Below are 230,686 nucleotides of genomic sequence, written 5' to 3' on the forward strand. Positions count from 1 at the left end.
GCGAAGCGTGTGGGTAGGCGTGAACGGAGCGGGAGGGGTTCAACTGTGTGGGGTTATGCGTTGGGCGTTCTTTTGAATTCCCAAGCAGATGTGCGTGCACGCTTGGTCTCCTTAAGAATTAGCGGTTGGAAGGCGTTTTCTTTGCTTCGTTTCTTTTTCGCCGTTGGAAAAAGAAACGAAGTCCCGCCACGGATAGTGGCTAACAGTGTTAAAGAGGAACACCGAACAGGGACCGCGCGCAGGCGCAAAACGCAGCAACCCAGCATTGACCAATGCCGCACTAATCCCCCACCCAAGCGCCAGCAACCCTCCCCGTCCGCAATCCCTGCACCTTGCGCCCATCAATCGCGCGCTGATATACCCCAAGATGGTCCGCACAAACGCGCTGCACTGAAAACCGCTCAACCCCACGGCGTGCGCGCTCCGCATACTGCGCCCGTACGGGCGAATCCATCAAAAGCCACCCAATCTTCGCCGCCAACTGCTGCGGTTGCCCCGGCGCCACAAGCACGCCCGCTCCCCCATCGAGCATCTCCGGCACACCACCCACTTTCGTAGCCACAATCGCACACCCCGCTTCGCGCGCTTCGCTCAAGACCAATGGCCCAGGCGCCTCGTGCGGCGCAAACACAAAGACATCAGCAGCCGCAAGATAAGCACGCGGATCCGCAACAAACCCCACAAACGTCACATAGTTCGCAATCCCAAGTTGTTCAGCGAGCATTTCCATCAACCCGCGATCGAGCCCATCACCCACGAGATAAAGCCGTGCATCGTGCGTATGACGAACCAGCGCAAACGCATGCAGGATATCCGCAATACCATTACGCTCGAACATCGACGAGACGCTCACCAGCACAGGACGCCCCAAATGCAGCGGCCGTGGCAGCGGACGTCCGGCGAAGCGAGGAGATCCGACCGCGCCGCTCGGCACCACACTCAGGATGTCAGCCATCAAGCCACGCTCCTGCAAGGCATTCCCCATCGCGTGACTCACCACGATCACACGGTCACCAAAGCGCATCAGCGAAGCACTCTTCTGGATATCGTGATGAATTGTCGTCACCAGCGCGAAACGCCGGCGCATGCTGCCAAAGCGCGAAATCAACGCACCAGTCATCATGTGCGCATGCACCACGTCGGGATTGAAGCGCTCGATCAGCCGGCCGAAACCCGCGATCATGGCAGGCACGCGCCACGGCTGGCGCGACTGCTGCAACAGTACGTGCGTCACGCCGTGACGACGCAGCAACGGCTCATAGCCACCGCCCGAGGACGCAATCGCGACGTCGTGTCCGTTGCGCGCCTGCGTGCAGGCAAGATCGATCATTGCGTTGACAGTGCCATTGCCGTTGCACTGCGCATGAGTAGCCAGGTGAACTATTTTCATGACAGGTTCGCTTCGAGGTTGGACGGCGCACGCGCGCCGGGCCCTTCTTTCTTATTGCTGACTCTATGCTGCGCACGCGTTGAAAAGCATCACGTCAATACGAGTCGATCGCTTCCCGATACACCGCCGCCGTCTGCGCCGCAATGACGGGCAGATCGAAGTGAGCGCGCGCATAAGCGCGGCACTCGGCCTGCGCCGGCAGCGGCCGGCGACCGAGCAACGCGCCGCTCAACCCCGCACCCAGCGCCTGGAAACCACCGGCTTCGAGCACGAGTTCGGAACTCAGCGGCGCGACCGCTTCTGGCAACCCGCCGACCGGCGTCACGATCACGGGCGTTCCGCTTGCAAGCGACTCGATGGTCGTCAGCCCAAAGCCTTCCAGCGCGACCGTCGGCACGACCGACACGTTCGCGGCGCGATACCACAGCGGCAACGCTTCATCGGCGACAAAACCCGCAAGCCGCACATGTTGCGAGAGCCCACGGTATTCAATTCGCGCCTGCAACGCAGCCATCAACGGCCCTTTCCCCGCAATGGTCAGCAGCACGTCGGGCACCGCCTGACGCACGATGAACATGGCATCGACAAGATCTTCCAGCCCCATGCGCGAAACCAGCCGGCGCACGCAAAAGAGAATGGGACGGTCCTGCGGCAGTCCAAGCGCGGTGCGTGCGGCATGTTGATCCACGTCGGTACTGAAGTGATTCACGTCCACGCAACCGGGCACGATGCGAATCGAGTCCGCCTTCACGCCGTACTGCTTATGCAAGACGTTGCCAAACGCCTGCGACAACACAATATGCCGGTCGCCGCGTTGGTACACATGCCGCTCCAGCGCGCGCCGCGCGCCTGCGCTTGCCTGTCCACGCGCGCCGTGAGCCGATTCATCGCCCCACGGCCCGTGAAAATGAATCACCTTCGGTACGCGCGAAAACTTGCCGAGCACGGGCGCCGCATACAACGCGAAATGCGCCGCCACGACGTCCGGCATGCGGGCATTGCGCAGTTCGACGGCTGACCGGCGCACGGCGAGCAGACGCTTCATCAGCGGCGCGTCTGCCTGCGCGAACGGTGTTACCACGCCATTCGTGGTGGTGCGCACATTCTCCGTGCCCGCAACCAACCCGCGAACCGCCACGCCTTGCGCCGGCAACGACTGGATCAGCGTGCTCACCATGCGGTCGAGGCCGCCAGGACGTTCGTCGAACCAGTTCATGCCGATCTGCAGCGAGTCGATGTTCCGCTCGCCCGGTTTGTCTTTCGAGGCTGTATTCATAGGTGCTTTAACCCTCGGAGGCGCCCCATGGATAATCTTGGATTCGAATACCGTGCTCATGTCTTCACCGATGCAGTTTCGCGGTGCGCCCGCGATTGATGTTTAGCGATCCTTTCAATCTTTCGGCTGGCCGCAATCTCTTCGAACAGCGCGAGATAACGGGCGGCCATGGTCTGCCACGACAAGGTCGCGGCCAGCGCCTGCGCCGCATGTCCCATGTCGCGCGTGCGCAATGGATCGTCGGCCAGTCGCGAGATGGCGTCGGCAAGCGGTTTTTCGTCGTCGGGATCGTCCAGTACCATGCCGCACGCGGGCGTGATGACTTCCGCGCCGCCCGACGTGTGCACGGTAATCACTGGCAATCCCGACGCGAGCGCTTCCAGCATCACGAGGCTCATTGCTTCGTAGCGCGAAGGAAACACGAAGGCATCGGCACAACGCATCAGCGCGGGCATCTCGCGGATCATGCCCACGAAATGCACGCGGTCCGCGATTCCAAGCGATGCGGCCAGCGCTGGATAAGGACTGTTCGCGGTATTTGCGGCAACCGTGAGATGCACGTTCGGCGAACATGTCACCAGTGCGCGAAGCACGGTATCGAGGTTCTTGCGTGCGGTGCGGATATCGCCGGCAAAGAGCAGCATGAACGGCGCTTCGGGAAGATTGAAACGCGCGCGCTGGGATGTTTGCGCAGGGTTCGGTGAAAATTCAACGTTGTCGACGCCGTTATGAATCACGCGTATCTTGTCGCGCGACATGCCGAGCGCGACCAGCTCGGCGGCCACTTTTTCGGACACGGGCACAAGCATGCCGGCACGCTTGAATGCCCAGCGTTCGCACCACGCGTTGAGGCGCGTGAACAGCACCTGATACGCGGCATACGGGCCGCCGCTCAGGCGAAACGGGTAATAACCGCTCTTGTACCAGCCGGTATGAACGAAGTGAATCGCGCTCACGTCCGCGCGCGTCCATGCAATGAAACCGTTGACCTGCACCACGTCGAACTCGGCGCGATGAGCGCGGATCCAGGCCGCCGCGCGCAACGCGAAAGCCTGGTATTTCAGCAAGCGTGTAGGCACGCGGCTCGGCGCAAGCTGCACGATCGTAACGCGCGGATGACGCGACAAGGTTTCATCGACTGTCGTGCAGAGCAGCGTGACCGAGTGGCCCGCAGCGAGCGCAGCCCGGACAACTTCGTAGTTGACCCGTCCTTGCCCGTCGTTCTTGCCGATGGTATGAGTGACGATAAGCAGGTTCATGCGATCCTCGTTGAATACTGAATGATCGGCCGTGCAATCGGCCTGTTCTATGATTGCGTTCATGGGACCAGCGGCGAAGGCCGCGCAATGCTGAGTTGTGCGGCGGTTCCGGCCGGTGCAGGCGCGTGCCCTTCGGCGGCGGTCATGTCTTTTTGCGCCTTGAGCTTCATCTCCGAGCGCGATTGCATTTCGAGCGCATAGCGCCTTCCGGCAACCGGCAGGATCACGCCGATGAAAAAGAACACACCGCCCGCGCCGACCAGCGTATTGACGAATACCATCATGGCGAGGACGGCGAATGCGGCTGCCGTACCAGCCACGGCAAAGCGATCGTTCTTGCGGGCGAAGCTCGTGACAAACGCACGCAGCACGAGCGTCAGCACGCCTGCCGTGTACAGCACCAGCCCTGGCCACCCGAGCACGTAAGGCACCTCCATCAGGCCGCTGTCGAAGTCGACGTTATTCGACGAACCGTCGTCCGAGAGCTTCGAGCCAATGCCCGTCATGCCAAGTCCTCGGCCCGCTATGTTCGTGGTCATCTCCGAGAGAAAGTGCCTGTAGATCTCGGTACGCACCTGATAGCTGTAGTCGTTGTCCAGTTGCGTGACGGTCGAGAACCGCGCCGTGGCTTTTTCCGATATCTCGTCCACCATCAGCGCCGGGGAACACAGCAGCACGATTACCGCAATACCGGCTGCGAGCCGCAGACGGCTGCGGGTGTCGAGCATGATGAACAAGTAAAGCAATCCGATCGCAAGACCGCCAGCCACGCTGCGCGACATCGTGCCGATCAATGCCGGCACCGCGAGACCGCCTGCAAGCAGCGCCATCTTGTTGCGCGCGGCAAGCGTCATCAACAGGCAGACCATCATTGCAAGCGCGAACGGACCCGACGAGTTCATCGTGCTGGACACGCGCATGGAGAACGGCGCGGCGACGCCTTCGGACGTCATGCCGCAATGCGCCAGCCAGAACGCATCCCACGCCGGGGGATTCACATACTGAATCACGCCATATAAAGCGATCAGGAAACCGCCGAAGACAAAGGTCTTGAGCAGGACCCGGTGATATTCGGGGTAGTGCCGCCACGTAACGAGCACATGAAATCCGATCAGCACCGGGAACAGCCATGAGATCAGCACGTAGGAGGCGGCTGCAATGCCGGCTCCCACCATGCCGATGAAATAGCCATAGAGCATGGAGAGCACGATCAGCGTGAGCGGGATGGCGCGCCGCTGCATCAGCACGCGAAAATGAGTCAGCAGGTTCACGCCGCAAAATGCCGCGGCCATCACGGGCGCCAGCATGATGAGGCTGCGATCGCTGAACGCCCCATTGAAGTAGTCGGCCAGGCGCCGCACCTCAGGCGTCAGGAAAAACAGCCACAACACGAACGACAGGTAATGCGCGGGCGAACGCCTGAAAAGCAGCGCAGTCACCACGAGCGCGCCTGCGGGATAGATGAATTCGAGCAAGCGGCCTTGATGCAGGCCGAGCAGCAACGCTGTCAGCGCAGCAAATCCGAGCGGCGCAATCATCAGCCGGCGGCGGCGGCCAAGTTCGGCGCGCACGCGCGCCTTGGCTGTCTTCGCGGCGTTCCCGGCGTGCGCACCCGGATCAGACGCGCGAGCACCTTCGGACATCTTCTCGCGCTGCGCCATCCAGGGCGTTTTCCAGGTCTTGACGCGCCCATCCTGCGACCCGTCTCGAACATTCTTGATCGAAACACTCGACATCGTGCAATCCTGAAAAGTAGAGGTCGGCTCGGTGAAGCATGCATTGCACGCTCACTTCGCGTCCTCTGTGTCATTTGGAAACGTCCAAGCCGACGTTGGGCACCTGCTTGTTCAACACATGCGACTACTATTTCAAATCTCTTCGACGGTATCGATGCAACCCGCATCCATCCTGTACGTTCTTTCCAGGTACGCACCCAGGCACATGCTCAGGCGGCTCTTGCGCACCATGCCGATCGTGTGAACCCCGCGCTCGTCGAACGGCCCTTCGTTCTTGCGAAAACCGAATGCCTCATAAAACCCGCGCAGATCCAGCGGCGCCAGCAACCGGACGCTACGTCCGGGCCAGCGTTCACCGGCCGCCGCGATCACACGCTCGATCAGCGCGTGCGCCGTGCCGTCGCAACGCCGCAGCGGGCTCGTCAAGATCTTGTCCACCACGACCTCCGCCGCCGCGCCGCCGGCATGCAAGCGCGCATAAGCGATGACGGGCATCGAACGGGAAATGTCTTCCACGGCGAATACATGGACCGACGTTTCATCACGGCCATCGGGGTCCAGATGCACGCGGGACTGTTCGACGACGAACACAGCGCTTCTCGCCCGGAGGATCAAATACAGCTCCCGCGCGGTGATCTGCTCGAAGTCGAGGGCTTTCCAGTTCATGTCCGGGTTCCGGTCGCAGTAGCGCCGGCAGCACCGGCTTGTTCCATGTTCATACGATACGTCGCCAACCGCGCACCTTCCGTGCGGCATCGCACCGACGCCACCCCTTGCCAATTCGTTAAATACGGTCACCGGAAGCAATCCGGCAACGAGGAACGGCAGCGAGAAAAAGCCAGGCATCCCACCCACATGGAATGACCACCGGGCTTCACAACAAGCGAGCCTCACGGCGAGCCGTTACGGATTGCAAGACCAACCCGGTCCGGGCACGCGACCAAGCCAACTACGAAATGGCCGCGGCCGGTTTCAGGTGACACACCTTTAGTGACGCTTCTTTGGGGGGCTATTAGATGAAATCCGCATTGCGCCGCATCCTTACCGAATCCGCCCGGCTCGACGTTCCGGCCGAATCACTCGCTGACGACGCCGACCTCTACGCCGCGGGGCTGTCGTCTCTCGCGACCGTTCATCTGATGCTCGCCGTGGAAGACGAGTTCAACATCGAGATCCCCGATCGCATGCTGACGCGGCGGCTCTTTTCATCGATCAATTCGCTCGCGGCTGCGGTAACCGAATTGCAACAGGCACAGGCGGCCGCATGAACGCCCCCGTGCGGATCGCTGTTTTATCAGCGAATGCCGAGCAAATCGCAGCGCACGCAGCGCCGGCCGCAGCGGAAGTTCCCGAGGCATCGGCTGAACCCTTCTGGCTCGCCGCCACACGCCGAGTCGCGCAAGTCGCGGCGCAACACGCTGGCGCAGTCGATCGCGACGCACGGTTTCCGGTCGAAGCAATCGATGCCATGCGCCGCGAGCGGCTCTTGTCCGCCATGGTCCCGGCCTCGCTCGGCGGCGCCGGCCTGACGCTCTCCGAGATTGCGCAGATTTGCGAAACGCTGGCGCACGCGTGTTCATCGGCGGCGATGGTCTATGCCATGCATCAAAGCCAGGTAGCGTGCATTGTCGATCAGGGCAACGACGTTCCGTGGGTCCGCCAGACGATCGCGCGCATGATCGACGAGCAATGGCTGCTTGCATCGGCGACTTCGGAAGAGACCATTGGCGGCAACATGCGCAACAGCGCGTGCGCGGTCGAACTGGTCGATGGCGCATTCAGCATTGAAAAGCTCGCGCCGACCATTTCCTATGGCGCGCACGCCGACTGCATCCTGGTCACCGCACGCCGCTGCGCCGACGCGAGTCCGTCCGATCAGGTGCTGATCGTGGCACCGCGCGAGAAACTCGTGCTGGAAAAACGCGGTGGATGGGACGCACTCGGCATGCGCGGGACCTGCAGCGAAAGCTTCCGGCTGAATGCGACGGGCCACGCAGAACAGATCCTGGCCATCCCGTTCGCGCAGATCGCCGACCAGATCATGTTACCGGTCTCGCATACGTTGTGGGCCGCGGTATGGGTGGGCATCACCTCCGACGCCGTGAACCGTGCGCATCAGTTTTTCCGCGCTCAGGCACGCGGCAAACCGGGCGTGTTGCCTCCGTCGGCCGGGCGGCTCGCCAACGCGGTCGCAGAGTTGCGCATGATGCAGGCACGCCTTAAAGATGCACTCGATGCCGCCAGCATTGCATCGACCGAACGCGGGGCGTGCGACTTCGATACGCCGCTTGGTGCATCGTTGAACCTTGCGTCGGACATGAATACGCTCAAGCTCAGCATTTCGTCGCTGGCGCTGACGGTCGTGCAGGAAACGCTGATGATCTGCGGCATGGCGGGTTACAAGAACAACACTGAATATAGCGTCGGGCGTCATCTGCGCGATCTCTTTTCCGCGCCCTTGATGATCAGCAACGATCGCATCCAATTGAACACGGCAAATCTGCTGCTCGCGCAGCGCACGCCGGCCACGGGGAGAAACTAGGACATGAACACGCTCACGGATATCGCGGCCGTCGAAGCCGCCGCCGCTCAAAACACCTACAACGCTTCGGATGTGACGCTGCGCGCACGCATGATCGAAGCGGGCATCCTGATTGAAACGGGCGAAGACGGCCTGTATGGCCGCAGCCATGTGTTCGAGGATGTGATCGATCGCCTGAACAACGCCATCTCGCTGCTGGGCGCGGACCAGCAAGCCGAAGTGCTGCGCTTTCCGCCCGCCATGCGCCGTCACGACTTCGAGGATAGCGAGTACCTGAAGAGCTTTCCCGATCTCGCCGGCACGATCCACTCGTTCCAGGGTAACGATCGCGGTCATCACCGGCTCCTGGCGGCGCTCGAAAAAACGGTTTCCGTCGGCGACGAAGAGCGCACCGACGAATGGATGGACCAGCAAAAGCCAACGCGCCTCGTGCTGACGCCGGCAGCCTGCTACCCGATCTATCCGGTCGTCGCGAAGCGCGGCGCATTGGCCGAAGACGGCGCGACGGTGGATGTGTTCGCGTACTGCTTCCGTCATGAGCCGTCGATCGATCCAAGCCGCATGCAGATGTTCCGGATGCGCGAATACGTGCGTTTCGGCAGCCCCGAGCAAGTGATGGCGTTTCGCCAGAAGTGGATCGAGCGCGGTTCGCTGCTCGTGAAACTGCTGGGCCTGCCGTTCGAAATCGATCTCGCCAACGATCCGTTCTTTGGCCGTGGCGGCAAGATTGTGGCCGATAGCCAGCGCGCGCAGGAATTGAAGTTCGAACTGCTGATCCCGGTTGCAACGCCCGATCGTCCGACCGCCTGCCTGTCGTTCAACTATCACATGGAGCACTTCGGCGAAATCTGGAAGATCGCCCAGGCAAACGGCGAGGTGGCGCATACGGCGTGCGTGGGATTTGGCATGGAACGCACCACGCTCGCCCTCTTCCGCCATCACGGCCTCGACGTCAATGCGTGGCCTGCGGAAGTGCGCGATTTCCTCTGGGGTAACACGCAGTCGCGCATCGCGTCCGGGCTCGAGGCGCTGTCATGACAGCCGTATACACAAGTGGCGCAGCAGACTCCAGCCGCGAACGTGCCCGGGTTCTGCAACTGCATCCACCGCACATGCGCGTACGCAAGCACCAGTCGCATTCGCTGCATCAAGGCGAACGCGTCTGGGCGGAAACGAACTGCTACGTCGACTTGTGGATCGAGTTGCTGCACGGCTATGGGCTCGACCCGCGCGCAGCGCTCGCCTTTACTGTCACGCAGGACTTCGAGGGAGACCAGTTTACGTTCTTCAAGTTTCCGCTCGAAGACCTGGACAAGCTCTATGGCCTGCAGGTACAGGAGCTGGCGATCTACGACTCGCTCGAAGACCGCATTCGTACGCAGACCCAGCGCGGACATACGGTGCTGACCGAAGTCGACGCGTTTTATCTGCCCGATACACGCGCAACCTCTTACCGGCAGCAGCACACGAAGACGACTATCGGCGTGGATTACATCGACCCGCGTTCGCGCAGGCTCGGCTACTTCCACAACACGGGCTATTTCGTGCTGGATGGCGAAGACTATGAAGGCGTTTTCCGGCAGCTTCCGGAGCTTGCCGGGCGTCCGGAGATCCTGTTTCCGTATGTGGAATTCTGCAAGCGCGCACGGCCGTCCCTTTCTGGCACGGCGCTCGCGGAGGCATCGGCGGATCTGCTGGTCGCGCACCTGCAGCGCCGTCCCGCGCGCAATCCGATTACGCAGTGGCGCGCGGCGTTTCCCGAGCATCTGGAGATGTTGTTCGAGCGTGGAGAAAGCGCTTTTCATCTCTACACGTTCAACGTGATACGGCAACTGGGTTCGAATTTCGAGTTCCTTTCGCGATATCTCGTGTGGATGCGCGAGCGTGGCTTTGCGATTCCCGACTCCATGCCGAACGCGGCCCAACGCATTGCGACGGAATCGATGGTCATGCAGTTCAGGCTCGTCCGGGCGATCACACGCGGACGCCGCGATCCGTGTCACGAGTGCTTCAACGTGCTCGAGGAGTCATACGAGCAGATCGTCGAACCGCTTGCCGCGCTCATCCGCTAACGCGCTTGGCGAACGCCTGCAGTGCAGCCGGAACATTGCGGCCGGCACATCGCGCCGCGTTTCGAACGGCACACATTATAAGAGAGGGCCGCCTCGATGCGATCCTCGACCGTCATACGGGGGGATCATCATGCGCGCCGTTACGCGTGGCGTATTCACGCCTGGCTCGCCCACGCCGGGCGCCTACCTTCCACATGCCTTGTCCGATGGCTGGCAGTGCGCAAGTACGCCGGCAGGCGCATGTGCGACGCCGGCGGATCTACCCGACACGGGCAATACGAGCATCTGGCTCGATGCAATCGTGCCCGGCACGGTTGCATCGGCATGGAGAGCGGCAGGAAAGCTCGATCTCGAATCCCCTCCGGCATTTGCTTTCGATGACCACTGGTATCGACTGGTCTTATCGGGAAATGGCGCGCGGCGGCTGCGCCTGAGCGGACTTGCAACAATTTGCGAAGTCTGGCTCGACGATACAAAACTGCTCGATACGGATTCAATGTTCGAAACCTACGACGTCGATATCAACCTCGACGGACACGCCACGCTGTACCTCTGCTTTCGTTCGCTGAGCGCGGCGCTTGGCGCGAGGCGCGGGCGCGCACGCTGGCGGCCGAGACTCGCGCAGCCCGCGACGTTGCGCCAGGTCCGCACGACACTCCTTGGCCACATGCCCGGCTGGTGTCCTTCGGTGCAGGCTGCAGGACCGTGGCGCGCGGTGCAGTTGCTTGGCGAATCGCCTATGTCGATTGATCGCGTGGACCTGCGCTCGAGTCTCGATGGCGACGACGGCCTCGTGCATCTGAGCGTGCGCTTCATGCATCCGCAAATGCAGCGTGCAGCGCGTCTGATCTGCAGGGATGCGTCGATCGCGCTGCAATGGCATGACGCGCAAACGATTGGCGGAACCTTGCGCGTGAAGAACGTCCCGCGCTGGTGGCCCCACACGCATGGCGATCCGGCGTTGCATGATCTCACGCTCGAATTCGCGGATAACGATGTGATCGCCCTTGGCCGCATCGGCTTCAGGGAGATTGCCGTGGACCGGGGACCCACGGGCGACGGCTTTCGACTCGTCGTCAACGGTGTGCCCGTTTTTGCGCGCGGTGCATGCTGGACCACAGCGGATCTCGTCTCGCTCGACACGTCCCATGAGCAGGCGCAAACGTTTTTCAAGCTTGCCCGCGATGCCGGCATGAACATGTTGCGCGTGGGCGGCACCATGCTTTACGAGTCGGATGCGTTCTATGCTTTGGCCGATGAATACGGGCTTTTGATCTGGCAGGATTTCGCATTCGCCAATTTCGACTATCCGACCGATCCGGCGTTTGTCGCCAGTGTTCAGCGTGAGGCAGAACAGTTCTTATCAAGAACGCAACGCTTTGCATCGCTTGCGGTACTGTGCGGCGGCAGCGAGGCCGATCAGCAGGCGGCCATGCTCGGACTGCCGCCCGCGATGCGCATGCAAGCCTTGTTCACGCATCAATTGCCGTCGATCGCGGCTGCATTGCGGCCCGACGTGCCCTACGTGGTGAATTCGCCCAGCGTGGCCGCAGGAGAGGAGAACGGAACCGCCTGGCCTTTCGCCACACGCGCCGGCGTCACGCATTACTACGGCGTTGGCGCTTACCAGCGGCTGCTCGATGACGCACGGCGCGCAAACGTGCGTTTCGCCAGCGAATGCCTCGCGTTCGCCAATGTGCCCGACGACGTCGCGCTCAATGCCGTACTGCTCGCTTCGCTACCGCATCAGCCACGCTGGAAAGCCGCGGTGCCGCGCGACAGCGGTGCAAGCTGGGATTTCGACGATGTCCGCGAATACTATCTGCGCACGCTGTATTCGGTCGATCCGGTGCGGCTGCGTTACGAAGACCCTGAGCGTTATCTCGACCTCTCGCGCGCCGTGGTGGCCGAAGTGATGGGCGAGGTTTTCTCGGAATGGCGCCGGCAGGGATCGTCGTGTGCGGGCGGCCTTGTCTGGCAGTTGCAGGACATCCGGGCCGGCGCGGGCTGGGGCCTGATCGACGCCCTGGGAACGCCCAAAAGCGCCTGGCACGGCCTCGCACACGTTTTACAGCCCGTAACGGCGCTGATCACCGACGAAGGCCTTGACGGCCTCGATATCCATCTCATCAACGAGACTTCCAGGCCGGTTGATGCGCATCTGGAACTCGCATGTCTTCGCGATGGCGCGACAAGAGTCGCGAGCGCGTCGCGGGACGTAACACTTTTGCCACGCGGCACGGCGCGTCTGCAGGCAGCCGATGTGCTTGGGCAGTTTTTCGACTTCACCTACGCGTATCGATTCGGACCGCGTGCTCATGAAGCCACCGTCATCACCTTGCGCGACAAGGCGAGCGGCGCAGTGTTATCGGAAGCGTTCCACTTCCCACAGCGCGAATTGACGCAATGTCACGACCTTGGATTCGACGTTCGGCTGGAACATGACGCCCACGGCGGCCTCGGCGGATGGGCGCTCGCGATCCGTGCCAAACGTTTGGCACGCTGGGTTCACATAGTCGACCCACACTACCGCGCGAGCACCGACTGGTTCCATCTGGCGCCCGGCGTTGAACGCCGTGTCGCGCTCGTTGCTCGTGAACGCAACGCCTCGCATACGCCGCAAGGTGAGGTTCGTGCGTTGAACGCAACGTTTTCAGTTCAGTACGAATGCGCTCAGCTTGCCTCGCCGGCAAGGGCGGCGTAAGCACCGTGCGCCTGTGCAACCGTGTCAAGCACTGACGCGGGGCACTTGCGTTCGGTAGCACACGAAGTCGATGGAACAGTTCTGAATCATTTTCCAAAGAACCGACGAATGCCGTTGAAGCAATCATGACTCGCGCGTCCAGCTGCTGTTTTACAAGCATTAAAAAAACCAGGACAGGCCACCAGCAAGGCATTGCGCAGACAAAAGGATGCGTTGCATCAATCACACCGATAGTCGCCATTCTGAGCGCTCGTGTTCAAGACTGAAACAAAAACAACCATCTGCAGATTTCTCATCTGCACTCGCCATGCACGACCCCATGATGGCATTGAGATTGACCATCGCTGGCACGGTCCTCGCTAAATGGCTAGCGCAACGCGGTGACGTCGAAATATGAAATCAACTAAACGACGATGCTGCGCTGCTTACGGGGCTGGCCGCGAAACGTTTCGATGAATGCCGTCAGATGCATCCACGCAACGTTTCGCTGGCCGGTAAATAAAAAGTAAGGCGCAATGCGCAAAGTTACGAGAGAAGAACATCATGCTGACCCTTCAGTCCGACCTGCACGGCAATCATCTGTTGGGTGCGCTTCCCGCGCACGAGTGGCAAGCTCTTACGCCTCACCTTGAACTGGTTCAGCTCCGCACCGATCAATTGCTGTGCGATTCGGGTCAACGCATTCACCACGTGTATTTTCCGACGACAGCCATCATTTCGCTCCTCCACACGATGGAAGACGGCGGTTCAGTCGAGATCGCAGCAGTCGGCCGTGAAGGCATGACCGGCGTGCCCGTCCTGACTGGCGGTGAAACCATGCCGACGCGCGTCCAGGTGCAATGCCCGGGCTTCGCTTATCGCATGAGCGCATCTGCATTGCGCGAGCAGTTTGGCCGCTCGGACTTCCTGCGCCGTCTGATGCTGCTGTACATGCAAGCCCTGCTCACGCAAGTGGCGCAAACGGCTGCATGCAATCGCCACCACTCTCTCAACAAGCAACTGTGCCGCTGGCTTCTGATCGAAATCGACCGCACCTCTTCGAACCAGCTTCAGGTCACGCAGCAACTGATTGCCGACATGCTTGGCGTACGTCGTGAAGGCGTAACGGAAGCCGCAGGCAAGCTGCATGATGCGGGACTGATTCATCACAGCCGCGGTTGCATCAAGGTGCTGGATCGCGAGGGCCTCGAAGCGCGTGCTTGTGAATGCTATGGCATCGTCAAGCGTGAGTTCGACAGGTTGCTTCCACGTCTGCGCCAGGCTACCGAAGAAGTGCATTGAACCTGGGTAGCAGGCGATCAGTGTGAGCGTCACGCAGCCAGGTCCTAACCTGCCGTGTGCACTCCCCTTTCCGCCGCCCTGTTCAACGCGCCGGCACTTCTGGTGGGCATTGATCCACGATCATGCGTTTCACAAAACATTAAGCATGCTTTCGATATCTTTTTATCGAGCGGATTTTGCACGCGCGTATTCATTGGTTTGGTCTGATGCAGTGTTGTTTTAAATAAGATTTGGAATTTAAGTGTCGGGGACAGCGTCATGCGCATGAAAACCGCATTGTCCATGCAATAACTATTTGTGTGAACTAAGACGCCCGCGTGCGGAAGCGCACTTACCGACCCGGCCGCAAACGCCACGATGTCATATCAAACGGCCATCTGCTCGCCTCGACTATCGCCTTGATCGCGAGTCAGCACGAGTAGCCGCAGAAAAGAAGTGAAGCGACGAAATAAGCAACGCAGCAACGTAGTCGACAACAATTTTAAAAAGACGCAGCGGTCTCCTGCCATGCGTCTTTCAACCTGCAGTTCTTCCTGTGTGAACACCCGCTGGATTCTCAAGGCGGGGAGCGTTAGCTGTTGTTTCGAGTGGCTGCTGCGAATGGGTGGACCGGGGAAGAAACCCATTCGCAGCGAAACCCGCATGACAGCACCAAGGCGTTCACGTCATGCACAGGAAGGACTACGTACGCGCACTGCGCGTTGACGGTCAGGAGACTTTGCGCTGGAACCATTCAGCGTATCCGTAACGCGAGGACCACTAATATGAACATCAAACTACTCGTTTCACTGCTGGCTGGCGCAACCTTCACAGCATCGTTGACCGGTTGCGCCATTGCACCGGGACCGTATCTCGATACCGACCGTCTCGACCAGACGCCCGCGCCGGACAGCGTCGCCCAGGCGAACGTGAAGTACCGCGTGACGCCTATCGACGTCAGCTACTTCGAGACGCATCCGCAAATCAGCGATGAGTCGCTCGCGAGCGTTTGCCCGCTCACCTGCCTCACCAAAGACACCCGCAAGTTGTATGCGTATCACATTGGCGTGAACGACCAGATCAGCATCACCGTCTGGGATCATCCGGAGTTCAGTTCCGCCGGAATTGCCGCGAGCACGGGAGGCGCCGGCGTACCGCCGCTTCCAACGGGCACTGCCGGCAATGCGGCCGCGCCCGTGAATACCTCGGGCAGCGCGACCGGTCCGGAAGCTGGCGGCGTGACAGTACGTGTCGCCAATGACGGCACCATCTTCTTCCCGCGAGTCGGGCGCGTGCAGGCTGTTGGCAAGACGGCGCAGCAACTTCAGGCGATGCTCACGCAGAGTCTTTCGAAGAACATTCGCAATCCGCAACTCGACGTGCGCGTGACCGGCTTCTATAGCAAACAGGTCCAGGTCACGGGCGACCTCAAGCAGCCTTCGTCGATGCCGATCACCGACGTGCCGCTCTCCGTCATCGACGCGATCAACCGCTCGGGCGGTGCGAACGCTGACGCCGATCTGCAGAACGTAGGCATTACGCGCGACGGCAAGCGCTACGCAGTCGATGTTGCAGCCCTTCTCGATCGTGGCGATATCCAGCAAAACGTGTTGCTCCAGGATGACGACATCATCGACGTGCCGGATCGCACGAAGAGCCGCGTGTTTGTGCTTGGAGAACTGGCCAAGCCGCAGACCATTCCGATGAACCGCGGCCGCCTCACGCTTGCCGACGCGCTGGCGAACGCCAACAGCATCGACCCGCGTTCAGCCGATCCGCGCCAGATCTATGTGATCCGCGCACCGGAACAGTCCACGAAGGGCGGCATGATCAAGACCGCGGCGTTGACCACATCCAACAGCAGCACAATGCCTGGCACGCGCCCGCTCGACCTGAGCGTCTACAAGCTGGACATGACGCAGGTCGACGCATTGATGCTCATGACTCAATTCGAGTTGCATCCGCGTGATGTGATCTACGTGCAAGTTGCGAGCGCCGCGCGTTTCAACCGCGTGCTCGAGCAGATCGCGCCTACGATCCAGACGCTGTTCTACACCATCCAGACAACCCGCTAACAACGCGTCACGTGTTACGCCCGGAGTGCGACATGAGTACTTATGAAATGCTGGAGCATTCGCCCGCGCAAGCCAAGGACGACGAGTTCGTCTTGCGCGACCTGGTGCGAATGATCACCGATCAGATCTGGTGGGTGCTGGGCATTGCGCTCGGCATCTTGCTGGCCGCCGTGCTGTACGCGAAACTGTCCACACCGATCTATTCCGCCGATGCGCTCGTGCAGGTCGACACGCCCAGTGCAAATTCACTGGGCAGCAATCAGGGCGCCCTCTCGGCGGCGTTGACGCCGACCGGCGGTTCGCTGCACGCGGACTCCGAGATAGAGATCATCAAGAGCCGCACGGTGATCGAGCCTGTTGTCGACCAGTTCAACCTGAACTTCAGCACGGCATCCAACGTCATGCCGTTCATTGGCCGCATCACGCCGTGGTTCGCGCGCAAGGGTCATCCGTTGCCTGCCGTGTTCGGGCTGAATGCCTATGCATGGGGCGGAGAAGAGTTCAAGGTCGACGCGATCACGGTACCTGCAATGTTGCAAGACCAGCGTCTCACATTGCGTGCACTGGGCAATGGCCGCTTTGCATTGCTCGATTCCGAGAACCACGAGTTGCTTCAAGGTCTCGCCGGCAGCACGGCGAAGGGCAATGGCGTTACGTTGCTCGTGAGCCAGCTCGTCGCACGTCCTGGTACTGAGTTCTACGTCACGCGTGCTTCACAACTCGAAGCCGTGCAAGCTTTCGGCACCGGCATGCAGGTCGCCGAGAAAGGCAAGGACACGGGGATCATCCAGATCTCGTATAGCGGTTCGCAGCCTCTTTACATCACGCAGGTTGCAAACGCGCTGGCCGCTTCATACCTGAAGCAGCGCACAGAACGGGCTCAGGAAGAAGCGAACCGCATGCTTACTTTCCTGAACAACGAACTGCCGCGCGTGCGCGATGAACTGCGTGCGAGCGAAACCGCGTTGGCGCAATATCAGACGACCGCGGGTTCGTTCCAGCCGACCCAGGAAGCGCAAACGTACTTGTCGGGCGGACTTGACTATGAACGCCAGATTGCGGCGCTGCGCATGCAGCGCGTTCAGTTGCTGCAACGCTTCACTGAAGGTGCAGACGAGGTACGTGCGGTCGATGCGCAACTCGCCGCACTCAATGTCGAAAAGTCACGCTTCGATAACCAGTTCAAGACCCTGCCGGGTTCGGAGCGTCAGGCTGTTTCGCTACAGCGCGAAGCGAAGGTCAACTCCGAGATCTACGTCGCGCTGCTAAACAAGACGCAGGAGCTCTCGATCAGTCGCGCGGGGACCGTGGGCAATGTGCATATCATCGATATGGCGCTCGTGCCTTCGCAACCGGTGAAGCCGAAGGCTGCGCTGATCATCGCTGCCGGCGGCTTGCTGGGTGTGATTGCAGGCGTCGTGTTTGCCTTTGTGCGCCGTTCGTTCTTCGCTGGGGTCGATGATCCGGAACTCGTTGAACGCCGGTTCAACCTGCCTATATTTGGCGCGATTCCGTTCAGTGCGGAACAAGCCCGGCAAGACCGGATACGCCTTGATCGTCCGATGGCATTGCCGACGCCTTCCGCCAAGGGCGGCATGAAACGACTTGGTACGCAGCCTGTTGGAGATTCGATTGGTTCGACGTTGGGTCTTTCCACCAAGACGCCTGTCGCCGTGGCGCTTCAGAACGCCACGGTGCTGCCGGCGGCCAGCACTGGCAAGCAGCCGTTGCTTTCCACCACGCATCCGTTCGATACATCGATTGAAGGTCTTCGCGGGTTGAGGGCCACGCTGCAGTTCGCGCTGGTCGACGCGCCCAATCGCGTGATTGCCATTACGAGTCCGGCGCCGTCCGATGGCAAGAGTTTCCTCGCAGCCAACCTTGCTGCATTGCTGGCTGAGTCGGGCAAGCGCGTGTTGCTGATCGATGCCGATTTGCGGCGTGGCCGTTTGGCGCATTACCTTGGAAAGTCATCGAATGGCGGGCTTACCGAGTTGCTTAGCGGACAGACCGACTTTGAGATGGCTGCGCGTGAGACGGGCGTGAATGGATTGCACTTCATTGGTTCGGGCGCGCATCCGCCGAATCCTTCGGAGATACTGACGTCCAGCCGGTTTGCTTCGTTGCTCCAGGCATTCGAAAAGCAATTCGATCTCGTCATTGTGGATACGCCGCCGTTGTTGGCTGTACCGGATGCGGCGGTGATCGCTAGTCTGGCTGGATCGACGGTGCTTGTGATGAGGTCGGGGGCCCACTCCGAGAAGAATATCGCCGATGCGCTTAAGAAGCTGAAGCGTGCTCGGGCCCGGATTGTGGGTGGTGTTTTGAATGCGATGCCCGCGAAGAGTGGGGGGCGTAAGGGGACTTATGACTATGCTTATGCTTATACCTATTCAAGCGATCCAGCCGTTGTTGATGTGAAGCATTGAGAGGTGTTGGGGGAGTGGTTTTGATTTTTTTATGATGAGATGGCCTGGAGGCCGCCAGTAGCGCCGGTGCCCGCGGAAGCGGGCATTTGGTTTTTTTCGGGCGCTGGCGCTTGGGGGGGTTAGGGGTGGTGCTACCTAGGCCTTCGCGCGTTTCGTCTTAGTTGATATTTTTAGCACTGTTGGCCACTGTCCGTGGCGGGACTTCATTTCTTTGTCCAACGGCGACAAAGAAACGAAGCAAAGAAAACGCCTTCCAACCGCTAATTCTTAAGGAGCCCGAGCGTGCACGGACATCTGCTTGGGACTTCAAAAGAACGCTCAGCGTAAAACCCCGGACAGTTGAAACCCTCCCGCTCCGTTCACAGATACCCACACGCTTCGCCACCCGTGTGAGTAGCCTCAAACAGGAAAGCGCGGCGCGCAGCGCGCGCCCATTTGCGTGCTTGCACGCAAATGGTGTGTTTGGCCGTGCTGGTTCAGTGGGGTTCTGTGCTTGCCCGAGAACGCTGGTGGCGAAGCGTGTGGATGTAGGGATTCGGAGGGGGAGGGTTTCAGGTGTTGGTGGTTATGGCGTCGAGGGTTCTTTTGAAGTCCCAAGCAGATATCACTGCACGCTTGGTCCACTTAAGAATTAGCGGTTGGAAGGCGTTTTCTTTGCTTCGTTTCTTTTTCGCCGTTGGAAAAAGAAATGAAGTCCCGCCACGGACAGTGGCTAACAGTGCTAAAAATATCAACCAAGACGAAACGCGCGAAGGCTCAAGCAGCACCGACCCTAGCCTAAACCAAAACCCGCGAACAAAAAAAAGCCCACGCTATCTGAGCGCAGGCAATAGTGCAACAAACAAGCAACCAAAAGCCAAGGCAGTGCAAGGCCTAAGCGGCCTTAACAAAAGCGTGCGCGATTACTCCCGAAATGTCCCTATCTGAATCAGGACCAGTCTTCGCCATTGCGTTCAAAACTTCCACAATAAACCGCCGGCGAAAATCCGCCGCACTAAACCGTTCCGCATTCTTCCGGCAGGCAAGCGCCGAAAACGCATGTGGTGAATCCTCAAACCGCTCAACCGCCTCACACAACGACGCTGCTGTCTGCTCAGGAAAATGAATCCCCGTCGCCCCCGATGTACCAAGCGGCACGACCGATTCCAGCGCCCCACCCTTGCCAAATGCAATTACCGGCGTACCGCACGCCTGCGCCTCCACAATGGCAATGCCAAAATCTTCCTCAGCCGCATACACAAATGCCTTGGCGCGCTGCATATGATCCTTCAACACATCAAACGTCTGATAGCCAAGAATGCTCACATTGGGCGTTGCCTTCGAGCGCACCAGATCCATCTGCGGACCGTCGCCAATCACAACAAGCTTGCGTTCCGGCATCAACGCAAACGCTTCAACAATCATGTCAATGCGCTTGTAAGGCACCATGCGCGAAGCGGTCAGATAAAAATCGCCCTTCTCGTCACCAACCTCGAAGGCCTGCACATCGACCGGAGGCGCAATGACTGCCGACTCGCGCCTGTAACTCTTCATGATCCGGCGCGCGACGAAGTGCGAATTGGCAATGATCCGGTCTACACCATTGGCCGAACGCGCATCCCAATTGCGCAAGTAATGCAGCAACAGACGCGCGACCCATGAACGCGGTCCGCGCTCCAGCCGCGCCTCACGCAGATATTGATGCTGCAGGTCCCACGCATATCGAATCGGTGAATGAACGTAACTCACATGAGTCTGGTCAGGGCCAACCAGCACACCCTTGGCCACCGCATGCGAGCTGGAAAGAACGAGGTCGTAACTCGACAAATCAAACTGTTCTATCGCAAGTGGCATTAACGGCAAGTAGCCGCGATATTTTTTTTCCGCATACGGGAGCCGCTGGATAAAGGACGTTCTCACCGGCTTGTTGTGAACAATGGAGCGGTCTTCAAGGAAGTCCACAAGGCTGAAAATATCCGCCTGCGGGAAACACGCAATCATCTGCTCCAGCACTTTCTCCGCGCCGCCCGACACCACCAGCCAGTCGTGAACAATAGCCACTTTCATGATGAAACCCGTATGCCGCAGCCCATTGCTGCCGATGAACCGAGTTTAAAGACAGTCCTTTTATGTTTTCGTGCGCACGCCCACACACTTGGCGCATCGCATTGCGAATAATGAGTGCTGTGTAGATGTTGTCTTCACGCCATTTCATTTACCCAAGGTCGCCGGGTTAATCGGCCTCGGGTTCGCTCAATGCTTATTCCTGTCATCGATGCCCACAGAAACCGCAGCCAGCTTATCAAATCCAGCCATCACGCTGTTGCGTGACCATGGCCCGGCACCCGCGGCTTCACAAGTCCGAGGCGAACCCCGGATTCTGTTCATCGATCAAAGCGGACAACTTGGCGGCGCCGAAATCTGCCTCCTGCCACTTGCTGTCCGATGCACCCAGCGCAGCGAAGTCCTTCTGCTCTCCGATGGCCCCTTTCGCGATCGGCTTCAGGCTGAAGGCGTCAACGTTTCAGTCGAGGTCGACGCACGCATTCAGGGCATCAAGAAAGACCGCATGAAGTTCGGCGCGCTTGCTGCCCTTCCCGGCATTCTGCGTCAGGTACGCATGATCGCCGCGCGCGCAAAGCGATTCGATATGGTGTTCCTCAACACGCAGAAGGCGCTGATACTCGGCGCTTTCAGCCGCGCGCTGCATGGCAAGCCCACCTTATGGCATGTGCACGACATCGTCTCGCGCGAGCACTTTGGCCGCTTGCACTTACTGCTGATCAAATGGGCCGTGAAGGTAGGTGTCGATCACTTCGTCGCCAACTCGCGCGCTTCCGCCGATGCATTGATCGCGCTCACCGGCCTGCCACGCAGTGCCGTGCCCGTCGTTCATAACGGCGTGGACATGAAGCGCTTTGGCGACGACACCGGTCAGGCAGGCACGACCATGGAACAACGTCGGGCAGCGCTTGGACTGCCTCATGATGCATTTCTCGCCGGACTATTCGGCCGCTTCACGCAATGGAAAGGTCAGCACGTTGCACTGGATGCAATCGCCCGCGTTCCGAACGCTCATCTGGTTCTCGTCGGCGATGCGCTGTTTGGCGAGACCGCTTATGCAGAAAGTCTGCGAGTACAAGCGGAGACACTAGGCATCACCGACCGCGTGCACTTCGCAGGTTTCCAGCACGACGTCGCCTCGTGGATGAAAGCCATGGACGTGATCGTTCACGCATCAACACAACCCGAGCCCTTCGGTCTTGTCATCATCGAAGCAATGGCGGCGGGCAAACCAGTAATTGCCTCGAACGGAGGCGCGGTCCCCGAAATCGTGAGGCATGGCGAGAACGGCATGATCGTTGAACCTGGCGATGCATCGAAGCTGGCCCTTGCTATCGACACCTTGCAACGCGAGCCTGAAACCTCCGCACGAATCGCGGCGCAAGGTCACGCGAACGCGGGCCAGCACTTTTCCATCGATCGATATTTGCAGCAGATGACACGAATACTGTTCGACATAGCGACGCTCGCAAATAAGGATAACGAAGTTGAAGCGACGGGCGGTATTGAGCCAGCGCCAGCGAGCGAGGCCAGGCTAACCCGATAGTTGATATCGCGGACCAAAGAAGAAGGCCCGGCATGTTTTTATGCCGGGCCTTCTTGTATGTCAGCCGATAGCCATTTTATCGAGCACTGAAGTTACCTGGCACACCCAGCTTGATCTCATACATGGCAGCGAGCATCGCCAGATACGCACGTTCGCTTTCGGCTTCCTTCAGCGACATTCCCCTGCAGGTTTGGCCACCCATGATCACGCCCAGACACAGGGCATAGTTGCCCGCAAACGCCGTGGGCGACGGCTCCATGCTTCTAAGGCGTTTGTAGGACGCGTCCAGCGTCTTGCGAAGATTGTTGTGCATCGCTTGATTCCCGTAATTGTTAAGACCTTATTGCCGCGCCCACGCGAAAGGTGAAATCCAACCTGTAGAGGTTGCGAGCGCGGACGGAATGTTCGCGGTCACCCAAATGACGGGCTGGGAGCAATGCTCCAGCGACGTACCCAGTTTGAATGATTGCCCATGCATCACGCATCGGATCGATCTGACTAAGCAGGTAGTTTATCGAAATAGACTGTTGAAGATTGCCGCGATAAAAAAAAACGCGGCAAGCTTTCAAAGCTTACCGCGCACTCAGATTTGCATTCCTCGCACAAGGCGTATCAATGCGCGATGTAATCGATCCGTTCAACACCGCCCGGCGTTCCCAACAAGCAGACGTTTGCGCCGCGCGCCGCGAAGAGACCTACGGTGACCACGCCCGGCCAGCCATTGATGATGGTTTCCAGCGCGATCGGATCGGTGATCTTGAGCGCCTTCACGTCGATGATCTCGTTGCCGTTATCGGTAATGAACGGCGATCCGTCCTTTTTCACGCGCAGCACCGGAACGCCGCCCAATGCGGTCACGCGCCGCCCGATGGCGGTTCGCGCCATTGGCACAACTTCGATTGGCAGCGGGAAAGTGCCGAGCACGTCGACGCGTTTGCTGCCGTCGGCAATACACACAAACACGTCCGCCACCGACGCCACGATCTTCTCGCGCGTGAGCGCTCCGCCGCCGCCCTTGATCATGGCGCCCTGGCCGTCGATCTCATCAGCGCCATCCACGTACACGGGCAACGATTCGATTTCGTTCAATTCGAGCACCTGGAAACCATGCGCTTCGAGCCGCGCGGTAGTTGCAAGCGAACTCGAAACCGCCCCGCGATACCGCGATTTCGTGCTCGCAATGGCATCGATGAAACAATTCGCAGTGGTGCCCGTGCCAACGCCGATCACGGCGCCCTCGGGCACGTTGGCGTGGACGTAGGCGGCGGCTTCGGCGGCAACCAGTTGCTTCAGTTCGTCTTGGGTCATGGCAAGGGTGACAGCTATAAAGGAATAAACCTGAATTCTAGACGCTCAAACCTGCATCAAGAAGCCGAGCGGATTGTGCGTGCGCGCCACGGACGCAATAAACACGAACACAATGATCGCCAGGACGCCGAAGATCGCGCGCGCACCCTTCGTGCGTCCGCGTTTCAGCGCAAATGTCCCGAGCACGACATACACGATCAACCCGGCGATCTTCGCCGACAGCCACGCAGCGTTCGGTCCAAAACCAATGATCCCGACCAGCGCGATGGCGCTCAGCAGCAGCACCGTATCCACGATATGCGGCACGATCTTGACCGCGCGTTGTTGCAGCAGCGGGGAGTCGCGCAGCATCCAGATCCATCGAATGAAAAAACCGAGAATGCTGAGCGCCGCGCACGTCATATGCACCGAACGAAGCGGGAGAAAAAGATCTGACATGAATGCAATGAGCCTTTAAGGAAGGTATTTTTCGAGCAGCGCGGCGGCGATGGCGTCCGTCTCGGCATCGGGGTTGCCGGCATAGTCGGCGGGACGGAAATGCATCTGGAACGCCGCGATCACACGGCGCGTCTTTTCGTCGAGCACGCCATCCGTTGCAATCTCGTAGCCGTATCGCTGGAGTTTTTGCTGCAAGGCCGCCACATCGGCGGGGGACTTCGGATCGCGCCCGGCCAGATGCTGCGCAACCATTGCATCGTCGGGCCACGCGCCTACGCCGTTGTCGTAAAGCGTGCGCCATGGGAAAGCAGGACCCGGATCGATCTTGCGTTGTGGCGCGATGTCGCTGTGACCCACCACGCGCGTTGGCGGAATCTTGTAGCGCGTCACAATATCCTTCGCCAGCTTGACGATAGCGTCGACCTGCGCCGGTGGATAAGGCGCCCACGTGCGGCCTTGCGGTGTATCGATAGGACCAACGTTGACGTTCTCAATGCCAATGGACGCCGCGTTCAGTTCCGTGGTTCCTTGCCATTCGCTCTTGCCCGCGTGCCACGCGCGCTCGGTTTCAGGCACGAGCTGATAGACCACGGGCTCGCCATTTTCGATGCGCGGCGCATCCGGCACGACGTAATGAACGCTGACGTCATCCCCGGTGAGCACCGCGAGTGAGCGCGCTTCGCCACTTTGCGTGTAGTGCATGACGAGAAACCGCACGCGTGAATCGACGCTTGGCGCGTGATAGCGCGTGTACGCAATGTACGCGCCGCGATCAATCTGCGTGCTCGAACAGGCGGCGAGCAAGGCACATACAAGGCCACCCGCAAGCAGCGCAAAACGATGCCGCTTCACGTGCGCCTACTTCTTGACCGACCGCTGACGGACGGCTTCGAACAAACAGATCCCGCTCGCCACCGATACATTCAAACTCTCGACGCTGCCTGCCATCGGAATCTTCATGATCTCGTCGCAGGTTTCGCCGGTGAGACGGCGCATGCCCTCGCCTTCCGCGCCCACGACTATCGCAACGGGGCCGTCGAGCTTCGTCTCGTAGACACTCGCCGTCGCGTCGCCCGACGTGCCAATCACCCACACGCCTGCATCCTTCAACTCGCGCAACGCCCGCGCCAGATTCGTCACCGTGATGTACGGCACGGTTTCGGCGGCGCCGCTCGCAACCTTCGCGGCCGTTGCATTCAATCCCGCCGAGCGGTCGCGCGGTGCGATCACGGCATGCGCGCCGGCGGCATCGGCAACACGCAGGCACGCGCCGAGGTTGTGCGGATCGGTCACACCGTCGAGCACGAGCAGCAGGGGCGTGCCGCTCACGCCATCGAGCAGCTCGGCAAGGTTTTGCGCGAGCGGCATGTCGGATGCGCGCGCCACCACGCCCTGATGGCCCACGTTGCCCGACAGACCCCAAAGGCGCGCCTCGTCGGCGGCGATCAGGCGAATGCCCGCTTCCTTTGCCGTGCGCAGGAAATCCGTCATGCGCCGGTCCTTGCGGGTCGGATCGTAGAGGATCTCTTCGATCGTCGATGCGTCCGCGCGAACCCGTGCGGTCACCGCGTGAAAACCATACAAAACTTTAAGACGTGACATGACTGGACCAGACCGTAATCAAACAAAACAAAATGGAAACGCGGCCCGGATGCATCGTGCATCGGGCCGCGCATTTCAAACCGGGGCGTCGCCCGAGCTCGATGACTCGCGCCGCCTCAGTACTTCTTTCAGCGCTTCTTGCGCGGCGGATGGCTTTTCGCCGCCGGCTTCGTGACCGCGCCGCGCTTCTTGGCCACCGCCATGTCCTTCGCGATGGTCGGCGGCAACGCGGCAGCGGCCGCCTTGCCTGCCGCCTGCGCCGCGGCTTTCTTGCCGCCGCGATCACGCCGGCGGCTGTTCACGCTGCTGCCTTCGTCGGCGGGTAATGCGCGTACACGCGGACCGGAGCCGTTGATGCCCGCGTGCTCAGCGGTGGCGGCTGGCGCCGTTGAGCGGCCGGGCGGCTTGACGGGCGTATCGCGAACCAGACGGAAGTCGATCTTGCGCGAATCCAGATCCACGCGGCTGACTTGCACGCGCACACGATCCGACATCCGGTAGCGAATGCCCGTGCGTTCGCCGCGCAATTCGTTCTTGATCTCGTCGTACTGGAAGTAATCGGCGCCGAGTTCGGTGATATGCACCAGCCCTTCTATGAACAACGAATCAAGCTGCACGAAGATACCGAACGTGGTCACGCCATTGACCATGCCGCCGTATTCCTCGCCGAGCTTGTCACGCATGAAATAGCATTTGAGCCACGCTTCCACGTCGCGCGAAGCTTCGTCGGCGCGGCGTTCATTCGACGAACAATGCAGCCCGAGTTCTTCCCAGATCGCGACGTTGTTGCGCTGGCGGCTGCGCGATTCGTCGTCGGCCTTCTGCATGGCTCGCGCTGCTTTCGTCAAGCCGGTGCTGAGCGTCACGTCGTGACCGACCTCCGGCTGATACTTCTTGCCCTGCAGGATGGCGTAAATCGCGCGATGCGTGAGCAGGTCGGGGTATCGGCGAATCGGGCTCGTGAAGTGCGCATACGCTTCGTACGCGAGCCCGAAGTGCCCGATGTTGTCCGGGCTGTACACGGCTTGCTGCATGGAACGCAGCACCATGCTTTGCAGCATCTGCGCATCCGGCCGGTCGCGCACCATCGCCATGAGCGCCGCGTAATCGCTTGCATGCGGCTTCTCGCCGCCACCCAGCGACAAACCCACGCCACGCAGGAAGGCGCGCAGGTTTTCGAGCTTTTCAGGCGTGGGCCCGGCATGCACCCTATACAACCCCGGATGTTTGTTGCGTTTCAGGAAGTCCGCAGCACACACGTTCGCGGCGAGCATGCTTTCCTCGATCAGCCTGTGCGCGTCGTTCCTGTGACGCGGCACGATCTGTTCTATCTTGCCCTGCGCGTTGCAGACTATGTACGTCTCGGTCGTATCGAAGTCGATCGCGCCGCGTTTCTGGCGCGCCGCGTGCAGCGACTTGTACACGCCATACAGGTTCTGCAGTTGTGGCAGCAGATCCGCCCGCTTCGCCGCTTCCGGCCCCTTTGTATTGGTCAGGACCGCGGCCACTTCCGTGTAGGTCAGGCGCGCCGCCGAATGCATCACGGCGGGATAGAACTGATACGCCTTGATCTCGCCGCGCGCGGTGACCACCATGTCGCAAACCAGCACGCAACGGTCGACCTGAGGATTCAGCGAACACAGCCCGTTCGACAGCTTCTCGGGCAACATGGGAATCACGCGGCGCGGGAAATAGACCGACGTGCTGCGGTCGAGCGCATCGACGTCCAGCGCTTCGTTCGGGCGCACGTAATGCGAGACGTCCGCAATCGCTACCAGCAAACGGAAACCCGTGCCGCGCCCGACGTTCATGGGCTCGCAATACACGGCGTCGTCGAAGTCGCGCGCGTCTTCGCCGTCTATGGTAACGAGCGGCACATCGCGCAAATCCACGCGATGCCGGATGTCGGCCGGACGCACTTCGTCGGGCAGTCTGGACGCTTGCTCGAGCGCGCGGTCGCTGAATTCATGCGGCACGCCGTATTTGCGCACGGCGATCTCGATCTCCATGCCCGGATCGTCGATGTCGCCGATCACTTCCACCACGCGTCCAAGCGGTTGCGAGTGGCGGCTTGGGAAATCGGTGAGATCCACCGACACCACCTGCCCCACTTTCGCCTTCTTCGGGTTCTGCGTGATGAGAATGTCGTGCCCGATGCGCTTGTCTTCCGGCACGAGGATCAGCGCGCCGTTCTCGCTGATCAATCTGCCGATAATGCGTTTGTTCGCGCGATCCGTGACTTCGACAATATGGCCTTCCGGACGCCCGCGCCGGTCATAACCCACGATGCGCGCGAGGACGCGATCGTTATGCATGACCTTCTGCATTTCGCCGTTGGGCAGGAACAGGTCGTCCTGGCCGTCGTCGCGAATCAGGAAGCCAAAACCGTCGCGATGGCCCTGAACCCGGCCCGCCACGAAATTCGACGGATGCGTGAGCTGGTAGTAGCCGCGTTTGTCGAGACGGACCTGGCCGTCGCGCTCCATGGCTCCCAATCGCTTGAAAAATCCTTCGCGCTCCTGGCGCTTGATCGACAGAGCCTCGGCGATGTCGTTCGCAGCAAGCGGGGCTTCGCTCGTACGCAACACGCCGAGAATTTCTTCGCGGCTCGGTATCGGATACGGGTATTTGTTCAAGGGCTTATCGATGATCTCTTCTCGTCTAACTGAATGTCGCGGTTAATCGGAAACGCGTGGCGACCACGCGGGCACCACGTTCCCGGCTTTACATCCTGACTTTACCGGCCATTTTTGAAAGCGATGGGCCGATGCGTTGCCGGGACGTCGCGCTTAACGTTGTTCCGGTTCGTTCACGAATAGTCTGCGGATCATTCTAACACCCGCAAACGAGGCCATATCGGCGCTTAAGCCATATGGACAATGGCTTGCAGCCCGGTTGGGTTTTAGATCTCAAAATGCTTGACAGCGCGGCGAGCCCGGCTATAATTGCGTTCTTTGCTGCACACGCACCCTAGCCCAGGTGGCGGAATTGGTAGACGCACTAGGTTCAGGTCCTAGCGGTGGCAACACCGTGGAGGTTCGAGTCCTCTCTTGGGCACCAGCATGTAGTCCGGAGCAATCCGAAGATGTTCGAGAAACCCCGTAAAGCCTTGCGCCTGCGGGGTTTTTTGTTTTGCGGTCTGGTCGGATTCAGTTTTTTACTTAGCTGGCTTCGAAACTGAAGTCGGAACGGGCATGTCGCAATGCCAAAACAGGGCCGAATCCCTACCGATATCACCGGCTTGATTTGCTTTGGTCGCGCACTCGTCCCCGAGGTTTACGCGCGAAATCAATACCCCAATTGCCGATTCACGACGTTCTCAAATGGCTTGTTTGACAGGAAATTTTTGAAATTTCTGAACCAGACGTCGAGCACGCGCTGGTTGTAGTCTGGCACGTCACACGATATATGGGGCGTAACAACAAGGTTCGGGACACTCCATGCTTCGCTTTCGGCGGGCAGCGGTTCCGGATCGAATACATCGAGCACGGCGCCGCTCAAATGCCCGGAACGCAAGTTATCGAACAGCGCCGGATAGTCGATCAATCCAGCTCGTGAAATATTGACGACGGCCGCGCCCGGGCGCATTGCGCTTATCCTGCTGGCGGAGACCAGCATGTGCGTCTCCGGCGTCAACGGCGCCGCGACAATCAGAAAGTCCGCGCGTGGAAGCCACTCGTCCAATCGTGCGATGCAATTCGTTTCCACACCTTCATGAACCTGAGCATTGCCGCCTCGCGTGAGGACGCTGACGTGGAGTCCCAACGCGCACGCCGCAGCACATGCAGCGGATCCCAGATTTCCATACCCGATCACGAGCGCGGTCTTGCCGCGCAAAGGCGGCGTCAATTGCGTGTCCCATCGCCGGTTACGCTGGGCATCGAAGACCGAAGCCATTCGTGCGTGGAGCATGAGAAGCGCCATCTGCACGAATTCCTGCGCCTTGTCGCTGTGTATGCCTCGGCTGTTGGTGAGGATCAGGTCTTCGCGCACGGTATCGAGCGGCAGCAATTGATCGACGCCCGCACCGGTGGTGTGAATCCATCGCAATCTTGCTGCGCCATTGACAGCGTCCCAGGGAAAGCGGGACGCGAGCAGGAAATCGACATCGTCGAGAGGATCAGCGAACCGCGTGCCATCCCAGCCGAAGCTCACGTCGACCTGACGTGCCAGATCGGGGTGACGCGTCGCGGCAAGCGTCCACGCCGCTTCGTCGAGGTGGAAAGAGGAATGCTGCTGCCGACGGCTTTCCAGGTGCAGCCGATAAGTCATAAGCTCTCTGCTCTCACAAAGGAAGCGCTACAAGCGTGTCGTACCGGGGTGAATCGGTCACCACGATTCTTTCATGCAGCAACGCGCGTTCGTCCTCGATCACAATCTGATCGATATATCTGCCGGCACTGAAGATCATCATTGTTCCTTCATAGCCGGTACGAACAATCATGAAGCTGGTTTCGCACCGGATACGCGCGTCCGCCATGCCAACGATTTCGGTTGGGCCTATGACGTGCCGGTACACATGCGGTTCAAACACGTTGACTGACTGGATAGCGCTGACACGGTCGAGCAACATTCCGCGCGCGCTGCAAAACCAGATTCCGAAGTCGCGCCCTGCTTCAAAGTCCGTGCGGGTGAGTATCCGGTAAGTGCAATCATCAGTGAAACAATCCGGCCAGCTCGATATGTCGCCATTGTCAATAGAACTGCAGTACCGCGCCATCAACCGGTCTATGCACGCCAGTGCACGCGGATCTACAGCGGCATTCAGGTCAGGAGTTCGCGTTACGCTAGACATTCATTAATTCCCGGTAGAACTTCCAGAAGCCACGCACGGAGGTCTCGGTTGCGCGTGTTGCCATGGGCCCGACACCCTTCCCTCCCATTTCGATCACGGCGTTGTCATCGAGATCGCCTCGTATGCCTTTTTCGACAAATGCGCCGATGGTCCCGTCTTCCATCGACACATATCCCGCCGGTCCAACGAGGTTGCTTTGCTTGCGTCGAATAAGCGTCTGTTCCTCGGAATCTTCCTCGAAACCCAGAACCGTCCAGATCAACTCACACCGGTCGACGGCAAGTGGTACGACCTGACGCACTCCCAGGGAATTCATGATCTGATGCAGGACGAATCCGGGAAAGATGCTTTGGATGGCATTGGTGATCTGATCCGGATACTCCATCCATTGATCGATAAGCGATGGGTCCTTCAAGCCGAAATCATCGCGCATTGCGCGGATCACGCCTGAGTCATAAGCCTTGTCGCCCACGTCGGTAAAGCGCTTGGTGAAGGTAATGTGGTGACGGCTTTGATCGTCCTGAAGTGTTCCCCCTTCGGCGGACAGCCGGTTGATCTTGAACGTGGAAAAGAACGCGTGCAGCAAGCTCGGGTGATAGTTATCCCGGCTGTTCTCCACATAGAGTTTCCAGTTGTTATGCATGACCTGGCTGTAGCGGCCAAGAATTTTCAGCCGTCCATAAATGGTCCGCTCTATATGACTCACCATGACCGGGCCGAGATAGTCACGGAGTTCAGGCGCCGCGCTGGAGAAAGATCCGAACACGATTCCGCGAATAGCATCCACGCGAAGCCGGGTGAGGTGGAAGGCAGCCTTGTCGAAATCTTCGGGCATGCCGCCCTTACCCTGCACGCCATTTTCAAAGGCAACGCTGGTTAGTCGGCCATCAAAACTATAGACCCAGTTGTGGTACGGACAAACAAAGTTGGGCCTCGCGCGATGTCCACGCGCCTCGTAACAAAGCACAGACCCCTTGTGCACGCACTTGTTCACGAGCGCATGTATGCTGCCGTCGGCAGTTCTGACCACGATGACTGAAGTCTCGCCAACTTTCGTGGTCACGTAGTCACCCGCGTTGGGAATCTCCACTTCCAGGCAGAGGAAGCTCCAGGTCGGGCCGCGAAAAACCGCATCCTGCTCGCGGGCATAAGTCGCCGCATCCGCGAAAATACGTAAAGGTACCCGTGTGACGTCATCCCTTGGCCAGCGGACCTGGGTCGCCGGACCTGTCATCGGAACATAGCTTTCTTCAGGCGTGTGAGCAGCATGTGTCATGAGAATGTGGTCACCATTGCAATTCCTAAAATAAACAGCGCGATCCGCCCGGTCATCGGGACTTTTCAGATTCCAGGTAAGGCTGCTGATAGAACAGTCCTTGAGGCAAATCCCCCTTCAGCGTGCCGGCGGATTTAAAAACCTCGAAGGTACGTTTAAGCGTCGCAATGTCATCCGGCTTGAAGGACACTGTATTCATGCCGCTCCAGTGATCGCTGTAGAACATGGCGCCCTGATCGCTCATGTTGCTCGCCTCTTTGAGGATTGCCTTTACCGCGGCTGGATCATCGGTGCCGAACTTGAGCGCCTGACGCATGGCGGTTATCACCTTTGCAGCATCTTCGGGATTTGCCTTGAGCCATTCGTCGCGCATTACAGCAACGCCAATATAGGGAGGCGTGGTGGATTTGGTCATCTGTTGCCATTGCGCCGCAAGCGTTGTAATGACTCTCAACTTGCTTGCACTGTCCGACACCTGCGCAATAGTGGTGGGACGGAGCACGGCCGCATCGACATTTTTCATCTGCAGGAATTGCGCGAGGCGTGGTTCGTCGCCTGAGACAAGTCGATAGTCCGACTGCTTGAGCCCCTGGTTACCTTCCAGCACGGCCGTGGCGACGCCAGTCGTCGCGCTCCCGACCGGCGACATGCCAATCTTTTTGCCGCGCAGTTCTCCTAACGACTTGACAGGTGAACTGTCCAGCACGGCGATTTCAGCGTCGACAATCTGTGTGGCCGCGATGATGCGTACAGGCGCGCCCTGCTGGCTCATGCTCAGCGCACCCGCGAGGCTCGCGCCGAACGCCAGGTCAATGGCGTTCGAAGCCAGCGCGGTTGTTGGGCCGTTGACATCGGGGAAATGAAAAAACTTGACCTGCAGACCCTGTTTTTCGAAAAACTTCTGAGCCTCGAGAACTGCGCCGAATCCAAGGCTGATTCCGCTTGTCCAGTAGCCAACACGCAGTTCTGTTGCCGCCGCCGGGTTTGCCACACCCAATATGACGGCAAACGCAAGACAGGTTGCACGAACGATCCGCAAAGAGTTCATGGATACGAGGCACGCACAGTTATGTTTCGTTAGACATCCTGACCGAAACGCGAAGCGTGCCGGGTCTGTACAGCGAAAACCAGTCGCATCAAATATTTACCCGCTATTTCCCAAGCGCTACGAGCGGAGTATGGCCAAGGTCTTGCCTGATGCTCTTGAACACGCGGTCCATTGTCATCTCACGGAATCTCTCAATATGACGACGTGTGATATCGGCCGCAAGCTTGCCGTCTCCGGCGACGAGCGCGTCAACAAGCTGTCGGTGATCATCGGCAATTTCGGGGCTGTCGCCTTCGTCAGTGAAACCGAGTGCCACCAGCCGCGTCATTTCGTCCAGGAGATTTTCAATGCTGCGTGCAAGACGCTCGTTGCCGGATGCCGCCGCAATCACCAGGTGAAATTCCCGGTTGGCATCGAGAAAAAAACCAATGCGATTTCCGTGATTTCTGGATGCCTTGTTTGCGCGGCCCGCTTTGTCGATACGCATCAGTGCCTTTCCGTCCACGTTGCCAGCGGCAAACCGCGCCGCTTCGGGCTCAAGGATCAGCCGAAGCGAAAACACTTCCTCAACGTCCTTCAATGTGATCGGAACAACCGTATAACCATGTCGCGGAACCGAGCGCACCAGCCCTTCATGCGTCAGCCGCACGAGCGCAAGCCGGCACGTGGACTTCCCCACCTGATATTGCTCCATCAAGGCGGCTTCGGTCAGCATGCTCCCGGGCGGGACCGAACAAGACAATATGGCCTGCCGCATGGCGAGGTAAGTTGACTCGCCGAGCAGTTTGCTCTCGGCACCTGGTTTTCCCGCACTCAACACCTTGCCTGACATCTTTTTCCATTCCTTATCGCCTGACTTCTACGATGCTTACCAGATTCTGTAGGCACCTCACAGCCACGACTCCATTCTAGAAGAGCGCCATTGGGAAGTAAAGATCGCAAAAAATATTGTGATCAGGCGGCGGTGCCGTCCCACCGCCTCACCGTGCGCGTGTCTACATCGAAAAGATCGAGCACGCGGCCAAGCGTGTGATCGACCATTTCTTCCACGGATGCCGGCTTCGCATAAAACGCAGGAACCGGAGGATAAACAATCGCGCCCGCTTCTGTTACCGCTGCAAGGCTGCGGATATGTCCGGCATGCAACGGCGTCTCACGCACCATCATCACAAGACGCCGGCGCTCCTTCAGCATGACGTCCGCGGCACGAGACAGCAGCGAACCCGTGCATCCCGTCGCAATCTCCGAGAGCGTCCGGATGGAACATGGTGCGATGATCATGCCGTCAACGCGAAAAGATCCGCTGGAGATTGCCGCACCAATATCGGTGTTCGGATAGGACACATCGGCGAGCGCCTGGACATCGGCGAGGCGCATGTCTAGCTCGTGTGAGAGTGTGACTTGCGCCGACCGGGACACCACCAGATGAGACTCTATGTCGAGTTCCCGCAAAAGCCTGAGCAACCGGACTCCGTAAATGGCACCGGAGGCGCCGCTTAACCCTATGACGAGACGCATGCGGCGTGACGCGACGGCGCGCTCCGCGAGTGTCATGGCTTGGCTCCCGCCATCATCTTTTTGGCGCTCTGATAGGGCTCGGTGACAAATACGTCAGCCGGGAGCGTTCCCTTGATCGCACCGCTTGCGGCGAAGATCTGCTGCTCGCGTTTCAACGTGTCTATATCGATAGGCTCGAAGGAAATACTGTTGAGTTCGTCCCAGTGCGCCGCATAAATTTTCGCATCCGCGGCAGGAAGGTTTGCCACTTTCTGCAAGATCGCGGCAACCTGATCGGGATGGGCACGGCCCCACGAAATAGCCCCTTGAACCGCGACAATAAATTTCGCGACCGTCTGCGGATCATTCTGCACGAGTTCGGCACGTGCCGCGGCCACCCCCAAGTAAGGCATCGCATTCGACTTCGTCAGCTTGTGCCATTCCTCCACCATGGTGCCGAGGCGTCGCGTCTTGACTTCAGTCAGTTGCGCTACGGTGACCGAGCGCAACGCCGCTGCATCGACTTGCTTTTGCATCAGGAACTGGGCGAGCCGCGCCTCATTGCCGGGCACAAGCGCGTAGTCGCCCGCACCCAGGCCATAGTTGGCCTTGAGCACCGCGGCTGTCATCAGCGCGACCGAGCTTCCAGACGGAGACATGCCCATCTTCGTTCCGCGCAGACCGGCCATTGATTTGATGGGCGAGTCTTCCTGAGTCACGAAGGTCACGTCAGCCGGCGCGGTCGCACCGAATATCTTGATCGGCACGCCACTCGCCGCAATGCTGAAGCCGCTTGCCGCGGCGACGCTGAAACTGATGTCGATTACATTTGCCGCGAGTCCAGTGGCCGGCGCGTTGACTTCCGCAAAGTGGACGAAGCGTGCGTCTGTGATACCCGCCTTCTTCAGAAAATCGCCCGTCTCCAGCACCGCACCCAGGCCAAGGCTCACGCCGCTCGTCCAATAGCCAATCCGCAATGGCGCTGCCTGGACAGCGGTGCACGCCAACATGGCGATCAACAATGCCGCGCATTTCATCCGTTTTTTCGCTTGTATCATGGTCAGCCAAATGGTGGTCACGACGCCGCCAGCGTGGCGTCGAAAAACGAGGGAGAGATTGCGCTAGCGGCGCGAGGGCGGCACTGCGTCAAACCGCGATCCGCGCACGCACAGCTTGCCTTCAGCCGTCTTCCACAGCCGCTGCTGTTCGTGCAACTCACCGAGCGCACGGGCAAGCGTCCTGAAGTCGTACTTGGAAAGGCGCTCGGCGAGCGCCGTGTAATAGAGCGGCATCTCCTCCAGCACGGCGAGCGCTTCTGCAGCGGCAGCAGCCAGCTCTTCGGGCCCACACACATGCTCCGGGTCGGCCTTGCCCGCGAGATAGTCTGCAATTAACGCCGTATCGGCATAGGCATACGAAATGCGCTCGTAGCGCTCATGCGGAATGCCTTCGGAAATCGTAGCGTCAATACCAACCTTCGCGCCGGTAGGGACCATTCCCACGGGTGTTATTGGAAGACTTGGATCGAGGGGCTTCGCTCGCGCGCCAGGAATGATGATCAGGTCGCGATCGCCCTGGACACGCGTGGCGATCGCCCACTCGACCTGCTCGCCGTTGAAGACGTCAATGTCGTCGTCCACCACCACCACATGCTTGAGATCCATTACCGAGAGCGCGGCGAGAAGCGCATTCTTGCCTTCCCCGGCCTGCTTTTTGATCGATACCACCGCATGCCAGAACGCCCTTCCGCCCAACGTCACGTTGATGTCCTTGACCTGGACCCCGGCCGTGCGCAACGCGGTACGGATTGCCTGATATCGCGTTGGTGCTGCGAGCCAGGTGTTTTCCCAGGGCATGTGCAGCGAGTAATACATTGCATCGCGCCGATGCATGATCGCCTTGATACGAACATTCGGGTTCCAGTGCAACCCGCCCATCAGCGCGGTAAATTCGCCGAAGCGTCCTTCGGGTTGTGTCCATCCCGTTGGCATGATCTCCGCCTCTATCACAATCTCGGAATCCGCAACGTATGGCAAGTCGACTGTCTCGCACTGCGCAAGCTCCACTGCCGCGCCGCGAATGCCGCCTGCGATCGCCATCTCGTCCACGCCAATGGGTGCACGGTATCCCGCACCCATGATCTCGACCGGATGATTGCCGATCGATATGGAAATCGGACAGGGGCGCCCTTGTTCATAGGCTCGTTGTGCAAACATGCGCATATTGTTTGGTGTCACGATATCTATGCCGCTCAGCGCCTTCTCCTTCACCATAAAGCGGTAAATGCCGCTATTGAGTCCGTAATCCGGATCACGCGACATCACAATGCCAGCGGTAATCATGGGACCACCGTCGAAGATCGACGACATGGGAATGGGGAGGCGGAACAGATCGACGTCGTCGCCCTTGTAAATCACTTCTTTTGTTTTCGATGTCTCCACGTATCGCGGAGGAATCGGATTGCGAATGCCCTGATCGAGCATGTGTTCGATCTGCCCATACGTCTCGCATCCCATGGCCATCATTGCGCGCTTCTGCGTGCGTATGATCCCGGAGAGCAGCGGCATATCGTAGCCAATCACGTTGTGAAAAAGCAGCGCCTGACCGGATTGATCGACCAGCGTCCCGACGTGACGGATATCGACGGGCTGGGTAATGTCAACAAGCTCGCCAGAGGCGCGCAGCCGGTCGAGAAATTCACGGAAATTCTCATTCATATCGCAGTCCTGATAGTGATGTTCATTGATTTATCAGACGTCACCTGAATCGTGCAATGACGCAATGGCGGTGGCTTTCAGCGTTGCCCGGTCAACCTTGTTAGTGGAGGCAAGCGGCAATGCATCTACGAACCACACCCGCCTCGGATGCTGGTAGGCCGGCGCGTGATCAAGCGCGTGCTGTTTGACTTGCGACTCGGTCAGCGAAGAACCCGCGCGCCGCACGACAAACGCAACGGGTTTGGTTCCCTTTATGTCGTCGTCGACCGGCACTACACACGTCTGGACTATGTCGGGATGAGTCTCCAACATGTGCTCCACTTCGCCCGGGAAAATATTCTCGCCGCCTGAAACAAACATGTCGTCCGCCCGTCCGACGAACGAATAGAATCCCATCTCATCACGATGAAACACGTCGCCCGTGATGTAAAAACCATCGTTCGTGATCGGCATCGCGAGATCGAGCCGATTGTGGTAACCCAGCATTACCGCGGGGCTGCGCATGGCGAGCACGCCGGTAGCGGGCCCGGTAGAGGGCGCCTCGAGAAGCCGCACGTCGACTTCAGGGTGCGGATAGCCAACGGACATCGCTGGCGGCGTCAGGCCAGCAGGGTGAGGTCCAAAGACAATGGGGCCGCCTTCGGTAGTTCCATACACATTGGTCAAACGTGCATTGGGCAAGACCTTTTCTATGTTGGCGAGCAGGCTTTCGCTAACCGGTGCCGAGCCCATCCGGATGAACTTGACCGACGACAGATCCGTGCGGGCAAGCAGATCTTTTTCCCGCAGCATCATGGCGATCATCGGCGGGACAGAGGTCAGCCAGGTCACCCGATGCCGCTCTATCGACGAAATATACTTCCGCGCGTTGAATTGCGGCAGCATGACCACGGTGCCATGTCCGTGCAGCGCCATCAGTACGAGCGTCAGCGCGTTCATGTGATACATGGGCGCAGCGACAAGAAAGCGATGTGACTCGGGCGGGTGTGCATTTGCGCGCGTCATGGCCACCCAAAGGTGGCTGGCATGCGAAAGCATCACGCCCTTTGGCTTCCCCGTCGAACCCGACGTATACAGGAACATTGCGGGATCTTCCGGTGCGCACTTCACCGCCGAAAACGGCCCGGCATCGACAAATGCGCTGAGACCTTTTCCAGTGTCGTCGCCGAATACAACGCTCGCGAGATCGTCCGGGACGTCTGGCAAGCGGGCTTTGTCGCAAAAGACAATCTTGGCGCCGCTGTCGCGCATGACGAAGGTCGACATTGCTGACGGGAACTTGAAATTGACCGGCACGGCGACCAGCCCCGCCCGCATGATGCCCAGCAATGCAGCCACATAGGGCGCGCAGTTGGCCGCCAGTATTGCCACACGATCACCACGGCGAAGCCCGTGCGCGGTCAGAGCGCGCGCCACCCCATTGGATAACGCGTCGAGTTCGCCATAACTCATATGCGTTTCAAGGGAACTCTCGTCAGCCCCGGTTATGTCGCTAACCTCAATCAACGCAATCTTCTCAGGCTCCGGGATCGGCCCGATCAGATCGCCCAGGTTCTGAAGACTAGACATCATGTACCGCTCCAATGAATTCGATCACGACATTGAGGTCGCGCAGAAACACGACGATTGATGCGTCGCCAGTGGCAGGGTGTATCGAATCCGCATAATCGACTTCGCACAGACGACCGGTCTCCGCTTCCAGTCTTCTCCTGACATCACGCAGGTCCTTTACTACTACTGTTAGTGATCCAAAATAGCTGTCTCGATCCGCGCGTTTGCAGCTTAGTTCACCGTACCGCGCCGCGTAATCGGCCTCGCTGAGAAAACTCAGCGTGAATCCAGGTGCGCAGATACCGACCGCCAGTGCGTATCGCACGGCGTCCGCCGACGGATCGCGGCCCACTATGACGAGTTCAAACAATCCACTTGCCCCGTTAGAATGAGTTGCCCACTCAGGCCGAAAAACCCATTGCGGAGTGAGGTGCTCGCAAAAGTAAATCCTCCCGCCAGGCACTTCTCCCGCGAGCAACCGCGTTGTCCGGAAACGTGCCGTTTCTTTGCGTCCGTCTATTTCAAGCGGGCGCGTGAACGCCTGGGGCTCGCTTGCCCGCACACCCGCGCCAAGAAGGCACGCATACGTTGCCTGCGCATCGTCCGTCTTGTATACAAGGCCATCGAGACCAAGGCGGCTTTCGAGAATCTCCTTTCGCACCACGGTCGCGCCTACGGGCAGACCCACAAGCTCGAGGTAGTGATCCGAAAACATCATCAGATGATTGACCGAACCCAGCGAGTGATATCCCCGTGGAGTAAGAGTGAAGCCGAGCATCGAAAAACATGCGGCCGCCGCATCGGTCTCGAACAACGCGTTCACTACAACGTGATCGAGTACTGCCGAGCCAGCTGTCATGGTGCTTTTGGAGCGGGCAACGGGGCCGTGGAATAGACGCCACGGCCGCTGGCAAGCAGTACACCCGTAGCATCAAATACGCTTGCCTCGGCGACTGATATTGCACTTCCAAACTTGATCACCTTGCCTTTGGCAACGAGATCGCCCGGCATGGCTGCGCGGTGATAATCGACCCTCAAGTCGATAGTCGGCACGCCCCGCCCCGTCCTGGAAACCAGCGCCCAGTCAGCCGTCAAGTCCACGAGCGCAGCGAGAATGCCGCCGTGCGTGTAACGCCGTTCGGGGTTCACAACCCAGTCCTCTCGCCACTTTGCGCCAATTTCGATCGTCCCTTCGCCCACGCTGATTACATGCAGACCGAGCCATTGGTGATATGGCCCGCGCGTGATCATGGCTTCGACCTGTTCTATACTGATAATCTGATTATCCGTCATGCGTGTTCCCGTCAATTAAGGAGTAACGACGATCTTGCCGAGCACTTCACGATCGCGGATCATGCGTAACCCTTCTGCCGCCTGCTCGAGCGGAAGCACCTTATCGATCTGAACCGCAATCTTTTTGGTCCGGATCAGTTCCATGAGTGCTGCAAGGTTGTCATCGTAAAAGCTGTTTGAGCCAATCACTCGAAGCTCAAAGCTCCAGATGTAGCGCAAGTCTTCCTTGGGGTCATGACCGGCGGTGGCGCCGCATACCAGCAGGCTGCCGCCCCGCTTGATGCATTTAAGCGAAGGCGCCCAGGTGTCTCCTCCCGTGAAGTTGATGACAACGTCCGCTCCGCCTTCATAGGTTCGGCGTTGCGGCTTTCCGTATTTTTCAATGACCCACTTCGAGAAGTCGACTTCCTTGTAGTTGATCACGTGATCGGCACCGAGCTCCTTCAAGCGTTCGGCTTTATCGGCACTTCCAGCCGCTGCAACAACTTCTGCGCCCAGCATTTTCGCGAGCACTACGCATCCGGTTCCTACTCCCCCGCTTGCCCCAAGAATGACAACGCGGTCGCCCGGCTTGATGGTGTTGTGAGTGACAATCATCCGGTGCGCCGTGCCATAGGCCACCGGCAGCGACGCGGCCTCTTCGAAACTCACCCCCTCGGGCATGGCAATCAACTGATCCGCCGACACAAGGCAATATTCCGCCATCCCGCCGTCAAGCATTTCGCCCATCAAACCTTTTTTCTTGTTCAACGGATTCACCAGGACGCGCGCGCCCCGCTCCCATCCTTGAACGTCGTCGCCAATTTCAACAATTTCACCCGCCATGTCCAGTCCGATGACGATAGGGAATGGCACCTTGATTCCCGGCATTCCCTTGACGGTAAAAACGTCGTGGTAATTAAAGGACGAAGCGCGCACGCGAATGACCACATGCCCTGGCACAACTGTTGGCACGGGTTTTTCGACGACTTTCAAATCGTCCACGTCGCCATGTCCATTGAGAACAAGCGCTTTCATTGTACTTTTCATAGTATTCCTATTTAATTGATATAGACATTTGAACGTCGTATCCCTTTATGTAGAGCTAGCGCGTCGCGGCGGCTCCACATGCTTTGGATTCAAATGCGCCTTTTCCATCGAAACAAATAATTCTCCAGCGGCTTGAGAATTCCGTATTCCAGCAATACCATCAAGGCGACGAGTGTGAGCGTCCAGGCAAATACCTGGTCGGTCTGCACAAGGTCGGCGGCCTGCCGAAGGCGGTATCCAATGCCATTTGATGAGCCAATAGTTTCGGCCACCAGCGATACACGCCAACCAAAACCAAAGGCAAGACGGGCTCCCGAAAAGAAGTACGGCAGCACCGTCGGTAAATATATTTTTCTCATGACCTTGGCGCGTGACATCTGAAATGAACGCGCCAACTCGACGTATTCAGCGTTGACACTCTGCGCGCCCTGCCACACGTTGGTAAGGATCAGCGGCATCGCTTCCATGAACACCACGAAGATCGTGGTCCCGTTCGAAATGCCAAACCAGATCAACGCGAAAATTGCCCAGATCGCTGCCGAAACCGTATTGAGTACGGACAGTACCGGTTCGCAATAAGTGCCTACTCTACGGTTGGACCCCAGGACAATACCGAGCGGCGTGCCAACAATCGCTGCAAGCGTAAAGCCAGCCACAACCCGATAAAACGTGATCCCAAGATCTTCGCTAAACGTACCGCTTTTGATCAGATCGAGCAGTGCTGCCCAGGTCTTTCCGATTCCAGGAAGAATGAAGGCAGGCATCCTTTGCGAAGCCAGCCACCATAGCAACAGGAACACCACGAGCAACGAAAGCCGCTGCAATGCCAGGGACATGATTTTCGCCCAACGGCTTGTCTGCGCGGGAAAATCGGAACCGGTGGAAGGAAGGGTTGCCATTGAATCGTCCTCGATATCGAATCTAAATCAGGGCGCGCACGCGGCGCACCGTTTCCGCCACATTTTGCGCAAGCGGATCACGTGGCCTCTCAAGATTGATCGGCAAAACGTCGCGAACACGTCCGGGGCGCGGTTCCAGCACCACCACCTTGTCCGCCAGCACAATGGCTTCCTCCACGTCGTGCGTAACGAACACGACCGTCATTCGCAGTTGCTCGCGAAGACGCAGCAATTCGCGGTGCATTTGTGAACGCATCTGCGGATCAAGCTTCGAAAACGGCTCGTCCATCAACAGGATGTACGGCTTGACCACCAGACTGCGAGCCAGTGCGACCCGGCTGCGCATGCCGCCCGATAACTCATGTGGGTAGGCATTTTCGAAAGCTTCAAGTCCGGTCATCCTGAGCGCTTCACGCGCACGTTCGCGCCGCAATGCCGCGCTCATTGTTCCCGCCTCGAGTCCAAACTCGATATTCGCGAGAATGGATCGCCAGGGCAGCAAGCGGTCCTCCTGGAACATGTAGCTGATGACGCGCGTGTCGTGCTCGGGCGCACAGGCGGCGCCATCAACACGCACGGTGCCCTGATCGGCCGCGACCAGTCCCGCAATGATGTTCAGCAAGGTACTCTTGCCGCATCCGGACGCACCCGCAATGGCAAGCACCGAACCCGCTGGTGCATTGAAGCTGATGTTCTCGAGAACCTTTAGTTTTCCAAAATACTTTGTCACGTGCTCGATTTCCACCGCGTTGCGCACAGCGGCTGGCGCGAAGACCGGCGGTTGTGAAATCGCGTTCATGGTGTCACCCGCAGCGAGACGATCGGTGCGCCTGCATGGGTGTCACGCAAACTGGCAAATACTTTTTCCATGGTCATGTCTCTAAACGTCATCACATGTCGCAGGGCGATCTGTTCGGCGCGCTTGCCATCACCGCTCGCAAGCGCTTCAATCATCGACAAATGATCGTGCTTGATCTCAGGTTTGGTGTTTTGCACACCGAATCCAAGCGCCACCAGACGCGCCATGTCGTTCAATAGACCGCCGAGAGTCCGAACAAGCCGGCCATTACCGGACGCTTCGGCAATCGCCATATGGAATGCCGCGTTCGCGTCCATGAAAATGCCGATGCGACTGCTGATGCCAAGCGATGTATCGTCGTTGCGGCACGCTTTCTCCAGCCGGTTCAGCAGCGCGATGTCCGCCTTGCCCGCAGCAAGGCGCGCCGACAATGGTTCGAGTTGCAGGCGCAACGCAAATACTTCTTCGACGTCGCGCAGGGTGATGGGCGTGACCGAATATCCCTGGCGCGGCACGATCTTGATAAACCCTTCTTGCGCAAGCCGTTGAAGCGCAACGCGGCAGGTCGCCTTTCCGAAGCCGTAACGCGCCATCAAACCACTTTCCGTCAGCATGGTGGAGGGTACGATCACGCAGGAAAGAATGTCGTGCCGAATCACTGAACATGCGCGCTCGCTACGCAATTTGGCTTCGTTCGAGCAATCAATTAGTTCTACGGCAGGAGCGGAGGAATCTGACACAACACTTCTCCTTGGCTTGGTGAGCTGCTCACAAAAGCTATCGTGAGCAGGCGTTAAAGCAACCATAGAACAGTCATAAATAAAAAGCACCATAAAAAATTTGCGACACTGAACACTTCACACGATTGGCGAAGCCTGCGCAGACAGACGCGACTCCCGAGCGGGTCTTACTCAGAAAGAATGAACGATACCCACCTGCGCGCCTGTCACACCTCCGCCGGCGGCAGGCGCATTCACTGTCACTGGGCCGTTTCCGATCAGTCCGTATGTGGCGCCGTGACGGTTCTGCAGGCGCTCCACGGTGCCGTAAAGAAGCGTGCGCTTCGACAGGCTGTAGAACCCGCCCACGCTGCCTTCAAAGCTGTTGCTGTTTTTTCCCGAACTATCCTGCGCATAACCTATCGCGCTAGCGAGGTAGAACGAAGGCGTGAATTTGTATGTGGCGGAAAGCGAATACACGCTGTGATATTTACCCTCCACACTTGTTGTGAGGTTTGATCCGAGATTGTTCCCACGATAAAAACCGAAAAACCCGGTGAGTTTTCCGAACACGTAACTCGCACCGGCAAACGTGGTCTTCGTCAACACTTTTCCGTTTGCTCCGTTCTGCTCGGCGTGGCTGACACCCAGATATAACGGTCCGCGCGAGTAATCCAGACTGCCGGTGTAGACATTCAGCGCATCATGCGGCGAGGTCTGCCCTCCAGGACTCACGCTGCCGGTAAAAGTAAATCCGGCGAGGTTCGGAGACAGGTAGGAGATCGTGTTGTCGTAACGGAATGCGAACGTGGATGTGTTGTGCAGAAACGAACCGTATGTCCCGCCACTGAATGCATCGAACTTGCCGTGCATTAGCAGAAGAATCGAGTTTTGCCGTCCGAAACGGACCTCGCCGTAAGGGCTCGCAATGCCGACCCACGCTGTTCGGTTGAATGCCGATGCCGGATCGACCGCTGCGCCGCTATTCGTTTGAATTCCGTTTTCCAGGTCGAAAACCGCGCGCAGTCCCCCGCCAAGATCCTCACTGCCGCGCAAGCCAACCCGGCTTGCATACAGGCCTCCACTTTGCATGGCAGTCGCCGCTCCTTTCCCGCTGGCATTGGTGTAACCCACGTAGGTATCGAGTACTCCGTACAACGTCACGTTCGCATGCGCCAGATCTGCACATGCAAAACCCGACGCCAGAGTGGATGCCGAAAGCAGCAAACGAAATTTTTTCATGTCCATTCCAGTGATCGCGGTTTATATGGTTGTCCTAACATAACGAGCTTTTTTGTCCCCGATTTGAATGAGGCCACTCACGATATGCGCGGCGCTTGTGAGCACCTCACAAATTATGGGTAGGTATCTCTTACGAAAGGGTAAGGCGACAAAAACGCGGTGCACAACAACAATTTGCAGAAATCGCGCTCGTGGAGTGCCCACAACGGGCTTATCTGTCTCGTAGCTCGACGGCTGAGCGTGACTTGTCATTGCAAAGGAATCCTGTGCAGCGAACGCGCACGCTTACTTTTTATATCCGCACGAAACTGCCTCGATGCCGGTTCGCGGAACGCCACGGCATACATGCGCTGCTATGAAGGCTTGCCGCGTTGTTGCGCGATGCCTAAATAAAAGCAAACGCGAATTTCGCGTGGCCGAATTGCCATTGCGCACATCTGCATCCATCAGACGAAAACACAGCCATAAGCACGATCAAAACGATCGTCTTTAATAAAGCTATCCTGTCTAAAAGATGTCTACTTGATATTTACAACCTATTTTTTCATGTGTAATCTAATGACGAAGTCAAGCATTCAGACCTTTGCGCAACGAGGGGTCGATGAAAATCATGTGCCTCTGTACTTTTTGTCTGGCACACAATCGGAGCAAACATGACAAAAGTGGCAGTAGTGGGATGCGGCGTGGTCGGATCCTCTTGGGCGCTGGTCTTTGCCCGGGCGGGCTACGAAGTCGCCGTCTATGACGCGTTGCCCGCGTCAGTACAACAAACACTCGCGTTCGTGCGCACTTCCCTGGAAAGCCTACCTCCCGATGGCGGCGGCAGTGCTGAAGACGTGGACGTTGTTTGCGCACGTTTAAGAGCCGCCACGTCACTCGAAGACGCGCTGACAGATGCGGCCTATGTTCAGGAAAGCGCGCCAGAACGCCTGGAGATCAAGCGCGATCTGTATCAAAGGCTCGATGCGGCCGCTCCGCCTCACGTTATCCTGGCCAGTTCCACGTCGGGGTTGCCAGCCTCGTCTTTCACCGACCATCTCGTGCATCGCGAGCGTTGTCTGGTCGTGCACCCCATTAATCCACCGCATCTGATTCCGCTGGTAGAACTCGTTCCGGCGCCCTGGACTCAAGCCGGCGTCCTAGATGAAGCCGCCGCGTTGATGGAACGGGTCGGGCAATCTCCAATACGCCTGAATCGTGAGATCAATGGGTTTGTCGTGAACCGCCTTCAAAGCGCGCTGCTGGGCGAAGCCTTCCGTCTCGTCGAGGATGGCCTGTGCAGCGCCGCCGATGTCGACAAGGCCGTCGCGGACGGTCTCGGTTTGCGCTGGTTTTTCATGGGTCCATTCGAGACAATCGACCTGAATGCGCAGGAAGGCGTGGCGCAGTACTGCCGCAATCTGGGTCCGATGTACTACGGTCTGGCCAAGGAACAGGCCGACCCGCGCGAATGGCACGCGGCGCTCGTAGAGACTGTCGAAGCAGAGCGGCGAATGCTGACGCCGGCGAATAGCTTGCCTGCCCGCCGTCTGTGGCGTGATCGTTGCCTGTCTGCATTGGTAGCGGCGAAGCGGCGAGTCATGCATGAAGAACAAACCTGAAGCGTAATCGGCGAGCGGCGAGCGGCGAGCGGCGCGTGTCCGCCTGGAGCGCCGGTCACTAGCGAACTTCTCAAACACGCTCCTTGGTTCAATAAGCCGGGCTGAAGTGACCGACCAAAGGCGCACTACTAGGGGATACACATTGGAGACGACAAAAACCACTCGCTGGAGGGCGCGGTATTGGGTTTATCTGATGCTGTTCCTTCTAACCACCATCAACTATCTCGACAGGGTCGTGCTCTCGGTAGGAGCCGGGCCGCTGGCCGCGGACTTGCACGTCAACAAGGTCCAGCTCGGCTACCTGTTCTCGTCTTTCTTATGGGGCTACGCGCTCTTTCTGATACCGGTCGGCTTGCTTGTCGACCGTTTTGGCTCGCGTTCCGTTACCGCGATCAGCATGACGGTCTGGTCGCTCGCCACCATGGTCACCGGAGCCGCGACGAGCGCAATGGGCGTGCTTGTATCCCGTATTGTCATGGGTGCGGGCGAAGCGAGCTGTTACCCTTCGGCCGCGCGTATCATCCGCGACTGGGCGCCAAGCCGGGAACGTGGCGTCGCCATGACGGCGTTGAACTCGGGCGCGTATTTCGGTCCGGCGCTGGGTGCGCTGGCGTTGTCATGGCTGATCTCGATTGCCGGATGGCGCTGGTCGTTCGCCATCTGTGGTGGCGTGGGTTTCTTCTGGATTGCCGCATGGCTTTTCTTTTTCAAGGCGCCCGAAAACACCAGGTGGATTAGCGAGGACGAACGCGAGACAATTCTGCGCGAGCGTGAAACCGCCGAGCAGACAGGTTCCGACTCCGTCTCGATCGGGCTGACCGGGCTCCTGTGTGAACGGACAATGTGGGCGCAGATGCTTACACAAGGGTGCAATGTCTATACGCAATATCTTTTCCTGACCTGGCTGCCCAACTATCTGCAAACCGAACGCGGCATGACGCTGCTGGGCAGCGGTACGGCGATGGCGATTCCCTATCTCGGTTCCATCGTCATTTCAATGGCATTAGGTTTCCTAAGCGATTCGACGCTTAACCCCGCCGCAGTCGAAAAAGGCCAGCGGCGCAGGCTGGTTGGCGCAGTCATGTCGGCAGGAGCAGTCATTGTCTTCATCCCGATGATTTCCAATGTCTGGGTCGTGCTGGGTCTGATCACCGTGGCGTTGGGCGCGGCCTCTGCCGGCATTGCTCTTAACGTCGCGCTGCTGGGCGACCTGTTACGCACGCGCCGCGACATTGGCCGCGCGGTGGCGCTTCAGTTCATGGGTGGCAACGTGTTCGGATTCTTCGCGCCCATTGTCACGGGATACATCGTGCAGGCTACGGGTCACTTTGCGGCGGCCATCATTGCTGCAGGCATCATTTTCCTCGTGGGCGCAATGTCCGCGTGGTTCCTGACCTGGAAACCGATCGGTGCACGGGCGGCTGGCATGGTGTCGCAGCATGCCGTGGCCGGAAGGAGAATGTCATGAGCCAGGATATTTCGCCGCCGCCCCATATTCCCGTTCGTCCAGACTGGCTCTCCCTGCATGTAGAGGAGGCCCTGGAACCCTCACTGCCGATTATCGATTCACATCATCATTTATGGCAGTTTCCGGACAAGACTTATCGCAGCACCGATCTTCTTCATGATCTTGCGTCAGGGCATAACGTTCGCGCCACTGTGTTCATTGAATGCCAGACGTGTTATCGCACCGATGGACAGCCCGAGATGGCATCCCTGGGCGAGGTCGAATTCGTACTCAAGGAAATTGAAGCCGCCCGCAAAGCCGCTTCACCCACACGAGTGGCCGCCGCCATGGTGGGACATGCCGACTTGTTGCTGGGCGCGCGCGTCACGCCGGTGTTGGAGGGATTGATCCGGTGTTCGGAAGGCCGGATGAAAAGCATCAGGAACATCGGGGTATGGCATGCCGATCCAACCGTGCGTGCCTCCGTTGCCACTCCGCCGCCGCATCTGTTGATGGACCCGCGCTTTCGCGAAGGGTTAAGCCGCCTTGCGCCCCTCGGTTTGAGTTTCGATGCCTGGGTTATTCACACGCAACTGGAAGAACTTCGTTCGCTGGCCGGCGCATTTCCGGATACGCCAATGGTCCTGAATCACGTCGGTGGCCCGCTTGGAATCGGGCCTTACCACGCGCGACGCGATGAAGTCTTTCGACAATGGCGCACTTCCATGCTGGAACTTGCACGTTACCCGAATGTGCACATAAAGCTTGGTGGCTTTGGCATGACCCTGTTCGGATTTGATTTCTATAATCGCCCTCGCCCGCCTTCTTCGGCTAAGGTCGCCGATGTTATCCGGCCATATGTTGAAACCTGCGTAGAAGCTTTCGGCACGCAGCGCTGCATGTTTGAAAGCAACTTCCCGGTGGACAAGGGCAATATTGCTTATGGCGTGCTTTGGAACGCGTTCAAACGCGTCGCGGCGCAAGCATCGGTCGCTGAAAAAGCAGATTTGTTCCACGATACCGCAGCGCAGTTTTATCGAATCGAGGCTATCTGAACCGGGCCGGAATGGCGAGATTCGCTCGTTGTCAGTTCGAAAAGTCTCTTACCAGATCTCGCGCCAACACGCCGCCGCTGCCCGCCCAGAAGTCCCGATCGGCAAGACGGACGCGCTCGGCCACGCAAACCATGTGATCCCCCGCGGTAGCGCGTGCGCGGTCTGGATCACCGGCTGCAATTGCCGCGACAATCAGTTCATGCTCGGCGCGAACCTGCGCAGCGAAATCAAGCCGGCGCGCTTCGTTGGCGCGCGTCACCTTGACTGCCAGCCGGATTTGCGGGACAAACATCTGCACGAATTTCGCCCAATACGGATTGCCGGTGGCTTCGGCAATGCACAAATGGAACGCGACGTCTTCGTCCACGCCATCGCCGCCCAATGCCATGGCTTCCTCGACCCGTCGCAGCGCGTGCTCGATTTGCGTAAGTTGCCCGGGCGTGCGCCTGACCGCTGCGAGCGCGGCAATCTCGGCTTCAAGACCGCACCTTACCTCGGTCAGATTAAGTAGCGACTGCACCGACTGCTCGGTAAGCGGGTCAAGCTGCGGAACGCCCTCGCAAACGAATGCACCGCTACCCTTGCGAGTCATCAGCAACCCGTCGGCCTTGAGCAGCGCAATTGCCTCGCGCATTACGGTACGGCTTACGCCGAAATGCTGCGCCATGGCCTGCTCGGACGGCAGACGCGTGCCGGGCGCAAGCGCGTCACCATGAATCTTGGCAACCAGCTTGTCCGCAACGCGTTCGCCGAGCGTGCCGAACGTCAACGCCTGGCCGACCGTCGCGGCCTTGTGCGCAGGCGCCTTACCAGGGTGATCCGACCGGTTATGAGATTTTCGTAAGGTCATGACGAGATGAATGCGCGAAACCGCTCCTCGGCAGGCATGCCGAAGACAACTAATTGATATCTTCGCACATCTTTGAGACATGTTGGCAGGCTGCCCTATGGCGATAAAACCAGAGGTGAGTCTGGCATCCCCTTTCCTGGTGAGGTGTCATCGCGGTTCTCCACAAATAGCGGGACATCGATGAAAGTTCGCTAAATCTCGCAATGCGCCAAGGCACGTTTCAGACATTGCGCGTGCGCCTTCACGATTGCTCGTCCGACGTTGCCGGGCTTTGAGGCAGAAAGGCTACCCCTGCAATAATAAAAACCAGCAATATCAGCGACGCGTAAAGCCGGCTAATGTGAAGACCTCCCTCTGCAACGGGTTTGTCCAGGAAATCGCCCAGCGTCGCGCCTAACGGACGGGTCAATATAAATGCAGCCCAGAAAAGCAGCGTGCGAGACATGCGCGTCCAGAGATAAGCACTGGCTACGATTGCAAGGCAGACGCCGAAAATCAACGCACCGTATTCGTACCCGAGACCCAGGCCGCCACGGTCCGAACCTGCGACCCAATCACCAAGCGCGGTGCCTAGCGTCTGGGAGAACAAAATAGTTATCCAGTAGAACCACTCCGCCTTGGGCGTTGTAATGCTCTGGACGGACACGGTTCCCTGCGATTTATACCAAATGCCCAGGCTTGCAAGCAGCAGCGCGAACACAATGCAAACACCACCCGGATACCCCACGCCAATAGACCGGTCAAAAAAATCGGCCATGGTCGTGCCAAGCGTAGTGGTCGCGACGATGGTAGCCCAGTACAGGGAAGGTCGATAACTGTCAGCCCGTATCTGCCCCGAAACAAGCGCAAGGAAAATGACCGCAAAGATAGCCGAGCCAATCAGATAACCAAGATCAAGCGACATTGTCACCCAATCGCCACCCGTTTCTCCGAGCGTTGTTGCAGCGATCTTGATTATCCAGAACACCAGCGTTACCTGCGGGACCTTGCTCGCCGCATGTTTGAATGTTTCCCGCACGTTACCTGTCATGTCTAAGCCCTATCCAGAAGTTTGCTGATTCTGGATCAAGGATTACTGAACATTGCTTAGGGCACACTTAGGAAGACACTCGCCGAATTTTGGCGAGTCGCTAGGAATCCGTAATCGCATCACATACCCGCAAGCCGGTCGCGCTCGCGTTTGAGATCAGCGGCCGAAAGCGGCGCAAAGCCCGGTTGCATGCGGATCATGGACTGCGCGTCGTTTGAAAGCGCTTTGCTTAAATAAGCCTTGATCCAGGGTTCGAGCGGCTTGCCCTCGGCGCGATACACATAGAATTGCGCGTGCGAAGCGAGCGGATACAGCCCGCTTGCTATTGCGTCGGCAGTCGGAGGCACATACTTGCCGTCTTCCGTTCCTAGCGCGAGCGGCCGCACCGTCTGCGGCCAGTTGACCTGCTCTCCAGCGCCGATCATGCCAATCCCGCAAACGTCGTCGCTCACGGCTTGCGCTACGCCGTTCGCGTTGTCGAAGGTCTCGTAAGTTGCCGCGAACGGATGATTGCCGAGTTTGATGCGACGCGTGGTCGTGGCGACCGTCCCGTCATCGCGACGGCCATATAGATGAATGCGACGGTCACGGCACTCCGCGGGCACCGGCGTCTTGCCGAGTTGCGACCAGAAGTTGATGTCTCCTTGCGCTGCGCCGGACGTGAAGATTTGCGCAACTTGCGTGAGGGTCATGCCATCGATTGCATTACGCCGATTGACGATCACAACCGCGGGCCGTTCCACTACATAACCCACACGCACCACGATCGGGTCGCGCCCATGCACTTGGCGAAACCCCGCGCGTTCGCCATCGAACGCGTCGCGTGTGATCGGTGCAAGCGCGCTGACGTCAGCGGTCAGCGCGGGCAACGCGGTCGATGCGCCTTTCGTCTCGAGCGAAAATCCGGAAGAGGGATAGTCCCGCGTGAAGGCTTCATCGAGATGCTCGACAATGCCGCGCATGGCGTCGTCGCCCACGATCGCTATGGAGCCGTTCGAGTTCACGTAAGCGCTTTGAGCAGGAAGCGTCAGCGCATCAGCGGCGTATGCGCTGAGAAGATTCATTGAAAGAAGAATGGCCGCGGCGCGAGCCATCGTTCCCGATTTAAGTTTGACCATGATCGGCGTGTTCCGTGTCCTTGTATGCATCATTTAAGCTTCGCCAGTTCCACGCGCGCTTCTTCGGCGGTTAGCGGCATATACCCCTTTGTTTGCGATGCAATGATCTGCTGCCCATCGCGCGAAAGCACCATGCGCATGTATTCCACCGCAAGGGGATCGAGCGGCTGGCCCGGCGCGCGACGCAGATAAAAATAAAGGAAACGCCCATACGGGTAGACGTTGCCGACAATCTCCGCCGGCGTTCCCGTGGTAGCGGCTCCGTTCGCGCTGACAATCGGCACGGCCTTGATCTTGTCGGTAGCACGCCCGATCGCGGCGACGGCGATCCCCGCCGGGTCCGCTTCCAGCCGCTTCAGGATCGAGCCCGTGTCGCCGTATTGTTCCGACGAAGGCGCAAGCCGCCGGTGGTCGAGATGATTCGTCTGCAGGTAGTCGCCAAAGCCCGTGTGTTCCGGTGTGCCATACGGATGGATCGCGCGTTGTGCCCATACGCCGCCAAGGCCGACCTGGCCCCATCGTGAATAGTCGCCACCAGGGTTGCCCACGGAGAGCATCTTCGCGACCTGCTGCTCGCTTAGCCGCTCGACCGGATTGGCACGATTCACATAGACGGCGAGCGATGTCGCCAGATGCTGCGACGTATCGTTCGATGCGTGCGCCACGCGAAGTTCCAGTGGCTCGCCACCGTTGGCATCGTGATACGCCTTCTGTTCCACCGTGTTGATGCCGCGCCCAACCGGACCAAAAAGAATCACGTCATACGTCACGAGCGGCAGGGAACTGGTCGTGCCTTTTGCCTGGTTATCGAACGTGATGCCAGGATGTGTCTTTGCAAATAGCGCATCGAACCGTTCGACGATGTACTTCACATGTTCCGCACCGCCCACGCGGATCGCGCCGGCGCGCGTCACGTAGCGCGCGCCAGCGGGAACACTGACGGGCGCGGGTTGCCACGCGGGCAATGCGGCATCCACGTCCGGTAAAGACGACGGACGCGGCGTGGCGCAACCGGCGAGCATGACGGTCATGCATGTCACGACATGCCGCGCGCGAAAAGACCACGGATTCATTTCAGCTTCTCCAGTTCATCGAGACGTTCCTGTGCATTCAATGGGATATACCCGCGCGGCTGGGTTTCGATCAGCGCCTGACCTTCAGTCGACAACACCGTGCGCAGATAAGCCGCGGCAACCGGGTCGATCGGCTGGTTTCTTGTCCGGCGCACATACATGTAGACATAACGCCCGTATGGATAGCGCCCGGCGGCAACTTCGTCGCGCGTACCGATAAGCGCCGAAGCGCTACTCTCCGTCAGGATTCCTACCTGCTTGAGTTGCGCATTGCCGCGATTGATGGCCGCGAACGCGATGCCCGCGGGGTCATCGGCGAGACGCTTCAATATGTCGGGCGTGCTGCCGTGCGCCTCGTAATTAGCTGCAAAGGGGCGGCTGCCGAGGTGCGTCGACTGCATATACACGCCCATGCCGGTGTATTCCGGCGTGCCATACGGATGGATCGCGCGTGCTGCCCACTCGCCCGTAAGGCCGAGCTGGCCCCATCGCGAATAGTCGCCGCCTGGATTGCCCGCCGACAGCATCCTTGCGACTTGTCCTGGACTCAATGCATCAATCGGATTCGCGCGATTCACATAAATGCCGAGCGAATACGACAGGTCTTCGGTCGGATTATCCGACGTATGCGCGATGCGGATTTCAAGCGGCGGTACACCGTTCTCCGCTTCGAAGGCAGCAAGCTCCTGCGGCGTTGCCGTGCGGCCCATCAGCGCGAACAGGACCCGGCCATAAGTGAGCCATGGCATCGCGCTTGTCGTGCCGCTCACAGGCAGCCCGAAGCGTACGCCCGGATGTGCGGCGACATAGAGCCGGTTGAATCCATCGACCAGAATGTCGCCATGTTCCGCGCCCGCAGTCCGAATGGCGCCATCGACAAGATAGGCCGGCGGCGGCCCGGCCTGCGCCAGTGGCACGATCAACGCGCAACCCAGCGCAATCAGCACGCACTTCACGATCAGAAGTCCAGCTTGGCCGTCACGATCACTTGCCGGCTTTCGCCAATGTTGACGAACGGCGTGCCCGTGCAGCAACTGCCGGTGTAATACGTGGAGTTGAAGATATTGCGCGCGTTGAGCTGCCAGTCGATGTACTGGCCGAAGATATGCGAGTTCCACGATACGAACGCATCGGCGACATGACCCCACGGCAACTGATACACCTTGCCGGTGCCGTCGCCGACCGCCATGCTGCTGAAAACGCGCACGCCTGCGCCTGCTCGTACACGTCCGCTTGCCGGTCCTAATTCAACGTTGCCAAAATCGCGTGTGAGATAAAACGCGCCTTCATGCTTGGGCGTGTTGGGCAGCGGATTGCCGCCCACGAGCGGGTCGTCCTTGTAGCGCGCCTCGGTCGCCGCGTAGCTCGCGATCACGCTCCAGCGGTCAGTGAGCTGGCCGTTCACATCGACTTCGAGGCCGCGCGACCGCGCATGCCCTGCATTGCGCACGAAGTTGACGCCGTCGATGGTCTGTGTCGTCTGAATATTTTTCTTGCGGATGTCGAAGAGCGCAACGGTGCCGGTAACGCGGCTGGTCTCGAGCTTCGTGCCGATCTCGTACGCAAGCCCCTGCTCCGGCGGCAGCGTACCAATAGGCGCGGCAATTGAAGTATTCGGCCTGAAGGATTCGCTGTAACTCGCATACGTCGCCCACTCCGGCGTGATCTTGTAGACAAGGCCCGCGTGCGGCACGAACTTGCTGTTGCTTTGAGTGGATCCGACCACAAACGGCCTGCCCTTGCCTGTCAGTTCCTGGAAGTTGTCATATCGCACGCCACCCAGGAGAATCCAGCGGTCGCCAAGATGTATGGCATCCTGAATGAATGCGCCTCGCTCGATCAGCTTGTCGGTCTGATCACTGTCCGCCGGAGACAGCGTGTAAGTGGCGGGAAGCGTGCCGTAGACCGGCGAGTACATGTTGAACGTGGAGTTATTCTTGCCGCGATACAAATCCGCCAGTACCCGGTAATTCCGCATGTAGTCGAAGCCTGTCAGAATTTCGTTTCGCAATCCGAACCAGGTGACCTTGCCTTCCAGATTCAACGTGAAGTTGTGCGTGGACTGAACTCCGTTTTGCGTGGAGTCCACGCGGCGCGTCAGGATTCCCGTTGTAAAGTTCGGCGTCAGCACGCGGGCTTGCTGATCGTTGTAGTACGTGCGGTTCCAGCCATATCCGGCATGCACGGTCCAGTCCTGACTCAGCTTGTGGTCCACGCGTACGTTGAGCGCGTCGGAGCGGCCCGCGGAGATGTTGTAGTTCTCGTCGAACCGCTCTTTCGGCGATACCGACACCGGGTTGCCCGTGCGAGTATCGATAATCGTGCCGCGGTCAATCGGCACCGAATAGTTCATATGCTCGTATTGAACGAGCACACTGGTGTCGCGTCCATACCATGCAATCGAGGGCGCAATCGTATCCTGCCGGTTGTAGCCGAAGTTGCGCCAGTAATCCACGTTCTGGTGATCGGCAATGAACCGGTACGCCAACCCCGATGTACCAATAGGGCCCGTCAAGTCCGCTTGCGCGCCTCCGCCGCCGTAGCTGCTTGCAAAACCGGAAACCGAATTCGCCCGCTCCAGTTGCGGTTTCTTGGTGACGACGTTCACAACGCCGCCCGGGTCCTGAATGCCATAGAGCATCGACGCCGGGCCTTTCAATACCTCGATGCGCTCGGTCGTCGGCGTGAAGTTGCGCGGCTGTACGGACTGCAGACCATCGCGAAGAATGGAATTGTCGCGGTTGTCGCCGAAACCACGCTTGACCAGCGCGTCCAGCGTACCGCCAAGCGTGTTGCCCATGCGCACGCCCGGCACGGTTTCGAGCGCTTCAGCGAGACTGTCCGGCGCGCGATCCTGGATCGATTGCGACGTGACCACGTTGACTGCCTGCGGCACATCTACAAGAGGCGCGTCGGTACGCGTCGCCACCGATGCGCGGCGGCCCTGGTAGCCCCGCTCGGGCTCGCTTTCGCTGACACGCGCCGCGTTGATTTTGACTGCGGGAAGCGCGCCTTCAACGCCGGAAACCGGTGTAGAAGCGGAGGTTGATGCGGGCGTTGTAGCAGGCGCTTGCGCGCTAACGGCTTCGTCGGCGATCGCCTGTCCGCTCGATGCGAACGCGAGCGTCAGCGCGAGCGCCGCGGGTCGTTGACGTGCGCGCAGACGGTCGCGCTTGTTGGCCTTCATGGAATCCATTCCTCGTTAAACGATTGTTTACAATTCGCCGCATCTTATCGTTAACGATAATGATTCTCAATATTGATCGAAAGAAAATTGTCGGGATTTTTCCTTATGAAGCTTTGATGACCAAGCGACGATTGAAAGCTCCCAATAGCTACGGACCGTGATTCAGAACACAAACCTGCAAATCGCGACCGGAGGTGGGTCACGAAACGCGGTCATCATGAACGGGCGAAAGCCTGTCCAGTTGCGCGATCGCTCTTTTCACTTTTCAAGCCGCGCGTGGCGCAGCGGCGGCATCAGTCCGCACCGACTCCCGCCGGATTCGATACAGACGGTCTCGCCAGCGAGCGGTTCGAAAATGACACGGTGACCCGCAAGCCACTGTGATGATCGGGCCAGCGCGCGTCGCCTAGTTGCACGCGCGCGCCGATTCGCGTGGCGATGGTCTGCACGATTGCCAGACCGAGTCCCGAACCGGTCTGCCCGGTTCCCAACACGCGGTAGAAGCGGTCGAACACTCTTTCGCGCTCGTCAGGTGCAATCCCCGGGCCGGTGTCATCAATGTGGACATGCAGAAACTCCGCGTCCCGTGTCATGGAAATGTCGATCCGGCCGCCATGAGGCGTGTAGCGGATTGCGTTGTCGACCAGATTTTTCAGCAGGATGGTGAGGTCGGTCTCGCCCGCCGGCACTTGCGCGTCGAGTTCCTCGACCATGCCAATGTCGAGTTGCCGAGATTCTGCAAGCGGCATCAGCTCTTCCAGCACCAGCCGCAGCACGCGTCCAATCGATACGCTTTGTACCTGTGCAACGGTTTCGTCCTGCATGCGCGCAAGCGTCAGCAACTGTTCGATCAGCGCACGCGCACGCGCGAGACCGGCCCGCAGCGCGATGAAGCGCTCGCGTGCTTCGGCCGACATGTCGGAAAGCGACAGGCGCTCTGCCTGCAAGGTCAGCACGGTGAGAGGCGACCGGAGTTCGTGGGCGGCGTCGGCCACGAAACGGCGCTGCATGGCCATGGCATCGAGCACGCGGGAAAAGAGCCGGTTATTGGCGACCAGAAAAGGCATGATTTCGGCAGGCAATCGCATGTCGTCAGCGCCGGTGATCCTGGAAAGATCATGATCCGAACGGGCGTCGAGTTCCGCCGCCAGCTTCACCAGCGGCCGGAACATGCGGCGCACCAGAAGAAACACCACGCAGACCAGCAGCGGCGCCAGGACGGCGAAAGGCACGAGCGTGGCGATTGCACTGTTGATTGCGATCTCGTCGCGATCGGACGTCTGCTGCGCGATGGCGACGCGGGAATCCGCCGCTAGCGTGCGCACGACTATGCGCCACTCGCGCCCGTCCAGCACGCGTGTCTGGATACCGTCGGCGAGATGCGCGGGCAGATGCAGCAACGCGGCGCCACCTGCGTCACCGAGTCTTTGAACGACGACCTTGGCTTCGGGTTCGCGGGTCGGGACATAGCGGCGCGAGCCGGTCTCCATGACGTCGAGATTGTCGGCCGTGAGCAGCGAGGCGATCTCCTCGAGTTGACCGTCCTGGACGTCGTTCGCTTCATCGAAGGCCGCGCTGAACGAGAAAATGCCAGCGGCGACCGCGCTGAGCAGGACGGCGAGAGCGAGCCACATGGACAAACGCATCTGCAATGACCGCCGCGTGCGCTTCTTCACACCATCCATTCGATACCCCCGACATTGTTTGATCGCCCGGATTCCAGGTTGGCGTGGCACATCGAGCGCCATGTGGCGCAACGCAACGCAACGCATGCGGTTGGGCCGAACGTAATGATGCCATTGCATGTGTGTAAGCGAACGCTAATTCACCCGGATGAATCCGTCTCTATGATCGCCTGACGCAGTCCACGCGGCCTGCCGTGACGCTCGCGACGGCTGCGCGGCTTACGTTGATCCTTGCCATGGGGAGCCGGATGATTCTTGCATCGATATCGCCCGCGCAATGGGCGCTGGTTGTCCCGTGCTGCGCGGCGACGCTCTACATCATGTTCGCCGCGCTCGTGCGCTACGGTCACCCGGTCCGGCGCGTCAATACCGATGAAAAGCCGGTCTCGCTGCGCCCTGTCAGCGTGCTTAAACCGCTTTGCGGATTCGAGTCGCGCCTCCATGCGAACCTCGAAACCTTCTGCAAGCAAACGCATCCCTGCTTCGAGCTGTTATTCGGCGTGGCGTCGCTGGAAGATCCGGCGGTCGCTATTGTCGAGCGCTTGCGCGCAGCGCATCCGGACACGGACATCAAGCTCGTGGTCGATGCATCGCTTTACGGCAGCAATCGCAAGGTCAGCAATCTCAGCAATCTGGAAAATCGCGCGCGTCACGAATTGATCGTGATCGCCGACAGCGACATTTCCGTCCAGCCTGACTATCTCGTGAAGGTGACCGGGCCGCTGCTGACGGCGGGCGTGGGCGTGGTCACATGCCTTTATCGTGCACGCAGAATCGGCAATTTCTGGGCGCGGCTGGGGGCGCTGTTTATCGACGAATGGTTTTCACCGTCCGTGTATCTGGCGCATGCGGCAGGCTCGCAGCGCTTCGGTTTTGGTGCGACGCTTGCCATTCGCCGCGAGACGCTGGACGCGGTTGGCGGGCTGCGTGCGTTCCGGAACTGCGTCGCGGATGATTTTTCGATCGCGCAGGCTGTACGACGCATGGGCTTGCGGACCTATCTCTCGGGTATGCATGATGACGAGGTCGTATTGCGCGGCAATATACAGCGCGTCCGCAACCGGGAGCCCGTCCGCTGGCGCGTCGAGCAAGCGGCTGCCCGGGACGAGCGCGGCGGGTTGTGCAAGCCAGGTCGGATACCAGAACGAACGGACTTCGCGCTTCGCCTGATAGCGCGAGCCCGCGCCGCCGTCGAATCCGTCATATGACGGCGCCTGCAAAAACAGCGTCTTCATGACTGCTCCGAAAGATGATTATGTTTGACCGTGCTGGCGAGATCCAGGCGCACCAGCTCTTTCTGCAGAGCATCTGTATTCAGGGCACAGGCGTCGTAGGCAAGATGGAGCGTCCGCATTCCGCCGTCGGGAATGCAGCGAGAGTCGCAGAATTGATTCGATGCATGACGCAACGCGCCAAAGAAAAGATGCAGGCTCATGCGTGCACGGTCGAGTGCTGCGCGGCAGGCGGCATTGGGCATGGACCGGCGGTCGATCTGATCCAGGCGCCGGATCGAATGGTCGATTTGCGATTCGTTGTAGACGCCCAGGAAGTAACGTGATGGTTCCGTTCCCGCCAAGAGCCCGCTATCGGCCTGTTGGGCAAGAGAGCAACTTGCGATGACGGCGTCGACGGTCGCCTGAAAGCTTTGACGCGATATCTCCGCAGCCATGCGCCGGGTATGCCACGCGAGATGAGCAGGAATGGCCAGCGCGACCGCAACCGCGAACAGACCTGACAGCGCGTCTCGAAGCATCATCCAGCTTGTTATGGACATCGAGGCCATGTAGGGACTGGCGAGCGCGATCAACGTCGCCACCCCGCCAACGGCCACGTCCTTGACGTTCGACACGCTCAATGACATGCAGGCTACCTTGCAAAAATTCTTATCGGCTGAATATTAAATTCGGATTACTAATAGCTTGATGAAAAGCGTCGATTGCTCAGACCATGGACCCACGATACTCGATTCCCAACCGCCGAGAATTAGCGCGGCCTTACGTGGGAAAAAGGACTGAAAGACACATGGACGATAGCCGGTGCTCTCGCTGGCAGAAAAGGAGGCGTCGGCGGATTTGCAGGCGCTATCGCCGCCAGCCGAACGCCGTGATTGCTGTGATGGCGGGATCGCACGTGACGGCTCCGCGCAAGTTTCCCGGCAATGGAATGTCGAGGGTACGCTGGCCGGAATTTGCGCCGGATGCGCGCGCAAGACTGATTTCGCGGGCATGCTGCTGTGCGTGTTGCAGCGAAAAAGGCGTGCGCGCCGCGCCGCGCTCGCCCCTGTTGTCGATAAGCGGCCCCGTAACCCCCACGGCCAGTTCGCTAATGCCCGCCGCAATCACGAGCCAGACGCCGGCAGAAACAAGATCGACAGTGATCGTGCGCTTTTCCATGCCGTCAGGCGTACTCGCAAAACACACGCCACGCGGGGTTTCTACAAGTTCGACTTCGCCGGGCTCGCAGCACAGCACGCGCGACGTCACCATGCGCAATGCCGCGCGCCGGACGCCGAATTGCCGCCCGGCGGCGGTGTTGCGGCTATTTTTCACACGTTTGCGCTCGGAAAGACTGAGCCCGTCGCGGCCGCTCATTGCGGAAACGAGTTGCCAGTCGTTGCGCAACAGCCAGAAGAAAAGTTCTTCGCGCGCGGGTATTCGGCGCGCATGCGCCGAAAGGCCGGCAAACGCGTGGAACGTGTGGTCGATGCCTTCGGCAAAAAAACGCGCAGGCCAAAGCGCGCCACGGGCATCGACCTCTCGGGTTGCCGGTGCCTCGGCCTTGTTCGCCGTGTTATCCAATCGAAGCCCAAAAAAGAATGCAGGACGCGGGCTACCAAGATTATTTGACAAAGCTTAGGCCAGACACAGCGCTCGCAATTACCTTCACGCCGCGTTGGTTCGCGCTTGTTTGCGCTTGTTGCGGGGTATGATCGGCGACAAAATCCTTACTGCGCCCGGCCGGACCCGTGGCTGCAAACAGACGGGCAAAACAGGCGGAGTGCGACATGAGGGTATTGGTGGTCGAGGACGACGTGATGATCGGCGACGCCATTGAAGGCGCGCTCCGCGACGCCAACTATGGCGTGGACTGGGTTCGTGACGGAAAGATGGCGCTCGCGAGCATCGAGACGCAGGTGTACGACGTCGTGTTGCTCGATCTCGGATTGCCAAGGAAGGATGGGCTCGAGGTCCTGCGCGTGGTTCGTGAAAGCGGAAATCTGGTGCCGCTGGTCGTGATCACCGCGCGTGACTCCGTGGAAGACCGCATTCGCGGTCTCGACAGCGGCGCGGACGACTACGTGCTGAAGCCCTTCGAGATGTCCGAGGTCCTCGCGCGCATGCGTGCGGTCGTGCGCCGGCGTGGAGGTCAGGCAGCGCCCCTCATGAGCAACGGCATGTTATCGCTCGATCCCGCCACTCACGAAGTCACGGCAAACGGCCAGACCACGCGCCTGTCGGGACGCGAATTTTCGCTGCTGCAAGCGCTCATGATTCGCCCCGGCGCCATTCTCGCGCGCGCTGAACTGGAAGACCGCATCTACGGCTGGAACGAAGAAGTCGAAAGCAATGCGGTGGAATTTCTGATTTATTCGCTGCGCAAGAAGCTTGGCAGCGACGCCATCAAAAACGTGCGCGGCGTTGGCTGGATGGTGCAAAAAGAGTCGTGACCGATGCCTCACGTGCGTCGCCGTCACACGGCACGAAGCGACGCCCTCCCCGTATGGCAAGTCCCGCTGAAACGTTACTGATGGTTCACGCGCATTCCAGGCATTGTTGCACGGTGAATCGTTGAAGCGGATCAACCGCGAATCCAGTCGATACCCCTACGCAAGCCTGTTAATAAAAAAACAAAAACTACTGATAGCGCTTTAGCATAGTGACAACTTTGGCTGTGCCGCACCCGGCTGTGCAATCCAGTTCGACGCGAATCCGCGCTGACAGCTTTCCTTATTTGCCGGAGTGGGAGCGCACTGCCGTTATTCGTTTCTTCCATCATCCACCGCCATGCCACGCCCGATCTTCGCCGAAATTCATCCGAACGCCGTCAGGCACAATCTCGAACTCGTCAAGCAAAAAGCCATCGGTGCGCGCGTCTGGGGCGTCGTGAAAGCGGACGCGTATGGACATGGAATCGAACGGGTTTATGCGGCGTTGAAAGCGGCGGACGGCATCGCGCTGCTTGATCTGAATGAAGCCGTCCGCGTGCGTGAACTCGGCTGGACCAAGCCGATTCTGCTGCTCGAAGGCATCTTCACCGCGCAAGACGTGCAGGTTGCAGACCAATACCGACTGACCACGGCGGTCCATTGCGACGAACAACTCGCGCTGCTTTCGAACTCCAGGCTTGCGCGTCCCATCGATATCTACTTGAAGATGAACACGGGCATGAACCGGCTGGGGTTCCCGCCGGAAGCCTTCCGCGCGGCCTGGGAACAGGCACGCGCGTGCGCGAATATCGGCGAGATCACGCTGATGAACCATTTTGCCAACGCCGACGAAGGCGAAGTCGACTGGCAGATGGATCGCTTCGACGCCGTCACCGCCGGCATGCCGGGACAACGCAGCCTGGCGAACTCGGCGTCGGTGCTTTGGCATCCGCGCACGCATCGCGACTGGGTGCGTCCCGGGATCGTTTTGTATGGCGCGTCACCCACGGGCTTGATGAAACATATCGCCGACGAGCCGCTCGAGGCTTCCATGACATTGCGCAGCGAGGTAATCGGCATCCAGACGCTGCAGGAAGGCGACACCGTTGGTTATGGCCGCACGTTCACGGCGTCGCATGCCATGCGCATAGGCGTGGTCGCGTGCGGTTATGCCGACGGATATCCGAGGCACGCGCAAACAGGCACGCCGATCGCCGTGGACGGCGTGAGGACACGCGTGGTCGGACGGATATCGATGGATATGCTTACAGTGGACCTTTCCCCTGTTCCCGGCGCACACGTGGGTTCGCAGGTGGAGTTATGGGGCAGGCAGATCCGCATAGACGATGTGGCGAGCAGCGCGGGAACCATTGGATATGAGCTGATGTGCGCGTTGGCGCGGCGCGTGCCGGTTGGCGTCGCTTGAGCTTTCGACTGCGCAGGAGCCGTTATTTCTCACGCGCCCATTGACAGCGCGGGATGGTTCGCTAAAATACCTGTCTTCGCTGTACCGCTTGGCCCAGGTGGCGGAATTGGTAGACGCACATGGTTCAGGTCCATGCGCCGCAAGGTGTGGAGGTTCGAGTCCTCTCTTGGGCACCAAAGATTCAGGCAGTCAGGAAATATCGAAGAACCCCGTGAAGCTTCTGGCTCTCGGGGTTTTTTGTTTTTCGCGCTTCAAGCGGTCCGGGGATATCAAGCGCTCTTCTACGACTACCGGTGCGCATGCCGAGCGACGCTGCGCGCGGATAAAGTCACCGCTAGTGCACCCTATTGCTCTTCCGCGTCAAAACAACATTGCCTTCTTGGTGCTCACGGCGAGCATCCACCCACTTGCGAAACGCGCCAATGCTTGCCGCTATCCATCTGATCAAAGTTCCTATGACACGTAGGTATTATCCATCACCTGTTAAATGTTGACATTATTTCGATGCGGACCTATAAATTCAACTATTGGGAAATTTGCACCGGTTGTATCAATGGCGAGTTCAAGTGTCGATAGCCGGACAACTACGACTGTTTGCTCAGCGCGCGACGGTCTAACGACCTCCCGACTGTTAGACGATCCACTGGCGAGCCCATCGTAGCGCCAGGCAACGGAAGCGCTCGCAGAACTTGGAGGCTGCGAGATTTCAGGTCCGTAATCAATCCAATACACAAAAAATAATGTCGTTGTATAGGAGACCTAAATTGAAAAAGTCGCAGGCTGGATGTCTTTTGCTCCTCTGCCTGTCAGGAGCCGCACATTCCCAAAGCAGCATGACGATCTATGGAATCGTTGATGAAGGCTTCACCTATGTCAATAACTCGGCGACCTCAACGGGGCACAGCGCTACGTTCAAACTTGCCGACAGCGTAGCCTCGGCATCCCGCTTTGGGTTTCGTGGCGTTGAAGATCTCGGTGGAGGCCTGAAGGCGATCTTCACGCTTGAAAATGGCTTCAGCGTTGGCACCGGCATAGCAGCACAAGGCGGTGCGCTTTTCGGCAGACAGGCTTTTGTCGGGCTGTCCAAGGAAGATGTCGGGCAGCTGACGTTCGGCCGGCAATACGCGTTCGCTTACGACTACCTCGGTCATCACTATGCAACGGGCGGCCAAACTGCGGCGGCTGGCTTTGCATGGCACATCAACACGCTCGATCAATTGAACGGCGGTGAACTGAACAACTCGATCAAGTTTAGCAGTGCGGATTTTCGGGGCTTCACGTTCGGGGCCATGTATGGATTCTCCAACCAAGCCGGCGCGTTCGCCGGCTCGCCAGCCACGGCCTCAGTCGGAGGATCGCAACGGGCGTACAGCTTTGGCGCAAACTATGAGAGCGGGCCATTCAGTGCGGGCTTTGCGTATTCCGACTATACGTATCCGACCGCGGCAACGCCCGCGATGGCCGTCAGCATGGCCAACGTCACGTTGAATCCGAAAGGAACACGGGATCTGCGCACACTGGGTGTCGGGTCCAAATACAGGTTTGTCAAAACCGCGGTCTATGCGCTGTGGACCAATACCGCCCTTCAGGCCATCACCGGCCCCACGTCGACGGTCAACATCTACGAAGGCGGCTTCATACAGACGTTCAGGCCTGATCTTTTTGGCGCGATTGGATTTACGCATACCAAGCTTGACGGTGGCGCACAGGGAAAGTGGAATCAGGTCAATAGTAGTTTGGATTACTATCTAAGTAAAAGTACCGATGTTTATATCCTGGCGGTTTATCAGAAAGCGTCAGGAGCAAATAATGGCGTTCCCGTCCAGGCCCAGCTTGGAAACAATACGTCGTATGTTGGTATTTCAGGGAAAGGCGCCGCGGATCAACTGGCGTTCCGTGTTGGGCTACGCCACTTCTTCTAGACAAGATGGATCTTCGGGTATTCGAATGCGCGGGCTGAGCGCCCCACAAAACCAAAATTTATTTTGAGGAAATCCAAGTGCGATTCATCAGCAAATCCGTCGCGATCACTATTTTTGCCGCCAGTCTTACTGTTTTATCAGTTGGCAAAAATGCACTGGGCGCGCCTTACACACCGGTGAAAATCTCGGGCGGCCCCATTTCGATAGCGAGCGAAGGAAACTTCTTTGTGCCCGGCACCTATACCCAGTCCGATCAGGGAGAGCGGATGCACGGCCAGATGTACGTGCAGTATCAGATTCCGGCACATCAAACCCATAAATATCCTCTCCTTATGATTCATGGCGGAGGTCAAACGGGAGCAGGGTTCTATGAGACGCCCGATGGCAGGGAGGGTTGGGCCACTTATTTTCTGAGCAAGGGTTACGCGGTGTATGTGGTCGATCAGGTGGGACGTGGACGCTCAGGGTATTTTGCCGATTCATACGGTCCCACACGAAAACCCGATACCGCCTATTCTATGAAGTGGTTTTCAAGGCCTCAAGATGCGCCGCTCTATCCACAGGCATCCCGGCATGATCAATGGCCAGGCTCGGGACATCCGGGCGATGAAGCCTTTGATCAATTCTTTTCATCTCAGGTCGAGGATATGGTCGATCTGGCCAAAAACGAACAACTCAACCGATCTGCAATCGACGCGCTTGTCGATGAGATCGGACCAGTCGTTCTTGTTACCCATTCACAGTCGGGACCCATCGGCTGGGGCGCAGCGAATGATCGACCCGAAAAGATAAAGGCTGTCATTGCTGTGGAAAGCAGTGGACCACCGTTTTACAACGTTGTCGATACCGGAAAACAGGATCCCTTTGTTTACGAGTCGAAGGTTGCGCGCCCGTTCGGCGTGACCGTAACGCCACTGAATTATGATCCGCCCGTCAGCAACGTGGATGACCTGCACCCCGTGCTTCAGAAAGATGCGGATAGTCCGGACACCGTAAGATGCTGGCTGCAGAACTTGCCGGTACACCAGTTGCGAAACCTGTCACGCGTTCCAGTTCTCATGCTTGGCAGCGCTGCGTCCTATCACGTGCCGTTCGACGCGTGCACCACCGCGTTTTTGCGTCAGGCAGGTGTCACGGTTGATTTCATCCGCCTACCCGATGTGGGACAGCACGGAAACGGGCATTTCGTGATGCTGGAAAAGAACAGCCTCGAATCGGCGAAGTTTCTGGACGGCTGGATCAGAAAGCATGCGAATTAGCCGCGGCGGCTGATACGCGTCGTATCAAGCCACGACGATCCGATATCCGAATCGGTCGACAGTCTCGATCTGCGCGGTGATCGCATGCCTCGCAAACTTGCGACGCAAACGCGACACCACGAGGTTGACGTTCGACGGATCGACCGTTTCGGTATCCGGCCATGCGTAGCGGATCACCCGATCCCGCGCGACCGGTAGGTTGGGTTCGCGCATCAGGCATTCAAGCAGCAGAAACTCGCGCCGCGTCAACGGTACGCGCCGGCCGCCCTCCACGCCTTCGTGCGTTGACGCATCGAGCCAAAAAAGAAGCGGCATGTTGCCGCCGTTACCTGCACTTGCCTGCGGCGTCACACGCCGCAGCCCTTTTATTCGCTCCTGAATTTCGACGAACGAGTATGGCTGCACGAAACACGCGTCGGCACCGCCACGCAACATGCGCGCGCGCTCGGCCGCATTCGCCGCCGCGAGCAACACGACGATCACTGGTGCGCCCGGCAGCTGCGCGTAAGCCGGCAGCAGCCGTTCTAGTCGCGCGATCCATGCAGCGTCCGGAACGACGGCATATATTGCGTCGAAGCGATCGCGCGAAGCCATATGAAAGCCATCGCGGAAATCACGCGCGGTTTCAATGCTGTGCGCGTGTTCGCGCAGCGCCTTCAAAAGATACGCGGCGTCCGAAGCCAAAGGGCTGACAATCAGCATGCGCATGTTCAGTCGAGCGCATGCGGCCAGCACTCGACGCTCATCACCGTGCCGCCCGGTTCTTCGTTCGCGCCCACGTGGAGCGTGAAGTCGTGCAACCGCATAACGGCCGACACAATGCTCAAGCCAAGTCCTGACCCCAGAACGCGGCGCGCATCGGCGCCGCGATAAAACCGCTGCAAAACAGCCTCGCGCTCGTGTTCGGGGATACCGGGTCCGTTGTCCGTGACGGTCAAACGCGGACCATGATGGTGGACTGTCAGCGTAACGCGTACCATGCCGCCCTCCGGCGAAAACTTGATGGCGTTGTCGAGCAGGTTGCTGAACGCTTCGAACAGCAGCGACCGATCGCCATGAATGGCCGGCATAGCGTCGAGATGCGTCACGAGATTCACCCCACCATCTTCAGCAAGCGGTTCGTACAGTTCGCACATTTCTCTCACGAGCGCAGTCAGATCCACCTGCGCAAACCCGCTGCGACGCTTGAGCCCGCTGATCTCGGAGATGCGCAGCATCGCACGGAAACGTTCAAGCAGCATGTCGGTCTCGCGACGCGCTTGTTCGATCAACTGCGCGCTGGCTTCGTCGGCCATCGTGTGACTGCGTTGCGCAGCGTTGCCAAGCAGCGTGCGGATATGTGCGAGCGGCGTGCGAAGGTCGTGCGCAATGCCATCGCACGCCCCTTTTACTTCGTCCATCAGCCGCTCGATTTCATCGAGCATGTGATTGACGAGATGCGCGAGCATGTCGAGTTCGTCGCGCCCGCCTATTGGCAGGCGCTGGTTCAGGTCGCCCTGCGCAATACGCACCGTCACGCGATGAATGTCGCGCACGCGCCGCATCTGCCGCACACTCAGCAACAACCCGGCGCCGATGCTCACGAAGAGGAGGATCACTCCGCCGCCAACCAGCGCATTCAGCGTGGCGTCACGGAGCGACAGCACGCCGCGCAAGTCGCGCGCGATAACAATACGCGAGCCGTCCGGACGCGCCTGGGCAATTGCCCGGATGACCGGCAGGTGTGTTCTGCCCATGACCGCGACGCTGCGCACGAGGGTTGTGCCGGTCGCCTTGCCGCCCATGCCGCTTTGCACCACCGCGAGGCCGTCCGGCATTGTCAGGATGTCGCCGGCCAGATGCGCGCCGTTGGCGGCGAAGAGGCCGAAGTAACTGTTATGCAGGCGCTCCTGCTCCACCCGGCGCTGGATTGCACCCGGCAATTCGCGGTCGGGGATGGATTCGAAGGAGACCATCTGCCAGTGCAACAAGGAGTCGGTGTCGATCTCCATGCGCGTTGTCACCGACCAGCCGATAAAACCAATCAGCACCAGCACCGCCAGCGCGAAGATCACCGCGTAGACCGCGAGCCAGCGGAAGGTCGTGGTGTGCCAGCCGCGCCCGAGGTTGGCGGGCAGCGTCCGGTGCAATGAGTTGATCACGATACTTCCATGTAGCGTTTCCTAGCGGAGGATGTAACCCGAACCTCGCACCGTCTGGATGATCGCCTCGACGCCGGGAGGATCGATTTTTTTGCGCAACCGGCCCATGTGAACGTCGATCAAGTTGGTGCCGGGATCGAAGTGATAACCCCAGACCTCCTCGAAGAGCATGGTTCGCGTGATGGTTTGCCCGCTGTGGCGCACCATGAATTCGAGGATCTTGTATTCGGTCGGCAGCAGCGCGACTTCCACGCCGTCGCGCGTCACCTTGCGCGCGATCAGATCCACCGCCAGTGGTCCGCTGCGCAGCGTGGTGACATCGGGCGCCGCCGTTCCACGGCCGCGGCGCAGCAGCACTTCGAGCCGCGCAACCAGTTCATTGGGATCGAACGGCTTGGTCAGGTAGTCGTCGCCGCCCGCGCGCAGACCGCGAATGCGCTCATCCACGTCTCCGAGGGCGCTCAGCATCAGCACGGGCGTCTCGACGCCAACCGTGCGCAACGTGGTGAGGATAGTCAGGCCGTCGAGCCCAGGCAGCATCCTGTCCAGCATGATCAGATTGAAGTCGCCACCGAGCGCGCGCGCGAGCCCGTCCGTGCCGTTATCGATCCAATCGACTTCGAAGCCACTCGCGGTCAGCTCGCCCGTGATCTGCTGCGCGGTGAGCGGGTCGTCCTCGATAGTGAGTATGCGTGTGGCCATTGTGGTTCAAAGGCATACGAAGCCGGCAGATAGCCAGCCGCACGCGTCGGGATCGGCGACAGACATCGCCGGATCACGGCGTTCAGTGCGCATTCGATGCGACCGTCGGCGCGGCGCAATCGTTCTGATACTCGCTCTGCAATGCAGCCTTGGCCTTTTCGAGGTGATGCGGGTAACTGCCATCGTCACCGCCCGGATGGTAACCAGCCGCTTCAAGTTCTCCGAGTTCGCGTTGCAGCTTCTTGTGCGTCACCGGCTGCGTAAGCGGCGCGAAGGGATATTTTTGGCACTCGGCCTGCGTGAGATGCGGCTCGGCGGCAAAAGCGAAGTTGCTTGCTGAGGCCAAAATCGAGACTGTTAGCATGGTGTAAAAGTGTTTCACGATGAGGCTCCACAACAGATTGGTCGAGATCGAGCGCCCTGTCGCCGGCTACGAAACCCGGCTCAAGACGATGAAATCAGCATACCGGTTCGGTTGCGATTCAATGCCCTCATAAACATGAAAAGAAATTTAGGTTCGGCGTTCGCGGGAACGACGGCTTCCACTGCGCACGGCAGCCTGCTCTACTCGATAACGGCTCCGAGGCTTCGGTTCCCCGAAGCCTCGGAGTTCAACTTGCGCCGCCTTAGGTAAAGCACGCCGGTATATCGTGTCCGGCGTCGCGTTCGGACATGGCTCCCAGGTTCAGCGTCGCTCTTCGGCGAGCCTTTGCTCAGCAATGCGTTCCTCGGCCTGCTGCAGTTCCTGCACCGGGCGGCGCTTTCTCCAGACCGACGCACCCACCATGATCGCCGCGCAGCACAGCAATCCGGCGGCAATCGGGCTGCGGAAGAAGACCGTTGGATCGCCGTTCGAGATGGTCAGCGCCTGGCGAAACGATTGCTCGAGCGTGTGACCGAGGATCAGGCCGAACAGCAACGGCGCCTTGGGTATGTCGAGCTTGCGGAAGATATAGCCGACCACGCCGAAGCCGAGCGCGAGGTACAGGTCGAAAGCGTCGTTGTTGAACGAGTACACGCCAGCGGAGGCAATCCCGAGAATCAGGCACAGCAGAACGCCAGGCGGCACATACAGGATTTTCGACAAAATCCCCACGAGTGGCAGGTTCAGCACCAGCAGCATGATGTTGCCCATGTACATGCTGGCGATCAGGCCCCACACCAGGTCAGGTTGCGTGTGGAACAGCATCGGGCCGGGCTGGATACCATACATGATGAACGCGCCCATGATGACCGCCGTGGCCCCGGATCCCGGCACGCCGAGCGCCAGCAGGTGAACGAAGGCGCCGCAGGTGTCGGCGTTGGTGGCCGCCTCCGGCGCGGCAATGCCTTCCACCGCGCCCTTCCCGAATTCCTCGGGATGTTTGGAGACTTTCTTCTCCAGGACATAGGCCAGCATGGCTGCGATCGTCCCGCCCAATCCAGGCGCGGCACCGCACAGGAATCCGACCACCGTGCCCCGAAGCGCCGCCGGACGCGCGCGCCGCCATTCCTGTTTGGTGAACCAGAGCTTGCCTTCCACTTTGACTGAATGCAGCGTACCGCCAAGGGTGCCTTCCACCATCCGGCTCACTTCGGCGATGGCGAAGAGCCCCACCACCACCACGAGGAAACTGACGCGATCCTGCAATTGCGTGAGGCCCATGGTGAAGCGTGGCACGCCGCTTTGCAGGTCGATACCGACCGTGGCAAGCCCGAGACCCAGGAAAACGGCGATCATCCCTTTTGCCAGCGAATTACCGTTGAGCGCGCTGACAGTCGAGAGCGCAAAGAAGATCAACGCAAAGTACTCGGTCGGACCAAAGTGCAGCGCAACCGCCGCGAGCGGCACGGCGACGAAGGACAAGCAGGTGACACCAATCATGCCGGCCATGAACGAACTCACGCCGGCAATCGCGAGCGCGGCGGCGGCCCGCCCTTTTCGCGCCATGGGGTAGCCGTCCAGGACGGTCATCACGGCAGCGGCGTCGCCCGGAGTATTCAGCAAAATGGCCGTGACCGCGCCGCCGTACATACAGCCGTAATAGATGCCGGTGAGCATCATCAAGGCGGTGATCGGGTCCATTCCGAAGGTAACCGGAATCAGCAGCGCAATGCCTGCTGACGGGCCAATGCCCGGCAGGTGGCTGATCATCGTGCCGATGAACACGCCGATCAACGTATAGAGAAGGTGGGTCGGCTGAACGGCGACGGCCAGTCCATGCAAGATCCCGTGCAAACTTTCGATCATGGTGGGCGCTCCCGCGTCAGATGGATAACAAGCCGGCCGGCATGGGGACGCCGAGTACCAGGGAGAAGAGCAGATCGAAGACGAGCGTGAAACCGAGCGCGACCGCAATATTGGTTTTGTGCCGCTCGCGGTTGAAATAGCTCAGGAGGCCGAACAGAAATACCGACGTGGCAATGAGATAGCCCACGCGTTCGAAGCACACGTAGTAGAACGCCGTCCAGACGACCATACCAACGAGGATCAGCGGATTGTGTTTTGGTGCGTCGCCGGAGGCGTTCGTGCCAGGTTCGTCGGCGCTCGGCTTGGCCACCGCATGCGGCGGCGCCCGCATTTTGCTGCGATGCTCGAGCAGCAGCAACAAGGCCGCTGAGATCAGGCCAACGCCCACCAGCGCGGGAAAGGCCTTGGGTCCGAGCGGATCGCCCAGGCGCATTTCCGGCAGCCGCATGTCCATGTACAGGTACACCAAGGCAACGACGATGACGCCGATGGCAAGCTGCACGTCACCCTTAATACTCTTCATGTCTCCTCCTGAATACCCTGCAGCGGTCCGTGCCTGAAACGCGGGCCGGGAGCCTTTCGAAGGCGCTGCATAGGCGCTCTGCTTGGCGGATGCGTCAGCGCACACCCTACATGGGCGGCGCTGGTCAGACAGGATCGGCCGCGCATCGAGTGCGGCCGTCCAGTTATAGTCTTTTTACTTTTCGTTGTAGCGGCCCGGCTTCACCACTTCAGCGATCGTGCCGTCCGGTGCGCGGAACTTGAGCGCGCCTTCGCCTTTAGCCGACAGGATTTCGCCGCCGTATTGAACGATCTTCTCGGCAGCCGCTTCCTGATCCTCGACCGTCACGCCCCAGTGATGCAGACGCGGGCCTTCTCCGGCAATGGTCGCTTCATGCGAGTCTTCGCTGTCGTATTTCATCAACGTGAAGTCGATGTGGCCGTCTGTCATGTGGCGGGAGATGTGCTCGCGGTTGCGGCCTGTCTTGACTTCCTTGAAACCAAAGACTTCGGTGTAGAACTTGGTCGCCTCTTCGAGATCGTTGACCTTGACGGCGAGGTGGACGATGCGTGACATATGTATCTCCATGTCGTTGGTTGCGGGGTGAGAAAAGGAACTGAAAAACTTGAAGCGGAGTCTGTCGAAGCCGCAGGTACTGCTCTTGCACTGCTTTCTTGCTACTTGGCGAGGCCCAGTTCAGTCAGAAGCGGTGTGAGACGGGCTTTCTCGCCACTCAGGAATACCTTCGTCTGGGCGCTGTTCTGGTAGTCAGCGGTCCAGAGATTGCGCTTGATGGCGGCGGCCCATTCAGGCGACGCAGTCGCCTTCTGCAGCACGCTGTCCCACCAGGCGATCTCGGCCGGTGTCATGCCTTTCGGGCCGACCAGCACGCGCCAGGTGCTGAATTGCACATTGATGCCCTGCTCTTTCCAGGTCGGCACGTTGGCTAGATCGCCCGGTTGGCGACTATCCGCCGGTATACCGATCAATCGTACGCGCCCCGCCTGCGACGGTCCCAGCACGACGCCCGCGGGCGTAGCGCTCGCAGTCACGTGACCGCCCATCAGGGACGTAAGCGCCTCGCCGCCCGAATCGAAGAACACGATCTTCAGCTTCTTCGGATCGACTCCCGCCGCCTTCAGCATGAGCGCTGCCGCCGCGTGACTCTGACCGCCTGGAGAGCTCGACACCGCCATGCTCACGCTTGACGGGTCCTTGCGCAACATGTCGATCAGATCCTTGCCATTCTTGATCGGCCCGTTGGCGGCGCAGGCGAAGACCACCTGCTCGGTGACGAATACGGCGAGCGGCGTGACGTCGTCAAGACCCACCGTGCTCAAGCCCGTGATGTTGTTCGTGATAAGCGGCAGCGCCTGCACGCTGACGTAATGCCCGTTGCCCGGATGCGCGTTCATATAGGCAATGCCCACCGTCCCGCCGCCGCCCGGCCGGTTGATCACCGTAACGGGTTTCGGCGAGAGCTTCTCCTGCTGGATCACACTCTGAAGCGTGCGCCCGACCAGATCGAGACCGCCCCCCGGCGCGCTCGGCACGATGACCTCGATCGGCCGCGTCGGCTGCCATGCATCGGCGGCGCGGGTAGCCAGCGCGTGCATCGAAAGTACGATTGCGCAGGACATCAGCGTCACACGGCGCGACCTTGAACTTGTTTTCTTACCTGTCTTGCGTGAGCTACCCATCAGCTTGTCTCCAGGTTGTTTTGAATTCTTGGCGCTGCTTTCAGAAGTTGAAGCTATCGAACGTACTTGCGGCGAAGAGCTGGTCCATCGGCACGTCGGCCTGAATCAGGCCGTCGGTTTTCGCGTAGCGCTGCAATGAGCCCAGGTCGTGACGATTCGCCTCTACGCCGTAACGCCAGTAATCGTCCCCCATCAACGCCTTGACCTTGTTGATCTCGGCATTTATCCACGGATGGGTGACGCGCAGGGTGTCGGTAATCGTAAGCTCGTTCATGGCGATGTCGCGCGCCGCCACGAACGCGGCATAGACGTTCACCGGCAACCACGGGTGCTGCTCGACCAGCGAGCGCCGGATGCCGATGGTGTGCATCGGCGGGAACAGGCGGGTTTTCTGAAAATAGGCTTCTTCTGCCTGCCGGAAATCGGGAAAGAGCCGCTGCACGTGTTCGTTACGGCCGAAGCACGAAGGCGGTTTCGGCGCGATGATCGCATCGATATCGCCTGCATCGAGCAGCTTCGACAGCGTGGTCCCCGAATCGATCGGCTCAATCTTGATGTCCGCAGGCAGGTTAAGCGGCATGCGCACTTCGCGTCCCGCCTGCTCGAGGCCGCCGGTCACCCAATGCACGTCGCGTGTGCGCACGCCGTGTTCGTCGTCGAGAAATCCCCGCACCCATACACCCGCAGTCTGCTGAAAATCGGGCACGCCGATCCTGCGGCCGCGCAGCGCCTCGGCCGAATCGATCCCACGGTCAGAGCGCACGTAAATGGCGGAGTGGCGAAACGAGCGTGACACAAAAGCCGGAATGCCGATGTAGCGGCTTTGACCGCGCGCCGTGGTCAATAAGTGCGTGCCGAGCGACAGTTCGGAAATATCGAACTCCTCGTGGCGAAATGCTCTCTGAAACAGTTCTTCTGCTGGACCATGAACGAAATTGATCTTGCAGCCTCCGATTGTTACCCGGCCATCGACCAGCGCGCGGGTTCGATCAGTGATTTGGCATGCTAACGAAAGTTCAAGCATAGTGGTGGCAAACCCCTCTGGCAGCCCTTTCTGGTGGCGCCCAAGAGCGGAAAAGCGTCTGGGCGTATGGATTCAAAAACATTTCGCATAACAAAATAACGGTTGGACTGATCGCAATCGGGCCGCCCTTGTCATCCTCTGGTCTCCTTGGGAGGCGGCCGCTGCGGCGCCATCCCCTGCAACATTGTGTCTATGCCACCCGGCCGTTCAGGTTCAGATCCGGACTCGGCGCTGGAGCCGTCCGCGCGAGGCCATCGAGCGCGATCAGCATCCGCTCCTTACCCTTGCCAACGTGATGAAAACTGGTCCGGTAGCTCAACTCGGCATCTCTTGCCTTGAGCGCGGCGACGATCTCGCGGTGCTCCCGATTGGACTGCAGCAATGCGCCGCGCTGAACCAGGCCATGCGTGCGGAACAAGTGAAACTCCTTCACGAGGCCGCGATAAAGCTTGATGAGCCGCGTGTTATCCGTCGAACGGACGATGAAGTCGTGAAATTCGAGATTGACCGGATCGAAGCGCGAGAAATCGCCCTTCTCGGCGGCGCCTTCCATTTCTTCGACCAGACCATCTAGTGTTGCGGCGGTTTGCGTCGACAACATAGGAGCCAGCAGCGACGCCGACAACCCGATCAGCCCGGCGCGCAAGTCATAGACCTCAACCGCGTCGCTCTTGGTCAGGCTCTTGATGAACACGCCACGATTGGGGATCAGATAGACAAGTCCCAACTCCGCGAGTGCGCGGCACGCTTCGCGCACAGGCCCCCTGCTCACTGACAGCTTGTCGGCCACGGCCTTTTCATTCAGACGCTGACCGGGCACCAGCTCCCCGCACAGGATCATTCGCTCGATCGCCTGCTGGACCACGCCGGTGAGCGTGTACGCGCGAAGCTTGGCGACTGTGACGGTAGAGGTGCTGTAGTCGATATCCATGAATGAATAGTAAAATGTGATCTGCAAACTGTCAACACTTTGATCTTCAAAGCTTGCCATCTGGGCTGCGGTTAGCATCCGCAGCCCCGCTTTATCGTCTGATCAGAAGGTGTGGCGCAGTCCGATCCGAAACGCCAGCTGGTTCTGGGCGTCGCTGCCCGAGTTTCCGAAGTAGCTCGTGGACTTGCCGATCATCGCCTGCACGGGTACACCCTCGTTGGATCCCGACGCCTTCTGATAAATCGCCAATAGATAAACGCTGGTCCGCTTGCTGATGGAATAGTCAAGGCTGCTGTTGATCTGGTTCCACGTGCCGGAGGCCGAGCCTCTCAGATTGGTACGCGTGTACCCGAGCGCGGCAGAAAGCGGCGTGGTGACCTGATAGACCACCCCGCCTTCATATATGTTCAGCGTGGCCGCGCTGTGATCGAGATTCTCGAGGCGTGTATTGGTCCACAACGCGTAGGCAAGCATCTTGCCGAAGTCGTACTTCGCGCCGACTCCAAGTGTGCGCAGGTCACGCTCGCCCAATGGATCGAGATTCGCGAGCGTCAGCTTCTGTGCTGGCGTTTCCTGCAACGGATAACTGACGTCGGTGTAGGCAAAGGCCATGCTGAACGCACCCGAACGGTAGTCGGCGCCGAAGCTGTAGGTTCGGGACGAGCCATTCTTGTTGCCCGGCCCGGCTTCGCCGCCGAACTCGCCCGCCTGGTTCGAGAACGCATACATGGCACCGACCTTGAGGCCGTACATGCGCACGCTGTCGAACTTGACGGAGTTGTCCAGGCGCACCGACGTCAACAAGTCGAGCGTATCGATGTGATACGTGTACGCATTGCCCGGGCCCAAACCGCCTGTCGAATACCGGTTCAGGTAATCATGCGAGAACGGATATTGACGGCCCATGGTGAATGAACCCACATCGGTCTTGCTGATCCCCACGAACGCCTGGCGGCCGAACAGGGCGCCACCCTGGCTGATCGTACCGTCGCCCAGACCGAAGCCACTCTCCAACGTGAAGATGGCCTTGTAGCCAGCGCCAAGATCTTCCGCACCCTTGAAGCCAAAGCGGTTGCCGTCATCGATGCCGTCGTCGAGCTTGAGCAGGCGTGAACTTCCACCGCTGGCATTGGCAGCGTTGTTCACCCAGCTAAGACCTTCATCAAGCACTCCGTACAACGTCACGCTGCTTTGAGCATGCGCAGCGCCGCCGATTGCCGCAAGAACAGACGCGCAAACCATTTGCCGATATCGAGCTGGTTTCACTTTGGGATCCTAATTGATGACTTCATTGAAAGATGCCGAGGCATACCTTTTTGCAAGGCTTTATTTTTCAGCTACCGCGACTTCGTGCTTCGTTCAAAGCATTGATGCCCTCAAGATCGCCAGGCGACCTACGTAAGATTTCGAGACGGTCCAACGCGGGAGTGAGCGCCTTTCCGTAAGTAATCTTGTTCGTCGGGATGGAGTTTCGATCTTGTTGTGATAACTGTCAACATTTTACATATCAGGGTTTTACCTCCCCGGGCGCGAGATTTCCGTGCGGACAGGAGGCTTAAAACGGTGGTTGCGGAGTTAAAGGCTGGGCACGGCAGCCCTGCAGAGCGCGAAGCGAAAGGTCGCTGCGGCCGTGCTGCGGAGGATGGGTTGGCTTACTCGGGGATTGCCAAAGGCTTGCGGCACACCGCGCGCAAATTGCCCGGGAGCGAGTTGAGTCGCGCGTTCAATGTGACCTAAGACGCGTTCACGATCACGAAAAACGAGGGAGGATAGAAAAAGAGCGCCCGCGCATACGGTCGCCAATACAGCGGGCGTCAGTGTGAGGCAGACACGCTCCGTCCTTCGCAGCGCATGCGGGACGGAGCGCGATGCAGCAGTGCCCAGCAAAGGGCGAATCAAAAAGCGGCTAAAAGACCTATTCGCCGATTTTCGCTGCGACGTAACCGGAACGTTGCGTCACGGTTGCAAGCCACTTTTGCACGGTGGGTAGGGTTACGGCCGCATCGACCCGCTCGGGGAATTTTTCGGCCAGCATGAACCAGCGCTGCGCGGCAAGCGCGACGCCAATATCGGCAACCGTAAAACGATCCAGCGCAAGGTACGGCTGCTTTTGCAGGGTGGTATCGACGATACCGAGCAGACGTGCCGCTTGCCGGTGTGAATGGCGGATTGATTCATAGTTGCGCTCGTTTTCAGGCGTACGCGTCAATCCGAGAAACGCAACGCGCAATGTTGCCCATAACGTGCCGAGTTGCCAGTCCATCCACTTCTCGATGCCCGCGCGCATTGCCGGCTCCATTGGCAACAGATGCTCATTGCCCCGCGACGCCGCCAGATAGCGGACGATCGTATTGGACTCCCACAGCACGGAGTCGCCGTCCACGAGCGTCGGCACGAGGCCGTTGGGATTCATCGCCAGGAATTCGGGCGTAGTGGTCACGCCGAAGTGCAAGCCGGCGTCGATCCGTTCAAAGTCTCTTCCCTCTTCCAGTCCGAGTTCGCCAAGACACCAGAGCACTTTTTGAACATTGATCGAGCTGCGTCTGCCGTAAAGTTTGATCATGTGTGTAGTCAGAAAATAGGACCAAGCGCTGCGTTCACCAGACCCGCTGCAAGAAGCACGACAAGCGGACTCAGTTTGGGCCGCGCCAGAAAAATAACGAGTGCGGCGGCGGCGAGTCCCCAGATCATCCACGTGGATGACGAAGCCCGCATGACCGAAACCGCGCTGGCGAGAATCAGGCCGACCGCGACTGGCGCAAGTCCGCGTTCCGCCGTTCGATGCCACGGGTGATGATGATGCCGCGTCCACGCAAGTGTCGCGCCGTATGCGAGTAGCGAGGATGGCATGAAGAGCGCGAGCGACGCAACCACCGCCCCCATGAAACCCGCTGTTTTCCATCCGATCAGCGTCGTAAGCAACGCGCCTGGGCCGGGCGCCGCGCGCGACATCGCGAACAGGTCGATGAATTCGGACTGCGTGACCCAATGGTGGATGGCCACGGCCTGCTGGTTGATGTCGGCCACAATACTCTGGCCACCGCCGAGCGAGAGCAACGAGAGCGGCGCGAACACCGCGATGAGTTGCAGGTAAATGTTGTCACGCACCCGGTTGGCTCCTGGAGGCGATGAACAGGCCAGCCGCATCCGCCACGAGCGCAACCGGCACCAGCGGCCAACGCATCACGCCGATCGCGAGAAAGACCCCGGCGATCAGTGCAAGCGGCCAGCGTTGGACGGCGAGCAGCGAGCGCGCCGTGCGAAAGCCAACCGATGCCGTCATGCCGATGGCGGCAGCCGCCACACCCTCAAGAAAACGATGCAGCCATGCGAGTTGTGCGAACTCGTGAAAGACCGTGGCAAGCAGCACGATCACGATCATGGGCGGCACGAGCAGCGAGCAGACGGCGACCGCGCTGCCCAGTGCGCCGCGCATCCGGTAGCCAACATAGATCGACAGGTTGATCACGTTGGAGCCAGGCAGAATCTGGCCGAGCGTGAGTGCGCCGAGGAATTCGTCCTCTTTCAGCCAGCCGCGTTGCGTGACTACTTCGCGATATATCCACGCCGATAGTCCACCGCCGAAGCTCGTCAGACCTACCCGCGAGAACAGCAGCAGAATCTGCAGCAATGTCACCTCGCGCGGATTTTGCGCGGCTACGGTGTTCATGGTCTGAAGTCCTCGTCAGCGCGCGGTGGCGGATGCCCAGTGGCGCAGGTCAATGACGCACGTCCGCAAGCCGGTGTTCCGGCCCGTGGTGAGTCGATACGTTTTTGTGCGCTAGTTCATCAGTCTCATTTATTCGGAGTGCAAACAATCAAGGCCACACACTTGACGATAGATCGAGCGCGGATGAATTCGCCAGTCCCGACCGGCGAATCACCTGCATGTTCATGTAAGTGCTGAGCTGTATTTCACGTCATACGTCAGGAGATTTTGTCACTGACCTCAGTGGCTTCTCCATTTGACATCGCGCCGGATTTCGTCATGTCGTCGAGCGCATGCAGCATGCGCTCCTTGCCCTTGGACACGTGACTGAAGCTTGTTTCATAGCTCAGGTTTGCGTTCTGCGCCTTTAGCGCATTGACTATCTCACGATGCTCTTCATTTGACTGCAACAACGCGCCGCGTTGCACGAGCCCATGCACACGGAACAGGTGAAATTCTTTCACGAAGCCGCTATACAACTTGATCAGCCGAGAATTGCCCGTCGAGCGCACGATGTAATCGTGAAACTCCAGATTCAGCGGATCGAAGCGCGAAAAGTCACCCTTCTCCGCCGCATCCTGCATGTCGTCGACGTACTTGTCCAACTGCTCCGCAATTTCCTTCGTGAGCATAGGCGCAAGCAGTGAGGCCGAGAGCGCGGTCAGGCCGGCGCGCAGCTCGTAGACTTCGATTGCGTCATCGCGAGTGACACGCTGAATGAATACGCCTCGCTGCGGAATCAGATAAACAAGGCCGAGTTCAGCGAGCGCACGGCACGCTTCGCGAACGGGACCGCGACTCACCGACAGTTTGTCGGCGACCGCTTTCTCGTTCAGCCGCTGTCCCGGTTTGAGTTCGCCACTCAGAATCATTCGCTCGATTTCATGCTGAACCACGCCAGTGAGCGTGTGAGCGCGGAAATCGGCTAATGAGACGGTAGTTGGGTTGTAATCGGTATCCATGAAAGTCAGTCTATGATACGCGTTGCAAAATGTCAACACTTGACCATACGTTCTTATTTTTCGGCAAACGTCCATCCCATAAGGCTTTCAGCCGTTTTGGACGCTGACATTTCATGCATTCAATGGACGAAACGCGTCGCGGCCCGTCGATCTGTCACGTGACAGCTTGATCCGCTGGGACAATCATTTGATGGTAAATGTTATCATTTGACATTACTGAGGCGTTTTACAGCCACACGAACGACAAATGACCTACTGCGCAATCGACTTTGGCACCTCCAATTCCGCCGTTGCCGTCCCGAACAGTGACGAACTAACACTCGCGCCGGTGGAAGGCGCGTTTCAGACCTTGCCGACGGCAGTTTTCTTTAACGTGGACGACCACTCATGCGCGTTTGGCCGCGCCGCCCTCGCCGCTTACACGGAGGGTTTTGACGGCCGGCTCATGCGCTCCATCAAGAGCATTCTGGGGTCGTCGCTCGCCGAGGGTACGACCGACCGCGGCGACGGTTCGGCCATCCGCTATCTCGATGTGGTGACCACGTTCATCCGCCATCTCAAGCGCCGCGCCGAGCATTTCACGCACGCGCCGATCGAGCGTGCCGTAATGGGCCGTCCGGTTTTCTTTGTCGATGACGACCCGGTGGCCGACGCCCGCGCCGAGCATCAACTGGCGCACGCGGCACGCGCAGCGGGTTTTGATGAAGTGCTGTTTCAGTATGAGCCGATTGCCGCCGCGCTCGATTACGAATCGCGGCTCGATACCGAGCAACTGGTGATGGTGGCGGACCTCGGCGGCGGCACGTCTGATTTCTCGCTTGTGCGAGTGGGTCCGCAGCGGCGCACGCATGTGGATCGCAAGACGGACGTGCTGGCGCATCATGGCGTACATGTAGCGGGCACGGACTTCGACCGGCGCGTCGAACTGTCCGCGATCCTGCCGGAGTTCGGCTACAGAACGCTAGATATGGAAGGGCGTGAGCTGCCCAATCGCATCTACTTCGATCTGGCGACGTGGCATCTGATCAACACGGTCTACACGCCTAAGCGCACCAAGGAATTGCATTTGATGCGCCACCTGTTCCGCGATACAGCGCATCATCAACGGCTGATGCGCGTCGTTCACCGGCGACTCGGCCACGCGCTCGCCGCACGCGCCGAGCAGACGAAAATCGCGCTGGCCGCAAGCGCCACGGCATCGATTGATCTCGAGTCGGCCGAAAAGGGATTGCGCGTCGAATGGACCGCCGCCGCGCTGATCGACGCCGCGCGCGACGAGACGAACCGAATCGCACACGCCGCACGCGAAACCGCGCGACTTGCGGGTGTTGCGCCCGGTGACGTAGACGCGGTGTATTTCACGGGTGGATCGAGTGGTCTCAATTTTTTGACTGCGGCGATTAAGAGTGGCTTTGAAAAGGCGCAGCCAGTGTACGGCGACCGCATGTCGAGCGTTGCAGCGGGACTGGGAATTTATGCGAAACGTATGCTCGATGGCGTGACGTCATGAGCGAATCCGGTTCTCGCGCCGGGGTCTGCATGATTCCCTTTGGCTGGCCATCCACGAAATCGACTTTGCACTCTTTCAACCACCAACTTGGCATCGGTTAGCGCCCGGATTCGTCTTGACGTCCGACCCGGAGCTGCTAACAGGCGCCACCGTCACGCTGTTCCAGAAGCTCGTACCATCCTTACGCACTGAATCGTGCTGTTTTTCTTACCGCCTGCGTCTAATGCGTCGCGTATTGGACGTCAGCTTCGAAAAAGGCCGTCCTTGCCGTCAACAGCGGTTTCAACGTCCAGTCCATTCTTCCTCAAGAGAGTAGCGACAACAAGAATTTTCGATATACAGGATCTGTAGGTTTAGGTTCAAAACAAATCGAGCTCACCCGCGGCTACGACATCGCCCGTCTCCAGCTTGACTTCGCTGAAGTCTTCGGGCGACCAGCTCAAGCTAAAGATAAAGCGCTGATGAAGCGTTACGATATGACCGCTCACCTGATCGGTTACACGATAAACAAAGCACAACTGAGGGTTGATCGTGCCAAACGAAATGTACTTATGCTGGTGGTTGATCAGCAGCGGCACCTGCACCTGGCTTCGCGACAGCGCATCCGCGTTGCCGAGATACCGGTTTTTGAACGAGCCCCAGACGAGATTGGTCATCTCCCCCAGCAGACTGTTGAGATCGCGAAAATTCGCAGGTCCGTCGCACAGATGCTGCTGATCGAGCAACGTAAGGATGGGTGCCTCTTCTGCCTGCATCATCATGTAGCCGCGACACCACGCGCTTTCTAGCGGAATCAGGCTGAACACTTCGCCAAAGATGATCTGGTCCCGCACGATGCAAGGTGTGTCCCATGAAATGCTGACGCCTGCAAACAGGCCATTCAGCATGGATTCGGTCATCTCAAGGATGCCCCGGACCAGCGCGTTCGGATATTCCAGGCTGAAGATGTAGCTGTCGATAGCCGACTTGAGCGGCGCCATGTCGGCGGCCGTGTACGCCGTGCAAATGACTCGCCGGAAACCATCAGGCAAATCGCCGGTCGAGGACGTAGATTCGCGTCGAAGGATGATCGGCAGCTCGGGGCGGATTGCGTTGATCCTGAGCGCTATCTGCGCGCACTCGTCCATTGATCCGCCATACGTTTCCGACAGCAGGATCGCACCCAGGTCGATATTGGAACGAAGAACCGAGAACAGGCGGTGCGCCCGCACGTTGAGCGCCACCAGACTGTGTTCGTCGCAAAATGTCTTTAGTGTGCGCGTGTGGACTGGGGAGTCATCCAGTACTAGCACCTTGCTTACGGGTGTATTGCTGTTCAGGTTTACGTCTAAAGATTGGTTAGTAGTATTCAATACAACTCCAGCTTTCCGTTGGTTTCGGCAATAGCCGTTTCGTTCGCAACAAAATCGATCGCCGCTTGTACGCATACACCGGGCGTGGCCGCGAAGCATGCGCAACTATTGATCTCGATAGCAAAGGCAGCAAGATAACCAAGCTTCAGTTCATCGAGCTAATGCATGCAACTCCCGCGCCCAACGCATAGGGCGTCGACATGCCAAGGTCCAGGAAGAACTGGAGCAGTTCCTGATTGGCGGCGTCGAGCAAGGACCGCGTACTCACCAATAGCCGATAGGGAAGACGGTTTGATCAGCGCTAACGCGCTAACAGCCCGGATAATGTCGTTGGATTATTACCAAACAGTGACGCGAACAGATAAGCGCGAATGTTTATAAAAAAAAACGTCGGAAAAAGACAGTCCATCATTTAACCAAATAAATCCCTCAAGTTTCACGCGCGACGGCCGTTATACATAGGCTATGCAATGATCGTCCGCACAATCTTACGCACCGCATATTATTAAATTCAGCCCGCACTGGGTGAAAATAGACACGCGACATCCGGAAAACGCAACGTCAAATCGCGCTGTCGTATAGTTTCCCCTTGTCGTGGCCGCGCTCATCAAAGCAGTTCACTTGGCTCTTTTTGCATACAAATCAACTCCGCGCTCGAAAGCTGTCCTTATCGGAGCATCACGCGTAAAGCGAGCCCGTTGTGTGCATCGTGGAACTCAATGCGATGATCCGCTCGAAATCGCGCAGTCCAGTCGCCCCGGTTTTTCTCAAAATGGTGCGAATCTGGCTGCGTACCGTGTCGAGCGATACGCGTCGTGTACGCGCAACGTCTTCAGCCGTTACGCCTCCCGCCAAGGCGACCGCGACCTCGGCTTCAGAGCGCGTAAGTCCGAACAGATCGGTGAGCAGCCTGACAGGCGGCGACGATGGCCTGAGCAGATGCCGCGTGAGCACGGTCGCTGCGCCGTGGATGATGCTCGTGCCCGTATTGAGCTGCGTTGAGGAAGACAGGTGTCGCAGGGCGGGACACACCAGCGCCGACAGCGTGGCGCAATCGCCCGGCAACGCGCCTGGACGTGCGTGGATTTGCATGCCGCCACCGGCGCCGCCTCTCGCGGCGGCGGCTACCAGACGGCAAAGCTGCGCGTTGTCGTGTGGATGGCGCGCGAACAGTCTGCTTGCGCCTGTGACCGGTCCGGGCCGAGGCTGTACCGAAGACAACACAGACTGCGAATCGCTCAGCAACGCTGCCGCTTCCGCGTTGTTATAAAGAATCCGCATTTCCCTGTCGACAACGATGACGCCAATTGGCAATGCATCAAGCGCGCCGGCGCCAAGACTGGATGTTGTGGGCGCCAGCCGGGCGCGCATCTGAAGTCCGCGCTGCAGATGCGGAAGCAACTGCGAGAGAGTGCGCTTGTCCCCCTCTCCAAATGGCCGTGAAGCGGCATCCCGGTGCAATCCAAGCGGAATAACCTTCGACATGCCGATCAGTCCGCCGATCATATAACGTCGCGAACTCTTGCGGCCGAAATCGTCGTAAAACTCGCTTTTCACATAGCTGGCGTCCGGAATAATCTCGTGACCCAGCCGAACGTCCCCCCGCCGGCGCACTGTTTCCTCGACGCTTACCTCCCGCGCCGACGCGCGATAGGGATCAAGAAGAACGTACCTGGACGCGTATTCTTCGTCATAGGAATCGCGACGCATCAGAAGGTTGCCTGGCGCACCGGCTTCATCAGCCAACCACAGCGTCGCACGTTGCGCCTCCATCAGCGTCATCAGTTTGTCACCCAGATCATGCCAGCTCGCACCTTCGTCGAGTGCAGCAGCGTAGATGAGATCGACAGCTTCCAGGAGTTCGTTCTGTTGCATGGGAGTCTCCGTGTGCGGAGGCCATTCAGCATGACCATCACCACTTCTGGTGATGTCAAAGTACGCTCAATATTACACACTTCATTCGACTCCCACTCAGCTGAGGCGGCGCCTCGAATTACCGCGTCAAAGCAACAGGCGCGCGAACGCAGCGGGAGTGATGCGCGACGGCGATGAACCGAACCTGAGGCTGCGCACGCACATGCATTTGCTACCTGTCGCGAAGCGATCGGGTTTCGCTGCCAGAGCATGGCTTCCGCAGTTCAAGATGGCGAACGATTTGATAAAGCAGACCGAAGAGCGCACTCCAGCGGTTAGTTATCCCTAACAAAAAAAAACGGCGCATGAAGGAGAGACACCATGTCCAAAGATGCGGCGAAACATCGCAAACCGGCAACACGGTCTCGCCCGGGCATGATCGCCTTGACTGTTGCTGCCTTGTCGTCGAGCCTTTTCGCGCACGGCTGCAATAGCGGTACTGATAATAGTCCACTGGTCGTTGCACAGACGAAACTGGACGGGAACTGTTTTGCGAAGTTCGCGATCAGTCTGCCCGTGTTCGGGCCGGCAGGCGCGATACCGCGCGTGGATGCGGCTGCTCACCCCAACCTTACCGTCACCATGACGGAAACCAATCAGCAGGTATTGCCACCGGGCTCATACGTTCAATGCGGCTCAGGGGTTACGTTCGGTCAGACCCGCGTATGGACATACCAGACCACAGATTCCAGCACAGGCGCCGTACTTGGTCCGGCGCACTGGCCGGCAGTCACCATCGTGGCCCAGCGCGGCATCGCTACCCACGCCACATACGTCAACAAACTGCCGAGCTTCGATCCGGCTCACCCTGGCGGTCCTGGACTGGTGCAAGGAGAATTGCCATTCGACCAGACCGTGCACTGGGCTGACCCGTTGAAAAGCGGCTGCGCGATGCAAATGCAGAACGCGAGCACCGCATCGTCATGTAAGCAGAATTACATCGGTCCAGTTCCCGCTACCGTCCACTTGCATGGTGCTGAAATTCCTGCCGCGTACGACGGCGATCCAGAATCATGGTTCACACCAAATGGACTGAAAGGCGCGGATTTTCACACGATCGGCAACCCCGCTCCTGGCACGGCGGTCTATGAATATCCAAATTCGCAGGAACCAGGCACGTTGTGGTTCCATGACCACGCCTTGGGAGTCACGCGCCTGAACGTCTACGCGGGGCTCGCGGGATTTTATTTTCTCGAAGACCCCAACACGGAGCCGCAAGGATATCCGAGCGGTCGCAACGAAATCGAAATGGCGGTGCAGGATCGCATGTTCGACACGAACGGTCAGCTCTACTTGCCCACTCAGCAGGCTTCCCTCAATCATCCATTCTGGAGTCCAATTTTCGAGGGCGATGTCGCGGTCGTGAATGGCGCGGCTTTCCCTTACCTGAACGTCGAGCCGCGACGCTACCGCCTGCATATCCTGAACGGCAGCTTGAATCGCGGATATACATTCGTCTTCGGCGACGCACCTGTTTACCTGGTCGGGGCAGACGACAATTACTTCGACAAACCCGTTCCCCTCGCGGCTTCTTCGAGTGGTCCTTCCGAGGGTCTGTCTGTGTCGCCTGGTGAGCGGGCTGACATCATTGTCGATTTTTCCAACTTTGCCGGTCAGACGATCGAACTGACAAATTCGCAGCGCGGCCAGGACGTTCAGCTGCCCGATATCATGCAATTCAGGGTGGCGGCGTCGGCATCGACGCCTGATACCAGTTGCGATCCCGCAAACCCTGACGCGGCTTCTGGGCTCTGCGCCAGGAAAAACCCGTTGGCTCGCCTGACCAATGGAAATGGCAATGTGCTCCCCGGAGTGAAAGTCGACAGGGTCAGGCAGATGGTCCTTTACGATCACGTCGAGACATCTGGCGGCCCCGTTCCAACGGATATCAAGGAGTATGTCAATAACACCACGTGGAACGGCCTGGAGTCGCCGGGCATCGCCCATGATTTTCCAAGTGATGGCATCAGCGAACTGCCACGCGTGGGGTCAACGGAAATGTGGGAAATCGTTTATCTGTCGACGATGGCCGGGGCCAGCCATCCGGTTCATCTCCATCTGACGCAGTTCCAGGTTCTCAACCGTCAGGCCATCAATGCAGCTCGATATCTGGCCGACTGGAACAAGGCATTCGGCGCGGCAGGCAGCAGCCCGGCGCCTCTGCCAGCGGGATGCACGGCCGGCACGTACTGCGCCGACTACGGCCCTCCTCTCGACTACGCAACGCCCAATAAAGACGGTGCGCTTGGCGGCAATCTTCCGTTCAGCGGCTACCTGGAAGGCGGCGTCATAGCGCCAACGCCTGGAGAATCGGGATGGAAGGACACAGCCGATGCGCACGCTGGACAGGTCCTCAGAATTCTCGTTCGATGGACGCCGTCGAGCGTTCCTGTAACCGCCAACCAATCGGACGCCGGGAGCAACCTGTACGAATTCGATCCAACACAGGGATACTACGTCTGGCACTGTCACGTCCTCACACACGAAGACAATGAAATGATGCGGCCGTATCGCGTGACGAATTGAAGGTGGATTGACATGCACTTCGTTCTATTGGCGCGCCTGAAGCCGCACACGTCCAACCTTCATGGTCCTTTGGAGGCCGCACGTATTATTTTCAGACATCCTCATGCTGGTGCCGCGAACACGAAAAGACTAACGGGTTACTTCGTGGTCGCGGCGGCACTTTGCTTTTTTCCCGTCTCGGCATCCATTTCCACTTCGCTCGAGAATAAAGTTACGGTCTACATGTTGTCTTGCGATGGAGAAATGGTCAACGATGTCTGCCGTGGCATGGAAAAAACGTATTTGCCTTTCACGTACGCGGTTTCGGTTGATCAACATTCCGTGTCATACCGGACAATGGGCGAAAGAGGTATTCAGCATGAGCTTTCGTTCTGTGCAGTTCAAGACACAAATAGTTGGTTATGCCAATTTAATGGTGATGAAGTTCCAAAGACGAGGTTCGGGATGGTGTCTGGAAAATACGCTGAGATCGCCACCTGTGTGGCTGATACGACTCACCGGCCTCCAATTCAGGTATCAATGTGGCGTTGGTGGCTTGTACGGTTGCATGAGAAGCTTTCCTGAATTGATCGTAAGCGCGAGCCGGCGAATGCCCTGCCGTCAAAAGTTCGGGTTCGCCAGCACGTAGAACAGGCCGGCCGACAGCAACATGGTCACCGGCAATGTAACGATCCACGTCAGCGCGATTCGCAACAGCATGTTGCCCTGCACGCCTTGACCGCCTGCAACCATCGTCCCCGCGATCCCGGACGTCACAATGTGCGTGGTACTCACCGGCAGTCCTGTAAAGCCTGCCGTACCAATCAGCACCGAACCCACGAGCTCGGCGCTGAGTCCTTGACCCGGCGTCATGTGTTGCCGCCCAAGGCGTTCTCCAAGCGTACGGACCACGCGTTTATATCCGACCATTGTCCCAATACCGAGGCAAAGCGCGCTTAGCATCCGCACCCAGAGCGGCGCATATTCGACCGGCAAGCTCATTTGCTTGAGCAGTGTCCCGGCCAGCTTCTTGTCTTCTGGCGATGCATTTTTTACTTCGCCAACATGCTTCATCTGCGAGGTGACGTCATAGATATACCCACGCAATTGCGACCGCGCAGCCCGCTCATTATCTGGCGGCGTACCGTTCGACTTTAGTTGAGAAGCTTGCCGGTCCAGCTCGGGCCCCGCATTCTGCAGCGCCTGTGCAGACTTCAGCGCCTGCTGCTTGACATCGTCTCCATATTTCTGGATCAGCGGCATCGCCTCGATGGCGTGCTGGTGAAGTTGCTGCAACTGGTCGATGGCCTGCGGATTCAACGCGTACGTTGCCGGCAGCAGCCCGATTATTGTCAGCATGATCAAACCGATGCTTTTCTGCCCATCATTCGTGCCATGCGAAAAACTGACGGACGTGCAGGTCAGAATCAGCATTGCGCGCAGCCACCAGACGGGCGGTTTGTCTTGTTCAGGCGTCTCGAACAAGTGTCCCTTGCGCACGATCAACCTGAGCAGGCCATATAGCGCGCCAGCCAGCACGAATCCAAGCACTGGCGAGATTGCGAGGCCTTCCAGCACCGTGACAATCTGCTTCCAGTCCACGCCTTGCGACAAGCTGCGCGATTTGAGCAATGCGTCTGCGGCCGCTACGCCAATCAACGCACCGATGATGCAGTGAGAACTACTGTTAGGAATGCCGAATGCCCACGTAAGGATGTTCCAAAATAGCGCTGCGGCGAAAATGGAGACGAGCATCGGGACTGCGGGCGCGCCGTTGGGCGGTGTCAGCACGTCGGGCGGCAGGATTTCGACAAGCGCGTACGCTACCGCAATGCCGCCGACGAGCACGCCAACGAAGTTCATCAGGCCGGACCAGACCACGGCGGGAACGGGCTTCAGGGACTGCGTGTAAATGACGGTCGCAACGGCGTTGGATGCATCGTGGAAACCATTGGTCGCCTCGAACGCGAGGACCATGACAAAGCATGCGACGAGCATGCCAATGACGATGCCGGATGACGGCATGAAATGAACGAGCATCTGCGCTCCGGTTGGATCCAGGGGAGGAGTCGCGGATGCCGGCTGCGAAGCGCGTGAATGCGAATCGCCCGATGCTACAGGTGCGCGATGAACCTTTTAAGGCAGCGGGCGGGAGAACTCAAGCTTGCAGGCAATGACCGCTCAGAGGTCAAGTGTCCGGAGTGCGACGCGCTCGCCTGCGTCAGCGGCCGAGCACTTTTCAACGCTCCGCACAATACGTTTCCTGCCGAGCTCAAACGCGAGTACCAGTTGATGGCGCGTGGTGTCGGCTGCGCCTAGCTGCTCGCATACCACATCGGCGGGCAATGAAAAGGCGCGGTAACCCCAGCCGAATGCGTAAGCCGAAAACCACACCGAAGCGTCCGGTAACACGACCGGCCTGGATATTGAAGGAAGTGCGTTCATATAAAACTCCTTTCCGCGTCGCAAGCAAGCATCATCGCACGCGCGATCGATCAAAGCTGTGCGTCATGCCACCAAACGCCGAGTCTTATCTAAAAGCCGCCGAACAATGAAGACCGGAGCCACGAATTCACCATCATGACGCAATAACCACGGCCGACTCCGGCGCGGCGAATGACTAACCGGATTGACTGGCACTTTCGGGTTCGCCGAACCATCGCGACAGGGCACGGGCAACCTCTTCCTCGCGGGATGCGGTCTCGCTGGCCCAGGCGACGATCCCATCGGGACGCATGAGCACGGCACTCAAGCCCAGCCGATTCCTGGCGTCGCTTGCGACATAGCGAACCCGCTCCCGCCAACGGTTCACAAGCGCCCGAAGCGACGCGTCCGAACCGAAATCGAGAAAAACACCCTTCCCTTCAGTCAGAAGAGCGCCGACCTTCAGTCCGTCAACCAGTTCGAAATCGGGCACGCTGCGGCCGGTCAGCGGATGACTGTCGTCAAGATCATAGCGAAGCGAAACGCCCCACACACGCTCGGCGAAGTATGTCGCGCCATCCGGCGTCTCGATGAGATCGCGCATGATGGCTTCGAGCGCACGCGTACTTTGGGTAGGCCGCATGAGCGCGACCTGCGCGCGCGACCAATCCAGAACGCTTGCGCCCACCGGATGCCGTTCCAGCGAATAACTGTCGAGCAGACCGGCCGGTGCGTCGCCGCGAACGGTAGCCGCCAGTTTCCAACCCAGGTTAAGCGCATCTCCAATCCCAAGGTTGAGCCCTTGGCCACCCAACGGAGAGTGAATGTGCGCCGCGTCGCCGGCAAGCAGCACCCGCCCCTTGCGATACGTCGTCGCCTGATACGCCCGATCCGTCCAGGTCGTGGCGAGCCGAAGTCTTGTCAGGGTGACATCGACGCCGGATACACGGCGCAACACCGCCTGAACATGGTCGATGCTGATCGGTTGGATACGGTGAGAAGCGCCGCCGTCGAATTCGACCATCGCAATCGTGCCGGGATGCGCATAGGTGTACATGCCGGTCGGCGTATAGTGCCGCCCCGGGCGGAGCGCTTCGGGGTCGGCCATCTCGACTTCGACCGAATAACCCGTAAATTCGGGGTCGGTTCCGGCGAATTCGAATCCGCCCGCTTTACGAATCGCGCTGCGCCCGCCGTCACAGCCCACAAGCCAGGATCCGCGAAAGGTCTCATTGCCCGCGTGAACCATCACCTCTTCATCTGACTCGATGAAACCGTCAACGTCTGCACCGCGCCGGATCTCGACGCCCATCGCACAGGCTCGCCGGGCGAGGACGGTTTCGAGTGTCTCCAATGCGGCCGGCATGCTGGTGCCGGCGGGGCTTGGCAGCCGATACGGCCACTTCGATGCATCGATCCGGTCGTGATAGAACTGAATGCCTGCGAAGTGCCCGGCCGGGCGACGCGGCTGTTGCATCCAGTGCGCGGTTGCCGCGGTCTCGCTCACGGCATCATTGGCGCGTTGCGCGGCGATGACTTCGTCCAGCAGCCCACGACGGTAGAACGCTTCGAGGGTGGGCGCCGAAAGACCGCGCATTCCAAACGGAAGGCGCTTCAAGGGAGAGTGTGGAACTTCCGCCTGCTCCAGCACGAGGACCGAGAGACCCTGCAGGCGTAGCTCGCAGGCGAGAAACAGGCCAACGGGGCCGGCTCCGGCAATGACGACGTCGTAGGGATGAGAATGATGGTTGTGCATGAAAGGCTCCTTAGTCGATGATGTTCGACCGGAGCGTTCCTCAGATCGAGAACCGCACGGACGAACATTGGGACGCGTGGACCGCGTCCTGTGTTCGTCGTGGGGATCTCATGCACGAGGCCAAAGACCAGAGCTTTCGTTACCGAAAGGACTTGGGCTTACCAAACCAAGTCTGCCTTTTCCGACACCGCTTTATATCATTCTGACGCCAAGCGCGCAACGAACTGCGGCTGCGGATTACGCGCAATCCTCAAACGTAACGCGCTTCGTCCAGATCGGCGATCAGCGTCGGGCCTGTCGGCTTCCAGCCAAGCCGTGCCTGCGTCAGCGCGCTGGAAGCCGGCATATCCAGCGAGGTAAACATGGCCATCCAGCCGAAATGCGCCGGCGCTTCTTCCGGTGCAATCGATACCACCGGCAATTTCAAGCCGCGCCCAAGCGACTCGGCGATTTCCCGGCTGCTGATTCCCTCTTCCCCGACCGCGTGATAACGCGCACCGCGCGCTCCTTTTTCTATCGCCAGCCGATACAGACGCACAACATCCGAAAGATGGCCAGCCGGCCAGCGATTGCGTCCCTCGCCGACGTACGCCGAAACCCCTTTCTCCCGGGCGATGGCGACCATCGGTGAAATGAGGCCCTGTTTGTACGGGTTGTGAACTTGCGGCAGGCGCATCACCGACACATTGACACCAGCTTCCAGCAACGCGTTTCCCGCCAGTTCCGACCCGATGCGCGGATTCGGATGGCGGGTATTGAATACGTCCTCACTCGCCAGTTCACCGTGCTCGCCGCTGCCCACGCCGGTTCCGGACGTGATGAGAAGCGGACGATCGGAGCCGGCCAGCGCCGCGCCAAGCGCGGCGATCGCGCGCTTGTCCTTTTCGCAGTTCTCAACGAAGTTCGAGAAATCGTGATCGAAGGCCGCATGGATGACGGCGTCCGCTTTCGCCGCGCCTTCGCTCAGGCTCGCGGTGTCCTCGAGCGTCGCGCGGTGCACGTCTGCGCCTGCGTCGGCAAGTGCTCTCGCGCCGGCATCCGAACGCGTCATGCCAATCACATGATGACCTGCCTGGATCAATTCGGGAACAAGAGCCGAGCCGATAAAACCCGTCGCGCCCGTCAGAAAAATACGCATGTGAACTCTCCTTGTTTGTCACGCGTTCACTATCCGACGAATTCTTATCCCGTTAAAGTAGTGATCTCATCATAGTAAGACGACTAACAGGATGCTCATGTCAGTCAATTCCGCCCGATCTCTCGGCGATTTTCTGCGAAGCCGCCGCGCGCGGCTCGACCCGGCCAGCTTCGGATTTTCCGGACGCCGGCGCACACCGGGTTTGCGCCGGGAAGAAGTCGCGCAGCGCGCGCACATCAGTCCTACCTGGTACACCTGGCTTGAACAGGGACGCGGCGGCGCAGCGTCGCCAGACGTGCTGGACCGCATCTCCAGTGCCTTGATGCTGACCGACGCTGAGCGCGAACATCTCTTCATGCTCGGGCTTGGACGGCCGCCGGAAGTCCGTTACAAATCGGTCGATGCCGTCAATCCCCGGTTGCAACGCCTGCTCGATTCGCTCGAGACAAGCCCGGCGATCATCAAGACCGCAACCTGGGATGTCGTTGCATGGAACCGCGCGGCCGCGGTCGTGCTGACCGATTACGGTTCGCTACCGGCCAAGGAGCGCAATATCCTGCAGTTCCTCTTCCGCAATCCCGCCGTCCGCGCCAAGCAGCACGACTGGGAAAGCGTGGCCCGTTTTGTAGTCGGCGCGTTCAGGGCGGACGTGGCGCGCGCGGGACTGGCGTCGGAGGTCGCCGCACTTGTCGACGAGTTGAGCAGCGCCAGCCCGGAATTCGCGGCCTTATGGCGCGATAACGACGTGCTGAGCCACGGGGACGCGGGCGGCATCAAGCGCCTGATGCATCCCAAGCTCGGATCGATCGAGCTGGAATATTCGGCGTTTTCCGTCGATGGAAGACCGGACCTTGGCATGATTGTCTACACTCCGATAGACAAGAACATGGCCGGGCAGATTGGCGCGCTGTGCTCGCAAATCTGAAGCGATAAAGCGCGCCAGAAGAAGTCCAATCACAGTCACCCATCCACGGCAATAGGACGGCGCTCGCGCGCGGACTGATAAATTGCCTCCATCAGCACCTGATCGCGCAGGCCTTCTTCTCCAGGCGTGGATGGCGCGTGGTCATCGCGCACGCATTGCGCAAAGTGATCGATTTCAAGCATGAACTGGTCCTTGAATTCAAGACGCTGCTCTTCCACCACTTCGAAATCATCTTTGCGTCGCGCGACGCGCATGCGCTGGCCCTTGTACGCGAAAGCGTTTTCGATATCGATCCATCCTCTCTCAAGGCGAATACGCATGTCCTTCGTTTCATGCGCGCCGTAACTGCTCGCGCACAATGCGATTGCGCCAGATGCAAAGCGCAGTATGAACGCGATGCTTTCCTCAACTTCCTTGTAACGGTCATCATCCGCGGGATTGATGATCTGCGCGTAGACCTCGACGGGTTCTTCGCCCAGCACATGGCGCGCGCCGTTGAGACAATACAGGCCAATGTCCGGCAACGCGCCGCCGCCCGCGAGAGCGGATCTCAAGCGCCATTGATCGCCGGAACCTTGCACTTGTGTATTCGTGGCTTCGATGATGCGCGGCCTGCCCAGATCACCTGAGTTCACAAGCGCGGCAGCCGCACTGTTGAACACTTCGAATTGACACCGATACGCCACCATGAGCTTGACGCCAGCCTTTGCACAGGCATCGATCATCTGCCGTGCCTCGTCGGAGGTATTGGCCATTGGTTTTTCGCAGAGCACATGCTTGCCGGCGTTCGCGGCTGCAATGACGTGCGGCAGATGCATTGCGTTAGGCGTCACCACGTAGACCGCCTGTATGTCCGGGTTATCGGCGAGACGGGCCATGCTGTCGTAGTCATAGATGGCCTGTTCGCTTATGCCGTACTGCGCCGCGACCACACGGGCTTTCTCGGGACTGCCGGATACCAGTCCCGCAATCCGCGCGTGCCTGCTGCTGACAAACGCTGGGAGAATCTGTTCCAGTGCAAGCCGGCCAAGACCCACAATCGCGAAGCCGATGCGCTTATCAGGCGCGCACGGCGCCGGTGGCGCTGGCGAAGGTTTGTCCGCATCGCCTTTCCAGTTCGCGAATTCAACTTTCCCGTCCTTGACGGAACCCACGTCTATCTCGACGGCCTTCTGAGACTGGCCTGCGACGGGCAACGTAGGACCATTGGCTGTGCCGGGACCTGAAACGGCGTAAAAGGGGCTTTTGTCCGTGGCCATGAGCGATATCTCCGCAGGTTGATGATCAACGCATTCGTCAAGAGCACTCAGTGCACGCGCTGTCGTGGATGCACGGCGGTGCCATGCAAGACCGCCGCAAGTGCGCAAACAAGTGCGGCCAGTGCAACGAACGCAAGCGCCTCTGGCCCATACAAGAAGTCGAGCGACGTGCCAACGGCCGCACCGGCAATCCACGCAAACCAGCGCAGCATGCCGAGCGCGGCTGCATTGAATTTGCAAGCGGCAAGCTGTCTTCCTATTCCAACGACCGTACCGGTGATGAAGGTGACACCCGGTTGATCGGCAAGCGCCTGATTCATCGCACCCATGCTGGCCGCAATGAGAGACGTGGAAAACGGCGTGTAGTGTTCGCTGGCATTCGGCACGACAGCAGCAAGGAACGCCGCCGTCAGCACCATGCAAAGCGATGCGCGCCATCGGGGAAAGCGGCTTCCGAGCCATGCGGCAAACGTTGTGGATGCGAGAAAAGACGCGATCACGGCAAGTAACGGAAGCGCCTTGCTCAATGCGCCGTGAAGCAGCGACTGACTAAGCTTGGTGGAATTGCCCGTCATGTATACGGCGAGCCATTCTTTGCTATGAAGCATGGCGAGCGCGTCCATGTGGCCCGCGATTGCGACGAGCACAAAGACCGGCAACGGGGAGCGAGCAAAACGCTCGAGGACGGAAGGGTTGAGTGACGGCAAGGAAACGCTCCCACGACGTGCAGTTCACGTAGATCGAGCGGTGCGGTGCGAATGCGTGTGATAGCGACTGCTCGACTGGTCTTGCCTTGGCTGTGCGCAAAACCGGTGCCCGGTCGCGGCGTGCCATCCAGTTCGACTCAAACCACCACGTCTGCTGTGGTCACTCTCTCTAACGCAAACACAGTCAGACGCGGAGCGACGGCCGCAGCGTCTGACGGAGCATGACTACAAAAACTCGACAAATTAAGGATATGGGCAATGGCCGGCATAACGATCCGGCCATCCCTACGGCTTAATTGAGGCGTTTCAACTGACCATCGTCGGCATACCAGTCAACCGTCACGCCGCTCGTGTTGACCGTGACCGCGCGCGGCTCGCTGAACTGATCAAACGACTCGATCCCGGTTTCCCGCCCGACTCCGCTATTCTTGAAGCCACCCCAGGGCGAAGCCGGGTCCAGCCGATGATGATCGTTGATCCACACCATCCCGAACACGAGCTTGCTCGCCACGCGGTGTGCGCGCGCTACATCAAGTGTCCAGACGGATGCAGCGAGACCAAACTGGGTATCGTTGGCAATGCGCAGTGCGTCCGCTTCGTCCTTGAAGGGCATGATTACCGTGACCGGACCAAAGACCTCGCTCTGCCCGAGTTCCGATTTTGGATCGACATCATAGAACGCAGTGGGTTGCAGATAAAACCCTTCGCTCAGATGCGCGGGAATGCCGCCGCCCGCGAGCAGCTTCGCGCCGTCCGCCACGCCCCGTTCCAGCATGCCAAGAATGCGCGCACGCGAACGCCCGGAAATGACCGGCCCCAGTTGTGTGTTCAGGTCGGCGGGATTGCCCACGCGGATTGCCTCGACCTTCGCGCGGAATTTCTCCAGGAACTTCTCGTAGATGGTTTCCTGCACCAGCAAGCGCGCGCCGCACACGCACGTCTGCCCCGCCCCGATAAACGCCGCGAACGCCGCGCCGTTCACCGCGCGATCGATGTCCATGTCGTCGAACAGGATCACCGCGCCCTTGCCGCCAAGTTCGAGCGTCGTCAGCGCGAAGGTCTGCGCGGCTGCTTCGCCAATCGAGCGGCCCACTTCCGTGCCGCCCGTGAACACCACTTTCGCGATCAGCGGATGGCGCGCAAGCGCGGCGCCCGCTTCCTTCCCCTCGCCGTTGATCACGTTCACCACGCCATCAGGAACGCCTGCCTGCTGCAGTAACGCGACGAGGCGCACGGTGGTGAGCGGAGTCTGCTCCGACGCCTTGATCACGACGCTATTGCCGGTTGCAAGCGCGGGCGCGAGGCTCTTGGACAGGATCATCAACGGATGATTGAACGATGTCATCAGCGCGCACACACCAAGCGGCACACGTTGCGTATAACAAAGATACGGTCCTTCGATAGGAATGACGTCGCTGCGGCGCGTGAGCGCAAGCGCGGCGAAGTATCTATAGAACTGCGGCAAGCGTGAGATCTGTGCGCGTGTTTCCACGATCGGCCGCCCGTTGTTGAGCGTCTCGAGCCTGTAGAAGTTTTCAAGGTCGGCTTCGAACAGATCGGCGAAACGGTTCATCACGCGCGCACGTTGCTGGAATGGCATGTCGCGCCACGCACCGGATTCGAACGCGTTGTGTGCGGATTGCACGGCACGGTCGACATCTTCCGCCGATGCCTTCGACAACGCGCCAATCGTGGCGCCATCGGCGGGATTGATGATGTCCATCGTCTCGCCCGAAGCGGCATCGACAAATTTGCCGTCTATGAACAACTGCGCGTTGAGGAACTGCTTGTTCACTGCATCCATCTTGCATTCTCCGTTTACTTGAGCGGGGACACCCGCGTATCGGCACCGACATCCAGACGCGCGAGCGCGTCCGCCGGCTGAATATCTTCCAGGCGCTGGCCGGTCGGTTCCACACCAAGCCATGCCACCACCACGATCTGAATTGCCAGCAAACCAATCATCAATGCAAGCACGCCGACTACGCCGTAATGCCCGAACAGCGCGACGACAATGAACGGCGTGACGATCGTCGCGCCTCGGCCGAGCGTATTGCAAATACCCGATGCGCGCAGGCGCACTTCGGTCGGAAACAACTCGGGCACGTAGATCGCGAACAGCAAGGCAACGAGCACATAAATAGGGATGACGAGCAGCAGGCCGACGACCGGCAACATGACCGGGTTGCTCACGAACGGATAGATCGCGCCGAAGATGATCGCGAGAATCGATGCGCCGATAATGGTCGGCTTGCGGCCCCACCTGTCCGCCGTCAATGCGCCGATGCCCGAACCGACCGGCGCGCCTATCGACATGACGAGCGCATACCCGAACGACTTCGCAATGCTGAAACCCTGATGAACGAAGAACGTCGGCAGCCAGGTCACGAAGCCGTACAACAGGGTGTTGATCACCACCAGCGTCACACAGCCGACGATCATGCGCGGCAACATCGCGCCGGTGAAAAGCGAACCAAGCGCACGCGAAGGCGCAACGGAAGGCTTCGGCGATGGCGCGGGCAACGCTCCGCCATGTTCGGCCTTCACCTCGGTTTCGATCTTCGAAAGAATTGCTTCGGCATCCTGATGTCGTCCAACCGATTCCAGCCAGCGTGGCGATTCCGGCAACGATTTACGCGCGTACCACACGCCAATCGCACCAATTCCGCCGAGCACGAACATGGCGCGCCAGCCCATTGCGGGGATCAGGACGAGGCCGATCAATCCCGCAACCGGCAAACCCGAGACCACGAAAACGGCCATCAGGCCCTGCATTTTTCCCCGCGATGCCGGCGGTGCAAACTCGGTCAACGTCGAATAACCGACGACGTTTTCAGCGCCCAGCCCCAGGCCCATGACGAAACGAAATGCGATCAGCACCATCATGTTCGGCGCGAGCGCGGCGCCCAGCGACGCGATGCCAAATACCATCAAGTTGGTCTGATATGTAAAGCGGCGGCCGAATCGATCGCCGAGAAAACCTGTCGCCAGGGAGCCGATCATCATGCCGAGAAATGTCAGGGAGACAAACAGCGCGTTCTGGCCGAGCGTCGAAAAACCGCTTTGCAGCGTGGCGCCGAGGACCGTGGAGGCCACGTAGATATCGAAGCCGTCGAAGAACATGCCGATCCCGATCAGCCACATGATGCGCTTGTGAAAGCCCGATACCGGCAGCCGGTCCAGGCGTGCGCCTGCATTCACATTCATTTCCGTCTCCTGCAAACCATCGAGGGCTTGTCGTAATACATGAATGATTATTTCGATGCCATCAGCCGCAACGCCGATACCGTCAGCGTCTCTGTCGCGCATCGGAAGTTGTGCTCCAGCGAGCTTTCTTCGGCGTTCTGGAAGAAGGACTTGCACTGGCGCGCGCCCGTTTCGTCGAGCGCGAGAATGCGTTCAGCGAGTGCATCGGTATCCGTTTGCAACGCGCCGGGTGCGCAGACGCGGGTTATAAGGCCTGCGTTCAGCGCGGCATCGGGCGTGATTGCATCGCCGAAGAGAACCATTGGAAACACGTGCTTCGGCAACGCGTAGCGGCCGAGATAAGCCATGATCGCGGCAGGCGGCAAGCCCTTGCGCATCTCGGGAAAAGCAAGCTTCGCGCTGCTCGATACCAGCGTGAAGTCGCAAAGAATCGCGAGGCCGAATCCGAATCCGAATGCATCGCCCTGCACTTGCGCAATGGAAATCATCGGCGATGCCCGCAACAGCCGCTTCAACTCAATCAACCGCGACACTTCGCGATGAATGGAAACCGCGTCGGTTCCAGCACGCTCGCGTCCCGTGCAGAACACGTCGCCGCGTGCCCGGATGCGCAGCACGCGCGCCGTGGGCAGCGATGCTTCACTGCGCAGCGCGGCAATCATGGCGTCGAACATCGGCGCGGTTATTTCGTTGCCAGCGGCGGCATTGTTCAACGTGAAGGTCAAGACTTCATCCGATCGATCGATTGCGACCGGGTCCGGCAAGCGCGCGTGGTCCAAGCAGCCTCCTGTTGTATAATGATCTGTATAACCTGTATACAGCGTATTCACTGAATAACGGAAAGTCAATGGCCCCTGCAACGAAAACCGCCGAAGTGGACATGCTTGTTGACGCGCCGGAGCAGGCGCTCGAAACGCTAGGCCGCAAATATCATTCGAAATTGCGCATGATCGACGCGTCCGGCGACTCGCTCAGCGATGGCGTGGTCGTACCGGCGTTGCGCGAAGCGATTGTGGAAGGTGTGCTGGCGCCGGGTAGCCGGCTGTCGGAAGTGCAGGTCGCGAAGCAATTGAACGTCAGCCGTACGCCCATGCGCGAAGCGTTTGCACAACTCGAACGCGAGGGACTGGTGACAGTGGTTGCGCGCGTCGGGGCATTTGTGCGGTCGGTGACGCTGCGTGACGTCGCGGAAATCTATACCGTGCGCATGGCGCTCGAGTGCCTCGCCGTTCAACTCTGCGCGGAAAATATCACGGCGCTTGGACGCGCTCAGCTCGAAGACGTGATCGGCGAAATGCGTGCGAGCGTTGCCGCCGATGATCCAGCGGCCTACGTCGATGCGCTCGACCGTTTTTATTCGATCGTGATGACGCTCGCCGACAACCGCACGCTTCAGGCCACGCAGGCAAGCCTGATGGGGCCCGTTCGCCGCTTGCGGCGGATTGCGATGGCGCGCGGTGGGCGCATGCGTGCATCGTTTGAACAGGCCGTGAAGATCAAGGACGCAATTTGCACTGGCGACACACGCGTTCAGGACTTGATGCGCGAACAACTGCACGGCGCGTGCGAAGCGGCGACCGCGGTTTTGAACGAGACCGAGGGTTGAGGCTTGCGTCGAACGCGTACTCGAGCGTCTCGCGGCGAGTACGCGCGCTGATTACTGCGAGAGGCCGAACAGGCGGCTGAATTCGGACGCGGGCATTGGCCGGCCGAACAGGTAGCCTTGTGCGGCTTCGCAGCCTTTCTTGCGCAAGCGCGCACTTTGCTCTTCTGTTTCCACTCCTTCGGCAATAACCTCCAGCCCGAAGCTGTGACCAAGGTAAAGGATGGCCCGGACAATTGCCGCGTCGGCGCTCGATTCGCACATGCCACGCACGAATGTCTGATCGATCTTGAGCTTCGTCAACGGATACCGCTTCAACATGCTGAGTGAGGCGTATCCCGTCCCGTAGTCGTCAAATGCGATACCGACGCCTTCGTCACGAAGCTCTCGCAGTGGTCCGATCATCTGGTCGTCGTGCCGAAGGATGACGTTTTCGGTGATCTCCAGTTCCAAGGCCGATGCGGGCAATCCCGATTCAACGAGCGCCCCTCGAACCTTGCTGGCAAGATCGCCCGTACGGAACTGGGCACCGAAGAGATTGACGCCCATTCTGAACTCGTGCAAACCGTGCTCACGCCATCGGGCAGCTTGATTGCATGCGGTGCGAATGACCCAGTCGCCCATTCGCGGCGCGAGAAATCCGGCTTCCAGGGCGGACAGAAATGCTTCGGGGCCAAGCAGGCCCTTGTCAGGATGGCGCCATCGCAGCAAAGCTTCGGCCCCAACCAGTTCATTGTCGGCGAGCCGTATCTGTGGCTGGTAATAGAGCGCGAATTCGTGCTTTTCGAACGCCCTCAGTAGTTCGCCCTGATAGGATCGTTTTTCGGTCGCCGCTTCGCGCAGGCCTGCCTTGTAAAAGCGCCGGCAGTGCCGGCCTTCAGCCTTGGCCTGGTACAAAGCCAGATCCGCGCTGGAAAGCAGCTCACGCACGCTTGCTCCGTGCTCCGGAAACATCGCAATGCCAATACTGGCGCCAATGTTGATTGCCTGCCCATCGACGGTAAGAATGCGCGACAGCGATTCGATAACACCGTCCGCGATTTCCGCAGCGCGAGAGGCATTGGCCAGACCGGGAATAAGGATGGCAAACTCATCGCCGCCCATGCGCCCGACCGTATCGAGGGCGCGCACGGACGATTCAAGACGGCGCGCCACGTTCACAAGAACGGCGTCACCGGCCGAGTGGCCCAGACTGTCGTTGACGTCCTTGAATCCGTCGAGATCGACCATCATGACGCAGGCGGCGCCTTGATCGGCTAATGCCTGTTCCAGGCGAGACCTGAACATCGTGCGATTTGCCAAACCGGTTAACGAATCGATATGAGCAAGCTGAAACAGCCGTTCTTCATTGGTGCGGCGTTCGGTGATGTCTCGCAGGATTGCGCCAAAGCTCGGGCGCCCGTTCTCGCGCCACATGGAGGCGGACAGTTCGACTGGAATGCTCGTGCCATTGGCGGCGTGGACGTTCAATTCAATGGTGCGTCCCTCAAGCAACGACGCGCCCGCTGTCGCCAACTCGTGCACGCGGTCAATGAGTTCCTTGGGAGCGATCAGATCGATGCTGCGCCCGAGAATATTCTCGGCGTGGTAACCAAGCAATCGACCGGCTGCGGGGTTCCAGAAGGTGACACGCCCCTGCTCGTCCGCACAGATGATGGCGTCCGGCGACGTGGCGGCGATGTTCTCGAAACGGGACTGACTCGATCGGCGGGCGAATTCCAGGCGGCGAACCTCGAGTTTGTCGAGCACCAGCGCAGCAAGCTCAAATAGGTTGCGTCGCTCACTATCGGTAAATGCGTCCCTTGGTTCGGTATCGATCAGGCAGAGGGTGCCGAGCGCATAACCGAGCGTGGTGCGAAGCGGCGCACCCGCATAAAAGCGGATGTGCGGCTCACCTGTCACCAGCGCATTGTTACAAAAGCGAGGATCTTTTTGGGCATCGAGGACGACCATGACTTCGCTGCGCTGGATCGCGTGCGCGCAAAACGAGAGGTCCCGTGGCGTCTGACTTACGTTCAGACCCGCACCGGCGGCAAACAACTGGCGCTGCGCATCCACCAGTGAGACGAGCGCAATCGGCACTCGAAAAATGCTTTGGGCAAGGTGAACAAGGCGATCGAAGCCGGGGTCGTCAAGCGCAGAATCGATCGCGTATTCACTCAGCGCTGCGAGTCTCGCTTCTTCGTTGGAAGCGAGTAATGTGTGGTCCATGCGGTTTCATCCTCGACGATGCTTTGTAATAGCGGCACTCTGGCTCAACGCGGCAGCCTCGTTCTAGACGCTCGGGTGGGTGCTGCTTTTTTCCAAGCCCGACCCGGGTAATCGTCATGCCAGTCGTAGTCCTCAGTGTCGGCCTCGGCTTCGTTTGCTGGCGGGAGCCACCGAGCCAGAAAAGTCGCGAGCGCTATTACCGCAAGGATCACCACAACCTTAAGCATCATGCCTTTCCCCAACGCTGCAGAGCAGCCGATTCATAATTCATATGGAGAAACATGAGCAAGTTTTGTGCTAACTGAAAATAAGGGAAACCCTAGACGGTAAATTGCCTCCCTTCTTCGGCGAGCTCGAAATCATGCGGCGTCGAGCCAATGCAAGATGCGCTGCCAGTCTTGTGGCGTCATGGCGCCGATCCAGTGGTCGTGACCAGCGCGGGGCAACAGCATGAGACGGGCATGATCGTGTTCACTGGCAAAGCGCGGCTGGAAAATTCCGGGCGGCCCGGGTTTATACGCGTTCCCGAAATTCCCAGGTGCCGCGCGGCAGATCACGGCTAAAGCCGAAACCTACTCAACGAGTGAGAGCGGGATCGATCTCGTTGTGTGTCAGGCCGAATTCCACCATGCGAGTGCGATGGTCCGGCGAACCGAGATATGAACGAAGTTGTTCGTTTACCGCATTGAGCAGATCACGGTTGTTTCTGTTAAACGAGAATGCGCCGAGTGGAAGCTTTCGCTGCTTGCCATTCGTTTCCGCCTTGTGCGTCACGGCCTCAAGCACCGAGCCGCCGATACGATCCGCCAGTATGCGATTTCCCAAGGCGGTGCTCGCATATGCATCGATCGCCCCCGAGCAAACCGCTTCGATAGCGTCGGCCTGCTGCTCGAAGATTGCTATCTGGTCTTCGTTTACGCCTGCCGCTCTCGCGGAGTTGTATTGCACTTGTCCGGCAATGATGCCAAGACGCGCATCACGACGTTTGCCGAGCGATGAATAGCTGTCGAGCGCTTTTGGATTTCCAGCGCGAACCAGGAAGCCGTCTCCTATCGCCCATACCGGCACGCTGAATGCGACCAGATTGGCACGTTCAGGCGTCACGAAAAGCGCAACGTTCATATCCCAGCGGCCGGCGTCCACCCCAGGCAGCAGTTCACTGAACGTCACCGGCCGATACTCGATCTGCGTGACGCCAATCGCTCGCAGAACCGCGTTGGCCAGATCAATGTCGGCACCGGTCGCAATACTGTTCGCTTCCGTCCAGCCGAATGGAGGCTCTTCGATGTACGCAATCGTTATCTTCATCGGTGAATCTCGGGAGTTGACCTCGCTTGTTCCGCGAACGGCGCGCTCATTTGCTTGACGCTGGTAGAACTTTTTGCGACCGGAAATATTCCGGGCGACGAAAAACTTTGCTCTTCGCCGCAGTCACGCTGATGGGCCGGGTACCGACGAGCAAATGCGCATCGAATGCACCGCCGGTATGGAGGACGCAAATTGCCTTTGGGCTGCGCTGATACCAGGATGGAAACTGGCCGCGCAATGGGTCCCTCGGAAAATGCCAGGTCCCCCTTATATCGAGGCGAAGCACATCGCCCTTGAGAAAGCGTGTGGCGTGCGGTTGCAATGCGATATCGACGGGAACAATCTCGCCAGCCCGCAGCGGTTCGGCAATGCGATGCGTGTGTACCGGCTGTGACGGTAACGAGCGTTCTTCGTCGAGTTCGCGATGCGCGGCACGTTGCCAGCCCTTCGACACCATGTCGCCGGAAAACCCGAACGAGCCTTCGAACTGCATCTCAACGCCGTCACGGATCTTGCGCACGCCCGCGAAAATAAAGACGTCGTCCGCGCCGCGCACCTCGACGTGCAGACGAAGCGCCATCGGCCCTATCAGGTCGATATCGTCCTGCACTGTCCAGATGAATTGTGCGGCGTGCCGATGAGTGTCGAAAGATACCGAGGTTGCAGGCCCCTCCTCGAGTTCGTCAACAAGCGTTCCTCGACGGGCGTCGAGTGCAAGCGCCCGCCATTGGAGATCGTCGGGCGGCCAGCTTTGTTCGCCGACCACGGCTACGGGATCCGGGCCGCCATCATGAATCGCAAGGCGCACCGCGGGTTCCTTGTCCCAGCCATTGTCGAGGCCCTTCAGCGTGTAGTCGAAAAAGCGCCCGCGTGCTTCCGTAGATTCGCGACCGTAGAAAGCACACCATTTTCCATCGCGATGCGTATAGAGCGATTTCAATGAGGAACCCGCATGCCGGAAGACATCAAACGACCCTTGCGTATGAAGTGAATGATCGGAAAAACTGCCACATACGAGGACTGGAATTTCAATACGCGCAAGGTCAGGAACAGTCGACTCATACCACTCGTGCCGTTCAAGGCGAGCGACGATTTCCTCACGAAATCGGGTGCCGGTTCTCACGCCCCCTCTCTTGAGTCCCTTGTCCCAGATGATGGTGAAGCCGTCTTCGCGAACTCCGCCCGGGCGTGCGAAATCCCGGTACAGATCACTGAGGCCTTCCCAAGGACAAATCGCCGAGAGATGCGGCGGCCGTAAAGCCGCCACCTTATATTCGCTGATAGCCAGATACGAGACGCCGTTCAGGCCTACTCGCCCGGAAGACCAGCTTTGGGTCCCGGCCCACTCGATGACATCGTAATAATCCCGGGCTTCCTGATCCGAGAACAGTTCGCCCACGCCTTCGGCTGTTCCTCCTCCGCGCAAGTCCACATTGACTACCGCGTAGCCCCGAGGCACCCAGACTCCGGGATCAGGCGCCTCCCAACTCGTCCATTCCGAGAGATCGACAGGATGCGGCTGCGGAAACAGGCGGTACTGCAAATCAACGCCGCGGCCGCTTCGAGTTCGTGCGGGGATCTTGTCCTTGCCGTACGGATGAGCCGACATGATCACCGGCGCCGGCGCTCCGCTTTCGGGCCGGAAGACGTTGACGCGTAACGTCGTGCCGTCACGAACCTTCACCGGAACGTCCCAGTCGGCATGAACGCCAGCGGGCATCCTGTACACATGCACCTGTGGACGAATGGCGTTTCTAATGCGGCGAAACGCCAACGTCATCGGTCCGACACTTTGCCGCCCACGATGCATGGTCATTATGCTTGCCGTTAGTGCAACGTTGTCAATGCCGTCAATGGCGGGAAAAAGACGATTACGCTATCTCGCGCTGAGCCTGGAATGTTCCGTTGGGCTGGTGGAAAACGATCTTCGTCACCGTTCCGTCTTCGTCGCGAACAAACTCCACGCGGTAGCCCTTCAGCTCGCGAACCGCAAAGACGCGCTCACGATAAGGATCGAGACGATAGGTCGGTTGCGCGGTCGGTGAGAGCGTGAGTTCGCCGTCGGCATCGATCGCGACCACGTGCACAATCGCGCCTCCACGATAAACCCCGGCACAGGCCTGGCGAAACGCCGGGTCGAGCGCCTCGCCCGAAGCGCCGCGATGAAACACAATATCCGCGACGCTGGGCTCGAGTGGGGCCAGGAGGCGATCGATGCGCCCCTCGCGGTCATAGAGAAACGTCACGGCAAGGCCGTCCGGCCACAGCGTTCCAGGCTGCTCATCGAGTTCGAACGCGTCGTAGTGGCGATGGATCAATGCGCCCGATATCCCCCGATAGCGAAACGCGAGCGAGTCACCCACGGCTTCAATTGTCACGCGGCCGTAGGCGGGATGGACATAGTCTCCGGCGTATTCGCTTAAAAACCGGCTCGGCGCATCGGTTCGTCGAGACGCGCGCTTCGCAGCGACATCGGCCGGGCGTTGCGCCACATAGGCGCGTCTCAACTCGCGGAAACGATCAAACCATGGAATCGCATCCTTGCCCATGAGATGGTCGAGAATTGCGTTCGTGACGATATCAGCGAGGGGAGATCCGCCGCGGTTGATGAGCACCGCGACGCCCGAGCGACGCTCGGGCAAAAGCGACATCAGCGTACTCCAGCCGATCCAGCCGCCGGAATGGCTTATGACCCGCTCGCCCCGATAATGATGAGTCGCGAGGCCAAGCCCGTAATGGCTTTCGCCGAATTCGGCGAAGTGCGACTTTCCGGTATGTACCCGTGGCTCGTAGAGCGCCTTCAGCCGCGCCGGCGAGACGAGCCGCACGCCATCAACCATGCCGTCAGCGAGATATAGGCGCATGTACCGCGCCATGTCGGACGCCGCAACATTGATGCCACCGGCCGGCGTATCGGCAATTGGCCAAAGTCGCGCACGTTGGCGCACGAACTCGCCTGCCTTCTCTTGATCATGCAGGATATAAGGACGCGCGCTGTCAGGCGCGCGCTCTAGGTCAATGTCAGAAAAGCCGATATTGACCATTCCGAGCGGCTTCATGATCCGCTCCCGCGTGAAATCCTCCCAGGTCTGGCCGGAAATCCGTTCGGCGACCATCCCTGCCGCCACATAACCGAGGTTGCAATATTGATAAGTGGTGCGAATGTCTTTGCTTGGCTCAAGGTAGCGCAGCGCAGCAAGCATCTCAGCGCGCGAAAGGTCGCCCGGCATCCAGATCCAGTCGTGCCGCGGCAACCCGGTATGGTGGGAAAGCAGATCGATAACGGTGACGCGCTCCGTCGCGGCCGCATCATGCAGGCGAAACTCAGGCAGATAGTCGCGCACCGGCATGCTCCAGTCGAGCCGCCCCTCGTCGACCAGCATCGCGAGACCGAGTGCGGTGAAGGACTTGGTAACCGAACAAAGGATGAATTGGGTGTCTCCCGTGACGGGGAGGCCAGCCTCCACATCCCGTAGTCCATAGCCCCGGATCCAATCTTCTTCGCCATCGCGCGTGATCGCCAGTGCCAGGCCGGGTATCTGCCATTCCTGCATCGCATCGCCAATGAGTGTATCGAGGTTTTCGGACAGGAAGTTTGTCATGCGAACGGCTCCTTTTTTGACCTGACGGCTATGAAAGGTTGACTCGATGGGCCGCATCGAACAGTTCGCAAGGCGAGATTCGGGCGGCGTTGCCGATTGTCAGCGATCCAGATGCGAATGTCGAACAGCCGGGCGCGCGCAGATCGCACCGCCGCTATACACTGGTACCCTTGGTCAACATTGCCTAACCCATGCCTGCAGAAGACCCTACCGACGCGCCACGCACCAACCCGCCACCTTTCAGACGCGAGCCGGTGCCCGATTTACCTCGAAAATTACCGGGCGGATCCAGTGGGATCGAGCCTGCGGTCGCTACCGGATTTTGCGCCCTGATGCTAGATACCGGCGCATGGGCTTTCACGCGCGACAAGAGTGGAGACTTTTTCCCCGCGCTCACCCCCATCTGCATGGTCGCGGGCGCCATTCTTACTGCTATCAGCGTTGCATTGTTCGGGCTTGTCTGGCTCAAGCGTCAGCGCGCTTCGCGCCCCAAATAACCATGTTGCAGTGTCTGGGCGCTGTTGAGCCCTGGAAACCCGTGACGCATCAAGGCTCGCGGGTTTTTGTTTTCCACGGCCGGGCGATCCTCTTCGTCCAATGTCATCTGTTCGCCATGCGACGCGGTTACGGTGCTGTACCGCCACAAAAAAACAATCCTCACGATGTCGTCGACGTCCAAGCTCGACCGCGAACAGCACGACACCGCCGCTGCCTTTAAAGCAGCCCGGGCAAGTGTCCTCTTGAATGCAGTGCTGATGACGGTGCAGATCGTCATCGGATGGATGGCTTTTTCGGACGGCCTGCTCGCCGACGGCATTCACACCCTCGCCGATCTGGGCGCCGACGGCATGGTGTTGATCGTGCTGCGCCTGAGCACGGCCGCGGCGCATCGCCGGACCGGATTCGAATTCGACCGGTCCGAGCGCTACGAAACCGCAGGCTCCCTCCTCATCTCCATCTTGCTGATCGCAACCGGGATGGAGACGCTCTGGACCAGCCTCAGCCACATGAGCGACGCGGGCGTCGCACCCTCTGTTCATGCACCCGCGCTCGTGGTCGCGGTATTCGTGATCGTCGCCAAGGAGGCGTTGTTCCGCTACATCATGAGCGTGGCCAGGCGCACCCGCTCGACCATTCTGGTCGCCAGCGCGTGGCACGCCCGCTCGGACGCCATTTCCGCGTGTGTCGCCGTGCTCGGGATCGTGGGCAGCATGGCCGGCGTACCGATGTCGGATAGCCTCGCCGCCGCGCTCATCGGACTGATGATCGCGCGAATGGGATGGACGCTGGCCTGGAAAACGTTCAAGGAATCCTTCGCGCGAACCGCCGCAGGAACGACCGGCCGATAGCGACCGCTAGCGTCCCGGATCAAGCGCGTGCCTGCTCCCCAATCCTGAACACCGACACTGCCGCTTTCAGGTGGCGCGTCTGCTCATGCAGCGAAGTTGCCGCCGCGGCCGCCTGCTCCACCAGCGCCGCGTTCTGCTGCGTCATTTCATCCATCTGCACGACCGCCTGATTGACCTGCTCGATACCCGTGCTCTGTTCGAGCGATGAAGCGCTGATCTCGGCCATCATTTGCGTGAGCCGCGAGATCGATGCGGATACGTCGCGCATCGCCTCGCCGGCGCGTTCGGCCAGCGCCGAGCCATCGTTCACTTGCGAAACCGATTCGCCGATCAACGCCTTGATCTCCTTCGCCGACTGCGCGCTGCGTTGCGCAAGCCCGCGCACCTCGCTTGCGACGACGGCAAAACCGCGCCCCTGTTCGCCCGCCCGCGCCGCTTCGACCGCCGCGTTCAGCGCAAGGATGTTGGTCTGAAACGCAATGCCGTCGATGACCGAGATGATCTCCGCGATCTTGTCCGAACTCTTCGCAATGCTGTTCATCTTTTCCACGACCTGATCGACCACGCCGGTGCCTCGCGAGGTCGCGGTCAATGCATCGCCGGCGAGACTGTTGGCGTCGCGTGCATGCTCCGCGTTCTGCCGCACCGTGGCCGTCAGTTCCTCCATGCTCGACGCCGTTTCTTCAAGCGACGCCGCCTGATTCTCCGTGCGAGCCGACAGATCGGCGTTGCCGGTGGCGATTTCGTCGGCACCCAGGTTGATGGAATCGGACGACTCGCGCACGGTCCTCACGGTGTGCGCGACGCTTGCCTGCATCGCGGCAAGGCCGGCGAACAGGCGGCCGATCTCGTTGCTGCCGCGCTCGGCAATGCGCTCGTCGAGCTTGCCCTCGGCGATCCGCTCGAAGTGGCGGCCTGCTTCCTCGAGCGGCGCGATCACGCCCCGGCGCAAGCCAATGTGAACAAGTACGACACCGATCACCAGCGCCACGAAAATCGCCAGTCCGACGCCTCGGAAGAGGTTCAGGCGTGCGTCGATGGAATCCAGATACGACTGGCTTGCGGCGTCGCTAAAATTGGCGAAAATGCGTTGCTCGCCGAGGTATCGGTCCTGGAAACCTTGCGTTGGCTGATCGAGGAAAGCCTGGATATTGTTGCTGTCGAGAAACTGGGCAAGTTCGGTCAGCGCGCCGTGATAGGCCTTGAATTTTTCCTGTAACGCGGCGGCGTGCGCCTGGTTTTCATCGCCGGTCTTCGGTGCGCTGAGAAAGGCGCTGAACGACTTGTCAGCAAGCGCAAGTTGCTCGCGCGCGTGCTGGACGATCTCGACCGGCTCTGTGCCGCCACGAACCATGCGCGTGCCCGCGCGCGAGAGGTTGATGCGCGCATCCATCAGGCGCTGCGTGGTTTCGTTGACCGAGTTGACCTGCCTGAGCGCGATGTTCGAAAGATTGCTGACATCGTCGTGAGTGGATGTGAGAGACCAGAAACCCAGGCCTTCCGTCAGGACCTGGAACAGGCAGAACACGGCGAGCACGAACAGCAGGCCGGTTGCAACACTTACTTTCTTGAGCATTTTGACGACTCTATAAAACGAGGTATTCGAAGTTGTCCGCGTGCATCCCGCTCTTTCGATCGATGAACCCGGAAAACGCAGCCAGCGAGCGCGATTTGCCGTGGCAAACGCAACGCGATGCAGGTCGATGAGCGTGGGAAAGCGAAACGTTTTCGCTGGAAGCGGCGTCGATTGATCGAGGATGAGATTGCAGCGCAAGGGTGACAGCTTGTTAACGGCGATCCAAAGCCATACTTGAGGCATTGACCCGCGTTGAGGCTATGCTTTGCAGTCCCGCCGAAAGAATCATCCGGCCCCCAAAACGCCTTTTCCCTTAGAACGACAACACTAAAGATGACGGACACCGAAAACACGGCGCTCAAGGAGATATTCAACGAAGCCCGCTTCCGGCAGGCTGCACGCGAGGTGAAAGCGGTGTATCCCGCGTTCGATACCCGGCGCTTCTTGAAGCTCGCGCTCGCGGACACGGAAACCTTGAGCCTCATGCAGCGCCTTCGCCGCATGACGCATGCGCTGCGAGCGACGCTTCCCGGCGAATACACGCAAGCGCTCGACATTCTTCGCGCGCTCGCACCGACCATGAAACCGGGATTTTCGACGCTGGTTCTTCCCGACTACGTGGGTCAGTACGGCCAGGATCACTTCGAACTTTCCATGGACGCGCTCAAGTACTTCACTGGCTTTGGTTCATCGGAGTTCGCCGTTCGCGAGTTCCTTCGCCACGACCTGAAGCGGGCGCTCGCCATCATGAAAGTCTGGTCGCGCGACGAAAGCGACGCAGTGCGCCGGCTCGCAAGCGAAGGCTCGCGTCCGCGCCTGCCGTGGTCGTTCCGGCTCGACGCCATCATGGCCGATCCCGCGCTCACGGCGCCCATACTCGAGAACCTGCGCGCGGACCCAAGCCTCTACGTGCGCAAGTCCGTCGCCAATCATCTCAACGACGTAACCAAGGTTCATCACGACTGGGTGCTGGACCGGCTGACGACGTGGCCCATCGATAACCCGCATACGGCGTGGATCGCGAAACGTGCGTTGCGCTCGCTGATCAAGGAAGGCAACAGCCGCGCGCTGGCGTTGATCGGCGCGGGTGGCGCACCGGACGTCAGGCTGAGCAAGTTCGCCGTTTCGCCGTCTCAGGTTGCGCTTGGCGAACGCATCATCTTGTCGTTCGATCTTGCGTCGAAGAGCGAGGAGAGCCAACGGCTCGTGATCGACTACCGCATGCACTACGTGAAAAAATCAGGCGCGACCGCAGCGAAGGTTTTCAAGCTCAAGGAGTTGACGCTTGCAGGCGGCGCGCGCGTTTCAATAGAACGCACGCAGAACATCCGTGACTTCACCACACGTGTGCATTACGCGGGACGACATGACGTGGAAATCCTGGTAAATGGCGTGTGCCTGGCGAAGGGTTATTTCGATTTAAGCTGCTGAGCCTGAATCAGGCCGTCCACCAGCGCCCTTTCGGGCCGCTGGAGCGCGTCCAGATCACGCACGACAACCAGCAACTGGCGGGGGGCCCATCGATCCGTCAGTTCCACGATCCGAATGCCCAGCGTTCCCCTGTAGCGCCGTGCCGCGGTGACCGGAACGATCGCGATTCCGGCTCCGTGTTCGACCATGCAGCAGACATTCTCGAAGGTCCTCATGCGGGCACGAAAATAGAAGTTCTGTCCCGCGAACAGCGCCTGCTCGCCAAGATATTCCGAGAGTGCGCTACCCGCGCTCAGGCCAATAAATGCCTCGCCTAGCACGTCCTTGAGCGCGACCTTGCGCCGTCCGCTCAACGCATGATCGCGCGCGACGATCAGCACGAGCCGGTCAGTTGCGAACGCAAACGCCTGCAGTGCGCCATGTTCCACGGCATCGGCCACGATACCGATTTCCGCCGATCCGTTAAGCACCGCCTTGACGGTTTCGGCGCTCTGCCGCTCCTTCATGTCGATATGAACGTTCGGGTGGTCGCGAAGAAACTCGGCCAGCGGACGCGGCAGGAATTCGGTGACCGCCGCGGTGTTCGCCCATAGACGAATGCGCGTCTTGCGCGCCTCGGAATGCTCGCCCAGCTCGCCTTGCATGCGCTCGATCTGCGCGAGCACGAGGCGCGCATGATGCGCGAGCGTATCGCCGGCCGGCGTGGTCTCCACACCGCGCCGCCCGCGCTCGAGCAGCGGCATGCCCAACGCGTCTTCCATGCCTCTCAGCCGCGCACTCGCGGACGGCAGCGACATGTTCGCCTGCGCCGCGCCATGCGTGATGTTGCCTGTTTCCAGGATGTAGAGAAAGAGCCGCAGGTCGACGAGATCGAAGCGCATCGGCAGGAACGTTATGTTTGACGAGCCTTAGTTATACCCTAAGGCACAGTACATATCATCCGCATTGTGATCCGCCGCGATCCCGGCAGAATGACGTCGATTGAACCTTCCAGTCGCCGCCGATGACCTCTCCTGCTGCAGCGCATGTCGCCATCGTCGGGCTCACGTTCCTGATCGCCGGCACCGTCAAGGGCGTCACGGGCATGGGCCTGCCGACCGTCGCCATGGGCGTGCTCGGCACGTTGATGCTGCCCGCGCAGGCGGCTACGCTCCTGATCCTGCCGTCCCTGATCACGAACGTGTGGCAACTGTTTGCGGGTCCCGGCGTGATCGGGCTGGCAAAGCGTTTCTGGCCGATGATGGCAGGCATTGTGGCGGGCACGATTGGCGCGGCGTCATTCATTGCGGGCAGCGGCGGAACGTGGGCCGTGACGGGACTGGGAGCGGCGCTGACACTTTACGCCATGTCCGGATTGTTCGCTTGGCGCTTCGCAGTAAAGCCAGAATATGAACGGCGGCTCTCGCCTGCCGTGGGCATTGTCACCGGCCTGATCACCGGCGGGACGGGCGTGTTTGTCGTGCCGGCAGTCCCTTATCTGCAGGCTCTGGATCTGAAAAAAGAGGATCTGGTGCAGGCGCTCGGCCTATCATTTACGGTATCGACGGTGGCCCTTGCAATCGGACTCGCGCGCGAAAATGCATTCGCAATCGGGGACGTCAACAACTCGCTGCTTGCCGTGGTTCCCGCGTTGCTTGGCATGTGGATCGGGCAGCATGTTCGCGAGCGCATCAGTCCCGCGACCTTTCGCCGATGGTTTTTTATCTGCCTGCTCGCGCTGGGTCTTCAATTGCTCTTGCGGCATTTGATTTAACCGGGACCACCGAATCATCAGGAGATCCAACGCGATGTTATCTCCACTACTCGAAACACTCGGCGCGCTGGCTGTCCTGGTGAGCCTCGTTGTGAACCTTCGCGCGCTGCTGGACCGGCGTCGATAAGCGGAGTTGGGCACCCCGCCGCACAATTAACGTTGCCAGGGCGCGGCCTGATCGTTCCCGGCCTTGCCATATTTCCGCGAAGCCGCGCGGACGACCTGCATCTCGATCTCGCCCTCGTCGGCCAATGCCTTGAGCGCGGCGAGCACAATCGACGCACGATCCACTTCGAAAAACTCACGCAACGCCTGCCGTGTGTCGCTGCGGCCGAAACCGTCGGTGCCGAGCGCCACGTAGCGTCGCGGCACATATGCGCGAATCAGTTCCGGCACGGCACGCACATAGTCGGTCGCGGCGATCACCGGACCGCGCGACGAACCCAGCACCATGCTCACATAAGGAACCGGCGCGTCCTCGCCAAGGCGCGCGAGGCGTTCGGCCGCCATGCCGTCGCGCTGCAACTCGGTGAAGCTCGTCACGCTCCATACCGCTGACTCAATGCCCCAGTCCTCGCGCAACATCCGCTGCGCAGCGATCACTTCGCCAAGGATCGCACCCGCGCCAAGCAGTTGCACTTGCGCGGCTTGATCCGGTTTGGCCGCGAGCGGATACATGCCCTTGAGAATGCCCTCGCGCACGAGGGCAAGATCGCCGCCCGGCACCGATGGCTGCGCGTAGTTCTCGTTCATCGCGGTGATGTAGTAGAAAACGTCGTGCTGGCGTTCGAGCATCTCGCGCATGCCTTCGTCGACGATCGCGACAAGTTCATAGGCGAACGCGGGATCGTAGGCGCGGCAGTTGGGTATGGTCGATGCCACCAGATGGCTGCTGCCGTCCTGATGCTGCAATCCTTCGCCGCCGAGCGTCGTCTTGCCCGCTGTCGCGCCGATCAGGAAACCCCGCGCGCGCTGATCGGCCGCCGCCCAGATGATGTCGCCAATGCGCTGAAAGCCGAACATGGAGTAATAGATATAGAACGGCAGCATGGGCAGGTCGTGCACGCTGTAGGACGTCGCCGCTGCAATCCACGATGACATCGCACCCGCCTCCGAGATGCCCTCCTCCAGGATCTGCCCCTTGGTGTCTTCGCGGTAATAGAGCATGGAACCGAGGTCTTCCGGCTCGTACAACTGACCGAGCGGCGAGTAGATGCCAACCTGCCGGAACATGTTCGCCATGCCGAAGGTGCGGGCCTCGTCGGCGACGACCGGCACCACGCGCGAACCCAGCGAGGCGTCTTTCATCAGGCTGCCGAACATGCGCACGATCGCCATGGTGGTCGACATTTCCTTGCCGGCGGCGTCGAGCGCGAATTGTCCCCAGCCTGAGATAGAAGGTACGACCAATCCCTTCGATGCAACCCTGCGCCGTCGCGGCAAATATCCGCCAAGCGCTTCACGACGCGCATGGAGATACTGCATCTCGGGACTATCGCTGGCGGGCTTGTAGAACTTCACCGCCTCGACATCCGCGTCGGAAAGCGGCAAACGAAAACGATCGCGGAACGCCTTGAGGTCCTCGAAACCAAGCTTCTTTTGCTGATGCGTTGTCATGCGCCCCTGGCCCGACGTGCCCATGCCGAAGCCCTTCATGGTCTTGGCGAGGATCACCGTCGGCTGGCCGCTGTGTGCGAGCGCCTTGGCATAGGCCGCGTGGAGCTTGCGCACGTCGTGGCCGCCACGGCGCAGGCGGTCGATGTCTTCGTCGCTCAAGCGCGATGCCAACGCCGCAAGCTCCGGATTCTGGCCGAAGAAACGTTCGCGGTTGTACGCACCGTCGTTCGCGGAAAAGGTCTGGAACTGGCCGTCGACGGTATGCGCGAACGCGCGCAACAACGCATTGCTCTGGTCGCGCGCGAACAGCGCGTCCCAGTCCGATCCCCACAGCACCTTGATCACGTTCCAGCCCGCACCGACAAACTGCGCCTCGAGTTCGTCGATGATGCGCCCATTGCTGCGCACCGGCCCGTCGAGCCGCTGAAGGTTGCAGTTGATCACGAAGACCAGATTGTCGAGCTGCTCGCGTGCGGCCAATGACAATGCGCCGATGGACTCGGGCTCGTCCATTTCTCCGTCGCCGAAGAAGCCCCACACTTTTCTGTCCTGCGTCTTCGCGAGGCCGCGGTTGTGTAAATAGCGCATGAAACGCGCCTGGTAAATCGAGTTGATCGGACCAATGCCCATGGAGCCGGTCGGGAACTGCCAGAAGTCCGGCATGAGCCACGGATGCGGGTACGAGCACAATCCTGGCCCCGCAATTTCCCGCCGATAGTGCTCCAGATGCGCCTCGCTCAGGAAGCCTTCCAGATACGCGCGCGCATAAACGCCGGGCGATGAATGCGGCTGGAAGTACACGAGATCGCCGCCCGTGCCTTCACCGGCATCGGGCGCGGCGGCGCGAAAGAAATGGTTGAAGCCGACTTCGAACAGATCGGCCGCCGATGCATAACTCGCAATGTGTCCGCCAAGCTCGCCATATGCCTTGTTCGCGCGCACGACCATGGCGAGCGCATTCCATCGCAACGCCGCAGCGAGTCTTTCTTCTATTTCCAGGTTGCCCGGATAACGCGGCTCGTCGGCTGGCGCAATGCTGTTGGTGTAAGGCGTGACCCGCGCGCGCGATGACTCGATTCCGAGTGACAAAGCATGCTCCGCCAGCCGGTCATACAAATACTGCGCGCGATCCCGGCCGACGTGTTCCGCGACCGCATCCAGCGCCTCCAGCCATTCGGCGGTTTCAGCCGGATCGCTATCTTCGCGACCTCGCGATAAGGAAATGATCTGTTCGCTTCCGCTGGATAAATCGGTCATGGCAAAACTCCGCGTCTGGATGGAGATACTTCGCTGCTTGTGACCACAGCTTATCTGGCGCCGCGCAGAATGTGCCTCTGAATTGCTTTTCATCCGCTATGCGGATAGTGTATTTATTCTGCGCCGCTCCACTTTTCCAGAATATTCGAGTTATGACGACATCACCTAAACGGCTGGACCGCATCGATATCGGGATCTTGAATCAGTTGCAGCAGAATGCCCGCATCACGAACGCGGAACTGGCGCAGGCGGTGAACCTGTCGCAAACGCCGTGCTTCAACCGCGTGCGCGCGCTCGAAAAACTCGGGCTTTTCAAACAGCAGGTGACGTTGTTGAACCCCGAGCTGCTCGGCCTGCGCATCAACGTGTTCATTCAGGTGAGCCTCGCCAAGCAGGACGAAGATGCGTTGAGAGGCTTCGAGGAAGCAATCAGCGAACGGCCCGAAGTCATGGAGTGCTACCTCATGACAGGCGATGCCGACTATCTGCTGCGCGTGATGGTGCCGGACATTCAGGCGCTGCAGCGTTTTATCGTGGAGCGGTTGACGAAGATTCCGGGGGTATCGAACATTCGATCGAGCTTTGCGCTCAAGCAGGTGCGCTACAAGACGGCGTTGCCGTTGCCTTCGTCGGGAATGACGCTGCCGGAACCCGATGCAAGCGCCGACACAGAATGGAGCTAGCGGCTATAAGGGATTATAAAAACCGCGTGCTGAAGCTCACACAATCACAAGTCGATCTGCGGAACACGAAACGAACTCGTCAGTGACCGCAGTTCCGCTCGATGCAGTTCGGCCAGACGCGCAAGCAATTTCTCCCCCGTCTTCTGCAGATGTACTTCAACCTGACGACGGTCGCTCTCGCTCACTTTTCGCCTGACCAGATTCAGCGCTTCGCAGCGGGAGACGAGCGCGACCACGCCGTGGTGTTGCGCCTGAAGCCGCTCAGCAAGCTCGCCGATGGTCGCCCACTCGCGCTCCGGATAACCCTTGATGTGAAGCAGCAGCAAGTACTGCAACGGCGTGATGCCTTCGCTCTGCGCGGCTTGCTCCGAAAACCGCTCGAAGCGGCGCATCTGGTAGCGAAATTCCGATAACTGCTCGAAGTCGGCTTTGACCAGGCCGCGAGTCCGGCGAGTCCGTTCTGTCATCGAAGATCCGTCGCGCAGTGAAAACGAAAATATAGCAGGACTCGCTGCCCGATCCTTGTTATCCCGCGGCCGTCTCCCTCGTGCGCAGCTGCTCGACATGAGCCTGCCGATACAAGCCAGCGAGCAAGTCCGACTGCGTGATCATTCCAGCAAGCTTTTTGTCGGCGTTGAGCACGGGAATGTGGTGGTGCCCGTAGGTCGCGAAGATAGGCACCAGGTCGGCGATGGTCGCGCTCGCGTCAACAGTGCGAACATGGCTGCTCATCAACGAGCGCACCAGCGGCACGGGACCCGTGCTGCGCTTCAACCAGCGCGGCGTAATGCTCGATACTTCGAATCCTGTGGCCGCGCTGTACTTGTCCATCAAATCCGAGCGCGTCACGATGCCGATTACGCGTTGAGCATCGTCCGTGACGGGCAGCGCCTTGACGTCATGGCGTTTGAGCAGGTCCCTGGCAGATGTCGCGAGCTCGGACGCCGCCACCGTGACAACGGGCGTCGACATGATGTCCGCGCACGCCAGATCGCGAAACGTGCGTGCGTACGCGAGCATTTGCGTGTCGCGCATCAGCGATTCGAGATCGTCCGGGTCGATGTCCAGAAGTTCGTCGCGGCGATCGAGCACGGCTTGAATATCGGCGCGCGTAATGCCTGGGCTCGATGTTCGCACCGCCGCGTTTTCATCCGGCGCTGGCGCGTGATGCACCGCATGCGGATAGCGATGCCCCGTTACCGCGTGATAGACAATCGCCGCGGCCAGCAGCGCGCCCGACTGGAACGCGATAGGCGCGATCACGAATCCAAAGCCCATCGCATGCACGGCGGGGCCGCCAAGCACTGCGGTCAATGCAACCGCGCCCGATGGAGGATGCACACATCTGAGCGCGAACATGAAGCCGATGGCGAGCGCGACGGCGAATGCGGCAGCGCACACAGGATTGGCGATCAGCGCCGCGCACGCAACGCCCACGGTTGCCGACACGAGATTGCCGCCGATGATGGACCACGGTTGAGCAAGAGGACTGGCGGGAACCGCGAAAAGCAGGACCGCGGAAGCGCCCATGGGCGCAACCAGAAACGGAATCGCCGACGCCGATCCGGGCAGGAGATGTATTGCCGACCCGGTGAACGCGATCCCGATCAATGCACCCAGGCATGAGCGAAACCGTTCGGGCCATTTGATCGCGACGGGACCCGGCATGAAACCCCGGAGCCAATGGCCTATGGCAGATCTGGACAAAATCAAGTGCGCGCGCGTTAGGGGAAACAAGCCGTATTCGCGAGGTACAGAACTGTTTCAGTCTGAAGCCGATCGCAGTCATTATGTTCGATTGTGATATACAAAGCCGTCTCCTCATGTTGCAGTGCGAAACGCTTATTGATGGCATTGCATGCGTATGGAAGGTGCATATTCTCGTTCAGAGAAGCCCCGAACCAGTGCCTAATATATCACATACCGATGATTTGTCAGCAGTCCGCCATACTTTCCCGATCAGGGAAAACCTTTGTATCGTGTGAATTCGAGCGACCTGTACTGCGTTTTATTTGCTGATCCTGGAATTCACCCTATTGCGCCCTTGTCCTGAAGAGAGCCGGGCTCGCTGATCTGTGGCAACCTCGACGCATCATGCTTTTTCGCGGAAAAAATGCAACGCAATACGTTATCAAGTGGGATAGGGACATAAAGTATGAAAGCGAAAATACGTCACGACATGATATAGTTTTTGCTTCCGGCACAAAAGATGACAATGCCGTTCGACTCCAGCCGAACGCTGTCTGCTCGCCATGCCTCGTTACTTCAATGTCAGGATCGACGTCAATATGAATACGGCAAAAGGAGACTTTGCTACCGATGTCCGGCTTCTCCGCATCACGGCTATCGCGGCGGTCGTCGGCGTATTGAGTACGCTAGCGGCGGATTTCCTGCTCCATGTAATCCGCTTTTTCACTAATCTGTTCTTCTATCAGACGCTGTCGATCGCGGACCATTCCCCTTCGGATAACACGCTCGGTCTATGGGTGATCGTCATCCCGGTGATAGGCGGCTTGATTGTCGGCCTGATTGCGCGCCTTGGGTCGGAGCAGGTTCGCGGCCACGGCATTCCCGAGGCCATAGAAGCGATCCTGTTCGGCAAGAGCAAGATGTCGCCGAAAGTAGCCGTACTCAAACCGCTGGCGTCAGGCATTGCGATTGGCAGCGGCGGCCCGTTCGGCGCGGAAGGCCCAATCATCATGACGGGCGGCGCAATCGGATCGTTTATCGCGCAGTTCTTTCACCTGTCGAGCGGCGAGCGCAAGACGCTGCTGGTCGCGGGCGCCGTCGCCGGCATGACCGCGGTATTCGGATCGCCGGTGGCCGCCGTTTTGCTCGCCGTCGAACTGCTGTTGTTCGAGTTGCGGCCACGCAGCTTGCTGCCCGTCGCCGTGGCATGCGCGGTAGCCGGTTTCGCGCGGCCGTTGCTGATCGCGAGCGGCGCGTTGTTTCCCTTGCAGACGCTACCTCTTGGAACGCTAGGCCTGCTGTCTTGCGCCTTTGCGGGAATCGTGACGGGCGCGCTTGCATGGCTGCTCTCCAGTTCGCTCTACAAGGTGGAGGACTGGTTTCATCGACTGCCCGTTCACTGGATGTGGTGGCCCGCGCTTGGCGGCCTCGCGGTCGGGATCGGCGGCTATTTCCAGCCGCGTGCACTCGGTGTTGGCTATGACGTGATGGGCGACATCCTGCTCGGCCATCTCGCGGCCGGCGTGGTGCTCACCATCGTGCTGGTGAAAGCCGTTATCTGGGTGATCGCGCTGGGTTCGGGCACATCCGGCGGCGTACTCGCGCCGCTCCTGATGATGGGCGCAGGCGTCGGCGCGTTGCTCGGTCCTGTCATGCCTGGCGGCGCGCCCGGTGTATGGCCGCTGATCTTCATGGCGGCCATGCTCGGCGGCATGATGCGAGCGCCTATGACCGCCGTGATCTTCGCTTTCGAACTCACGCACGACGCCAACGCGCTATTGCCGGTGCTGACCGCTGCAGCGGTTTCATACGGCTTCACTGTGCTGTTCATGCGCCGCTCGATCCTGACCGAGAAGATCTCGCGACGCGGACGTCATACGTATTGCGAATACGGCATCGATCCGCTCGAACGCCATCATGTCGATGAAGTCATGTCGTCCAATGTGCAAACGGTCGACGCCAACCAAAGCCTGGCCGACGTCCTCGCGCAGCAGTTTGGATCGCAGCAGGACCACCGTGCCTACCCTGCCGTTCGCGGTGGCGTACTGCTTGGCGTGCTGGATCGGAACACGCTCGGCGCGGCGTATGAAAAAACGCCGCATGCGCTGGTTGGCGATGTGTTTGGCGATCCGTTCGGCGAGTGCGCTCCGCACTTCGCGTTGCCCGATGAAACCTGCCGCGCCGTTGCGGCGCGCCTTGCAGCGCATTCGCTCGATCGCGTTCCCGTTGTAGCCGATGCGAAAAACCTGCGGCTCATAGGCATTGTGACCCGCCACGATCTGGTCAAGCCGTCGTTGTCGATCTTTAACGAAGAACGGCGGCACGAGCGCTTTCGCCGGATTGGTATTGGGCGGAATAAATCCGTTGCACCCGCAAAGTGAACACGCCTCCTGAAGACATTTAATTAATACAAAACATATTCAAAATACTTTCATTATATTTAATCTGGAAAATGCGTCGAAAGCCATTCGATTGGCTAACGATGCATTCCAAGCATGAACCTACCGGGGTTAATACCAATCCGGCTGATCGTTTCAAGCATCCGCTTAAACAGCGGCGTACACTCTTTCGTGCCGACGCAAGCCGGGTGCCTTATGTGGCGCGGCGCAAAGGAGACCACGGCCTCGTCGTTCTTTTAATTAGATACGCGAAACAAGGGGAATACGGCAATGAGCTGGACGCGAGAACAAAGGAACGTGACCATAGCGGCCTATCTTGGCTGGACACTGGACGCCTTCGATTTCTTTCTGATGGTTTTCATATTGAAGGATATCGCCGCCGAGTTTAATACCAAAATCCCGGAGGTCGCGTTTGCAATTACTTTGACACTTGCAATGCGCCCAATTGGAGCATTGATCTTCGGGCGTCTCGCCGATAAATTCGGCCGTCGCCCAACGCTGATGATCAACATCGCGATCTATTCGTTGCTTGAGCTGCTGTCCGGCTTCTCGCCGAATCTTTTCACGCTGCTGGTGTTGCGCTCGCTGTTCGGTATTGCAATGGGCGGCGAATGGGGCGTCGGCTCCGCACTCACCATGGAAACCGTGCCGACCAAAGCGCGCGGATTCGTATCCGGCCTTTTGCAGGCCGGATATCCGAGCGGTTATCTGCTTGCTTCCATTGTGTTCGGCGTTGCATATCAGTACGTTGGCTGGCGCGGAATGTTTTTTATCGGCGTCGCGCCTGCGCTGCTGGTGTTGTATGTGCGTGCGCATGTACCTGAATCGCCCGCCTGGAAAGCCATGGAGAAGCGGCCGCGGCCCGGTTTGCTCAAGACACTCAAGCAGAACTGGCAGTTGTCCGTCTATGCCATCATTCTAATGACGGCATTCAATTTCTTTTCGCACGGCACTCAGGATCTGTATCCGACTTTCTTGCGCGAGCAGCATCATTTTGACCCCCACACGGTTTCGCTTATTACGATCGTGCTGAATATCGGCGCGATTTGCGGCGGCCTGTTTTTCGGGTCGATGTCCGAAAAAATCGGGCGTCGATGGGCAATCTTCATTGCCGCGTTGATCGCGTTGCCGGTATTGCCGCTGTGGGCATTTTCAAGCGGTCCGGTCGCGCTCGCAGCCGGTGCATTTCTCATGCAGATATCGGTACAAGGCGCGTGGGGTGTCATCCCCGTTCACCTCAACGAGATCTCGCCCGACGAAATCCGCGCCACCTTCCCCGGGCTTATTTATCAACTCGGGAATTTGCTGGCTTCGGTCAACGCGACCATGCAGGCGTCGATTGCGGTCAAGAACGGCGATAACTATGGACTCGCAATGGCGCTGGTCGGCGGTACGGTGGCCGTGGTTATCGCTGCGTTGATTTTCTTCAGCCGGGAACGGCGCGGTATCGACATGACCGAATCCGCCGAGCAGGTCGCCGCCCGAGCGTCCGCATAATCCTTGCAACTTTCTCGGGGCGCCACTCGGCGCCCCGTTCTGGTCATACATTTCCTGAGAGTTTTAGGCGCACGATCGTTCTCTTTCTAGAGAGCGCGCTCCATTAAATGGCTTGTCGATCCGGACAAACGTTTTTATCTTCGGTTAAACGCCCGTTTTAATCAGAGGCAAACAATCCGGAGACGCCCATTGCCTAACCGTTCCATCCCGCCTAGCCGGCCGGCCGATACCAAAACCCGCCTGCTCGACGCCGCCGAAGCCCAATACATCGATTCGGGCTACGAGGCCATGTCCTTGCGTCAGATCACGGCGCGCGCGAACGCCAACCTCGCGGCAGTCAACTATCATTTTGGCGGCAAGGACGCGTTGATCCACGCCATGCTGACACGCCGTCTCGACGGCCTCAACGCCAACCGGCTGGCACTGCTCGAACGCTTTCAGTCGATACACGGCGCGCACCTCACCTGCGAGCATGTTCTCGGCGCGATGTTTATCCCCGCGCTACAGCAGTCGCGTTGCCCCGAGAAAAGCGGCCCCGCATTGTTGCGCCTTCTCGGGCGCGCATACACGGACCCGTCGCCATTCATTCGCGGTTTTCTTCGCAGCATGTACACGGATGTCGCCGAACGATTTTTCGCGGCCTTTCAGACCGTGCTGCCACACTTGCCCCGCGAAGAACTCGGATGGCGGCTGCACTTCTGCATTGGATCGCTTTCGGGCATTCTCGCGGGCGCGGATACAAACAGCCTGATCGATGACTTCACACAAGGGCAGCGTCTGAACGATCCGCAACTCATAGGACGCCTCGCGCTCATCATGGTGGCGGCGCTCAAGGCGCCGCCGGCCGCGATAAAAGCGCCATGTCCGTTTCAGTCGATGTTCGCCGAATGCGAGGCTGCGCCCGGCGAGACGCTCGAAAGCGATACTGCGGCGCAGCACGCGCTGGCCTGAAACGCATAGCGAGTAACAGGTCCACAATGTGCTGGAGATTGCGCACCGTTTATGCGTCATTCCCGCGTTACTTGACGCATCGGACATCATCATAAGAGGTCGTCATGACTGCCAGCTTCGTGGTTGCTTTGTTCATCGTAAGCGGCGTGTTGATCTACATGCAGGCGCCCGCAGTCGCGTGGCTTGCATGGGCCGTGATCTGGGTCGCAGCGGGTTGGTTCGCCGGCATCACAGGACCTGTTGTCACCACGCTGCTTGCCATTGCCTTCGTCCTGCCCGCGCTGGTTCTCGCCATCAAGCCGCTGCGTCGTGCGCTCGTAACGAAATCCATCTTCGATCTCTTTCGCAAGATCCTCCCGCAAATGTCGCCGACCGAACGCGACGCCATTGAAGCCGGCACGGTCTGGTGGGACGCTGCCCTTTTCTCGGGACGCCCGGAGTGGGACACGCTGCTTGCAACCGGCGCGCCGGTCTTGACGCTGGAAGAACGCGAGTTCATCGACGTGGAATGCACGCGGCTTTGCGATATTGCGAACGACTGGGAGACGACCGCAATCTGGCAGGACCTGTCGCCCGAAGCGTGGGCGTTCATCAAGTCGAAGGGCTTTCTCGGCATGATCATTCCGAAGCAATATGGCGGCAAGCAATTCTCCGCTTATGCGCATTCGCAAGTCATCATGAAACTCGCGACGCGCTGCTCCGCCGCAGCCGTCTCGGTGATGGTGCCGAACTCGCTGGGTCCCGCTGAATTGCTCATGCATTACGGCACGCAAGCACAAAAGAACCATTACTTGCCGCGCCTTGCGCGTGGCGATGAAATTCCCTGCTTCGCGCTGACAAGTCCCTACGCGGGATCAGACGCGGCCGCGATCCCGGATATCGGCATTGTTTGCAACGGCGTGCACGAAGGCCGCGAAACGCTCGGATTCCGCGTGACCTGGGAAAAACGCTACATTACGCTCGGCCCCATTGCGACGGTGCTTGGCCTTGCGTTTCGCGTGCTCGATCCCGACCATCTGCTTGGTCCTGCCGACGAACCCGGCATCACCTGCGCGCTGATTCCAACCCGTCATCCCGGGGTGAACATCGGGCGGCGTCACTGGCCCCTCAATGCGGTGTTCCAGAACGGCCCGAATTGGGGCCGCGACGTTTTCATTCCGATGGACTGGGTGATCGGCGGACGCGAGCAAGTCGGCAACGGCTGGCGCATGCTGATGGAATGTCTCGCGGCGGGACGGGCGATCTCGCTGCCGTCGTCGAACGTGGGAATGGCCAAGCTCGCGGTGCGCGGCACGGGCGCCTATTCGGCGGTGCGCCGCCAGTTCCGCACGGCCATCGGCAAGTTTGAAGGCGTGCAGGAAGCGCTCGGGCGCATGGGCGGCAATCTGTATGTAATGGACGCAGCGCGGCGCCTGTCGGCGCAAGCGGTCGACCTGGGCGAGAAACCGTCGGTGATTTCCGCGATCGCGAAATATCACATCACCGAACGCGTGCGCAAGGTCATCAACGACGGCATGGATGTGGTGGCGGGCAAAGGCATCTGCATGGGACCGTCGAATTTCCTGGCGCGCGCTTATCAGCAAGTGCCCATTTCCATCACGGTGGAAGGCGCGAATATCCTGACGCGCAGCCTCATCATCTTCGGCCAGGGTGCGATCCGCTGTCATCCGTATGTGCTCAAGGAAATGGCGGCGACACAAAACACGGACCACGCGCGCGGCCTCGCCGAGTTCGATAACGCCTTCTTCGGCCACGCGAGGTTTACCGCGTCGAACATGATGCGCAGCTTCGTGTTCGCGCTAGGTGCAAGCGCGCTGATTGCGAAACCGCGCCGTGCCGATGCGCGCCTCGTACCCTACTACCGCGCATCGACTCGCATGGCGACGGTCTTTGCACTGCTGGCCGATGTCTCCATGTTCGTGCTCGGTGGCGAGTTGAAGCGGCGCGAACGCTTGTCGGCGAGACTCGGCGATATCCTTTCGCAGCTCTATCTGATTTCGGCGACGCTCAAGCGCTTCGAGGACGACGGCCGTCCCGAAGCCGACTTGCCGCTCGTTCAATGGGGCGTCGAAGACGCGCTGCATCAGGCGCAAAGCGCTTTCGACGCCGTGCTGTCCAACTATCCGAACCGGCTCGCCGCCGGTTTCGTGCGTGCGCTCGCGTTTCCGTTCGGCATGCCGCATCGCGTGCCGGGTGATCGGCTCGGAACCTCGATCGCGGAACTGATGACCACGCCCGGCGAAGCACGCGAACGCCTGATCGCGGATTCCTATGCGCCCGATGCGAATGTCGATCCGATGGGTTACGGCGAGCTGATGTTCGCGTTGAGCCCGCACTATGCGCAAATCGAGCACAAGCTGCGGGACGCGGTCAGGTCGAAACAGATCCCGCCGATGCCCCAAAGCCTGATCGAGCTGAAAGCATGGGCGGCGGCCTGCGAGGCAAGCGGGTTGATCGATGCGAATGAAGCTGAGGTACTCTCCGACTACGCGCGTTACGGCGCGGAAGTCGTGAAGGTGGACGACTTCGGGGCGGATTTCGGTATGCTCGATGCGTTGCAGAAGCGCCATCAGGCGCTCGCGAACGAGCCAGAGGATATCCCGGCATGATCCTTCAAACAGGCGTGCAAACGCGCATCGGGCAGTCATGAAAGACCGCTATCTGGACTTCGTCAATAAACCGTTCGGCGCGAGCGTCGCGCGATCCATCGGATTGCCGCGCCCGGAAGTGCTGCGCCGGCACGCGAAAGGCCAAAGTGAATTTGGTGGAATCGCGGCCATTGGCGCGGGTCCGTCGCCCACGCTTTTCGAGCCGCTGATGACGCTGCTGGGTTCTATCGGCATGACGAGTGTCGCGCATGAAAGTGCGCTGGACTGGCTTCAAGTGGCAGCGCGGCACGGCGCCATGAGCGGCCGCTTCGAGCCGCGTGCGCCCGATGCGCCGCCGAACGATCGCGTACAAGCGCTTATCTTCGATGCAACCGGCATAACCGACAGCACGCAATTGCATGGGCTCTTCGGCTTCTTCCACGACGCCATCCGGTCGGTTGCAAAAAGTGGCCGCATCATCGTGCTCGGATTGCCGCCGCAGTCTTGCGCGTCGCCGCGAACCTGGACGGCGCAGCGCGCGCTCGAAGGCCTGACACGCTCGCTTGGCAAGGAAGCGCGCGGCGGCATTTCGTCGAACCTCGTGCAGGTGGAACCCGGCGGCGACATGCAAGGCGCGTTGCGATTCCTGCTGTCGCCGCGCTCGGCGTATGTATCGGGACAGGTCGTTCGTATCGATGCAACGCCCGCCTCGCCGCCCGCCGACTGGAATCAGCCACTGGCAGGCAAGCGTGCTCTGGTCACGGGTGCGGCGCGGGGTATTGGTGCGGCGATTGCGCAGGTGCTGGCCGAGCGCGGCGCGCACGTGATCGGACTCGACGTGCCCGAGGCGCAAGACGCGCTCGACCAGACCATGCTCGCGCTGGAAGACACCTGGCCGTCGCAAGGCGCGCATACGGCGCTCGTCGCGGATATTGCCGCGACCGATGCGCCCGCCACGATTTCAGAGACGCTCGCGGCGCTCGGCGGTATCGATATCGTCGTGCATAACGCCGGCATCACGCGCGACAAGACCATTGCGAAAATGACCGAAGCCGCGTGGGACAGCGTAATCGACGTGAATCTCGGCGCACAGGAACGTATCGACGAAGCACTGCTCAATGGCGATGTGCTGCACATGGGCGGCCGGATCATAGGCGTGTCGTCGATCAGCGGCATTGCGGGTAATTTCGGACAGGCCAACTACGCGACATCGAAAGCCGGCGTGATCGGCCGGGTGCAAGGCATGGCCAAGCCGCTGGCCGCGCGAGGCATCACGATCAATGCGGTGGCGCCGGGGTTTATAGAAACCCATATGACCGCGAAAATGCCACTCGCGCTGCGTGAGGCCGGACGGCGCATGAATTCGATGAGCCAGGGCGGCCTGCCGGTCGACGTGGCCGAGGCCATTGCGTGGCTCGCCAGCCCGGCTTCCAGCGGGATAACCGGCAACGTGCTGCGCGTATGCGGTCAAAGCCTGATCGGAGCATGAACGTGATGCCTGCGTCAGGCACGGCGCGCATGCGCACGGTGATCGTCGCGACGCTGCCGCCGCCGGCGAAGCTATACGGCCGCGCGCTGCAAGGCATTTTCAAACGGACGGGCGCGGGCGCGCAATTGCCGCCGCTGCGGCTCGTGCGTCCCAATGTAACGCTCGATGCCGAACAGATCGGCCGTTATGCACGCGTGTGCGGATTCATTCCCGAACATGGCGTGCCGCCCACGTTCCCGCACGTCATGGCGTTTCCGCTCCATCTGATGCTGCTCACCGATCCCGCGTTTCCGTGGCCCGCGATCGGCCTCGTGCATATATCGAACACGGTGCACATGCGGCGCACCTTGCACGCGGGACAAGCACTGAGGATCGAAGTGGAAAGCGGCGCGCTTGTTGCGCATGAAAAAGGCCAGGCGTTCAGCTTGCATACACGGATCTATCGCGGTGGCGAAGCGGTCTGGGATGCCGATAGCGTGTACCTGAAGCGCGGCGCCGCAACTCATGCGGGCCATGCGCCCGTGGTTGAACCGGCGGAGACAAACGCATTGCCCGTGCTCGTGCGTGAAGCGCGCTGGCAACTGCCCGCGCAACTCGGGCGCGACTACGCCCGAGCATCCGGCGACTTCAATCCGATCCATCTTCATGCGCTCACCGCGAAGGCGTTCGGCTTTCCGCGGGCAATCGCCCACGGCATGTGGACGCTTGGCCGCACCGCCGCGGCGCTGCAGCCATCGAAGCAGCTTGGATCGGCGAACATAAGCGGCGACTTCAAATCGCCCATCTTCCTGCCCGGCGAAACCACGCTCTGGACCGCGGCTTCATCAACGACGGCGCGCGAATTCGAAGTGCGCGATCTCGCCGGCAAAAGGCTGCACTTGCGTGGCCACTTCGACTGGGAATTGCAATGACCATGAGCGCCCTTCCCGTCGCGCGCCGCGTGGCGATCATCGGCAGCAACCGGATTCCGTTCGCGCGCTCGAACACGGCGTATGCGGCGGCATCGAATCAGGACATGCTGAGTTTCGCGCTGCAAGGGCTGATAGACCGGTATGGCCTGCATGGCCTGCGTCTGGGCGAAGTCGCGGCGGGCGCGGTCGTGAAGCACTCGCGCGACTTCAACCTCACGCGCGAGGCCGTGCTCTCGACCACGCTCGCCAAGGAAACGCCCGCCTACGACGTGAGCCAGGCGTGCGGCACAGGACTCGAAACCGCGATTCTGGTGGCGAACAAGATCGCGCTCGGACAAATCGATGCAGGCATTGCAGGCGGTGTCGATACGACTTCGGACGCGCCCATCGGCGTGAATGAAAAGATGCGCAAGATCCTGCTGGAAGCGAACCGCGGCAAATCAGCGGCGCAACGCGCGAGCGCGCTTCTCAAACTGCGTCCTGGCATGCTCGTGAAACCCGCTCTGCCGCGAAACAGCGAACCGCGCACGGGTCTGTCGATGGGCGAACACTGCGAACTCATGGCCAAGCGCTGGAAGATCTCGCGCGAGGCGCAGGACGAACTGGCGCTCAACAGTCACCGCAAACTCGCCGCAGCCTACGAGCGCGGCTTTTTCAACGACATCATGACGCCCTACAAGGGCCTCTCGCGCGACAACATCCTGCGGCCCGATCTCACGGCAGAGCGGCTCGCTGCGCTCAAGCCCGTGTTCGATCGCGACGCCGGCACGCTCACCGCCGGAAATTCCACGCCGCTGACCGACGGTGCGTCGGCAGTGTTGCTGGCGTCCGAAGAATGGGCTGCGGCGCGCAACTTGCCGGTACTCGCCTATCTCACGCATTCGGAAACGGCGGCTGTCGATTTCGTCGATAAGAAAGAAGGCCTGCTGATGGCGCCTGCCTATGCGGTCCCGCACATGCTCGGTCGCGCAGGGCTCGGACTTGCTGATTTCAGTTTCTACGAGATCCATGAAGCTTTCGCGGCGCAGGTGCTGTGCACGCTCGCGGCATGGGAAGACGATGAATACTGTCGCACGCAACTGGGTCTCGACAGCCCGTTTGGGTCGATCGACCGTTCGCGCATGAACGTGAACGGCGGATCGCTCGCGGCGGGCCACCCGTTTGCCGCGACCGGCGGACGAATTCTCGGCGCGCTGGCAAAGCTGCTCGCGGATGAACCGGATACACCCGGCGTGGCCAGGCGTGGTCTGATCTCGATCTGTGCGGCGGGCGGCCAGGGCGTGGTCGCAATCCTCGAACGATGACCATCCACTTCAGTTCATCGGCACCCCCAAGCACATAAAGTGCTACTCCGTGGAATTTCGGGGCGCTCACAAACGTTGTCACACGGAGAAATATTAGAGCAACGCTCGCTGTGAACTGCGCGACGCCAAAGCGGCCAAAAACGGAGAGCTGGACGCAGGACCCCATGTAGAGTCAACGGAACGGACCACGGAGAATTTCATGCATCGACCACGACAGCGTCGTTCGCGCCTCACACTGAATCACGCGGCGCAATGCGCGTGGAGCGTGCTGTGCGCGTTTGCGCTGAGCGTGGCCCTGCCCGGACCAGCACGCGCCCAGGAACCTGCCAGCGGGGCCACGGAAGTCAGCACCGCCGCAATCGCGACGCCATCGTTGCCCACTTCCGCCGCTACGTCCGCCGCCGGTCCCGCGCTTTCGGCCAGCGCCACCGCCGAGCCGCCGAAAACAGCGGCAGCGCAGGTCGGCAAGCTTTCGCTCGACCGCCAGGTCCGCTGGTTGAGCCGCGCCGCGCGCTCCGGCACGCTCGCGAAAATGAACGACGCGGCGCTGGTATCGCTGTTTCAATCGCTCGATCCGCTTGCATTGCCGCGTTACCTGAAGGACGGTCCGAACGGTTATCCGTCATATGAGTTCACCATGCTGCGGCGCGAGCGCATAGACGGCAGGTGGCCGGATCAGCCCGATCACATGCTGGTGCGCGTCACCCGCGACCCGATGCGCGTCTACGCGAAATGGCTGCCCGACGGCGATCACGCCGGCCAGGAAATCCTCTACGACGAAACCACGCGCCCCGACGAAATGCTCGGCCATCTCGGCGGCCTGCTCAACGTGGTGACGCTCTGGACCGCGCTCGACGGGTCGCTCGCGCGCTCTCAATCGCGGCATTCCATTCGCGATCTCGGCACCGAATTCATCACGCAACAGTTCCTTGCGGAAGGCACAAAATTTGCCGATGCTGGCGTCACGCGCGCGAACAATATTGAAGTCAAGACCATCGACGGCGCGCGCGTGGTTGCATTCACTTACGAAACGCCTTTCGGCCAGCCGCAGTTCTACGCGAAGAAAGAAGTGCTCGGGCTCGACCTGAGGCGGCCATACTTTCGCACCGCCGAATCCTTCGATAACGACGGCAATATCTTTGAAAGCATCGTTTTCCAGAACATCGCGCCAATGGTTTTCGACGACAACACGTTCAGCCCGAAGAACCCGGAATACAAGTTCTAGGCAGCCGCCACATTACGCCGTAAGGATTACGCGACACGGCTTTGTTCCGGTTTTAAGTTTCGCCTAAGACTCAGTCGATACCCTCGCCCCACTTGCATCATGACTGCGGCAGCCATATCGCTTGAACGCATAACGAAAAAGCATCATCGAAAGGAGTTCTTCATGAACCTCCGGGACGCATCGGCTCCAGTGCGAGCCATCAAGAGATTACTGAGCCATCACGAGATCGCGACGCTGCTGCTGTTGCTGCACGCGCCCATCGACGTGCGGGCCGCCACGCCCGATGTCCTGTCGCTCAGCGAATACGGCTACGTGGAAAGAGTGACGCCCACGCCCGGCGAAGCCAAGTTCCGTTTGACCGCCGACGGCAACGCCGTATTGCGCGGACTTGGAATCAAGTAACGCCGGATCTGATCCGCTGGCGTGATCTCTGGAATAATCGATTGACCGGCGTTCGCCTCAATCGAAAAGGAGATCTGCAATGTCTGTTGCAACAGCCGCATTCACATCCGCAGTACGCCCCCGCCTTCAACGCGTCCTGTTGACCAACGACGACGGTATCGACGCACCCGGCCTTGCGGTGCTCGAAGCGGTCGCAGCGGAAATCGCGGACGAAGTCTGGGTCGTCGCGCCCGAGCACGATCAAAGCGGCACGTCACACTCCATCAGCCTGCATTCGCCGCTGCGCGTGAGCCAGCACGGCCCTCGCCGCTTCGGCGTGCTCCGCACACCCGGCGACTGCGTGGTGATGGCAGTGCGCCATCTGATGCAGGACGCGCGCCCTGCGCTCGTGCTTTCCGGTATCAATCGCGGTGCGAATCTCGGTGTGGAAACCATGTTCTCCGGCACAGTCGGCGCAGCCATGACGGGCTTGCTGCTCGGTTTGCCTTCCATTGCGCTGAGCCAGACCTTCAGCGATCACGCGAACGTGCGCTGGGATACATCGCGCGAACTCGCGCCGGGCGTGATCGGTCGGCTTGCCGCGATTGCGCACGATGCACCCACGTGCCTCAACGTGAACTTTCCGGATGTGGAGGCCTCGGCTGCCGGTCCGCTTACGCCAACGCGGCAAGGCGAGGGCCTGGTGGAAGGTATCGATGTATTGCCCCAGACCGATCCGCGCGGACTGCCGTATCACTGGCTGCGATTCAAGCGCGGCGCACGCGAGAACGCGCCCGACAGCGAGACAGCGGCGGTTGCGTCGGGACGGATATCGGTGACGCCGCTGCACTTCGAGCGAACCGACGAACGTACGTTCGCCGCACTGACAGCTGCACTGCAATGACACGTTGATTGCACCTCGCGCGCCCTATGATTATTCGGCGGAGCGCGTTTCAGGCTCTTCATCGAAGATCTGGAACTTGCGCATTTTCTCCCACAGCACCTTGCGGCTGATGCCGAGATAACCCGCCGTATCCTGACGACGCCACGCGTTGGCGTCGAGCGCAGCAAGCACGCGATTACGCTCGTTCATGTCCCACTTGCTGCGGTCCACGACGACTTGCGCGTTCAGTTCCGGCGGCAATGGCTGCGTGGTCCGGGCGAGCGCGAGCAGCCGTTGCAGCCGCGCCGTATCCCAGGATCCCACCTGACGCACCGTTACACCGATACGCTCGGCGAGATTGCGCAACTCGCGGACGTTGCCAGGGAAATAACTGTCGGCGACCGCGTCGGCGAGCCAGTATGGAAGCTCGGGCAACGCGGCGAGTTTCTCCTGCCCGACCACCTGCGCAATGAACGACTTGAACAACGCGATCTTGTCGAGCGCACCACGTTCTTCGAGCGACGGTATCTTCAGCTCGATCACGGCCAGCCGATAATAAAGGTCCGCGCGAAACTGCCCGTCCTTCACGAGTTGCGGCAAGTTCCGGTGACTTGCCGCAACCAGCCGGAAATCCACCTTGACGGGTATCGCCGAGCCAATGCGCGTCACCTCGCTGTCTTCCAGAACGCGCAGCAATTTGACTTGCTGATAAAGCGGCATGTCGCCGATCTCATCAAGGAACAGCGTGCCGCCATCGGCCTGTTCGAAATAACCCTTGTGCGCGATCACAGCGCCCGTGAACGATCCCTTCGTGTGGCCGAAGAAGAGCGACTCGAATAGACCGTCGGGAATCGCGCCGCAATTCACAGGCACGAACGGCCCTCCCGAATAACGCGAATGAAGCGCGTGCAGCATCTGTGCAATGCGTTCCTTGCCAACACCCGTTTCGCCATGCACGAGTACGCTGGTATCGCAGTCGGCGAAGGTTTCCACTTCGCGCAGCAAGCTCTGCATGCACTCGGCGTTGGCGATCAACGCGCTTGATTCCGGGATCTCTTCACCGTGTGCGCGAAGTTGTTGTGCGAGCTTCGCCACCATGCGGCGCAATTCCGCGCCAGTGAAATCGAGCGGCAGAATATGCGAGTAATCAATGGGGAAAACGGCTGCGTCGCGTTCCCGCGGCGCGGCGCCGACCCAGATGACGGGCATGCCGCGATGCGCTTCCCAATCGCGCAACGCAAACGCGCCCGTATCGATCACGCTCACGCTTACGATGGCGATCGACTGGCGCTCCGAACCCTGACTCGAAGCGATCGACATGCTATCGGCACGAATCACATCGACTTCGAAACTCGACATGCAGCGCACCACTTGCTCGACGATGTCCGCCTTGCCTTCCCATACATAGATATCGAGGTTGTCGATTTTTGCTGCTGGTCTCATTGATCGAATCTCATGGCGTGGCGTCTCGTCGCTTTGATGCAGATGATGCGGCATCAGTACCGCAATTGCGATTGACCGCATACGGGCGGCAGGCCGTGAATGGTGCTCGCGCCGATCTGCGCGCCCAATAGCTGGAGCACAGGCACGAGGATCAGGTCGAGCGCGTTGAGAACGGGCATCAGCAGGTTGAGCACCACACCGAGCACGCTTCCCAACAACGTGCCGATGGGAAGCGGGATGAGGCCTAGCAGATTCGGCGTCAAGCCGTTCCTGGAAATCGTTGCCGCCAGCGAGGAAAGCGCGTAGCCCAATACATGACCCGCGTTGTTCGAATTCACGGTCTGGTAATCGTCTGCATTCCCGACGATTCCATCGAACGTCAATGTCGACGCGCTCCCAGCGGGGACGACGGCGGGAATCGCCGCGCCTGTGGTGATGGTCAGGAGCGGCAGCGCGTTCACGAGTGTTGCCGGCGACGTACAACTAAATGGCGCGGACGCGGACATGTTGGCAGGCGCATCGCCCACGCATATATTGGCAATGCCTGGCTGAACACCGACCACGCTGTTGCTCGCCGCCGCGGTCGATGCGCACCGCGTCGACTGCAACCAAGCGGTTCCGGGCGCCACTTCCAGATAGATCGGCAGGCTTACCAGATAACCCGATGCGGGACCAAGACTGACATTGATAAACGCCCTGACCTGCGCCGACCGCGCGACCGTGCGCCATGCGCCCGACGGCGTTGTCCCCGCCTCGCCCACAGCCAGCACTGGCGGCTGGATCACCTGGATCTGCAGCGTGGCGCTGGCAACGCCCAGGTTGAGACCCGTCGCCACATTCGCCGCCGACTTTCCCGCTTGCGCAACCTCGGCCGCGACCATCAATGCGTCGAACGGACTGATGGTCGCGTGCAAGGCGGATTGTGTATCGGCGAGACCAACCTGCAGCAAGCCCGCTGCGCCGTTCACCGCGCCCAGCGCCAATTTGGCCGAACCGGGGATATTCGCGTTGACGACAGTCTGCAGCGCACCCAGCGCCGCCGACAGATTCGCGTTCACCACATGCGTGTTCTGCAGCGCCGTGAGCATCAGCCGTGCGAGTTGCGCCGCAGTGAGATTCATCGCGAGCAACTGATCCACGCTCCCGACACCCGCCGCGGCGACCAGATCGCCGATCTCGATGCGCGATTGCGCGAGTCCCGCATATCCCAGCGCCGATATCTGCAACGCATTGATATTCGTCCCCAGCATGGCGTTCAGCAGTGCGGTAATCACGGCCGGATCGACACTTGCGGTCGTCGTTCCAATACTGAACGCGCCCACGTTCACGGCCTGCGCAAGCGCGGTCGCCGTGAGCACGCGCCCGGGGCCCAGAAAGAAATACGGTACTTGCCTGGTCACTGTCACCTGCACTGCGTTGACGGGCGTCGCCGCGCCCGCAAAGAATTTCGGGCCGCCGTACCGGGTTGGATCCCAGCGGCCGCATACCGTGGTAATGGTGTTGCCCGATCCCGAGGCCACGAAACCGTTCACGCCGGCACTGCCAGCCGCGGTCGTGGGTGCACGGGAACACGCATCATCGATTACTTGCGCCCCTGCGCTCGCTGCAAGATCCGCCACGCTTTGCAATGCGCGCTGCTGAAAGAACACATTGCCGACATCGATCGCACCCAGCGCCGCGACCGCCACGACCAGCCAGATCGCGGCGAGCACGCTCGCAACCCCGCGCTCGCGCGTGCGTCCGCGCAATGTCCGGTCAACAGGTGCCATCGATACACGGCGCATCTCAGTACTGCGCTCCAGTCCCGCTAGAACCACTGGACCCGCCACCCACCGTACCCACCGACGAATCGAGATGCTCCGGAATCGGATGATCGAAGGACTTGAGGTAACGCCGGTACGCCGCATCGGCTTCAGCGCCAAGCATCGGTTGCGCAGGCGCGGCGACACGGCCGTCGCGCTGGATTGCCAGCCACGCAATGGTCGAGTCGCCTATGCGCGTTGCCGGCAATGGCACCGCTGTTGCATGCCTTGGCTGTGCTTGTGCCTGAATTTCAGGCTGTGATTGGGTCGTCAACGGTGTCTGCTCCTGCAACTGGGTTTGCGCGCAAACGCGCGACGCGACCGGCAGCACGCTGAACACCACCCATGCAAACGTGACCGCGCTGCACCGCAGCGCCCGGATCTTTCTCATAGCTTTCTCCTTATCGCGCAACCATTTGCGCTTGCTTAACGGGTCGTTCGGATACCTCATTACCTAATGTTTGGGTTAGCGGCAATTGCGCGTTAAGCAGCGATTCGACGGTCTGGTGCGCGCGCGACACGGGTACGTACGCTCGCTCGGTCGTCGCGGCGGCAACGGTCGCGGCTCGCGCGCGCGAGGCTTGCCCGGCAGCGGCGTTGATTCGCTGCGCGTCCGTACGGATCGCCTGCTGGACTTCCGGCGAGAATTTTTGCTGCGCAATCAGTCCTTGCGCCGCGGCTGATTGCCCGTCGACCAGCAGAAACAGCGCAACGTTGCTCAGGATCTTGAGGTTGCCTTGCGCGAGTTCCGCAGCCTTCATGAGCGGCACGCGGGCCCCGGCGATATCGCCCAGACGCAAGCGGGCGTATGCGAGGTCGGACAGCGTAAGCGCGTCCGTGGGCTGGAGGCGCGAAGCAGTATCGAACGATTCAGATGCCTTGGCGAAATCGCCCGCGCTTCCGGCAAGCAGCCCGATCCCACGATACCCACGCGCCGCCAGCGGTGTGTCCATGAGCTTCATATAAGCAGCCGCGCTCGCCTGCGCCTGGTCTGTCTGACGCAATGCGTCGGCGCGCAGCAAGACCGTATCGGGCGTGGATCCATATTGCTTTTCATAGGCATCGATATGGGCGAGCGACGCGTAGAACAAGCCCTGCGACTGCATACGGTCGATCAGCGCGAGATACATGCCGGGCGAATCGGGCGCGTCCGCTTTCTGCTGCAACTGGCGCAACGCAGCCTCGCGCTCGGCCTGGATGCCTACGCCATAGCCGCTCTCCATCTTCGATGCACAGCCGGCCAGCGCGGTCAACGCAACGCAGGCGGCGATCAGGGTCAAAGCGCGCACACGCGGCTCGATTGCGGTCGTTTTCATGACATGGCTCTCTCGAACATTTCGTCTATATCATTTGTGCATGGAAGACAGCGAATGAAACACGGCGATAAACCCCGGCCCCGCCGTCACGATCAAAAGCGCTGGCAGCAATGTCAGCACCATCACGCCGGTCATCTTTACGGTGAGCGCGCCGATCCGTTCACGCAGCGTCGCGCGGCGCGATTCGCGCAACCGGTCGCCAAACTGGCGCAGCGGTTCTTGCACGGCGCCGCCGTGTTTGTCCACCTGGATCACGAGACGCATCACCGCCGTCAGGTCGTCGTTTTCATAACTGCTCGAAAGACGGTGCAACGACTGCTCACGCGTGCGCCCAGTATTGAATTGCCGCTGCGCTAGTGCCAGTTCCCCGGACATCACGGGGAGCACGGTCGAAAAATCACTGGTCATGACCTGCAGGGTTTGATCGAGGGACAAGCCCACGCCCTGAAGCAGGCGCAACAGGTCGACGAACATGGGCAACTCCCTCGCGACCGCTCGCTGACGCGCTTTCGCGCGCCTCTGCAAAAGCCACTTCGGCGACATGAAACCGGCGGCAAAGGCACAGAACACCCATATCGCAAGGTGTGGCTCACCGCTGCGCCAAACGAATACCAGCAGTGGCGACAGCGCAGCGCAGCCGATGCGCGCCGCCAAGAAACGCGCACGCGCCCTGACATCGAGAAAACCACAGCGTTCCAGCATGCGGCGATCTTCGTCCGCGACAACGGTTTTTCCCAGTGACGTATCCAGCCATCGTGCAGCGTTACGATTGAAGGCATCGGCAAAGCGCGACAAATGCGTGGACCTGGAATCTTTCCTTTCTTCCGATATTTTGGAATCCTTTCTTTCTATCGGTTCTGGCATGGCGGCGCGTGCAGCGGCAGCCGCGCGTGCCGCACGCTGATCAAGCGCGTGATCGAGCGTACGTACGCCTCGACGTCTCGCGCCAAGACCTGCGAAAAGAAGCGCCCCCAGCGCTGCGCATCCGGCGGATGCAAGCGTCAGCGCCACAGCAAATAGCGTGTCGACATCCATGCTCAGTCCTTCAACCGGGCAAGCGAGTAGAGCAGGAAAACGCCGAGCGCCTGCAGACCGGCCGCCACGAATACCAGGCGTTGACCGAGCGGGTCGGCCCACATCGCGGCGAAGTAACGCGGATTGGAGATAGTCACGAAACCGCCTACCAGAACGGGCAGCAAGCCCAGCACCCACGAGGACAAACGTGTCTCGGTTGTAAGCGCAATCAACTCGCGCTCGGCTTGTTCCATGTCGCGCATGAGTCCGGCCATGCGATCGAGCATGACGTCGGACCGGCCGCCATAACGCACCGATATGCGAAGCACCGAGCCGATCAATTCCAGTTCGCTGATCCGGTACATTTGCGACACATGCTTCAGCGCGGCATCGATTTCCACGCCCGAGCGCAACATGCGCGACACACGATCGAGACACTCGCGCAAGGGCGCATCGGTCGTCGCGAGCGCGGCCTGGAATGCCGCCGGCACGCTGTTGCCGATGATGATCAGGCGCACGATGCCATCGAGGAAAACGGGCAACTGCCGTGTAATACGCTGATAGCGTTTCTGCGCGCGCCATGAGAGCGCTGCATAAAGACAGAGTGCGCCGAAGACGATGAACCCCACGCCCACGAGCCAATGTGTCCTTGCGCCAATCGCCATGGCGACTGCAAGAATCAACGTGCCCACGCTCAGTAACAGCGCGCGCGGATTGGCAATGCCCGCGCGGCGCATCAGGTTGCTTGACGCGTGCATCATCCGGTCGCGCCGATTGCGCAGATACTCGCGAACGCCGTGAGGCGGGCTGCGGGACAGCATCGTTGAAGGCGCGTCGACGCGCGGCCGCTGCACGTGTGCCGCATCGCCACGCGTTGCGCTCTCCGCCGGGGCCGATCCGTGCGCCGCCGTGACACGCCGGCCGACAAACCGATCCGTCATGGTGCGGTTGCGCGTGTCTTCGGCGCGTTGCCACAGCAGCAGCGCGAGCGCAGTGCAGATCAACGCGGCGATCAAGGCGATGGCGACCGCGCTAGACATTGAATCCCCCGCGCGGGCGTCCGAAGCCAATGCCGAAATCGTTGTTGAATACCTCGCGCTCGCGCATGTCGCCGCCGAGTGCTTGCCGATACTTCGCCAGCTTCGGCGAACTCGGATGAATGCCGAGCGACACCCAGTTGTCCTGCTCCTCGCCGCCTTCGAGCAAGACGGGTTCGTATCGGTATAGCTCCTGAGTCGCGACGATGTTGTCCGAGAGACCCGTCACCTCCGTCACGGACAGGATTCTGCGTCGCCCATTCGACAGCCGGCCGATCTGAACGATGAAATCGATTGCGTTCGCGATCTGACGGCGCAAGCTCGACTCCGTCCCTTGGAAGCCGGCGAACCCCGCCAGCATCTCCAGCCGGTATAGACATTCGCGCGCTGAACTCGCATGTACGGTGCCCATGGAACCATCGTGGCCCGTGTTCATCGCCTGCAGCATTTCGAGCACTTCTCCACCGCGAACTTCGCCCACGATGATCCTGTCCGGACGCATGCGCAAAGTGTTGCGCAGGAGGTCGCGAATCGACACGACGCCTGCGCCGTCAAAGCCGCCAGGCCGGCTTTCCAGCCGCACCACATGCGGATGATTGAGCGAGAGTTCCGCCGTATCCTCGATCGTCACTACGCGCTCGTGTTCCGGAATAAAGAACGCGAGCGCATTGAGCAAGGATGTCTTGCCTGAACTCGTTCCGCCGGACACCAGTACGTTGCAGCGCGCCGCAACCGCTGCGTCGAGCAACGTGCAGATCTCCTGGCTGAACGTACCGTTGGCGAGCAAATCGTCGGGGCGTAAAGGATCGCGGCGAAACTTCCGTATCGATACGACCGGTCCATCCAGCGACAGTGGTTCGATCACCACGTTGAGGCGGCCGCCATCCGGCAGGCGCGCGTCGACCATGGGATTCGATTCGTCCAGCCGCCGTCCGACAGGCGCCAGAATGCGCCGTACGATGCGCAGCAAATGCGCGTTGTCGGCGAAGCGCACCGGTATCTTCGCGAGCATGCCGTGACGTGAAACATAAACATCGTCGAAGCCGTTGATCAGGATGTCTTCAACGGCCGGGTCGGCAAGCAGGTCCTCGATCGGCCCGAAACCCGCCAGTTCCTTGGTCAATGCCTCGGCGACCAGACGCACTTCACGTTCGTTCAGCGGGATGCGCCGCAAGCGCACGAAACCGTCCATTTCCAGGTCGACGAATTGCTGGATCGCCTGACGCGACCATCGCCCGAATTCCGCGCCGAGTTCCTCGATCCGCGTGAGCAAATGCTCGTGCGCCGCGTTCTTGATGTCCTGGAACTGCTGCGTCTGCGCAAACGAAGTGGCGTCGTCGGCGAATTCGATGTCTTTTTCCATCGTCTATGACCGCTTTATGAAAGTGGAAAGAAGCCGCTTGACGCCCTTCTGCGCATCGGCGGAAGCAATGGGCACTGTGTCCTCCGGCGCAGGTCCCGATGCGCTCGCGTCCGGTGCGTTACCGTTGCCAAGCCGCACGAGCAGCGCATCGAGCGCGCGTACATACGGATCGCGCAAGGCCATATCCGCGAGCAACTTGCCCTGGTTCACGGCTCGCCCGAGCGCCTGCGCGCGCGCCGGAAGCACTGCGAGCAAAGGCAACCCGAGCCGCGCGGCAATCTGCCCCGCGCCGAAGTGCAACGTGTCGTCGAACTTGTTCACGACCAGATTCAGCTTTGACGGCGTATCGGCCTGCATGTCATGCTCGCGCAAGCCTTCGAGCAATTCCACAGCCGATACCGCCGACGCCACGTTCGGATCGCAGACGAGCCACGCGTCATCCGCTGCGCGCACCATCTGGCTGACGAATTCGAGGTTCGTGAAACCGCCGAGGTCTACAAGCTGATGATCGAAAAAGGTCCGCAACCGGTTCAGCAGACTCACCGCCGACGCATACGAGACCTCGCGCATGAACGTGAGGTCGGACGGCAGCGTGGTCAGCGCAAGCCCGCTCGTGTGCCGGCCGAACGCCGTATGCACGAAGGTCTGATCGAAGCGGCGAAGATTGCGCACGGCATCGACGAAATTGAACTCGCTGTGTGTATCGAGTAGAACCAGACTGTCGGCGGCCGGAATGCCGAGGTCGATCAATGCCGCCGTCCGCGAAGCCGCGTTACCGCGCTTTTGCAGCCTGACCGCGAGATTCGCGGCCAGTGTGCTCACGCCAACGCCAATGCGTGCGCCGAGCAGCACCGTGATCTTGCCGTGACGATTGGGCGCGCGTCGCGCTTGCGTCGAAAGGCTCGCTTGCTCAAGCAACTGTTTCGTGATCCGTACTGCTTCTTCAGGATTGCCCTCCACATCGATAAAATCCCGCACGCCGGCACGCAATGCCGCAATCGCGCTGTCCGAATGCTGCAACGACCCGAGCGCGACGATGATGAATCCGGGGAATGCATCGCGCACGGCGGCGGCCATTGCCGTGGCGCTCTCAACGCTTGCCTGCGGTGCTTCGAGCGGCGCATGGCCGAAGTCGATAAACACGAGCTTGGCGCCGAGCGCTGCAATCTTCGGCACGAGCGCAACCGGATCGAACGGCGCAGGTTCGATCTGACCCAGCGTCCGGAGTGCGCGGGCGAGCCATGCGCGTCGTCCCGCATCTGCACAGACGCAAGGGAATCGCATTCGCGGCGCGTGCGTTTCCAGGTCAGTCAAGGAAAGAGCTCTCGCGTTCATCGCCCGAATCTCCTCGCATGCCAGCGCGCGGCGGGCACAGTGCACCCGCGTTGCCGTTGCTCATCATTTCGAAAACCCCGGCGCCGTATCGCTCGACGCGACGCCCCCCAGGAACGAACGCCATACGGGTCCATCGCGCTGCTCCGCCTGCTCGCCCGGCGTACCGGGCAACGCCGCACCTTTGGCGATCGGCGAGACCAGATGCGGTGTGACGACGATCACCAGTTCGCGATCATTCTGCGTGTATTGCAAGGTCTTGAAGAACGCGCCGATGATCGGCAGATCGCCGAGCATCGGCACCTTGTCCACGTTCGACATCGTCTCGCGGTCGATCAGGCCGCCGATTACGTAGCTCTCGCCATCGCCGAGTTCGACCGTCGTATCCGCGCGCCGCGTGGTAATCGCGGGCACCGAAATACCGTTGATGGTCAGCGCGTGCTGGAAGTCGAGCTGGCTCGCTTCAGGCGCGACCTTTAGCGCAATGCGCTGCGGCCCGAGCACTGTCGGCGTCACCGTCAAGCCAATCCCGTAAGGCTTGTACACGATACTGATCGTGCCCAGCGACTGCGGCACCGGCACCGGAATTTCGCCGCCGGCAAGGAAGCTGGCGCTCTGTCCGGACAGCGCAACGAGCGTCGGCTCGGCCAGCACGCGCGCCAGATTGTTCGACTCGAGCAAGCTCAGGTTGGCGAAGATGCCGCGCGACCCGAGGTTCACGATCAGATTGAAAGCACTGCTGATCGGCGACGTGGACTGAACCTGCAGGTTCGTGGTCGCGCCGCCTGTGTAAGACGTCAGCGACGAAGGCGAGAAGGTCCCGAATGCGAACGCATTGTTTTGCTTGAAAAGGTTGAAGCCCGCCTCCTTGAGCACGGACTTGCTGAACTCGACCACCTTCACGTCGACCTGGACCACGGGGCTCACCGCTACCGTGGATACATCCAGGACGCTTGCGCTCGTGATTCCATTGGCCGATCCGCCGTCCTGTTTTCCGGCGTCTCCTTTCGAGCTGGAACCCGCTGTGTCGTCCGCGTCGGCCGTGGTCTTGCCGAGCGCGTCACGCGCTACCGCGAGTGCGCGCTGATGCGACTCCACGTTCGCCGCCGACCCGGTAACCGCGGCCGTGCGTCCAAGCACATCGACCGTGGGTGTGCCGGCGCCGAGCAACTCGCGTGCAGCTTGCGTGGTGACATGGATCGTATAGGTACGCGGTTGTGCGCGGCCCTTTTCCCACAGCAACACGTCGGTGCGGCCCGCGCTTTTTCCAATCAGCAACAAGCCGCTGACGCCTCCACTGCTGTTTTTGAGCCAAAGGACATCGGCGACGCTGGGATCCCCCACCGCGACCCGCTGCAACGCGCGCCCAGGCGCTATCTGCCGTTGCGCGCCGACCGCGATTTCCAGCCGGTCCGATTCCGGCCCAGACCCGTTACCCGGGCCATGAACGGTTTTCGCGTTCGCGACGTCGGTGCACGCGCAGACGCATAGATGGGCCAGCATGGCAAACAACACTCGCCGCACGCGGTATCCAACCCGTCCCCGAACAGAATCCCTGGTTTTCTTCATTTGATATATGGACTGCATTCTGCGTTGTTGCCACACGGTGGCATGGCCCGAACTTCCTCTGGCACGACGTGCGCGCGGTATTAGTAAGTCAGCTTTTCCCTCCGCGATCCACGAATCACTTCCAGATCATTCGATGCCGCCTGAACCTTCGGCACTCTGGAAACAGACGGGTTGGGCAATGATCGTGGAGCGATCGGCTGCTGTCTTCCCGGTTGGGTCCCTGCCGCCCCCGCCAGCATCTGTAGCGACAGTCCCGCCGCCCCGCTTTCCCGTGTTTCATTGGCAATCCTGATCGATTTCAGCAGTGGCGCCATGGCAACCGGTTCCGTGATGTCGTTATCGGTGGGATTGCGCAGCGCCAGCACGAGACGGCCGGCGCCTTCAGCGAGCGTCAAGGCATCAATATCGGTCGTGCGCACAGCGAGCACCGCAGTTCGTGGGCCCGCTCCAGTATTCGCCCCGCGTGTGGCGTTCGCCGCCGCATCGCTGCTGTCCGCCGTACCAGGCAGCGTGGCGTCGCCGAAACTCAGCACGCGGACCCTCGACAACAACAGCCGCGCCTGCGTGGCCGACACCTCGGCCTGCGCGCCGGGGCCCCCGCCCATATCGCGTTTGAGCATGAAGAAGACATCGACGAAATTGCCCGGCCGCACGCGATTGCCCACGGCGTTGCCCTCATCGACCCGCACCGCGACCGCCCGTTCGCCGGGTGCGATGGTATCCGCGAGTCCGGTGGAAAGGTTTGCTTCGGCAAGCGCTGTGTGGGCGGCAATCGGAATGAGCGGCACGCGGCCGATCAACGCGGCGGCGTCGCCGAACTCGCCTGCTCCTCGCAACGCAGCCATCCGCAAGGTCAACGCATCCGCTTCGATAGGCTTGCCCGCAGGCAGATCCCGCGCGGCGATCACGACGGGGAAACCCGCCTGCCCTTGCGTGACGGCTGGCACGGGAGCCGGTGCGCGGCGCGAGAGCGACCAGGCGAAAATGCCGAGCAGCACCGCAAGTCCGAGCAGACCGCCCGCGAGGATACGCGTGATATTGGCCATATGTGATGGGTCGTTTCGAGATCAGGAGACGCTCAAAACAGGTTCTCCGGGTTCAGTTGCACCATGGCGCTCGCATTGAGCGTTGCCGGGGTAGGTAGTCCGATCAGCGGCAATACGGGCACCAACGGCCGGCTCGCGTAGTTGTAGTTGAGCGCCACGTTGACACATTGCATCGATGCATCGAACGTACAGGGCGCGTAGGTCGCCGTGCATGGCGTGGTCGCCGCGAGCCAGTTGAGGAGTCCTGTCGCCGTGGAACAGGCGGCGCTTGCGCGCAGTGCGAGCGCGCTTGCCGCACTGTTCGCATTGGGCTGGAACTTCAGCGCGGCGCGCGCCCCTTCCGACGCTGCAAGCGTGAGCGACTGCTGCGCGACGAAGATCAGGCTGTATGTGACGATCGCGTAGAAAATTAGGAAAAAAACCGGGAATACGATGGCGAACTCCACCGCTGTACTGCCGCGCTGATTCCCGAACGGCGGCTTGTGCCGGTGCGCGCACCCGGCAACACGGACGTGACGACTGATCTTGAGCGGGATCACCGTGCAACTCCGAACGCATTGATTGCAAAGCTTCCGATTGCGGCCAGCGCAAGCATTGCGGCGTAGGGCGTCGTCCGGCGACCGCCAATGACGAACGTCACGAAACGCAAAGGTGCTTGAGACCCTTGAGGTGAGGTATTGCGATTGTGCGTGGTCATCGACGACGCAATCAGCCAGAGCGCGTAAACACCCGCAGCCAGGCTTGCGGCAATCCATAGCCAGGGCAATGCGCGCACGCCGCACCATGCACCGAGCACGGCGAAGACCTTGACGTCGGCCGCGCCCATCACGCCCAGCACATAAAAAGGAATTAGCGCGAAGAATCCAGCCGCCAGTCCGAGTCCGGCATCGGCCAGGTCCGTGTGAAACGGAGAATAACCGCTTGCCGCAAGCGCGCAGGCGCATGCGAGGCCCGCAATGACAAGCCAGTTGGGTATTCGGCGTAACCCGCAATCGAATATAACGACCGCAAGCGACCAGCAAATAAATAATGCGGCGTTAATCACGATATCAACTCACTTCCACGAGGCGAACGCGTTCCTTATTGATTGCTTTTTGAGCGAATCAATAAACTAACGAGCAGCAGTTCTAACGGACAGCCGTCCGGAGATATGTAATGTGCGCAATTGCAATTACAAACGGAATCCCGCGGATACGGGCGAAGTGCCGGTATCTGTGAGAACCGTCATGTGAGCAGGAAGTGATGCCTCACAATCGGCTACCCGAAGCCTGCTTCAATGAGGCAGCATTCCGCCGATATATGCAAAAGTTGCCGTGAGATTTGCGCCGAGCGCGGTTACCGCCGCGACAATGGCGACCGCGATAATACCCGCTATAAGGCCGTATTCGATTGCGGTGACGCCGCGTTCGTCTTTGATGAAGAGTCTGATGTGATTAAACATGATGCTTCCCTCGGATATTTTTTAATGGTCATTTCGACAAATGATCCGGCATTTTCGTGGACTCGAAGTCAACGGGTTCTCTCTTTCCCGCAGTCCTCTATCCGTGTGCCTTGTTGCACGTCTTTGCGCGCTGATTCACTCGCCGCTTCTCTCAGGTTCCAGGTGCGTTTTCGATGTAGCCTCCACCAGCCGGGACGTAAATTGATGCATCCACGAAACGATTTATAGCCGAACGCTATCTCGAAATCAACGGGTAAGCCGCAATAAATTCGCCGGCTGTTACCCGTGATCCGTAAGCTTTGCGCAGCGACAGCGCATCCGTTCAAAGACTTGGCTTCAATCGTCAAATTCTGTGTCATCGCCTGCCCCGCGTTTTAGCGATCATGTTTTCGAGTCCAAACCTTTGCGTGGCTCACTATTTAGTTAACGGACGAATTGGCGTCGACTTTATATGCATCTTCTAGTGCAATCGTTCTAGGAAAAACGACACGCTTGAAGAAGCTGCTTTCAGCATTCTCAACAACCGGTGTTACCCGCTTGTTCGTAACGGCATGGAGTACGCGTTACGTTACGTGAGCGCTCATTGCGAACACGACATATCTCCGCAAACTCTGCTTGTCTGCCGCCAAAGCCAGACCACGCCTTGCGCTGTCTGATTAACCCCAGCAATCTTCAAAGCATCTTGCACCCGTCCATTAAAAATGGCACGCGTCCTGCAATGACACGATGGCAGTTCGAAAGCACAAAACTAAATACCATCCGAGGGCGTTATGAAGACCGCACACAATCACAAGGGCGCGTTTCGCGTCACCCTTCTCGCCGCCGCTGTTGCAGCCTCGTTGACGCTCAGCGCATGCGGCGGTTCAGGTTCAACCAGCAAACAGCTTGGCAGCACGGGCGCAGGTTCCGGGGCAATCCCGACCACCGGAGGCGATGGAACCACCTCAGCCGGCGGCGGTACGGGGTCAGGCGGCGGCAGGGGTTCAGGTTCAGGCGGCGGCGGTTCGGGATCGGGAGGCGACACCGTCGCCGGTGGCGGCGGTGCGGGTGCTGGCGGTGCGGGTGCTGGCGGAACAGGCGGTGGCGGAACAAGCGGGGGTGCAGGTGGCGGCGGAACCGGCGGTGGCACGCCGGCCGTGACACCCGTTGCGGGCGTCGCTGCAAACGCAGGCAACCTGGTATCGGCGGTGGGCAATACAGTGTCCGGTCTCGGCTCCGTCGTGGGCAACGCCAACGTTCCGGGCATAAACCCCTCCACGACTCAAGCGTCTGGCAATGTTGTATCGAATCTTGGTGGCGCGGTGGGCGCACTCGGCGCCGGCGTATCGCAAGGTCTCGGTCAGATAGGATCAAGCGCGAATCCGGTCGGCACGACGCTCGCCAGCACCGGCAACGTCGTTCAGCAGACGGGCGCCGCGGTCACGAGTGCAGGCGATCTGGTAACGAGCATCGGCGCCGGCCCATTGTCCCCGCTCGCACCAATAACAACGCCAGCCGGCAACTTGGTGAGCGGCGTGGGCGGCGCTGTCACGCAGCTCGGTGGCGCACTCGGCACTACATTGTCGACCGGCGCTGTCAGCCAGGTCACGCAAGGTGTCAGCACGCTGATCACCCCGATCACCACGATGGCCGGTTCGCTCACGCAAACAGTCGGCTCGGCCACGGGTCTCGGCGCGCCGGTCAACAATGTGCTCACCACGCTTGGCGGTACGCTGAATTCGGCAGGTCAGGCGATGGCATCGACGGGGAACAATCCGCTTGCCAGCGGCCTGGGTGGCGTGGTGTCCAGTACCGGAACGACGCTAGCGTCGGCCGGCGGTCTCGTCCACGGCACGCCGGGTTCGAACCCGCTGTCACCGGTCAACGGTATCCTGTCGGGCCTGACGGGCACAGTCGGCGGCGCGGGCGGCGTGGGAAGTCCGCTGGCTCCGGTGAGCGGCCTTGTTGGAGGACTGACGGCCACGGTGGCGAGTCTTGGCGCCACATCGGGAGCGGCGGGACCGCTTGCACCGGTTGCATCGCTCGTAAGCGGCGTAAGCAGCGGCCTGGGTAATGTGGCTAATGCGGGTGGTGCGGGTGGCGGCGGTGCAGCAGGCGCGTTGGCTCCCGTCACGGGTCTCGTCGGCAGCTTGACGAACACCGTTGGCACGGTTGCCACAGGCGTCGCTACGCCAGTGGCAAGTGCCGCGGGCGGAGCCACAAGCGCCCTGACAAGCGCGACTTCGGGCAACGGATCGGCTGCGCCAGGCAACCTGCTCGCGCCGGTGACGGGTCTTGTCGGTGGCGTGACGGGCGCGTTGCGTGCGGGCACACGGACAACCACTGCGGGCGTAGGCGTGGGGGTCGGCGTGGGTCTATCGAGCGCTCCGGGCACGACATCGGGGAGCTCGCCAGCCAATCCGGTGGGCGGTGTGACTACGCTGCTGGGCGGATTGCTCGGCGCACACAACAAATAAGCTGCGGACGCTTCGCGCGAGCCACGGACAATCGCCTTTCCCAGCGAGCGGTCCGTGGCGAAAAGGTAGGTGTCCATACGTTCCTCCATGCCCCGTCTCATCCAAGCTGGACAAAGCACGGTCTCTCGATGCAACCCGTCCGGCCAGACGGCGCGCGCCGGACACAAGAACGACGAGAAGATACCCGCCCGCTGCTCTGATGTATATCGTCAGCAAAGCAGATAAAACAGAAGTTAAAGCGCCAAGAGCCGTAATACAGAACGTTGCAATTGCATCAGCAGCAAACGATGACGAACGCGGCAAGACGCCGGATCTCTTCGATCCATAAGTCTTCTCGCAGTTCGCACGAAAAAAAGCCAACGAGGGCCGTACCGTGAAGATCAAGGAATGGAAATGGACGCTGCTGGCCGCGGCGGTGACGGCGCACGCCGCCCAGGCGCAGACCAGCGGGCAGGTCGCGCGTCCATCGGTGGCGGGCAATCCGCTCGATGCACTGCCGCAAGTGAACGCGCCACAAAAACCGCCGCCCGTCACTGTCGATGTCCAGACGCAAACGCCTCAAATACAGGAATTGCTTGCACGCCATCTGACGCCGCAGAAGATCCAGATCGAAGGTGTAAAAACCGTTCCCTTCGATGAGATCGCCCAACGCTTCGCGCCGCTCGTCGGCCACGACGTCACCATCGGCGAATTGATGGAAACCGCGAACGGCGTGACCGCGCTCTACAAGGAACGCGGCTACGCACTCTCTTTCGCCTTCGTGCCCGCGCAAACCTTCGACAACGGCATCGTGCGCATCACCGTAGTGGAAGGCTATGTCGCCGACATCAAGATCAAAGGCGAGCCCGGCAGCGCCGAAAAGCGCATTCGTGCGGTCGCCGACCGGATTCGCGCCGATCGCCCATTGAAGCAGGATACCTTCGAGCGCTACGTCAACGTGCTCGGCTTGACGCCCGGCGTGAAGATCGCGGCGACGGTCGCGCCCCCGCAGACCACGGACGGCGCAACCCTGCTCGAACTCGATGTCGAGCGCAAACCGTTCAACTTCGCGACGGGTATCGATCTGAATCACCCAGGCTTGCAAGGCATCGTGAGCGCGACCGAAAACAGCGTGCTGGGTCAGGGCGAAACGGTCGGCGTTTCGGCGTTGCTGCCAAAGGGCCGCAACGATCAAACCTACTTCGCGATCAACGGCGCATTGCCGATTGGAACCGATGGCTTCACCGCCCGTGCCGATGCTTCGCATTACTACGGTCATCCTGTCGATAACCCGGGCTTACCTGCCTTCGTTGAACGCACTGTGGTGAACGACAAGGCCGGGTTGTCGGTGTCGTATCCGTTCATTTTGAGCAATACGCGCAGCCTGACTGGTACGGCCGGCGCCTATGCTTCCCATGATGAGGACCGTTTCAAGAACACCATCACGGGCGCACAGCTCGGCCAGCGTTCGCAGGTTCGTGTAACGACGCTGCAGCTCGACTACACCGGCACGGATACCGGCACCGTGCGGCGTGCGAGTATCAACGTGGCGAAAGCGTTGAACGTACTGGGTGCATCGAAGACCGCCGAAACCAACATTCCCGGCGTGGTCACGGCCAACCCGGTCTCGCTCACCTTCGTGCGCACCGGAGCCACGATCTCGCAAGCCAACGAATGGCCGTACAAGATCGGCACGACGATCGCCGCGACCGGACAGTACAGTCCGGATTCGTTACCGACATCGGAGCAGATTGCGTTTGGCGGACAACGCTTTGCGCTTGGCTACCAGCCGGGCGAGGTATCGGGCGACTCGGGCTGGGGTGCTTCGGCGGAAGTGAACCGGCCGTTCGCCATCGGGCTTGCGTTCATGAAGACTTTCACGCCCTACGTTTCCGTCGATACGGCTCACGTCTACCTGCACGGCGGCGCCGCGAAGCCAGGCAGGCTGGCGTCGGTCGGCGTGGGTTTTCGCGTGTCGGATGCAAAGTACTACAGCCTGGATTTATCCCTTGCGAAGCCTGTTGGCGATGCCCCGGTGGAAGGCAACGGTTCGCGCAGCCCGCGCGTGAACGCGACGTTCTCCTACCAGTTCAATTGACCAAAACCCGCTTGGTTGCGCGATAGCCATGCCTGCCCGCCACGAACCTACTAGAGGAAATCCTATCAAACGTCCTTGATGCTTTGACGTATTCTGTCCGCCCAACATCGGTAAATACAATCAAGAGACGTTTCACCTCCAGGAGGAAGCATGACGAGTATGACCCAGCGCGCGCAGCGGCAATTCAGACACATCCTGGTAGCGAGCGCCCTGCTCGCTTCGGCCGCGAGCACGCTTGCGCAGGCTGCGTCGCCGGCTGGACTCTGGCAGACCATCGACGATAAAACCGGCCAGCCCAAAGCCGTCGTTCAAATCGTGCAGGATAGCGACGGCACGCTTTCCGGGAAAATTCTGGAGGGGATCGGCAACAACAACGACCCGACTCGCCGATGCACGGCCTGTACAGATTCACGCAAGGATCAATTGCTGAAGGGCATGACGATCATCGAAGGCATGAAACCGGATGGCGACGCGTGGGATGGCGGGCGGATTCTCGACCCGGAAAACGGCAAGCTTTATAAGTGCAGGATGCATCTGGACGAGGACGGCCAGAAGCTCGTGGTACGCGGATACATTGGCGTTTCGCTGCTCGGACGCTCGCAAACGTGGATCAGGCAGCAATAAGCCTTTACGCAGGTTCGATGCATAAAAAAACCGGCTGCAGACCAGAATCTGCAGCCGGTTTTTTTGCTTCGCGCTTCCCTCGCGCGGCGTCAAATACGCATCAGGCAGCGCGGCGCGAACCGCCAGCATGGTCTCCGGACGCCGCAGGCGCAGGACCAGGCGACGGCGCCATAGGCACGAATACCGGACGCACATCGCCATTCACCGACGTGCTGCTTGCGTGCGCAACGCCGTGATCGCCAAAACCTTCGGGCAGTTCGGTCGGCACGCGCATACGCGATGTCATCAGCGAATACAAACCTTCACCAGCGGAGCCGAACAACTGGAGCATCACGCGCGCCAGCACACCCGAGTCATGCCACGCCTTGAAGCGGCGATGACACGTCTGATACGAAGGATATTTGCGCGGCAAGGTGGACCATGAAGCGCCGCTATACATCACCCACAGCACGCCGTTGAGCACGGCGCGGGTGTTGGCGAGCGGCCGGCCGCGCAACTCCGAACGGGGACGCAATTCCGGCAGCAACGGCGCGACCATTTGCCATTCTTCGTCGGACATATCGCGGTAAGGCTTCATGGTTTTTCTCCAATCACAAGTAAGTGATCAGACGATACCCATCCGCCCAAAACCCCGGTATCAGACATGTCCGAATCTTGAAATAGCGCCCAAACCCTTGCAGCACTAACCTGACGGCGAAATTATGAGTCTCGCATTGTCAATTGTCCTTTCGGCCAGCGCTTTCAGGTCAGCGACGTATCCACCAGCCGCCGTTCGGACTCCAGATATTCCTTCGACTGCATCTCCGTGATCCGCGACACAGTGCGCGCGAATTCATTGGCCATCGGTCCTTCCACGTAAAGCTCCTCGGCCGGCACTTCGGCCGACATCAGGAGCTTCACCTTGTGGTCATAGAACACGTCGATCAACCACGTGAAGCGGCGCGCCTCCGACGCATTGCGCGGCGACATCTTCGGAACTTCGGAGAGAATGACGGCGTGAAAACGGCTTGCCAGCTCAAGGTAGTCGTTCTGCGATCTCGGACCGCCGCAGAGCGTGGCGAAGTCGAACCAGACAACGCCGTCGGCTTTACGCAGCGCCTTCAGTTCACGTTTCTCGATGCGCAGGATCGGACTCTCGTCAGGCACCGCAGCAAGCTTGGCGAAGTCAGCGCGCAATGCTTTATCCGCGGCGGCGCCGAGCGGCGTGTGATACGCCTTTACTTGCGACAGCGTGCGGCGGCGATAGTCCGTGCCGGCATCGACGTTGATGACGTCAAGCTTCGACTTGATCAGTTCGATGGCAGGCAGCAAACGATCACGATGCAAACCGTCCGGATACAGCAAGTCGGGATCGTAATTCGATGTCATCACGAACTGCACGCCTGCGCCAAACAGGCGGTCGAGCAACCGGTACAGAATCATCGCGTCGGCAATATCCGACACGTGAAACTCGTCGAAGCAAATCAGGCGGTAGCGCTTCGCGACGCGCCGCGCGAGTTCATCGAGCGGATCGGCCATGCCCTTCAGTTCTTCCAGCTCGCGATGCACTTCCCTCATGAACTCGTGAAAGTGCAGGCGCGTCTTGCGCTGCACCGGCACGACCGCATAGAAGCTGTCCATCAGGAAGCTCTTGCCGCGCCCCACGCCGCCCCACATGTACACGCCGCGCGGCAACTCCGGGTGTGAAATCAGCTTCTTGAACGCATTCGAGCGGCGCGCCTTATACGCGACCCACTCGTCGTAGCAGCGCTGCAGGCGTTCGACCGCTGCGAGCTGCGCCGCGTCCGACTGATAGCCCCGCGTCTGCAATTCGTGTTCGTAGTATTCGTTGACGTTCATGGTGCGAGGGTTTTGAAGCCCGGGTGGAAACCCTGACTGAGCCAAATGAATGAGCAAATAAGCAAGCTGGAAGCAGCCGATAAAAACAAAGGCGAGCGGGATAACTCCCGCCCGCCTTCGTCATGCTGCTCGACCCTGCTGCAATTACATGTTGAGCGCGCGTTTGTCGACGGCGAGCGCGGCTTCGCGCATCACTTCGGACAACGACGGGTGCGGATGGCAGATCCGGCCGATATCTTCCGACGCCGCCTTGAACTCCATCGCGACCACCGCTTCCGCGATCAGGTCCGACGCATTCGCCGCGATGATGTGGCAGCCGAGCAGTTCGTCGGTCTTCGCATCGGCGATCATCTTCACGAAACCGTCAGCCTTGCCGATACCGAGCGCCCGGCCATTGGCCATCATCGGGAACTGGCCAGTCTTGATCTCGCGGCCTTCCGCCTTCAACTGCTGCTCGGTCTTGCCGACCCACGCAATTTCCGGCTCGGTATAGATCACCCAAGGAATGCAGTTGTAGTCGATGTGCGGCTTCTGGCCGTCGATGATCTCGGCCACCAGCACGCCTTCATCTTCCGCCTTGTGCGCGAGCATGGGGCCGCGCACCACGTCGCCGATCGCGTACACGTTCGGCACGCTCGTCGCGCAGTGATCGTCGACGGGAACAAAACCGCGTTCGTCCGTCTTGAGACCGATTGCTTCCAGACCGAGATTGTCCGTGTTCGGCACACGGCCAATCGATACGATCAACCGGTCGGCATCGAGCGTTTGCGCGTTGCCGTCCTTGTCCGTGTAGGCCACCGAGACACTCGAATCCGTCGTCTTCACTTCGCCGATCTTCACGCCGAGATGAATGTCGAGACCTTGCTTCTTGAACTGCTTCGCGGCTTCCTTCGAGAGCGATTCGTCACATGCGCCGAGGAACGCGGGCAACGCTTCGAGCACCGTCACGCTGGCGCCCAGGCGACGCCATACCGAACCGAGCTCCAGACCGATCACGCCGGCGCCGATCACAGCCAGCTTCTTCGGCACCGAATCGAAGGACAGCGCGCCTTCGTTATCCGATACGATCTTGTTGTCGACAGGAATGGCCGGCAGGTGACGCGCCTTCGATCCCGTGGCGATGATCACGTTCTTCGCCGTCACGGTTTCCGTTTCCGCTTCGCCGCTCACTTCAATCTGCACGCCTGCGTCCGTCTTGCCGGTGAACTTGCCATGACCCTTGAGCCACGTGATCTTGTTCTTGCGGAACAGGAACTCGATACCCTTCGTCATCTTCTCGACAATGCCGTCCTTGCGGGCGAGCATATTGGAGATATCGAGTTTCACGTCGCCCACGTTGATACCGTGATCGCCGAGATGATGCGACACGTTTTCAAATTCTTCCGACGAAGCCAGCAGCGCCTTCGACGGAATACAGCCCACGTTCAGGCATGTGCCGCCGAGCTTCAGGTTGCCGGCCGGGTTCTTCCAGCTTTCGATGCACGCGACCGACTTGCCGAGTTGCGCTGCACGAATCGCCGCAATGTAACCGCCAGGACCTGCACCAATCACGACGACATCAAATTCTTTGGACATGACTATCCTTCTCTTGTTGGATACATGGCGCGCCCGAGTCTATCGAGCGTGCCACGAGTCCTAAATAAGGTCTTAATGCTTGATTAAAAGGGTTACCTCGAGGGCAACCCCGAGGGCAACCGCAAGGATCACAGGTCCAGCAGCAAGCGGGCCGGATCTTCCAGCGCATCCTTCATCGCCACCAGCGACAACACCGCTTCGCGGCCGTCGATGATCCGGTGATCGTAGGAGAGCGCCAGATAGTTCATCGGGCGAATCACGATCTGGCCGTTCTCGACCACAGCGCGTTCCTTCGTTGCGTGCACGCCGAGAATGGCCGATTGCGGCGGGTTGATGATCGGCGTCGACAACATGGAGCCGAACACGCCGCCATTCGAGATCGAGAACGTACCGCCCGTCATTTCCTCGATCGACAGCTTGCCGTCCCGCGCCTTCGCACCGAATTCGGCGATCTTCTTCTCGATATCGGCCAGGCTCAGTTGATCGGCGTTGCGCAGGATCGGCACCACGAGACCACGCGGCGAACCCACGGCAATGCCAATGTCGAAGTAACCGTGATAGACGATGTCATTCCCGTCGATAGACGCGTTCACCAGCGGGAATTTTTTCAGCGCATGCACGGCGGCCTTCACGAAGAACGACATGAAGCCGAGCTTCACGCCATGTTCCTTCTCGAAACGGTCCTTGTACTTGTTGCGCAGGTCCATCACCGGCGCCATGTTCACTTCGTTGAACGTGGTCAGAATGGCGTTGGTTTGCTGCGACTCGAGCAGACGCTCGGCAATACGCGCGCGCAAACGCGACATCGGCACGCGCTGCTCCGGACGATCCTTGAGCCACTGGTCAGCACCCGGCGCCTTCACGTCCGGCAGGGACGGCTTAGCGGCAGCCGGAGCCTTGGCGGGAGCCTTTGCAGCCGGCGCAGACGCAGCGGCAACAGCCGGCGCACCTTGCGTGGCGGCGAGTGCGTCGCCCTTCGTGACGCGGCCATCGCGACCCGAGCCCGAGACCTGATCGCTCGATACATTCTTCTCGGCCAGAATCTTCGCAGCCGACGGGGAAGCGGACGTGTTGGATGCCGAAGCGCTCGCCGAAGCGCTCGCCACAGCCGGCGCAGCTTCCTGTTGCGGTTGCGCGGCCGGAGCCGGTTTCACCTCGGCGTCGCCAGCCGCGGCTGCCACCGGTGCGTCGCCGGCCTTTGCTTCCGTATCGATCATTGCGATCACTTCTTCCGCGCCGACCACGTCGCCGTCATGCTTGATGACTTGCGCGAGCACGCCCGCAGCCGGTGCCGGCACTTCCAGCACGACCTTGTCGGTTTCGATTTCAATGAGGATTTCGTCGATGGCAACTGCCTCGCCCGGCTTCTTCTTCCACGACAACATGGTGCCTTCCGACACGGACTCAGAAAGCTGGGGAACCTTGACTTCTACAATAGACATTATGTTTTTTCCTGAATGTATCTGGGTACGGCGCCATCATTGGCAATAAGTGAATTCGACGCCATCAATTCTTGAGTAACCAGAGCGTATGAATGCAGCGCGCATCCAACTTGCGGCGAGCGCTGCTTGTGCATTCCACGTTCCGAATCGAATCACAGGACAGCGCATGAAAAACCGGGGAGCCGTTAAAAGGACGCTCCCCGGTCACAGCCGCTTACTTCGAGATGGTCTGTGCGCCCTTCAACCGGCCGAACGCGCCTTCGATCAGCGCCTTGAGCTGCTCGTAGTGCTTCGCGTAATAGCCGACTGCCGGGGATGCCGATGCCGGACGGCCGCTGTAAGCCAGCTTCTGTCCTTCACGCATGCCTTCGCGCAGATGATGCTCGATGTAGAACCAGGCACCCTGGTTCTGCGGCTCGTCCTGTACCCAGACCACTTCGGTCGCGTGTTCGTATTTCTTGATTTCCGCGTCGAATTGCTTGTGGGCAAACGGATACAACTGCTCGATACGAACGATGGCGACATCGTTCGCCTTCGCTTCGCGGCGATGCGCGATCAGGTCGTAATACACACGGCCCGAACACACGATCACGCGCTTGACCTTCTTCGGCTCGATTGCATCGTCCGTTTCGCCGATGATCGGCTGGAACGAACCCTTCGCCAGTTCCGACAGGTCCGACACTGCTTCCTTATGGCGCAGCAGCGACTTCGGCGTGGCGACAATCAGCGGCTTCCGGAACAAGCGGATCATCTGACGGCGCAGCAGGTGGAAGATTTGCGCCGGCGTGGTCGGCTGCACCACTTGCATGTTGTGATCCGCGCAAAGCTGCAGGAACCGTTCGATACGCGCCGACGAATGCTCCGGACCCTGCCCTTCATAGCCGTGCGGCAACAGCATGGTGAGACCTGAAACACGGCCCCACTTCACTTCGCCCGACGAGATGAACTGGTCGATCACAACCTGCGCGCCATTCACGAAGTCACCGAATTGCGCTTCCCATGCAACCAGCGTATTCGGCTCGGCCGTCGAATAACCGTACTCGAAACCGAGCACCGCTTCTTCCGACAATACCGAATCGATCACCGTGAACTTCGCCTGACCATCGGCAATGTTCTGCAGCGGAATGTACGTACCGTCGTTCCAGCGTTCGCGGTTTTGATCGTGCAGCACAGCGTGACGGTGCGTGAACGTGCCACGGCCCGAATCCTGGCCCGTGAGACGCACGGCATAACCCGACGCCACCAGCGACGCATACGCGAGATGCTCGCCCATGCCCCAGTCGAGCTTCGCTTCGCCACGGCCCATTGCACGGCGGTCGTTGATCACGCGCTCGACCAGCGGATGCACCTTGAAGTTTTCCGGGATCGTGGTGATGCGCTCGGCCAGGCGCTTCAGTTCGGCCAGCGGAACTGCCGTGTCAGCGGCGTCCGTCCACTTGCGGTTCAGGAACGGAACCCAGTCCACCGCGTACTTGCTCTTGTAGTTCGAGAGCACCGGATCGACCGTGTGATGCCCGTCGTCCATTGCCTGGCGATACGCCTTCACGTAATTATCGGCGTCTTCCGCGGTGATCACGCCTTGCTGCACGAGCTTTTCAGCGTACAGCGCGCGCGTACCCGGATGTTTCGCGATGGTCTTGTACATCAGCGGCTGCGTCACCGCCGGCGTGTCCTGCTCGTTGTGACCCAGCTTGCGGAAACAGATGATGTCGACAACCACGTCCTTGTGAAACTGCATGCGGTAGTCGATAGCCAACTGCGTGCACAGCACGACCGCTTCCGGATCGTCGCCGTTCACGTGCAGCACCGGCGCTTCGATCATCTTCGCCACGTCCGAGCAATACAGCGTCGAGCGCGCGTCGCGCGGGTCGGACGTCGTGAAGCCGATCTGGTTGTTGATGACAATATGCAGCGTGCCGTGCGTGCCGTAACCGCGCGTTTGCGCGAGGTTCAGCGTTTCCATGACCACGCCCTGGCCGGCAAACGCCGCGTCGCCGTGAATCTGGACCGGCAGCACTTGCAGGCCGTCGACGTCGCCGCGACGATCCATGCGCGCCTTTGCCGACCCTTCGACCACCGGGTTCACGATTTCGAGGTGCGACGGGTTGAACGCGAGCGACAGGTGGACCGGGCCGCCGTCGGTCGAGACGTCCGACGAGAAACCCTTGTGGTACTTCACGTCACCGGCGGGAAGGTCATCGACATGCTTGCCTTCGAATTCGGCGAAGAGATCAGCCGGCATCTTGCCGAGCGTGTTCACCAGGACGTTCAAGCGCCCACGGTGAGCCATGCCGATGATGATTTCCTGAACGCCCGCGGCGCCTGCATGGCGAACGACTTCGTCCATTGACGCAATGAAGCTTTCGCCGCCTTCCAGCGAAAAGCGCTTCTGGCCGACATATTTGGTGTGCAGGAAACGCTCGAGCCCTTCGGCTGCCGTCAGGCGCTGAAGGATGTGCTTTTTCTTGTCGCCGGAGAAATCCGGCGTGGAGCGGATCGATTCGAGCCGTTCCTTCCACCAGCGCTTCTGTTCCGGGTCGCTGATGTACATGAACTCGGCGCCAATCGTGCCGCAGTACGTGTCGCGCAATGCCTTCACGATCTCACGCAGCGACGCCTGCTCGTTCCCGAAATACAGGTTCTGTGCATGGAACGTCTGGTCCATGTCGGCTTCGGTGAAGTCGTAGAACGCAGGTTCGAGTTCGGGAATGGCCGGGCGCTCACGGCGCTTGAGCGGATCGAGGTTGGCCCATTGTGAGCCGAGGAAGCGGTATGCGCCGATCAGCGACTGAACGAAGACCTGTTTGCGCGCGGTCGCCAGATCAGCACTGCTTTCGCGCGGCACGAAGCCGTTCGATTTCGCTCGCTGAGCGAACGACTCCACGATCGGGCCGTGGGCCACGTCGTTGTGATTCGACCCATCCGATGCAGGCACGTTTTGCAGTGCATCGAAATAGGTACGCCAGGTCTCGGGCACTGACGCGGGATTATCGAGATATGCCTCGTACTGTTCTTCGACGTATGGGGCATTACCGCCGAACAAATAGGAGTTCAGCTGGGATTGCTTCATCATTTTTACGCTCACCTTTCTTCGAGTTTCTCGAGAAATAGCGGGTTACTCAACCTTCCGCAACACGGCCTGACCGTTTAGCGGATTGCGCGAATCAAGTCTGCTTGGAAGGACCTAAAACTGGCAATGCATCCGCTAGCATAGCACAGATCATTAAGTCCACGCGCCGATGGTCGCGGCCCGGACGCTTGTCTGGCGGGCTTTCGGGCACCTTTCGCGAATAAGGGACATATGCTCAAAACACGCGGCGCAACAAAAAAGCCACCCGCGGGTGGCTTTTTCTTGATGCAAAACTGACGTGAATCAGTCCACAGCGCCCTTGCGGCTGGCGCTACGACGCTCATGTTCTTTCAGATAACGCTTGCGCAGGCGAATGGATTGCGGCGTGACTTCGACCAGTTCGTCGTCGTCAATAAACTCGACCGCATATTCCAGCGACATCTGGATCGGCGGCACCAGACGCACCGCTTCGTCCGTACCTGACGAACGCACGTTGGTCAGTTGCTTGCCCTTGATCGGGTTCACGACCAGGTCGTTGTCGCGGCTGTGAATGCCGATGATCATGCCTTCGTACAGCGGCTCACCCGGCGAAACGAACATGCGGCCGCGGTCCTGCAGCTTCCACAACGCGTAGGCAACGGCTGCGCCATCGTCCTGCGAAATCAGCACGCCGTTGCGGCGCTCGCCCACGCCGCCTTCCTTCACCGGCTGATACGAGTCGAACGTGTGGCTCATCAAGCCCGTGCCACGCGTCAGCGTCAGGAATTCCGACTGGAAGCCGATCAGTCCGCGCGCCGAAATGCGGTATTCAAGACGCGTGCGGCCACGGCCGTCCGACGCCATGTCAAGCATTTCGCCCTTGCGGCGGCCCAGTTCTTCCATCACGCCGCCCTGGTTCGCATCTTCCATGTCGACGGTCAGGTTTTCGTATGGCTCGTGCTTGACGCCGTCGACTTCCGTCATCACCACGCGCGGACGCGACACGGCGAGTTCGTAACCTTCACGACGCATGTTTTCCACGAGAATGGTCAAATGCAGTTCGCCCCGGCCTGACACTTCGAACGTGGTTTCGTCGCCGGTTTCCTTCACGCGCAACGCCACGTTGTGGTTCAGTTCCTTCATCAGGCGGTCGCGGATCTGACGGCTCGTGACGAACTTGCCTTCGCGTCCCGCCAGCGGCGAGGAATTCACGAGGAAGTTCATGGTCAGCGTGGGTTCGTCCACGGTAATCATGGGCAGCGCTTCCGGAACGTCCGGCGCGCAGATGGTCACGCCAATGCCGATTTCTTCAATACCGTTGATCAGCACGATGTCGCCGGCTTCAGCCGATTCGACCTGTACGCGCTCCAGGCCCTTGAACGACAGCACCTGGTTGATCTTGCGGTTCAGGATCGCGCCGTCCGGACCCGAGCGCACGGCCACCGACATGCCCGGCTTGATCCGGCCCCGTGTGATCCGGCCCACGCCGATACGGCCCACGTAGGACGAATAATCCAGCGATGTAATCTGCAGTTGCAGCGGCGCTTCCGGATCAGCCGGGCGGACCGGAACGTGCTCCAGAACCGCGTCGAACAGCGGGCGCATGTCGCCTTCGCGCACGTCCGGCGTCAATCCTGCATAACCATTCAGCCCCGATGCATAAACAATCGGGAAGTCGAGTTGTTCGTCGGTGGCGCCAAGCTTGTCGAACAAGTCGAAAGTCTGGTTGATGACCCAGTCGATCCGCGCGCCGGGCCGGTCGACCTTGTTGATCACCACGATAGGCTTGAGGCCCAGCGCCAGCGCCTTTTTCGTTACGAACCGCGTTTGCGGCATCGGGCCTTCAACGGCGTCCACCAGCAGCAGCACCGAGTCGACCATGGACAGCACGCGTTCCACTTCGCCGCCGAAGTCGGCGTGTCCCGGCGTATCCACAATATTGATGTGCGTGCCTTCGTACTCGACCGCGCAGTTCTTCGAAAGGATGGTAATGCCGCGTTCCTTTTCGATGTCGTTCGAGTCCATCACGCGCTCGACTACGGCCTGGTTCTCTCGGAACGTGGCGGTCTGGCGGAGCAATTGGTCGACGAGCGTGGTCTTGCCGTGGTCGACGTGGGCAATGATGGCGATGTTGCGAAGGGCGCGGGTCATAGGAGCTTGAGGAGCTTGTACATATAGTTGAGCGCCGTGGGTGCAAGCTAGCTATTAGCCGTGGAGCGAACACCTGGAGAAATCCGCAGCTTCGGAATCTCCTGCGAAATCCTTGATGTCAGTCCACTTCCCCGCACTCGGCGCGATGGGAACCGAAGATTGTAGCACGCGGACGTGTCCTGTTCCTCACTGCTGTGCAATAGGACATAACCCGGAAGCGTTTTCGGACCAGTTTCCTATATCGGGACAGGTGGAAAGCCCTGTCAGGGCGTGCTGCCGGGGCCTCGCCCAACATTATCCAATCTCAAAATAACGACAACTCACGTTTCGCTTCGCAGCAAGGAAGACCATGAAAGTACTTGCCGCGTCAACGATGCAACTCCTATAATCTTGCATAGTCAATTATTGCAAGCGCACGAGTATCCATGAGCGACGCCCACCAGCCGGTTCCTGAAATTGCCAACTACGTTCTTTGCGAGAGCGTCGGCTATTTGCTTAGCCGGGTTCGCTCAACGCTCTGGAACAACGTTACGCAACTCACCATGGCCGATCTCGGCATTACCAGCACGCAGGCAAGCATCATGTTCATGCTGGCGAGCGGGCGCAATCTGGCGGCGGCGGATCTGGCGCGTGAATACGGTATCGATGCAAGCGCGGTGACCCGCCTGATCGACCGGCTGGAAAAGCGCGGACTCATTACCCGCGTGCGCAGCGAGGAAGACAGGCGGGTCGTCAGACTCGCGCTGACCGCCGAAGGCCGTGAACTCGCGGGGCAGATTCCCGCCATTTTCACAAAAGTGCTGGACAAGCTTCTCGGCGGATTCACGCCCGAGGAAGTGGGTTTCCTGAAGAGCATGTTGCGCCGGATCCTGCTCAATTCCGGCGACCCGGCGGCCATCGCGCTGATCAGCGGATATGAAAATTCCACGCCGAAAGCCTCTTCCTGACAAGGCGAGATCTTTTCTGAATTCAAGTCCATATTCTGACGACGCACTTCCGCGACCGCCCTTATCGGGTAATAAAACTGAAAGAAATTGGTTGCTGCGTCCATCTTTACAATCATCTCTGAGAGCCGAGCGATGAAATTTTCATATTCGTGCGCATCCGCGTCCGCGGCGCCCACGACACCCATAAAACGCAGTGCGCTGGCTGCGGCGTTCGCCGCTTTCGTGCTGGCGGGCTGCGCGAACTATGCGGGCATCAGCAGCGACAAGCAGATCACCGAGCCACAGAACGACGCGTTGCAAGCCACGCAAAGTGTGCCGTCGCAAGGCGGTCAATGGCCGTCGCTCGACTGGGCGAAGCAGTTCGGCGATCCGCAATTGCCGCAGTTGATCGACGAAGCGCTTGCCGGCAATCCGTCGATTGCGCAGGCTCAAGCCCGGATCGCGAAGGCGTCGTCTTACATTGAAAGCTCGCGCGCCGGGCTTTATCCGAAGGTGAACGGGTCGTATTCGTGGTCTCGCGAGCTTTTTTCGGCGAATGCGCTCTATCCGCCTCCGTATGGCGGCACCTGGTATAGCGAAAACAATGCGCTCGTGAGCGCGTCCTGGGACCTTGACCTGTGGGGCAAGAACCGCTCGCGGCTCAATCAGGCCGTGTCGCAGCAGAAGGCCGCCGAGGCCGACATGCAGCAAGCGCGCGTCACGCTGGCGGCGTCGGTTGCGCAGACGTATAACCAACTCGCGCTGCTCTATGCCTTGCGCGATGTCGCCCAGCGCGAGATTGCAAACCGCTCCGACGTGGGTCGCATCACGACTGGCCGCGTGAACGCCGGGCTCGATACCAACGTCGAAATCCGCACCGCAGAAGGCAACATCGCGACGAGCCAGACGAACCTGTCGGAACTCGACGGCCAGATCACGACCACGCGTTATCAGCTTGGCGCGTTGCTCGGCCAGGGACCGGATCGCGGGCTCAGGATCGCGAACCCTGTGCTGAATTCGAAGATCGAAATCGCGCTGCCGGACAACGTGCCCGCGGACCTGATCGCGCGGCGACCGGACATTGTCGCGGCGCGCTGGCAGGTGGAAGCGGCGACGTCGAACGTTAAGGAAGCGAAGGCCGAGTTTTTCCCGGACATCAATTTGTCGGCGGCAGCGGGTTTCGATGCCTTCGGCTGGGGCCGTTTCTTCACCTCGAGCAGCCGTCAGTTCAACGCGGGGCCGGCCATCCATTTGCCGATCTTCGACGCAGGCGCGCTGCGCGCCCAGTTGAAAGGCCGTTATGCGGACTTCGACCTCGACGTAGCGAACTACAACCAGACGCTGGTCAACGCGCTGAACGACGTGGCGACGCAGATTGCATCGATTCGTTCGGTCGATCAGCAAACGAGCGACGCCACCCGCGCCCTCGACGCCTCCACGCATGCGTATCAACTTGCCGTGATCCGCTACAAGGCGGGGTTGTCGCCGCAGTTGCAAGTGCTCACCGCCGACCAGAACCGGCTGTCGAACGAACAGACTGTGACGAACCTGCGGATGAAACGGCGCGATCTCCAGATCGGCTTGATCAAGGCGCTCGGCGGCGGTTTCGATGCCGCGGATACCAACCTCGCCATCGACGGTCAGACGTCGAAGACCGCATCGGTCGCGCCGAAGACCGCCGAGTGATCCAACCCGAATCGAACTGAACCATCGAACTGAACCGACTGGCAGCAACTCAAGACAGAGAATACGGAGCTATTCAATGAGCGACTCTCAACAAAACGCCGCAGCAGCACCGGCGCCTAAAACCAGCAACACCAAGCGCCGCGTGCTGATGTCACTGATCGTGCTGGTCGTGATCATCGCGGCTGTTGCATACGGCCTGTACTACTTCCTGGTCGCGCGTTTCCATGAAAGCACCGACGACGCTTATGTGAACGGCAACATCGTGCAGATCACGCCGCAAGTGGTCGGCACAGTAATTTCGGTGAATGCGGACGACACGCAAACCGTGAAGATGGGCGATCCGCTCGTCGTGCTCGACCCGGCCGATTCCAAGGTCGCGCTCGATCAGGCCGAGGCGAATCTCGCGCAGACGGTGCGCCAGGTCCGCACGCTGTTCGTGAACGACAACCAGTACCAGGCGCAAGTCGCGCTGCGCCAGTCGGATTTGTCGCGTGCCCAGGACGACTTGCGCCGCCGCTTGACGATTGCGCAGACCGGCGCGATCTCGGGCGAGGAAATCTCTCACGCGCGTGACGCGGTGCGCGGCGCGCAGGCTTCGCTGAATGCCGCCCAGCAGGAGTTGCAGTCGAACCGCTCGCTGACGTCGAACACGACCATCGCAAGCCATCCGAATGTGCTCGCGGCCGCTGCCAAAGTCCGCGATTCGTACATCAACTACGCACGCAACACCATGCCGGCGCCGGTGACGGGTTATGTCGCGAAGCGTTCGGTGCAGGTCGGGCAGCGCGTCTCGCCGGGCACGCCGCTGATGGCGATTGTGCCGCTGAACGGCGTCTGGATCGATGCCAACTTCAAGGAAGTGCAGTTGACGCACATGCGTATCGGTCAGCCTGTGGAACTGACGGCGGACGTGTATGGATCGGGCGTCGTGTTTCACGGCAAGGTGATCGGTTTCTCGGCGGGTACGGGTTCGGCGTTTTCGCTGTTGCCGGCGCAAAACGCGACCGGCAACTGGATCAAGGTCGTGCAGCGCCTGCCGGTTCGGATCGCGCTTGATCCGCAGGAACTCGAAAAGCATCCGCTGCGCATCGGTCTTTCGATGAACGTGGACGTTTCCATCAAGGACGAGAACGGCGGCCAGCTTGGCGCCGCGCCCAACACCGTGTACCAGACCGATGTATTCGCGAAGTACGGCGATCAGGCAGACGCCGAAATCGCCCGCATTATCGCGGCGAACGAAGGTACGTCAGGTCCGGGCACGGGCAATGGTCCACAAAAGACATCGAAGGAAAACGTTCAGCCGGCGACGAAGCAAGACCTCGCCAAGCTGATGTAAGCGCCCTTCAAAGTCTTCCGGAACCGTTCTTATGTCTCAACCCAACGCCGTTCATCCACCGCTGGAAGGCGCGAAACTCGTGATCGGCACGATCGCGGTGTCGCTCGCGGTGTTCATGAACGTGCTCGATACATCGATTGCGAACGTGTCCATTCCGTCCATATCCGGCGACCTTGGGGTGTCGTCGGATCAGGGCACGTGGGTGATCACATCGTTCGCGGTCGCCAACGCGATCTCCGTGCCGCTGACCGGCTGGCTCACGCAGCGCTTCGGCCAGGTGCGGCTCTTCATGACGTCGATCGTGCTGTTCGTGATCGCCTCGTGGCTGTGCGGGCTCGCGCCCAGCCTGCCCTTCCTGCTCGCCGCGCGCGTGCTGCAAGGCGCTGTGGCCGGCCCGATGATCCCGCTCTCGCAAACCTTGCTGCTCGCGAGTTACCCCAGGGCGAAGGCGCCCATGGCGCTTTCCATGTGGTCGATGACCACGCTGATTGCGCCAGTCGCCGGCCCGATCCTGGGCGGCTGGATTTCCGACAACATCTCGTGGCCGTGGATTTTTTACGTGAACATACCGGTGGGTATCGTCGCCGCGATTGCCACGTTTGCAATCTTCCGCGAACGCGATTCGGTGATCCGCAAGGCGCCTATCGATACCGTTGGCCTGGGCCTGCTCGTGATCTGGGTCGGTTCGCTGCAGATCATGCTCGACAAGGGGAAGGACCTCGACTGGTTCAACTCGACCACCATCGTGGTGTTGACGTTGATCGCGGTGATCGCGCTCGCGTTCTTCATTGTGTGGGAGTTGACCGAAGAACATCCGGTTGTCGACCTGTCGCTCTTCAAGCTGCGTAATTTCACAGGCGGAACGATCGCGCTGGCAATCGGATACGGGCTGTATTTCGGCAATCTCGTGCTGTTGCCGTTGTGGCTGCAAACCGATATTGGCTATACCGCCACCGACGCCGGTCTCGTTCTCGCGCCTGTCGGCTTGTTTGCGGTACTGCTCTCGCCCGTGGTCGGCAAATTCCTGCCGCGCATCGATCCGCGCAAGATCGCGACCGCCGCATTCCTCGTATTCGCGCTCGTGTTCTGGATGCGCTCGCGCTACACCACGGGCGTCGATACCTTCTCGCTGATGTTGCCCACGTTGATCCAGGGTATCGGCATGGCCGGATTCTTTATCCCGCTGGTCTCGATTACGTTGTCGGGCCTTCCGGGCAACCGGATTCCGGCTGCGTCGGGATTGTCCAACTTCGTGCGGATCATGTGCGGCGGTATCGGCACGTCGATATTTTCAACCGCCTGGGATCATCGCTCGGGCGTGCATCACGCGCAGCTTGTGGAGCAAGCCAATCTGTATAACCCGAACTTTAACGCGTCGATGCAGCAATTCAGCGCGGCCGGGCTCAGTCACGATCAGGGTTATGGATTATTCAACAGCATGGCGACGCAGCAGGCGGCGCAGTTGGGCGTGAACGATCTGTTCTATATATCCGCGGCGATTTTTGTTGCGTTGATTGCGTTGATCTGGATTACCAAGCCCGAACGCTCGGGTGGCGGAGATTCGGCGGCCGCGGCCTCGGCGGCGCATTGACGAGTTTGACGACGGGTACAAACTTGCGAAAACGCCACGGCAAACCGTGGCGTTTTTTTATCCTGCGGATACCACAAGCCGCTCGGGCGCCAGCACGCCGTCGGTAGCCCGGGCGACGCCGAGAAGACGTTGTTCATCGCGGGAATAGACGCGCACGCGTTGCGCATCCGCTAGACGTTCAGCGATATCCGAAAGTTTGAGCCGCTGTCCCTGGCAAAAACGTCGGCTGGCGTCGGCGTCGAGGTGAACAGCCGGAAAGGTAGACAGCAAGGCGTCAACCGGTTGCAGCCAGTTATCGCGTTCATCCGGCGCAGCCTCCGAAAGCGTGTCCAGCGTAACGGCATGCTCAAGCGTCAACGCGCCCACTCCGGTACGCCTCAGCGCCACCAGATGCGCGCCACAACCCAGCTTTTCACCGATATCCTCAGCCAGCGTACGCACATACGTACCCTTGCTGCAGGTCACGCGGAACGTCACGTCAGGCAACGCACACGCGATCACTTCCAGCGCGTGGATGGTCACGTTGCGCGCCTCGCGCTCCACCGTCTGCCCGGCACGCGCGTATTCGTACAACGGTTTGCCGTCACGTTTGAGCGCTGAATACATCGGCGGGACTTGCGTGATGTCACCGCGAAAATGGACCATCGCGGCGTGAATCGCGGCTTCGTCGCACGTGACCTCGCGTGTTTGCAGCGCCTCGCCTTCCGCGTCGCCAGTCGTCGTCTGGATGCCCAGTCGCATGGTGGCTTCGTAGGTCTTGTCCGCTTCAAGCAGATCCTGCGAAAACTTCGTCGCCTCGCCGAAACAGAGCGGCAACAACCCTGTCGCGAGCGGATCGAGCGTGCCCGTATGCCCCGCCTTCTTTGCCAGAAAGATTCTTTTGGCGCGAATCAGCGCGTCGTTGCTGGAAAGGCCGAGCGGCTTGTCGAGCAGCAACACGCCGTCGAGCAAACGACGCGGAATCTTCGGACGAGCAGAACCGTTCATCGATCAGGCGCCCTTCTCGTCTTGGTCTTCTTGATCCGGCTCTTCGTCGTCCTTTGCGCGCGTGGAGTTCGCTTCATCGATCAGCTTCGACATTTCCACCGCACGCACCACAGTCTGGTCGTAGTGGAAATGCAGTGTCGGCACCGTATGGATATGCAGGCGCTTGAACAACAGGTTATGCAAATGCCCCGCTGCGTGATTCAAACCGGCTTCGGTTTCTTTCGGATCGCCGGTGAGCGTGGTGAAGTACACCTTCGCGTGCGCGTAGTCGGGCGTCAGTTCGACGCTCTGAAACGTCACCATGCCGATGCGCGGGTCCTTCACATCGCGCACCAGTTCAGCGAGATCGCGTTGGATCTGATCTGCAATCTGCACGTTGCGGTTAGGGGAAGTACGTTTCTTGGCCATGATATTTCCAATAATTTGTGTGTTGCCGGACGCCGCAAACAAAAAGGGCGGAGCGGGCGTGAAGCCCACTCCGCCCTCGAGTCCAGCGGTGAATCTTTTATAGCGTACGTGCGACTTCGGTCACTTCGAAGATCTCGAACTGGTCGCCTTCAACCATGTCGTTGTAGTTCTTCAGCGAAATACCGCACTCGAAGCCCTGGCGCACTTCCTTCGCGTCGTCCTTGAAGCGCTTGAGCGAATCGATTTCGCCCGTATGGACGACCACGTTGTTGCGCAGCACGCGAACCATCGAGTTCCGCTTGACCACCCCGTCGGTAACCATACAACCCGCAATCGCGCCGATCTTCGGCACACGGATGATCTGGCGAACTTCTACCATACCCGTGATGACTTCGCGCTTCTCCGGCGAAAGCATGCCCGACATGGCCGCTTTCACTTCATCCACAGCGTCATAGATGATGTTGTAGTAGCGAATGTCGATACCATTCGATTCCGCCACCTTGCGAGCCTGAGCATCCGCACGCGTGTTGAAACCGATGATGACCGCCTTCGACGCCGTCGCCAGGTTGACGTCCGACTCGCTGATCGCGCCGACCGCGCTGTGCACGATCTGCACGCGCACTTCGTTGGTCGAGAGCTTCTGCAGCGACTGCACCAGCGCTTCCTGCGAACCCTGCACGTCGGCCTTGACGATCAACGGCAGATTCTGCACGTTGCCTTCCGTCATGGACTCCAGCATGTTTTCCAGCTTCGCGGCCTGCTGCTTCGCCAGCTTCACGTCGCGGAACTTGCCTTGACGGAACAATGCGATTTCACGCGCCTTGCGCTCGTCCGGCAGGACCATGACTTCTTCGCCAGCGCCCGGCACTTCGGAAAGACCCTGAATCTCGACCGGAATCGACGGACCCGCCGACTTGATCGGCTTGCCGGTTTCGTCGAGCATGGCCCGCACGCGCCCGAAAGCCGTACCCGCCAGCACGATGTCGCCACGATTCAGCGTACCCGAGGTCACCAGGATGGTCGCGACCGGACCCTTGCCCTTGTCAAGCTTCGCTTCGATCACGAGACCCTTGGCAGGTGCATCGACCGGCGCCTTGAGTTCCATGACTTCGGCCTGCAGCGACAGGTTTTCGAGCAAGCTGTCGATACCCGCGCCCGTTTTCGCCGACACTTCGATGAACGGCGAATCACCGCCATACTCTTCCGGCACGACGCCTTCAGCGACCAGTTCCTGCTTCACGCGCTCGGAAGCTGCACCCGGCTTGTCGATCTTGTTGATCGCCACGACGATAGGCACGCCACCCGCCTTCGCATGAGCGATGGCTTCCTTCGTTTGCGGCATCACGCCGTCATCGGCAGCCACCACCAGGATCACGATGTCCGTGGCCTTCGCACCGCGGGCACGCATGGCCGTGAAGGCCTCGTGACCCGGCGTGTCGAGGAACGTAATCACGCCGCGCGGCGTTTCCACGTGGTATGCGCCAATGTGCTGCGTAATCCCGCCCGCTTCACCCGATGCAACCTTCGCACGGCGGATGTAGTCGAGCAGCGAGGTCTTGCCGTGATCGACGTGACCCATGACGGTTACCACCGGAGGACGCGGCAGGCGCTCGCCCACTTCTTCCTGCGTTTCGCCTTCGACCAGCAACGCTTCCGGATCGTCCAGCTTGGCCGCAACCGCGCTGTGACCCAGTTCTTCCACGACGATCATCGCGGTTTCCTGGTCCAGCACCTGGTTGATCGTGACCATCTGTCCAAGCTTCATCATCACCTTGATGACTTCCGAAGCCTTGACCGACATCTTGTGCGCCAGATCCGCAACCGATACCGTTTCCGGCACGTGCACTTCGCGCACCACCGGTTCCGTCGGCGCCTGGAAGTTGGTCTGGTCCTGATGCTTGCCGCGACCCTTCGGGCCGCCGCGCCAACCGCGGTCCACGCCGCCGCTGGTGTCGCCGCGCGTCTTGATGCCGCGGCGCTTGGCTGCGTCGTCCTGCCAACTGCTCTTGCCACCCGCTTTCTTCTTGTCCGGTCCAAGCGACGGTGCCGCCGGAGCCGGTGCGCCGGCAGCAGGCTTTTTCGCCGCTGCGGGGCGTGCCGGCGCCGAGCCTTCCGGACGTGCCGGCTTGTGCAACGTACCCTTGGCTTCGGCCGCCTTCGCACCTTCGGCCACCTTGGCGGCAGCAGCGGCTGCGGCCACGGCAGCCGGGCTCGGCTCGGCGGGCTTCGCCTGCTGGGCCTTGCGCGGCGTGTTCATCATTTCGCGAATGGCGCGCGCTTCCGCTTCGGCCGCGGCGCGGCGCTTGGCGATCTGGTCGTGCTCGGCACGCGCCTTCTCGGTCGCGGCACGCGCGGCGTCTTCCGCCTTCTTCGCAGCTTCGCGCTGAGCGGCACGTTCGGCGGCGGCCTTCTCATCCACCTGCGGCACCGCTACTTCAGCTTTCACGGGTTCGTCGGCCACGTTTTCCGTCTTCGATTCGGTACGCGTATCCTGACGGGCGCTCGCCGCAGCACGCGAAATCTCGGCGGCTTCCGCCTGAGCGGCAGCACGCTTCGCTTCTTCTTCCTCGGCACGGCGGCGCTCGGCTTCAGCCGCCGCCTCGCGCGCAACGCGTTCCGCCTCTTCACGCTCGAAGCGCTCTTGGCGCTCTTTCAGCTCAAGCGCTTCTTTCTCAAGCAGTTCGGCTGCGTGGCGCGCTTCTTCATCGCGACGCTGCAATTCGGCTTCGTCTACTTCGTCTTCGACATGGTTCGCACCTTCGACCACCTGTTCAGCACCGCTCTGATCGCGCTGCACGAACACGCGCTTCTTGCGGACCTCGACCTGAATGGTGCGAGCTTTACCCGTAGAGTCGGACTGTTTGATTTCCGACGTATGCCGGCGGGTCAAAGTGATCTTGCGTTTGTCGGCATCGGCGGAACCGTGCGACTTGCGCAAGTGTTCGAGCAGGCGCGACTTGTCCGTCTCGGACAAGTCGTCATCCTCGCTCGCTTTCGTGACGCCAGCCGCCTGCAACTGCTCGAGCAGGACGCCCGCAGGCATTTTGAGTTCCGCGGCAAATTGGGCTACGTTGTTACTCGCCATTCATTCCTCTTGATGCAAGGACAAATTCCCTGCTGTTTGATCGGGGTCATGCGGCCAGCCGGCCGCGATATATCAGTGCGCCATGGTCATTTCTCACTGGAACCAGTGTTCACGTGCTTTCATGATCAACGCCTTAGCGGCATCCTCTTCAATACCGGTCATCTCGACCAGCTCATCCACAGCCAGCTCCGCGAGGTCGTCGCGTGTCCGGATCTGATGTTCTTCGAGCTTCGCGTACAACTCGTCGCTCATGCCTTCGAGGCTCTTCAAGTCGAGCGCAATGCCCTCGACCTTCTCTTCATTCGCAATCGCCATTGTCAGAAGCGCGTCACGAGCGCGGTTACGCAGTTCGTGAACAGTGTCTTCGTCGAAGGCTTCGATTTCGAGCATTTCGTTGAGCGGCACGTAAGCAATCTCTTCGAGGCTGGTAAAGCCCTCGTCGATGAGAATGTCGGCCACTTCTTCATCAACGTCGAGCCGCGCCATGAAGAGGCTTCTCAACGTGCCACGCTCTTCGTTCTGCTTCAGCGCGGACTCGTCCGGCGTCATGATGTTGATCTGCCAGCCGGTCAGCTCGCTGGCAAGACGCACGTTCTGGCCGCTGCGGCCAATGGCGACCGCCAGTTCATTCTCGTCCACGACGACGTCCATCGAATGCTTTTCTTCATCGACGACGATCGACTGTACGGCAGCCGGCGCGAGGGCGCCGATCACGAACTGGGCGGGATCTTCCGACCATAGCACGATGTCGACGTTCTCGCCACCGAGCTCATTTCGCACCGCCTGCACCCGCGAACCACGAATTCCGACGCACGTACCGATCGGGTCGATACGCTTGTCATAAGCGATCACCCCGATTTTCGCACGCACGCCAGGATCGCGCGCAGCCGCCTTGATTTCGAGCAGGCCCTGCTCGATTTCCGGCACTTCCATTTCGAACAGCTTCATCAGGAACTCAGGCGCCGTGCGGGAGAGTTCGATCTGCGGGCCGCGCGCGGTGCGGTCGACCTTCGCGATATACGCCCGAACCCGGTCGCCCACGCGCAAGTTTTCCTTCGGGATCAACTGGTCGCGGCGCAAGAGCGCTTCGACACGGCCCGATTCGACGATGAAATTACCCTTGTCCAGACGCTTGACCGCGCCGGTCATGATCTTTTCGCCGCGTTCCAGGAAGTCATTCAGGATCTGCTCGCGCTCAGCGTCGCGAACCTTCTGAAGAATCACCTGCTTGGCGGCCTGCGCACCGATCCGTCCAAACTCGATGGACGGAATGGGTTGCTCGATGTATTCATCGATTTGCGCGTCGGGCTTTTCTTCCTTTGCCTCGAACAACAGGATTTCCTGATCCGGCTCCTGCAGGCCGGCTTCGTCCGGCACCACCTTCCAGCGGCGGAACGTCTCGTGCTCGCCGCTTTCACGGTCGATCGCCACGCGGATGTCCACGTCTTCCTCGAACAGCTTCTTCGTTGCCGAAGCAAGCGCGGCTTCGAGCGCTGCGTACACCACGTCCTTGTTGACGTTCTTCTCGCGCGCCAGCGCATCCGCCAGCATCAAAACTTCGCGACTCATTGTTTGCGGCTCCTAAAGTCAACTTTGGGGACGAGACGTGCTTTATCGAGGTCTGCGAGCGTGAAATCGAGCATCGCAGCGCCGCCGTCCTTCCCTTCGAATTCCAAACCGATCGACTCGCCGTCCGGTGCATGCAGGATGCCCCGGTACGACTTGCGCCCGTCCAGCGGCTTCTTCAATGTAATAGTGGCTTCGCTGCCCGCGAAGCGTTCGAAATCCGCCAATTTCTTGAGCGGACGATCGAGACCCGGCGATCCGACTTCAAGACGCGAGTAATCGATATTTTCCACTTCGAACAGATACTGAAGCTGACGTGTGACTTTCTCGCAGTCTTCAATCGCGATACCGGCAGGCTGGTCAATCGAGATACGCAGCAAACCGCCTCCCGCGCGCTCGATCTCAACAAGCTCGTAGCCCAGGCCCGAGACCGTGGTTTCGATGATTTCCGTCAGTTGCACAGTGAGTGACTCCAAGATGTTCGCGCGCTCCACGCCGAACACCTGCGGACCGCGCCTTGAGCCGGCGCTCATTCGTTACCCCGAGATGCAGAACCGAACAGCCAAAAAAAAATGGGCGCAACGCCCATCCTTCTGTACCGCGATCACACCCGGGCAGCGAAACAGTCACCATGCCCATCGACTTCGAGATTTTAGCCATTTTTCGGGATAAACGCAACCGGCACGCCCTGTATATAGGCGGTTGACGGCCTTTTACAAGGCAAATCGAAGAGGTTTATCCACGCAATCGCGCGCTTGCCCCGTTTGTCCGCGTTTGCCTATTGTCGAAACCACGTGGGCGGCGTGGCGGCGGGATGAACTAGCGACTCGCGCCGAGCCGCTAGTCCCGAACTATCACGTCACAGCGTATGGCGCTGACCCGTGCTGATCAGCAACCAACCATTTATCAGCGGCCGCGCGTGCGATTGCGCGGCGCCGGACGAGCGCCGTCGCGACCTGGTCCGCTGCGTGCGTTGCCGCCATTTCCTTGCGGACCCGCTCCCGGAGCGCCTTGACGGCCGCCCTGCCCGGAGCGTTTGCCGCCTGCGTTCGCCGGGCGTCCGCCGGGCGCACCGTTGCTCATGCCAGGAGCGCCGGGCGGCCGGCTGCCGCGCGGACCGCCCGCCGATCCTCCCGGACGCGGCAAGGCACGGTTTCCATTTGCTTCGCCGCCTGCGCGGTTGCCGTTTGGCTCCCGGCCGCCATTGTTGCCACGTGCTCCATAACCGCCGCCCGTTCCGTTGCCATTACCCGCGTATCCGCCGCCGAATCCACCCGGTGCGCCACGACGGCCGCCCGGGCCGCCACGCGCCGGCGTTTGAGCCAGGCGGTTGTGGGAACTCAGAACCGGCTCGCGCGTGATGAAGCCCATGGATGTCTGCAGCGGATCCGGCTGGACACGCGGAGGAGCGCTGCGCGCGCCGCGCTCCTCGGCCGGCGCCTTGAGTCCAACCGATGCCAGCAGGCCACGAACTTCGTTATCTTCCAGCTCTTCCCATCGGCCGCGCTTCAAACCCTTTGGCAAGGCAATCGGGCCGTGCCGGGTGCGGATGAGACGGCTGACCATCAGACCGGCCGCCTCGAACATCCGGCGCACTTCGCGATTGCGGCCCTCGGCCAGCGCCACGTGATACCAGTGGTTCGTGCCTTCGCCGCCGCCATCGCGGATACGCAGGAAATTCGCCGGCCCGTCTTCCAGTTCCACGCCGCTCAAGAGTTTCTGACGCATGCCTTCCGACAACTCGCCGACTACCCGGACCGCGTATTCACGCTCGACGCTGTAGCGCGGATGCATGAAACGGTTGGCGAGATCGCCGGACGTTGTCAGCAGCAACAGGCCTTCCGTGTTGAAGTCGAGCCGGCCGACCGCAAGCCACTTGGCCGTCTTCATGGCCGGAAGGCTGTCGAACACCGACGGACGCCCTTCCGGATCGGCATGACTCACGATCTCGCCGGTCGGCTTGTGATACAGCAGGATGCGCGGCGGCTTGCTCGAGAGCTTGCGCTTCACCGGCTTGCCGTTGATACGAACCTGGTCGGTCGGCATGATCCGCTGGCCAATATGGGCCGGCTCGCCATTCACCGATACCCGTCCAGCCACGATCAATTCTTCCATGTCGCGGCGCGAACCCATGCCGGCTTCGGCCAGCACCTTGTGAAGCTTCGGCGTGTCGTCGTCGGCTTCCAGGACGCGTTTTTGCGGTGCGGGTCTGCCCCGGCGCAGCATCGGGGCGCGCACGCCGCCTGAGGTGTTGTCGGCGTCGAAAGCCGGCGACGTCACGTATTCGAAGACGTCGTCTACCGCAGCGGCCACGGGGGTAGGATTGATCGCAGCATCTTCGCGGCGGCCGCGCTTTTGACCCTGCCCGGCTTGTGCCTGGCGCGGTGAGCGACGACCTTCGCGCTGAGCCTGCCCGTCACGCTGGCCTTCGCCTTGCGCGGGACGCGGTCCGCGCGGCGGCCTGCCTCCCGACGCTTCACGCATATTTTCCTCGCGTGGGGCGCGCGGCGCCCGGGGAGCACGCGGTCCAGCGTCCTTGCGCGGCGCACGCGGCGCGGGCTCACCGTCCAGAGGAGCTTCTGCCATCGCGCCCGGCGTCGGCAACGCACCCTCGCCGCCCTTCGTCTTGGCGACGGCGCGGCGACGGGCAATCAGGCTGCGAGGCCCACGCCGCAAACCGCGACGCGGCCGTTCCTCGCCGTCGGCGGGTTCGTCGGTGCGTGTGCGTTCGCCTGTGTCGGCCTGGCCATGTGCGTCATCGGCACGAACGGGGCGCTCGGATTCGGGCGAATCGCTGTCGTGGGAATGTGTCAAAACAACCTCAATTGTGTCGGGTCGCGCGCCCGTAGCAAGGCGCGTCAAAAAATCCGGCCGATGGTGATGCATAGCCGAATGAAGGTTTCGTGCAAACGGGCTTGCCAATAGGGCTTGCCAGTCGATCTCAGGCCCGGCGAGCGGTGCGATCGTCCGGTGCGTCGAATTCGTCGGTTTCGTTTAGTTCGTCAGGCGCGTTCGCAGCGCCAGCTTCGTCCGGTGCAGCGTGGACGGTCATGTCGTCGATATCGTGGTTTTCGCTCGTTGCAGCAGGCCGTGCATCTATCCGCACGGCATTTGTCTCATCGGCATCGGACCCCGTACGCTTCAGTTCTTGGCCGGACACATCTTCAACCAATGGGTGTTGCACAGGATCCGTCTCCAGCCCGAAGTCTTTTGGCTGGATCGCCAGCGATGAATCAAGCTGCGCGTGCGCGGGTGCATCTGAAAGCGCCGCCGCTTCTGCGTGGACCACCGGACCGATACCGGGTTCCACATCCGGCAGGGATCCAACATAATCGGACGCCGCAACTCCCGATGCTCCCTGCTCGCCCGCCGCTTGCAGGGCGGGTTCAGCAATGCCGGACAACTTTCCCTCCGAGCTTTGCGCGAGCGCCGCGCCGATGGCAGCCGCAGGATCGTCACCGGGGAAATCAATCGCATGCTGCGCGAGCAGCGACGCCTCAAGTTGCGCGGACGGGTTATCGAGCGCGGGAAGTTCATCCAGCGCGCTCAAGCCGAGATCGTCCAGAAACTGCTTCGTGGTCGCGTACAACGCCGGACGGCCAGGTACATCGCGATGACCGATCACCTCGATCCAGCCGCGATCCTCAAGCTGCTTCACGACCTGCGTGTTCACGGTCACACCGCGGATTTCCTCGATATCGCCACGCGTGACCGGCTGCCGGTAACCAATGATGGCCAGCGTTTCGAGAACCGCGCGCGAATACTTGGGCGGCTTCTCCGGATGGAGCCGATCGAGATATGACCGCATCGCGGGTTTGCTCTGAAACCGCCATCCGGACGCGAGCGCCACAAGCTCCACACCGCGGCCCGACCAATCCTGCTTGAGGGTGTCGAGCAAGGTGCGAACTGTATCCGCCGAGATATCGTCGGCGAAGAGCTTGCGCAACTCGGCGAGTTTCAGCGGCTCCTGCGCGCAGATCAAGGCTGTCTCGAGGACGATCTTCGCCTCTTGGGTATTCATGCAGCTAGATAGGACCCTGTATGGTCTATAAACCGGTCAAATCAGGCCGAAACGAAGGACGCCGATTTACTCGAACCATTCGCAACGCTCAGACTGGACAATCGTGGACGAGGATACTGACTACGCGCTCGCCCGATTTATGATCGGTCATATTGATTGGGAGCACGCACCGGGGGGAGGCAACAGAACGGGATCAGATCCTGATCGCCGCGCTTATGCCAGCCGGACGAAGTAGCGCTTTCCAAGGCGGAAGCGCGTGACTGGACGCATATTACGCAAAAAAAAACGGTGCGTAAAGGTGAAACATCGAGCCGCGTCCTGCCTCACGTCTACAGGTCAATAATGAATCGGCGCGAAGCCCATGCCGGCAAGGCCTCGCCGACAACACGCCGATCATGCCCTTTGGCACGTTTTAGGATAGGAGAACCCGAGCGGAGCGCCTCAGGAGGATCCTGCACGTGCTTCCATGAACTCGCGCAAGCGTGCGACGCCGGCGTCCAGCCGCGCTGTGTCGCATGCATAGCACCAGCGCACGAAGCCCTCGCCTTCCGGACCGAACGCACTGCCCGGCGCAAGCCCCAGTCCGCTCGTGCGCACGAGCGTTTTGCAAAGCTCAAGGCTGCGATCTGTCCCTGGAAGTTTGAAGAACAGATACATGGAACCCAGTGGCGCGCGCACATCCACGCCCGGAATGCGCTGCAGCGCCGTCACCAGGTAGTCGCGGCTCGCGCGCAGGTCGGCTACCACCGATTGAGTAAACGGCTCACCGTCCCTCACCGCCGCGACTCCGGCCAGTTGCACGAAGGAAGGCGCGCACGATGTGTTGTATTCGACAAGCTTGCCCAGATCCTCCATCACGCCTTCGGGCGCGACGATCCAGCCCAGCCGCCAACCGGTCATCAACCATGCCTTGGAGAAGGAATTCACCGCGATCACGCATTCGTCGCGAGTGGCGAGATCGAGGAATGACGGCGCAACGGTCGCATCACTGCCGTAATAAAGGCGTTCGTAGACTTCGTCGGCGATCAGCCAGATGCCGTGCTGGCGGCACCGGTCCAGGACGGCTCGCTGCTGCTCGCGCGTCATGACCCAGCCCGTGGGGTTGTTTGGCGAGTTGATCATCAGCATGCGCGTGTCGGGCGTCAGCGCGGCCAGCAACCGGTCGAGGTCCAGCACCCAGCCCTCGTCCCCGTAGGTCAGCGAGACCGTCTCCACGGTTGCACCGAGAATCTTGGGGATTTCCACAAGGTTGGGCCACAGCGGCGTCACGGCCACCACGCGATCCCCGGCGCCCACCACCAGTTGTGCCGCGAGCATGAGGGCATTGACCCCCGCACTCGTCACGGCGATCTCCTGCGGCCGCGTGACGCCGTGCAACCGGCTGACATAATCTGCAAGCGCCTCGCGCAGCGGCGCGATACCCAGGTTGTGCGTATAGAACGTCGCTCCGTCCGCGAGCGCCTGGCTCGCCGCGTCACGGATGAACTGGGGCGTCACCTGATTCGACTCGCCGAACCAGAAAGGCAGGACATCCGGCACGCCGAAGCCGGCGTTCGCCACCTCGCGAATCTGCGACGGACGCAGCGCACGTACAGCGTCTCGTGCATTGGGCAAACGCGCACCCGACGCGCTTTCCGCACCACCCGTGCCGGCTTGAGTAGCCAGCGCACCCAGCTCCGAGACAACCGCCCCTTCTGATTCGCTCATTACCGCCTCCGCAGATGGAAAACAAAAGTCTAACGCGCCGTTTCGCGAAAAGCGCGATACGGCTAGCGCGTTAGCCATCAGGCCAGTTTTTCCAAGGTCCGGTTACGGATTTCGCACTGCCGGAAAGGCTAGTCCAACTGGTCCACGCGCCTGGGTAACCGCGCGATCAGCGCCCAGACCGACTCGGCCGCCGGCGAAAGCGAGCGGTCGCGCCTGCGAACCAGTTCCACGGTGCGCTCGATGCGCGGCACGAGCGGCAAGGCCACCAGCGACGAATCGGCCGGCAATGGCAGGGCAAGCCACGGCAGGACGCTAATACCCACACCCGCCTCCACCAGCCCGAAAACAGTGGCGCTATGGCCGAGTTCCTGCACCACATCGGCGAGCACACCCTGGTCGCGCAGGACGGCATCGATGATCGGACGGCTTCCCGAAGCATGATCCAGCATGACCAGCCTCTCTCCCGAGAGCGCTTTCCATTGCACCTCTCGTGTGCTCGCGAATGCATGGTCACGCCTGACAACCGCGCAAAACGAATCGGTGGTCACGACTTCACCATGCAGATCATCGTGAGCGACAGGACCAATCGCGACGCCGAAATCCACTTCGCCTGACTTGACCTTCCGAATGACATCGGCTTGAAGGTCGTCTCGCAAACCGAGCGAGATCAACGGGAATTCGCTCATGCAGGCGGAAATCACCGGTGGCATCAACCGGCACGCAACGGTTGGACTCGCCGCCACGATCACGCGCCCGCGCTTTTGCTGGCCCAGATCACGAATCTCGCGCAAGGCCTCGTCCAGATCCAGCATCAGACGCGACACGCTGCCGACCAGATTCGTCCCTACATCGGTGAGCTGGACTTCCCGCGTGGTTCTATCGACCAGCTTCAGGCCGAGTTCGGCCTCAAGTTCCCGCACGCATCGGCTCACCGCCGACTGTGTCAGGCCGATTTCATCGCCCGCACGGCTGAAGCTCTGCAGTTTCGCCACCTCGATAAACACCCGCAATTGCCGCAAGGTCACATTGAGCGAGCGACTCATACATTTTCCTCATCAAACATTCATATAAATTCAAATAGTAGATCAAACCTGCCCCGCGAGCAGTTGCGCTGCGGTGCAGCAAGCAGGCATCCGCGCACGCGCGATGGGCTTGCTGCACATGATTGGTGATTGTCCCGATTTCATTAACTGCACTTATAGCGTCTCATACGGCCCATGCTGGCAGTGCGCCAGCCTACTGCCGCGAGGCTTTCCGGCCGATCGATACCCGCATGGCACGGTTCTCGCATTTACTTGCGCAGAGGTCGGCGCCATTGCAGTTTTAAACGCAAATCGTCCGTCGCAATGTCTGCTCCGACCTTACCTGGGTTCGATCTTCGAATTCCGACCAGAGTGCGCGGCGCGGGGCAGCGCACCGGGGTTAGCTTCGCTGAGGTGAAACATGATGTTTGACGATTTAAGAGATAACGAGTGGGCGCTGGTTGAGGCCTTGTTCTGTGCAGAGCCTGCACGCAGCGAACGCCGCGGCCGTCCGCGCGTCGAGGCACGCGCTGTTGTCAACGCCGTCTTGTGGGTGTTGTCGACCGGCGAAGGCTGGTCGAAGTTGCCGGGCCGCTATCCGTCGCCGCCGACCTGCCGCCGCCGTTTCGATGAATGGCAGGCTGACGGTACGCTGGCTGAGATCGTGAAACGCCTTGGAAACAATGGCCGTGAAGTGTCGTTGCGTGGCCGGATTGGTTCGACTGCCGCGAAACCGCCTGCACCGCCCAGCCGCGATCGCCTGCGTGGCGCGTTCTGGACGAATCCGGAATCGTGGCGCGCTCCGGTCAAGATGGCTTGATTCCGGCCTGAATCACCTTCAGACACCTGCACGTCCAGAGGCAATACGGTTCGAGGCCATTGACCGTACCGTCGAGCAGTTTCGCGAAGCACCCGCGCGCAGTTTCTGCGCTTGAGTCAGAGTCCCACCCGATGGCCGGGTTTATCGGGTGCGGACCGCCGGTTTGCCCAACCATAGACCGTTCACCTCCTACATCAGCCGGCAAGTGCCCGACCTTCTGCGTGAGGGTCGGACACATGGCGCGTACACGGCAGGAAACAACTCTTTACCAATATTTACAGCGCCCTTTCGTGCACTGGCATAGCTTGTGAAGCTGACTAACAGACCAGAAGGTCTGAAGGGAGCTCATCATGAAACCAATGTCACTGCTCGTGTGCGGCATTGTGATTTCATCGCTCGGCATGATCATTCCGGTGCATGCCGAATCACAGACGGGCAATCTCGCTTTACGCGCCGATACCCAGCCTGGAATGCAGGCGTGGAAAAGGGAGCCCGTGCGCAGCAATCAGCCGGCCGAACCCGCGCCACGCGGGGATCTGCGCGGGGATATTGCGAGCAATGCTCACGCGCGTCCGGAGCAGGATCAGGGAGCACGTCCGCGCCGCCACTGATTGCGACGTCGCACGCGTGATCGCGGCGCACGGCCGGCACAGTGTGGATTCAATAAACAATCAGGGAACCGATCGCAAAAAGACAAGTCGGACTTTATGCCATGAGCACAGCGTGGCAGAAGTAAATCCGGTAAGCCCGTATCCGCGTGGTACGGGCTTTTTTTTTTCGGGGCGGTTCATCGCCACAGGAGTGCAACGTCGAAAGCTTGGTGGGGTGCCGCAACCGTTTGCGTGGATTGACCGACAAACTGCACCAAGCAAACAGCTTCCGAAACCAACGAGTAAGAGAGTCGGAGCCTCTAGGCGCGCGCTTCGGCGAGCGGCTCCTGCATTGCCGCCATGCAGTATGGCGCGGTGCGGTGCACCTCCCAGTCCATTGACCGCTCGTCGCGTGAAAGACGGGAAAATTCCAGTTTTCCCCGCTCGGTGACAACAGCTATATCCACCGGGGCGTGAAAGCCTGGGGCAGGAGCAACGGTACGTTGCCTGACCAGCTCAAGAAGGCCCAGGTCGCGTAGATGGCTAAAAACGTTGGGGCGTCTTGCCCACGGAACTTGACGATACTGAGCTCGCCGGAGCGCTTCGAGTACGGCTTCGTTTGAATACGTGGTCATCTCGTTATGTCTTCCAGTGCAGCCGTGACGGCGCCACTTGGCAGTGAAAATGCCTGCCAGCGGCGCCGACTAAACGCGGCACGCCCCGAAACCAGTCAAAATGCCGATATTGCGACCCCTGACCGGAACTCGCAGCCGCCGCTTGCGCCAGGTGCTGCTTGATTCTTACCGCCGCTTATACTTCCGAGCTCCCGTTAAACGTGCATGACATATCACGTCCCGCAGTTTCGGCGATGCATTCCCGTGAATGCGATGACCACGAAGCGGATTATCTCGGAAACCTATACGTTACCTCAAACCAAATTGGTTCTTATAACTTTATTGCTGCTTTTCTTTGCACTGTTCGCCGTTTGGCGTCAACGCAGGCGCGCGGTAGTTGCCCTATGTGCACTGCTTTTCTGGGCCCTCGGCGCGGGCTGGCTCGCGACGCCACTGTGGCATTTCGCCCAAAACGGTTTCGAAAAGCCGTCGGCGCTGTCAGATATGCGCTTCGCATCGCGAACAATTTTTGTGCTGTTGGGCGGAGGCACACGCCACGATGACGATAACCGCCTCATTCCTCGACGCGATGCGTTCACGCGAGTAGTAGCGACAGCCGACTTGTACCGCGAATGCCGACGCGCCGGAGGCGCGTGCCGAGTGATCGTGAGCGGAGGCAATCCTCAGCACCACGAACAAGCTGAAGCCGACAACTACGCGCCCTTCCTGCTCGCCCGAGGCGTAAGCGCCACGGATCTGCTACGTGAAAACGAAAGCCTCAATACCTACGAGAATGCTCGCAACGTCGCGAGGCTGCTCGGGCCTGAGCGAGATGAAACATTCGTCCTGGTAACGTCGGCTTATCACATGCGGCGATCGCTGGCCGCATTCAGCGCATTCGGCATAAACGCGCAACCTTTCGTGAGCAATGTTCGGCACCCGCGAGTTTCGTTCTTCCCGCGGCCGCGCGGGTTTGTCGATGCAGAGACCGCGCTTCATGAACTGATTGGCCTCGCGCGCTTTTATGTTTATCGGTTCCTTCGTCTATATTGAGACGCGAGGCGCAAAGCCCTGGATGAGAGACGTGCCGTTCATCTCGAAATTCAGTACTAGAAAGCATTGCACTTCGCCGGTATTATCGCCGGCGCGGTCAATCGACTGTCCGGGATGGCGAACAATTGAAACGTAGCGTGTGATTGCTGCGACCGGCCGAATCGTCGTAACAACATGTAACGCGTAGCGCGCTGGATCGGCGCTTGCTAGCCAGCGTTCGATGTCTCGTTTAACGTGACAGGCCAACCCGGGTTCAACGAATCTATGGAGGTAACAATGAAGAAAATATCCCTGGCAGTCCTGGTTTCGCTCAGCGCAATTACCGGCGCAGCCTTCGCACAATCCGGCGAAGGCGTGACCATGAGCACTGATCCCGCGAAAATCTCCGATATCGAGCAGCGCGCGCAGGCACTGCAATCGGGTCAGGCGAATGTGCAGAGCGACATGCCGACGCACAAGAGTGGCGCGCACCATAAAAAGTCGGGCGCGAAGCATTCGAAAAAGGCGGCAAACGCTGCTGGCGCGAGCGAATAAGCGCTCGGATGCACATATTGCGGCGGCGCGCAAACGTTGACCGTCGAAGACAGGAGCCGGACAAACGCCTCGGCGTTTATCCGGCTTTTTTGTCGCCATTCCCTATGCGTGCAAACTCGGCAAACACGCGATGCGCTTAGCGATGCGGCGTTATGCTACATTCCGCGTCGGTAAATTGAATCGCACCTGTGTGCGGAGGATCGTATGAGCAACATCCAGTTGGATATTGAATGGACCGAAGCCGCATCGCGCAAGATCGAAAAGCTGATGCCCCGCAGCACGAAGGATAAGGACGCGTATCTCGCGCTCCCGCCCGTGGAATGTTTGCCCATGGAAGGCGACGTGCTGTTCCTCGGCCCGGACGGCAAGCAGCAGCCATTTATTGTCGCCGAGCGTCAGTACCACCACGACGGTGACGCCGACTGGACCATTATCCTGATTCTCGACGTCCCGCACGAAACGCACTGACGCGCGGTTTGCAGCGTTCCTGCGGGCTTCCTGAGTTCCGGCCAGGAAGCCCCTGACAAATGTTCAGAGCTTCGCCACGACGTTGATTTCGCCATGTTCGATCAGGTCCGGCAACCTTTTGCCGAGCGCCTGAATATGGGATGTCTTGTTGTGCTCAGCCAAGGACGCTTCGCTCGCCCAGCGCTCAAAAAACACGAACCGGCGCGGCTCCTTGATATCGCGATGCAGGTCATACTGGATCGCGCCCGGTTCGGCAAGCGTCGGTGCAACGATGCCTTGCAGCAGTTCCTTCAGCTTCTCCTCGTTGCCAGGCTTGGCGACGAACGTTGCGACCACGGCGATTTCAGTCATGTCTTGGCTCCCGATTTAAAACGCCCAGCATAGCGTTCGCGCGGCACTCCCGCAGAAACCGGCGCAGGCCCCAAGAAAAAAGCCCGCGTTCCCTTTTGGGAGCGCGGGCAAAGCCGTCGCCCTACGAGGATAGGCGACGGGGCCATCGAGATCCGCTGGCCAGCGGATCGCAATTCATGAAGGATTGAGCAAGTCGGCACGGGCGCCATGCAGATTACATGCCATGGATGCAATGTAATCCCTATGCAATTGATTCCTATAAGCTTTCCCGCACATAAAAACAAAGAAAGCGGGCGCAATCCGATGGTGTGACGTTTAGCCGTAACGTGACATCGATTACATGAAGGCTTTGGTCCATAACGTCACGAAGCTTAACCGGCGGCGTGAAAATTCCGCGCGCGCTACCGCGCATTCCAGTGCGAGGGATTGCTCTAGATCGGCTTTTGAATTTCATGGCGAAAAAAAACCCGCCTACATTCGGGCGGGTTTCGTTTTTCGCCAATGCCCCGGCGTTCCGAAGGTTTCTGGTTTTGTTTAACGCAACTGATCGTCAAGCAAGCCCATGATCTGGCGCGCTTGAGGCGACGAATCCACATTCCCCTTGCTGTCGATAATCGACACGCGGGTCTGCGTCTCCGTGAGCGCGCGAACATTGACTTCGTAATTTTTTGGAAGCTTTTCTTTCTTGCCGTGGAACACTTGGCTCCAGAAGCCCTGCTCTGCCGCCGTCATGTCTTTTGGATCGACGTAGCGGACAAAATAAATCCCGCGACCACGGTCACGGTCGTCTACCGTGAAATTCGTGCGATCCAGCGCCAGGCCGACACGCAACCACGCCCGGTCGTATGGCTCCGACAAGGTGATCTCATCCGAAGCAGATTCGGGAACGACGTCTTCCTTGATAGGCGTCTGGGCTGCCAGCGCTACATTTTGCGCCGCTCGCGACGATGCGGTCGCGGCAGACGGTGCGCTTGCCGCTGCCGCCGCCATGGCGGCATCGCTCTTGCCTGTCTGGCCGCTTGCCTGCCGTGCGTCCGCCAACGCGAGCGACGCCATGAGACGTTTGAGATATTCGCCCTCAAGCGCCGGGTCGTTAGGTTTGGCCTGCCACTGGCTGTTGTCGTTGTTCGTGCCCGTCAGCGCCTCGCGCATGCCTTTCTGGCTCACGAACACGTAGGTGCCGCCATTCGGCGCGGCCTCCAGGCGCGTACGGTACTTGTTGCGCTCGGCAGCCACGTACGAGTTGCCCGTTGCCATAGACAGCGTGTTGCGAATCAAGCCGTCCGATATCTGCGGATGGGTTTCATTCCAGTCAGTTTCCATGACGCCCTTGTCACGCGCATCAACGACGAGCAGAAATCCCTGTTCTTGCCAGAAACGGCGAATCTGCGGCCAGACCTGTTCTGGCGACTTGTTGTCGATAACCAGCCAGCGCTCCGTACCGTCGCGCTGGACATGCATGCCAGAAACCGGCGGAATCACCGTAGGCGCGCTCGGAGCAACCTTCTGCACCTGCTGGAGGTCCGACAGCGAAGCCTGCCCGCCTTGCGGGGGCAAGGACCGCTGGTCGCCCGATTCTTCGAGAAGGTTGGGCGGGACGGCAAGGGATGCCTGCTTTGACCGGGAATCGCTCTTGTAATTGATTGCGTTAGGCGACGACGTACCGCATCCGGCTACCAGGCCACCCGCCATCAGGAGGGCCGCCACCTTCAGAGCCGGCTTGTTCACACGAAAATCTGTCATGTTTGGGAAATCCTTCCGCTACGCCACGGCGTTTTCCGTGGATCAACCAAGCATTTTACCGGTCCCGCGCGTCACCGTGCAAAAACAGTAGGCGCGAGCGCCCGCGGCGACTCTGTAACAAGCATCGATAACCTCTCCTGCCAATGAAATTCATGTACCGGCGCGCGTCGGATTATTGCGTAGCCGAAGCTCGCTTGGTGGCTACGTTTCCAGTATTGGCTCGGGCGTAATGCAGTGTGCAAATCAAGGCCTCGCTATAACTTGTCCAGCGCCTTCATCAATCTCAAAAATAAGCGCGTCGACCTTGTTTGCGACAATTTATGACAATTGTTCTTAGTCTTTCCTAGCGACTCTCCGTGTCGCAACTTTTTGTTTAATAAGCAGTTTTAATTATTTTTTGACGCTTTTCAAAAGACCCCACAAGACAATTCCGAAGTTGGTTCCAAGCTCTTCAGCTATCTTAAAATTAGGCTTCGATAACAAGAACGGCCACGAGAACGGAGCACATCATGTCTTACCGGCACAAGCTCAACTTACTTCGGGCATCCACCGCTGTATTTTTCATCGCAGCGGGCGGATCGGTACACGCGCAACTGGGATCGACGGCGAGCACTGCTGCAGATGCGTCGGGCACGCCTGCCCCCGTCATGCATCAAGCGGATAACAGTGCCCTGCGTTGGGTGGAAACGACCGATGCCAACCAGATCCAGGTTCGGCAATACATGTTGCCCTCGGGACTCGTCTACGCCGTCAGTTGGAATGGACCGGCAATGCCCGATTTATCGACCCTGCTAGGCACATGGTTCGATCGGTATCGACAAGGCGCGAGCGTCGCATTGGAAAACGCAAGCGGCCTGCATTCATCGCGTGTGGATGGCAGCGATCTCGTAGTGGAGACGAGTGTCAGACTTCGCAACTTCAGCGGCCGCGCGTGGCTTCCCGATGCATTGCCCGCCGGCGTTGCCGCGGCTGACATCGAATAGGAGGAGATCATGCGAAATCATCCATCCTGCCTTTTGTTCCTGACGCTGATTGGTGCGTGCGCGCTCCTCACTGCATGCGGAGGCGGAGGAGGTGGCGACGCCACCAGCGCCGCAGTGCCTGCAACGGCCAGTGCCGCGCCCGCCGCCAGCGCTCCTTCCGCAGTCACGCCCGCATCCGCGGCGGAGCCTGCTTCGAGCCCACCTTCCAACACCGTCGCTCAATCGACCACACCCAATGTCTTGCCGATCACGGTCGGCAGGATCGCGACGGGCACGCGCAATATGTTGCAGGCCAGCGTGACCATCTGCGTGCCGGGAACGGCGACCTGCCAGACAATCGACAACATCCAGGTCGATACCGGGTCACAAGGACTTCGCATCCTTGCGTCAGTACTTGCGCCCGCCATGACACTGCCCGCGGTAACCGGCACCGGCGGCGCGACAATAGCGTCCTGTACGGTGTTCGGTTCCGGCTATACGTGGGGCTCCGTGCGCACCGCCGACGTGCGCCTGGCCGGCGAAGTGGCGGCGTCGACAGCCATCCAGGTGATCGCCGATCCAGCCATCCCAACCGTGCCTGCCGACTGCAGCAATTCCGGATTGCCGATGCTCACAGCGACGACGCTCCGAAGCAACGGCATTCTCGGCGTGGGTCCGTTCGCCGCGGACTGCGGCAGCGGTTGCGCAACCACCGCTTTGTCACGCTGGTACTACAGTTGCGCATCCGGCACATGCGCATCCGCAACACAACCCGTTGCGCAGCAGGTAACCAATCCGGTCAGCAACTTTGCCAGCGATAACAACGGCATCCTGATAGAACTACCCGCCATCGCGGACACTGGGGCATCGAGCGTTTCCGGCACCATGACCTTTGGCATAGGGTCGCAATCAAACAATCAGTTGGGAAACGCGCAGGTACTCACCAGCAACCGCTCTACGGGTTTCGTGTCGACCAGTTTTCAGGGCAGTACCTACGGCATGAGTTTCATCGATAGCGGGTCGAACGGATTGTTCTTCCCAATGAGCTCCGTGCCGGGTTGTGGCCTGTGGTTCTGTCCGACAACCTTGCAGAGTCTCGTGGCAAGCATATCCGGCACCAACGGTACGACGAGCAGCGTGACGTTTGCAGTTGGCAACGCGTCGTCGCTCTTTGCCAGCAACAACAACGCGTTCAACAATCTGGCAGGCCCCGCCAACGGTTATTTCGATTGGGGCCTGCCCTTCTTTTATGGCAGGCGTGTGTTCACCGCGATTGAAGCGCAGGTAACGCCCGCGGGTAACGGTCCTTACTACGCGTTTTAGTCTTTGGAAACGTGCGGCACGGCGGCTGCCAACGCAATTGCCGCAATCATCGACGGCGCGGCGAACCATCCATATGCGCTGACCGCCGTATCGGCCTTTAGATCGAGCAAGGCTTGCACATCAGACGCGCTCGATGGCGATCGCAATGCCCTGCCCCACGCCTATGCACATGGTGCAAAGCGCAAAGCGTCCGCCTGTCCGATGCAACTGATACGTCGCGGTCGTGGCAAGACGCGCGCCGCTCATGCCCAGCGGATGGCCGAGCGCGATGGCGCCGCCGTTCGGGTTGACGCGGGGATCGTCGTCGGCAATGCCGAGCAAACGCAGCACGGCCAGACCTTGCGATGCGAACGCCTCGTTCAGCTCGATCACATCGAATTGATCGATGGTCATGCCCAGGCGCTGCATCAATTTCTGCGATGCCGGCGCCGGCCCGATTCCCATCACACGCGGCGCGACGCCGGCCATCGCGATGCCCAGCACGCGCGCACGCGGCACGAGGCCGAAACGCCTTGCGCTGTCTTCATCGGCGAGCAGCAAGGCGGCCGCGCCATCGTTCACGCCCGACGCGTTGCCCGCCGTCACCGTGCCGTCGGGCCGCACTACGCCCTTTAACCTGGCGAGCGCCTCCAGACTGGTCTCGCGCGGATGCTCGTCTTGGGACACCAGCACCGGATCACCCTTTTTCTGCGCGATGGAAACCGGCACGATCTCCTGCGCGAGCGATCCGTCCTTCTGTGCGCGCGCCGCTTTTTGCTGGCTGCGCAATGCGAAGGCATCCTGATCTTCGCGGCTTACCTTATAGTCGGTCGCGACGTTTTCGCCCGTTTCCGGCATGGAGTCGACGCCGTACAGCTTCTTCATCAACGGGTTGATGAAACGCCAGCCAATGGTCGTATCGTAGATCTCTGCCTGACGCGAAAACGCCGTGGTTGCCTTCCCCTGGACAAACGGTGCGCGGCTCATGCTTTCCACGCCGCCCGCCACCATCAACGCCGCTTCGCCCGACTTGATTGCACGGGCCGCCACGCCGATCGCATCCATGCCCGATCCGCACAAGCGGTTGATCGTTGCGCCGGGTACGCTTTCGGGCAAACCTGCCAGCAAGGCCGACATGCGCGCCACGTTGCGGTTGTCTTCGCCAGCCTGATTCGCGCAACCGAAAATCAGGTCGTCGAGCGCATTCCAGTCCACGTCCTTGTTGCGCTCCATCAATGCGCGCAGCGGCACCGCGCCCAGATCATCGGCTCGCACCGAGGACAACGCACCGCCGTAGCGCCCGACCGGCGTGCGAATTGCGTCGCAAATAAAAGCTTCTTTCATGCCCATCCTTTATTCTCCTTTACCGTTCTTTAGTGCGCCGCGCCGCCGGTCGCCGCCGAATCAGCGTTGAGCGGTTCGTACGTCAACGATACTTGCGCCAGTTTCTGGAGCTCGCCGAACGACAAGCCTTCAATGATCTCCCGCACCACGAAGCCATTCGGCGTTACATCGAATACGCCGTGATCCGTATAGACGCGATCCACGCAGTCCACGCCCGTCACCGGATAGGAACACTCGGCCACCAGCTTGCTTTCGCCCTGCTTGGTAAGCAGTTCCATCATCACGTAGACCTGTTTTGCGCCGATAGCCAGATCCATCGCGCCGCCGACAGCCGGGATTGCATCGGGCGCGCCCGTATGCCAGTTGGCCAGATCGCCTTTCTCCGATACTTGAAACGCGCCGAGCACGCAGATATCCAGGTGGCCGCCGCGCATCATCGCGAACGAATCGGCGTGATGAAAAAACGCGCCGCCCGTGAGCAGCGTGACGTGCTGCTTGCCGGCGTTGATCAGTTCGTCGTCTTCCGCGCCTTTTTCAGGCGCCGGGCCCATGCCGAGCAAACCGTTTTCGCTGTGCAAAAAGATTTCGCGGTCCGCCGCGAGATGGTTGGCCACCAGGGTTGGCACGCCAATGCCGAGGTTCACGTACGCGCCTTCCTGAATGTCGCGCGCTACGCGCTGCGCCATTTCGTCACGAGTGAGTTTTTTCATATCGATGTCCTTGCTTGATCTTGCTTGGCTCAGGCAGCCAGTTCGACTGCATGCGCCGTCTGCGGCACTTCGATCACGCGCTGCACGAAGATCCCTGGCGTCACGATGTCTTCAGGGTCCAGCGCGCCAAGCGGCACGACTTGCGACACCTGCACGACCGCCGTGCGGGCTGCCGTCGCCATGATCGGCCCGAAGTTGCGCGCGGTCTTGCGATACACCAGGTTGCCCCAGCGGTCGCCCTTGAACGCCTTGATCAACGCGAAGTCGGCATGGAGTGGTGCTTCGAGCACGTAATGCCGGCCATCGATAAAACGGGTTTCCTTGCCTTCGGCCAGCTTCGTGCCGTAAGCGGTCGGCGTGAAAAACCCGCCAATGCCCGCGCCCGCCGCGCGAATCCGCTCAGCGAGATTTCCCTGCGGCACGAGTTCGAGTTCGATTTCTCCCGCCCGATACAACCCGTCGAACACTTGCGAATCGCTTTGCCGCGGAAACGAACAGATGATCTTGCGCACACGCTTCGCCTTGAGCAGCGCAGCCAGGCCGGTCTCGCCGTTGCCTGCATTGTTGTTCACAATGGTCAATTCCCGCGCGCCCTGTTCGATCAGCGCATCGATCAGTTCCGCCGGCATGCCGGCCGTTCCAAACCCGCCGATCATCACGGTTGCGCCGTCCTGAACGTCTTTCACCGCCAGACTCAGCGAGTCGAAAATCTTGTCGATCATGCCGCTCCTTCCTTTGATTGAACCGACGCGCCGGACGATTCCTTTCGCTCGGCAGCACTTGCATTTAAAAGTTCGCTATGCGAACATCAATTCGTTTAGCGAACAAATGTCATGGTATTCCCGTATTCGTTGCCCTGTCAACGAACCTCGGGTTTATCCGGACGCGCTTTGATTTACCGGACCACATCGATGACCAACTTTTCCACAGAGAGCGATCTGCCCGACATGGACTCAAGCTCGCGTCCTGGCGATGCCTACGTGCAATCGTTCGCGCGCGGTTTGTCGGTGATCCGGTCCTTCAACGCGTCGCGTCCCGCGCAAACCCTGTCCGAAGTCGCGGCGGCATCAGGCCTGACGCGCGCGGGCGCGCGGCGCATCCTGCTGACCTTGCAGGCGCTTGGTTATGTGGAAGCAGACGGACGTCAATTCACGCTGACCGCGAAGATTCTCGATCTTGGTTTCGCGTATCTCACGTCCATGCCATTCTGGAACCTCGCTGAACCGGTCATGGAAGAACTTGTCGGCCAGGTGCATGAGAGCTGTTCCGCGGCGGTTCTGGATGGCACGGAAATCGTCTATGTGCTGCGCGTGCCGACGCACAAGATCATCACCATCAACCTGTCCATCGGCAGCCGCCTGCCGGCGTTCTGCACGTCGCTCGGTCGCGTGCTGCTTGCCGCGCTGGATGACGACAAACTCGACGCGCTCCTCGACGCCAGCGCGCTGGAAGCCCGCACGCCCCGCACGATCACGAACAAAACCACGCTCAAGGCCGCGCTTGCCGTGGTACGCACACAAGGCTGGGCCATCGTCGATCAAGAGCTGGAAGAAGGCCTCATTTCGATGTCCGCGCCCATCCGCGATCGCCAGGGACGCGTGATCGCGGCGCTGAACATCAGCGGCAACGCGCAACGCAAGAACGCCAAACACATGGTGAAGGCTTTTCTTGAGCCGCTGCTCGACGCGGCGCAACGCGTCTCCGAAATGGTCGCGCGGCGCGGCTGAACGGAACCGGCACGCTGGGCGGCTTCGACTTGCTCCCGTTTCATCTCTAAACTGAGCGCTTTGTTCCTGCCGGGAAAGTCTTATGGATGGATTGACCAGCTTGCGCGTGTTTCGCGATGTCGTTGAAGCAGGCAGCTTTGTGAAGGCGGCTGAACGGCTCGACATATCCACCGCGATGACCAGCAAACACGTCGCGAACCTGGAGCGGCAACTCGGCGTGCGCCTGCTGAACCGGACCACGCGGCACCTGAGCCTGACCGAAGCGGGCAGCGTCTATTACGAGCAATGCCGGGAAGCGCTGGATATCCTGCAAGCTGCCGAAGCGGCGGTCGGATCGCAAACCGACAAGCCACGCGGTGTGTTGAAAATCACTGCGCCCGGCTGGTTCGCCACCGCGAAATTCGCCGATATCCTGGTGGCTTATCGAGCACGGTATCCCGAAGTGCTGATCGACTTGCGGCTGGAAAATCGCTTCGCCGATCTGGTGGAAGAAGGCTACGACATGGCATTGCGCGCGACCTCCGAACCATCGCCCACAATGATCGTTCGTCCGCTCTGCAAGGTTCCGTTCGTACTCGTGGGTTCGCCCGATTACTTGAAACGTAATGGCCAGCCGCAGCATCCACGCGACCTCGTTGAACGCAATGAGATCGTGCTGCCGACTTATACGAGCGTGGACAGCGTCGAGTTCTCCGGACCCGACGGCGTGTTTACGATCAAGAACAACGCAGTGCTGAAGACCAACGACAGTTCCATGTCGCTGCAACTCGTGCGCGCCGGGCTGGGTCTTGCCTACTTGCCGGAATGGATCGTGGAACAAGAACTCGCCACGGGCGTGCTGACGCATCTATTCCCTGCTTACACGACCTTTGCACCGCGCGTCTACGCGGTCTACACCAGCCGTAAATACATGACGACCAAGGTGCGCACGTTCATCGACTTTGTCTTCGAAGCACTCTCTACCGATGATTCCGGCCACAATTCCGCTCCCGCACGCGGCCCATCAAACTCACCTCGAAAACTAGGATAAATCGTATTCAATCTGGGCCACTGCTCGTGTGAAGATCGCGCCGATTCGCTATGTGATGTTGATAAGCGACGACCTTCCACACTCAAGACTACATGTCGGGCTGGTGATGAATTTCCCCTGGTTTGCGTTGATCCTCAATTTTGTGCTGCTGGCGGCCGCCATCCTGATTTGCAATGCGCTGAATAACGCCCGGCGAGAGCCGGTCTGGAACGGCGCGCTGTTTTTTTTATGCTTTTGCGTTCTCGCGATGGTGCTTGATTTCGCGCTGACCTTTGTCTTCGCGTCCGCGACCACCACGGACAAGGAACGCTACATCGATTTATCGTCGCTCTCCGCGTGTGGCGAACGGGTAATTGCTTACGCGATTCCTTGCGTTGTTGCAGCCGTGTTGGCCCTGAGATTCCGTTCGCGCGACCGGGCTCACGAAGCGCCTTCAGTGATGATCCAGACGTCCGAGTACACACAGTCGGAATTAAGATATTGATCAGGGTTGGTTTTGTCGCTACTGCGGTCTTGAAGGAATGAACGCAATTTCCTTCGCGCAAGAGTGAATTGCTCGGAACTTCGCCCGAAAATGAGTCCGCAGGTTCAAAATTTGGAAAGTCTCTGATATACTTTTCCTCTTTCGGGGCGTAGCGCAGCCTGGTAGCGTACCTGCATGGGGTGCAGGTGGTCGGAGGTTCAAATCCTCTCGCCCCGACCAGATTGATGAAGGACTTAGGCTTCACAGCCTAAGTCCTTTTTCGTTGATTCACCGTTGTTTTCAATCAAAATTTGCTGCACTGCGTGCATCCGGCCGCGCCCCCGGCGCGTATAGACCTTGGAGGCACCGCTCACAAGCACGCCTCCCATGCACTCTCGACCAAACTATAAAACCAAGGCCAGACGAGCAGGCAAAATTGCGCCGCAGCCCGTACTGCCGTTTACCGGGGAAACACAATGTCAGCCAGCAGAACCAGCAAACCACGCAAGCCAGGCCGAACAAGAACGCGCAGCGCTACATTCGACGGCAAGCTTTGGCCTATCCACGCCATGATCGTGTCACGCAGTGCATCGCATATTGCGAGCATGTTGTCCGCACCACAGCGCATCAACGCGCTCGCCGAGTCACTTGGAGAAGTGACGAAAAATTATGGCGATGACGCCATCGATGGTTTCCTGATCGCGCTGAAAAACTGGTTCGTGCAGCGCGAATATGGCGCCGCCATTGAGTTGGTCGGATATTTCCAGGAACATGGCCGCCTGCCGGAAATCGTGCAGCCGTTGCAGTCAGGCCGGCGCGCCTCGCGTGCCGGCTCCAGGAACAATACCGCACTGCGCGCAGCATAAATCACGCGCAAAAACGCCCGGCGACCGAACTATTCCTGTTCGATCGCCGGGCGTTTCCCGATCACGCAATTTGAACGATCAGTCCATCAACGCAAGGCGGAATAAGCCGTCGGCGTCAAGAAGTGATTCTCGATGCGCTCGACAATCGGCGCCTTCGCCTCGGTCTCGGCGCGTTTGGCGATCCAGTCGGCATCGGCTTGAAACGCGTTCCACTTGGTTTCGCGCTCAGCGAGACTTTCCCACTTCAACATGTACGTCAGGGCGTGATTGCTAGGGCCGGCAATCGTGGTCCAGAATCCGATCTGCTCGATGCCGTATTTCTTGAAGAAATCCAGCGTAATGTTGGTGAATCGGTCGTTCAACGCGGGCAAGCGTCCCGGCGCGCAATGATAGATACGCATTTCAACAATCATTTTTTCCTCGTGGAGATAGAGTAGTGCGGCCATGAATGGGCCGCGGCTGGAGTCACCACGAGCAATCGTACCGGCGTTTCACCTCACCCGCACACTATGAAATACCGCCCGGGCCATCGCCGGACGATCATGTCCGCTTTGCTGCATCGAAATCCTCCGCATCGACGTCATAACCGGATGGTTCCCATCGGATCGCCAGCAGCGCGACCAGCCCCGCCAGCGGCGCAAACGCGATGATCCAGAAAACCTTCGTGCCAAGAGCAGCCGACAGCACGGGGAACAGGAACAGCGACACCGTCGAACTCGCGCGCATCAATGTCTGATTGAAACCCACGCCAACGCCACGCAGTGAAGTTGGATAGCTGAGCGAAGCGAACGTCATGCTGTGTGAACCTGGACCAAATCCCTGGCCGAGCAGGAACACCGCGAGAAAACCAATCGCCAGCGCCACTTGCGCGCCACCGGCCGGACGTCCGACCACGGCCAGGCCGATCAACGCCGCCAACTGGAACGCATAGCCGAGCACGGTCAGTTTCCAGGCTCCGACCTTCGGCACCGCGCGCACGGCGATCAGTCCGCCCACGAACGCGAAGCACAGGTTCAACGCGAGCGAGGCAAGGATGGTGGTGAGCATAGACTGCGCGAGGAAACTCGAGATGATCACCGGCAAGCCAAACGCCACGGCGTTGTATGCGAACGAGGATGCCACGGCAATGACGGTTGCCAGCACGGTGCGGCGAAGATAAACGCCGCGCAGCAACGCGCCGTAGTTGCTCCATGTCGCCTTGTGCACCGGCGCTTTTGTGTCCCGGAGCGCGGCGGCATCGACTTCTACATCCATACCGTACGAGCGCTTCAAGATCTGCGCGGCGCCCCGTAAATCGCCCTGATTGGCGGCCCAGACCGGCGACTCGCTGATGTAACGGCTGCGGATCGCGATGATTACCAGCGCCGGCAACGCACCAAAACCAAGGGTCAAGCGCCATAACCAGCTGGAGTGGCTCGCGGGCAGCAGAGCGTACAGTGCGAGCACGAGCAGATAGGACACGCTGATGGCGGCGTACCACGTCGGGCACCACATCGCAATGCGCGCCGCCTTGTTGCCGCGGCCGTTCAGCCGGGAAAACTCGGCGAGAAACGCCATGGCGACAGGCAAGTCGATGCCGACGCCCAGCCCCATCACGAAACGCGCGCCGCCGAGCACCCAGGCGTTGGGCGCGAGCCCGCAGGCAATCGCCGCGACGACGAAGAAGAACATGTCGGCCATGAAAACGCGGTATCGGCCGATCTTGTCGGTGAGATAACCGCCCAGGAACGCGCCGATGATCGCCCCGAACGTGATGGCGGAGGCGACAAAACCCGTCGCTGCCGGTGTCAGCGAAAATTCGCGCGCAATGTCCTTCACACCGAACGCGAGCGCGCCGAGATCGTAGGCATCGAGAAAAACACCACCGAGCGCGATCGCAATGACAATGCGTGCATCGCTTCCGACCGCCGCGCCTCGATTGACAAGTTGGGAGACATCGGCAGCGCTGCGAATGACGGTACGCGCGGTGCCGTCTGCCGGAGACGCGAGCGCGGACTCGGCCGCGAAAGAAGTGGACATGGGATGGGCTACGCTGAAAGAGGCTGCAAAACGCGCGATCGTACCGGCGCACGCGTTCTATCCCAAATTCATTTTTGTTATTTGTCGAATGAAGGGGAACAAAACCCCCGCTCGCTTCAGATTTGCTTATACGAAACCGCCGAATATTTCAGGCAAAACGCACTTGAGGCGTCGCGAGCGGAGTTTCGGCGCGACGCGCAAGTGTTATGGAGCGGACTTTATTGCTGTGGCATTGAAGCCGCCATCCCTTCCCGGATCTGTTCCGGGCTCAGATCACGCATATGCGTTGCCAGCGACCAGCGATGACCAAACGGGTCTTCTACCTGACCATACCGGTCACCCCAGAACATGTCGGTGACAGGCATGATGACCTTGGCTCCGGCTTCAACAGCCTGCGCAAAGGAAGCATCCACATCGTTCACATATAAATGCAGTGTCACGGGCGATCCTTTCAGCGCGAGCGGGCTCCTGTGGCCGCAATTTTCGAATTCTTCGCCGAGCATCAGCGTGGAATCGCCAATCCCGAGCATCGCATGCATGACTGTGCCGTCGGGTCCAGGCAAACGGCTATGTTCGACTGCATTGAAGGCTTTGATATAAAACGCGATTGCGTCGGACGCACCTTTGCAAACCAGATGAGGCGTGATCGTATGCATTCCATCCGGGATCGGCTTGACTGTGGACGTGGGCATTGCAGTGCTCCTGAGTTGAATGGATGTACCAACGGAAGACGGCGCCAGATTCAAGCGCCTTCTTGTTCATACGACGCGCGGGGCGCCCGTCGATCGACAAGTCTCACACCAAAAATCTACCAGGCGACTTGCGACACGCTTCGCGAAACTACGATAAATTTTCAAGCGAATTTACGTTCGAAGTACATACATGAATCGTTTTTACCGCCAGTTGAGCCATTAATAGTTTTATCGATGCATAATCCCGTTCGGCCCAAACCGATGAAGGCTTTGCGGTTGACGATGCAATATCCGGCATCGCTGCATTCGACTGACTTAAGCCATTTTAATTTCTCTGATCATTCACGCTTCAATGATTGAATCGCCTGTTGATTGATTGCCTTCCCGCTGCGTTCTGCCTTTACCGGAGCGCGAAACGGTTCCATATGGACTGGTGGACCCGCAAGTACGGGTTCAAATCCCCGCTTCAATCCGTCCCCTTAAATAAAGCTAAAGTTTTACTCGCGGTGGCCGAAAGCCCATCTATGGAACACGAAATGAACCCTGCCGACGACCGTAACGATCCTACCTTTCTACGGGCGCGGGCGTTAAGCATCAGTGTCGGCGCGATCCGCAAGGCACAGGGAAAAGCATCTCCCGCTGATTTTCCGGTCGGCACTGTTGAGTGGCACGCAATAGTCGAGGATTTTGCCAATGATGTATTAAAGGCAATGCTCTCGGAACCTGATTTGCAGCTCCTCGAAATTCGGCGGGACAGCACGGGAAAATAACGGTCACTGGCTTGGTACTTTATTACCGGTTCATTAGTCCGATGAAAATAAAAACGGCATCGCCGAATAATCAGCGACGCCGTTTTTATGTAAAGAAGATTCAATTCAGTATCAGTCCGGCAATTCATCCACCCAGTAAATCGATCACTTTCAAAAGATCCTTGCGCAATTGCTCGACATCGACTGAGACGTCCGCTTGAGGCATTCCACTCGTTTCTTCCATGGCCCCGCTATCAGCCGCGGCGCCATTCAGACGGCCATGTGAATCCAGCCGGTTACGCGCGCCATTGATCGTAAAACCTTGTTCGTAAAGCAACTCACGAATGCGGCGAATCAGCAGCACTTCGTGATGCTGATAATAACGGCGATTGCCGCGCCGCTTGACAGGCCGCAACTGCGTGAACTCCTGTTCCCAGTAACGCAGCACATGCGGCTTGACGCCGCAAAGCTCGCTGACTTCACCAATGGTGAAGTAGCGCTTGGCGGGAATGGGAGGCAAGACGACTTTTTCCATCGTCAATCAACCGTCGTGGTGAATGTCGCGAATCTGGCGGATATCGCTAATAAGCGCTCGGGCGATACAAAGCGTATGCCCGTCACTTCAGCGGCCGAAACTGTTTTCAGCACCGGCTTCCACCAGCGCTTTCAACTTCTGACTCGCATGAAACGTGACGACACGGCGCGCCGCAATGGGAATGGCTTCTCCCGTTTTTGGATTACGGCCGGGACGCTGCGGTTTGTCTCGCAATTGGAAGTTGCCAAAACCGGATAGCTTGACGCTGTCGCCACTTTCAAGCGCGTCGCGAATGACCTCGAAAAATGCTTCGACCATGTCTTTGGCTTCGCGCTTATTCAACCCGACATGGTCGAATAGCATCTCCGCCAATTCGGCTTTTGTGAGCGTGGGCGTTTCTGCCGTTGCCGCACTGTTCGAAGTGGAGACATCTCGGATCATGGCGCTGCGTTGCGCCGAAAGAAGGGCTTCGAAATCACTCGAGTTCATTTGGTTCATATCGAAAAAATGGCGTGACGATGAAGACGACGGAGAGGGCCAGTGACAGGCTATCCGCGCAACCGCGCGCCATGTACTCGAGTCAAGCGTTCCACCAGTGTTTTGATGGCCGTTTCGACCGTTTCGTCCTGAAGCGTCCCGCCAGTATCTTGCAACGTTACACGGAAGGCAAGGCTTTTCTCATGCTCGTTCAACCCACCGGAAGTGCTTGATTTTGGACGGAATTCATCGAATAAAGCAAGCTTTGTGATGTACCTGCAGGCAGGCTCCGAACAGGCGCTTTCGAGCTCGTCGAGGAGCGCCTGGACTTCCACCTTCTGGTCCACGACCACGGCGATATCGCGGCGAACCGGCGGAAATTTCGTCACGTCGGAAGGCACCGGCAGCGCGCGTTGCATCAGCGCCTCGGCTTCGATTTCGAACAAAACCGGCGCGTGCGGCAAGTCGTACTTCTGCATCCAGCGCGGGTGCAAGTCGCCGATCCAGCCCACCGATCGGCCATCGATCTCGATCCGCGCACTCCGCCCAGGGTGCAGCGCCGGATGCCCAGCCTTCACGAAACGTGGCGTCACGGGCGCGAAAAGCGCCTCGACGTCGCCTTTTACATCGAAGAAATCTACCGCGCGCGACGCCGCGCCCCACTGCTCTTCAAGCGCCGGGCCGTACGCGAGGCCACCGATCATCTTCGGCTGTGCAAAACCCTCTACCGCAAGCTCACCCGCCTTGATCAGCGGATCGTGCAGGAACACACGGCCGGCTTCGAACACGCGAATCCGGTCCGCGCGGCGATTCAGGTTGTAGCGCAGCACGCTGATCAGGCTGCCGAACAGCGTGGTGCGCATGACCGAAAGCTGGCTCGCGATCGGATTGAGCAATTTCACCGGATTCGAATTACCAGCGAAATCGGCCTCCCATTCGGCATCGACGAAACTGAAGTTCACCGTTTCCGCGTAATCCCGCGCGGCCACCGCGTGACGCAGCATGTGAATGGAACGCCGGGTTTCGTTCGTCGGCCGCATTTCGCTGGTCGCAACCGGCGGACGCGCCGGAATCTTTTCGAAACCGTAAATGCGCGCAACCTCTTCGATCAAATCTTCTTCGATTTCAATATCGAAGCGATACGACGCCGGTGTCACGGAGAAAACATCGCCATCGTGCGTGTACTGGAGACCGAGACGCGTGAAAATCTGCGCGATTTCCTCGGCGTCAATCTTCACGCCGATAATCCGGTTCGCACGCGAAACGCGCATGCTCACGGGCTCGCGCTTCGGCACATTAAGCGTCTGATCATCGACAGGACCGGCGTTGCCGCCGCAAATATCCAGAATCAGGCGCGTAATGCGTTCGAGGTGCTCAACAGTTGTCGAATAATCCACGCCCCGCTCGAACCGGTGCGCCGCGTCAGTCGAAAAATTGTACTTGCGCGCCCGGCCGCGGATACTGTCCGGCCACCAGAACGCCGCTTCCAGGTAAATATTCGTTGTATCGAGAGACACGGCCGTGCTGTCGCCGCCCATGATCCCAGCGAGGCTTTCGACCTGATGGTCGTCGGAGATGACGCCAGTGGCTTCATCGAGTTCGACGGTATTGCCATTCAGCAGCTTGAGCTTTTCGCCCTTCTTTCCCCAACGCACTTCAATGCCGCCGTGGATCTTGTCCAGGTCGAACACGTGCGACGGACGGCCGAGTTCGAGCATCACGTAATTCGAGATATCGACGAGCGCCGAAATACTGCGCTGGCCCGAACGCTCCAGGCGCTCGACCATCCACTGCGGTGTTTTCGCGTGCGCGTTCACGCCGCGGATCACGCGGCCGGAGAAACGTCCGCACAAATCAGGCGCCGACACTTTGACGGGCAGGATTTCATCGATAGTCGCCTTCACCGGTTCGATTTCCAGTGCGTGCAATGGCGCGCCCGTGATCGCAGCGGTTTCGCGCGCCACGCCAAACACGGACAAACAATCGGCCTTGTTCGGCGTCAGCTTGATTTCGAATACGGTGTCGTCCAGATTCAGCGTCTTCCTGATGTCTTCGCCGATGGGCGTTTCGGCGGGCAAAATCATCAGGCCGCTGTGATCTTCAGAGAGTTTCAATTCGCGCGCCGAGCACAACATGCCCTGGCTTTCCACGCCACGCAGCTTAGACAATTTGATCGCAAACGGCGCACCGCCGGTTTCGGCCGGTGGCAATTCCGCGCCGACCAGCGCGACCGGCACCTTGATGCCCGGCGACACGTTCGGCGCGCCGCACACAATGGTGAGCGTTTCGCCCGTACCGGCGTCGACCTGACAGACATTGAGCTTGTCCGCGTTCGGATGCTTTGCGACTTCCAGCACTTGCCCGACGACGATCTTCGTGGTCGGCGGCGCGACGGGCGCAAGCCCTTCCACTTCGAGACCCGCCATGGTGAGCGCGTGCGAGAGTCCGTCGGTCGACAGCTTGGGATCGACGAAAGTTCTAAGCCAGGATTCCGGGAATTGCATGTGTGTCTAGTTCGAAATAAAGTGTGTCCGCGTCTCTACGACGGCCTTTTGCACACTGCCCTCAAGCAGGTTGCTCAGCTGGCTTTTCAAGCAAATTGCTCGAGAAAACGCAGATCGTTTTCGAAGAAAAGGCGCAGATCCTGCACGCCGTAGCGCAGCATGGTCAGGCGTTCAAGGCCACTGCCGAACGCAAAACCGATATACCGTTCCGGGTCGAGCCCCATGTTGCGGATCACGTTCGGGTGCACTTGTCCCGATCCTGAGATTTCGAGCCATTTACCGGCGTTTTTGCCATGCTCGAACATCATGTCGATCTCGGCGGACGGCTCGGTGAACGGAAAATACGACGGGCGGAAGCGCACGAGAATGTCGTCGCGCTCGAAGAATTTCTTGAGAAAATCCGAATACACGCCCTTCAGGTCGGCAAAGCTGATGTTCTCGTCGATCCACAGACCTTCGACCTGGTTGAACATGGGCGAATGCGTGGCGTCGCTATCCACGCGATACGTCCGGCCCGGCACGATCACCTTGATCGGCGGCGTGTTCATGCGCGCGTAGCGCACCTGCATCGGGCTCGTATGCGTGCGCAGCAGCAGTTGCCGCCCATCCGCATCTTTCCCGTCGATATAAAACGTATCCTGCATTGAGCGCGCCGGATGATTTTCCGGGCTGTTCAATGCGGTGAAGTTGTACCAGTCCGTCTCGATTTCGGGGCCGTCGGCCACATCGAAACCAATCGTGCTGAAAATCTGTTCCACGCGTTCCCACGTGCGCATGACCGGATGCAGGCTGCCCGCGCCGAGACCCCGGCCGGGCAACGTCACGTCGATCGATTCCGATGCAAGCCGCTGGTTCAGCAACACGTCCGCCAGCGCCTGACGGCGCGCGTTCAGCGCTGCTTCCACTTGCTGCTTGACCGCGTTGATGCGCGCGCCCTCGGTCTTGCGGGTATCCGGATCGAGTTTGCCCAAACCCTTCAGCAAATCCGTGAGCACCCCGGACTTGCCGAGAAAGCGGGCCTTTTCGTTTTCGAGCGTAGCCGCATCCGCGGCGTGTTCGAAGGCATTTCGCGCGTCGGCGACAATCTGGTCCAGATCCATTGATCCCATCATTTCATCGTCAAAAATCTTCTGATCGTTCCCGGGCCACCATGTGCGCGATGCGGCGCATCTGCGCTTGAACCCGGATTCACCAACAAAAACGGGGCTCTTGTCGAGCCCCGTTTTCTGCTGAAGCATTGTCCTTGAATACAGCCAGGACAACGCTACAACGAACCACGCAGTACCAATCTCGCTAACAAGCTCAATCAGGCTGCAACGGCGGCTTTTACCTGCTTGACGATCGCAGCAAAAGCAGCCTTGTCGAACACAGCCATGTCGGCCAGCACCTTGCGGTCGAGTTCGATCGAAGCCTTCTTCAGGCCGTTGATGAACACGCTGTACGTCATGTCGTGCTGACGCACCGCAGCGTTGATACGCGTGATCCACAAAGCACGGAACACACGCTTCTTGTTGCGGCGATCGCGATAGGCATATTGCCCTGCGCGCATGACCGCCTGCTTGGCGATGCGATAGACGTTATTGCGACGGCCGCGGTAACCCTTGGCCAGCTTGATGATCTTCTTGTGACGGGCCCGTGCGGTAACCCCACGTTTGACTCTAGGCATAGTGCGCTCCTGTGAGTGTCAGTTAAGGGTTAAGCGAACGGCAGCATTGCGCGCACAGAGTTCATATCAGATGCATGAACTTCCGTGGAACCGCGCAGATGGCGTTTTACCTTGGTGGTTTTCTTGGTAAGAATGTGACGCTTGAAGGCTTGACCACGCTTGATGGTACCGCCCGGACGCACCACGAAGCGCTTTGCAGCACTCTTCTTGGTCTTCATCTTCGGCATGAAACTACTCCAGTTTATTAGATGGATATGGGTGTGCGGTCGATCCATTCGATCCTGACCCGCCCTTCGAAACCCACATGCCACTTATGAGCGGCAACTTTGAAAGTCACCGCTTTTTCATGAGCGCCGCCATTATCCGGCAACGCCCTGAAACCTGCTTGCTCGATGCCGCGCCGGCCCTGAAACATGCGGGCCGCGCGATCCATCGATTACTTCTTTTTCTTCGGGGCCATGACCATGATCATCTGGCGCCCTTCCATCTTCGGCATTTGCTCGACCTGACCGTGCTCTTCGAGATCGGCCTTGAGCCGCTCGAGCACGCGCATGCCAATTTCCTGGTGGGCCATTTCGCGGCCGCGGAAACGCAACGTAATCTTCGTCTTGTCGCCGTCTTCGAGGAAGCGCGTGAGGTTACGCAGTTTCACGTTGTAGTCACCGTCGTCGGTGCCAGGCCGGAACTTCACTTCCTTGACCTGAACGATCTTCTGCTTGAGTTTGGCCTCGTGCTGCTTCTTGGCTTCCGAATACTTGAACTTGCCGTAGTCCATCAACCGGGCGACAGGCGGGACGGCCTGAGGCGCGATTTCGACGAGATCCACGTCTTGCTGTTCCGACATGCGGAAAGCATCAGCGAGCTTCACGATTCCCAGCGGCTCGTTGTCCACTCCAACCAGGCGCAGTTCAGGTGCCGTGATTTCCCCGTTGATGCGATGTGCCGACTTATCAGTAGCGATGTTACGTTTCCTCTAAAAATTCAAAAAAACTAGCCGCGCTGCGGGTGGGCTTACTTGTACGCCTGCACGTCATGCTGCAGACGCTCAAGGAATGCATCGACCGGCATCACGCCAGCGTCGATACCGCCACGAGCACGCACGGCTACGGTTTGGGCTTCACGCTCCTTGTCGCCGACGACCAGCAAATACGGGACCTTTTGCAGCGTGTGCTCACGTATTTTATAGCTAATCTTCTCGTTGCGCAAATCGCTCTCTACTCTAAGCCCTTGTTTTTGCAACGATTGGGTCAGTTGCTGTGCATATTCCGCCTGACTTTCAGCAATATTCAGGACGACAGCCTGCACCGGCGCGAGCCACGACGGCATTGCACCAGCGTGGTGCTCGATCAAAATTCCGAGAAAACGTTCCATTGAGCCAACAATCGCCCGATGCAGCATGACCGGGCGCTTGCGGCTGTTGTCTTCCGCCACGTACTCGGCGCCCAGACGTTCCGGCAACACCATGTCGAGCTGCAGCGTACCGCATTGCCACGAGCGGCCCAGCGCGTCCTTGATGTGATATTCGATCTTCGGGCCATAGAACGCGCCTTCGCCCGGCAATTCTTCCCACGTCAGACCGCACGCCGTCAGCGCGTCGCGCAGCCCTTGCTCGGCGCGATCCCAGGTTTCGTCGGTACCGGCACGGGCGTCCGGACGCAGCGAAAGCTTGATGTCGATGTGATCGAACCCGAAATCCTGATAGATGCTCATCGCGAGCGTATTGAACGCAATCGATTCTTCGATGAACTGGTCTTCCGTACAGAAAATGTGCGCGTCGTCCTGAACGAAGCCGCGCACGCGCATCAAGCCGTGCAGCGCGCCGGACGCTTCATTCCGATGACACGATCCAAATTCCGCGTAACGCAGCGGCAGGTCGCGATACGAACGCAAGCCATGGTTGAACACCTGGACGTGGCCGGGACAATTCATTGGCTTGATGGCGTAATCGCGCTTCTCGGACTCCGTCGTGAACATGTTTTCACGATAGTTCTGCCAGTGACCCGACGCTTCCCACAGGGAACGGTCCATGATCATCGGTGTCTTGATTTCGAGATAACCGGTTTCGCTCAGGCGGCGGCGGATATATTGCTCGACCTGCTGCCAGATCGCCCAGCCCTTCGGATGCCAGAACACCATACCGGGCGCCTCTTCCTGCAGATGAAACAGGTCGAGTTGCTTCGCGAGCTTGCGGTGGTCGCGCTTCTCGGCTTCCTCGAGCATGTGCAGATACGCTTCCTGGTCTTCTTTCTTCGTCCAGGCCGTGCCGTAGATGCGCTGCAATTGCTCGTTCTTTGAGTCGCCGCGCCAGTAAGCGCCGGCAACCTTCATCAGCTTGAAGACTTTCAGCTTGCCCGTGGAAGGCACGTGCGGCCCGCGGCACAGGTCGGTAAAACCGCCATGCGAGTAAAGCTTGATGTCGTCGGTTGACGGGATCGATTCGATGATCTCAGCTTTGTATTTCTCGCCGATGCTCTTGAAGTAGTCCACTGCCTCGCCGCGCGTGACGACACGGCGCGAGACAGGCTCGTCCTTCTTCGCGATCTCGGCCATGCGCTTCTCGATCTTTTCGAGATCTTCCGGCGTAAAGGGACGGCTGTACGCGAAGTCGTAGTAAAAACCATTGTCGATCACGGGACCGATGGTGACCTGCGCTTCCGGGTACAAGTCCTTGACCGCGTAAGCCAACAAATGCGCGGTGGAGTGACGAATGATGTCGAGACCGTCGGCGTCCTTGTCCGTGACGATCGCAAGCGATGCATCGTGGTCGATCAACGTGGACGTATCGACGAGTTCGCCGTCGAGCTTGCCGCCCAGAGCGGCTTTGGCAAGTCCAGCGCCAATCGATGCGGCAACTTCCGCAACCGTCACCGGGTGGTCGTACTGACGAACTGACTCGTCGGGCAAACGTATCGAAACCATTTCGTTCTCCAAGACACCGAAGCCGGCGCTCAAGTTCATTCAACAATGCCTTGCAGGACACAAATCAACTGCGCAAGACAAAAAAAATGCGGCCCCACTTTTCGAGGGGCCGCATTCACTTTCCTACAACTGCAAAGGCGAAAGTGGTCCTCGACTAGCGTCGTTCCGAAGTTGTATCGGTCAACGTTCGCGGTGCCATCTTGTTCATTTGCCTTTCGCGCCAGGGCGCTTGCTGCAGTTTTGAAAATCCGGCGAGCCGGACTTTCACTTTCGTTGGTAGGCTCGATTGGACTCGAACCAACGACCCCCACCATGTCAAGGTGGTGCTCTAACCAGCTGAGCTACGAGCCTGAAGAAGCGAAATTATATGGTGCGTTTTGAATCCTGGCAAGTGCTTTCATTCGACGACACCGAAGATATTCGTGGATACGTTTAAGAAGCACGAACAATGCGCTTCAGATTCAAAGCGTTAAGCCCTGAGCTCATACGTACAAATATCACTACCCGCGCCGCGATGCCCGCACAACGCCCTGTACTTCACTGAGCAACGCGCACGCGCGCTGAATCTGCGCCGCACTCGATACTTCGACGGTGAACTGCATGTAGGCCACGTTGCGCCGGCTTTGCGTTTTCACGCCGGTCACGTTCATCTTCTCGCGCGCGAAGACTTCCGAGATGTCGCGTAACAAGCCTTGCCGGTCATTCGATTCAACGGCAAGGTCCACCGGATAAACAGAGGAACCTCGTCCGTTCATGACCTCGGCGGACCACGCGGTTTCGAGCACGCGTTCGGGCGAACGCTCGGCCATCCGCTGGAACGTTGCGCAATCACTGCGGTGGATCGACATGCCCTTGCCGCGTGTCACAAACCCCGAGATACGATCGGGCGGAGCCGGCCTGCAACAGCGCGCAAGCTGCGTGAGCAATGCGTCCACGCCAACCACCAGCACCCCTGTAGAGGCGCCCTGCGCAACACTTTGCCCGCTGCTGCGCTTTTCGAACTGCGCGGGCGCTTCGGGTTCAGGTTCCGGCGGCGGCGCGTCGTGCAACGCCTGCTCGATATTGCGCAGGCTGAATTCTTCCTTGCCCACGACCGCATACAGATCTTCCGGCGTCTTGAAGCCAAGCTTGGATGCCAGTTGATCCAGGTTGACCGATGTCTTGCCTTCGCGCTGCAAGGTCTTTTCAACCAGCGCGCGGCCGTTCGTTATGTTTTCTTCGGAATCGACCGCGTTGAACCAAGCACGCACTTTTTGCCGCGCGCGCGGGCTGTGCAGATAGCCGAGCAAAGGGTTGAGCCAATCCCGAGACGGGCCGCCCTCCTTCACCGCCACGATCTCCACGGTCTGGCCGTTCTGCAGCGGTGTGTTGAGCGGGACCATGGCGCCATCGACACGAGCACCGCGACAGCGGTGTCCCAACTCGCTATGCAAGTGGTACGCAAAATCCACCGGAGTCGATCCATGCGGCATCGCGATCACGCGCGCCTGCGGCGTGAGCACGTAGATATGGTCGTCGTCGAGCGTCGCTTCACGCAGATGCTGCCACGGTTGCGCGCCTGGCTGGTCACCTTCGGAAACGTCGTCTTTCCAGGCCAGCAACTGCCGCAACCACGCAATCTTCTCGTCGTATTTTTCAGCGGCCGTGACTTGTCCGCCGTACGCGCGTGTGCCGGCTTCCTTGTAGCGCCAGTGCGCCGCCACGCCATATTCCGCGAAGTTGTGCATTTCCTGCGTACGGATCTGCACTTCGAACGCGCGGCCGTCGTCGCCGACCACGACCGTATGCAGCGACCTGTAGCCATTCGGCTTCGGCCGCGAGATGTAGTCGTCGAACTCGCGCGGCACGGGCTGCCACAAGTTATGGACGATACCCAGCACCGTGTAGCAATCCTTGATGTCGTCGACGATCACGCGAAACGCGCGCACGTCGTTCAGCTCAGAAAAATCCAGCTCCTTGCCGCGCATCTTTTTCCAGATGCTGTAGATGTGCTTGGGCCGTCCACTCACTTCCGCGCGAATGTGCGCTGTAGCCAGTTCGGTCTGCAAACGCGCGATGGCGTCAGTCACATAGGCTTCGCGCTCGACGCGTTTTTCGTCGAGCAGCTTGGCGATGCGTTTATAAGTAGGCGGTTCCTCGAACCGGAACGCGAGATCTTCCAGTTCCCATTTCAGTTGCCAGATGCCCAGCCTGTTGGCGAGCGGCGCGTAAATTTCGAGGGTCTCGCGCGGCACGTCGGGCGATGGGTCGAGCTTGTTCGCCGCGTAATAACGCAACGACTGAAGCCGCGAAGCGAGCCGGATCAATACCACGCGAATGTCTTGTGCAAACGCAAGCAACATCTTGCGCAACGCTTCGACCTGAGCGCGGCGTGCAGCCTGCGCGTCGCGTCCTGTTTCGGGCAGCTTCGCCTGCGTGACGCGCGAACTGACCGAGCCGAGACGCCACAACTTGCGGACATCGGCGACAAGACTTTGCACTTCTTCGCCAAAACGCTCGCTGATCACACGCTCGGGATCATCTATGTGCGGCGCGATGGCAAACAACGCCGCCGCCGCAATTGCCGCTGGATCGACGTTCAACGTCTGCATGATCCGCGCCGTCCCGGCCGCGTGCTCGGCAAGCAGCTCCCCGCTGGTAAGCCGCGCTTTGCCCGCGTGTTCGCGCACGAACGCGAGCGCGTCATCAAAGGACGGCTCGGAGTTCAACGCGGGCGAGATGGCGGTACCAGGCATGCGATCAATCAGGTGCAATAAAAGTGTGGGGACTCAGTCATGCGCCCGGTCAAGCATGGCGGCAATGACAACCACTTCCACGAGGCACGCGGGATTGGCGAGCTTGGCTTCCACGGTGGCGCGCGGAGGCGTGTTGCCTTCGGGAACCCACATGTCCCACGCCGCGTTCATTGCAGCGAAGTTCGCCATGTCCGAGATGTAGATCTGCACTGACAGCAATTGGGTCTTGTCGCTGCCGGCTTCTGCCAGCAAGCGGTCGATATGGCCAAGCACTTCACGGGTCTGGCCCGTGATGTCCTGGTCGGTGTCTTCGGCAATCTGGCCCGCGAGATAAACGGTGCCGTTGTGGATCGCGGCTTCGGAAAGACGCGCGCCGACGTGGAGACGAGTGACTGCCATGGATGCCTCTGAAAAGTGATTGTCAAAGAAACTGTGCGAAGCCCAATATTATGCCTTGTACGTTTCGGTATCGAGGAAGAAGCGGTACGCAATATCGATCTGATCAGGCGCGAGAAAAGCTGGCGCATGACCCACGCCCTGAATTTCCGCGCTTGTTACGGCCTGACCCGTCGCGACCATTTTTTCGACGGTTTCTCGCGACAACAGATCCGATTGTTCACCGCGCACGACCAGCACCGGATGCCTGATTGCCGCAAGCGAACGCCACAGGATCGCCTCGCCGAGCGAGGCCGCATTCGAATCAGCAGCAGCAAAAGGCACCGCGATCTTTGGATCGTATCTGTAGGCCCAGCGCCCGTCGCGCTCGTGCATCAGCGGCGTGTTGATCGCACGCCATTCTTCGGCGCTCAGCGGTCCAAACGACGCCGCAAGTTGCGCCGCGTGGTCTACCCCTTCCTGAAGCGTGGCGAAGGTTTCGTCACGGCCCAGATAGGTGCCGATGCGCGCGAGCGCCGCCGGCTCAATATGCGGTCCAACGTCGTTCAACAGCATCTTGCGAATGGGCGAGTTCGGCAGGCCTGCGAGCCCGAGGCCGATCAGTCCGCCCATCGACGTTCCAAACCAGTCCACCGTCTCCACGTTCAGGCGCGCAATCAGCACGACCATGTCTGAAACGTATTGCGGCACGGCGTAATTTTTCGGATCGGCGAGCCAGTCGGAAAGGCCGCGTCCCACCACGTCCGGACACACCACGCGATACTCCCGCGAGAACGCTTTCGCCACCTCGTCGAAATCGCGACCGGACCGCGTCAGCCCATGCACGCACACGAGCACGCGCGGGTTTGCTGGATCACCCCATTCGGTGTACGCCATGCGATGCAAACCAGATGGGCTGATGCATTGCACGTGGCGCTGACGCGCAGCGGAAACAACGGACGGTGCAGCTTCGACGATAGTCGCTGACATAAGGATTTCCTTCGGCGCAATGGCGCTGCTGCATAACGGATAAACCAACTGAAATCGATTGTAAACGCTTTGCGCGGCGCATTTTTTGTCGAGCGCAGCGTTAGCCAATCAGTCTAATCAGGCTATATGCGACGTCGTCCTTGTAGACCAAAGAAAAAGGGCTGTGCCAACACATGGTCGGCACAGCCCTTCATGACCGGCAACGGTACCGGTTCTCAAAAATCCTACTTGACCCCGCTTACATCCAGCGGCGCGCCGGTTTTTTGCTGAATCTCTTCCACGCTGACGCCCGGAGCCAGTTCGACCAGCTTGAGCCCCGCGTCCGTTACATCGATCACGCCGAGATCCGTGATGATCCGGTCGACCACGCCCTTGCCCGTCAACGGCAGTGTGCATTCTTCCAGGATCTTGTGCTGGTCGCCCTTCGCCACGTGCTCCATCAGGACGATCACGCGTTTCACGCCCGCAACCAGATCCATGGCGCCGCCCATGCCCTTGATCATCTTGCCGGGGATCATCCAGTTGGCGAGGTCGCCGTTCTTGCTGATCTGCATGGCGCCCAGGATGGCGAGGTTCACGTGGCCGCCCCGGATCATCGCGAACGAATCCGCCGACGAAAATATCGACGACCCCGGCAGCGTGGTCACGGTTTGCTTGCCAGCGTTGATCAGGTCGGCATCGACTTCTTCCTCGGTCGGCGACGGACCAATGCCAAGCAGGCCATTCTCCGATTGCAGCCACACTTCCATGCCGGCCGGCACGTGGTTAGCGACCAGCGTGGGCAGCCCGATCCCGAGGTTCACGTAGAACCCGTCCTGCAATTCCTTGCCCGCCCGCGCGGCCATCTGGTTGCGGTCCCATGCCATGATCAGTCTCCTTTCGCGCGCACGACGCGTTGTTCGATGCGTTTTTCCGGATGCGCGTTCAACACGATGCGCTGCACGAAAATGCCCGGCGTGTGAATGGCGTCGGGATCGAGTTCGCCGACTTCCACGATTTCCTCCACTTCGGCCACGGTGATCCTGCCGGCCATGGCGCACATGGGATTGAAGTTGCGAGCCGTGCGGCGATAGATCAGGTTGCCGGATTTATCGGCTTTCCACGCCTTGACCAGCGCCACGTCCGCCGTGAGCGAGGGTTCGAGCACGTAGAAGTTATCGCCGAACTGGCGCGTTTCCTTGCCTTCCGCGATCACCGTGCCATACCCCGTGTTCGTGAAAAAAGCCGGAATGCCGGAACCGCCCGCACGCAGCTTTTCGGCCAGCGTGCCCTGGGGCGTGAATTCAAGCTCAAGTTCGCCAGCCAGGTATTGGCGCTCGAACTCCTTGTTTTCGCCGACGTACGACGAAATCATTTTCTTGACCTGACGGGTCTCGAGCAGCAAGCCTAGGCCGAAGCCATCGACACCCGCGTTGTTGCTGATGCACGTGATTCCCTGGACGCCCGTGTCGCGCAATGCCGCGATCAGCGCTTCGGGAATGCCGCACAGTCCGAAGCCGCCGACAGCAAACGTCTGGCCGTCCTTCACGATGTCTTCAAGCGCCTGTTTCGCGCCGGGATAGACCTTGTTCATGTGTCCCTTCCTGATCTGGATGAAATCCGTTTGTTCGAGTCGCCATGCCGCTGATTTTAGTCAGCGAAACGACTTTCTGATGTGGCGAAAGAGTACGACGATGCATCGATCCGGCACAATACGCAAAAATACATAAGTAATCGCCGTAGTACGCGGCGATGCACCGTCAAACGCCCGCCGTCCGAGCCAAAATGCCTCAACTGGATTACCAAACTGCGTTTCATCTTGCGCCAGTCGGGCTGGTGTTGTCACGGGAACGGATCATCGAAGACTGCAATGCGCAGCTTTGTGCGATCTTCGGCGTGACGCCGGACGCATTGATCGGGCGGTCGTTCCAGGTGCTGTATCCGTCGCCGGTGGAATTCGAGCGCATCGGCGCGCGCATTTCCGCGTTGATGCAGCGCCAGGGCAGCTACGCGGACGACCGCATCATGAAACGCGCGAACGGGGAATTGTTCTGGTGCCACGTGACGGGGCGCTCGCTGGACTTGAGCGCACCGCATGCCGCGGGCGTCTGGACGTTCGAAGACCTCAGCGCAACGCGGCGAGTCGCGATCGAACTCACGCCGCGCGAGCGCGAGATCGCCGCGCAGCTTGTGACCGGCAAGACCAGCAAGCAGATTGGCCGCGCGCTCGATATCAGCCCGAGAACCGTGGACATCTATCGCGCGAAACTCATGCGCAAATACGATACCGGCAACGCCACCGAACTGCTTCAGCGGCTGCTCGGCGACTGAATTATTTGCGCGGCGCCGCCGTTTCAATGGCCTGGCGCAGCAGGTCGGGAATAGGCACTGACCTGGCCGCGGCGTAATCAACCCACACGCATTTCGCCGTGCCGCGCGCGTACAGCGTGGCGATATCGTCCGCACGATAAAGTTCGAAGCGCGTATCGAAACTGCTGCGGCCTGGCGCGCCCACAAACATGCTGCCGATTACGTCGCCGGGATAATGGAGCTGTTTCAGGAATTCCATGGACGCGTTCACAACTACGGGTCCCTGCCCTTTGGCATTGGCGCCTGCAATATCCAGTTGGCGGAACCACGTGATCCGCACCTCTTCCATGAAGCGGAAATACACCGTGTTGTTGACGTGGCTGAACGCGTCCATGTCGCCCCACCGGATGGGCATGGACAGATCGATAACGCGATGAAAACCGCCCTGCGCCGCGCTGGACGCCTGATCAAGAATCTGGCTCATAAGCCAAACCCGTCGTCGGCGGCGATCACAGAGCCGTTGATGAACTGCGATTCATCCGCTGCCAGCAGCAGCAACAGGCCATCCAGATCTTCAGGCGTTCCCACGCGGCGGCGCGGCAGGATGGACAGCAGTTTCTGCCCCGCTTCGCTCTTCCAGTGATGATGGTTCAATTCGGTATCGATATATCCGGGGCAGATGGCGTTCACATTGATCCCGTGGCGGCCCCATTCCTGAGCCATGGCTTTTGTCATATGAACGACGGCCGCCTTGCTCATGGAATACACGCCAATTTGCGGCAGCGTCTTGAGCCCCGCCATGGACGCGATGTTGATGATCCGGTAGCCCGGCTTCACGGTGCCGTTGCCGCGCATGATCATGCGCTTGGCCACTTCCTGCGCGACGAAAAATGCGCCGCGCGTATTCGTGTCGAACACGAAATCGAAGTCAGAAGGCGTCACGTCCGTCAGTTTTTGCTGCGTCGAAACGCCTGAGTTGTTCACCAGAATATCAATAGTGCCGGCCTCAGTCTCCGCGTGCGCGACAGCAGACTTGATGCTCTGGTAATCGGTGACATCGAGCGACACGACGTGCGCCGCGCCGCCGGACGCCTCGATCTCGGCGCGCAGTTCTTTAAGGCGCTCGGTGCGCCTGCTTGCCAGCACCACGCGGGCGCCCGCCTGCGACAACACCTGCGCGAAGCGCTTGCCCAGTCCGCTGGAAGCGCCGGTGACCAGCGCACATTTGCCTTCCAGATTGATCGAACGGCCCATTGTTTTTCCTTGGTTGAAAGCGATTGAGTTGCCCGGGACCGAGTTGCCCTGCACTCGCGTGTTCTGCTGCCGCGCGTGAAATCTGCGTCAAATCCGCACCGAATCCGGCCAGCCATTCGGCGAGCCAATATGCTATCGTGAAATAACACGATCATGCTAATCGACGGAACGTTAGTTGCGCCATACCTATCGTTCCCTGACAATACGCGATCCCCAAAAAAGCATTCTAACGTTAGACAGGAGCATTGGATGACCCCGGCGAGTCTCATCGAGCAGTACGGTCCCCGTGAATCCATGGAGTACGACGTCGTAATCGTGGGCGGTGGCCCTGCGGGACTTTCTGCGGCCATCCGGTTAAAGCAGCTTGCGCAGGAAAAAGGCGTCGAACTGGGCGTATGCGTGCTGGAGAAAGGCTCTGAGATCGGTGCGCACATCCTCTCTGGCGCGGTCATGGACCCGCGCGGCCTGAGCGAATTGCTGCCCGACTGGAAGACGCAAGGCGCGCCGCTCGATGTGGAAGTGACCGAAGACCGCTTTCTGTTTTTGTCGAAGGACAGTGCGAAACAGGTGCCGAACTGGCTCTTGCCGGACAACTTCAAGAACCATGGCAACTACGTTATTTCGCTTGCCAACGTCACGCGCTGGCTCGGCCAGCAGGCCGAAGCGCTGGGCGTAGAGATCTTCCCGGGCTTTCCTGCCGCCGAAGTGCTTTACACCGAAGACGGCGCGGTTCAGGGCGTCGCGACTGGCAACATGGGCGTGGGCAAGGACGGCGAGCCAACAGCAAACTTCCAGCTCGGCATGGAATTGCACGCCAAATACACGCTTTTTTGCGAAGGCGCGCGCGGCAATCTCGGCCGTCAGTTGATAGACAAGTTCAAGCTTGGCCGCGACGCCGATCCGCAAGTTTATGGCATCGGCATCAAGGAACTGTGGGAGATCGATCCCGCGAAACATAAACCGGGGCTTGTCATTCACACCGCTGGCTGGCCGCTAGAAACCGATACATACGGCGGCTCGTTCCTCTATCACATGGACAACAATCAGGTGGTAGTAGGTTTCGTGGTGGGTCTCGGGTACTCGAATCCGTATCTTTCGCCATTCGAAGAATTCCAGCGATACAAAACCCATCCGGCCATCCGCACCTTCCTGGAAGGAGGCAAGCGCGTGTCGTACGGCGCGCGTGCGATCGTCGCGGGCGGCTTGATGTCACTGCCAAAGCTGGTGTTCAAGGGCGGTGCGTTGGTCGGCGACGACGCCGGTTTCCTGAATGCATCGCGCATCAAGGGCAGCCACGCCGCGATCAAGTCCGGCAAGATGGCGGCCGAAGCGGCGTTCGACGCCGTGCAAGCCGGCCGTCAGGCCGATGAACTGACCGCGTACTCCGAATCCTTCGACAACTCGTGGCTCAAGACCGAGCTTTATCGCGCACGCAACTTCAAGCAGTGGATGAGCAAGGGCCTGTATCTGGGCACGTTCATGGTCGGGCTTGAACAGAAACTGCTGGGCGGCAATGTGCCCTGGACGCTGCACCATCAGCACGCCGATAACGAAACGCTCAAGCCTGCGTCGCAATGCAAGCCGATTGTTTATCCGAAGCCGGACGGCAAGCTGACATTCGACCGGCTGACCTCAGTGTTCATATCGAACACGAATCACGACGAAAACCAGCCGCCGCATTTGACGTTGAAAGACGCATCCGTTCCGGTCGATGTGAATTTGCGGACCTATGCAGGGCCGGAAAGCCGTTATTGCCCGGCACAGGTGTATGAATTCGTGAAAACCGATGACGGCGGCGAACGCCTGCAGATCAACGCGCAAAACTGTGTGCACTGCAAGACATGCGACATCAAGGACCCGACGCAGAACATCGTGTGGGTGCCACCCGAAGGCGGCGGCGGTCCGAACTATCCGAACATGTGATTGTTCGTCCGGGTTGAAGCTTTGATTAAAAATCGCCGGTTCTTTGTTGGAACCGGCGATTTTCATTTGGGGATATGTGCCGCGATATGAGGCGTGGTTGTCTGAACGTCGCCATTTTGCGCGCGATGCCGCAACGCGTGGTCGATCACCACCAGCGCGAGCAGCGCCTCGGCGATAGGCGTTGCGCGAATGCCGACGCACGGATCATGGCGGCCGAAGGTTTCGACGGTGGCCGCGTGACCGGCTTTATCGATGGATTCGCGTGGCGTGCGGATGCTCGACGTCGGCTTGATCGCGATGGAAACCGTAATGTCCTGCCCGCTCGAAATGCCGCCCAAGACGCCGCCAGCATTGTTCGCAGCGAAACCTTCCGGCGTCATTTCGTCGCCGTGGACGCTGCCGCGTTGCGCGACGCTCGCGAATCCCGCGCCAATTTCCACACCTTTCACCGCGTTGATGCCCATCATCGCCTTGGCGATATCAGCGTCGAGCCGGTCATAGAGCGGCTCGCCCAGACCAGCGGGAACGCCCGTCGCAATCACGCCGATACGCGCGCCGATTGAGTCGCCATCCTTGCGCAGCGCGTCCATGTAGTCCTCGAGACGCGGCACGATCTCGGCGTTCGGCGCAAAAAACGGGTTCTCGCGCACGTGCTCCCACGCTACGAAGGGAATCGGGATCTCGCCGAGCGCGCTCATGAACCCACGCGTTTCGATACCGTACCGTTCCCGCAGCCACTTCTTCGCAACCGCGCCAGCCGCCACGGTCGGCGCGGTCAAGCGCGCCGAAGAACGGCCGCCGCCGCGATAATCGCGAATACCGTACTTCTGCCAGTAGGTGTAATCGGCGTGCCCGGGACGAAACGTCTCGGCAATATTGCCGTAATCCTTGCTGCGCTGATCGGTGTTGCGGATCAGCAAGGCGATGGGCGTACCGGTCGTCCTGCCTTCGAACACGCCAGAAAGAATCTCGACCTGATCGGCTTCCTGGCGCTGCGTCACATGCCGCGACGTGCCGGGTTTGCGCCGATCCAGTTCGATCTGGATATCGGCCTCTGTCAGCGCCATTCCCGGCGGGCAGCCGTCGATCACGCAACCGATCGCGGGACCATGCGACTCGCCGAAGTTGGTGACGGTGAAAAGCGTGCCGAGTGTGTTGCCGGACATGAGCGTCGTCCTGAAATGATCTAAAGAGCGGATATTATGCCAGCCGAGCGCCCTTCCAGCCTCGTTCGGCGCCTATTTGCGGACACCGCGCAAGGCCGCGACGAGCTGTTGCAGGTGTTCGGGCGTGGCAGTGGCGGGATCGATCGGCTCGCCGACCGCCAATGTGAGCCGGCTCATTACGCCGCGCTGGATTGGACGCGGCCAGCGCCTGTCTTCGTGACGCGAAAACACGCTGCCCCACAAACCGCGTAGCGCGATAGGCACGACCGGCGCCGAATGCCGCCGCAGAATCTCGCTGATGCCGTGGCGAAAAGGATTCAGATCGCCCGTTCGCGTCAGTTTGCCTTCCGGGAAGATGCATACCAGATCGCCATCGGCGAGCGCGCGGCCGCAGGCATCGTAGGCTTTTTCCAGCAGCATGGGATCCTCGTGGGCCGGCGCGATGGGAATGGCTTTGACGTGGCGAAACAACCATCCAAGCACCGGCGAACGGAAAATCCGATGGTCCATCACGAAACGGATCGGCCGAGGACTTTCCGACATGATCACGATTGCATCGACGAAACTCACATGGTTGCAAACCAGCACGGCCGCTCCGTGCTCGGGAATCCGCTCGGCGTTCACCAGCCTGATCCGGTAGAAGGTATGCACGAGAATCCACGCGAGAAAACGCAGCAGGAATTCCGGCACAAGCGAATAGATGTAGATCGCGACCACGATGTTCAAAAGCGCGGTGGTGAGGAAGAGCCCCGGAATGCCCACGCCCGCTGAAGTCAGCCCCATGGCCATCAGCGCCGACACGATCATGAAAAACGAGTTGAGAATGTTGTTCGCCGCGATGATCCGCGCGCGATGCGTCGGCTGGCTGCGTGCCTGAATCAGCGCGTAGAGCGGAACGCTATAGAACCCGCCGAACATGGCGAGCAGGAACAGGTCGGCAAGAATGCGCCAATGCACGCCAACGCGAAGAAACTCGCCCACGCCGATAAGACCACCAGCCGGCACGATATTGTGACTCGCAAAAAACAGGTCGATTGCAAACACGCTGATACCAATCGATCCAAGCGGAACAAGACCGATCTCGACGCGGCGCTTCGACAGCTTTTCGCACAACAGCGAACCCGTGCCAATGCCAATTGAAAACGTGGCCAGCAGCACGGTGACCACGTCGGGATTCGCCGACAACACGTCCTTGGCGAAATTGAAAAACGACGTAAGAAAAGTCGCGCCGACAAACCACAGCCATGAAATCCCGAGCAGGCTCAGGAATACGGTCCGGTCGCGGCGCGCAAGCGCAAGGTTGCGCCACGTCTCGGTGAAAGGATTCCAGTTGATCTTCAGGTCCGGCTGCAGCGCCTGCGTCTTCGGCACGAAGCTTGACGCCGCGCGGCCAATCAGCGCGACCGCCACGCAACATCCGGCGAGAAGCATTGCGCCGTGCTCCATCCATCCAGCCGCCGCCCCGCCGATGATCGTGCCGATCAGGATTGCCACGAACGTCCCCATTTCGACCAGTCCGTTACCGCCCACGAGTTCGGAAGGTTGCAGATGCTGCGGCAAATAAGCGTACTTCACCGGGCCGAAAACGGTCGAATGGACGCCCATCAGGAACGTGCACAGATAAAGCAGCGGTGCACTGTGCAGGACAAACCCCGCGCCACCGACCAGCATCACGACGATCTCGAAAGACTTCACCAAGCGGGTGAGCGTGGCTTTGTCGTATTTATCGGCGATCTGGCCCGAAGTCGCTGAAAACAGCACGAAAGGCAGGATGAAAATAGCCGATATCAGGAATGCAGCGGTTTTCGGATCGACTCCGGAAAACCGCGCGGCCTGGAACGTTACGAGGGACGTAAAGCCGACCTTGAAGACGTTGTCGTTGAGCGCGCCGAGAAACTGCGTCCAGAAGAACGGCGCGAAACGCCGTTCGCGCAGCAGCCGGAACTGACCGTGACCGCGTGGAGATTTGGCTGTTTTCTCGCGGGCTGGAGCAGGCGATTCGCTCATGGATTCCTGGAGTTGAAGAATGGGATAAAGGAGGCAGCCGCGTAAGCCGCCACCCGTTCGAGGCGAAAAAAATGCGCGCCATTTGGGGCGCGCATCTTGCGGGCGTCAGCTACGTTCGGTCATGCGTTGCGGCCAGGCCAATGAGGCGGACGCCTCGATCAACGCGCTTCTTCCTGCTGTTCCGGCCAGTCGCGGATATAGGCCTTGAGCATCTTGTTCTCGAAACCTTGTTCTTCCACTACGGCCTTTGCGACATCGTAGAAGGAAATCACGCCCATGAGCACGCCTTTTTCCATGACCGGCAAGTAGCGCACGTGATGCTCCAGCATCATGCGGCGTACCTCGTTCACGTCGGTTTCCGGCGTACACGTGATGGGGTGATCGTCCATGACCTTGCGGATGGTGAACGTTCCCACGCTGCCGCCGTTCTTGCTCAGGATCAGGATGATCTCGCGGAACGTCAGCATGCCGGCAAGGTCGCCGTATTCGATGACCACCAGTGAACCAATGTCGTGTGACGCCATTGCGTCAATGGCTTCGCTCAACGGCGTATCGGGCGTTACCGTGAAGAGCGCGTTGCCCTTGACGTTCAAAATGTCGCTGACTCGCATGATTGTCTCCTCGCGAAAAGCCTAACTGTCTGTCGATCCTAGCGGAAAGACGGTTAAAAAGAAAGCGCGCAGGGCGCGCGTATTTCGTCTGTACAAGCATATGGGGCGGGCCTTTACGCCGGGTCAACCCGTAGCTTTGCCGCATTGGAGTGCACGTGTGCGCCCTCTGCGCCGACGCTCACGTCTACCCCAAGTTTGTCTATCCATACCCGATGTTACGATAAATGACTCTTTTCCATGGTAGCCGCCACGATGTCCGCCAACCGCTTCGATACGCTCGTGCTGCACGCGGGCGCCGCGCCCGACCCGACCACCGGCGCCCGCGCCACGCCGATTTACCAAACCACGTCGTTCTCGTTTCGCGACACCGATCACGCCGCCTCGCTCTTCAACATGGAGCGCTCGGGCCACGTCTATTCGCGCATCTCGAATCCGACGGTAGCCGTTTTCGAGGAACGCGTGGCCGCGCTCGAAGGCGGCGCGGGCGCAATCGGCACGGCGAGCGGACAGGCCGCGCTGCACCTCGCGATCGCCACGCTGATGGGCGCGGGCTCGCACGTGGTTGCGTCGAGCGCGCTGTACGGCGGTTCGCACAACCTGTTGCATTACACGCTGCGGCGCTTCGGCATAGACACCACATTCGTGCCGCCGCACGATCCCGATGCCTGGCGAGCCGCGATTCGCCCCAACACGCGCCTGCTGTTCGGCGAGACGCTGGGTAATCCTGGGCTTGATGTCCTCGACATAGAGACCGTCGCTGAAATCGCGCACGCGAATCGCGTACCGCTTCTAGTGGATTCGACCTTCACCACGCCCTATTTGCTGCGTCCGTTCGACCACGGCGCCGACTTCGTATACCACTCCGCGACCAAATTCCTGGGCGGCCATGGCACGACAATAGGTGGCGTACTGGTCGATGGCGGCACGTTCGACTTCACCGCGAGCACGCTTTTCCCCGAGCTCACCGAACCCTACGACGGCTTTCACGGCATGGTCTTCGCAGAAGAAAGCACCATTGCGCCGTTCCTGCTGCGAGCCCGCCGCGAGGGCTTGCGCGATTTCGGTGCGTGCCTGCATCCACAAGCCGCGTGGCAACTGCTGCAGGGCATTGAAACCTTGCCGCTGCGGATGGACCGGCATGTCGCCAATACGCGCAAGGTCGTCGAATTCCTGCTCGCGCATCCGGCAGTGGAAGGCGTGGCGTATCCGGAACTCGAAAGCCATCGCGATCACGCGCTTGCAAAACGGCTGCTGCCACGAGGCGCGGGCGCCGTTTTCAGCTTCGATCTGCGCGGTGACGTGGCGGCGGCGCGCCGCTTCATTGAATCGCTGACACTGTTCTCACACCTTGCCAACGTGGGTGACGCCCGTTCCCTTGTCATCCATCCGGCGTCGACCACGCACTTCCGCATGGACGCCGCCGCCCTCGCCGCGGCAGGAATCGCGCCGGGCCGCATCCGGCTGTCGATCGGCCTGGAAGATCCCGACGATCTCATCGATGACCTTAAGCGCGGCCTCAAGGCATCGCAGAAAGCCGCTCCCAACGCCGCTCAAAAGAGCGAAGGGAGCCGCGCATGATGCTCGAAGTCAGCGGCGCTCCCGCCTATGCATACACCGGCGGCCATGCGTTCGAGGCGGGACGTCCTGTGGCCGTGTTCATACACGGCGCGCAGCATGATCACAGCGTCTGGGCGCTGCAGACGCGTTACTTCGCCCACCATGGCCTGAACGTGCTCGCCGTTGACCTCCCCGGCCACGGCCGCAGCGGCGGCCCGGCCAAGCAAAGTATTCCCGCCCTGGCCGACTGGATCATTGAACTGCTTGACGCCGCAAACGTAAGCAGTGCAATGCTGATCGGCCATAGCATGGGCTCGCTGATTGCCCTCGATACTGCTGCGCGCCATCCGTCGCGCATTACACGTCTCTCGCTTCTCGCTACCGCGTTTCCGATGACCGTTTCGGAGGCGCTCTTGACTGCAGCGCGTGATCGCGAACCCGACGCCATCGACATGGTGAATCAATGGTCGCATTCGTCGATTGCCGCAAAACCTTCAAGCCCGGGCCCGGGCTTCTGGTTGCACGGCTCGAATCAGCGTCTGATGGAGCGCATGGCCGTTCGCGGCGAGCCACAACTCTTTCACACTGACTTCAGCGCCTGCAACGCCTACGCCGATGGTCTGGAACGCGCTGCGGCATTGCAATGCCCGGTGCAAATAGTGACCGGCAAACGCGACGCCATGACGCCTCCCCGCGCCAGCCGCGCACTTTTCGACACAATGAAACACTCGGGCGTACCCGTGGAAACTGTCATGCTCGACGCGGGGCATGCGCTCATGAGCGAACAACCCGATGCAACCCTTGCAGCGCTGTTCAGTTTTGCAACGAGAACCGCATGAAACAAGCTTATCGGGACTTGGTCCGCCGCGCCATCAGCCGAATGGGTAGGGTGCTGAAAACCTTCGGGAATTGCTGGAATCCGGGTTGCGCCGCCACGCCGTTCGCCGGAGAATGAATCTTGCTCGATTCGCTTTACAGGACCCGCCCGGCAAGGAGATTGTCATGGCCCAGACCGCCCATTCTGATCATTTCGCGAGCTTCGCGGAGTTCTATCCGTATTACCTCGAAGAGCACCGCAACGTGGTGTCGCGGCGACTTCATTTCATCGGCTCGCTTGGGGTGATTGGCTGCCTGGCAATGGCCATAGCAACAGGTGATTGGCTATGGCTTCCGGCTGCGGTAATTTGCGGCTATGGCTTCGCTTGGGTCGGCCATTTCTTCTTCGAGAAAAACCGCCCTGCCACGTTTCGCCATCCGCTCTATAGCTTGATGGGCGATTGGGTGATGTTCAAGGACATCTGCATTGGCAGGATTTCGCTTTAGGCAGTCTGACGCGGCATCGAGGCTGCGCTTTCAGCCTGACGCGCGCTGGCTTCCCGTGCAGCGGCGCGCGCGGCCAGCAGCGTAGCGAGCGTGACCTCCATCTTTTCGTTGCTCAGCGCGTTCATCAACGTCGCATTGTCTATGCGCGACGAATCCAGGCGCAACTGATACTCGAGTTCTTCGCGCTGGATCACGAACAAATCGAAGAGGCTCGACACCGTGATTTGCTGCGGACTCGCAATCAGCACGTAACGCGGCACGCGCAGATTCTCGAGCCGCGCAACCCACTCCAGGTCGTCGAGCTTGCGAACGAGCCGCATGGTGGTGTCCATGTCACAGCGCAACATGCGTGCGAGCTCAAGCCCCGTGTAACCGGGCCTACCAGCGTCGCGTGCTTCGGCGAGCCGCGCGAGCAACTCAAGGGCATCGAGGAGGTCGCTGCCGGGAAAATCCGCGCGATGAAACTGACCGATGCGAATGGCCGGCAACGCCGACGTGACCATGGCGCCGATCAGCGTGATCATCCAGCAGATATAAACCCATAACAGGAACACCGGCAACGCCGCAAACGCGCCGTAAACGGCGGTATAGGTAGGAATCCGGCGCACGTAGTATCCAAAACCCCGCTTGGTCAATTCGAACGCAATCGCAGCCACCAGACCGCCGACCAGGGCATCGCGCCATGCCACTTTGCAATTCGGCAGGAACACATAAAGCATCGCAAACGCCAGTACCGTGAATGGCAGCGTGGCGCTCGTCAACGCCCATTCAATGCCCGGCGGCAAAAGATTGTGCGACCCGGCGAACGCGATTGACTGTGCAAACAAATAGGACGACATCGACAAACTCACGCCGAACAGGATCGGCCCAAGCGTGATGATTGCCCAATAGACCAGAATGCGTTGTGCCAGAGGCCGCGATTTACGCACGCGCCAGATCACGTTGAACGCCGATTCGACCGTCATCATGGTCATCACGGATGTCACGAACAAGATGATCATGCCGACCGTGGTCAACCCTTTCGCTTTCGATGCAAACTGGTTCAGGTACTTGAAGATCTGGCTATTGATCTGCGAAGGCATCAGGTGCGACGCAAGAAAATCCTGCAACGACATCTGGAATGACGCGAAGATCGGGAACGCCGTGAACAACGCGAACGCGACAGTTGCGAGCGGCACGAGCGACAACACGGTGGTGAATGTCAGGCTGCCGGCCACCTGCGCAACGCGATCCTCACCCGTTCGACGCGCGACGAACCCGGCGAGGCGCTTTGTGGTGTCGAGATCGATGGGAAACTTCAACAAGAAACTCTCTCCTCATTTGTTACAACGAGTCCACGATACGATTCTCCCGGCGGCAAGCCCTCGCCAAAAGCACGTTCGCGCACCCGATCCTTATAATACCCGTTCACCGAAAAGGCCCATGAACGACATTCTCGTGCTCTATTACAGCCGCAACGGCGCCACCCGCGAACTCGCCCAGGCGATTGCACAAGGCGTCGACAGCGTGCCCGGCATGCAGGCGCGCGTGCGCACCGTGCCGCCCGTATCCACAGTCTGCGAAGCAACGCAGCCCGACATTCCCGCAGACGGTCCCCCGTACGCAGAAGTGCGGGACCTTGAGGAATGCGCCGGACTTGCGCTGGGTTCGCCAACGCGCTTCGGCAACATGGCCGCGCCGCTGAAGTATTTCCTTGACGGCACCTCGCCACAATGGCTTTCCGGCGCGCTTGCCGGCAAGCCGGCAAGCGTCTTCACCTCCACAGGCAGCCTGCACGGTGGTCAGGAAAGCACACTGCTTTCCATGATGCTGCCCTTGCTTCACCACGGCATGCTGATTGTGGGGATCCCGTACACGGAGCCAAAGCTGACCACTACGCAGACCGGCGGCACGCCTTATGGCGCGTCTCATTTCGCACGTTCGGAAACGGCCGACAGCGGAATTTCCGCCGATGAAAAAACACTGGCGATTGCTCTCGGCGCGCGCCTGGCCTTTACCGCGTCACAACTTCAGCGCAGCGCGTGATGACCCAAACGTCTGCCAATGCCGGTCTCGCGCGCGGCGCGCTATTGAGCCTGATCGCGCTCATTGCGTTGGCGCTGCTGTGGGAGCTATGGCTTGCGCCCCTGCGTCCCGGCGGCTCCGCGCTTGCGCTCAAGGCTATACCGCTTGCGTTCGCGCTCCGGGGCACATTCAGGCGCAACATCTACACGTTGCAATGGGCGTCAATGCTGGTCCTGCTCTACCTCGCCGAAGGCATTGTCCGCGGCATGACGGACGGTGGTTTATCGGCTCGGCTTGGCTGGTTTGAAGCCTTGCTTGCACTCGTGTACTTCGTCTGCGCGCTTGCCTTTGTCGCGCCGTTCAAGCGCGCCGCCCGCACGGCGAAACGGGAAAACGCGGCTGCGGCAGCGCCGTCTGCTGGCGGCCAGAATCGTTTGTAGCATGGAATCGCCGTCGTGACGCAGACCTATGCCATTCGGTCAGGTTTCGCGCAGGCCGCAATCAGGCAATACTGTGTCAACGCCTGCCGCACACGCCAAAGCCAACGGATCAACCTCATTCATGACCGCATCCAACACCCGTTCGAAGTACTTTGTAGAAGCCTGCATCGAGGCGCTCGGCGCCGCCAATGTACTCACTGCCTCGCACGATACCGCGCCTTTTCTCACTGACTGGCGCAAGCGCTATCGCGGTGAAACGTGCGCCGTGCTTCTTCCCGGCGACACGCAACAGGTTGCCCGAGCCGTGCGGCTTGCGCGCGAGCATCGTGTTCCGATCGTGCCGCAAGGCGGCAACACCGGGCATTCGGGAGGCGCCACGCCTGACGCCAGCGGCGCGCAAGTCGTCATCAGCTTGCGCAGGATGAATCGAATCCGCGCTATCGACACAATCAACAACACCATCACCGTGGAGGCCGGCGCAATCCTCGCAGATATCCAAACGCGTGCCGAACAGGAGCAGCGGCTTTTCGCGCTCAGTCTCGCGGCCGAAGGCAGTTGCACGATTGGCGGCAATCTGTCGACGAACGCGGGCGGGACCGCCGTGCTGCGCTATGGCAACACCCGCGAGTTGTGTCTTGGACTGGAAGTAGTCACGCCGCAAGGCGATGTCTGGGACGGTTTGCGCGGACTTCGCAAGGACAATACGGGTTACGATCTGCGCGATCTTTATATTGGCGCGGAGGGAACGCTCGGCATCATTACCGCCGCCGTAATGAAGCTGCACCCGGCACCGGTTGCCCGCGTCACGGCGCTTGCCGCGCTCAAGTCCCCTCAAGCCGCGCTCGATTTTTTCGCCACCGCGCAACGTCATGCAGGGCCGTTGCTGACTGGCTTCGAGCTGATGTCCGACTTTTCACTGCATCTGGTGACTACGCACTTTCCACAGATGCGCTATCCGTTCTCTGCAAGACATGGCCAGACGGTGCTGCTCGAATTATCGGACAATGAAAGCGAAGCCCACGGCCGCGCCCTCTTTGGGCGGCTGATGGAACAGGCAATGGAGCAAGGTCTGGTTGAAGACGCGGTGGTCGCGGATAGCTTGTCGCAAACTAAAGCTTTCTGGAACCTGCGGGAACACATTCCCCTCGCGCAGGCGCAAGAAGGACTCAACATCAAGCACGATATTTCGGTGCCTATTTCAAGCATCGGAGATTTCATCGCTCAAACCGATGCGCTAATTGCCCAAGCCATTCCGGGCGTGCGCATGGTGACCTTCGGGCATCTCGGCGACGGAAATCTGCACTACAACGTGCAGGCTGCAGAAGGTGTCGATCCACAAGGCTTTCTCGCGGAATATCAGGCGAGCGTGAACGCGCTTGTCTATGAACAGGTGAATGCGTTTCACGGCAGCATCAGCGCCGAACATGGATTGGGGCAATTGAAAGTGTCTGAGGCAATGCACTATAAATCCCCGGTGGAAATACGGCTGATGCGCGCAATCAAGACTGCACTCGACCCGGAAAACCTGATGAATCCGGCCAAGGTATTGCCGGATGCCCGCGTGTCATGAAGGTATCCAGGAGAAAACCGCTGTGAAGATACGCGTTCTGTCAGACCTGCACCTCGAGCACGATGAACCGCTCGCCATCCCGTATGCGCAGGCCGATCTCGTTGTGCTCGCCGGCGATATCCACAACCATGCGGAGGGCTTGCGCTGGGCAGCGGAAAACTTTGGTCCCGACGTACCAGTGATTTACGTTCCAGGCAATCACGAGTACTACGACGGTGAATTCGGCGCGCTCGAAAGCTCGATGAGAGACGCCGCGAACAGCCTGCCCAATGTGCACTTCCTCAACAACAGCGCATTGATCGACCGGCATGGCAAATGGCGCGTGCTCGGCACCACGCTCTGGACGGATTTTGCGTTGTATGGATCGAGCGAGGAAGCGGTGCGCATATCCATGCAGGAAGCCGAAAGAGTAATGCTCGATTTCAGAGGCGTGATTCAGGTTGCATGGCCGGAACCTGAAGATGAGCCACGATCCTTCACGGCGGCCGATTCACTGGCGCTGCACGGTCAGGCGCGCGCGTGGCTGCAGGAGGAACTCGCCAAGCCTTTCGATGGCAAGACGATTGTTGTCACCCATCACGCGCCGCTCAGGGACAGTCTGGCTGAGAAATATGCGACGGACAGGGTATCGGCGTCATTTGTCAGCGACCTGCCCTCGCTCGTACGGGAGCCCGTCGCGCTGTGGGTGCATGGCCACACGCATGCGGCATTCGACTACGTGGTGGAGGGAACGAGAGTGGTCTGCAATCCGCGAGGATATCGGGACCGGCGCACGGGTGCGCCCGAAAATCCATCGTTTGAATGGGACAAGGTGGTCGAGATTTGATCGGGACGCGCTGCACTTTGCGAACGCAGTGCGACCGGCTTACGGTAAGCCTGCCTTTGCGCTTCAAAGAAACGCAAAAAAACGCCTCGTTGAATGAAGCGTTCCCAATCAAAACAAAAGACCGACGAATCGGTCTTTAGGTCCTAACGGTCGTGGGACCGACGGTTTTTGCGTTCGTCGATGCGAATCGGGATAAGACGAGCACGCTTTGCGTTCTCACGGGCGTTACGCAGCAGTTCACGGGTGGCGGGCACAGCGATCAAACCCAGCAGTGCGTAGATAGCGAACATCAGCGGCGTATTCATAACCTTCCTCGGACAGTGTCGAAAACCGGTAAAAGTGAATCAGTGAAGCTAAAACCAGCCCTTAAGCTATCAAGATGAGGCTGAAATAGAAGTAAGCAAGTGTTGCAGCGCGATAAACCCGCCCCGAAATCCTATTCTCCTGCTCATAAGCTTACGCCGCTACGAATTCTTTTAGCAAATTTTCGTCGGCAGCGAGTGCGCCGGGCAACTCATTGCGCAAAAAATCGACCCAAGTGCGGATTTTTGCATCCAGATACTGTCGCGACGGGTAAAGCGCGAACACATTGAACAGTTGCATGGTGTATTCGGGCAGTACGCGCACAATCGTTCCAGCGCGCAACGCGGGCAAAGCGGACGACGTGGGCAAGACGCCCACCCCCATGCCTTCGCTGATCGCCACCGTCATGGCTTCGGCGACATTCACCGTGAACGGTGTCGGGCCGAGATTGACGCTTTCCGGACCGTTGGGGCCGTCAAAGGTCCATCGTGTTGGCGGAAATGCAGGCGTGACAAGCTGCAGACAGGTGTGCTGATTGAGATCGGCCACCGACTGCGGCACGCCATGCGCCTCGATATACGCCGGCGACGCACATGCAATCGTGAACACGCTGCCAAGGCGCTGCGACACCAGCCCTGAATCCGGGAGATCGCTGCCAAGCACGATTGAGACATCGAAACCCTCATCCAGCAGGTCTGGCACGCGCGAGGCCAGCGTCAGATCGACCTGCACCGATGGATGCAGCTTCTGATACCGCGAAATCATCGGCACGATGTAATGCTGGCCAATGCCCGCCATGGCGTGCATCTTCAGTTTGCCTGCCGGTTTGGCGTGGGCATCCCCCGCTTCGGCCTCCGCCTGATCGACATACGCCAGAATCTGCTCGCAGCGCTGCAAATAGCGCTCCCCTGCCTCCGTGAGCGCGATCCGGCGCGTGGTCCTGTTGAGCAAACGGGTACGTAAATGAGCCTCGAGGTCCGACACGGCGCGAGACGCATACGCCGTTGTCGTGTTCAGTTGATTGGCCGCCGCGGTAAAGCTGCCAGCCTCCACCACCCGCGAAAACATTCGCATGTTCTGAAGCGTATCCATAGCTTCGATTCTCTTTCAGGTAATACGTCATTGTTGCGCGATCGGCAACTGTAATTACATCAGATTCGGTAAAGATGCTTTACATCTTTACGGGTTTTTCCATAATCACGGCAAAAATACAATCCAGCACACGTGTCTCAACCCGTTTGAGAAATAATTTTGCCAGACCGGATGCTGAAAACGACCATCGTCCCGATGGTTCTTACATTTATTTTAACAATAGCAGGCTGCGCGAGCACCAGGAACGTCGGTCCCGAAGATGCGCTGAAGGAACCTTCGTCGGTCGAAGCGGGGGTCACGCTGCGCGCGGCGAATGCCGATGCCGGGTGGCCCACGGCCGAGTGGTGGCGCGGTTACGAAGACCCGCAGCTCGATGCGTGGATAGAGCGCGCACACGCCGGCAGTCCATCGCTTGCGTTGGCCGCCGCGCGGGTGCGCGAGGCGCGCTCGCTGGCGGGCGTCGCGGAATCGGCGCTTTCGCCGCAGGTCGACGGGTCCCTGTCGATCAATCGCAAGCGCTGGCCCGAAAACGCCTATTACGGCCCGGGCAAGTTCAACGACGTCACGACCTGGAACGACACAGGCGCGCTGCAGCTCTCGTATAACCTCGATGTGTGGGGCCGCGACCGGAACTCGGCGGAACGTGCGCTCGACGCCGCGCATGCCCGCGCCGCCGATGCGCGCGCCGCGCAGCTCGAACTCGAAGCGAATGTAGTGCGGGCGTATATCGGGTTATCGCAGGGATTTGCGTTGCGCGACATCGCCCAGTCGACGCTCGAGCAGCAGCAGAAGATTGCCGCGCGGGCGCGCAGGCGGCTGCAGGGCGGCATTGGCACGCAGCTCGAAGTCGCGCAGGCGGAAGCATCGCTGCCCGATTACGAGCGTCAGCTCGAAACCTACGACGAAGCCATCGCGCTCTCGCGCAACCAGCTTGCAGCGCTTGCCGGCGCGGGCCCGGGCGCTGGCGATTCAATCACGCGCCCCGTGTTATCGCTCGCGACGCCGCTCGGATTGCCGTCGGCGGTGCCGGCCGAATTGATCGGCCGCCGTCCGGACGTGGTCGCCGCGCGCTGGACGGTTGCGGCGCAGGCGCGCGGTATCGATGTAGCGAAAGCGCAGTTCTATCCGAACATCAATTTGATGGCGTCGCTCTCGCAAATGTCGGCGGGCGGCGCACTGCTCACCTTTCTGACGGGCAACGGCAGCGGCTGGAGTGCGGGTCCGGCCATGACGTTGCCAATCTTCGAAGGTGGCCGCCTGCGCGCGCAACTCGGGGCGGCATCGGCGCAATACGATCAAGCCGTGGACCAGTACAACGCAACGCTGGTAGGCGCATTGCGGGAAATCGCCGATCAGGTCGTGCGCCTGCAATCGCTCGACCGGCAACTCGACGCCGCCAGCCGCTCGGTCGCCGCCGCGCAAAAAAGCTATCGCCTGGCCGACGAAGGCTACAAGCGCGGCCTGACCGACTACCTCAACGTGCTTGTGGCGCAGACGCAGTTGCTGCGCGCGCAGGACGGCGAGGCGCGCGTGCGGGCGGACCGGTTGGCCGTGTACGCGACTTTTTCGGCCGCGCTGGGCGGCGGTATCGATAGTTCCAGCGACAGTCCCGATGAAGCCGGTATGCATCCCGCCGCGCACATCGGCCCCTTTACAGCGCGCATGGAAACCAGGAGCCAATGAGCGTGTCCACGCCCGCTTCCACACTCAAGCCGCCGCCATCCTTCCTCGCCGACTGGATGCGCACGGAAGGCGTTGCGTGGCTCTTCATCTTCAAGGCCGTGTTCGCCGCGCTATTGACGCTCTGGATCGCCATGCGGCTCGATCTGCCGCAACCGCGCACCGCGATGACCACGGTCTTCGTGGTGATGCAGCCGCAAAGCGGCATGGTGCTGGCCAAAAGCTTCTACCGGTTTTGCGGAACGCTGGTGGGCTTGATCGTGATGCTGGTCCTGATTAGCCTCTTCTCGCAGCAACCGGTGATGTTTTTATCGGCGACGGCGCTTTGGGTCGGCATTTGCACGGCCGGCGCGGCGCGCAACCGCAACTTCCGTTCGTATGGGTTCGTCTTGTCGGGTTATACGGCGGCGCTCATTGGCGTGCCCGCTGCACAGCACGCCGATACCGCGTTCCTGAGCGCGATGACGCGCGTTGCGGAAGTGTCGCTCGGCATTGTCTGTGCGGGCGCGGTCAGCGCGCTGGTGTTTCCGAGCCACGCAGGCGTCCAGGTGCGAGCGACCGTGCGGCGCCGTTTCAGCGGGTTCGTGGATTACGTATCGAAGGCGCTCGGGGGCACCATAGAACGGTCGCAGATCGAGCGTATCAACGCGGCGTTTGTTGCGGATATCGTCGGGCTGGAGGCGCAGCGCAGTGTCGCCGTGTTCGAAGATCCCGACACCCGCATGCGCAGCGGCCGGGTCGCGCGCCTGAACGCCGAGTTCATGAGCGCTTCCACGCGGCTTCACGCGCTGCACCAGTTGATGAATCGCCTGCGCCTGGAACACGCAAGCTTGACAGTCGAAGCGCTGGAGCCGTATTTCCGCGAAGTGTCGCCGTTGTTGACCGCCGAAGGCGCGCCGGTGAACAACGCCGCAGACGCCGTCCACGCCGCAGCACAACTCGACGCGTTCAAGGCGGCGCTGCCCAAGCGCATCCGCGCCACGCGCGCAAAGCTCGATCCTGCAGCCAATCTTCTTGAATTCGATACCGCCGCCGAACTGTTGTATCGGTTCGTCGACGACCTGCATGCCTACGCGCAAACCTACGCGTCGCTCGCCGTGCCGTCGCATGAGCGCGAGCATGGCATCACGCGCTATGTGCCGAAAACCAGCCTGCTCGCCGCGAGCGTGTCCGGTGTGCGGGCGTTTATCGTGATCATGGTCCTGAGCGGTTTCTGGATCGTGTCCGCGTGGCCGAGCGGCGGCACCGCCGTGCTCGATGCGGCGGCGGTGGTGGCGTTGGCATCGTCGTCACCAAGGCCGACACAGATGGCCTTCCAGATGGCCGGCGGCACGACGCTCGCG

General features: G+C 59.9%; 198 protein-coding genes, 4 tRNA genes and 4 pseudogenes (1 of these 206 cut by a window edge). 71 read left to right on the forward strand and 135 right to left on the reverse strand.

From position 1 onward, the window contains the following. Window positions 1–280: 280 nt before the first annotated feature. The 5 genes from AWB64_RS10935 to AWB64_RS10955 form a co-directional block, all read right to left on the reverse strand. Entirely contained in the window at window positions 281–1,390 is a 1,110-nt protein-coding gene (locus AWB64_RS10935; RefSeq protein ID WP_060818809.1) for a glycosyltransferase family 4 protein, read from the reverse strand. Between the two features lie 94 nt (window positions 1,391–1,484). Continuing rightward, the gene (locus AWB64_RS10940; protein ID WP_060818811.1) at window positions 1,485–2,666 is read right to left on the reverse strand and encodes a glycosyltransferase family 4 protein; all 1,182 of its coding nucleotides are present in this window, start codon (window positions 2,664–2,666) and stop codon (window positions 1,485–1,487) included. 56 nt (window positions 2,667–2,722) lie between these two features. Next, entirely contained in the window at window positions 2,723–3,925 is a 1,203-nt protein-coding gene (locus AWB64_RS10945) for a glycosyltransferase family 4 protein (protein WP_060819203.1), read from the reverse strand. 59 nt (window positions 3,926–3,984) lie between these two features. Next, on the reverse strand, window positions 3,985–5,661 hold the full coding sequence (locus tag AWB64_RS10950) for an O-antigen ligase family protein (RefSeq protein WP_063493191.1): 1,677 nt from the start codon (window positions 5,659–5,661) through the stop codon (window positions 3,985–3,987). 132 nt (window positions 5,662–5,793) lie between these two features. Continuing rightward, window positions 5,794–6,327 (reverse strand): GNAT family N-acetyltransferase, encoded by a 534-nt coding sequence (locus AWB64_RS10955; RefSeq protein WP_060818813.1) that lies wholly within the window; start codon window positions 6,325–6,327, stop codon window positions 5,794–5,796. Between the two features lie 350 nt (window positions 6,328–6,677). Between AWB64_RS10955 and AWB64_RS10960 the strand changes: the two genes are divergently transcribed. The 8 genes from AWB64_RS10960 to AWB64_RS10995 all read left to right on the forward strand — a co-directional run bounded on the left by AWB64_RS10960 (window position 6,678) and on the right by AWB64_RS10995 (window position 18,743). Then, the gene (locus tag AWB64_RS10960; RefSeq protein WP_060818814.1) at window positions 6,678–6,929 is read left to right on the forward strand and encodes an acyl carrier protein; all 252 of its coding nucleotides are present in this window, start codon (window positions 6,678–6,680) and stop codon (window positions 6,927–6,929) included. Beyond that, complete coding sequence (locus AWB64_RS10965) at window positions 6,926–8,203, forward strand: acyl-CoA dehydrogenase family protein (RefSeq protein WP_060818816.1); 1,278 nt, start codon at window positions 6,926–6,928, stop codon at window positions 8,201–8,203. The genes AWB64_RS10960 and AWB64_RS10965 overlap by 4 nt, the downstream gene beginning before the upstream one ends. Before the next feature lie 3 nt (window positions 8,204–8,206). Next, a complete protein-coding gene (locus tag AWB64_RS10970) occupies window positions 8,207–9,241 on the forward strand; it encodes an amino acid--[acyl-carrier-protein] ligase (RefSeq protein WP_060818818.1) in 1,035 nt (344 codons plus the stop codon). 74 nt (window positions 9,242–9,315) lie between these two features. Further along, window positions 9,316–10,275 carry a DUF1839 family protein gene (locus AWB64_RS10975; RefSeq protein ID WP_060819205.1) on the forward strand — a complete coding sequence of 320 codons (960 nt, stop codon included), beginning with the start codon at window positions 9,316–9,318 and terminating at the stop codon, window positions 10,273–10,275. Between the two features lie 130 nt (window positions 10,276–10,405). Beyond that, window positions 10,406–12,979, forward strand: coding sequence for a glycosyl hydrolase 2 galactose-binding domain-containing protein (locus AWB64_RS10980; RefSeq protein WP_244164023.1), 2,574 nt, complete (start codon window positions 10,406–10,408; stop codon window positions 12,977–12,979). Between the two features lie 543 nt (window positions 12,980–13,522). Beyond that, complete coding sequence (locus AWB64_RS10985; RefSeq protein ID WP_060818820.1) at window positions 13,523–14,260, forward strand: Crp/Fnr family transcriptional regulator; 738 nt, start codon at window positions 13,523–13,525, stop codon at window positions 14,258–14,260. Between the two features lie 764 nt (window positions 14,261–15,024). Continuing rightward, window positions 15,025–16,314: a polysaccharide biosynthesis/export family protein gene (locus AWB64_RS10990; RefSeq protein WP_060818822.1), complete on the forward strand. Its 1,290-nt coding sequence runs from the start codon at window positions 15,025–15,027 to the stop codon at window positions 16,312–16,314. A gap of 32 nt (window positions 16,315–16,346) precedes the next feature. Then, on the forward strand, window positions 16,347–18,743 hold the full coding sequence (locus AWB64_RS10995; protein ID WP_060818824.1) for a polysaccharide biosynthesis tyrosine autokinase: 2,397 nt from the start codon (window positions 16,347–16,349) through the stop codon (window positions 18,741–18,743). An 873-nt stretch (window positions 18,744–19,616) separates the two neighbouring features. On the opposite strand, the gene AWB64_RS11000 is transcribed toward AWB64_RS10995, so the two are convergent. After that, window positions 19,617–20,789, reverse strand: a complete 1,173-nt coding sequence (locus AWB64_RS11000; protein ID WP_082850441.1) for a glycosyltransferase family 4 protein — start codon at window positions 20,787–20,789, stop codon at window positions 19,617–19,619. Between the two features lie 208 nt (window positions 20,790–20,997). On the opposite strand from AWB64_RS11000, the gene AWB64_RS11005 reads away from it, so the two are divergent. Then, window positions 20,998–22,332 carry a glycosyltransferase family 4 protein gene (locus AWB64_RS11005; RefSeq protein ID WP_060818826.1) on the forward strand — a complete coding sequence of 445 codons (1,335 nt, stop codon included), beginning with the start codon at window positions 20,998–21,000 and terminating at the stop codon, window positions 22,330–22,332. Window positions 22,333–22,408: 76 nt separating this feature from the next. On the opposite strand, the gene AWB64_RS11010 is transcribed toward AWB64_RS11005, so the two are convergent. The 6 genes from AWB64_RS11010 to rnr form a co-directional block, all read right to left on the reverse strand. Then, window positions 22,409–22,645, reverse strand: a complete 237-nt coding sequence (locus AWB64_RS11010) for a hypothetical protein (RefSeq protein ID WP_060818827.1) — start codon at window positions 22,643–22,645, stop codon at window positions 22,409–22,411. Window positions 22,646–22,944: 299 nt separating this feature from the next. Continuing rightward, on the reverse strand, window positions 22,945–23,640 hold the full coding sequence (rpiA, locus tag AWB64_RS11015) for a ribose-5-phosphate isomerase RpiA (RefSeq protein WP_060818829.1): 696 nt from the start codon (window positions 23,638–23,640) through the stop codon (window positions 22,945–22,947). 45 nt (window positions 23,641–23,685) lie between these two features. Further along, on the reverse strand, window positions 23,686–24,078 hold the full coding sequence (locus AWB64_RS11020) for a SirB2 family protein (protein WP_060818831.1): 393 nt from the start codon (window positions 24,076–24,078) through the stop codon (window positions 23,686–23,688). 15 nt (window positions 24,079–24,093) lie between these two features. Continuing rightward, on the reverse strand, window positions 24,094–24,930 hold the full coding sequence (locus AWB64_RS11025; protein ID WP_374728615.1) for an N-acetylmuramoyl-L-alanine amidase: 837 nt from the start codon (window positions 24,928–24,930) through the stop codon (window positions 24,094–24,096). A 6-nt stretch (window positions 24,931–24,936) separates the two neighbouring features. Then, complete coding sequence (gene rlmB / locus AWB64_RS11030; RefSeq protein ID WP_056364043.1) at window positions 24,937–25,680, reverse strand: 23S rRNA (guanosine(2251)-2'-O)-methyltransferase RlmB; 744 nt, start codon at window positions 25,678–25,680, stop codon at window positions 24,937–24,939. 128 nt (window positions 25,681–25,808) lie between these two features. After that, complete coding sequence (gene rnr / locus AWB64_RS11035) at window positions 25,809–28,316, reverse strand: ribonuclease R (RefSeq protein WP_060818833.1); 2,508 nt, start codon at window positions 28,314–28,316, stop codon at window positions 25,809–25,811. Between the two features lie 337 nt (window positions 28,317–28,653). Between rnr and AWB64_RS11040 the strand changes: the two genes are divergently transcribed. Further along, window positions 28,654–28,740 (forward strand) — tRNA-Leu (locus AWB64_RS11040). Window positions 28,741–28,968: 228 nt separating this feature from the next. Here AWB64_RS11040 and AWB64_RS11045 read toward each other — a convergent pair. From AWB64_RS11045 to AWB64_RS11120, 16 genes are all read right to left on the reverse strand, one after another. Continuing rightward, window positions 28,969–29,952 (reverse strand): D-2-hydroxyacid dehydrogenase, encoded by a 984-nt coding sequence (locus AWB64_RS11045; protein WP_060818834.1) that lies wholly within the window; start codon window positions 29,950–29,952, stop codon window positions 28,969–28,971. A 13-nt stretch (window positions 29,953–29,965) separates the two neighbouring features. Beyond that, window positions 29,966–30,475, reverse strand: coding sequence for an aromatic-ring-hydroxylating dioxygenase subunit beta (locus tag AWB64_RS11050; protein WP_060818836.1), 510 nt, complete (start codon window positions 30,473–30,475; stop codon window positions 29,966–29,968). Beyond that, a complete protein-coding gene (locus tag AWB64_RS11055; RefSeq protein ID WP_244164024.1) occupies window positions 30,468–31,751 on the reverse strand; it encodes an aromatic ring-hydroxylating dioxygenase subunit alpha in 1,284 nt (427 codons plus the stop codon). Before AWB64_RS11055 ends, AWB64_RS11050 begins: the two co-directional genes overlap by 8 nt. A gap of 52 nt (window positions 31,752–31,803) precedes the next feature. Then, window positions 31,804–32,799 (reverse strand): ABC transporter substrate-binding protein, encoded by a 996-nt coding sequence (locus tag AWB64_RS11060; RefSeq protein WP_060818838.1) that lies wholly within the window; start codon window positions 32,797–32,799, stop codon window positions 31,804–31,806. Between the two features lie 103 nt (window positions 32,800–32,902). Continuing rightward, a complete protein-coding gene (locus AWB64_RS11065) occupies window positions 32,903–33,631 on the reverse strand; it encodes a GntR family transcriptional regulator (RefSeq protein WP_060818840.1) in 729 nt (242 codons plus the stop codon). A 122-nt stretch (window positions 33,632–33,753) separates the two neighbouring features. Then, window positions 33,754–34,353: a UbiX family flavin prenyltransferase gene (locus AWB64_RS11070; protein ID WP_060818841.1), complete on the reverse strand. Its 600-nt coding sequence runs from the start codon at window positions 34,351–34,353 to the stop codon at window positions 33,754–33,756. After that, complete coding sequence (locus tag AWB64_RS11075; RefSeq protein ID WP_244164026.1) at window positions 34,350–35,375, reverse strand: ABC transporter substrate-binding protein; 1,026 nt, start codon at window positions 35,373–35,375, stop codon at window positions 34,350–34,352. Before AWB64_RS11075 ends, AWB64_RS11070 begins: the two co-directional genes overlap by 4 nt. Before the next feature lie 42 nt (window positions 35,376–35,417). Continuing rightward, window positions 35,418–37,013: a UbiD family decarboxylase gene (locus tag AWB64_RS11080; protein ID WP_060818843.1), complete on the reverse strand. Its 1,596-nt coding sequence runs from the start codon at window positions 37,011–37,013 to the stop codon at window positions 35,418–35,420. 33 nt (window positions 37,014–37,046) lie between these two features. Beyond that, on the reverse strand, window positions 37,047–38,585 hold the full coding sequence (locus AWB64_RS11085) for a class I adenylate-forming enzyme family protein (RefSeq protein ID WP_244164027.1): 1,539 nt from the start codon (window positions 38,583–38,585) through the stop codon (window positions 37,047–37,049). Beyond that, complete coding sequence (locus tag AWB64_RS11090) at window positions 38,575–39,423, reverse strand: VOC family protein (RefSeq protein WP_060818845.1); 849 nt, start codon at window positions 39,421–39,423, stop codon at window positions 38,575–38,577. The genes AWB64_RS11085 and AWB64_RS11090 overlap by 11 nt, the downstream gene beginning before the upstream one ends. Then, window positions 39,420–39,857, reverse strand: a complete 438-nt coding sequence (locus AWB64_RS11095) for a PaaI family thioesterase (RefSeq protein ID WP_060818847.1) — start codon at window positions 39,855–39,857, stop codon at window positions 39,420–39,422. The genes AWB64_RS11090 and AWB64_RS11095 overlap by 4 nt, the downstream gene beginning before the upstream one ends. 15 nt (window positions 39,858–39,872) lie before the next feature. Further along, the gene (locus AWB64_RS11100) at window positions 39,873–40,874 is read right to left on the reverse strand and encodes a zinc-binding dehydrogenase (RefSeq protein ID WP_208603267.1); all 1,002 of its coding nucleotides are present in this window, start codon (window positions 40,872–40,874) and stop codon (window positions 39,873–39,875) included. A gap of 101 nt (window positions 40,875–40,975) precedes the next feature. Further along, on the reverse strand, window positions 40,976–41,785 hold the full coding sequence (locus AWB64_RS11105) for an ABC transporter permease (RefSeq protein ID WP_060818851.1): 810 nt from the start codon (window positions 41,783–41,785) through the stop codon (window positions 40,976–40,978). A gap of 22 nt (window positions 41,786–41,807) precedes the next feature. Continuing rightward, window positions 41,808–42,584, reverse strand: a complete 777-nt coding sequence (locus AWB64_RS11110) for an ABC transporter ATP-binding protein (protein ID WP_060818853.1) — start codon at window positions 42,582–42,584, stop codon at window positions 41,808–41,810. Further along, window positions 42,581–43,417: a GntR family transcriptional regulator gene (locus tag AWB64_RS11115; protein WP_244164029.1), complete on the reverse strand. Its 837-nt coding sequence runs from the start codon at window positions 43,415–43,417 to the stop codon at window positions 42,581–42,583. Before AWB64_RS11115 ends, AWB64_RS11110 begins: the two co-directional genes overlap by 4 nt. 78 nt (window positions 43,418–43,495) lie before the next feature. Further along, window positions 43,496–44,545 carry a porin gene (locus AWB64_RS11120; protein ID WP_060818858.1) on the reverse strand — a complete coding sequence of 350 codons (1,050 nt, stop codon included), beginning with the start codon at window positions 44,543–44,545 and terminating at the stop codon, window positions 43,496–43,498. Window positions 44,546–45,198: 653 nt separating this feature from the next. Between AWB64_RS11120 and AWB64_RS11125 the strand changes: the two genes are divergently transcribed. From AWB64_RS11125 to AWB64_RS11135, 3 genes are all read left to right on the forward strand, one after another. Next, window positions 45,199–46,146: a 3-hydroxyacyl-CoA dehydrogenase gene (locus tag AWB64_RS11125; protein WP_060818860.1), complete on the forward strand. Its 948-nt coding sequence runs from the start codon at window positions 45,199–45,201 to the stop codon at window positions 46,144–46,146. 193 nt (window positions 46,147–46,339) lie between these two features. Further along, window positions 46,340–47,614, forward strand: coding sequence for an MFS transporter (locus AWB64_RS11130; RefSeq protein ID WP_060818861.1), 1,275 nt, complete (start codon window positions 46,340–46,342; stop codon window positions 47,612–47,614). Next, window positions 47,611–48,648, forward strand: a complete 1,038-nt coding sequence (locus AWB64_RS11135; RefSeq protein WP_060818863.1) for an amidohydrolase family protein — start codon at window positions 47,611–47,613, stop codon at window positions 48,646–48,648. Before AWB64_RS11130 ends, AWB64_RS11135 begins: the two co-directional genes overlap by 4 nt. A 31-nt stretch (window positions 48,649–48,679) precedes the next feature. Here the strand turns inward: AWB64_RS11135 and AWB64_RS11140 are convergent, their stop codons facing one another. The 7 genes from AWB64_RS11140 to AWB64_RS11170 form a co-directional block, all read right to left on the reverse strand. Further along, window positions 48,680–49,498, reverse strand: coding sequence for a FadR/GntR family transcriptional regulator (locus AWB64_RS11140; protein WP_082850442.1), 819 nt, complete (start codon window positions 49,496–49,498; stop codon window positions 48,680–48,682). Window positions 49,499–49,739: 241 nt separating this feature from the next. After that, window positions 49,740–50,528, reverse strand: a complete 789-nt coding sequence (locus AWB64_RS11145) for a COG4705 family protein (RefSeq protein ID WP_060818867.1) — start codon at window positions 50,526–50,528, stop codon at window positions 49,740–49,742. Between the two features lie 119 nt (window positions 50,529–50,647). Beyond that, on the reverse strand, window positions 50,648–51,646 hold the full coding sequence (locus tag AWB64_RS11150; RefSeq protein WP_060818869.1) for a PstS family phosphate ABC transporter substrate-binding protein: 999 nt from the start codon (window positions 51,644–51,646) through the stop codon (window positions 50,648–50,650). A gap of 29 nt (window positions 51,647–51,675) precedes the next feature. Next, window positions 51,676–52,719 carry a PstS family phosphate ABC transporter substrate-binding protein gene (locus tag AWB64_RS11155; RefSeq protein WP_060818870.1) on the reverse strand — a complete coding sequence of 348 codons (1,044 nt, stop codon included), beginning with the start codon at window positions 52,717–52,719 and terminating at the stop codon, window positions 51,676–51,678. Then, on the reverse strand, window positions 52,716–53,675 hold the full coding sequence (locus AWB64_RS11160) for a PstS family phosphate ABC transporter substrate-binding protein (RefSeq protein WP_060818872.1): 960 nt from the start codon (window positions 53,673–53,675) through the stop codon (window positions 52,716–52,718). Before AWB64_RS11160 ends, AWB64_RS11155 begins: the two co-directional genes overlap by 4 nt. Window positions 53,676–53,677: 2 nt before the next feature. Then, window positions 53,678–55,906: a TonB-dependent siderophore receptor gene (locus AWB64_RS11165; RefSeq protein WP_060819218.1), complete on the reverse strand. Its 2,229-nt coding sequence runs from the start codon at window positions 55,904–55,906 to the stop codon at window positions 53,678–53,680. 293 nt (window positions 55,907–56,199) lie between these two features. After that, window positions 56,200–57,591: an ATP-binding protein gene (locus AWB64_RS11170; protein ID WP_063493193.1), complete on the reverse strand. Its 1,392-nt coding sequence runs from the start codon at window positions 57,589–57,591 to the stop codon at window positions 56,200–56,202. Between the two features lie 320 nt (window positions 57,592–57,911). On the opposite strand from AWB64_RS11170, the pseudogene AWB64_RS11175 reads away from it, so the two are divergent. Then, window positions 57,912–58,628 (forward strand): annotated as a pseudogene (locus AWB64_RS11175) (glycosyltransferase); the annotation flags it as partial. On the opposite strand, the pseudogene AWB64_RS32710 reads toward AWB64_RS11175, so the two are convergent. The 3 genes and pseudogenes from AWB64_RS32710 to AWB64_RS11185 form a co-directional block, all read right to left on the reverse strand. Continuing rightward, window positions 58,599–58,826, reverse strand: a pseudogene (locus tag AWB64_RS32710) (hopanoid biosynthesis associated radical SAM protein HpnJ); the annotation flags it as partial. The pseudogenes AWB64_RS11175 and AWB64_RS32710 overlap by 30 nt on opposite strands. After that, window positions 58,823–59,398, reverse strand: coding sequence for a hypothetical protein (locus AWB64_RS11180; RefSeq protein WP_157766615.1), 576 nt, complete (start codon window positions 59,396–59,398; stop codon window positions 58,823–58,825). The gene AWB64_RS11180 and the pseudogene AWB64_RS32710, both read right to left, overlap by 4 nt. Before the next feature lie 274 nt (window positions 59,399–59,672). Further along, on the reverse strand, window positions 59,673–60,389 hold the full coding sequence (locus AWB64_RS11185) for a hypothetical protein (protein WP_060818878.1): 717 nt from the start codon (window positions 60,387–60,389) through the stop codon (window positions 59,673–59,675). 206 nt (window positions 60,390–60,595) lie between these two features. On the opposite strand from AWB64_RS11185, the gene AWB64_RS11190 reads away from it, so the two are divergent. The 5 genes from AWB64_RS11190 (at window position 60,596) to AWB64_RS11210 (ending at window position 65,844) form a co-directional block, all read left to right on the forward strand. Next, window positions 60,596–61,258, forward strand: coding sequence for a response regulator transcription factor (locus AWB64_RS11190; RefSeq protein WP_060818880.1), 663 nt, complete (start codon window positions 60,596–60,598; stop codon window positions 61,256–61,258). Between the two features lie 337 nt (window positions 61,259–61,595). Beyond that, entirely contained in the window at window positions 61,596–62,663 is a 1,068-nt protein-coding gene (gene alr, locus AWB64_RS11195) for an alanine racemase (protein WP_060818882.1), read from the forward strand. Window positions 62,664–62,754: 91 nt separating this feature from the next. After that, window positions 62,755–62,839, forward strand: a tRNA-Leu gene (locus AWB64_RS11200). Window positions 62,840–63,427: 588 nt separating this feature from the next. After that, window positions 63,428–64,585 (forward strand): porin, encoded by a 1,158-nt coding sequence (locus AWB64_RS11205; protein WP_060818883.1) that lies wholly within the window; start codon window positions 63,428–63,430, stop codon window positions 64,583–64,585. A gap of 77 nt (window positions 64,586–64,662) precedes the next feature. Beyond that, the gene (locus AWB64_RS11210; protein ID WP_060818885.1) at window positions 64,663–65,844 is read left to right on the forward strand and encodes an alpha/beta hydrolase; all 1,182 of its coding nucleotides are present in this window, start codon (window positions 64,663–64,665) and stop codon (window positions 65,842–65,844) included. A 24-nt stretch (window positions 65,845–65,868) separates the two neighbouring features. Here AWB64_RS11210 and AWB64_RS11215 read toward each other — a convergent pair whose 3' ends face one another. The 15 genes from AWB64_RS11215 to AWB64_RS11285 all read right to left on the reverse strand — a co-directional run bounded on the left by AWB64_RS11215 (window position 65,869) and on the right by AWB64_RS11285 (window position 79,745). After that, a complete protein-coding gene (locus AWB64_RS11215; protein ID WP_244164030.1) occupies window positions 65,869–66,546 on the reverse strand; it encodes a winged helix-turn-helix transcriptional regulator in 678 nt (225 codons plus the stop codon). A gap of 8 nt (window positions 66,547–66,554) precedes the next feature. Further along, complete coding sequence (locus AWB64_RS11220) at window positions 66,555–67,985, reverse strand: sensor histidine kinase (RefSeq protein ID WP_244164031.1); 1,431 nt, start codon at window positions 67,983–67,985, stop codon at window positions 66,555–66,557. A gap of 21 nt (window positions 67,986–68,006) precedes the next feature. Continuing rightward, window positions 68,007–68,687: a response regulator transcription factor gene (locus AWB64_RS11225; RefSeq protein ID WP_060818889.1), complete on the reverse strand. Its 681-nt coding sequence runs from the start codon at window positions 68,685–68,687 to the stop codon at window positions 68,007–68,009. A gap of 82 nt (window positions 68,688–68,769) precedes the next feature. Next, on the reverse strand, window positions 68,770–69,069 hold the full coding sequence (locus AWB64_RS11230) for a DUF4148 domain-containing protein (RefSeq protein ID WP_244164032.1): 300 nt from the start codon (window positions 69,067–69,069) through the stop codon (window positions 68,770–68,772). A 303-nt stretch (window positions 69,070–69,372) separates the two neighbouring features. After that, the gene (locus AWB64_RS11235) at window positions 69,373–70,917 is read right to left on the reverse strand and encodes a tripartite tricarboxylate transporter permease (protein WP_244164033.1); all 1,545 of its coding nucleotides are present in this window, start codon (window positions 70,915–70,917) and stop codon (window positions 69,373–69,375) included. 16 nt (window positions 70,918–70,933) lie between these two features. After that, a complete protein-coding gene (locus AWB64_RS11240; RefSeq protein ID WP_060818893.1) occupies window positions 70,934–71,440 on the reverse strand; it encodes a tripartite tricarboxylate transporter TctB family protein in 507 nt (168 codons plus the stop codon). Window positions 71,441–71,614: 174 nt separating this feature from the next. Next, window positions 71,615–71,995 (reverse strand): VOC family protein, encoded by a 381-nt coding sequence (locus AWB64_RS11245; protein ID WP_060818895.1) that lies wholly within the window; start codon window positions 71,993–71,995, stop codon window positions 71,615–71,617. 101 nt (window positions 71,996–72,096) lie between these two features. Further along, entirely contained in the window at window positions 72,097–73,119 is a 1,023-nt protein-coding gene (locus tag AWB64_RS11250) for a tripartite tricarboxylate transporter substrate binding protein (RefSeq protein ID WP_082850445.1), read from the reverse strand. 40 nt (window positions 73,120–73,159) lie between these two features. Beyond that, entirely contained in the window at window positions 73,160–73,963 is an 804-nt protein-coding gene (locus AWB64_RS11255; protein WP_244164034.1) for a substrate-binding domain-containing protein, read from the reverse strand. 370 nt (window positions 73,964–74,333) lie between these two features. Further along, the gene (locus AWB64_RS11260) at window positions 74,334–75,134 is read right to left on the reverse strand and encodes an FCD domain-containing protein (RefSeq protein ID WP_244164035.1); all 801 of its coding nucleotides are present in this window, start codon (window positions 75,132–75,134) and stop codon (window positions 74,334–74,336) included. 42 nt (window positions 75,135–75,176) lie between these two features. Next, complete coding sequence (locus AWB64_RS11265; RefSeq protein ID WP_060818898.1) at window positions 75,177–76,316, reverse strand: porin; 1,140 nt, start codon at window positions 76,314–76,316, stop codon at window positions 75,177–75,179. Window positions 76,317–76,989: 673 nt separating this feature from the next. Continuing rightward, the gene (locus AWB64_RS11270; protein ID WP_063493194.1) at window positions 76,990–77,637 is read right to left on the reverse strand and encodes a glutathione S-transferase family protein; all 648 of its coding nucleotides are present in this window, start codon (window positions 77,635–77,637) and stop codon (window positions 76,990–76,992) included. Between the two features lie 8 nt (window positions 77,638–77,645). Further along, on the reverse strand, window positions 77,646–78,182 hold the full coding sequence (locus tag AWB64_RS11275) for a chromate transporter (RefSeq protein WP_060818900.1): 537 nt from the start codon (window positions 78,180–78,182) through the stop codon (window positions 77,646–77,648). Next, complete coding sequence (locus tag AWB64_RS11280) at window positions 78,175–78,744, reverse strand: chromate transporter (protein WP_060818902.1); 570 nt, start codon at window positions 78,742–78,744, stop codon at window positions 78,175–78,177. Before AWB64_RS11280 ends, AWB64_RS11275 begins: the two co-directional genes overlap by 8 nt. 257 nt (window positions 78,745–79,001) lie before the next feature. Beyond that, entirely contained in the window at window positions 79,002–79,745 is a 744-nt protein-coding gene (locus AWB64_RS11285; protein ID WP_060818905.1) for a GntR family transcriptional regulator, read from the reverse strand. A 247-nt stretch (window positions 79,746–79,992) separates the two neighbouring features. Here AWB64_RS11285 and AWB64_RS11290 point away from each other — a divergent pair, with 247 nt between their 5' ends. Further along, complete coding sequence (locus AWB64_RS11290) at window positions 79,993–81,255, forward strand: Hsp70 family protein (RefSeq protein WP_060818907.1); 1,263 nt, start codon at window positions 79,993–79,995, stop codon at window positions 81,253–81,255. A 254-nt stretch (window positions 81,256–81,509) separates the two neighbouring features. Here AWB64_RS11290 and AWB64_RS32715 read toward each other — a convergent pair. The 4 genes and pseudogenes from AWB64_RS32715 to AWB64_RS11300 form a co-directional block, all read right to left on the reverse strand. Next, window positions 81,510–81,593: pseudogene (locus tag AWB64_RS32715) on the reverse strand (response regulator); the annotation flags it as partial. A gap of 21 nt (window positions 81,594–81,614) precedes the next feature. Beyond that, complete coding sequence (locus tag AWB64_RS11295) at window positions 81,615–82,574, reverse strand: chemotaxis protein CheX (RefSeq protein ID WP_060819228.1); 960 nt, start codon at window positions 82,572–82,574, stop codon at window positions 81,615–81,617. 178 nt (window positions 82,575–82,752) lie between these two features. Further along, a complete protein-coding gene (locus AWB64_RS32530) occupies window positions 82,753–82,875 on the reverse strand; it encodes a hypothetical protein (protein WP_279616254.1) in 123 nt (40 codons plus the stop codon). Between the two features lie 410 nt (window positions 82,876–83,285). Beyond that, window positions 83,286–84,482, reverse strand: coding sequence for a hypothetical protein (locus AWB64_RS11300; protein WP_060818909.1), 1,197 nt, complete (start codon window positions 84,480–84,482; stop codon window positions 83,286–83,288). 360 nt (window positions 84,483–84,842) lie between these two features. Between AWB64_RS11300 and AWB64_RS32535 the strand changes: the two genes are divergently transcribed. Together AWB64_RS32535 and AWB64_RS31560 are read left to right on the forward strand one after the other, a co-directional pair. Beyond that, window positions 84,843–87,047, forward strand: a complete 2,205-nt coding sequence (locus AWB64_RS32535) for a multicopper oxidase family protein (RefSeq protein WP_060818911.1) — start codon at window positions 84,843–84,845, stop codon at window positions 87,045–87,047. Window positions 87,048–87,059: 12 nt separating this feature from the next. After that, complete coding sequence (locus AWB64_RS31560) at window positions 87,060–87,611, forward strand: hypothetical protein (protein WP_157766616.1); 552 nt, start codon at window positions 87,060–87,062, stop codon at window positions 87,609–87,611. A gap of 36 nt (window positions 87,612–87,647) precedes the next feature. On the opposite strand, the gene AWB64_RS11310 is transcribed toward AWB64_RS31560, so the two are convergent. The 4 genes from AWB64_RS11310 to AWB64_RS11330 all read right to left on the reverse strand — a co-directional run bounded on the left by AWB64_RS11310 (window position 87,648) and on the right by AWB64_RS11330 (window position 92,344). Then, the gene (locus AWB64_RS11310) at window positions 87,648–89,066 is read right to left on the reverse strand and encodes an inorganic phosphate transporter (protein ID WP_060818915.1); all 1,419 of its coding nucleotides are present in this window, start codon (window positions 89,064–89,066) and stop codon (window positions 87,648–87,650) included. A 141-nt stretch (window positions 89,067–89,207) separates the two neighbouring features. Next, a complete protein-coding gene (locus AWB64_RS11315) occupies window positions 89,208–89,471 on the reverse strand; it encodes a hypothetical protein (RefSeq protein WP_060818916.1) in 264 nt (87 codons plus the stop codon). A 175-nt stretch (window positions 89,472–89,646) separates the two neighbouring features. Further along, window positions 89,647–91,206 (reverse strand): FAD-dependent monooxygenase, encoded by a 1,560-nt coding sequence (locus AWB64_RS11320; protein WP_060818918.1) that lies wholly within the window; start codon window positions 91,204–91,206, stop codon window positions 89,647–89,649. Window positions 91,207–91,456: 250 nt separating this feature from the next. Continuing rightward, complete coding sequence (locus AWB64_RS11330) at window positions 91,457–92,344, reverse strand: SDR family oxidoreductase (RefSeq protein ID WP_060818922.1); 888 nt, start codon at window positions 92,342–92,344, stop codon at window positions 91,457–91,459. Between the two features lie 97 nt (window positions 92,345–92,441). Here AWB64_RS11330 and AWB64_RS11335 point away from each other — a divergent pair, with 97 nt between their 5' ends. Next, window positions 92,442–93,269 (forward strand): helix-turn-helix transcriptional regulator, encoded by an 828-nt coding sequence (locus AWB64_RS11335; protein WP_060818924.1) that lies wholly within the window; start codon window positions 92,442–92,444, stop codon window positions 93,267–93,269. Window positions 93,270–93,304: 35 nt separating this feature from the next. Here the strand turns inward: AWB64_RS11335 and AWB64_RS11340 are convergent, their stop codons facing one another. The 5 genes from AWB64_RS11340 to AWB64_RS11360 form a co-directional block, all read right to left on the reverse strand. Next, window positions 93,305–94,528, reverse strand: a complete 1,224-nt coding sequence (locus tag AWB64_RS11340; RefSeq protein ID WP_082850447.1) for a Gfo/Idh/MocA family protein — start codon at window positions 94,526–94,528, stop codon at window positions 93,305–93,307. A 47-nt stretch (window positions 94,529–94,575) separates the two neighbouring features. Continuing rightward, window positions 94,576–95,235 (reverse strand): DUF1275 family protein, encoded by a 660-nt coding sequence (locus AWB64_RS11345; RefSeq protein WP_157766617.1) that lies wholly within the window; start codon window positions 95,233–95,235, stop codon window positions 94,576–94,578. 292 nt (window positions 95,236–95,527) lie between these two features. After that, entirely contained in the window at window positions 95,528–97,039 is a 1,512-nt protein-coding gene (locus tag AWB64_RS11350; protein ID WP_060818928.1) for an aldehyde dehydrogenase, read from the reverse strand. Between the two features lie 14 nt (window positions 97,040–97,053). After that, window positions 97,054–98,442 carry an MFS transporter gene (locus tag AWB64_RS11355; RefSeq protein WP_060818929.1) on the reverse strand — a complete coding sequence of 463 codons (1,389 nt, stop codon included), beginning with the start codon at window positions 98,440–98,442 and terminating at the stop codon, window positions 97,054–97,056. 47 nt (window positions 98,443–98,489) lie between these two features. After that, a complete protein-coding gene (locus AWB64_RS11360; protein ID WP_060818931.1) occupies window positions 98,490–99,221 on the reverse strand; it encodes an enoyl-CoA hydratase/isomerase family protein in 732 nt (243 codons plus the stop codon). A 68-nt stretch (window positions 99,222–99,289) separates the two neighbouring features. Here AWB64_RS11360 and AWB64_RS11365 point away from each other — a divergent pair, with 68 nt between their 5' ends. Continuing rightward, the gene (locus AWB64_RS11365; RefSeq protein ID WP_060818933.1) at window positions 99,290–100,048 is read left to right on the forward strand and encodes a GntR family transcriptional regulator; all 759 of its coding nucleotides are present in this window, start codon (window positions 99,290–99,292) and stop codon (window positions 100,046–100,048) included. A 51-nt stretch (window positions 100,049–100,099) separates the two neighbouring features. Here AWB64_RS11365 and AWB64_RS11370 read toward each other — a convergent pair whose 3' ends face one another. From AWB64_RS11370 to AWB64_RS11390, 4 genes are all read right to left on the reverse strand, one after another. Next, window positions 100,100–102,256 carry a putative bifunctional diguanylate cyclase/phosphodiesterase gene (locus tag AWB64_RS11370; RefSeq protein WP_060818935.1) on the reverse strand — a complete coding sequence of 719 codons (2,157 nt, stop codon included), beginning with the start codon at window positions 102,254–102,256 and terminating at the stop codon, window positions 100,100–100,102. A 576-nt stretch (window positions 102,257–102,832) separates the two neighbouring features. Then, a complete protein-coding gene (locus AWB64_RS11380) occupies window positions 102,833–103,564 on the reverse strand; it encodes a transporter substrate-binding domain-containing protein (protein ID WP_060818939.1) in 732 nt (243 codons plus the stop codon). A gap of 46 nt (window positions 103,565–103,610) precedes the next feature. Then, the gene (locus AWB64_RS11385; protein ID WP_060818941.1) at window positions 103,611–105,380 is read right to left on the reverse strand and encodes a CocE/NonD family hydrolase; all 1,770 of its coding nucleotides are present in this window, start codon (window positions 105,378–105,380) and stop codon (window positions 103,611–103,613) included. A 55-nt stretch (window positions 105,381–105,435) separates the two neighbouring features. Further along, on the reverse strand, window positions 105,436–107,166 hold the full coding sequence (locus AWB64_RS11390; protein WP_060818943.1) for a serine hydrolase: 1,731 nt from the start codon (window positions 107,164–107,166) through the stop codon (window positions 105,436–105,438). A gap of 332 nt (window positions 107,167–107,498) precedes the next feature. On the opposite strand from AWB64_RS11390, the gene AWB64_RS31565 reads away from it, so the two are divergent. After that, window positions 107,499–107,663, forward strand: coding sequence for a hypothetical protein (locus AWB64_RS31565; RefSeq protein WP_157766618.1), 165 nt, complete (start codon window positions 107,499–107,501; stop codon window positions 107,661–107,663). A 165-nt stretch (window positions 107,664–107,828) separates the two neighbouring features. Next, a complete protein-coding gene (locus AWB64_RS11395; RefSeq protein ID WP_060819232.1) occupies window positions 107,829–108,515 on the forward strand; it encodes a cation diffusion facilitator family transporter in 687 nt (228 codons plus the stop codon). Between the two features lie 19 nt (window positions 108,516–108,534). Here AWB64_RS11395 and AWB64_RS11400 read toward each other — a convergent pair whose 3' ends face one another. Next, on the reverse strand, window positions 108,535–110,091 hold the full coding sequence (locus tag AWB64_RS11400) for a methyl-accepting chemotaxis protein (RefSeq protein WP_060819234.1): 1,557 nt from the start codon (window positions 110,089–110,091) through the stop codon (window positions 108,535–108,537). Between the two features lie 333 nt (window positions 110,092–110,424). Here AWB64_RS11400 and AWB64_RS11405 point away from each other — a divergent pair, with 333 nt between their 5' ends. Beyond that, window positions 110,425–111,522, forward strand: coding sequence for a DNA alkylation repair protein (locus AWB64_RS11405; RefSeq protein ID WP_060818945.1), 1,098 nt, complete (start codon window positions 110,425–110,427; stop codon window positions 111,520–111,522). On the opposite strand, the gene AWB64_RS11410 is transcribed toward AWB64_RS11405, so the two are convergent. Further along, the gene (locus AWB64_RS11410; RefSeq protein ID WP_060818946.1) at window positions 111,501–112,403 is read right to left on the reverse strand and encodes a LysR substrate-binding domain-containing protein; all 903 of its coding nucleotides are present in this window, start codon (window positions 112,401–112,403) and stop codon (window positions 111,501–111,503) included. The genes AWB64_RS11405 and AWB64_RS11410 overlap by 22 nt on opposite strands. Window positions 112,404–112,525: 122 nt before the next feature. Here AWB64_RS11410 and AWB64_RS11415 point away from each other — a divergent pair, with 122 nt between their 5' ends. Further along, window positions 112,526–113,275 carry a sulfite exporter TauE/SafE family protein gene (locus AWB64_RS11415; RefSeq protein ID WP_060818947.1) on the forward strand — a complete coding sequence of 250 codons (750 nt, stop codon included), beginning with the start codon at window positions 112,526–112,528 and terminating at the stop codon, window positions 113,273–113,275. Between the two features lie 153 nt (window positions 113,276–113,428). Here AWB64_RS11415 and mdeB read toward each other — a convergent pair whose 3' ends face one another. Continuing rightward, entirely contained in the window at window positions 113,429–116,149 is a 2,721-nt protein-coding gene (gene mdeB, locus AWB64_RS11420; protein WP_060818950.1) for an alpha-ketoglutarate dehydrogenase, read from the reverse strand. 152 nt (window positions 116,150–116,301) lie between these two features. Between mdeB and AWB64_RS11425 the strand changes: the two genes are divergently transcribed. After that, window positions 116,302–116,832, forward strand: a complete 531-nt coding sequence (locus AWB64_RS11425) for an Lrp/AsnC family transcriptional regulator (RefSeq protein WP_060818952.1) — start codon at window positions 116,302–116,304, stop codon at window positions 116,830–116,832. A 44-nt stretch (window positions 116,833–116,876) separates the two neighbouring features. On the opposite strand, the gene AWB64_RS11430 is transcribed toward AWB64_RS11425, so the two are convergent. Next, window positions 116,877–117,299, reverse strand: coding sequence for a MarR family winged helix-turn-helix transcriptional regulator (locus tag AWB64_RS11430; RefSeq protein ID WP_060818953.1), 423 nt, complete (start codon window positions 117,297–117,299; stop codon window positions 116,877–116,879). Window positions 117,300–117,357: 58 nt separating this feature from the next. Continuing rightward, window positions 117,358–118,539, reverse strand: coding sequence for an HPP family protein (locus AWB64_RS11435; protein ID WP_060819236.1), 1,182 nt, complete (start codon window positions 118,537–118,539; stop codon window positions 117,358–117,360). Between the two features lie 581 nt (window positions 118,540–119,120). On the opposite strand from AWB64_RS11435, the gene AWB64_RS11440 reads away from it, so the two are divergent. The 10 genes from AWB64_RS11440 (at window position 119,121) to surE (ending at window position 132,170) form a co-directional block, all read left to right on the forward strand. Further along, on the forward strand, window positions 119,121–120,902 hold the full coding sequence (locus AWB64_RS11440; protein ID WP_060818955.1) for a chloride channel protein: 1,782 nt from the start codon (window positions 119,121–119,123) through the stop codon (window positions 120,900–120,902). Window positions 120,903–121,190: 288 nt separating this feature from the next. Then, window positions 121,191–122,417, forward strand: a complete 1,227-nt coding sequence (locus tag AWB64_RS11445; protein WP_060818957.1) for an MFS transporter — start codon at window positions 121,191–121,193, stop codon at window positions 122,415–122,417. Window positions 122,418–122,591: 174 nt separating this feature from the next. After that, the gene (locus AWB64_RS11450) at window positions 122,592–123,368 is read left to right on the forward strand and encodes a TetR/AcrR family transcriptional regulator (protein ID WP_374728617.1); all 777 of its coding nucleotides are present in this window, start codon (window positions 122,592–122,594) and stop codon (window positions 123,366–123,368) included. A gap of 104 nt (window positions 123,369–123,472) precedes the next feature. Then, window positions 123,473–125,977 (forward strand): acyl-CoA dehydrogenase, encoded by a 2,505-nt coding sequence (locus tag AWB64_RS11455; RefSeq protein ID WP_060818958.1) that lies wholly within the window; start codon window positions 123,473–123,475, stop codon window positions 125,975–125,977. A 37-nt stretch (window positions 125,978–126,014) separates the two neighbouring features. Then, window positions 126,015–127,445, forward strand: a complete 1,431-nt coding sequence (locus AWB64_RS11460) for a 3-oxoacyl-ACP reductase (protein ID WP_060818960.1) — start codon at window positions 126,015–126,017, stop codon at window positions 127,443–127,445. Window positions 127,446–127,450: 5 nt separating this feature from the next. Then, entirely contained in the window at window positions 127,451–128,356 is a 906-nt protein-coding gene (locus tag AWB64_RS11465; protein ID WP_099050523.1) for a MaoC family dehydratase, read from the forward strand. 2 nt (window positions 128,357–128,358) lie between these two features. After that, entirely contained in the window at window positions 128,359–129,660 is a 1,302-nt protein-coding gene (locus tag AWB64_RS11470; RefSeq protein ID WP_060818963.1) for an acetyl-CoA C-acetyltransferase, read from the forward strand. Window positions 129,661–129,859: 199 nt separating this feature from the next. Next, window positions 129,860–130,885 (forward strand): DUF1571 domain-containing protein, encoded by a 1,026-nt coding sequence (locus tag AWB64_RS11475; RefSeq protein WP_082850449.1) that lies wholly within the window; start codon window positions 129,860–129,862, stop codon window positions 130,883–130,885. A gap of 162 nt (window positions 130,886–131,047) precedes the next feature. Next, entirely contained in the window at window positions 131,048–131,287 is a 240-nt protein-coding gene (locus AWB64_RS11480; RefSeq protein WP_060818965.1) for a hypothetical protein, read from the forward strand. A 79-nt stretch (window positions 131,288–131,366) separates the two neighbouring features. Continuing rightward, on the forward strand, window positions 131,367–132,170 hold the full coding sequence (surE, locus tag AWB64_RS11485) for a 5'/3'-nucleotidase SurE (RefSeq protein WP_060818967.1): 804 nt from the start codon (window positions 131,367–131,369) through the stop codon (window positions 132,168–132,170). A gap of 30 nt (window positions 132,171–132,200) precedes the next feature. Here the strand turns inward: surE and AWB64_RS11490 are convergent, their stop codons facing one another. The 13 genes from AWB64_RS11490 to AWB64_RS30870 all read right to left on the reverse strand — a co-directional run bounded on the left by AWB64_RS11490 (window position 132,201) and on the right by AWB64_RS30870 (window position 145,512). Continuing rightward, window positions 132,201–133,592, reverse strand: coding sequence for a sigma 54-interacting transcriptional regulator (locus AWB64_RS11490; RefSeq protein WP_060819240.1), 1,392 nt, complete (start codon window positions 133,590–133,592; stop codon window positions 132,201–132,203). A gap of 53 nt (window positions 133,593–133,645) precedes the next feature. Further along, complete coding sequence (locus AWB64_RS11495) at window positions 133,646–135,361, reverse strand: TadG family pilus assembly protein (RefSeq protein ID WP_099050524.1); 1,716 nt, start codon at window positions 135,359–135,361, stop codon at window positions 133,646–133,648. A 16-nt stretch (window positions 135,362–135,377) separates the two neighbouring features. Further along, the gene (locus AWB64_RS11500) at window positions 135,378–135,785 is read right to left on the reverse strand and encodes a DUF3613 domain-containing protein (protein WP_060818971.1); all 408 of its coding nucleotides are present in this window, start codon (window positions 135,783–135,785) and stop codon (window positions 135,378–135,380) included. Window positions 135,786–135,795: 10 nt separating this feature from the next. Beyond that, the gene (locus tag AWB64_RS11505; RefSeq protein ID WP_208603268.1) at window positions 135,796–136,710 is read right to left on the reverse strand and encodes a tetratricopeptide repeat protein; all 915 of its coding nucleotides are present in this window, start codon (window positions 136,708–136,710) and stop codon (window positions 135,796–135,798) included. A 30-nt stretch (window positions 136,711–136,740) separates the two neighbouring features. After that, window positions 136,741–137,745 (reverse strand): type II secretion system F family protein, encoded by a 1,005-nt coding sequence (locus AWB64_RS11510; RefSeq protein WP_060818973.1) that lies wholly within the window; start codon window positions 137,743–137,745, stop codon window positions 136,741–136,743. A 2-nt stretch (window positions 137,746–137,747) separates the two neighbouring features. Next, window positions 137,748–138,764, reverse strand: coding sequence for a type II secretion system F family protein (locus AWB64_RS11515; RefSeq protein WP_060818975.1), 1,017 nt, complete (start codon window positions 138,762–138,764; stop codon window positions 137,748–137,750). Then, window positions 138,757–140,124 (reverse strand): TadA family conjugal transfer-associated ATPase, encoded by a 1,368-nt coding sequence (locus AWB64_RS11520; RefSeq protein WP_060818977.1) that lies wholly within the window; start codon window positions 140,122–140,124, stop codon window positions 138,757–138,759. The genes AWB64_RS11515 and AWB64_RS11520 overlap by 8 nt, the downstream gene beginning before the upstream one ends. A gap of 3 nt (window positions 140,125–140,127) precedes the next feature. Next, on the reverse strand, window positions 140,128–141,459 hold the full coding sequence (locus AWB64_RS11525) for a CpaE/TadZ family protein (protein ID WP_060818979.1): 1,332 nt from the start codon (window positions 141,457–141,459) through the stop codon (window positions 140,128–140,130). Between the two features lie 63 nt (window positions 141,460–141,522). Then, window positions 141,523–142,959, reverse strand: a complete 1,437-nt coding sequence (locus AWB64_RS11530; RefSeq protein ID WP_082850457.1) for a type II and III secretion system protein family protein — start codon at window positions 142,957–142,959, stop codon at window positions 141,523–141,525. A gap of 146 nt (window positions 142,960–143,105) precedes the next feature. Continuing rightward, complete coding sequence (cpaB, locus tag AWB64_RS11535) at window positions 143,106–144,071, reverse strand: Flp pilus assembly protein CpaB (protein WP_060818983.1); 966 nt, start codon at window positions 144,069–144,071, stop codon at window positions 143,106–143,108. A 32-nt stretch (window positions 144,072–144,103) separates the two neighbouring features. After that, window positions 144,104–144,595, reverse strand: coding sequence for a TadE/TadG family type IV pilus assembly protein (locus AWB64_RS11540; RefSeq protein ID WP_060819241.1), 492 nt, complete (start codon window positions 144,593–144,595; stop codon window positions 144,104–144,106). An 11-nt stretch (window positions 144,596–144,606) separates the two neighbouring features. Continuing rightward, window positions 144,607–145,116: an A24 family peptidase gene (locus tag AWB64_RS11545; protein WP_244164036.1), complete on the reverse strand. Its 510-nt coding sequence runs from the start codon at window positions 145,114–145,116 to the stop codon at window positions 144,607–144,609. Window positions 145,117–145,344: 228 nt separating this feature from the next. Then, window positions 145,345–145,512 (reverse strand): Flp family type IVb pilin, encoded by a 168-nt coding sequence (locus tag AWB64_RS30870; RefSeq protein WP_075643275.1) that lies wholly within the window; start codon window positions 145,510–145,512, stop codon window positions 145,345–145,347. A gap of 770 nt (window positions 145,513–146,282) precedes the next feature. Between AWB64_RS30870 and AWB64_RS11550 the strand changes: the two genes are divergently transcribed. From AWB64_RS11550 to AWB64_RS11560, 4 genes are all read left to right on the forward strand, one after another. Continuing rightward, complete coding sequence (locus tag AWB64_RS11550) at window positions 146,283–147,968, forward strand: collagen-like triple helix repeat-containing protein (protein WP_060818987.1); 1,686 nt, start codon at window positions 146,283–146,285, stop codon at window positions 147,966–147,968. Between the two features lie 199 nt (window positions 147,969–148,167). Continuing rightward, window positions 148,168–148,296, forward strand: coding sequence for a hypothetical protein (locus AWB64_RS32540; RefSeq protein ID WP_279616255.1), 129 nt, complete (start codon window positions 148,168–148,170; stop codon window positions 148,294–148,296). A gap of 45 nt (window positions 148,297–148,341) precedes the next feature. Further along, window positions 148,342–150,045, forward strand: a complete 1,704-nt coding sequence (locus AWB64_RS11555; RefSeq protein WP_075643276.1) for a ShlB/FhaC/HecB family hemolysin secretion/activation protein — start codon at window positions 148,342–148,344, stop codon at window positions 150,043–150,045. Window positions 150,046–150,195: 150 nt separating this feature from the next. Next, on the forward strand, window positions 150,196–150,669 hold the full coding sequence (locus AWB64_RS11560) for a DUF2147 domain-containing protein (RefSeq protein ID WP_060818989.1): 474 nt from the start codon (window positions 150,196–150,198) through the stop codon (window positions 150,667–150,669). A 100-nt stretch (window positions 150,670–150,769) separates the two neighbouring features. Here the strand turns inward: AWB64_RS11560 and AWB64_RS11565 are convergent, their stop codons facing one another. The 6 genes from AWB64_RS11565 to typA form a co-directional block, all read right to left on the reverse strand. Then, complete coding sequence (locus AWB64_RS11565; RefSeq protein ID WP_075643277.1) at window positions 150,770–151,246, reverse strand: transposase; 477 nt, start codon at window positions 151,244–151,246, stop codon at window positions 150,770–150,772. Window positions 151,247–151,410: 164 nt separating this feature from the next. Beyond that, window positions 151,411–152,508, reverse strand: a complete 1,098-nt coding sequence (zapE, locus tag AWB64_RS11570) for a cell division protein ZapE (protein ID WP_060818991.1) — start codon at window positions 152,506–152,508, stop codon at window positions 151,411–151,413. Between the two features lie 144 nt (window positions 152,509–152,652). Then, window positions 152,653–154,083: a dihydrolipoyl dehydrogenase gene (gene lpdA / locus AWB64_RS11575; protein WP_060818993.1), complete on the reverse strand. Its 1,431-nt coding sequence runs from the start codon at window positions 154,081–154,083 to the stop codon at window positions 152,653–152,655. 128 nt (window positions 154,084–154,211) lie between these two features. Then, window positions 154,212–155,525, reverse strand: a complete 1,314-nt coding sequence (odhB, locus tag AWB64_RS11580; protein WP_060818995.1) for a 2-oxoglutarate dehydrogenase complex dihydrolipoyllysine-residue succinyltransferase — start codon at window positions 155,523–155,525, stop codon at window positions 154,212–154,214. 214 nt (window positions 155,526–155,739) lie between these two features. Further along, a complete protein-coding gene (locus AWB64_RS11585) occupies window positions 155,740–158,598 on the reverse strand; it encodes a 2-oxoglutarate dehydrogenase E1 component (RefSeq protein WP_060818997.1) in 2,859 nt (952 codons plus the stop codon). Window positions 158,599–158,898: 300 nt separating this feature from the next. After that, the gene (gene typA / locus AWB64_RS11590) at window positions 158,899–160,725 is read right to left on the reverse strand and encodes a translational GTPase TypA (protein ID WP_060818999.1); all 1,827 of its coding nucleotides are present in this window, start codon (window positions 160,723–160,725) and stop codon (window positions 158,899–158,901) included. 425 nt (window positions 160,726–161,150) lie between these two features. On the opposite strand from typA, the gene AWB64_RS11595 reads away from it, so the two are divergent. From AWB64_RS11595 to AWB64_RS11610, 4 genes are all read left to right on the forward strand, one after another. Then, complete coding sequence (locus tag AWB64_RS11595; protein WP_060819000.1) at window positions 161,151–161,672, forward strand: MarR family winged helix-turn-helix transcriptional regulator; 522 nt, start codon at window positions 161,151–161,153, stop codon at window positions 161,670–161,672. A gap of 132 nt (window positions 161,673–161,804) precedes the next feature. After that, complete coding sequence (locus AWB64_RS11600) at window positions 161,805–163,337, forward strand: efflux transporter outer membrane subunit (protein ID WP_060819001.1); 1,533 nt, start codon at window positions 161,805–161,807, stop codon at window positions 163,335–163,337. Between the two features lie 76 nt (window positions 163,338–163,413). Beyond that, window positions 163,414–164,673 carry an HlyD family secretion protein gene (locus AWB64_RS11605; protein WP_060819003.1) on the forward strand — a complete coding sequence of 420 codons (1,260 nt, stop codon included), beginning with the start codon at window positions 163,414–163,416 and terminating at the stop codon, window positions 164,671–164,673. Window positions 164,674–164,704: 31 nt separating this feature from the next. Continuing rightward, window positions 164,705–166,264 (forward strand): DHA2 family efflux MFS transporter permease subunit, encoded by a 1,560-nt coding sequence (locus AWB64_RS11610; RefSeq protein WP_060819005.1) that lies wholly within the window; start codon window positions 164,705–164,707, stop codon window positions 166,262–166,264. Between the two features lie 57 nt (window positions 166,265–166,321). Here the strand turns inward: AWB64_RS11610 and truB are convergent, their stop codons facing one another. The 9 genes from truB to AWB64_RS11655 form a co-directional block, all read right to left on the reverse strand. Continuing rightward, window positions 166,322–167,251: a tRNA pseudouridine(55) synthase TruB gene (gene truB, locus AWB64_RS11615; protein WP_060819007.1), complete on the reverse strand. Its 930-nt coding sequence runs from the start codon at window positions 167,249–167,251 to the stop codon at window positions 166,322–166,324. A 3-nt stretch (window positions 167,252–167,254) separates the two neighbouring features. Then, window positions 167,255–167,659, reverse strand: a complete 405-nt coding sequence (gene rbfA, locus AWB64_RS11620; protein ID WP_060819243.1) for a 30S ribosome-binding factor RbfA — start codon at window positions 167,657–167,659, stop codon at window positions 167,255–167,257. A gap of 97 nt (window positions 167,660–167,756) precedes the next feature. After that, on the reverse strand, window positions 167,757–170,744 hold the full coding sequence (infB, locus tag AWB64_RS11625) for a translation initiation factor IF-2 (RefSeq protein WP_060819009.1): 2,988 nt from the start codon (window positions 170,742–170,744) through the stop codon (window positions 167,757–167,759). A gap of 93 nt (window positions 170,745–170,837) precedes the next feature. After that, window positions 170,838–172,313 carry a transcription termination factor NusA gene (gene nusA, locus AWB64_RS11630; protein WP_060819011.1) on the reverse strand — a complete coding sequence of 492 codons (1,476 nt, stop codon included), beginning with the start codon at window positions 172,311–172,313 and terminating at the stop codon, window positions 170,838–170,840. Then, window positions 172,310–172,771: a ribosome maturation factor RimP gene (gene rimP / locus AWB64_RS11635; protein WP_056364635.1), complete on the reverse strand. Its 462-nt coding sequence runs from the start codon at window positions 172,769–172,771 to the stop codon at window positions 172,310–172,312. The genes nusA and rimP overlap by 4 nt, the downstream gene beginning before the upstream one ends. A 445-nt stretch (window positions 172,772–173,216) precedes the next feature. Then, entirely contained in the window at window positions 173,217–175,124 is a 1,908-nt protein-coding gene (gene rluB, locus AWB64_RS11640; protein WP_060819244.1) for a 23S rRNA pseudouridine(2605) synthase RluB, read from the reverse strand. Window positions 175,125–175,251: 127 nt separating this feature from the next. Beyond that, window positions 175,252–176,331, reverse strand: a complete 1,080-nt coding sequence (gene scpB, locus AWB64_RS11645) for an SMC-Scp complex subunit ScpB (RefSeq protein ID WP_060819014.1) — start codon at window positions 176,329–176,331, stop codon at window positions 175,252–175,254. A 441-nt stretch (window positions 176,332–176,772) separates the two neighbouring features. Further along, window positions 176,773–178,038, reverse strand: a complete 1,266-nt coding sequence (locus tag AWB64_RS11650) for a pyridoxal phosphate-dependent aminotransferase (protein ID WP_082850450.1) — start codon at window positions 178,036–178,038, stop codon at window positions 176,773–176,775. Window positions 178,039–178,166: 128 nt separating this feature from the next. Then, on the reverse strand, window positions 178,167–179,081 hold the full coding sequence (locus tag AWB64_RS11655; RefSeq protein ID WP_060819015.1) for a LysR family transcriptional regulator: 915 nt from the start codon (window positions 179,079–179,081) through the stop codon (window positions 178,167–178,169). A 400-nt stretch (window positions 179,082–179,481) separates the two neighbouring features. On the opposite strand from AWB64_RS11655, the pseudogene AWB64_RS11660 reads away from it, so the two are divergent. Both AWB64_RS11660 and AWB64_RS11665 read left to right on the forward strand, forming a co-directional pair. Further along, window positions 179,482–179,877: pseudogene (locus AWB64_RS11660) on the forward strand (transposase); the annotation flags it as partial. Window positions 179,878–180,230: 353 nt separating this feature from the next. Continuing rightward, window positions 180,231–180,491, forward strand: a complete 261-nt coding sequence (locus tag AWB64_RS11665; RefSeq protein ID WP_060819017.1) for a hypothetical protein — start codon at window positions 180,231–180,233, stop codon at window positions 180,489–180,491. A 299-nt stretch (window positions 180,492–180,790) separates the two neighbouring features. Here AWB64_RS11665 and AWB64_RS11670 read toward each other — a convergent pair whose 3' ends face one another. Then, complete coding sequence (locus AWB64_RS11670) at window positions 180,791–181,105, reverse strand: hypothetical protein (RefSeq protein ID WP_060819019.1); 315 nt, start codon at window positions 181,103–181,105, stop codon at window positions 180,791–180,793. A gap of 483 nt (window positions 181,106–181,588) precedes the next feature. Here AWB64_RS11670 and AWB64_RS11675 point away from each other — a divergent pair, with 483 nt between their 5' ends. From AWB64_RS11675 to AWB64_RS11685, 3 genes are all read left to right on the forward strand, one after another. After that, window positions 181,589–182,137: a YdcF family protein gene (locus AWB64_RS11675; RefSeq protein ID WP_244164037.1), complete on the forward strand. Its 549-nt coding sequence runs from the start codon at window positions 181,589–181,591 to the stop codon at window positions 182,135–182,137. 276 nt (window positions 182,138–182,413) lie between these two features. Further along, the gene (locus AWB64_RS11680) at window positions 182,414–182,671 is read left to right on the forward strand and encodes a hypothetical protein (protein WP_060819021.1); all 258 of its coding nucleotides are present in this window, start codon (window positions 182,414–182,416) and stop codon (window positions 182,669–182,671) included. A gap of 204 nt (window positions 182,672–182,875) precedes the next feature. After that, the gene (locus tag AWB64_RS11685) at window positions 182,876–183,139 is read left to right on the forward strand and encodes a hypothetical protein (RefSeq protein WP_060819023.1); all 264 of its coding nucleotides are present in this window, start codon (window positions 182,876–182,878) and stop codon (window positions 183,137–183,139) included. Window positions 183,140–183,202: 63 nt separating this feature from the next. Here the strand turns inward: AWB64_RS11685 and AWB64_RS11690 are convergent, their stop codons facing one another. Both AWB64_RS11690 and bamC read right to left on the reverse strand, forming a co-directional pair. Next, the gene (locus AWB64_RS11690) at window positions 183,203–183,490 is read right to left on the reverse strand and encodes a putative quinol monooxygenase (protein WP_060819025.1); all 288 of its coding nucleotides are present in this window, start codon (window positions 183,488–183,490) and stop codon (window positions 183,203–183,205) included. 534 nt (window positions 183,491–184,024) lie between these two features. Beyond that, window positions 184,025–185,233, reverse strand: coding sequence for an NlpB/DapX family lipoprotein (gene bamC, locus AWB64_RS11695; protein WP_060819027.1), 1,209 nt, complete (start codon window positions 185,231–185,233; stop codon window positions 184,025–184,027). A 509-nt stretch (window positions 185,234–185,742) separates the two neighbouring features. On the opposite strand from bamC, the gene AWB64_RS11700 reads away from it, so the two are divergent. Further along, window positions 185,743–186,216 carry a DUF2844 domain-containing protein gene (locus AWB64_RS11700; protein WP_063493197.1) on the forward strand — a complete coding sequence of 158 codons (474 nt, stop codon included), beginning with the start codon at window positions 185,743–185,745 and terminating at the stop codon, window positions 186,214–186,216. A 9-nt stretch (window positions 186,217–186,225) separates the two neighbouring features. After that, window positions 186,226–187,518 carry a DUF3443 domain-containing protein gene (locus AWB64_RS11705; RefSeq protein ID WP_060819029.1) on the forward strand — a complete coding sequence of 431 codons (1,293 nt, stop codon included), beginning with the start codon at window positions 186,226–186,228 and terminating at the stop codon, window positions 187,516–187,518. A 120-nt stretch (window positions 187,519–187,638) separates the two neighbouring features. Here AWB64_RS11705 and pcaF read toward each other — a convergent pair whose 3' ends face one another. The 3 genes from pcaF to AWB64_RS11720 are packed head-to-tail and all read right to left on the reverse strand — an operon-like array spanning window position 187,639 to window position 190,273. Continuing rightward, window positions 187,639–188,841: a 3-oxoadipyl-CoA thiolase gene (gene pcaF / locus AWB64_RS11710; protein WP_060819249.1), complete on the reverse strand. Its 1,203-nt coding sequence runs from the start codon at window positions 188,839–188,841 to the stop codon at window positions 187,639–187,641. Window positions 188,842–188,870: 29 nt separating this feature from the next. Next, window positions 188,871–189,551 carry a 3-oxoacid CoA-transferase subunit B gene (locus tag AWB64_RS11715; RefSeq protein ID WP_060819031.1) on the reverse strand — a complete coding sequence of 227 codons (681 nt, stop codon included), beginning with the start codon at window positions 189,549–189,551 and terminating at the stop codon, window positions 188,871–188,873. 29 nt (window positions 189,552–189,580) lie between these two features. Beyond that, complete coding sequence (locus AWB64_RS11720) at window positions 189,581–190,273, reverse strand: 3-oxoacid CoA-transferase subunit A (RefSeq protein WP_060819032.1); 693 nt, start codon at window positions 190,271–190,273, stop codon at window positions 189,581–189,583. A 189-nt stretch (window positions 190,274–190,462) separates the two neighbouring features. On the opposite strand from AWB64_RS11720, the gene AWB64_RS11725 reads away from it, so the two are divergent. From AWB64_RS11725 to AWB64_RS11745, 5 genes are all read left to right on the forward strand, one after another. Continuing rightward, on the forward strand, window positions 190,463–191,278 hold the full coding sequence (locus tag AWB64_RS11725) for an IclR family transcriptional regulator domain-containing protein (protein WP_060819034.1): 816 nt from the start codon (window positions 190,463–190,465) through the stop codon (window positions 191,276–191,278). A gap of 82 nt (window positions 191,279–191,360) precedes the next feature. Continuing rightward, a complete protein-coding gene (locus tag AWB64_RS11730; RefSeq protein WP_060819036.1) occupies window positions 191,361–192,308 on the forward strand; it encodes a LysR family transcriptional regulator in 948 nt (315 codons plus the stop codon). Between the two features lie 28 nt (window positions 192,309–192,336). Further along, complete coding sequence (locus AWB64_RS11735) at window positions 192,337–192,792, forward strand: hypothetical protein (RefSeq protein ID WP_060819039.1); 456 nt, start codon at window positions 192,337–192,339, stop codon at window positions 192,790–192,792. A gap of 142 nt (window positions 192,793–192,934) precedes the next feature. Next, a tRNA-Pro gene (locus AWB64_RS11740) sits at window positions 192,935–193,011 on the forward strand. Window positions 193,012–193,247: 236 nt separating this feature from the next. Continuing rightward, complete coding sequence (locus AWB64_RS11745) at window positions 193,248–193,637, forward strand: hypothetical protein (protein ID WP_157766619.1); 390 nt, start codon at window positions 193,248–193,250, stop codon at window positions 193,635–193,637. 86 nt (window positions 193,638–193,723) lie between these two features. On the opposite strand, the gene AWB64_RS11750 is transcribed toward AWB64_RS11745, so the two are convergent. The 3 genes from AWB64_RS11750 to AWB64_RS11760 all read right to left on the reverse strand — a co-directional run bounded on the left by AWB64_RS11750 (window position 193,724) and on the right by AWB64_RS11760 (window position 196,348). Next, window positions 193,724–194,050, reverse strand: coding sequence for an NIPSNAP family protein (locus AWB64_RS11750; protein ID WP_060819042.1), 327 nt, complete (start codon window positions 194,048–194,050; stop codon window positions 193,724–193,726). A gap of 127 nt (window positions 194,051–194,177) precedes the next feature. Further along, window positions 194,178–195,656 (reverse strand): MFS transporter, encoded by a 1,479-nt coding sequence (locus AWB64_RS11755; protein WP_060819044.1) that lies wholly within the window; start codon window positions 195,654–195,656, stop codon window positions 194,178–194,180. Window positions 195,657–195,874: 218 nt separating this feature from the next. After that, window positions 195,875–196,348 (reverse strand): VOC family protein, encoded by a 474-nt coding sequence (locus tag AWB64_RS11760; protein ID WP_060819046.1) that lies wholly within the window; start codon window positions 196,346–196,348, stop codon window positions 195,875–195,877. Window positions 196,349–196,884: 536 nt separating this feature from the next. Here AWB64_RS11760 and AWB64_RS11765 point away from each other — a divergent pair. Beyond that, complete coding sequence (locus AWB64_RS11765; protein WP_244164038.1) at window positions 196,885–197,118, forward strand: hypothetical protein; 234 nt, start codon at window positions 196,885–196,887, stop codon at window positions 197,116–197,118. A gap of 124 nt (window positions 197,119–197,242) precedes the next feature. Here the strand turns inward: AWB64_RS11765 and AWB64_RS11770 are convergent, their stop codons facing one another. The 15 genes from AWB64_RS11770 to AWB64_RS11840 form a co-directional block, all read right to left on the reverse strand. Further along, window positions 197,243–197,632, reverse strand: coding sequence for a MerR family transcriptional regulator (locus tag AWB64_RS11770; RefSeq protein WP_060819048.1), 390 nt, complete (start codon window positions 197,630–197,632; stop codon window positions 197,243–197,245). Window positions 197,633–197,719: 87 nt separating this feature from the next. Further along, window positions 197,720–198,130 carry an integration host factor subunit alpha gene (locus AWB64_RS11775; protein ID WP_056364192.1) on the reverse strand — a complete coding sequence of 137 codons (411 nt, stop codon included), beginning with the start codon at window positions 198,128–198,130 and terminating at the stop codon, window positions 197,720–197,722. A gap of 50 nt (window positions 198,131–198,180) precedes the next feature. Next, on the reverse strand, window positions 198,181–200,613 hold the full coding sequence (pheT, locus tag AWB64_RS11780) for a phenylalanine--tRNA ligase subunit beta (RefSeq protein ID WP_060819051.1): 2,433 nt from the start codon (window positions 200,611–200,613) through the stop codon (window positions 198,181–198,183). A gap of 86 nt (window positions 200,614–200,699) precedes the next feature. After that, a complete protein-coding gene (pheS, locus tag AWB64_RS11785; RefSeq protein WP_060819253.1) occupies window positions 200,700–201,713 on the reverse strand; it encodes a phenylalanine--tRNA ligase subunit alpha in 1,014 nt (337 codons plus the stop codon). A 206-nt stretch (window positions 201,714–201,919) separates the two neighbouring features. Further along, window positions 201,920–202,279, reverse strand: a complete 360-nt coding sequence (rplT, locus tag AWB64_RS11790) for a 50S ribosomal protein L20 (RefSeq protein ID WP_007585475.1) — start codon at window positions 202,277–202,279, stop codon at window positions 201,920–201,922. A 29-nt stretch (window positions 202,280–202,308) separates the two neighbouring features. Then, complete coding sequence (gene rpmI, locus AWB64_RS11795; protein ID WP_031359004.1) at window positions 202,309–202,506, reverse strand: 50S ribosomal protein L35; 198 nt, start codon at window positions 202,504–202,506, stop codon at window positions 202,309–202,311. Window positions 202,507–202,523: 17 nt separating this feature from the next. Then, complete coding sequence (locus AWB64_RS11800; protein ID WP_060819052.1) at window positions 202,524–202,712, reverse strand: hypothetical protein; 189 nt, start codon at window positions 202,710–202,712, stop codon at window positions 202,524–202,526. Between the two features lie 3 nt (window positions 202,713–202,715). Further along, a complete protein-coding gene (gene infC / locus AWB64_RS11805; RefSeq protein WP_075359824.1) occupies window positions 202,716–203,240 on the reverse strand; it encodes a translation initiation factor IF-3 in 525 nt (174 codons plus the stop codon). 50 nt (window positions 203,241–203,290) lie between these two features. Beyond that, on the reverse strand, window positions 203,291–205,198 hold the full coding sequence (thrS, locus tag AWB64_RS11810; RefSeq protein ID WP_060819255.1) for a threonine--tRNA ligase: 1,908 nt from the start codon (window positions 205,196–205,198) through the stop codon (window positions 203,291–203,293). 274 nt (window positions 205,199–205,472) lie between these two features. Next, a tRNA-Val gene (locus AWB64_RS11815) sits at window positions 205,473–205,549 on the reverse strand. Between the two features lie 149 nt (window positions 205,550–205,698). Continuing rightward, the gene (locus tag AWB64_RS11820; RefSeq protein ID WP_060819054.1) at window positions 205,699–207,933 is read right to left on the reverse strand and encodes a RelA/SpoT family protein; all 2,235 of its coding nucleotides are present in this window, start codon (window positions 207,931–207,933) and stop codon (window positions 205,699–205,701) included. Window positions 207,934–207,966: 33 nt separating this feature from the next. Further along, window positions 207,967–208,332 (reverse strand): RidA family protein, encoded by a 366-nt coding sequence (locus AWB64_RS11825; protein ID WP_060819056.1) that lies wholly within the window; start codon window positions 208,330–208,332, stop codon window positions 207,967–207,969. 48 nt (window positions 208,333–208,380) lie between these two features. Then, on the reverse strand, window positions 208,381–209,298 hold the full coding sequence (locus tag AWB64_RS11830; protein WP_060819257.1) for an alpha/beta fold hydrolase: 918 nt from the start codon (window positions 209,296–209,298) through the stop codon (window positions 208,381–208,383). 224 nt (window positions 209,299–209,522) lie between these two features. Then, complete coding sequence (locus AWB64_RS11835; protein ID WP_060819058.1) at window positions 209,523–210,164, reverse strand: CoA transferase subunit B; 642 nt, start codon at window positions 210,162–210,164, stop codon at window positions 209,523–209,525. A gap of 2 nt (window positions 210,165–210,166) precedes the next feature. Next, window positions 210,167–210,871: a CoA transferase subunit A gene (locus tag AWB64_RS11840; protein WP_060819060.1), complete on the reverse strand. Its 705-nt coding sequence runs from the start codon at window positions 210,869–210,871 to the stop codon at window positions 210,167–210,169. Between the two features lie 191 nt (window positions 210,872–211,062). On the opposite strand from AWB64_RS11840, the gene AWB64_RS11845 reads away from it, so the two are divergent. After that, the gene (locus tag AWB64_RS11845; RefSeq protein ID WP_060819062.1) at window positions 211,063–211,608 is read left to right on the forward strand and encodes a LuxR C-terminal-related transcriptional regulator; all 546 of its coding nucleotides are present in this window, start codon (window positions 211,063–211,065) and stop codon (window positions 211,606–211,608) included. 1 nt (window position 211,609) lies between these two features. On the opposite strand, the gene AWB64_RS11850 is transcribed toward AWB64_RS11845, so the two are convergent. Beyond that, window positions 211,610–212,071 carry an acyl-CoA thioesterase gene (locus AWB64_RS11850; RefSeq protein ID WP_060819064.1) on the reverse strand — a complete coding sequence of 154 codons (462 nt, stop codon included), beginning with the start codon at window positions 212,069–212,071 and terminating at the stop codon, window positions 211,610–211,612. Continuing rightward, window positions 212,068–212,841, reverse strand: coding sequence for an SDR family oxidoreductase (locus AWB64_RS11855; protein ID WP_060819066.1), 774 nt, complete (start codon window positions 212,839–212,841; stop codon window positions 212,068–212,070). The genes AWB64_RS11850 and AWB64_RS11855 overlap by 4 nt, the downstream gene beginning before the upstream one ends. Window positions 212,842–213,090: 249 nt before the next feature. On the opposite strand from AWB64_RS11855, the gene AWB64_RS11860 reads away from it, so the two are divergent. Next, window positions 213,091–214,764 (forward strand): electron transfer flavoprotein-ubiquinone oxidoreductase, encoded by a 1,674-nt coding sequence (locus AWB64_RS11860; RefSeq protein WP_060819068.1) that lies wholly within the window; start codon window positions 213,091–213,093, stop codon window positions 214,762–214,764. 62 nt (window positions 214,765–214,826) lie between these two features. Here AWB64_RS11860 and aroC read toward each other — a convergent pair whose 3' ends face one another. From aroC to AWB64_RS11875, 3 genes are all read right to left on the reverse strand, one after another. After that, window positions 214,827–215,930, reverse strand: a complete 1,104-nt coding sequence (gene aroC / locus AWB64_RS11865) for a chorismate synthase (protein WP_060819070.1) — start codon at window positions 215,928–215,930, stop codon at window positions 214,827–214,829. 72 nt (window positions 215,931–216,002) lie between these two features. After that, complete coding sequence (locus AWB64_RS11870; protein WP_060819072.1) at window positions 216,003–217,937, reverse strand: MFS transporter; 1,935 nt, start codon at window positions 217,935–217,937, stop codon at window positions 216,003–216,005. A 158-nt stretch (window positions 217,938–218,095) separates the two neighbouring features. Continuing rightward, window positions 218,096–218,548 carry a CBS domain-containing protein gene (locus AWB64_RS11875; RefSeq protein ID WP_056364222.1) on the reverse strand — a complete coding sequence of 151 codons (453 nt, stop codon included), beginning with the start codon at window positions 218,546–218,548 and terminating at the stop codon, window positions 218,096–218,098. Between the two features lie 252 nt (window positions 218,549–218,800). On the opposite strand from AWB64_RS11875, the gene AWB64_RS11880 reads away from it, so the two are divergent. The 3 genes from AWB64_RS11880 to AWB64_RS11890 all read left to right on the forward strand — a co-directional run bounded on the left by AWB64_RS11880 (window position 218,801) and on the right by AWB64_RS11890 (window position 221,428). Then, window positions 218,801–220,126: an O-acetylhomoserine aminocarboxypropyltransferase gene (locus AWB64_RS11880; protein ID WP_060819259.1), complete on the forward strand. Its 1,326-nt coding sequence runs from the start codon at window positions 218,801–218,803 to the stop codon at window positions 220,124–220,126. After that, a complete protein-coding gene (locus AWB64_RS11885; RefSeq protein ID WP_060819073.1) occupies window positions 220,123–220,944 on the forward strand; it encodes an alpha/beta fold hydrolase in 822 nt (273 codons plus the stop codon). Before AWB64_RS11880 ends, AWB64_RS11885 begins: the two co-directional genes overlap by 4 nt. Window positions 220,945–221,107: 163 nt before the next feature. Beyond that, window positions 221,108–221,428 (forward strand): Mpo1-like protein, encoded by a 321-nt coding sequence (locus AWB64_RS11890; protein ID WP_060819075.1) that lies wholly within the window; start codon window positions 221,108–221,110, stop codon window positions 221,426–221,428. On the opposite strand, the gene AWB64_RS11895 is transcribed toward AWB64_RS11890, so the two are convergent. Further along, on the reverse strand, window positions 221,425–222,732 hold the full coding sequence (locus tag AWB64_RS11895; protein ID WP_060819077.1) for a YihY family inner membrane protein: 1,308 nt from the start codon (window positions 222,730–222,732) through the stop codon (window positions 221,425–221,427). The two genes, AWB64_RS11890 and AWB64_RS11895, sit on opposite strands and share 4 nt — an antisense overlap. 118 nt (window positions 222,733–222,850) lie before the next feature. Here AWB64_RS11895 and wrbA point away from each other — a divergent pair, with 118 nt between their 5' ends. The 4 genes from wrbA to AWB64_RS11915 all read left to right on the forward strand — a co-directional run bounded on the left by wrbA (window position 222,851) and on the right by AWB64_RS11915 (window position 226,268). Then, window positions 222,851–223,453 (forward strand): NAD(P)H:quinone oxidoreductase, encoded by a 603-nt coding sequence (gene wrbA / locus AWB64_RS11900; protein ID WP_060819079.1) that lies wholly within the window; start codon window positions 222,851–222,853, stop codon window positions 223,451–223,453. Continuing rightward, window positions 223,453–223,872: a DUF2069 domain-containing protein gene (locus AWB64_RS11905; RefSeq protein ID WP_060819081.1), complete on the forward strand. Its 420-nt coding sequence runs from the start codon at window positions 223,453–223,455 to the stop codon at window positions 223,870–223,872. The genes wrbA and AWB64_RS11905 overlap by 1 nt, the downstream gene beginning before the upstream one ends. Window positions 223,873–223,993: 121 nt before the next feature. Beyond that, window positions 223,994–225,442: an FAD-binding oxidoreductase gene (locus AWB64_RS11910; protein ID WP_060819260.1), complete on the forward strand. Its 1,449-nt coding sequence runs from the start codon at window positions 223,994–223,996 to the stop codon at window positions 225,440–225,442. A gap of 22 nt (window positions 225,443–225,464) precedes the next feature. Continuing rightward, entirely contained in the window at window positions 225,465–226,268 is an 804-nt protein-coding gene (locus tag AWB64_RS11915; RefSeq protein WP_060819262.1) for a metallophosphoesterase, read from the forward strand. A gap of 143 nt (window positions 226,269–226,411) precedes the next feature. On the opposite strand, the gene AWB64_RS31920 is transcribed toward AWB64_RS11915, so the two are convergent. Then, a complete protein-coding gene (locus tag AWB64_RS31920; RefSeq protein ID WP_167353916.1) occupies window positions 226,412–226,573 on the reverse strand; it encodes a hypothetical protein in 162 nt (53 codons plus the stop codon). Between the two features lie 151 nt (window positions 226,574–226,724). Further along, a complete protein-coding gene (locus AWB64_RS11920) occupies window positions 226,725–227,663 on the reverse strand; it encodes a LysR family transcriptional regulator (RefSeq protein ID WP_060819082.1) in 939 nt (312 codons plus the stop codon). A 195-nt stretch (window positions 227,664–227,858) separates the two neighbouring features. Here AWB64_RS11920 and AWB64_RS11925 point away from each other — a divergent pair, with 195 nt between their 5' ends. Both AWB64_RS11925 and AWB64_RS11930 read left to right on the forward strand, forming a co-directional pair. Continuing rightward, window positions 227,859–229,346: an efflux transporter outer membrane subunit gene (locus AWB64_RS11925; RefSeq protein WP_244164039.1), complete on the forward strand. Its 1,488-nt coding sequence runs from the start codon at window positions 227,859–227,861 to the stop codon at window positions 229,344–229,346. Further along, window positions 229,343–230,686, forward strand: partial view of an FUSC family protein gene (locus tag AWB64_RS11930; protein WP_082850451.1) — the 5' portion only. It continues 792 nt past the right edge of the window; the window shows 1,344 of its 2,136 coding nt (coding positions 1–1,344); its start codon is at window positions 229,343–229,345; the stop codon falls past the right edge of the window. Before AWB64_RS11925 ends, AWB64_RS11930 begins: the two co-directional genes overlap by 4 nt.

The organism is Caballeronia sordidicola, assembly GCF_001544455.2.
GTDB classification, from domain to species: Bacteria; Pseudomonadota; Gammaproteobacteria; order Burkholderiales; family Burkholderiaceae; genus Caballeronia; species Caballeronia sordidicola.

Coding starts and splice junctions, on each gene's coding strand:
- AWB64_RS11820 (WP_060819054.1), bottom strand. CDS start 207,933: ATGCCTGGTACCGCCATCTCGCCCGCGTTGAACTCCGAGCCGTCCTTT.
- rpmI (WP_031359004.1), bottom strand. CDS start 202,506: ATGCCGAAGATGAAGACCAAGAAGAGTGCTGCAAAGCGCTTCGTGGTG.
- pheS (WP_060819253.1), bottom strand. CDS start 201,713: ATGGATCTGGACCAGATTGTCGCCGACGCGCGAAATGCCTTCGAACAC.
- AWB64_RS11440 (WP_060818955.1), top strand. CDS start 119,121: ATGAATACGGCAAAAGGAGACTTTGCTACCGATGTCCGGCTTCTCCGC.
- AWB64_RS11385 (WP_060818941.1), bottom strand. CDS start 105,380: ATGACCATGCATCGTGGGCGGCAAAGTGTCGGACCGATGACGTTGGCG.
- AWB64_RS11550 (WP_060818987.1), top strand. CDS start 146,283: ATGAAGACCGCACACAATCACAAGGGCGCGTTTCGCGTCACCCTTCTC.
- AWB64_RS11700 (WP_063493197.1), top strand. CDS start 185,743: ATGTCTTACCGGCACAAGCTCAACTTACTTCGGGCATCCACCGCTGTA.
- AWB64_RS10940 (WP_060818811.1), bottom strand. CDS start 2,666: ATGAATACAGCCTCGAAAGACAAACCGGGCGAGCGGAACATCGACTCG.
- AWB64_RS11370 (WP_060818935.1), bottom strand. CDS start 102,256: ATGGACCACACATTACTCGCTTCCAACGAAGAAGCGAGACTCGCAGCG.
- AWB64_RS11145 (WP_060818867.1), bottom strand. CDS start 50,528: ATGACAGGTAACGTGCGGGAAACATTCAAACATGCGGCGAGCAAGGTC.
- AWB64_RS11125 (WP_060818860.1), top strand. CDS start 45,199: ATGACAAAAGTGGCAGTAGTGGGATGCGGCGTGGTCGGATCCTCTTGG.
- AWB64_RS11905 (WP_060819081.1), top strand. CDS start 223,453: ATGACCCAAACGTCTGCCAATGCCGGTCTCGCGCGCGGCGCGCTATTG.
- AWB64_RS10975 (WP_060819205.1), top strand. CDS start 9,316: ATGCGCGTACGCAAGCACCAGTCGCATTCGCTGCATCAAGGCGAACGC.
- AWB64_RS11770 (WP_060819048.1), bottom strand. CDS start 197,632: ATGGAAAAAGTCGTCTTGCCTCCCATTCCCGCCAAGCGCTACTTCACC.
- zapE (WP_060818991.1), bottom strand. CDS start 152,508: ATGAACGTCAACGAATACTACGAACACGAATTGCAGACGCGGGGCTAT.
- AWB64_RS32535 (WP_060818911.1), top strand. CDS start 84,843: ATGTCCAAAGATGCGGCGAAACATCGCAAACCGGCAACACGGTCTCGC.
- AWB64_RS11060 (WP_060818838.1), bottom strand. CDS start 32,799: ATGAACTCTTTGCGGATCGTTCGTGCAACCTGTCTTGCGTTTGCCGTC.
- AWB64_RS10965 (WP_060818816.1), top strand. CDS start 6,926: ATGAACGCCCCCGTGCGGATCGCTGTTTTATCAGCGAATGCCGAGCAA.
- AWB64_RS10970 (WP_060818818.1), top strand. CDS start 8,207: ATGAACACGCTCACGGATATCGCGGCCGTCGAAGCCGCCGCCGCTCAA.
- AWB64_RS11285 (WP_060818905.1), bottom strand. CDS start 79,745: ATGGATACCGATTACAACCCAACTACCGTCTCATTAGCCGATTTCCGC.
- AWB64_RS11500 (WP_060818971.1), bottom strand. CDS start 135,785: ATGAGAAAGATCCGGGCGCTGCGGTGCAGCGCGGTCACGTTTGCATGG.
- AWB64_RS11520 (WP_060818977.1), bottom strand. CDS start 140,124: ATGGAAAAAGACATCGAATTCGCCGACGACGCCACTTCGTTTGCGCAG.
- AWB64_RS11720 (WP_060819032.1), bottom strand. CDS start 190,273: ATGATCGACAAGATTTTCGACTCGCTGAGTCTGGCGGTGAAAGACGTT.
- AWB64_RS10980 (WP_244164023.1), top strand. CDS start 10,406: ATGCGCGCCGTTACGCGTGGCGTATTCACGCCTGGCTCGCCCACGCCG.
- AWB64_RS11235 (WP_244164033.1), bottom strand. CDS start 70,917: ATGATCGAAAGTTTGCACGGGATCTTGCATGGACTGGCCGTCGCCGTT.
- AWB64_RS11260 (WP_244164035.1), bottom strand. CDS start 75,134: ATGGCAAGCTTTGAAGATCAAAGTGTTGACAGTTTGCAGATCACATTT.
- odhB (WP_060818995.1), bottom strand. CDS start 155,525: ATGTCTATTGTAGAAGTCAAGGTTCCCCAGCTTTCTGAGTCCGTGTCG.
- AWB64_RS11650 (WP_082850450.1), bottom strand. CDS start 178,038: ATGAGCGAATCAGAAGGGGCGGTTGTCTCGGAGCTGGGTGCGCTGGCT.
- AWB64_RS11890 (WP_060819075.1), top strand. CDS start 221,108: ATGGCCCAGACCGCCCATTCTGATCATTTCGCGAGCTTCGCGGAGTTC.
- AWB64_RS11470 (WP_060818963.1), top strand. CDS start 128,359: ATGAGCGCCCTTCCCGTCGCGCGCCGCGTGGCGATCATCGGCAGCAAC.
- AWB64_RS11365 (WP_060818933.1), top strand. CDS start 99,290: ATGGCCCCTGCAACGAAAACCGCCGAAGTGGACATGCTTGTTGACGCG.
- AWB64_RS11215 (WP_244164030.1), bottom strand. CDS start 66,546: ATGCTGATTGTCAGCCCTTTGGCTTCGGACGCCGCGTATCTTTTGAAG.
- AWB64_RS11150 (WP_060818869.1), bottom strand. CDS start 51,646: ATGGTCAAACTTAAATCGGGAACGATGGCTCGCGCCGCGGCCATTCTT.
- AWB64_RS11000 (WP_082850441.1), bottom strand. CDS start 20,789: ATGAAAGTGGCTATTGTTCACGACTGGCTGGTGGTGTCGGGCGGCGCG.
- AWB64_RS11475 (WP_082850449.1), top strand. CDS start 129,860: ATGCATCGACCACGACAGCGTCGTTCGCGCCTCACACTGAATCACGCG.
- nusA (WP_060819011.1), bottom strand. CDS start 172,313: ATGAGTCGCGAAGTTTTGATGCTGGCGGATGCGCTGGCGCGCGAGAAG.
- AWB64_RS11350 (WP_060818928.1), bottom strand. CDS start 97,039: ATGGATGCAGTGAACAAGCAGTTCCTCAACGCGCAGTTGTTCATAGAC.
- AWB64_RS11165 (WP_060819218.1), bottom strand. CDS start 55,906: ATGAAGGCCAACAAGCGCGACCGTCTGCGCGCACGTCAACGACCCGCG.
- mdeB (WP_060818950.1), bottom strand. CDS start 116,149: ATGACCGATTTATCCAGCGGAAGCGAACAGATCATTTCCTTATCGCGA.
- AWB64_RS11135 (WP_060818863.1), top strand. CDS start 47,611: ATGAGCCAGGATATTTCGCCGCCGCCCCATATTCCCGTTCGTCCAGAC.
- AWB64_RS11600 (WP_060819001.1), top strand. CDS start 161,805: ATGAAATTTTCATATTCGTGCGCATCCGCGTCCGCGGCGCCCACGACA.
- alr (WP_060818882.1), top strand. CDS start 61,596: ATGCCACGCCCGATCTTCGCCGAAATTCATCCGAACGCCGTCAGGCAC.
- AWB64_RS11870 (WP_060819072.1), bottom strand. CDS start 217,937: ATGAGCGAATCGCCTGCTCCAGCCCGCGAGAAAACAGCCAAATCTCCA.
- AWB64_RS11685 (WP_060819023.1), top strand. CDS start 182,876: ATGAGCAACATCCAGTTGGATATTGAATGGACCGAAGCCGCATCGCGC.
- AWB64_RS11010 (WP_060818827.1), bottom strand. CDS start 22,645: ATGCACAACAATCTTCGCAAGACGCTGGACGCGTCCTACAAACGCCTT.
- AWB64_RS11130 (WP_060818861.1), top strand. CDS start 46,340: ATGCTGTTCCTTCTAACCACCATCAACTATCTCGACAGGGTCGTGCTC.
- AWB64_RS11505 (WP_208603268.1), bottom strand. CDS start 136,710: ATGAAAACGACCGCAATCGAGCCGCGTGTGCGCGCTTTGACCCTGATC.
- AWB64_RS11910 (WP_060819260.1), top strand. CDS start 223,994: ATGACCGCATCCAACACCCGTTCGAAGTACTTTGTAGAAGCCTGCATC.
- AWB64_RS10945 (WP_060819203.1), bottom strand. CDS start 3,925: ATGAACCTGCTTATCGTCACTCATACCATCGGCAAGAACGACGGGCAA.
- AWB64_RS11530 (WP_082850457.1), bottom strand. CDS start 142,959: ATGCTGGCCCATCTATGCGTCTGCGCGTGCACCGACGTCGCGAACGCG.
- AWB64_RS11250 (WP_082850445.1), bottom strand. CDS start 73,119: ATGGGTAGCTCACGCAAGACAGGTAAGAAAACAAGTTCAAGGTCGCGC.
- AWB64_RS11595 (WP_060819000.1), top strand. CDS start 161,151: ATGAGCGACGCCCACCAGCCGGTTCCTGAAATTGCCAACTACGTTCTT.
- AWB64_RS11830 (WP_060819257.1), bottom strand. CDS start 209,298: ATGTCAGCGACTATCGTCGAAGCTGCACCGTCCGTTGTTTCCGCTGCG.
- AWB64_RS11725 (WP_060819034.1), top strand. CDS start 190,463: ATGACCAACTTTTCCACAGAGAGCGATCTGCCCGACATGGACTCAAGC.
- AWB64_RS11675 (WP_244164037.1), top strand. CDS start 181,589: ATGCGCTTCGCATCGCGAACAATTTTTGTGCTGTTGGGCGGAGGCACA.
- AWB64_RS11270 (WP_063493194.1), bottom strand. CDS start 77,637: ATGATCAAACTTTACGGCAGACGCAGCTCGATCAATGTTCAAAAAGTG.
- AWB64_RS11525 (WP_060818979.1), bottom strand. CDS start 141,459: ATGAACGCGAGAGCTCTTTCCTTGACTGACCTGGAAACGCACGCGCCG.
- AWB64_RS11315 (WP_060818916.1), bottom strand. CDS start 89,471: ATGAACGCACTTCCTTCAATATCCAGGCCGGTCGTGTTACCGGACGCT.
- AWB64_RS11480 (WP_060818965.1), top strand. CDS start 131,048: ATGAACCTCCGGGACGCATCGGCTCCAGTGCGAGCCATCAAGAGATTA.
- AWB64_RS11750 (WP_060819042.1), bottom strand. CDS start 194,050: ATGATTGTTGAAATGCGTATCTATCATTGCGCGCCGGGACGCTTGCCC.
- AWB64_RS11455 (WP_060818958.1), top strand. CDS start 123,473: ATGACTGCCAGCTTCGTGGTTGCTTTGTTCATCGTAAGCGGCGTGTTG.
- cpaB (WP_060818983.1), bottom strand. CDS start 144,071: ATGGCCAATATCACGCGTATCCTCGCGGGCGGTCTGCTCGGACTTGCG.
- pcaF (WP_060819249.1), bottom strand. CDS start 188,841: ATGAAAGAAGCTTTTATTTGCGACGCAATTCGCACGCCGGTCGGGCGC.
- AWB64_RS11300 (WP_060818909.1), bottom strand. CDS start 84,482: ATGCAACAGAACGAACTCCTGGAAGCTGTCGATCTCATCTACGCTGCT.
- AWB64_RS11800 (WP_060819052.1), bottom strand. CDS start 202,712: ATGGATCGCGCGGCCCGCATGTTTCAGGGCCGGCGCGGCATCGAGCAA.
- AWB64_RS11225 (WP_060818889.1), bottom strand. CDS start 68,687: ATGGCCACACGCATACTCACTATCGAGGACGACCCGCTCACCGCGCAG.
- AWB64_RS11320 (WP_060818918.1), bottom strand. CDS start 91,206: ATGCACAACCATCATTCTCATCCCTACGACGTCGTCATTGCCGGAGCC.
- AWB64_RS11005 (WP_060818826.1), top strand. CDS start 20,998: ATGCCCACAGAAACCGCAGCCAGCTTATCAAATCCAGCCATCACGCTG.
- AWB64_RS11115 (WP_244164029.1), bottom strand. CDS start 43,417: ATGGTGCTTTTTATTTATGACTGTTCTATGGTTGCTTTAACGCCTGCT.
- AWB64_RS11490 (WP_060819240.1), bottom strand. CDS start 133,592: ATGAGACCAGCAGCAAAAATCGACAACCTCGATATCTATGTATGGGAA.
- AWB64_RS11855 (WP_060819066.1), bottom strand. CDS start 212,841: ATGGGCCGTTCGATCAATCTGGAAGGCAAATGTGCGCTGGTCACCGGC.
- AWB64_RS11560 (WP_060818989.1), top strand. CDS start 150,196: ATGACGAGTATGACCCAGCGCGCGCAGCGGCAATTCAGACACATCCTG.
- AWB64_RS11190 (WP_060818880.1), top strand. CDS start 60,596: ATGAGGGTATTGGTGGTCGAGGACGACGTGATGATCGGCGACGCCATT.
- AWB64_RS11765 (WP_244164038.1), top strand. CDS start 196,885: ATGAACCCTGCCGACGACCGTAACGATCCTACCTTTCTACGGGCGCGG.
- AWB64_RS11090 (WP_060818845.1), bottom strand. CDS start 39,423: ATGACAGCTGGCTCGGCAGTACTCGATCACGTTGTAGTGAACGCGTTG.
- AWB64_RS11140 (WP_082850442.1), bottom strand. CDS start 49,498: ATGACCTTACGAAAATCTCATAACCGGTCGGATCACCCTGGTAAGGCG.
- AWB64_RS11330 (WP_060818922.1), bottom strand. CDS start 92,344: ATGCGTATTTTTCTGACGGGCGCGACGGGTTTTATCGGCTCGGCTCTT.
- AWB64_RS11055 (WP_244164024.1), bottom strand. CDS start 31,751: ATGACACATGCTGCTCACACGCCTGAAGAAAGCTATGTTCCGATGACA.
- AWB64_RS11760 (WP_060819046.1), bottom strand. CDS start 196,348: ATGCCCACGTCCACAGTCAAGCCGATCCCGGATGGAATGCATACGATC.
- AWB64_RS11395 (WP_060819232.1), top strand. CDS start 107,829: ATGTCGTCGACGTCCAAGCTCGACCGCGAACAGCACGACACCGCCGCT.
- AWB64_RS11400 (WP_060819234.1), bottom strand. CDS start 110,091: ATGCTCAAGAAAGTAAGTGTTGCAACCGGCCTGCTGTTCGTGCTCGCC.
- wrbA (WP_060819079.1), top strand. CDS start 222,851: ATGAACGACATTCTCGTGCTCTATTACAGCCGCAACGGCGCCACCCGC.
- AWB64_RS11705 (WP_060819029.1), top strand. CDS start 186,226: ATGCGAAATCATCCATCCTGCCTTTTGTTCCTGACGCTGATTGGTGCG.
- AWB64_RS11670 (WP_060819019.1), bottom strand. CDS start 181,105: ATGACCACGTATTCAAACGAAGCCGTACTCGAAGCGCTCCGGCGAGCT.
- AWB64_RS11610 (WP_060819005.1), top strand. CDS start 164,705: ATGTCTCAACCCAACGCCGTTCATCCACCGCTGGAAGGCGCGAAACTC.
- AWB64_RS11680 (WP_060819021.1), top strand. CDS start 182,414: ATGAAGAAAATATCCCTGGCAGTCCTGGTTTCGCTCAGCGCAATTACC.
- AWB64_RS11775 (WP_056364192.1), bottom strand. CDS start 198,130: ATGAACCAAATGAACTCGAGTGATTTCGAAGCCCTTCTTTCGGCGCAA.
- AWB64_RS31565 (WP_157766618.1), top strand. CDS start 107,499: ATGCTAGATACCGGCGCATGGGCTTTCACGCGCGACAAGAGTGGAGAC.
- AWB64_RS11460 (WP_060818960.1), top strand. CDS start 126,015: ATGAAAGACCGCTATCTGGACTTCGTCAATAAACCGTTCGGCGCGAGC.
- surE (WP_060818967.1), top strand. CDS start 131,367: ATGTCTGTTGCAACAGCCGCATTCACATCCGCAGTACGCCCCCGCCTT.
- AWB64_RS11415 (WP_060818947.1), top strand. CDS start 112,526: ATGACCTCTCCTGCTGCAGCGCATGTCGCCATCGTCGGGCTCACGTTC.
- AWB64_RS11430 (WP_060818953.1), bottom strand. CDS start 117,299: ATGACAGAACGGACTCGCCGGACTCGCGGCCTGGTCAAAGCCGACTTC.
- AWB64_RS11045 (WP_060818834.1), bottom strand. CDS start 29,952: ATGACTTATCGGCTGCACCTGGAAAGCCGTCGGCAGCAGCATTCCTCT.
- AWB64_RS11565 (WP_075643277.1), bottom strand. CDS start 151,246: ATGAAGCCTTACCGCGATATGTCCGACGAAGAATGGCAAATGGTCGCG.
- AWB64_RS11465 (WP_099050523.1), top strand. CDS start 127,451: ATGCCTGCGTCAGGCACGGCGCGCATGCGCACGGTGATCGTCGCGACG.
- AWB64_RS11690 (WP_060819025.1), bottom strand. CDS start 183,490: ATGACTGAAATCGCCGTGGTCGCAACGTTCGTCGCCAAGCCTGGCAAC.
- AWB64_RS11280 (WP_060818902.1), bottom strand. CDS start 78,744: ATGAACACCGTAGCCGCGCAAAATCCGCGCGAGGTGACATTGCTGCAG.
- thrS (WP_060819255.1), bottom strand. CDS start 205,198: ATGGTTTCGATACGTTTGCCCGACGAGTCAGTTCGTCAGTACGACCAC.
- rlmB (WP_056364043.1), bottom strand. CDS start 25,680: ATGTCACGTCTTAAAGTTTTGTATGGTTTTCACGCGGTGACCGCACGG.
- AWB64_RS11835 (WP_060819058.1), bottom strand. CDS start 210,164: ATGGCATGGGACCGCAACCAGATGGCCGCGCGGGCGGGCAAGGAATTG.
- AWB64_RS11860 (WP_060819068.1), top strand. CDS start 213,091: ATGACCCCGGCGAGTCTCATCGAGCAGTACGGTCCCCGTGAATCCATG.
- AWB64_RS11390 (WP_060818943.1), bottom strand. CDS start 107,166: ATGACAAACTTCCTGTCCGAAAACCTCGATACACTCATTGGCGATGCG.
- AWB64_RS11335 (WP_060818924.1), top strand. CDS start 92,442: ATGTCAGTCAATTCCGCCCGATCTCTCGGCGATTTTCTGCGAAGCCGC.
- AWB64_RS11605 (WP_060819003.1), top strand. CDS start 163,414: ATGAGCGACTCTCAACAAAACGCCGCAGCAGCACCGGCGCCTAAAACC.
- AWB64_RS11105 (WP_060818851.1), bottom strand. CDS start 41,785: ATGGCAACCCTTCCTTCCACCGGTTCCGATTTTCCCGCGCAGACAAGC.
- AWB64_RS10985 (WP_060818820.1), top strand. CDS start 13,523: ATGCTGACCCTTCAGTCCGACCTGCACGGCAATCATCTGTTGGGTGCG.
- AWB64_RS11515 (WP_060818975.1), bottom strand. CDS start 138,764: ATGTCTAGCGCGGTCGCCATCGCCTTGATCGCCGCGTTGATCTGCACT.
- AWB64_RS32540 (WP_279616255.1), top strand. CDS start 148,168: ATGTATATCGTCAGCAAAGCAGATAAAACAGAAGTTAAAGCGCCAAGA.
- AWB64_RS11110 (WP_060818853.1), bottom strand. CDS start 42,584: ATGAACGCGATTTCACAACCGCCGGTCTTCGCGCCAGCCGCTGTGCGC.
- AWB64_RS31920 (WP_167353916.1), bottom strand. CDS start 226,573: ATGAATACGCCGCTGATGTTCGCTATCTACGCACTGCTGGGTTTGATC.
- AWB64_RS11425 (WP_060818952.1), top strand. CDS start 116,302: ATGACGACATCACCTAAACGGCTGGACCGCATCGATATCGGGATCTTG.
- AWB64_RS31560 (WP_157766616.1), top strand. CDS start 87,060: ATGCACTTCGTTCTATTGGCGCGCCTGAAGCCGCACACGTCCAACCTT.
- AWB64_RS11445 (WP_060818957.1), top strand. CDS start 121,191: ATGAGCTGGACGCGAGAACAAAGGAACGTGACCATAGCGGCCTATCTT.
- AWB64_RS11495 (WP_099050524.1), bottom strand. CDS start 135,361: ATGGCACCTGTTGACCGGACATTGCGCGGACGCACGCGCGAGCGCGGG.
- AWB64_RS11825 (WP_060819056.1), bottom strand. CDS start 208,332: ATGGCAGTCACTCGTCTCCACGTCGGCGCGCGTCTTTCCGAAGCCGCG.
- AWB64_RS11875 (WP_056364222.1), bottom strand. CDS start 218,548: ATGCGAGTCAGCGACATTTTGAACGTCAAGGGCAACGCGCTCTTCACG.
- AWB64_RS11100 (WP_208603267.1), bottom strand. CDS start 40,874: ATGAAAGCGCTTGTTCTCAATGGACATGGCGACGTGGACGATTTGAAA.
- AWB64_RS10960 (WP_060818814.1), top strand. CDS start 6,678: ATGAAATCCGCATTGCGCCGCATCCTTACCGAATCCGCCCGGCTCGAC.
- AWB64_RS11050 (WP_060818836.1), bottom strand. CDS start 30,475: ATGTCTAGCGTAACGCGAACTCCTGACCTGAATGCCGCTGTAGATCCG.
- AWB64_RS11085 (WP_244164027.1), bottom strand. CDS start 38,585: ATGATGTCTAGTCTTCAGAACCTGGGCGATCTGATCGGGCCGATCCCG.
- AWB64_RS11405 (WP_060818945.1), top strand. CDS start 110,425: ATGACGGACACCGAAAACACGGCGCTCAAGGAGATATTCAACGAAGCC.
- AWB64_RS10950 (WP_063493191.1), bottom strand. CDS start 5,661: ATGTCGAGTGTTTCGATCAAGAATGTTCGAGACGGGTCGCAGGATGGG.
- AWB64_RS11065 (WP_060818840.1), bottom strand. CDS start 33,631: ATGTCAGGCAAGGTGTTGAGTGCGGGAAAACCAGGTGCCGAGAGCAAA.
- AWB64_RS11840 (WP_060819060.1), bottom strand. CDS start 210,871: ATGAACAAGGTCTATCCCGGCGCGAAACAGGCGCTTGAAGACATCGTG.
- AWB64_RS11080 (WP_060818843.1), bottom strand. CDS start 37,013: ATGAATGAGAATTTCCGTGAATTTCTCGACCGGCTGCGCGCCTCTGGC.
- AWB64_RS11585 (WP_060818997.1), bottom strand. CDS start 158,598: ATGATGAAGCAATCCCAGCTGAACTCCTATTTGTTCGGCGGTAATGCC.
- AWB64_RS11845 (WP_060819062.1), top strand. CDS start 211,063: ATGCCTCAACTGGATTACCAAACTGCGTTTCATCTTGCGCCAGTCGGG.
- aroC (WP_060819070.1), bottom strand. CDS start 215,930: ATGTCCGGCAACACACTCGGCACGCTTTTCACCGTCACCAACTTCGGC.
- AWB64_RS11155 (WP_060818870.1), bottom strand. CDS start 52,719: ATGAATCCGTGGTCTTTTCGCGCGCGGCATGTCGTGACATGCATGACC.
- typA (WP_060818999.1), bottom strand. CDS start 160,725: ATGACCCGCGCCCTTCGCAACATCGCCATCATTGCCCACGTCGACCAC.
- AWB64_RS11925 (WP_244164039.1), top strand. CDS start 227,859: ATGGTTCTTACATTTATTTTAACAATAGCAGGCTGCGCGAGCACCAGG.
- AWB64_RS11380 (WP_060818939.1), bottom strand. CDS start 103,564: ATGAAGATAACGATTGCGTACATCGAAGAGCCTCCATTCGGCTGGACG.
- AWB64_RS11745 (WP_157766619.1), top strand. CDS start 193,248: ATGTCAGCCAGCAGAACCAGCAAACCACGCAAGCCAGGCCGAACAAGA.
- rpiA (WP_060818829.1), bottom strand. CDS start 23,640: ATGACCCAAGACGAACTGAAGCAACTGGTTGCCGCCGAAGCCGCCGCC.
- AWB64_RS11095 (WP_060818847.1), bottom strand. CDS start 39,857: ATGACGGATAATCAGATTATCAGTATAGAACAGGTCGAAGCCATGATC.
- AWB64_RS11020 (WP_060818831.1), bottom strand. CDS start 24,078: ATGTCAGATCTTTTTCTCCCGCTTCGTTCGGTGCATATGACGTGCGCG.
- AWB64_RS30870 (WP_075643275.1), bottom strand. CDS start 145,512: ATGTTTAATCACATCAGACTCTTCATCAAAGACGAACGCGGCGTCACC.
- AWB64_RS10935 (WP_060818809.1), bottom strand. CDS start 1,390: ATGAAAATAGTTCACCTGGCTACTCATGCGCAGTGCAACGGCAATGGC.
- AWB64_RS11070 (WP_060818841.1), bottom strand. CDS start 34,353: ATGACACTCGCGGAGCGCGCCGTCGCGTCACGCCGCATGCGTCTCGTC.
- AWB64_RS11240 (WP_060818893.1), bottom strand. CDS start 71,440: ATGAAGAGTATTAAGGGTGACGTGCAGCTTGCCATCGGCGTCATCGTC.
- AWB64_RS11510 (WP_060818973.1), bottom strand. CDS start 137,745: ATGGATGTCGACACGCTATTTGCTGTGGCGCTGACGCTTGCATCCGCC.
- AWB64_RS11920 (WP_060819082.1), bottom strand. CDS start 227,663: ATGGATACGCTTCAGAACATGCGAATGTTTTCGCGGGTGGTGGAGGCT.
- AWB64_RS11715 (WP_060819031.1), bottom strand. CDS start 189,551: ATGAAAAAACTCACTCGTGACGAAATGGCGCAGCGCGTAGCGCGCGAC.
- bamC (WP_060819027.1), bottom strand. CDS start 185,233: ATGACAGATTTTCGTGTGAACAAGCCGGCTCTGAAGGTGGCGGCCCTC.
- pheT (WP_060819051.1), bottom strand. CDS start 200,613: ATGCAATTCCCGGAATCCTGGCTTAGAACTTTCGTCGATCCCAAGCTG.
- AWB64_RS11885 (WP_060819073.1), top strand. CDS start 220,123: ATGATGCTCGAAGTCAGCGGCGCTCCCGCCTATGCATACACCGGCGGC.
- AWB64_RS11290 (WP_060818907.1), top strand. CDS start 79,993: ATGACCTACTGCGCAATCGACTTTGGCACCTCCAATTCCGCCGTTGCC.
- lpdA (WP_060818993.1), bottom strand. CDS start 154,083: ATGTCCAAAGAATTTGATGTCGTCGTGATTGGTGCAGGTCCTGGCGGT.
- AWB64_RS11755 (WP_060819044.1), bottom strand. CDS start 195,656: ATGTCCACTTCTTTCGCGGCCGAGTCCGCGCTCGCGTCTCCGGCAGAC.
- AWB64_RS11655 (WP_060819015.1), bottom strand. CDS start 179,081: ATGAGTCGCTCGCTCAATGTGACCTTGCGGCAATTGCGGGTGTTTATC.
- AWB64_RS11665 (WP_060819017.1), top strand. CDS start 180,231: ATGAAACCAATGTCACTGCTCGTGTGCGGCATTGTGATTTCATCGCTC.
- AWB64_RS11850 (WP_060819064.1), bottom strand. CDS start 212,071: ATGAGCCAGATTCTTGATCAGGCGTCCAGCGCGGCGCAGGGCGGTTTT.
- rplT (WP_007585475.1), bottom strand. CDS start 202,279: ATGCCTAGAGTCAAACGTGGGGTTACCGCACGGGCCCGTCACAAGAAG.
- AWB64_RS11120 (WP_060818858.1), bottom strand. CDS start 44,545: ATGAAAAAATTTCGTTTGCTGCTTTCGGCATCCACTCTGGCGTCGGGT.
- rbfA (WP_060819243.1), bottom strand. CDS start 167,659: ATGGCCAAGAAACGTACTTCCCCTAACCGCAACGTGCAGATTGCAGAT.
- AWB64_RS11880 (WP_060819259.1), top strand. CDS start 218,801: ATGTCCGCCAACCGCTTCGATACGCTCGTGCTGCACGCGGGCGCCGCG.
- AWB64_RS10955 (WP_060818813.1), bottom strand. CDS start 6,327: ATGAACTGGAAAGCCCTCGACTTCGAGCAGATCACCGCGCGGGAGCTG.
- AWB64_RS11170 (WP_063493193.1), bottom strand. CDS start 57,591: ATGGATGGTGTGAAGAAGCGCACGCGGCGGTCATTGCAGATGCGTTTG.
- AWB64_RS11310 (WP_060818915.1), bottom strand. CDS start 89,066: ATGCTCGTTCATTTCATGCCGTCATCCGGCATCGTCATTGGCATGCTC.
- AWB64_RS10995 (WP_060818824.1), top strand. CDS start 16,347: ATGAGTACTTATGAAATGCTGGAGCATTCGCCCGCGCAAGCCAAGGAC.
- AWB64_RS11355 (WP_060818929.1), bottom strand. CDS start 98,442: ATGAATGTGAATGCAGGCGCACGCCTGGACCGGCTGCCGGTATCGGGC.
- AWB64_RS10990 (WP_060818822.1), top strand. CDS start 15,025: ATGAACATCAAACTACTCGTTTCACTGCTGGCTGGCGCAACCTTCACA.
- AWB64_RS11410 (WP_060818946.1), bottom strand. CDS start 112,403: ATGCGCTTCGATCTCGTCGACCTGCGGCTCTTTCTCTACATCCTGGAA.
- truB (WP_060819007.1), bottom strand. CDS start 167,251: ATGAACGGTTCTGCTCGTCCGAAGATTCCGCGTCGTTTGCTCGACGGC.
- AWB64_RS11265 (WP_060818898.1), bottom strand. CDS start 76,316: ATGGTTTGCGCGTCTGTTCTTGCGGCAATCGGCGGCGCTGCGCATGCT.
- AWB64_RS11245 (WP_060818895.1), bottom strand. CDS start 71,995: ATGTCACGCATCGTCCACCTCGCCGTCAAGGTCAACGATCTCGAAGAG.
- scpB (WP_060819014.1), bottom strand. CDS start 176,331: ATGAATACCCAAGAGGCGAAGATCGTCCTCGAGACAGCCTTGATCTGC.
- AWB64_RS11340 (WP_082850447.1), bottom strand. CDS start 94,528: ATGGCCACGGACAAAAGCCCCTTTTACGCCGTTTCAGGTCCCGGCACA.
- infB (WP_060819009.1), bottom strand. CDS start 170,744: ATGGCGAGTAACAACGTAGCCCAATTTGCCGCGGAACTCAAAATGCCT.
- AWB64_RS11730 (WP_060819036.1), top strand. CDS start 191,361: ATGGATGGATTGACCAGCTTGCGCGTGTTTCGCGATGTCGTTGAAGCA.